This is a genomic window from Dactylosporangium sp. NPDC048998, assembly GCF_043197855.1.
Classification (GTDB): Bacteria; Actinomycetota; Actinomycetes; order Mycobacteriales; family Micromonosporaceae; genus Dactylosporangium.
This window is the reverse complement of sequence record NZ_JBICTV010000009.1, coordinates 57,129-282,189: the sequence shown is the minus strand read 5'-3', so window position 1 is coordinate 282,189 and position 225,061 is coordinate 57,129. Positions and strand designations below refer to the sequence as shown.

General features: G+C 71.6%; 205 protein-coding genes, 3 tRNA genes, 9 pseudogenes and 3 riboswitches (2 of these 220 only partly in view). Of the genes and pseudogenes, 88 read left to right on the top strand and 129 right to left on the bottom strand.

Features of this window, described 5'->3' with window-relative positions; translation table 11 throughout:
• Positions 1–585, top strand: the end of a protein-coding gene (locus ACGFI8_RS23080) for a cellulose binding domain-containing protein (protein ID WP_392807761.1). It extends 1,002 nt beyond the left edge of the window; only the last 585 of its 1,587 coding nucleotides appear in the window; its start codon lies beyond the left edge, outside the window; the stop codon is at positions 583–585.
• A gap of 157 nt (positions 586–742) precedes the next feature.
• Positions 743–2,530, top strand: coding sequence for a hypothetical protein (locus ACGFI8_RS23075; protein ID WP_392807759.1), 1,788 nt, complete (start codon positions 743–745; stop codon positions 2,528–2,530).
• A 13-nt stretch (positions 2,531–2,543) separates the two neighbouring features.
• On the opposite strand, the gene ACGFI8_RS23070 is transcribed toward ACGFI8_RS23075, so the two are convergent.
• Positions 2,544–2,972 carry a VOC family protein gene (locus tag ACGFI8_RS23070; RefSeq protein WP_392807758.1) on the bottom strand — a complete coding sequence of 143 codons (429 nt, stop codon included), beginning with the start codon at positions 2,970–2,972 and terminating at the stop codon, positions 2,544–2,546.
• Positions 2,973–3,036: 64 nt separating this feature from the next.
• Positions 3,037–3,546, bottom strand: coding sequence for a GNAT family N-acetyltransferase (locus ACGFI8_RS23065; RefSeq protein ID WP_392807756.1), 510 nt, complete (start codon positions 3,544–3,546; stop codon positions 3,037–3,039).
• 93 nt (positions 3,547–3,639) lie between these two features.
• Between ACGFI8_RS23065 and ACGFI8_RS23060 the strand changes: the two genes are divergently transcribed.
• On the top strand, positions 3,640–4,113 hold the full coding sequence (locus tag ACGFI8_RS23060) for a hypothetical protein (RefSeq protein ID WP_392807754.1): 474 nt from the start codon (positions 3,640–3,642) through the stop codon (positions 4,111–4,113).
• A gap of 7 nt (positions 4,114–4,120) precedes the next feature.
• Here ACGFI8_RS23060 and ACGFI8_RS23055 read toward each other — a convergent pair whose 3' ends face one another.
• The 3 genes from ACGFI8_RS23055 to ACGFI8_RS23045 are packed head-to-tail and all read right to left on the bottom strand — an operon-like array spanning position 4,121 to position 6,694.
• A complete protein-coding gene (locus ACGFI8_RS23055; protein WP_392807753.1) occupies positions 4,121–4,981 on the bottom strand; it encodes a hypothetical protein in 861 nt (286 codons plus the stop codon).
• Between the two features lie 53 nt (positions 4,982–5,034).
• The gene (locus ACGFI8_RS23050) at positions 5,035–6,336 is read right to left on the bottom strand and encodes a glutathionylspermidine synthase family protein (protein ID WP_392807752.1); all 1,302 of its coding nucleotides are present in this window, start codon (positions 6,334–6,336) and stop codon (positions 5,035–5,037) included.
• 1 nt (position 6,337) lies between these two features.
• Positions 6,338–6,694, bottom strand: a complete 357-nt coding sequence (locus tag ACGFI8_RS23045) for a hypothetical protein (RefSeq protein ID WP_392807749.1) — start codon at positions 6,692–6,694, stop codon at positions 6,338–6,340.
• A gap of 164 nt (positions 6,695–6,858) precedes the next feature.
• Between ACGFI8_RS23045 and ACGFI8_RS23040 the strand changes: the two genes are divergently transcribed.
• Entirely contained in the window at positions 6,859–7,428 is a 570-nt protein-coding gene (locus ACGFI8_RS23040; RefSeq protein ID WP_392807748.1) for a TetR/AcrR family transcriptional regulator, read from the top strand.
• 24 nt (positions 7,429–7,452) lie between these two features.
• Here the strand turns inward: ACGFI8_RS23040 and ACGFI8_RS23035 are convergent, their stop codons facing one another.
• From ACGFI8_RS23035 to ACGFI8_RS23025, 3 genes are all read right to left on the bottom strand, one after another.
• Positions 7,453–7,866 carry a hypothetical protein gene (locus ACGFI8_RS23035; RefSeq protein WP_392807747.1) on the bottom strand — a complete coding sequence of 138 codons (414 nt, stop codon included), beginning with the start codon at positions 7,864–7,866 and terminating at the stop codon, positions 7,453–7,455.
• Complete coding sequence (locus ACGFI8_RS23030; protein ID WP_392807745.1) at positions 7,859–8,317, bottom strand: MarR family winged helix-turn-helix transcriptional regulator; 459 nt, start codon at positions 8,315–8,317, stop codon at positions 7,859–7,861. The genes ACGFI8_RS23035 and ACGFI8_RS23030 overlap by 8 nt, the downstream gene beginning before the upstream one ends.
• Positions 8,318–8,499: 182 nt before the next feature.
• The gene (locus tag ACGFI8_RS23025) at positions 8,500–9,108 is read right to left on the bottom strand and encodes a TetR/AcrR family transcriptional regulator C-terminal domain-containing protein (RefSeq protein WP_392807743.1); all 609 of its coding nucleotides are present in this window, start codon (positions 9,106–9,108) and stop codon (positions 8,500–8,502) included.
• A 55-nt stretch (positions 9,109–9,163) separates the two neighbouring features.
• Between ACGFI8_RS23025 and ACGFI8_RS23020 the strand changes: the two genes are divergently transcribed.
• Positions 9,164–10,399, top strand: coding sequence for a beta-ketoacyl-[acyl-carrier-protein] synthase family protein (locus ACGFI8_RS23020; protein ID WP_392807742.1), 1,236 nt, complete (start codon positions 9,164–9,166; stop codon positions 10,397–10,399).
• 30 nt (positions 10,400–10,429) lie between these two features.
• Here ACGFI8_RS23020 and ACGFI8_RS23015 read toward each other — a convergent pair whose 3' ends face one another.
• Entirely contained in the window at positions 10,430–12,031 is a 1,602-nt protein-coding gene (locus ACGFI8_RS23015; RefSeq protein WP_392807740.1) for an ADP-ribosyltransferase domain-containing protein, read from the bottom strand.
• 93 nt (positions 12,032–12,124) lie between these two features.
• Here ACGFI8_RS23015 and ACGFI8_RS23010 point away from each other — a divergent pair, with 93 nt between their 5' ends.
• From ACGFI8_RS23010 to ACGFI8_RS23000, 3 genes are all read left to right on the top strand, one after another.
• Complete coding sequence (locus ACGFI8_RS23010) at positions 12,125–12,802, top strand: macro domain-containing protein (RefSeq protein WP_392807738.1); 678 nt, start codon at positions 12,125–12,127, stop codon at positions 12,800–12,802.
• 251 nt (positions 12,803–13,053) lie between these two features.
• Entirely contained in the window at positions 13,054–14,718 is a 1,665-nt protein-coding gene (locus tag ACGFI8_RS23005) for a cellulose binding domain-containing protein (RefSeq protein ID WP_392807736.1), read from the top strand.
• A gap of 227 nt (positions 14,719–14,945) precedes the next feature.
• The gene (locus ACGFI8_RS23000; RefSeq protein ID WP_392807735.1) at positions 14,946–15,578 is read left to right on the top strand and encodes a hypothetical protein; all 633 of its coding nucleotides are present in this window, start codon (positions 14,946–14,948) and stop codon (positions 15,576–15,578) included.
• Between the two features lie 105 nt (positions 15,579–15,683).
• Here the strand turns inward: ACGFI8_RS23000 and ACGFI8_RS22995 are convergent.
• The 6 genes and pseudogenes from ACGFI8_RS22995 to ACGFI8_RS22970 all read right to left on the bottom strand — a co-directional run.
• Positions 15,684–16,856: pseudogene (locus tag ACGFI8_RS22995) on the bottom strand (erythromycin esterase family protein).
• A gap of 213 nt (positions 16,857–17,069) precedes the next feature.
• On the bottom strand, positions 17,070–17,600 hold the full coding sequence (locus ACGFI8_RS22990) for a DUF6036 family nucleotidyltransferase (protein WP_392807734.1): 531 nt from the start codon (positions 17,598–17,600) through the stop codon (positions 17,070–17,072).
• Positions 17,597–17,989 carry a hypothetical protein gene (locus ACGFI8_RS22985; protein ID WP_392807732.1) on the bottom strand — a complete coding sequence of 131 codons (393 nt, stop codon included), beginning with the start codon at positions 17,987–17,989 and terminating at the stop codon, positions 17,597–17,599. The genes ACGFI8_RS22990 and ACGFI8_RS22985 overlap by 4 nt, the downstream gene beginning before the upstream one ends.
• A 64-nt stretch (positions 17,990–18,053) precedes the next feature.
• On the bottom strand, positions 18,054–18,578 hold the full coding sequence (gene pyrE / locus ACGFI8_RS22980) for an orotate phosphoribosyltransferase (protein ID WP_392807730.1): 525 nt from the start codon (positions 18,576–18,578) through the stop codon (positions 18,054–18,056).
• 1,110 nt (positions 18,579–19,688) lie between these two features.
• Positions 19,689–19,826 carry a sigma factor-like helix-turn-helix DNA-binding protein gene (locus tag ACGFI8_RS22975; RefSeq protein ID WP_392807830.1) on the bottom strand — a complete coding sequence of 46 codons (138 nt, stop codon included), beginning with the start codon at positions 19,824–19,826 and terminating at the stop codon, positions 19,689–19,691.
• 211 nt (positions 19,827–20,037) lie between these two features.
• A pseudogene (locus ACGFI8_RS22970) lies at positions 20,038–20,184 on the bottom strand (sigma factor); the annotation flags it as partial.
• Positions 20,185–20,407: 223 nt separating this feature from the next.
• Here ACGFI8_RS22970 and ACGFI8_RS22965 point away from each other — a divergent pair.
• On the top strand, positions 20,408–21,850 hold the full coding sequence (locus ACGFI8_RS22965; RefSeq protein ID WP_392807729.1) for a hypothetical protein: 1,443 nt from the start codon (positions 20,408–20,410) through the stop codon (positions 21,848–21,850).
• A 50-nt stretch (positions 21,851–21,900) separates the two neighbouring features.
• Here the strand turns inward: ACGFI8_RS22965 and ACGFI8_RS22960 are convergent, their stop codons facing one another.
• From ACGFI8_RS22960 to ACGFI8_RS22945, 4 genes are all read right to left on the bottom strand, one after another.
• Complete coding sequence (locus ACGFI8_RS22960; protein ID WP_392807727.1) at positions 21,901–22,200, bottom strand: hypothetical protein; 300 nt, start codon at positions 22,198–22,200, stop codon at positions 21,901–21,903.
• Positions 22,201–22,268: 68 nt separating this feature from the next.
• Positions 22,269–22,457, bottom strand: a complete 189-nt coding sequence (locus ACGFI8_RS22955) for a hypothetical protein (protein ID WP_392807725.1) — start codon at positions 22,455–22,457, stop codon at positions 22,269–22,271.
• Between the two features lie 443 nt (positions 22,458–22,900).
• Positions 22,901–22,974, bottom strand: a tRNA-Ile gene (locus tag ACGFI8_RS22950).
• A 90-nt stretch (positions 22,975–23,064) separates the two neighbouring features.
• Positions 23,065–23,137 (bottom strand) — tRNA-Asn (locus ACGFI8_RS22945).
• 162 nt (positions 23,138–23,299) lie between these two features.
• Here ACGFI8_RS22945 and ACGFI8_RS22940 point away from each other — a divergent pair.
• Positions 23,300–23,695: a hypothetical protein gene (locus ACGFI8_RS22940; protein WP_392807724.1), complete on the top strand. Its 396-nt coding sequence runs from the start codon at positions 23,300–23,302 to the stop codon at positions 23,693–23,695.
• A 185-nt stretch (positions 23,696–23,880) separates the two neighbouring features.
• Here ACGFI8_RS22940 and ACGFI8_RS22935 read toward each other — a convergent pair whose 3' ends face one another.
• The 11 genes from ACGFI8_RS22935 to ACGFI8_RS22885 all read right to left on the bottom strand — a co-directional run bounded on the left by ACGFI8_RS22935 (position 23,881) and on the right by ACGFI8_RS22885 (position 37,155).
• The gene (locus ACGFI8_RS22935) at positions 23,881–24,888 is read right to left on the bottom strand and encodes a sugar phosphate isomerase/epimerase family protein (RefSeq protein ID WP_392807722.1); all 1,008 of its coding nucleotides are present in this window, start codon (positions 24,886–24,888) and stop codon (positions 23,881–23,883) included.
• 328 nt (positions 24,889–25,216) lie between these two features.
• On the bottom strand, positions 25,217–26,755 hold the full coding sequence (locus ACGFI8_RS22930) for a ThuA domain-containing protein (protein WP_392807720.1): 1,539 nt from the start codon (positions 26,753–26,755) through the stop codon (positions 25,217–25,219).
• A 222-nt stretch (positions 26,756–26,977) separates the two neighbouring features.
• Positions 26,978–28,156 (bottom strand): xylose isomerase, encoded by a 1,179-nt coding sequence (xylA, locus tag ACGFI8_RS22925; RefSeq protein WP_392807718.1) that lies wholly within the window; start codon positions 28,154–28,156, stop codon positions 26,978–26,980.
• On the bottom strand, positions 28,153–29,289 hold the full coding sequence (locus tag ACGFI8_RS22920) for a Gfo/Idh/MocA family protein (RefSeq protein ID WP_392807828.1): 1,137 nt from the start codon (positions 29,287–29,289) through the stop codon (positions 28,153–28,155). Before ACGFI8_RS22920 ends, xylA begins: the two co-directional genes overlap by 4 nt.
• A gap of 86 nt (positions 29,290–29,375) precedes the next feature.
• Complete coding sequence (locus ACGFI8_RS22915) at positions 29,376–30,431, bottom strand: substrate-binding domain-containing protein (RefSeq protein WP_392807716.1); 1,056 nt, start codon at positions 30,429–30,431, stop codon at positions 29,376–29,378.
• A gap of 126 nt (positions 30,432–30,557) precedes the next feature.
• Positions 30,558–31,598 (bottom strand): ABC transporter permease, encoded by a 1,041-nt coding sequence (locus tag ACGFI8_RS22910; RefSeq protein WP_392807714.1) that lies wholly within the window; start codon positions 31,596–31,598, stop codon positions 30,558–30,560.
• Entirely contained in the window at positions 31,595–33,184 is a 1,590-nt protein-coding gene (locus ACGFI8_RS22905; RefSeq protein WP_392807712.1) for a sugar ABC transporter ATP-binding protein, read from the bottom strand. The genes ACGFI8_RS22910 and ACGFI8_RS22905 overlap by 4 nt, the downstream gene beginning before the upstream one ends.
• A complete protein-coding gene (locus ACGFI8_RS22900; RefSeq protein ID WP_392807710.1) occupies positions 33,181–34,371 on the bottom strand; it encodes an ROK family transcriptional regulator in 1,191 nt (396 codons plus the stop codon). Before ACGFI8_RS22900 ends, ACGFI8_RS22905 begins: the two co-directional genes overlap by 4 nt.
• Positions 34,372–34,652: 281 nt before the next feature.
• Complete coding sequence (locus tag ACGFI8_RS22895) at positions 34,653–35,459, bottom strand: ABC transporter permease (RefSeq protein WP_392807708.1); 807 nt, start codon at positions 35,457–35,459, stop codon at positions 34,653–34,655.
• Positions 35,459–36,223 carry an ABC transporter permease gene (locus ACGFI8_RS22890; protein ID WP_392807827.1) on the bottom strand — a complete coding sequence of 255 codons (765 nt, stop codon included), beginning with the start codon at positions 36,221–36,223 and terminating at the stop codon, positions 35,459–35,461. The genes ACGFI8_RS22895 and ACGFI8_RS22890 overlap by 1 nt, the downstream gene beginning before the upstream one ends.
• Positions 36,223–37,155 carry an ABC transporter ATP-binding protein gene (locus tag ACGFI8_RS22885; protein ID WP_392807707.1) on the bottom strand — a complete coding sequence of 311 codons (933 nt, stop codon included), beginning with the start codon at positions 37,153–37,155 and terminating at the stop codon, positions 36,223–36,225. The genes ACGFI8_RS22890 and ACGFI8_RS22885 overlap by 1 nt, the downstream gene beginning before the upstream one ends.
• 54 nt (positions 37,156–37,209) lie before the next feature.
• Between ACGFI8_RS22885 and mptB the strand changes: the two genes are divergently transcribed.
• Positions 37,210–38,574, top strand: coding sequence for a polyprenol phosphomannose-dependent alpha 1,6 mannosyltransferase MptB (gene mptB / locus ACGFI8_RS22880; protein WP_392807706.1), 1,365 nt, complete (start codon positions 37,210–37,212; stop codon positions 38,572–38,574).
• Here mptB and ACGFI8_RS22875 read toward each other — a convergent pair.
• Positions 38,571–39,095 carry a hypothetical protein gene (locus tag ACGFI8_RS22875; RefSeq protein ID WP_392807704.1) on the bottom strand — a complete coding sequence of 175 codons (525 nt, stop codon included), beginning with the start codon at positions 39,093–39,095 and terminating at the stop codon, positions 38,571–38,573. The two genes, mptB and ACGFI8_RS22875, sit on opposite strands and share 4 nt — an antisense overlap.
• A gap of 89 nt (positions 39,096–39,184) precedes the next feature.
• Positions 39,185–41,029, bottom strand: coding sequence for a DNA primase (gene dnaG / locus ACGFI8_RS22870; RefSeq protein WP_392807702.1), 1,845 nt, complete (start codon positions 41,027–41,029; stop codon positions 39,185–39,187).
• A 104-nt stretch (positions 41,030–41,133) separates the two neighbouring features.
• On the opposite strand from dnaG, the gene ACGFI8_RS22865 reads away from it, so the two are divergent.
• Positions 41,134–41,910: a vancomycin high temperature exclusion protein gene (locus tag ACGFI8_RS22865; RefSeq protein ID WP_392807701.1), complete on the top strand. Its 777-nt coding sequence runs from the start codon at positions 41,134–41,136 to the stop codon at positions 41,908–41,910.
• A 260-nt stretch (positions 41,911–42,170) separates the two neighbouring features.
• Positions 42,171–43,226, top strand: a complete 1,056-nt coding sequence (locus ACGFI8_RS22860; RefSeq protein ID WP_392807699.1) for a polyprenyl synthetase family protein — start codon at positions 42,171–42,173, stop codon at positions 43,224–43,226.
• A 37-nt stretch (positions 43,227–43,263) separates the two neighbouring features.
• Here the strand turns inward: ACGFI8_RS22860 and ACGFI8_RS22855 are convergent, their stop codons facing one another.
• From ACGFI8_RS22855 to ACGFI8_RS22845, 3 genes are all read right to left on the bottom strand, one after another.
• Entirely contained in the window at positions 43,264–44,046 is a 783-nt protein-coding gene (locus ACGFI8_RS22855) for a hypothetical protein (protein ID WP_392807698.1), read from the bottom strand.
• A 373-nt stretch (positions 44,047–44,419) separates the two neighbouring features.
• A riboswitch (cyclic di-AMP (ydaO/yuaA leader) is annotated at positions 44,420–44,572 on the bottom strand.
• 59 nt (positions 44,573–44,631) lie between these two features.
• Positions 44,632–46,194, bottom strand: coding sequence for a diguanylate cyclase domain-containing protein (locus ACGFI8_RS22850; protein ID WP_392807696.1), 1,563 nt, complete (start codon positions 46,192–46,194; stop codon positions 44,632–44,634).
• Positions 46,195–46,271: 77 nt separating this feature from the next.
• Complete coding sequence (locus tag ACGFI8_RS22845) at positions 46,272–47,447, bottom strand: FAD-dependent monooxygenase (RefSeq protein WP_392807693.1); 1,176 nt, start codon at positions 47,445–47,447, stop codon at positions 46,272–46,274.
• Between the two features lie 67 nt (positions 47,448–47,514).
• Between ACGFI8_RS22845 and ACGFI8_RS22840 the strand changes: the two genes are divergently transcribed.
• From ACGFI8_RS22840 to ACGFI8_RS22830, 3 genes and pseudogenes are all read left to right on the top strand, one after another.
• Positions 47,515–48,447, top strand: a complete 933-nt coding sequence (locus ACGFI8_RS22840) for a TetR/AcrR family transcriptional regulator C-terminal domain-containing protein (RefSeq protein ID WP_392807691.1) — start codon at positions 47,515–47,517, stop codon at positions 48,445–48,447.
• Positions 48,444–49,274 (top strand): aldo/keto reductase, encoded by an 831-nt coding sequence (locus tag ACGFI8_RS22835; RefSeq protein WP_392807690.1) that lies wholly within the window; start codon positions 48,444–48,446, stop codon positions 49,272–49,274. Before ACGFI8_RS22840 ends, ACGFI8_RS22835 begins: the two co-directional genes overlap by 4 nt.
• A gap of 130 nt (positions 49,275–49,404) precedes the next feature.
• A pseudogene (locus tag ACGFI8_RS22830) lies at positions 49,405–49,641 on the top strand (helix-turn-helix domain-containing protein); the annotation flags it as partial.
• A 32-nt stretch (positions 49,642–49,673) separates the two neighbouring features.
• Here the strand turns inward: ACGFI8_RS22830 and dusB are convergent.
• Positions 49,674–50,801: a tRNA dihydrouridine synthase DusB gene (gene dusB, locus ACGFI8_RS22825; protein ID WP_392807826.1), complete on the bottom strand. Its 1,128-nt coding sequence runs from the start codon at positions 50,799–50,801 to the stop codon at positions 49,674–49,676.
• A gap of 319 nt (positions 50,802–51,120) precedes the next feature.
• Here dusB and ppdK point away from each other — a divergent pair, with 319 nt between their 5' ends.
• The 4 genes from ppdK (at position 51,121) to ACGFI8_RS22805 (ending at position 57,326) form a co-directional block, all read left to right on the top strand.
• Positions 51,121–53,772, top strand: a complete 2,652-nt coding sequence (ppdK, locus tag ACGFI8_RS22820; RefSeq protein WP_392807689.1) for a pyruvate, phosphate dikinase — start codon at positions 51,121–51,123, stop codon at positions 53,770–53,772.
• Positions 53,773–54,378: 606 nt separating this feature from the next.
• The gene (locus tag ACGFI8_RS22815; protein WP_392807686.1) at positions 54,379–54,705 is read left to right on the top strand and encodes a VOC family protein; all 327 of its coding nucleotides are present in this window, start codon (positions 54,379–54,381) and stop codon (positions 54,703–54,705) included.
• A gap of 100 nt (positions 54,706–54,805) precedes the next feature.
• A complete protein-coding gene (locus tag ACGFI8_RS22810; RefSeq protein WP_392807684.1) occupies positions 54,806–56,029 on the top strand; it encodes a deoxyguanosinetriphosphate triphosphohydrolase in 1,224 nt (407 codons plus the stop codon).
• A 37-nt stretch (positions 56,030–56,066) separates the two neighbouring features.
• Positions 56,067–57,326, top strand: a complete 1,260-nt coding sequence (locus tag ACGFI8_RS22805; RefSeq protein ID WP_392807682.1) for an NAD(P)/FAD-dependent oxidoreductase — start codon at positions 56,067–56,069, stop codon at positions 57,324–57,326.
• Between the two features lie 203 nt (positions 57,327–57,529).
• On the opposite strand, the pseudogene ACGFI8_RS22800 reads toward ACGFI8_RS22805, so the two are convergent.
• From ACGFI8_RS22800 to ACGFI8_RS22750, 11 genes and pseudogenes are all read right to left on the bottom strand, one after another.
• Positions 57,530–58,975: pseudogene (locus ACGFI8_RS22800) on the bottom strand (Clp protease N-terminal domain-containing protein); the annotation flags it as partial.
• Positions 58,968–60,290 carry a tetratricopeptide repeat protein gene (locus ACGFI8_RS22795; protein WP_392807680.1) on the bottom strand — a complete coding sequence of 441 codons (1,323 nt, stop codon included), beginning with the start codon at positions 60,288–60,290 and terminating at the stop codon, positions 58,968–58,970. The gene ACGFI8_RS22795 and the pseudogene ACGFI8_RS22800, both read right to left, overlap by 8 nt.
• A 4-nt stretch (positions 60,291–60,294) precedes the next feature.
• On the bottom strand, positions 60,295–60,648 hold the full coding sequence (locus ACGFI8_RS22790; RefSeq protein WP_392807678.1) for a hypothetical protein: 354 nt from the start codon (positions 60,646–60,648) through the stop codon (positions 60,295–60,297).
• A 96-nt stretch (positions 60,649–60,744) separates the two neighbouring features.
• A complete protein-coding gene (locus tag ACGFI8_RS22785) occupies positions 60,745–61,455 on the bottom strand; it encodes a hypothetical protein (protein WP_392807677.1) in 711 nt (236 codons plus the stop codon).
• Positions 61,456–61,603: 148 nt separating this feature from the next.
• The gene (locus tag ACGFI8_RS22780; RefSeq protein WP_392807675.1) at positions 61,604–63,082 is read right to left on the bottom strand and encodes a catalase; all 1,479 of its coding nucleotides are present in this window, start codon (positions 63,080–63,082) and stop codon (positions 61,604–61,606) included.
• Positions 63,083–63,304: 222 nt separating this feature from the next.
• Entirely contained in the window at positions 63,305–64,129 is an 825-nt protein-coding gene (locus tag ACGFI8_RS22775) for a zf-HC2 domain-containing protein (protein WP_392807673.1), read from the bottom strand.
• Between the two features lie 158 nt (positions 64,130–64,287).
• Positions 64,288–65,043, bottom strand: a complete 756-nt coding sequence (gene cobF, locus ACGFI8_RS22770) for a precorrin-6A synthase (deacetylating) (protein ID WP_392807671.1) — start codon at positions 65,041–65,043, stop codon at positions 64,288–64,290.
• Positions 65,044–65,064: 21 nt separating this feature from the next.
• The gene (locus ACGFI8_RS22765; protein WP_392807669.1) at positions 65,065–65,541 is read right to left on the bottom strand and encodes a YcxB family protein; all 477 of its coding nucleotides are present in this window, start codon (positions 65,539–65,541) and stop codon (positions 65,065–65,067) included.
• A 155-nt stretch (positions 65,542–65,696) separates the two neighbouring features.
• The gene (locus ACGFI8_RS22760; protein WP_392807667.1) at positions 65,697–66,422 is read right to left on the bottom strand and encodes a histidine phosphatase family protein; all 726 of its coding nucleotides are present in this window, start codon (positions 66,420–66,422) and stop codon (positions 65,697–65,699) included.
• Entirely contained in the window at positions 66,423–67,163 is a 741-nt protein-coding gene (locus tag ACGFI8_RS22755; protein ID WP_392807666.1) for a TIGR03943 family putative permease subunit, read from the bottom strand.
• The gene (locus tag ACGFI8_RS22750) at positions 67,160–68,164 is read right to left on the bottom strand and encodes a permease (RefSeq protein ID WP_392807664.1); all 1,005 of its coding nucleotides are present in this window, start codon (positions 68,162–68,164) and stop codon (positions 67,160–67,162) included. The genes ACGFI8_RS22755 and ACGFI8_RS22750 overlap by 4 nt, the downstream gene beginning before the upstream one ends.
• A 70-nt stretch (positions 68,165–68,234) precedes the next feature.
• Between ACGFI8_RS22750 and ACGFI8_RS22745 the strand changes: the two genes are divergently transcribed.
• Together ACGFI8_RS22745 and ACGFI8_RS22740 are read left to right on the top strand one after the other, a co-directional pair.
• Positions 68,235–68,726, top strand: a complete 492-nt coding sequence (locus ACGFI8_RS22745) for an XdhC family protein (protein WP_392807662.1) — start codon at positions 68,235–68,237, stop codon at positions 68,724–68,726.
• A gap of 189 nt (positions 68,727–68,915) precedes the next feature.
• Positions 68,916–70,412 carry an RNA-guided endonuclease InsQ/TnpB family protein gene (locus tag ACGFI8_RS22740; RefSeq protein WP_392807661.1) on the top strand — a complete coding sequence of 499 codons (1,497 nt, stop codon included), beginning with the start codon at positions 68,916–68,918 and terminating at the stop codon, positions 70,410–70,412.
• Here the strand turns inward: ACGFI8_RS22740 and ACGFI8_RS22735 are convergent.
• The 3 genes from ACGFI8_RS22735 to ACGFI8_RS22725 form a co-directional block, all read right to left on the bottom strand.
• Positions 70,409–71,791, bottom strand: a complete 1,383-nt coding sequence (locus tag ACGFI8_RS22735; RefSeq protein WP_392807659.1) for a glycine--tRNA ligase — start codon at positions 71,789–71,791, stop codon at positions 70,409–70,411. The two genes, ACGFI8_RS22740 and ACGFI8_RS22735, sit on opposite strands and share 4 nt — an antisense overlap.
• A 211-nt stretch (positions 71,792–72,002) precedes the next feature.
• A complete protein-coding gene (locus ACGFI8_RS22730; protein ID WP_392807657.1) occupies positions 72,003–72,527 on the bottom strand; it encodes a hypothetical protein in 525 nt (174 codons plus the stop codon).
• 19 nt (positions 72,528–72,546) lie between these two features.
• Positions 72,547–72,867, bottom strand: coding sequence for an antibiotic biosynthesis monooxygenase family protein (locus ACGFI8_RS22725; RefSeq protein ID WP_392807655.1), 321 nt, complete (start codon positions 72,865–72,867; stop codon positions 72,547–72,549).
• Between the two features lie 49 nt (positions 72,868–72,916).
• On the opposite strand from ACGFI8_RS22725, the gene ACGFI8_RS22720 reads away from it, so the two are divergent.
• The 4 genes from ACGFI8_RS22720 to ACGFI8_RS22705 are packed head-to-tail and all read left to right on the top strand — an operon-like array spanning position 72,917 to position 75,105.
• Complete coding sequence (locus ACGFI8_RS22720) at positions 72,917–73,165, top strand: DUF6703 family protein (protein WP_392807653.1); 249 nt, start codon at positions 72,917–72,919, stop codon at positions 73,163–73,165.
• 32 nt (positions 73,166–73,197) lie between these two features.
• Complete coding sequence (locus ACGFI8_RS22715) at positions 73,198–73,908, top strand: metal ABC transporter ATP-binding protein (RefSeq protein ID WP_392807651.1); 711 nt, start codon at positions 73,198–73,200, stop codon at positions 73,906–73,908.
• A gap of 8 nt (positions 73,909–73,916) precedes the next feature.
• Positions 73,917–74,828, top strand: coding sequence for a metal ABC transporter permease (locus tag ACGFI8_RS22710; RefSeq protein WP_392807649.1), 912 nt, complete (start codon positions 73,917–73,919; stop codon positions 74,826–74,828).
• Positions 74,815–75,105 (top strand): ArsR/SmtB family transcription factor, encoded by a 291-nt coding sequence (locus ACGFI8_RS22705; protein ID WP_392807647.1) that lies wholly within the window; start codon positions 74,815–74,817, stop codon positions 75,103–75,105. The genes ACGFI8_RS22710 and ACGFI8_RS22705 overlap by 14 nt, the downstream gene beginning before the upstream one ends.
• Before the next feature lie 48 nt (positions 75,106–75,153).
• Here ACGFI8_RS22705 and ACGFI8_RS22700 read toward each other — a convergent pair whose 3' ends face one another.
• Positions 75,154–77,058, bottom strand: a complete 1,905-nt coding sequence (locus ACGFI8_RS22700) for an acyl-CoA dehydrogenase family protein (RefSeq protein WP_392807645.1) — start codon at positions 77,056–77,058, stop codon at positions 75,154–75,156.
• An 80-nt stretch (positions 77,059–77,138) separates the two neighbouring features.
• Positions 77,139–77,975 carry an alpha/beta fold hydrolase gene (locus tag ACGFI8_RS22695; RefSeq protein ID WP_392807643.1) on the bottom strand — a complete coding sequence of 279 codons (837 nt, stop codon included), beginning with the start codon at positions 77,973–77,975 and terminating at the stop codon, positions 77,139–77,141.
• Positions 77,976–78,027: 52 nt separating this feature from the next.
• Positions 78,028–78,139, top strand: a riboswitch (TPP riboswitch).
• Positions 78,140–78,221: 82 nt separating this feature from the next.
• On the opposite strand from ACGFI8_RS22695, the gene ACGFI8_RS22690 reads away from it, so the two are divergent.
• The 6 genes from ACGFI8_RS22690 (at position 78,222) to ACGFI8_RS22665 (ending at position 83,969) form a co-directional block, all read left to right on the top strand.
• A complete protein-coding gene (locus ACGFI8_RS22690) occupies positions 78,222–78,791 on the top strand; it encodes an ECF transporter S component (protein WP_392807642.1) in 570 nt (189 codons plus the stop codon).
• Positions 78,788–80,128 carry an ABC transporter ATP-binding protein gene (locus tag ACGFI8_RS22685; RefSeq protein WP_392807824.1) on the top strand — a complete coding sequence of 447 codons (1,341 nt, stop codon included), beginning with the start codon at positions 78,788–78,790 and terminating at the stop codon, positions 80,126–80,128. The genes ACGFI8_RS22690 and ACGFI8_RS22685 overlap by 4 nt, the downstream gene beginning before the upstream one ends.
• The gene (locus ACGFI8_RS22680; RefSeq protein ID WP_392807639.1) at positions 80,125–80,847 is read left to right on the top strand and encodes an energy-coupling factor transporter transmembrane component T family protein; all 723 of its coding nucleotides are present in this window, start codon (positions 80,125–80,127) and stop codon (positions 80,845–80,847) included. The genes ACGFI8_RS22685 and ACGFI8_RS22680 overlap by 4 nt, the downstream gene beginning before the upstream one ends.
• 75 nt (positions 80,848–80,922) lie before the next feature.
• On the top strand, positions 80,923–82,644 hold the full coding sequence (locus tag ACGFI8_RS22675) for a PHP domain-containing protein (RefSeq protein WP_392807637.1): 1,722 nt from the start codon (positions 80,923–80,925) through the stop codon (positions 82,642–82,644).
• Entirely contained in the window at positions 82,644–83,027 is a 384-nt protein-coding gene (locus tag ACGFI8_RS22670) for a hypothetical protein (protein WP_392807635.1), read from the top strand. The genes ACGFI8_RS22675 and ACGFI8_RS22670 overlap by 1 nt, the downstream gene beginning before the upstream one ends.
• A gap of 54 nt (positions 83,028–83,081) precedes the next feature.
• Positions 83,082–83,969, top strand: coding sequence for an aminotransferase class IV (locus tag ACGFI8_RS22665; RefSeq protein WP_392807633.1), 888 nt, complete (start codon positions 83,082–83,084; stop codon positions 83,967–83,969).
• A 124-nt stretch (positions 83,970–84,093) separates the two neighbouring features.
• Here ACGFI8_RS22665 and ACGFI8_RS22660 read toward each other — a convergent pair whose 3' ends face one another.
• The gene (locus ACGFI8_RS22660; RefSeq protein ID WP_392807631.1) at positions 84,094–84,798 is read right to left on the bottom strand and encodes an HAD family hydrolase; all 705 of its coding nucleotides are present in this window, start codon (positions 84,796–84,798) and stop codon (positions 84,094–84,096) included.
• A gap of 201 nt (positions 84,799–84,999) precedes the next feature.
• On the opposite strand from ACGFI8_RS22660, the gene ACGFI8_RS22655 reads away from it, so the two are divergent.
• From ACGFI8_RS22655 to ACGFI8_RS22640, 4 genes are read left to right on the top strand one after another with little or no spacing between them, the layout of a single operon-like run.
• Positions 85,000–88,296, top strand: coding sequence for an FtsK/SpoIIIE domain-containing protein (locus ACGFI8_RS22655; protein ID WP_392807629.1), 3,297 nt, complete (start codon positions 85,000–85,002; stop codon positions 88,294–88,296).
• A 15-nt stretch (positions 88,297–88,311) separates the two neighbouring features.
• Positions 88,312–89,202, top strand: coding sequence for a GTPase Era (gene era / locus ACGFI8_RS22650; RefSeq protein WP_392807627.1), 891 nt, complete (start codon positions 88,312–88,314; stop codon positions 89,200–89,202).
• On the top strand, positions 89,202–89,990 hold the full coding sequence (gene recO, locus ACGFI8_RS22645; RefSeq protein ID WP_392807625.1) for a DNA repair protein RecO: 789 nt from the start codon (positions 89,202–89,204) through the stop codon (positions 89,988–89,990). Before era ends, recO begins: the two co-directional genes overlap by 1 nt.
• The gene (locus ACGFI8_RS22640) at positions 89,987–90,790 is read left to right on the top strand and encodes an isoprenyl transferase (protein WP_392807623.1); all 804 of its coding nucleotides are present in this window, start codon (positions 89,987–89,989) and stop codon (positions 90,788–90,790) included. Before recO ends, ACGFI8_RS22640 begins: the two co-directional genes overlap by 4 nt.
• Before the next feature lie 108 nt (positions 90,791–90,898).
• Here ACGFI8_RS22640 and ACGFI8_RS22635 read toward each other — a convergent pair whose 3' ends face one another.
• Genes ACGFI8_RS22635 through ACGFI8_RS22620 form a run of 4 tightly spaced genes read right to left on the bottom strand, consistent with a single transcriptional unit; the run spans position 90,899 to position 94,101 of the window.
• The gene (locus ACGFI8_RS22635; protein ID WP_392807621.1) at positions 90,899–91,276 is read right to left on the bottom strand and encodes a cytidine deaminase; all 378 of its coding nucleotides are present in this window, start codon (positions 91,274–91,276) and stop codon (positions 90,899–90,901) included.
• Complete coding sequence (locus ACGFI8_RS22630; protein WP_392807619.1) at positions 91,230–92,552, bottom strand: hemolysin family protein; 1,323 nt, start codon at positions 92,550–92,552, stop codon at positions 91,230–91,232. The genes ACGFI8_RS22635 and ACGFI8_RS22630 overlap by 47 nt, the downstream gene beginning before the upstream one ends.
• A 4-nt stretch (positions 92,553–92,556) precedes the next feature.
• Positions 92,557–93,012 carry an rRNA maturation RNase YbeY gene (gene ybeY / locus ACGFI8_RS22625; protein WP_392807617.1) on the bottom strand — a complete coding sequence of 152 codons (456 nt, stop codon included), beginning with the start codon at positions 93,010–93,012 and terminating at the stop codon, positions 92,557–92,559.
• Between the two features lie 15 nt (positions 93,013–93,027).
• Entirely contained in the window at positions 93,028–94,101 is a 1,074-nt protein-coding gene (locus ACGFI8_RS22620) for a PhoH family protein (RefSeq protein ID WP_392807616.1), read from the bottom strand.
• 219 nt (positions 94,102–94,320) lie between these two features.
• Here ACGFI8_RS22620 and ACGFI8_RS22615 point away from each other — a divergent pair, with 219 nt between their 5' ends.
• Entirely contained in the window at positions 94,321–95,112 is a 792-nt protein-coding gene (locus tag ACGFI8_RS22615; RefSeq protein ID WP_392807615.1) for a VOC family protein, read from the top strand.
• 717 nt (positions 95,113–95,829) lie between these two features.
• Here the strand turns inward: ACGFI8_RS22615 and ACGFI8_RS22610 are convergent.
• Entirely contained in the window at positions 95,830–97,152 is a 1,323-nt protein-coding gene (locus tag ACGFI8_RS22610; RefSeq protein WP_392807614.1) for a serine hydrolase domain-containing protein, read from the bottom strand.
• Positions 97,153–97,175: 23 nt separating this feature from the next.
• On the bottom strand, positions 97,176–97,526 hold the full coding sequence (locus tag ACGFI8_RS22605; RefSeq protein ID WP_392807613.1) for a histidine triad nucleotide-binding protein: 351 nt from the start codon (positions 97,524–97,526) through the stop codon (positions 97,176–97,178).
• A 54-nt stretch (positions 97,527–97,580) separates the two neighbouring features.
• Here ACGFI8_RS22605 and ACGFI8_RS22600 point away from each other — a divergent pair, with 54 nt between their 5' ends.
• Positions 97,581–98,306 (top strand): SDR family NAD(P)-dependent oxidoreductase, encoded by a 726-nt coding sequence (locus ACGFI8_RS22600; protein WP_392807611.1) that lies wholly within the window; start codon positions 97,581–97,583, stop codon positions 98,304–98,306.
• A gap of 45 nt (positions 98,307–98,351) precedes the next feature.
• Here the strand turns inward: ACGFI8_RS22600 and ACGFI8_RS22595 are convergent, their stop codons facing one another.
• The 3 genes from ACGFI8_RS22595 to hrcA all read right to left on the bottom strand — a co-directional run bounded on the left by ACGFI8_RS22595 (position 98,352) and on the right by hrcA (position 101,351).
• A complete protein-coding gene (locus ACGFI8_RS22595) occupies positions 98,352–99,050 on the bottom strand; it encodes a 16S rRNA (uracil(1498)-N(3))-methyltransferase (protein ID WP_392807609.1) in 699 nt (232 codons plus the stop codon).
• A 123-nt stretch (positions 99,051–99,173) separates the two neighbouring features.
• Complete coding sequence (gene dnaJ / locus ACGFI8_RS22590) at positions 99,174–100,301, bottom strand: molecular chaperone DnaJ (RefSeq protein ID WP_392807607.1); 1,128 nt, start codon at positions 100,299–100,301, stop codon at positions 99,174–99,176.
• Between the two features lie 27 nt (positions 100,302–100,328).
• Positions 100,329–101,351, bottom strand: a complete 1,023-nt coding sequence (gene hrcA / locus ACGFI8_RS22585) for a heat-inducible transcriptional repressor HrcA (RefSeq protein ID WP_392807606.1) — start codon at positions 101,349–101,351, stop codon at positions 100,329–100,331.
• A 184-nt stretch (positions 101,352–101,535) separates the two neighbouring features.
• Between hrcA and ACGFI8_RS22580 the strand changes: the two genes are divergently transcribed.
• Complete coding sequence (locus tag ACGFI8_RS22580) at positions 101,536–102,150, top strand: DUF4870 domain-containing protein (RefSeq protein ID WP_392807605.1); 615 nt, start codon at positions 101,536–101,538, stop codon at positions 102,148–102,150.
• Between the two features lie 49 nt (positions 102,151–102,199).
• Here ACGFI8_RS22580 and hemW read toward each other — a convergent pair whose 3' ends face one another.
• The gene (gene hemW, locus ACGFI8_RS22575) at positions 102,200–103,396 is read right to left on the bottom strand and encodes a radical SAM family heme chaperone HemW (protein WP_392807604.1); all 1,197 of its coding nucleotides are present in this window, start codon (positions 103,394–103,396) and stop codon (positions 102,200–102,202) included.
• A gap of 98 nt (positions 103,397–103,494) precedes the next feature.
• Here hemW and ACGFI8_RS22570 point away from each other — a divergent pair, with 98 nt between their 5' ends.
• The 3 genes from ACGFI8_RS22570 to ACGFI8_RS22560 all read left to right on the top strand — a co-directional run bounded on the left by ACGFI8_RS22570 (position 103,495) and on the right by ACGFI8_RS22560 (position 106,282).
• Complete coding sequence (locus ACGFI8_RS22570; RefSeq protein WP_392807603.1) at positions 103,495–104,271, top strand: enoyl-CoA hydratase-related protein; 777 nt, start codon at positions 103,495–103,497, stop codon at positions 104,269–104,271.
• Positions 104,272–104,321: 50 nt separating this feature from the next.
• Entirely contained in the window at positions 104,322–105,227 is a 906-nt protein-coding gene (locus ACGFI8_RS22565) for a hypothetical protein (protein ID WP_392807601.1), read from the top strand.
• A 134-nt stretch (positions 105,228–105,361) separates the two neighbouring features.
• On the top strand, positions 105,362–106,282 hold the full coding sequence (locus ACGFI8_RS22560; protein ID WP_392807600.1) for a phytanoyl-CoA dioxygenase family protein: 921 nt from the start codon (positions 105,362–105,364) through the stop codon (positions 106,280–106,282).
• A gap of 60 nt (positions 106,283–106,342) precedes the next feature.
• On the opposite strand, the gene ACGFI8_RS22555 is transcribed toward ACGFI8_RS22560, so the two are convergent.
• The 8 genes from ACGFI8_RS22555 to ACGFI8_RS22520 all read right to left on the bottom strand — a co-directional run bounded on the left by ACGFI8_RS22555 (position 106,343) and on the right by ACGFI8_RS22520 (position 113,593).
• Positions 106,343–106,624: a GlsB/YeaQ/YmgE family stress response membrane protein gene (locus ACGFI8_RS22555; RefSeq protein ID WP_392807598.1), complete on the bottom strand. Its 282-nt coding sequence runs from the start codon at positions 106,622–106,624 to the stop codon at positions 106,343–106,345.
• Positions 106,625–106,679: 55 nt separating this feature from the next.
• Positions 106,680–107,195, bottom strand: coding sequence for an NUDIX domain-containing protein (locus ACGFI8_RS22550; RefSeq protein ID WP_392807595.1), 516 nt, complete (start codon positions 107,193–107,195; stop codon positions 106,680–106,682).
• Entirely contained in the window at positions 107,192–109,072 is a 1,881-nt protein-coding gene (gene lepA / locus ACGFI8_RS22545; RefSeq protein ID WP_392807594.1) for a translation elongation factor 4, read from the bottom strand. The genes ACGFI8_RS22550 and lepA overlap by 4 nt, the downstream gene beginning before the upstream one ends.
• Before the next feature lie 429 nt (positions 109,073–109,501).
• Positions 109,502–110,047 carry a YbjN domain-containing protein gene (locus ACGFI8_RS22540; RefSeq protein WP_392807592.1) on the bottom strand — a complete coding sequence of 182 codons (546 nt, stop codon included), beginning with the start codon at positions 110,045–110,047 and terminating at the stop codon, positions 109,502–109,504.
• Between the two features lie 169 nt (positions 110,048–110,216).
• Positions 110,217–110,840, bottom strand: a complete 624-nt coding sequence (locus tag ACGFI8_RS22535) for a hypothetical protein (protein ID WP_392807590.1) — start codon at positions 110,838–110,840, stop codon at positions 110,217–110,219.
• Positions 110,828–111,229: an acyl-CoA thioesterase gene (locus ACGFI8_RS22530; protein WP_392807589.1), complete on the bottom strand. Its 402-nt coding sequence runs from the start codon at positions 111,227–111,229 to the stop codon at positions 110,828–110,830. The genes ACGFI8_RS22535 and ACGFI8_RS22530 overlap by 13 nt, the downstream gene beginning before the upstream one ends.
• A gap of 18 nt (positions 111,230–111,247) precedes the next feature.
• Positions 111,248–112,927: an energy-dependent translational throttle protein EttA gene (gene ettA, locus ACGFI8_RS22525; RefSeq protein WP_392807587.1), complete on the bottom strand. Its 1,680-nt coding sequence runs from the start codon at positions 112,925–112,927 to the stop codon at positions 111,248–111,250.
• A 78-nt stretch (positions 112,928–113,005) separates the two neighbouring features.
• The gene (locus ACGFI8_RS22520) at positions 113,006–113,593 is read right to left on the bottom strand and encodes a hypothetical protein (protein WP_392807585.1); all 588 of its coding nucleotides are present in this window, start codon (positions 113,591–113,593) and stop codon (positions 113,006–113,008) included.
• Positions 113,594–113,703: 110 nt separating this feature from the next.
• Between ACGFI8_RS22520 and ACGFI8_RS22515 the strand changes: the two genes are divergently transcribed.
• Positions 113,704–115,104, top strand: a complete 1,401-nt coding sequence (locus tag ACGFI8_RS22515; RefSeq protein ID WP_392807583.1) for a trehalose-6-phosphate synthase — start codon at positions 113,704–113,706, stop codon at positions 115,102–115,104.
• Positions 115,105–115,203: 99 nt separating this feature from the next.
• Entirely contained in the window at positions 115,204–117,759 is a 2,556-nt protein-coding gene (otsB, locus tag ACGFI8_RS22510; protein ID WP_392807582.1) for a trehalose-phosphatase, read from the top strand.
• A 133-nt stretch (positions 117,760–117,892) separates the two neighbouring features.
• On the opposite strand, the gene cobA is transcribed toward otsB, so the two are convergent.
• Genes cobA through cobC form a run of 3 tightly spaced genes read right to left on the bottom strand, consistent with a single transcriptional unit; the run spans position 117,893 to position 121,154 of the window.
• On the bottom strand, positions 117,893–119,095 hold the full coding sequence (cobA, locus tag ACGFI8_RS22505; protein ID WP_392807580.1) for a uroporphyrinogen-III C-methyltransferase: 1,203 nt from the start codon (positions 119,093–119,095) through the stop codon (positions 117,893–117,895).
• The gene (gene cobT / locus ACGFI8_RS22500) at positions 119,092–120,135 is read right to left on the bottom strand and encodes a nicotinate-nucleotide--dimethylbenzimidazole phosphoribosyltransferase (protein ID WP_392807578.1); all 1,044 of its coding nucleotides are present in this window, start codon (positions 120,133–120,135) and stop codon (positions 119,092–119,094) included. The genes cobA and cobT overlap by 4 nt, the downstream gene beginning before the upstream one ends.
• Positions 120,129–121,154 (bottom strand): Rv2231c family pyridoxal phosphate-dependent protein CobC, encoded by a 1,026-nt coding sequence (cobC, locus tag ACGFI8_RS22495; RefSeq protein ID WP_392807577.1) that lies wholly within the window; start codon positions 121,152–121,154, stop codon positions 120,129–120,131. Before cobC ends, cobT begins: the two co-directional genes overlap by 7 nt.
• A 47-nt stretch (positions 121,155–121,201) precedes the next feature.
• Here cobC and ACGFI8_RS22490 point away from each other — a divergent pair, with 47 nt between their 5' ends.
• Positions 121,202–121,759 (top strand): transglycosylase domain-containing protein, encoded by a 558-nt coding sequence (locus ACGFI8_RS22490; protein WP_392807575.1) that lies wholly within the window; start codon positions 121,202–121,204, stop codon positions 121,757–121,759.
• Here the strand turns inward: ACGFI8_RS22490 and ACGFI8_RS22485 are convergent, their stop codons facing one another.
• Both ACGFI8_RS22485 and ACGFI8_RS22480 read right to left on the bottom strand, forming a co-directional pair.
• Positions 121,760–122,335 (bottom strand): GNAT family N-acetyltransferase, encoded by a 576-nt coding sequence (locus tag ACGFI8_RS22485; protein WP_392807573.1) that lies wholly within the window; start codon positions 122,333–122,335, stop codon positions 121,760–121,762. It lies immediately after the preceding gene.
• On the bottom strand, positions 122,335–125,883 hold the full coding sequence (locus ACGFI8_RS22480; protein ID WP_392807572.1) for a cobyrinate a,c-diamide synthase: 3,549 nt from the start codon (positions 125,881–125,883) through the stop codon (positions 122,335–122,337). The genes ACGFI8_RS22485 and ACGFI8_RS22480 overlap by 1 nt, the downstream gene beginning before the upstream one ends.
• Before the next feature lie 90 nt (positions 125,884–125,973).
• On the opposite strand from ACGFI8_RS22480, the gene ACGFI8_RS22475 reads away from it, so the two are divergent.
• A complete protein-coding gene (locus tag ACGFI8_RS22475; protein ID WP_392807570.1) occupies positions 125,974–126,789 on the top strand; it encodes an SURF1 family protein in 816 nt (271 codons plus the stop codon).
• Here ACGFI8_RS22475 and ACGFI8_RS22470 read toward each other — a convergent pair.
• Positions 126,771–128,327 (bottom strand): ATP-dependent DNA ligase, encoded by a 1,557-nt coding sequence (locus ACGFI8_RS22470; protein ID WP_392807569.1) that lies wholly within the window; start codon positions 128,325–128,327, stop codon positions 126,771–126,773. The two genes, ACGFI8_RS22475 and ACGFI8_RS22470, sit on opposite strands and share 19 nt — an antisense overlap.
• Before the next feature lie 328 nt (positions 128,328–128,655).
• Between ACGFI8_RS22470 and ACGFI8_RS22465 the strand changes: the two genes are divergently transcribed.
• The gene (locus ACGFI8_RS22465) at positions 128,656–128,886 is read left to right on the top strand and encodes a hypothetical protein (RefSeq protein ID WP_392807568.1); all 231 of its coding nucleotides are present in this window, start codon (positions 128,656–128,658) and stop codon (positions 128,884–128,886) included.
• Between the two features lie 281 nt (positions 128,887–129,167).
• Here the strand turns inward: ACGFI8_RS22465 and ACGFI8_RS22460 are convergent, their stop codons facing one another.
• Positions 129,168–129,386, bottom strand: a complete 219-nt coding sequence (locus tag ACGFI8_RS22460) for a hypothetical protein (RefSeq protein WP_392807567.1) — start codon at positions 129,384–129,386, stop codon at positions 129,168–129,170.
• 163 nt (positions 129,387–129,549) lie between these two features.
• Here ACGFI8_RS22460 and ACGFI8_RS22455 point away from each other — a divergent pair.
• The 6 genes and pseudogenes from ACGFI8_RS22455 to ACGFI8_RS22430 form a co-directional block, all read left to right on the top strand.
• A pseudogene (locus ACGFI8_RS22455) lies at positions 129,550–130,380 on the top strand (DNRLRE domain-containing protein); the annotation flags it as partial.
• Positions 130,381–130,667: 287 nt separating this feature from the next.
• Positions 130,668–130,718, top strand: a complete 51-nt coding sequence (locus tag ACGFI8_RS22450) for a hypothetical protein (RefSeq protein ID WP_392807823.1) — start codon at positions 130,668–130,670, stop codon at positions 130,716–130,718.
• A gap of 158 nt (positions 130,719–130,876) precedes the next feature.
• A complete protein-coding gene (locus ACGFI8_RS22445; RefSeq protein ID WP_392807566.1) occupies positions 130,877–131,605 on the top strand; it encodes an SRPBCC family protein in 729 nt (242 codons plus the stop codon).
• Positions 131,606–131,724: 119 nt separating this feature from the next.
• Positions 131,725–131,886 carry a hypothetical protein gene (locus tag ACGFI8_RS22440; RefSeq protein ID WP_392807564.1) on the top strand — a complete coding sequence of 54 codons (162 nt, stop codon included), beginning with the start codon at positions 131,725–131,727 and terminating at the stop codon, positions 131,884–131,886.
• 8 nt (positions 131,887–131,894) lie between these two features.
• Complete coding sequence (locus ACGFI8_RS22435; protein ID WP_392807562.1) at positions 131,895–132,104, top strand: response regulator; 210 nt, start codon at positions 131,895–131,897, stop codon at positions 132,102–132,104.
• On the top strand, positions 132,101–132,862 hold the full coding sequence (locus ACGFI8_RS22430) for a hypothetical protein (RefSeq protein WP_392807560.1): 762 nt from the start codon (positions 132,101–132,103) through the stop codon (positions 132,860–132,862). Before ACGFI8_RS22435 ends, ACGFI8_RS22430 begins: the two co-directional genes overlap by 4 nt.
• Before the next feature lie 111 nt (positions 132,863–132,973).
• Here ACGFI8_RS22430 and ACGFI8_RS22425 read toward each other — a convergent pair whose 3' ends face one another.
• A complete protein-coding gene (locus tag ACGFI8_RS22425) occupies positions 132,974–133,300 on the bottom strand; it encodes an MmcQ/YjbR family DNA-binding protein (RefSeq protein WP_392807557.1) in 327 nt (108 codons plus the stop codon).
• A gap of 170 nt (positions 133,301–133,470) precedes the next feature.
• On the opposite strand from ACGFI8_RS22425, the gene ACGFI8_RS22420 reads away from it, so the two are divergent.
• A complete protein-coding gene (locus tag ACGFI8_RS22420) occupies positions 133,471–134,106 on the top strand; it encodes a LuxR C-terminal-related transcriptional regulator (protein ID WP_392807556.1) in 636 nt (211 codons plus the stop codon).
• A 106-nt stretch (positions 134,107–134,212) separates the two neighbouring features.
• Here ACGFI8_RS22420 and ACGFI8_RS22415 read toward each other — a convergent pair whose 3' ends face one another.
• Positions 134,213–134,650, bottom strand: a complete 438-nt coding sequence (locus ACGFI8_RS22415; protein WP_392807554.1) for a pyridoxamine 5'-phosphate oxidase family protein — start codon at positions 134,648–134,650, stop codon at positions 134,213–134,215.
• A 945-nt stretch (positions 134,651–135,595) separates the two neighbouring features.
• Between ACGFI8_RS22415 and ACGFI8_RS22410 the strand changes: the two genes are divergently transcribed.
• The 3 genes from ACGFI8_RS22410 to ACGFI8_RS22400 all read left to right on the top strand — a co-directional run bounded on the left by ACGFI8_RS22410 (position 135,596) and on the right by ACGFI8_RS22400 (position 137,647).
• Entirely contained in the window at positions 135,596–135,991 is a 396-nt protein-coding gene (locus ACGFI8_RS22410) for a hypothetical protein (protein WP_392807553.1), read from the top strand.
• A 607-nt stretch (positions 135,992–136,598) separates the two neighbouring features.
• Complete coding sequence (locus ACGFI8_RS22405; RefSeq protein ID WP_392807552.1) at positions 136,599–137,138, top strand: hypothetical protein; 540 nt, start codon at positions 136,599–136,601, stop codon at positions 137,136–137,138.
• Positions 137,135–137,647 carry an RNA polymerase sigma factor gene (locus ACGFI8_RS22400; protein WP_392807550.1) on the top strand — a complete coding sequence of 171 codons (513 nt, stop codon included), beginning with the start codon at positions 137,135–137,137 and terminating at the stop codon, positions 137,645–137,647. Before ACGFI8_RS22405 ends, ACGFI8_RS22400 begins: the two co-directional genes overlap by 4 nt.
• Positions 137,648–137,667: 20 nt before the next feature.
• Here the strand turns inward: ACGFI8_RS22400 and ACGFI8_RS22395 are convergent, their stop codons facing one another.
• The 5 genes from ACGFI8_RS22395 to ACGFI8_RS22375 form a co-directional block, all read right to left on the bottom strand.
• The gene (locus tag ACGFI8_RS22395) at positions 137,668–138,528 is read right to left on the bottom strand and encodes a glucosaminidase domain-containing protein (RefSeq protein ID WP_392807549.1); all 861 of its coding nucleotides are present in this window, start codon (positions 138,526–138,528) and stop codon (positions 137,668–137,670) included.
• A gap of 98 nt (positions 138,529–138,626) precedes the next feature.
• Complete coding sequence (locus tag ACGFI8_RS22390; protein WP_392807548.1) at positions 138,627–139,418, bottom strand: hypothetical protein; 792 nt, start codon at positions 139,416–139,418, stop codon at positions 138,627–138,629.
• A 169-nt stretch (positions 139,419–139,587) separates the two neighbouring features.
• Entirely contained in the window at positions 139,588–139,824 is a 237-nt protein-coding gene (gene csrA / locus ACGFI8_RS22385; protein ID WP_344614898.1) for a carbon storage regulator CsrA, read from the bottom strand.
• Positions 139,825–139,906: 82 nt separating this feature from the next.
• The gene (fliW, locus tag ACGFI8_RS22380; protein WP_392807546.1) at positions 139,907–140,062 is read right to left on the bottom strand and encodes a flagellar assembly protein FliW; all 156 of its coding nucleotides are present in this window, start codon (positions 140,060–140,062) and stop codon (positions 139,907–139,909) included.
• Positions 140,063–140,603: 541 nt separating this feature from the next.
• Positions 140,604–142,805, bottom strand: coding sequence for an MMPL family transporter (locus tag ACGFI8_RS22375; RefSeq protein ID WP_392807544.1), 2,202 nt, complete (start codon positions 142,803–142,805; stop codon positions 140,604–140,606).
• A gap of 186 nt (positions 142,806–142,991) precedes the next feature.
• Between ACGFI8_RS22375 and ACGFI8_RS22370 the strand changes: the two are divergent.
• The 4 genes and pseudogenes from ACGFI8_RS22370 to ACGFI8_RS22355 all read left to right on the top strand — a co-directional run.
• Positions 142,992–143,162: pseudogene (locus ACGFI8_RS22370) on the top strand (hypothetical protein); the annotation flags it as partial.
• A 259-nt stretch (positions 143,163–143,421) separates the two neighbouring features.
• Positions 143,422–143,577, top strand: coding sequence for a hypothetical protein (locus ACGFI8_RS22365; RefSeq protein ID WP_392807840.1), 156 nt, complete (start codon positions 143,422–143,424; stop codon positions 143,575–143,577).
• Between the two features lie 254 nt (positions 143,578–143,831).
• Positions 143,832–144,965 carry a geranylgeranyl reductase family protein gene (locus ACGFI8_RS22360; RefSeq protein WP_392807542.1) on the top strand — a complete coding sequence of 378 codons (1,134 nt, stop codon included), beginning with the start codon at positions 143,832–143,834 and terminating at the stop codon, positions 144,963–144,965.
• Positions 144,966–145,203: 238 nt separating this feature from the next.
• On the top strand, positions 145,204–146,919 hold the full coding sequence (locus ACGFI8_RS22355; protein ID WP_392807540.1) for a putative bifunctional diguanylate cyclase/phosphodiesterase: 1,716 nt from the start codon (positions 145,204–145,206) through the stop codon (positions 146,917–146,919).
• A 153-nt stretch (positions 146,920–147,072) separates the two neighbouring features.
• Here the strand turns inward: ACGFI8_RS22355 and ACGFI8_RS22350 are convergent.
• Positions 147,073–147,224, bottom strand: a pseudogene (locus tag ACGFI8_RS22350) (alpha-amylase family glycosyl hydrolase); the annotation flags it as partial.
• Between ACGFI8_RS22350 and ACGFI8_RS22345 the strand changes: the two are divergent.
• The gene (locus ACGFI8_RS22345; RefSeq protein ID WP_392807538.1) at positions 147,204–148,337 is read left to right on the top strand and encodes a multiprotein-bridging factor 1 family protein; all 1,134 of its coding nucleotides are present in this window, start codon (positions 147,204–147,206) and stop codon (positions 148,335–148,337) included. The pseudogene ACGFI8_RS22350 and the gene ACGFI8_RS22345 sit on opposite strands and share 21 nt — an antisense overlap.
• A gap of 368 nt (positions 148,338–148,705) precedes the next feature.
• Here the strand turns inward: ACGFI8_RS22345 and ACGFI8_RS22340 are convergent, their stop codons facing one another.
• From ACGFI8_RS22340 to ACGFI8_RS22305, 8 genes are all read right to left on the bottom strand, one after another.
• Positions 148,706–150,298 carry a glycoside hydrolase family 13 protein gene (locus ACGFI8_RS22340; protein ID WP_392807536.1) on the bottom strand — a complete coding sequence of 531 codons (1,593 nt, stop codon included), beginning with the start codon at positions 150,296–150,298 and terminating at the stop codon, positions 148,706–148,708.
• 114 nt (positions 150,299–150,412) lie between these two features.
• On the bottom strand, positions 150,413–151,417 hold the full coding sequence (locus ACGFI8_RS22335) for a carbohydrate ABC transporter permease (RefSeq protein ID WP_392807534.1): 1,005 nt from the start codon (positions 151,415–151,417) through the stop codon (positions 150,413–150,415).
• Between the two features lie 35 nt (positions 151,418–151,452).
• A complete protein-coding gene (locus ACGFI8_RS22330) occupies positions 151,453–152,448 on the bottom strand; it encodes a carbohydrate ABC transporter permease (protein WP_392807532.1) in 996 nt (331 codons plus the stop codon).
• A 101-nt stretch (positions 152,449–152,549) separates the two neighbouring features.
• Positions 152,550–153,941: an ABC transporter substrate-binding protein gene (locus ACGFI8_RS22325; RefSeq protein ID WP_392807530.1), complete on the bottom strand. Its 1,392-nt coding sequence runs from the start codon at positions 153,939–153,941 to the stop codon at positions 152,550–152,552.
• 80 nt (positions 153,942–154,021) lie between these two features.
• The gene (locus tag ACGFI8_RS22320; protein WP_392807838.1) at positions 154,022–154,165 is read right to left on the bottom strand and encodes a hypothetical protein; all 144 of its coding nucleotides are present in this window, start codon (positions 154,163–154,165) and stop codon (positions 154,022–154,024) included.
• Positions 154,166–154,630: 465 nt separating this feature from the next.
• Positions 154,631–155,656: a LacI family DNA-binding transcriptional regulator gene (locus ACGFI8_RS22315; protein ID WP_392807529.1), complete on the bottom strand. Its 1,026-nt coding sequence runs from the start codon at positions 155,654–155,656 to the stop codon at positions 154,631–154,633.
• A gap of 119 nt (positions 155,657–155,775) precedes the next feature.
• Positions 155,776–156,210, bottom strand: a complete 435-nt coding sequence (locus tag ACGFI8_RS22310) for a hypothetical protein (RefSeq protein ID WP_392807836.1) — start codon at positions 156,208–156,210, stop codon at positions 155,776–155,778.
• A gap of 86 nt (positions 156,211–156,296) precedes the next feature.
• The gene (locus tag ACGFI8_RS22305) at positions 156,297–156,776 is read right to left on the bottom strand and encodes a hypothetical protein (RefSeq protein WP_392807527.1); all 480 of its coding nucleotides are present in this window, start codon (positions 156,774–156,776) and stop codon (positions 156,297–156,299) included.
• Between the two features lie 211 nt (positions 156,777–156,987).
• Here ACGFI8_RS22305 and ACGFI8_RS22300 point away from each other — a divergent pair, with 211 nt between their 5' ends.
• Positions 156,988–159,078 carry an RtcB family protein gene (locus tag ACGFI8_RS22300; RefSeq protein WP_392807525.1) on the top strand — a complete coding sequence of 697 codons (2,091 nt, stop codon included), beginning with the start codon at positions 156,988–156,990 and terminating at the stop codon, positions 159,076–159,078.
• Positions 159,079–159,098: 20 nt separating this feature from the next.
• On the opposite strand, the gene ACGFI8_RS22295 is transcribed toward ACGFI8_RS22300, so the two are convergent.
• The 10 genes from ACGFI8_RS22295 to ACGFI8_RS22250 all read right to left on the bottom strand — a co-directional run bounded on the left by ACGFI8_RS22295 (position 159,099) and on the right by ACGFI8_RS22250 (position 169,181).
• Positions 159,099–159,827 (bottom strand): GAF and ANTAR domain-containing protein, encoded by a 729-nt coding sequence (locus ACGFI8_RS22295; protein ID WP_392807524.1) that lies wholly within the window; start codon positions 159,825–159,827, stop codon positions 159,099–159,101.
• Positions 159,828–159,877: 50 nt separating this feature from the next.
• Positions 159,878–161,020, bottom strand: coding sequence for a SigB/SigF/SigG family RNA polymerase sigma factor (locus ACGFI8_RS22290; protein ID WP_392807523.1), 1,143 nt, complete (start codon positions 161,018–161,020; stop codon positions 159,878–159,880).
• A gap of 107 nt (positions 161,021–161,127) precedes the next feature.
• The gene (locus ACGFI8_RS22285) at positions 161,128–161,973 is read right to left on the bottom strand and encodes an STAS domain-containing protein (RefSeq protein ID WP_392807521.1); all 846 of its coding nucleotides are present in this window, start codon (positions 161,971–161,973) and stop codon (positions 161,128–161,130) included.
• Positions 161,974–162,089: 116 nt separating this feature from the next.
• The gene (locus ACGFI8_RS22280) at positions 162,090–162,812 is read right to left on the bottom strand and encodes a phosphoribosyltransferase (protein ID WP_392807520.1); all 723 of its coding nucleotides are present in this window, start codon (positions 162,810–162,812) and stop codon (positions 162,090–162,092) included.
• 772 nt (positions 162,813–163,584) lie between these two features.
• Complete coding sequence (locus ACGFI8_RS22275; RefSeq protein ID WP_392807518.1) at positions 163,585–163,947, bottom strand: PleD family two-component system response regulator; 363 nt, start codon at positions 163,945–163,947, stop codon at positions 163,585–163,587.
• Positions 163,948–164,008: 61 nt separating this feature from the next.
• Complete coding sequence (locus tag ACGFI8_RS22270) at positions 164,009–164,203, bottom strand: hypothetical protein (protein WP_392807516.1); 195 nt, start codon at positions 164,201–164,203, stop codon at positions 164,009–164,011.
• Between the two features lie 37 nt (positions 164,204–164,240).
• On the bottom strand, positions 164,241–165,857 hold the full coding sequence (locus tag ACGFI8_RS22265; RefSeq protein WP_392807514.1) for a glycoside hydrolase family 13 protein: 1,617 nt from the start codon (positions 165,855–165,857) through the stop codon (positions 164,241–164,243).
• Positions 165,854–166,780 carry a carbohydrate ABC transporter permease gene (locus tag ACGFI8_RS22260; RefSeq protein WP_392807513.1) on the bottom strand — a complete coding sequence of 309 codons (927 nt, stop codon included), beginning with the start codon at positions 166,778–166,780 and terminating at the stop codon, positions 165,854–165,856. The genes ACGFI8_RS22265 and ACGFI8_RS22260 overlap by 4 nt, the downstream gene beginning before the upstream one ends.
• Positions 166,777–167,763, bottom strand: a complete 987-nt coding sequence (locus ACGFI8_RS22255) for a carbohydrate ABC transporter permease (RefSeq protein WP_392807512.1) — start codon at positions 167,761–167,763, stop codon at positions 166,777–166,779. Before ACGFI8_RS22255 ends, ACGFI8_RS22260 begins: the two co-directional genes overlap by 4 nt.
• A 77-nt stretch (positions 167,764–167,840) precedes the next feature.
• Positions 167,841–169,181 carry an ABC transporter substrate-binding protein gene (locus ACGFI8_RS22250; RefSeq protein WP_392807511.1) on the bottom strand — a complete coding sequence of 447 codons (1,341 nt, stop codon included), beginning with the start codon at positions 169,179–169,181 and terminating at the stop codon, positions 167,841–167,843.
• A gap of 231 nt (positions 169,182–169,412) precedes the next feature.
• Here ACGFI8_RS22250 and ACGFI8_RS22245 point away from each other — a divergent pair, with 231 nt between their 5' ends.
• From ACGFI8_RS22245 to ACGFI8_RS22235, 3 genes are all read left to right on the top strand, one after another.
• Positions 169,413–170,414 carry a LacI family DNA-binding transcriptional regulator gene (locus ACGFI8_RS22245; protein WP_392807821.1) on the top strand — a complete coding sequence of 334 codons (1,002 nt, stop codon included), beginning with the start codon at positions 169,413–169,415 and terminating at the stop codon, positions 170,412–170,414.
• Positions 170,415–170,477: 63 nt separating this feature from the next.
• The gene (locus ACGFI8_RS22240) at positions 170,478–170,615 is read left to right on the top strand and encodes a hypothetical protein (RefSeq protein ID WP_350552869.1); all 138 of its coding nucleotides are present in this window, start codon (positions 170,478–170,480) and stop codon (positions 170,613–170,615) included.
• A gap of 80 nt (positions 170,616–170,695) precedes the next feature.
• A tRNA-Lys gene (locus tag ACGFI8_RS22235) sits at positions 170,696–170,768 on the top strand.
• 163 nt (positions 170,769–170,931) lie between these two features.
• Here the strand turns inward: ACGFI8_RS22235 and ACGFI8_RS22230 are convergent.
• Both ACGFI8_RS22230 and ACGFI8_RS22225 read right to left on the bottom strand, forming a co-directional pair.
• On the bottom strand, positions 170,932–171,222 hold the full coding sequence (locus tag ACGFI8_RS22230; RefSeq protein WP_392807510.1) for a DUF6933 domain-containing protein: 291 nt from the start codon (positions 171,220–171,222) through the stop codon (positions 170,932–170,934).
• Positions 171,117–171,485, bottom strand: a complete 369-nt coding sequence (locus tag ACGFI8_RS22225) for a DUF6933 domain-containing protein (protein ID WP_392807509.1) — start codon at positions 171,483–171,485, stop codon at positions 171,117–171,119. Before ACGFI8_RS22225 ends, ACGFI8_RS22230 begins: the two co-directional genes overlap by 106 nt.
• Before the next feature lie 127 nt (positions 171,486–171,612).
• On the opposite strand from ACGFI8_RS22225, the gene ACGFI8_RS22220 reads away from it, so the two are divergent.
• From ACGFI8_RS22220 to ACGFI8_RS22205, 4 genes are all read left to right on the top strand, one after another.
• A complete protein-coding gene (locus ACGFI8_RS22220; RefSeq protein WP_392807507.1) occupies positions 171,613–172,875 on the top strand; it encodes an ATP-binding protein in 1,263 nt (420 codons plus the stop codon).
• Between the two features lie 495 nt (positions 172,876–173,370).
• Complete coding sequence (locus ACGFI8_RS22215) at positions 173,371–173,736, top strand: hypothetical protein (protein ID WP_392807506.1); 366 nt, start codon at positions 173,371–173,373, stop codon at positions 173,734–173,736.
• A 174-nt stretch (positions 173,737–173,910) separates the two neighbouring features.
• The gene (locus ACGFI8_RS22210) at positions 173,911–174,486 is read left to right on the top strand and encodes a hypothetical protein (RefSeq protein ID WP_392807504.1); all 576 of its coding nucleotides are present in this window, start codon (positions 173,911–173,913) and stop codon (positions 174,484–174,486) included.
• Positions 174,487–174,488: 2 nt separating this feature from the next.
• Positions 174,489–175,133 (top strand): nucleotidyl transferase AbiEii/AbiGii toxin family protein, encoded by a 645-nt coding sequence (locus ACGFI8_RS22205; RefSeq protein WP_392807503.1) that lies wholly within the window; start codon positions 174,489–174,491, stop codon positions 175,131–175,133.
• On the opposite strand, the gene ACGFI8_RS22200 is transcribed toward ACGFI8_RS22205, so the two are convergent.
• Positions 175,134–175,433 (bottom strand): helix-turn-helix domain-containing protein, encoded by a 300-nt coding sequence (locus ACGFI8_RS22200; RefSeq protein WP_392807501.1) that lies wholly within the window; start codon positions 175,431–175,433, stop codon positions 175,134–175,136.
• A 1,057-nt stretch (positions 175,434–176,490) separates the two neighbouring features.
• Here ACGFI8_RS22200 and ACGFI8_RS22195 point away from each other — a divergent pair.
• Positions 176,491–177,378, top strand: coding sequence for a replication-relaxation family protein (locus ACGFI8_RS22195; RefSeq protein WP_392807500.1), 888 nt, complete (start codon positions 176,491–176,493; stop codon positions 177,376–177,378).
• A 330-nt stretch (positions 177,379–177,708) separates the two neighbouring features.
• Entirely contained in the window at positions 177,709–178,425 is a 717-nt protein-coding gene (locus ACGFI8_RS22190; RefSeq protein ID WP_392807498.1) for a DUF2637 domain-containing protein, read from the top strand.
• A gap of 47 nt (positions 178,426–178,472) precedes the next feature.
• Here ACGFI8_RS22190 and ACGFI8_RS22185 read toward each other — a convergent pair.
• Positions 178,473–179,384 (bottom strand): annotated as a pseudogene (locus tag ACGFI8_RS22185) (Ldh family oxidoreductase); the annotation flags it as partial.
• Between the two features lie 1,396 nt (positions 179,385–180,780).
• Here ACGFI8_RS22185 and ACGFI8_RS22180 point away from each other — a divergent pair.
• The gene (locus ACGFI8_RS22180) at positions 180,781–181,290 is read left to right on the top strand and encodes a SigE family RNA polymerase sigma factor (protein WP_392807497.1); all 510 of its coding nucleotides are present in this window, start codon (positions 180,781–180,783) and stop codon (positions 181,288–181,290) included.
• On the top strand, positions 181,287–182,357 hold the full coding sequence (locus ACGFI8_RS22175) for a hypothetical protein (protein WP_392807495.1): 1,071 nt from the start codon (positions 181,287–181,289) through the stop codon (positions 182,355–182,357). The genes ACGFI8_RS22180 and ACGFI8_RS22175 overlap by 4 nt, the downstream gene beginning before the upstream one ends.
• A 371-nt stretch (positions 182,358–182,728) precedes the next feature.
• On the opposite strand, the gene ACGFI8_RS22170 is transcribed toward ACGFI8_RS22175, so the two are convergent.
• The gene (locus ACGFI8_RS22170; protein WP_392807494.1) at positions 182,729–183,706 is read right to left on the bottom strand and encodes a hypothetical protein; all 978 of its coding nucleotides are present in this window, start codon (positions 183,704–183,706) and stop codon (positions 182,729–182,731) included.
• Between the two features lie 434 nt (positions 183,707–184,140).
• Here ACGFI8_RS22170 and ACGFI8_RS22165 point away from each other — a divergent pair, with 434 nt between their 5' ends.
• Positions 184,141–184,821 carry a hypothetical protein gene (locus ACGFI8_RS22165; RefSeq protein WP_392807492.1) on the top strand — a complete coding sequence of 227 codons (681 nt, stop codon included), beginning with the start codon at positions 184,141–184,143 and terminating at the stop codon, positions 184,819–184,821.
• Between the two features lie 404 nt (positions 184,822–185,225).
• Here the strand turns inward: ACGFI8_RS22165 and ACGFI8_RS22160 are convergent, their stop codons facing one another.
• Positions 185,226–185,867: an MBL fold metallo-hydrolase gene (locus ACGFI8_RS22160; RefSeq protein WP_392807491.1), complete on the bottom strand. Its 642-nt coding sequence runs from the start codon at positions 185,865–185,867 to the stop codon at positions 185,226–185,228.
• 77 nt (positions 185,868–185,944) lie between these two features.
• On the opposite strand from ACGFI8_RS22160, the gene ACGFI8_RS22155 reads away from it, so the two are divergent.
• On the top strand, positions 185,945–186,340 hold the full coding sequence (locus ACGFI8_RS22155) for a hypothetical protein (protein ID WP_392807490.1): 396 nt from the start codon (positions 185,945–185,947) through the stop codon (positions 186,338–186,340).
• A gap of 41 nt (positions 186,341–186,381) precedes the next feature.
• Here ACGFI8_RS22155 and ACGFI8_RS22150 read toward each other — a convergent pair whose 3' ends face one another.
• The 5 genes from ACGFI8_RS22150 to ACGFI8_RS22130 form a co-directional block, all read right to left on the bottom strand.
• Entirely contained in the window at positions 186,382–192,747 is a 6,366-nt protein-coding gene (locus tag ACGFI8_RS22150) for an RHS repeat-associated core domain-containing protein (protein WP_392807489.1), read from the bottom strand.
• Between the two features lie 163 nt (positions 192,748–192,910).
• The gene (locus ACGFI8_RS22145) at positions 192,911–194,104 is read right to left on the bottom strand and encodes a hypothetical protein (RefSeq protein WP_392807487.1); all 1,194 of its coding nucleotides are present in this window, start codon (positions 194,102–194,104) and stop codon (positions 192,911–192,913) included.
• A gap of 655 nt (positions 194,105–194,759) precedes the next feature.
• Positions 194,760–194,963 (bottom strand): cold-shock protein, encoded by a 204-nt coding sequence (locus ACGFI8_RS22140; RefSeq protein ID WP_360572441.1) that lies wholly within the window; start codon positions 194,961–194,963, stop codon positions 194,760–194,762.
• 504 nt (positions 194,964–195,467) lie between these two features.
• The gene (locus ACGFI8_RS22135; RefSeq protein ID WP_392807485.1) at positions 195,468–197,783 is read right to left on the bottom strand and encodes an NB-ARC domain-containing protein; all 2,316 of its coding nucleotides are present in this window, start codon (positions 197,781–197,783) and stop codon (positions 195,468–195,470) included.
• Positions 197,784–197,907: 124 nt separating this feature from the next.
• Positions 197,908–198,174 carry a PspC domain-containing protein gene (locus ACGFI8_RS22130; protein WP_392807483.1) on the bottom strand — a complete coding sequence of 89 codons (267 nt, stop codon included), beginning with the start codon at positions 198,172–198,174 and terminating at the stop codon, positions 197,908–197,910.
• A gap of 183 nt (positions 198,175–198,357) precedes the next feature.
• On the opposite strand from ACGFI8_RS22130, the gene ACGFI8_RS22125 reads away from it, so the two are divergent.
• From ACGFI8_RS22125 to ACGFI8_RS22115, 3 genes are all read left to right on the top strand, one after another.
• The gene (locus ACGFI8_RS22125) at positions 198,358–199,089 is read left to right on the top strand and encodes a DUF6086 family protein (RefSeq protein WP_392807482.1); all 732 of its coding nucleotides are present in this window, start codon (positions 198,358–198,360) and stop codon (positions 199,087–199,089) included.
• A gap of 25 nt (positions 199,090–199,114) precedes the next feature.
• Positions 199,115–199,241, bottom strand: a riboswitch (TPP riboswitch).
• A gap of 238 nt (positions 199,242–199,479) precedes the next feature.
• Entirely contained in the window at positions 199,480–199,728 is a 249-nt protein-coding gene (locus ACGFI8_RS22120) for a hypothetical protein (protein WP_392807480.1), read from the top strand.
• Between the two features lie 42 nt (positions 199,729–199,770).
• On the top strand, positions 199,771–200,214 hold the full coding sequence (locus ACGFI8_RS22115) for a DUF1622 domain-containing protein (RefSeq protein ID WP_392807478.1): 444 nt from the start codon (positions 199,771–199,773) through the stop codon (positions 200,212–200,214).
• On the opposite strand, the gene ACGFI8_RS22110 is transcribed toward ACGFI8_RS22115, so the two are convergent.
• The 3 genes and pseudogenes from ACGFI8_RS22110 to ACGFI8_RS22100 form a co-directional block, all read right to left on the bottom strand.
• On the bottom strand, positions 200,189–201,994 hold the full coding sequence (locus ACGFI8_RS22110) for a glycoside hydrolase family 15 protein (protein ID WP_392807477.1): 1,806 nt from the start codon (positions 201,992–201,994) through the stop codon (positions 200,189–200,191). The two genes, ACGFI8_RS22115 and ACGFI8_RS22110, sit on opposite strands and share 26 nt — an antisense overlap.
• A 30-nt stretch (positions 201,995–202,024) precedes the next feature.
• Positions 202,025–204,088, bottom strand: a complete 2,064-nt coding sequence (tkt, locus tag ACGFI8_RS22105) for a transketolase (RefSeq protein WP_392807475.1) — start codon at positions 204,086–204,088, stop codon at positions 202,025–202,027.
• Positions 204,089–204,217: 129 nt separating this feature from the next.
• A pseudogene (locus ACGFI8_RS22100) lies at positions 204,218–204,391 on the bottom strand (helix-turn-helix transcriptional regulator); the annotation flags it as partial.
• A 212-nt stretch (positions 204,392–204,603) separates the two neighbouring features.
• Here ACGFI8_RS22100 and ACGFI8_RS22095 point away from each other — a divergent pair.
• Positions 204,604–204,867: a hypothetical protein gene (locus ACGFI8_RS22095; protein ID WP_392807473.1), complete on the top strand. Its 264-nt coding sequence runs from the start codon at positions 204,604–204,606 to the stop codon at positions 204,865–204,867.
• 26 nt (positions 204,868–204,893) lie between these two features.
• Here ACGFI8_RS22095 and ACGFI8_RS22090 read toward each other — a convergent pair whose 3' ends face one another.
• Entirely contained in the window at positions 204,894–205,712 is an 819-nt protein-coding gene (locus tag ACGFI8_RS22090) for an Fpg/Nei family DNA glycosylase (protein ID WP_392807472.1), read from the bottom strand.
• Between the two features lie 34 nt (positions 205,713–205,746).
• On the opposite strand from ACGFI8_RS22090, the gene hrpB reads away from it, so the two are divergent.
• The 3 genes from hrpB to ACGFI8_RS22075 all read left to right on the top strand — a co-directional run bounded on the left by hrpB (position 205,747) and on the right by ACGFI8_RS22075 (position 210,759).
• The gene (gene hrpB / locus ACGFI8_RS22085) at positions 205,747–208,062 is read left to right on the top strand and encodes an ATP-dependent helicase HrpB (RefSeq protein WP_392807470.1); all 2,316 of its coding nucleotides are present in this window, start codon (positions 205,747–205,749) and stop codon (positions 208,060–208,062) included.
• A gap of 79 nt (positions 208,063–208,141) precedes the next feature.
• Positions 208,142–209,422 carry a DUF1254 domain-containing protein gene (locus ACGFI8_RS22080; RefSeq protein WP_392807469.1) on the top strand — a complete coding sequence of 427 codons (1,281 nt, stop codon included), beginning with the start codon at positions 208,142–208,144 and terminating at the stop codon, positions 209,420–209,422.
• Positions 209,423–209,487: 65 nt separating this feature from the next.
• The gene (locus ACGFI8_RS22075; protein ID WP_392807468.1) at positions 209,488–210,759 is read left to right on the top strand and encodes a glycosyltransferase; all 1,272 of its coding nucleotides are present in this window, start codon (positions 209,488–209,490) and stop codon (positions 210,757–210,759) included.
• Here ACGFI8_RS22075 and ACGFI8_RS22070 read toward each other — a convergent pair.
• The 4 genes from ACGFI8_RS22070 to ACGFI8_RS22055 form a co-directional block, all read right to left on the bottom strand.
• Positions 210,702–211,904, bottom strand: coding sequence for an ABC transporter permease (locus ACGFI8_RS22070; protein WP_392807467.1), 1,203 nt, complete (start codon positions 211,902–211,904; stop codon positions 210,702–210,704). The two genes, ACGFI8_RS22075 and ACGFI8_RS22070, sit on opposite strands and share 58 nt — an antisense overlap.
• Positions 211,864–212,565, bottom strand: coding sequence for an ABC transporter ATP-binding protein (locus ACGFI8_RS22065; RefSeq protein WP_392807465.1), 702 nt, complete (start codon positions 212,563–212,565; stop codon positions 211,864–211,866). The genes ACGFI8_RS22070 and ACGFI8_RS22065 overlap by 41 nt, the downstream gene beginning before the upstream one ends.
• Before the next feature lie 85 nt (positions 212,566–212,650).
• Complete coding sequence (locus tag ACGFI8_RS22060; protein WP_392807464.1) at positions 212,651–213,724, bottom strand: peptidoglycan-binding protein; 1,074 nt, start codon at positions 213,722–213,724, stop codon at positions 212,651–212,653.
• A complete protein-coding gene (locus ACGFI8_RS22055) occupies positions 213,721–214,323 on the bottom strand; it encodes a hypothetical protein (protein WP_392807462.1) in 603 nt (200 codons plus the stop codon). Before ACGFI8_RS22055 ends, ACGFI8_RS22060 begins: the two co-directional genes overlap by 4 nt.
• Positions 214,324–214,462: 139 nt before the next feature.
• Here ACGFI8_RS22055 and ACGFI8_RS22050 point away from each other — a divergent pair, with 139 nt between their 5' ends.
• The 4 genes from ACGFI8_RS22050 to ACGFI8_RS22035 are packed head-to-tail and all read left to right on the top strand — an operon-like array spanning position 214,463 to position 217,547.
• The gene (locus ACGFI8_RS22050) at positions 214,463–215,119 is read left to right on the top strand and encodes a response regulator transcription factor (protein ID WP_392807461.1); all 657 of its coding nucleotides are present in this window, start codon (positions 214,463–214,465) and stop codon (positions 215,117–215,119) included.
• On the top strand, positions 215,116–216,255 hold the full coding sequence (locus tag ACGFI8_RS22045) for a sensor histidine kinase (protein ID WP_392807460.1): 1,140 nt from the start codon (positions 215,116–215,118) through the stop codon (positions 216,253–216,255). Before ACGFI8_RS22050 ends, ACGFI8_RS22045 begins: the two co-directional genes overlap by 4 nt.
• A 30-nt stretch (positions 216,256–216,285) precedes the next feature.
• Positions 216,286–216,849 carry an NADAR family protein gene (locus ACGFI8_RS22040; RefSeq protein WP_392807458.1) on the top strand — a complete coding sequence of 188 codons (564 nt, stop codon included), beginning with the start codon at positions 216,286–216,288 and terminating at the stop codon, positions 216,847–216,849.
• Complete coding sequence (locus ACGFI8_RS22035; RefSeq protein WP_392807456.1) at positions 216,846–217,547, top strand: hypothetical protein; 702 nt, start codon at positions 216,846–216,848, stop codon at positions 217,545–217,547. Before ACGFI8_RS22040 ends, ACGFI8_RS22035 begins: the two co-directional genes overlap by 4 nt.
• A 3-nt stretch (positions 217,548–217,550) precedes the next feature.
• On the opposite strand, the gene ACGFI8_RS22030 is transcribed toward ACGFI8_RS22035, so the two are convergent.
• Complete coding sequence (locus ACGFI8_RS22030; RefSeq protein WP_392807455.1) at positions 217,551–219,680, bottom strand: MMPL family transporter; 2,130 nt, start codon at positions 219,678–219,680, stop codon at positions 217,551–217,553.
• 99 nt (positions 219,681–219,779) lie between these two features.
• Positions 219,780–221,264 carry an amino acid permease gene (locus ACGFI8_RS22025; protein ID WP_392807453.1) on the bottom strand — a complete coding sequence of 495 codons (1,485 nt, stop codon included), beginning with the start codon at positions 221,262–221,264 and terminating at the stop codon, positions 219,780–219,782.
• Between the two features lie 105 nt (positions 221,265–221,369).
• Between ACGFI8_RS22025 and ACGFI8_RS22020 the strand changes: the two genes are divergently transcribed.
• Positions 221,370–222,698 (top strand): FAD/NAD(P)-binding protein, encoded by a 1,329-nt coding sequence (locus tag ACGFI8_RS22020; protein WP_392807452.1) that lies wholly within the window; start codon positions 221,370–221,372, stop codon positions 222,696–222,698.
• Here ACGFI8_RS22020 and ACGFI8_RS22015 read toward each other — a convergent pair.
• The 4 genes in view from ACGFI8_RS22015 to ACGFI8_RS22000 are tightly spaced (each overlapping or abutting the next) and all read right to left on the bottom strand, a layout consistent with a single transcriptional unit that may run on beyond the window.
• Positions 222,657–223,235 (bottom strand): ATP/GTP-binding protein, encoded by a 579-nt coding sequence (locus tag ACGFI8_RS22015; protein ID WP_392807451.1) that lies wholly within the window; start codon positions 223,233–223,235, stop codon positions 222,657–222,659. The genes ACGFI8_RS22020 and ACGFI8_RS22015 overlap by 42 nt on opposite strands.
• Entirely contained in the window at positions 223,216–223,599 is a 384-nt protein-coding gene (locus tag ACGFI8_RS22010) for a DUF742 domain-containing protein (RefSeq protein ID WP_392807448.1), read from the bottom strand. Before ACGFI8_RS22010 ends, ACGFI8_RS22015 begins: the two co-directional genes overlap by 20 nt.
• The gene (locus ACGFI8_RS22005) at positions 223,586–224,008 is read right to left on the bottom strand and encodes a roadblock/LC7 domain-containing protein (RefSeq protein WP_392807446.1); all 423 of its coding nucleotides are present in this window, start codon (positions 224,006–224,008) and stop codon (positions 223,586–223,588) included. The genes ACGFI8_RS22010 and ACGFI8_RS22005 overlap by 14 nt, the downstream gene beginning before the upstream one ends.
• On the bottom strand, positions 224,009–225,061 hold the end of the coding sequence (locus tag ACGFI8_RS22000; RefSeq protein WP_392807445.1) for a nitrate- and nitrite sensing domain-containing protein. The gene runs 1,401 nt beyond the window's last position; 1,053 of the gene's 2,454 nt are visible here — the last part of the coding sequence; the start codon falls outside the window, past its right edge — the gene reads right to left on this strand; its stop codon occupies positions 224,009–224,011.

Here is a 225,061-nt window from a genome sequence, read left to right as displayed (position 1 = left end):
GTCGTCGACGCGTACAGCCTGAAGTACATCGACCTGGACATCGAGGGGGCCGCGGTCGCCGACCCGACCACGATCGCCCGCCGCTCGCAGGCCCTGGCCCTGCTGCAGTCCGCCCGCCCCAACGTGAAGATCTCGCTCACCCTGCCGGTCCTGCCCGAGGGCCTGACCAGCGACGGGCTCAACGTGGTCCGCTCGGCGCGCGACGCCGGGGTCAACCTCGACCTCGTCAACGTCATGGCGATGGACTACCAGCGCCCCAGCGGCGACTACGGCAACTTCGCGGTGCAGGCCGCCCAGTCGACGTTCACCCAGCTGAAGGGCCTGTACCCGGCCAAGACCGACGCCCAGGTCTGGCGGATGCTCGGCGTCACCCCGATGCTGGGCAAGAACGACGACGGCGGCACGTACACCCAGGCCCACGCCCGCCAGCTGGTCTCCTTCGCGCAGACCAACCACCTGGGCATGCTGTCCTTCTGGGAGGAGACCCGCGACCGCAACGCCTGCAACGGCGCGCTGTACATGTGCACCAACATCGCGCAGTCGCCGTACGAGTTCTCGAAGATCTTCGCCGCCTACACCGGCTGACCGGCAAACGCGAGGCGGCGCCCGGCCGTGGGCCGGGCGCCGCCTCCGTTGGGGCCGAAGTCGGGCCGGCCGCCCGGCTTCGACGGTGCGGCTCTCTGAACGGACCGGGACACCCCGCGGACACGGGCCCGGCCGGGCGTCGGGAGAATGGCCGCAAATGACCCCGTTGCTCACCGCCGACGTGTTCGGCTGGACCGTGCGCCACGAGCGCTGGCGCCGCGCCCGCGCGCTGCTCGTGGTGGTCGCCTCGATCGCGGTCCTGTCCCTGCACGTCGCGTTCGACCCGCCGATCGAGTGCAGCGACGCCGCCCCGTGCGGCCCGGACGCGCTCAACGCCGTGCTCCTCGGCCTCGTCGTGACCCTGCCCGCGGTCGCGTTCCTGTCGCTGCCGGTCACCGCGTGGCTGGCCGCCGGGTTCTTCGCCGCCGACGTGGTGTGGCAGTTCGCGCACCCGGCACTCGCCTCGCCGGCGTGGCTCACCGGCGTCGACGCGGGCCTCGCGGTGCTGGCGTTCGTGGCCGCCCGGCTCGCGCCGCCGGGGCTGGGCAGCGGCGCGGAGATGTGGGCGGCCACCACGTCGCACCGCACGCCGCCGGCGCCTCGGGTCCTGCCGCGCTACGGGCTGGGGTGGCGGCTGCTCACCGTACTGCTGCTGCTCGGGGCTCTTGCGGTGACCACCGCGGCGCTGGTGTCGCAGTCCCGCGCCGACGCCCGGCTGGACGGCGCGCGGCGGGTCACGGCGGAGGTCACCGGCCACCCGGACGACTCCTCCCTCGAGGTGCGGCTGCCCGACGCCGGGCCCGCGCGGATCACCGTGTCCGACGCGAACGAGCACCCGGTCGGCAGCCACGTCGCGGTGCTCGTCTCCGGGGACGGGCTCTACCAGCTGGTCAGCGAGCCCTACGACACCAGTGGCTGGCTGAGCCTCGCCGTGCTGCTGGCCGGGCTCGCCGCGGCCTGCCTGGCCCGGGCGCGGGAGCGCGGCGTGGCCGCGCGGGCGCTGTTCGCGGGCGAGCAGCCGGCGACCGAGGTGTACGTCTGGGCGCTCGGCGGCCGCGTCGCCGTCTACGCCACCGACGCCCGCCCGGGCGAGCCGGCGCTCGTGGAGTTCTTCGCGCTGACCCGCAACGGCTCGGAGGACATCCGCCCGGGCGTGCTCTTCGGCGTCCCCGCCCAGCGCCACTGGTGCGCGGTGGCGGTCGACGGCGAGCTCATGGTGCCGCGCGGCCCGGCGCGCAGCGGCCGGTTCGCCCCGATCTTCGGCGGCCCGGCCGGCGGCGACACCGACCTCGCCGCCGTGCCCGACGCGGCCCGGCTGCCGCTGCGGCCCGAGGAGATCATGGCGCTGCACCCCGAGGACGTCTCGGCCGACCCGGAGACGGTGCACACGCACCGGCACAACCGGTTCTCCGGCTACGCCGCGGTCGTCGCCTCCTCGTGGCCGTTCCTGCTCGTGCTGTCGCGGCTGCTGCCGGCCCTGCCGTACTGGGCCGCGGTCGCCATCACCGCCCCCGTCACCGCGATCGCCTGCGTGTCGGGCTGGCGGATGTTCCTGCGCCCGCGCGTGAGCTGGAACGGCGCCGGGCTCAGCATCGTCGGCGGCATCGGCGCGCGGCTGCTGGTCTGGTCGGAGGTGCACGCGGTCCGCGCGGACCGTCACGGCGGGGTCACCGTCGAGACCGACGGGGACGGCGCCGGCCTGGTCGTCACCGCGCGCAACGAGCATTCATGGCTGCCCCGCGCCCTCTCCGGCGACGAGCGCACGGGCGCGCAGCTGGCCGGGGCGCTGCGCCTGGCCGCGGAGCGGGCGGCCGCCCGGGCGCGGGACCGCGTCCGCGACGTGGTGTCCCTCCCGCCCGCGCCGGTGCCGCCGGTCGCACCTGCCGCGCTGTACGCGGCCTGGCTCGTCGAGACGCTCGTCTACGCCCTGGTGTTCCGGCTCTAGCCCCGGCGCGGGGTCAGGCGTCCATCGACCGGCCGCCCCACTGCTCGGGGGCCACGTCGGCCAGGGTCTCGGAGAACGTCCAGCGGTGGCCGGCGAGGTCCTCGGCGTGGTACTGCCGCTCGCCGTACTCGAAGTCGGTCGGCTCCATGAGGATGCGCGCGCCGTGCGCCCGGGCCCGCTCACAGTGCGCCCGCGCGTCGTCGACGCGCACCAGCACCGAGTGCGTGACGCCGCCACCGGCGGGCGCGGCACGCTCGCTGCCGGTGTCGGCGACGATCAGCGCGCCCTCGCCGAAGCGCAGCTGGGCGCGGTGGTCCTCGCCGATGCGCACGCGCTCGGCGAACCCGAACGCCGCCTCCAGCCACGCCACCGCCGCGCGCACGTCGGGGTATGTCAGGACCGGGACCACCTGGGCGGCGGGGATGCTGCGATTGGCCTTCACCAGGCCGATTCAACCACCTGTTCAACCACATGGCCCGCGAACCGGACCCCGAACTCGCGCCTCTTCACAGCGCGGCGGCGAAGACCAGGACCTCCAGCTCGCCGGTGCCGTAGCCGCGGGTGCGCTTCTCCAGCGTCAGGCCGGCCTTCTGCGCCACCCGCTGCGAGGCGACGTTGTCCGGGTGGATGATCGCGATGACGCGCCGCACGCCCAAGGCGTCGCGCGCGTGGTCGCGGCACGCCACGGCCGCCTCGGTGGCCAGCCCGGCGCGCTGGAGCCCGGGCGCGACGTGGTAGCCGAGCTCGACCTCGTCGACGCCGTCCACTCGCTGGATCGTCAGCCCGCAGTCGCCCGCGAACGCCCCGCCCTCGCGCAGGTGCATGATCCACAGCCCGAAGCCGTCGTCGCGGTACCGGCGGCGGTTGTGCCCGATCCACCCGAGCGCCTCCTCGCGGGTCTTCGGCCGCGGGTAGTACCGCATCACCCCAGGGTCGCCGAGCAGCGCCGCGAGGTCGTCCAGATCGTCGTCGCGCATCTCCCGCAGCACCAGCCGGGGCGTCGTCAGCACCGTCACCAGCCGAATGTAGCGGATAGCTCCATATTGACAACTATCAGTACTTCAGGTGTGCTGTGCGACGGTCCCGCATTCGCCACGCAGGAGGTCCCGTTGCGCAAGCTCGCCGTCGCCGCCCTCGCCGCGCTGTGCACCACCGGCGCCGCACTCGCCGTCACCACCCCCGCGCACGCCGCCGATCCGGCCTGCACCAGCACGATCCGGATCGCGTCGATGACCTGGTCGCCGCCCCAGGTCACGGCCGGGCAGGGCAGCACCCTGACGCTCGTCGCGCAGAACTGCACCAGCACATCGCAGCAGGTCTCGCTGTTCACCTACGGCCGGTTCCTCGGCGCCGGCCAAGGCATCCCGCCCGGGTGCCCCGTCATCGACCCGCTCCCGCCGCGCCAGATCACGATCGCGGCCGGTGCAACGTACAAGGCGACGTCCGGCTACGGCACGCTGGCCACCTGCACCGCCACCCGGCTCCAGGTCACCGCGCAGCTCAGCATCGGCGGCACGACGGTGGCCTCCGGCTCGGCCGATCTGGCCATCGTGCCGGTCTCGCCCCAGCCGGCTGCGCGGTGACGCGACGTCACTCGATGTAGAGGTTGACCACGGCGCTGATCGGCAGGGCCAGCATCACGAGGAGGAACGCGAGCAGCGCCGCGGCGCCCTTCTGCTGCTGGGCGTGGATCGTCTTGAGCGTGCAGTCGCCGGTGAGCACGAACCAGTCGATGACGTACCGTGCCGCGTACAGCCCGACGTAGGCGATGCCGAGGGCCGCGCCGAAGCCGCGCAGGCTGTCCGGCCAGGTGGTGAAGTCCCCGGCGATGGCGCCGTACAGGACGAGCCCGACGGCGGTGAGCACGCCGGCGGACTCCAGGCCCTCGGTCACGCCGCCGGCGGCGACCGCGCTGCGCAGGTTGCCGTAGGACACGAGGCTGTGCAGGTAGAACGCGATCACCAGGCCGGCAACGCCGGCGGCGGTGAAGGCGAGCGTGGACAGCAGCGCGGTGCGCAGGTTCGGGGCCTGCCCGATGAACGTGGCCCGCACGACCAGCGCCAGCCCGAGGTAGAAGCCGAGCCGGACCAGGCCGACCGAGAGCGGTTCGCCGTTGAGCTTGTCGAGGGGGGTGGGGCGGGTGCGCAGGATCATCGAGTCGGTGATCCAGAACCCGAGGATCGCCAGGAGCGTGGCCCACACGATGCCACCGCCGACCCAGGCAAGCGAGTTGTAGCTGGTCAGGTCGTGCCCGACCAGGCTGGACACGCCGATCACCTGCACGGCCACGAAGCCGAGCCGCTGGAGCAGGTATCCCCAGTTGGACCGCTGCCACAGCTCGTAGTGGTCGTCGAACGACGTGAGTGCGTTCAGCAGCCACCAGCCGCCGCCCACACTGACGACCACGATGAGCACCTGGAGCACCGCGATCAGGGCGGCGGTACCGTTCATGCCGTCACTCCGTTTTTCTCAGCCGTTGTGGCTTCTCAGGCGTTTGCGGCTTCTCAGCCGTTGTGGTCGATGGTGTGCGGGACGAAGTGGCTCAGGTTGTCGGTGATGAGCCCGGCGCTCTCGCGGATGCCGAGGCCGGCCGGCTCGCCGTCGATCATCCAGACCCCGAGCACCGGATGCCATTCGCCGCCCCGCTGGTCGGGGAAGGCGGGCAGCGGCGCGAACGCCTGGCACACGAACGGGCCGCCGTAGTCGCCGGGGGCGCTGGTCACGGTGACGCCGTCGACGACGATGGACACGTTGGCGCCCTCGCGGCCCAGCAGCGGCTTGCGCACGTAGGACGTCATCCACTCCGGGCGCTCGGACTCGAAGTACGCCGGCAGGAGCAGGTCGCGCTTCTCGGGGTCGTCGCCGTAGAGGTGCCACAGGACCGGCAGCAGGCCCTTGTTGCTCCAGAGCATCTTGTAGGGCGGCTCGATCCAGACGGTGGAGTCGCGGCGCGGGTCGCTCATGTCGCGGAAGCACTGCTTGCCGAACTGCTCCTGGACCATCCACTCCCAGGGGTACAGCTTGAAGATGACGTCGATGTGCTGCCCGTCGGGGTCGTAGAAGCGGTCGCCCGCCGCGACGTCGCCGGCCCCGATCTCGTCCATCCAGAGGAACTTGGTGCGGTACCCCAGGGGGCCCAGCGCCTGGCGGGCCGTCTCCATGAGGTACTCGGTGTTGAACAGGTCCTCGCCGCTGTCCTCTTCCCGGTCGCAGGCGAAGTGGATCGTCATCGGGTCGAGCAGGTGCGTGCGGGCCTGGCGCAGCCGCGTGATGTTGCGCCGCCACGCCTCGACCAGCATCTCGTGGATAGCGTTCCACTGGTCCTTGCCCTGGCCGGTCTGCTGGTGCCAGTACCACTGGGAAACCGCCGACTCGGGGAGCGCCGTTGGCGTGTCGGCGTTGAACTCCAGCAGCTGTGGCCGGCCCGCGTACTCGCCGGCGTAGCGCAGGTCGAAGCGGCCGTAGACGCTCGGCGAGAAGTCGCCCTTGGACCGCCCGCCGGGCTCGGTCTCGTCGTCCCACCAGGTGCGCTTGATCTGTTCCCAGGCGAGCTCGGGGATGCCGAGCAACTGGAACATGTTGTGGTCGACGACGAAGTCGCCGGCCGCGATGCACATCTCGAACAGGGTCGCGGCACCCGCGGCCAGCGAGTCGATCTCGGCCGACGTGAAGTCGTAGAACGGCCCCTCCCGCCAGTACGACATGGTGCCGCCGTCCGGGGTCGGGGTGTCGTTGTAGACGATCCCCTGCGTGGCGAGCTGCTCGCGCCAGTCGGGCCGGACGACGCCATCGGCGATCCGGCGCACGTCAGCCGCCCGAGCTTCCGTGGCTGCTGCTGCCGAAGCCGCCGGAGGTGACGTGCCCGTTGCTCACGTGCCCGGTCGCGGGCAGGCCCGCGTTCGACCGGCCGATCGAGTCGGTCGACGAGACCCGGCTGCCGCCGCTGAGCCGGTAGCCGGGCGAGCGCCCGCGGCCGTAGCTGCCGGTGTAGTAGTAGTAACCGGGCCTGCCCTCGTCGCAGCGGGCATCGGGCACGACCACGCCGTTCTGGTCCGCGCAGTAGGTCTGCTGCTGGCGGCCGCACGCGGCCAGGCCGCCGGTCGTGGCCAGCGCCGCCAGCGCGAGGTAGCTTCGGCCCAGCGGCACCGAAGTCGATCGCCTCATCGTCTGCTCCCTCAGGTGTGCCCATGCACAGTAATTGACCTTCGCAACCGAGGCGATCGGACGGGCAAGTCTGCGACACTGTCGGCTATCGCGCAAGACCCCCCGATACCACGCCCCGGGGCTCCCTCGGCCACCGCAGGTGGGCGCCCTCTTAGGCTGGGCGCATGGTTCGTGCCGGCCTCTCCCGCGCGCAGGTGTGCGCCGCCGCGCTGGAGCTCGCCGACGAGGTGGGCATCGCGCAGCTGACGATGACGGCGCTGGCGCGGCGGCTCGGCGTCGCGATCCCGAGCCTGTACGAGCACGTCCGCAACATGGCCGACCTCCTCGACGCGGCCGCCGGCCGGGCCACGAACGAGATCGCCGACCGCCTCGACGCCGCGCTGCGGGGCCGGACCCGCCACGCCGCCCTGGAGGCGTACGCCGGCACCCTGCGCGCCTGGGCCACCGCCCACCCCGGCCGGTACGCCGCCACGAAGCGCCCGCTGAGCGACCCCGAAGGCGCCGCGTCCCAGGCCCGCATCGTCGCCGGCTGCGCGACGCTGCTGCGCGGATACGCCCTGGAGGGCACCCTCGGCGTCGACGCCGTCCGGTTCGTGCACAGCGCGGTGCACGGCTTCATCGACATCGAGACCGACGGCGGCTTCCACGCCGCCCGAAACCTCGACGTCAGCTGGGCCGCGGCCCTGGCCGCCATCGACCGCGCGCTGACGACGTGGCCGAGGCCGGCCGAATGACCGCCCGCTACCGGGCCGCGGCGGTCACTTGACCGAACAGACCACCCGCACGTCCCGCTCCTCCCCCGCGGCGACGGTCACCGCCAGCGGCTCGCAGAGCGCATCGCCGCTGCGCGCCTCGAGCCGGTACGCCCCCGCCGCCAGCACGAACCGGAACCGCTCCCCGTCGCCCAACCGCTGCCGGGCCACCTCACCGCCGCCGCGCCGCACGACCACGGTCCCCGGCCGGCCGACCGGCTCGTCCGCCGCTCCGCTCGACCCCGCCATGGGTGGCGGCCCTCCGGAGTACACGATCATGCCCGTCACGACCCCGGTCGGACCGCCGCCGTCGCCCGGCCCGCGGCCGCACGCCCCCGCCCCGGCCAGCACCGGCAACGCCAGCGCCAGCGCCGCTCCCACAGCGAGGCGCCGCGCGCGCTGGGGCCCTTCGTCAGTCACGATTCCGGCCCCGCTCCCCGTGCGACTCGGCCAGGATTCGCGTCAGTGCACCCCGAATCGCCTCGACCGTCTCGGCGCCGATGGCACCCGCCCATTCCCGCTCGAGTTCGAGGTGGATCTCCTCCACCGCGACCAGCAGGTCGCGCCCCAGCGGCGTGAGCGTCACGGTCTTCACCCGCCCGTCCTCCGCCAGCGCACCGCGCTCGACGAACCCGCGCTGCTCCAACTGGTCGAGCGCCTTCGACGCCGCCTGCTTCGACACCCGCATGAGCTGTGCGAGCCGGCTACCGGTGGTCGGCCCGCCCCGCGCGGCCAGCAGCACGTATCCGGCGGACGGCGGAATGTCCCGCCATCCCCGGCGCGCCAGCCGCTCGTGCGACTGCTCGACAAGCAGACGGCCGGCCATGGCGACGAGCTGGGCGAGCGGCGCGGAATCGGCGACGGCAGACACGCACGGACCATACCGTCACGAGGCGGCCGAGGCATGACCCTCAGGCCTCAGGGAAGTCGACCCGCATCACCGCCCGTCGGGGCGTCGGCCGGCTCACCTCCGAAAACCCCGCTTCGGCGAAGATGCTGTGACTCCCCACGTACAGCTCGCCGACCCAGGCGAAGTCCTCCCCGGCGACGGTGTCAGCCGCCGGAACGGTCTCGGCGATCCTGACGCGTCCGCACGGTCAGCAGGCCCGCGAGGTCGACGTCGGTCGAGCGGCCGCCGTAGCCGGACTCGAAGATCAATCGGGCGCCGAGCACGGCGCTCCAGAAGGTCCGCACCTCGACCGACGCCGGGCGGTCGACGGCCCAGTCGCGCCGGTCGAGCAGGGTGACCAGGTAGTGCTCGGCCTGCCGGAACAGGACCGCGAGGTAGGTCTGCGCCACCGGCTGCAGCTCGGGCCGGACGCGCGCGATGGACATCGCCTGGATCGCGGCCGGCACCGCGGGCAGCGCCAGCGCGGTGCGCGCCAGTGCCGTCCGGAACGCGCCGGGGGTGCGCCGCCGAAGCCCGACCGACTCGAGCCGGCGCGCCTCGCGCAGCAGCGTCGAGAGGGCCGCGTGGACGAACAGGCCGTCCTTGGAGCCGAAGTAGTAGGTGATCTGGTGCGGATACGCCTGTGCCGCGCGCGCGATCGCGGCCACGCTCACCGCCGAGTGTCCCTGCGCGGCGAAGAGGTCGGCGGCGCACTCCAGGATGCGCGCCCGGGTGCGCCGGCCGCGGGCCCGGGCCGGTTCGCTGATGGACATTCGATATTTGTATGCGATACAAGTATCTGGAGGCAATCGACCGAGGAGGGACACGGTGAGCACTCCGGACGTGGTCGTCACAGGCATGGGCGCGCTGACCCCGATCGGCGGCGACGTGGACTCGCTGTGGGAGGGGATCCTGCAGGGCCGCTCGGGCGTGCGCCGCATCGACGACCTGCTGCCCGAGGGCAAGCACCTCGACGAGCTGGCGGTGCGGATCGGTGCCCCGATGGCGGTCTCGCCGGACACGCTGCTGACCCGCGTTCAGGCGCGCCGCATGGACAGGTGCCAGCAGGCGGCCCTCGTCGCCGCCCGGCAGGCGTGGCACGACGCCGGCGCTCCCGAGGTGGAGCCCGATCGGCTGGCGGTGGTGATCGGCACGGGCATCGGCGGCCTCGGCACGCTGCTGGCCCAGGACGACCTGCTGGAGGAGCGCGGGCCGGGGAAGGTGTCCCCGCTGACCGTGCCGATGCTGATGCCCAACGGGCCGGCCGCGTGGGTGAGCATCGAGTTCGGGGCCCGCGCGGGTGTCTACACGCCCGTCTCCGCCTGCGCTTCGGGGGCCGAGGCGCTGGCGCTCGCGGCCCGGCTGATCCGCCTGGGCGAGGCCGACGTCGTGATCGCCGGAGGGGCGGAGGCCGCGATCGCGCCGCTGACCCTGGCGGGGTTCGCGCAGGCGCGCACGCTGTCCAAGCGCAACGACGCGCCGGAGCGCGCGTCGCGCCCGTTCGACGCCGACCGCGACGGGTTCGTCCTCGGCGAGGGGGCGGGGGTGGTGATCCTCGAGCGGGCCGACCACGCGGCGGCCCGCGGTGCGCGGGCCATCGGCCGTCTCGCCGGGATCGGCATCACCGCGGACGCGCACCACATCACCGGCCCGGACCCGACCGGCGACGGCCAGGTCCGGGCGATCCGGCGGGCCGTGGCGGACGCCGGCCTGCAACCGGCCGACGTCGACCACGTCAACTGCCACGCCACCTCCACCGTGGTCGGCGACGTGGGTGAGGCTCAGGCCATTCAGCTCGCGCTGGGCGACCACCCGGTGCTCACCGCGCCGAAGTCGAGCCTCGGCCACCTCGTGGGCGCGGCCGGCGCGGTCGAGAGCATCCTGACCCTGCTGTCGCTGGCCGGCGGTGTCATCCCGGCGACCCTCAACCTCGAGACGAAGGCGCCGGAGGTCGCCCTGGACGTCGTCGCCGGCCGGCCCCGCAAGCTGGAGATGGCCGCGGCGATCTGCAACTCGTTCGGCTTCGGCGGGCTGAACGTGTCGCTGCTGTTCACCAGGGCGTGACCGGACGCGACCCGCGCCTCGCCGCGCTCGTCACGCCACCATCCGCTGCTCGGCCAGCTCGGCCAGCCGCACGGTGCACAGGCCGCCGCGCTCGGACGTCACGTCGGTCACCTTCAGCTGCGTGCCGGGGGCGAGGATGAACTCCTCCTCGCCGGTGAACGCGGAGAAGCTGCGGATCCCGACCGCCCGCACGGGCTGCACCTCGAAGAGCGTCCGCTTGCCCCGGCTGCCGAGGAACGCCTTGGCCACGCTGAGCTTCGACGTGCACGAGGAGACGCCCCACCACGTCACGGTCTGGCCGAGCGGATACTGCGCGCGCAGATCCAGCGACACCCCGCGCCACAGCGACTCGGTGCGGGCGGGCAGCCGCGACACGGCCGAGAACAGCAGCCTCAGGTAGGGCAGGTACGGAACGATCCGGCCGCGGTCCGGGCTGCGCAGGGTGGCGTTGATCTGGCGGTAGAACGCCGACTCACAGGTGTACAGATAAAGCGCCGCGACCTCGTCGGAGGTGAGGCCGCCGGACGAGCCGCCGTCCGCCTGGCGCCGGCCGAACTCGTTCGACGTCTCCACCTGCCAGTCGAGGCCCGACAGCAGCTTGGCCGCCGGGGCGATCGCCTCGCGGAAGTCCATGAGCGGGGTGTCGAAGACGCCGGTGATCGCCGGAAGGGCGAGGCCCTCGTCCTTGACGCTGGCGAGGCGCTCGAGGTAGAGCTTGTGCAGCTCCATCGTGGAGGCGATGAACGCCCCCATGCGCTCCGCACCGTCCCGCGCGCCGTGCTCGTTCCAGCCCCTGCTGGGCAGCCAGTCGATCTCGTCGGCCGCGAGGGTCCGCAGGGCCGCGTTCACGGTCGCGAAGTGGTCCCCGTCGCAGAAGATGTCGCCCTGCGCGGCCGGGTTCGGGTGGTCGATGTGGCGAACCTCGACCGCGGGATACTTCTTCTGCAGCCGCAGCACGACGTTCTTGAGGTTGCGGGCGTGCACGCCCCACCACGCGAACACGACGCCCCGGTCCTGCTCGTCGGCGTCCTGCTTGGCCTTCAGGATCTCCTCGACGAGCCGCTCCACCACCGGCCGCCAGAAGGCGGTGTGCTGATCGGTGGCCATGGCGCCGTCGCCGCTGGCCGTGAGCGAGGCGTTGAGCAGCAGTACACCCTGGGTCAGCATCGCCTGGAACCACTCCGGCGGCTGCACGGTGTCGTGCTGCTTGAGCAGGGCGCGGATGTCGGCGATCGGGGTCTTCTTCGCGATGCCGTACTTCCACATCGCCGCCGCCTTGATGATGCAGCGGATGCTGACGACCCTGCCGAACTGGCTGTCCGCCCAGTCGTGGAAGGTGTTGTCGAACATCGCGATGCCGGTCGCGCTCTCGGGCCGCGGATACGGGTTCTGCCCGAAGACGACGACCTTCCATTTGTGCGGCGGGTTGGGCTTGAGCGCCTGGAAGGTCAGCTCGCGGACGGGGACGACCTGCGGGCTGCGCCCTGGGCCGATGAACGTGGCCGCGGCCGGCTGCGCCTCGATGACCGGCTTGAGCAGCGGCAGCCACGGTTCGCCGCCGCCCTTGAACAGCTCGGCGAGGGCCAGCGGATCGTCCGGATCGAAGGCCGCCGTCGCTTCGTCGTCGCTCATCGTGTGCTCCCCGCTTTCCACTGTGGACATAGCCCGCACGAGGCTCGGCGCACGGTAACACCGACCCGACGCGCTCGGGTATCTTCGTGGCCCATGACCGTCAAGCAGGAACAGTCGCCGCTACGGGTCGTGCTGAGCGACGTCAACGCAAAGGTGGTACAGGCCTGGATGTCGGCGTTCGCCGACACCCCCGAGGTCGAGATCGTCAAGGGCTCGATCCTCAACCAGCACGTCGATGCCTGGGTCAGCCCCACCAACTCCCACGGGAGCATGGACGGCGGCGTCGACGCCGTCATCAAGCGCCACCTCGGCGCCGGCATCCAGCTGCGCGTGCAGCGCGCGATCCGCGACGAGTTCGGGGACTCCCTGCCGATCGGGAGCGCCGTGTGCGTACCGTCCGGGGCGGCCAACCCGAAGTTCCTGATCTCGACGCCGACGATGGAGCAGTCCGTACAGAACGTGCGCGAGACGCTGAACGTGGCCCTGGCCTGCGCGGCCGCGTTCCAGGCCATCCACATGCGCAACGACCGCGAGCCCGGCAGCATCGCGTCGGTGGCGCTGGTCGGCATGGGCGCAGCGACGGGCAAGGTCCCCCCGCAGGTGTGCGCCAACCTGATGTGGGCCGGCTACACCCTGTTCCACGACTGCACCTTCAGCGACTACGAGGAACTGCGCGCCACCGTCCGCGAGCAGCTCGACGACATCGAGACCCGCCCGGCGACCGAACGGGTCCGCATCGCGCCGCCGACGCAGCGCACCAGGCGCGGCTAGAGCCCCCGCGCCCCGGACGACGTTCCGGGCGATTTCCGGAACACCGGCCGACGCCGATGATCCCTTACATCTAGGTTCACCGGTCGCAGGGCGGCAACCTGCGAAAATTACCGGCGCCGCCGGGCGGCATTGACCCTGCCCGATTCTCTCCTGAAGGCTGGAACCCGACATTCGTGATCGCCGATCACGGATGTCGCTTCCGGCCCGCCCCAACCGGAACTTTCTGTCATCCTTCCGGAAGGAGAGCCCAGGTGACCATCAGCTCGGGCCGCTCAACGATCCGTTTGACGGTCGTCGCGCTAGCGGTCGCGGCGACGTTCGCGGGCGTTGGAGCGGTCACGGTACTGACGAGAAGCTCGACGGCGGAGGCCGCCGTCACCGCCGGCGTCGAGGACGAGGGTGCCGACTGCGCGGTGCCCGGCCTGCCCGACGCCGGCTCGTTGCCGGCCAACGCCAAGCTTCCCGATCCCTTCAAGAAGATCGACGGCACGCGCATCGCCGCCAAGTCCGACTGGCGCTGCCGGCGGGAAGAGGTCAAGAAGCAGGCGGAGAAGTACGTGTACGGCGAGAAGCCCGGAAAGCCGCAGAGCGTCACGGGCACGGTCTCGAGGACCGGCATCACGGTGAACGTGACGCACAACGGCAAGAGCTCGAGCTTCTCGGCGAGCGTCGACCTGCCGAGCGGCACCGGCCCCTTCCCGGCCGTCGTCGTCCTGGGCGGGTTCGGCGCGGACACGGCCACGATCAAGGCCGCGGGCGCCGCCGTCATCAACTACGACCCGTACGCGGTCGGCAAAGAGGGCACGCCACGCACCAACAAGCAGGGCGCGTTCTACAGCATCTACGGCTCGACGAGCAGCACAGGGCTGCTCATGGCCTGGGCCTGGGGCGTCAGCCGGATCATCGACGTCATCGAGCAGTCGGGCGGCAGCATTCTCAAGGCGGACGCGACCGGCGTCACGGGATGCTCCCGGTTCGGCAAGGGCGCCTTCGTGGTCGGCGCGTTCGACCAGCGCATCGCCCTGACCATGCCGATCGAGTCCGGCAGCGCCGGCGTTCCCATCTTCCGCGGGATTCCCGGGGAGGGCGCGCAGAGCCTGAGCAGCGCGTACACCGAACAGCCGTGGCTCGGCGACGCATTCGGCTCCTTCACGGGCAGCCCCACGAAACTGCCGGTGGACACGCACGAAACGGTGGCCATGGTCGCGCCGCGGGGCCTGTTCATCATGGACAACCCGCACATCGTCAACCTGGGCCCGAAGTCCGCGAGCGTGGCGGCCCTGGGCGGCGCCGAGGTCTACAAGGCGCTCGGCGCCGGGGACAACATCACCTACTGGTCCGACATCCAGGACGGCACCCATTGCGCCAACCGGCCCGAATGGCGCGACCCCCTGCAGAAGAACATCAAGAAGTTCCTGCTGAAGACCGGCAACGATCCCGGCACGATCCGGATCTCGAGCCGCGCGGCCGGCAACCTGGCCGACTGGCGGGACTGGCAGACCCCGACCCTGACCGACGGCCCGTCCACGCCGCCGAGCACCCCGCCGTCGACCCCGCCCAGCACCCCGCCGAGCACTCCGCCGTCGACCCCGCCGTCCACGCCGCCCAGCACTCCGCCGGCGGGTAACGGCTGCTCGGCGACGGTGTCCATCAACCAGTGGACGGGCGGCTTCGTCGCGACGATCCGGGTCACCGCCGGCTCGTCACCGATCAACGGCTGGACGGTCTCCACGACCCTGCAGCCGGACGCCACCATCACCAACGCGTGGAACGCCAACTCCACCGGCAGCTCCGGCGCGGTCCAGTTCACCAACGTCAGCTACAACGGCTCCGTGGCCGCCGGCCAGTGGACCGAGTTCGGCTTCCAGGCCACGGGAACGGGCACCGGAATGACGGCAGCCTGCTCTGCCAGGTAGCACCGTAGGGATCAGAGGGCCTGGTGCGCGCGTCCGCACCAGGCCCTCTGGCAGGTATGTGTGACGGTACGCGGTGGTCAAACGCTCCTTGTCTTCGTGAACCGACACAAACCTGGGGAGGACGGACGTTGAGTAATGTCACCAACACCCGGCCGGAACACAGTGCCCGGCCACACGCCGAAGGCGACCGGCCCGCGCCGGCGCCCGGAAATCGGTAGGTGCCCGGCATGCGGCACATTCGAACCCTGATCGCGGCGATCGTCGTCGCCCCGCTGGCCTGGGTCCTGCTGGCGCTCGGACAAGTCCGTTCCGCCGACGCGTTCCCCGACACCGCTTTACAGCCAAGCGATTTTGTACGGCCGGTGCTCCTGCTCGCCGCGGCCGGTCTGCTGCTGGGCGTCCTCGGTACGCTCCGCCTCTCCCCGCTGGGAGCGATGGTGATCGGCATCGGCTACACGCTGAGCTACGCGATGTTGCTGGTCGCCCCGTCGCGGACGATGAGCCTGTTCAGCGACGACCTTTGGGTGGCGGGCCGGCACCTCGACCTGGCCGCACCGATACGCACCGGCACCACGATGGTGCTGGGCGTGCTGCTGCTGGTCGGGGCCTTCAGCGTGCAGCGGTGGCGGCGCTGGCCGCGCCCCGCCGGCGCGGCGGCCGAGCCGACGGAGGCATCGGACCGCCCGCTGGGCACCGAGGGCCTCGGCCTGACCCTTCCGTACCGTGACGCCGAACCCGAAGAGCCCACCAAGTACGCCACGACCCCGGCGTCCCACGACGCCGACACATGGCCCGACCCGGCCAACGAGTTGCCCAAACGCATCAGCACCTCGGCAGGCAGGACCCCGTACGGCCGGTAACCCCCGCAAACGGCCGACGTGGCCGGCAACCGCTCTCCGCACGCCGAAGCAGCGGTTCCCGGCCACGTCGCCCTCGCGATCACGGCCGGCCGAGCGCTTCGATGATCACGCCACCGGCCACCACGCTTGCCTCGCGGGGGCGTCCTTGGCGAACACGATTCCGTCATTGCTCGCCAGGTGGGCCGGGTCCAGCGGGGCGTAGCCGAACCAGGGGGACACGCGGGGAGCGGTTGTCACGTCGCCGAGGATCGCGGCCAGTCGGCGGGCGTCGACGATGTAGCGGTCCTCCGGGAGCGCGTACAGGAGTCCTTCGATGGTGTCCGGGGGTGGGGTGTCCACGCCGCGGTGGCGGATCGTGCCGAGGGCCATGGCCAGGAAGGCGTAGCCCTCGCCCAACTGGGCGCTGACGATCGCCCCGGCGCTCCACCATCGCACCGGCAGGCCGCCCATCCGCATGCTGCTCTTGTCCCGCTGCAGATGCCCGTTGTGGGCGTACACCAGCGCCGGGCCGCGTTAGGCGATGGCGAGCAGGTTGGCGGCCATCATCGACGCCCGCTGGCCCAGCAGCCGCGCTATGCGCGCCGGCGACGGGTCGGCCATCCACCGGTGGTAGTGCAGCAGCCCGGTGGCGGTGCGCGCGTACAGGCGTGCCCGGTCCCAGTCGTCGGGCGAGGACGCCGCGATCAGGTGTGGCGTTTGCGTGTCAAGCAGGGCTACCAGGTCGTCGGCGAGCAGCCGCAGCTGTTCGGCCTCGGGCGTCTGCCCCACGGACTGGGACGGGTCCATCATGGCGGCGGGATTGGTCCACCGGTCGTCGGCGCCGAGCAGGCGGTCGAGCGTTTCCGCGGTGCAGGGAAGCAGGTCGCCGTCAACCCAGGCGGTGAGGTAGGCGTGGAGTGCGGTGAGCGCCTGTCGGGGGCTCGCGGCGCCGGTGATCTCTAGTGGGCCGTCGAAACCGGCGAAGCGGAGCCGCTCGGACCCGGGCCGGCCGTCGTTGTACGCGCGCATCCAGCGCACCAGCTCCCGGTTGGCCGCGGACGCGCCGAACCCGTGGCTGAAGCCGCGCTCCATGACCTCGTCGAGGGTGCCCGTGCCCGACGTGACGTAGTCGTCCACGACCAGGCCCATCAGGCAGTCGCTCTCGATCGTGATCGTCCGGTAGTGCTCCCGCTCGACGAGTTGCCGGAAGAGCTCGTTTCGCAGGTCGAGCAGAACGTCCTCGCCGTGGGTGGGCTCACCCAGGGCAAGCAGCCGCGGCCGGGCCGGGAGCAACCCCATGACGGTAGCGGCGTCGACGACATGGGCGGCGTCTTCGATAGCAGCAGGCATATCCTCAACGGTATCGTTGAACCAACGGTTGAAAGTTTTCCGCAATATTCGCGGCAGGTTGAGGCAAAACCTTCAAAACGGCGGACTGCTACGGCCGGTTGACCCGGCGCGCGGGCGCGGGTCTGTCCGGCGGACAGACCCAGAACGAAGACCGAGGCAGGTTTACTCGTTGTCGAAGACGTCCTCGAGGACGAGCCTCGCCCGGCCCGGCACCTCCTCGTCGGGGAAGATCTCCGCACAGAGGTCGAGAATCTGATCAGTGGTGGTCAGCCCAAGGTGCTTGACCAGGAAGCGGATGTCGTCGGCGTCCCGACGTCGCGCGGCCAGCACCTTCATCGCCAGGAGATGCTCCGGGGACGCAGCCGCCACACGGAGGCCAGGATGGTCGAAGACGCGAGGGGCTGCCGCATCGCCACCAGGAGCAACGTAGGCGCTCGCCTGCTCGTTGAGCCACCAGTGCGGCAGGCCCAGTTCGTCGGCGACCGCGCGCGCCTCGTCCAGTACGACGCCGTGCGGCTGGAACACCGCATCGATGTCCCGGGTCGCCCGGCGCGCATCGTACGCTAGAGCCATGGCCGCCCCGCCGAAGATGTAGAGGTCAGCGACGACGCCTCGGCGGTGTAACCGATCTCCGAGGCGGCGGAAGGCATCCTCGATCGCGGCGCGGTCCAGCAGTGGATCATCAGCGCTCATGCGACGTTCAGCTCCTGCGCTGACACGTACACGCCGCGCCGGCGGAAAGCCGCCGGGGCGTGCACCACCGCGTCGACCCGGGCCGCCCGGGTGTTGAACGGGAACCAGAACCGCCGCAGCGACCGTGTGTCGGCCCATGCCGGTGCACCGCGTCCGTCCTTGGTCGCAAGGTGCTCTGCCAACGCCGCCAGAAACACATCCCAGTGTGCGTCGCCGGTGGGGGTCGGCTCGTCGGTCAACAGCGTGGGGCGCTGCTCCGGAGGCTCCCAGCGGTACTCCTCAAGGAACTCTGCCACCAGCCGCCACCGACGGGTCTCGTCGACGCCGACGAGCAGGGCACCCAGCCGCGCCACCGTCAGCGGTTCGTACTTCGCACCATGACCCCGCATATCCCTAACGGTAGTACGTACAGGGCACGGTGACCGCGAGTACGGTTACGGGCACTCGTCGCCGTCAGGCTGACACAGATGCCTCCAGGTCGCGGCGAGTGAGCGCGGCGCGCAACCACAGCGCCTCGGCCGCCAGACTCTCCCGCCCGCCCTGCTCACGATCGATGGCGCAGACGACCGTATCGACCGAGGCGCCAGCGGCCCGCAGTTGCCGGCACGACGCCAGCAGTGCCCCGCCGGTCGTGACCACGTCCTCGATCACCACGACCCGCCGGCCATTCACCGGGCCGCCCTCAGCCGCCTTGCCCGTCCCGTACTCCTTGGCCTGTTTCCGGACGAAGACCGTCGGCAACCCGGTCAGCTGTGACATCACCGTCGCGATCGGAATCCCGCCCATCTCCATCCCCGCCAACACGTCACACTCCGGCAACAGCGCGACCATCGCCTCGGCCACCTCACGCAACAGGCCCGGCTGAGCCTCGAACAGATACTTGTCGAAGTACTCGGCACTCATCTGCCCGGAGCGCAGGCGAAACGACCCGGTCAGATGGCAGGCTTCATATACGCGACGGGCGAGCGAGGAAGTCACGCGACCAGCGTCGCATGCCGACCGGCACAACGAGCCGGCCTTCGCGCACGTACGCGCACCAGGTCGCCGCCCGGGCCGGGCTCGGCCTGGGCGACGACTGGCTGCGTGGCTACTGCGTGTCGCCGGGGCGATCGACGATGATCATCTTTGCGTAGATGACCTGGCGGTACACATCTCCCCGGTGGCTGACGGCGTCGGCGTCGTCGCCGTGGGTCACGTGGTCCTTGATCGCGACCAGGCGCTCGCCGATGAACTGGTAGGTCTGCTTGTCGAACAGCAGTTCCTGCGACAGGTAGCCCTCGATGATCCGGCCGAGACCGACCGCCGGGCGGCCGTCGATGTTCACCGCGTCGGGGTTGGTCGTCATCCCGGGCTCCTGCGCCAGGTGCCGGAAGATCGCCGCTTGCACGTTCGGCGGCACCACGTACTGGCCGATGAAGGCGTCCAGGTTGATGCCCATCGACCCGGGCCCGGGCACGCCGTCCGGCACCTTGTCCGGGCTGGTCATCGAGGTGATCGTCGACCAGGCGATCCGGTCCCAGAACTCGTTGCCGTCCCCGCGCTTCGTCACCACGAGCTTGCCGTTGCGGTAGCTCGCCCTGGCCTGCCCGTCGATGCTGTACCACTCCTGGATCTTGCGGGTCTCGCCCTGGCCGGGCTTGATCGGCTCGTTCGGGTGCTGGTTCTCGTAGGCCGGCTTGTTGCGCAGCTCGAGCCTCTCGATGTACATGAACTGGTCAGGCCGCGGGTCGGTCCACGGCCTGCGCTCGGCCGTCCAGGCGGCGTTCTCCAGGTACTCGGCGGCGCTGACCGGGCGGGCGAACGGTATGTCGTTCTTCGCCGGTGAACTCTGCGCCGGCGCGGCCTTCGGCGCCGGCGCGTGGTCGTCGCCTCCGGTCACCACGACCGCGGCGACGACCGCGGCGGCGGCCGCCACGGCGACCCCGGCCGTGATCGCGAAACGGGTTCGGTGGTGCCGGTCCTTGCTGGTCACTCGCTGCTCCTTCGACGACATCCGCTGGTGGAGGGCCGCGCGGGCCCGGTTCTCCGCTGCCTGGCCGGGGACCTCGTCGGCCCCGAACGCCTCACGCAACACGCCGATCACGTCCATCACTCGCTCACCTCGATCTCGGCGCCGAGCGCCTGCTGCATCTCCTGCCGCGCCCGGTGCAACCGGGACCTGGCCGTACCGGCGGGAATGTCGAGCGCCGCCGCGGCCTCCTGCTGGTTGAGCCCCGCCCACGCCACGAGCAGCAACACCGCTCGGACGGGGCTCGGGCAGCCGCCGTAACGCGTCGGCGAGCCGGCCGCGCACGGCCATCGCGTCGAGCCGCCCGGCGACGGCGTCGGCGTGGTCGCCGGCTTCTTGCGGGCCGACGGCCTTGGCCAGGGCCCTGTAACGGCGCGTCTCGGCCCGCGCGTGGCGGGCGATGAGATTGGACGCGATGCCGTACAGCCAGGGCCGCACGTCGGCGCGTGCGCTGTCGTAGCAGTGCCGACGGTCGAACGCGATCAGGAACGTCTCCGACGCGACGTCCTCGGCCAGGTCGGGGCCGAGGCGGCGGGCCGCGTACGCGTAGATCTGCCGGTAGTGCCGGTCGAACACGGCGGTGAACCGCTCGGGCGCCCGTTTCGCCTGCTCGATGAGGTCGGCGTCAGCGTCCGGCCCTTGCGCCGTGCCGGGCTGCGTCACCACGACCAAGTCCGCCTCCTCCAGTCGTCCACAGTTGCATCACACCCGTAGTTCGCCGAAGGCGGGAAAAGTGTTCGCTACGGACTCGAGCCGAGCCGACGGGCCCGGCGGACCGTCGGCTGGCAGACTGGCCGACGTGCCGAATGTGTACCCGACCGGTGTGGTCGTCCCGAGCGTCAACGGCAGGCCCAGCACCTCGGCGCTGGGGCGTGGGGTGGTGGCCGACGCGCTGCGCGGTGTCGATCCGGTCGGGGCCCGGGGTGCCGAGGCGTCGACCGACTGGCGCCATGACTACCTGGTGCACTTCCGGCGGCTTGTCGAGGCGGGGCTGCCGTCCCGCGACGCGGCGCTGAGGATCGCCCGCGACGGGCTCGCGTCGCTGCACGAGCGCATGCGGTACCGGGGAACATCGGACGGCGGCGAGGAACCCCTCGACGCCGCGTTCACTCCGGGTGGCCCGCCGCTGGCGACGGTGACCGTAACGGGGCGGGGGGAGCCGGAGCGTGAGCTGATCGTGCCGTACCGTGGCCGCCACCTCGCCGGCGAGGAACTCGACCGCCAGCTCGAGCACTGGGTCGCCGCCGGTGCGATCGAGCGCTCCTGCGCCGACACGGTCAGGACCGTCGCCGCGAACCCCGGCTGGCTGTCCCTGCCAGGGCGGCGCGTCGTCGTCCTCGGTGCCGGCGCGGAGATGGGCCCGCTGTGGGCGCTGCTGCGCTGGGGCGCCGACGTGGTCGCCGTCGACCTGCCCCGGCCGGCGATCTGGCAGCGGCTGACCGCACTGGCCGAGCGGCACGCGGGCCGCCTCCACCTGCCGGTGGCCGGCGAGGAACGGGGCGCCGACCTGCTGCACGATCTCGGCCGGGTCACCGAGTGGATCGAGGGCCTCGACGGTCGGCTCGTGCTCGGCAACTACGTCTACGCCGACGGGGCACTCAACGTCCGGGTCGCGATGGCCGTCGACGCGCTCACCGTCCGCCTGCGGGAGCGCCGGCCCGACCTCGGGCTCGCGTTCCTGGCTACCCCGACCGACGTGTTCGTCGTGCCCGACGACGCTGTCGACGAGGCGAACCGGCGCTACGCGGCGGCGACCGGCATCGGGCGGTTCCGGCGGCCGCTGCGGGTGCTCAGCGCCGGCCGGCTGCTCACCCGCAACTACCCGCCCGGCCTCTACCCGGGGATCAATGACAGTCTGGTACCGCAGCAGGGCCCGAATTACGCCCTCGCGAAACGGCTGCAGCGCTGGCGGGCGGCCGAGGCCCGGGCCGCGGGTATGCCGGTCTCATTCGCTGTCGCACCGGCCACCCGCACCCGCAGTGTGGTGAAGAACCGCCTCCTCGCCGCCGCGTTCGCCGGCGCCCACCGATTCGGCATCGAGATCTTCGAGCCGGCGACCAGCAACACGCTCATGGCCGCGCTGCTCGTCCACGATCTCAACGCCGGTCGTCCGGTGCACGAGCACCCATGGCAGGACGAGGCTTACGCGGCGGCCCACGGCGGGCTGTGGCGCCAGCCGTACTCCGCCCGCAGTGCCCTCGGCATCGCGGTCCTGATGGGTATCGGCGCCACCCGTAGCTGAAGCACCACCCGCGGCGCGTTCGCTCAGGCCGGGGGTTCAGCGACCTGTCACTATCGTGCCGCCGTAGCGTGCTGGGACGGCTCCCGGACAGGGATGTCTCCGGGCCGGGCCAGCGGGCCACGGCGCAGCAGCCCACCGCAGCTGACGGCGCCGGCCACGAAGATGCCGGCGCACCACCAGAACACCGTGGTGTAGCTGTGGATCGCCGAGAGCTGGGCCAGCTGCGGTGTCAGCCGTCCGTGCGGGTGGTCGGCCAGATAGCTGGTGGTGGCGCTGGCCGCTCCACGCCCGGACGCCGCCGAAGGGACCTCCGCGGAGGAAGGCCCCGAAGCAATGCCGCACGAAGCCACGGCACTGCTTCGGGGGCTCGCCAGCGCACGGTAGTCGAAGGCGCCCCGCGCGGCCGGCCCATGCTCTGTCAGTCGACGTCCGGGTCGTAGCGGGGGTTGATGCCACCGTGGTGGATTGCCGAGAGTGCCAGCGCAATCGACGCCAGGGCCTTGACCTCGGCCAGCTTCAACTGCTGGTCAATGGTCATCTCGTCGTACTGTTCATCGAGCTTGTCTATCGCGTCGAACGTGTCGATCGCGTCCGAGAACGAATTCACCAGTCCCTCTTCCACTCGTGAGGTGAACTGCTATCAGACCAGCCACGCCCGGGCCGCACCAGTGACCCCTTTGGGAAGCCCCACCGGCATCACGACCAGAGCAGCCACCGACGCAGCAGCGTGGATAGCAGGACAACGCGACCAAAGCAGACCGAAACAGGACGAGGCAGGCCGAAACAGCCAGGACCATGGCAACCACCGAATCGCTGCAGCCGCCGCGCTGGGCCGGCAAACCCCGACGAGCCTGCCGCGAATGGGACGGCCCAGGCTGTCGACAGGTTAGCGAGCGAAGCGAAGCGGTGCCGCACAAGCGAAGCGACGTGCGGCATTGGGGGGCGCGGGGTGGCGAAGCCCCCCGCCCGGAGCGAGCGAAGCGAGCGCGAGGAATCCACAGGCTCCCGGCAAGCACGCGCCAGCGTGCGAGCAGGGTGAGCCCAAGCCTGTGGGGCGGGCGGGACTCGAACCCGCGACCAAGGGATTATGAGTCCCCAGCTCTAACCTGCTGAGCTACCGCCCCGAGCGTCGCAAGCTTACCGAGCCGTGCAAGTCGAATGCCGCCCCGAAACGGGCTTGGGCGAGAAAAAAAGGCCCCTAAGGGCCGGTAAAGCTCCCGCGATAGGACTCGAACCTATAACCTGCCGGTTAACAGCCGGCTGCTCTGCCAATTGAGCTACGCGGGATCGCATCTCCCCCTGTTCGAGGGCGACCGGGAAAGAGTACAGCATGACTCGGGGGGTCTGCGCCAGCGGGTATCCCATCCGTGGGGCGCAGGCCGCGCCATCGGGTGCCAGATCCTGGCAAACCGGAGCAAGATCGATGTGTCGGGACGACGATGGACGGGTATGTCAACGCAGACGGCGCAACTGGCACCGCTGACCCGGCGCCGTCAGAAGGAGGTCGTCGCCATGCGCGGCAAGCTACTGTTCCTCGGCGGTCTGGCCGCGGGCTTTGTGCTCGGCGCCCGGGCCGGTCGGGAGAAGTATGAGGAGCTCAAGGCCACTGCTCTGAAGATCAAGGAGAGCCCGACGATGCAGGAGGCCGCCGGGGTCGTCCAGGAGCAGGCGACGCGGCTCTACAGCGAGGGCAAGACCAAGGTGACCGACAGGCTGGCGAACAGCCGCTTCGCCGAAACGGACCTCGGGCAGCGCCTGCTGCACACGTCGCAGCCGTCCGCGATCGAGCGGGATATGGCGACGAGCGGCGCGCCCACGACGCCGTCGACGGGCACCAGCTTCTAGGTTGCGACCGAACGTGCGCGAGGCCGACCCGGACGAACCGGGTTGGCCTTCGCGTTTAGTGGCATAACCGAAATGTCGGATATGTCGGGCGCGCCAGCGCCTGACATATCCGCACAAAAGACATATCCGCTCAAAAGGAGGCGCGGCCCTCGACAGAACCGAAGGCCGCGCCGACAAGAGGAGCGTCAGGACGAGGACGAGAAGGCCGCGTCGAAAGCGGCCGCCGGGGCGTCGAAGGCCAGCCTGCGCACGAACTGCAGCGCCTCCGGGGCGCCGACCAGGCGGTCCATGCCGGCGTCCTCCCACTCGATCGAGATCGGGCCGTTGTACCCGATCGCGTTGAGGGCCCGGAACGAGTCCTCCCACGGCACGTCGCCGTGGCCGGTGGAGACGAAGTCCCAGCCGCGGCGCATGTCGGCCCACGGCAGGTGCGACGCGAGCCGGCCGCGGCGGCCATCGCCGGTGCGGACCTTCGCGTCCTTGCAGTCCACGTGGTAGATGCGGTCGGCGAAGTCGAAGATGAAGTTCACCGGGTCGAGCTCCTGCCACACGAAGTGTGACGGGTCCCAGTTGAGGCCGAACGCCGGGCGGTTGCCGATCGCGTCCAGGGTGCGCCGCGTCGTCCAGTAGTCGTACGCGATCTCGCTCGGGTGCACCTCGTGTGCGAACTTGACGCCGACCTCGTCGAAGACGTCGAGGATCGGGTTCCACCGGTCGGCGAAGTCCTGGTAGCCGGCCTCGATCATTTCCGGCGGTACGGGCGGGAACATGGCCAGCGTGTGCCAGATCGACGACCCGGTGAAGCCCACGACCACGTCGACGCCGAGCTTGCGCGCGGCCCGCGCGGTGTCCTTGATCTCCTCGGCGGCGCGCTGCCGCACGCCCTCGGGCTCGCCGTCTCCCCAGATGCGGGCCGGCAGGATGCCCTGGTGCCGCTGGTCGATCGGGTGGTCGCAGACGGCCTGGCCGACCAGGTGGTTGGAGATGGTCCAGACCTTCAGGTTGTACTTCGCCAGCGTCTCCAGCTTGCGGTCGACGTAGGACTCGTCGGAGACGGCCTTGTCGACCTCGAAGTGGTCGCCCCAGCAGGCGATCTCGAGGCCGTCGTAGCCCCACTCGGACGCGAGGCGGCAGACCTCCTCGAAGGGGAGATCGGCCCACTGGCCGGTGAAGAGCGTGATTGGACGCGCCATGCTGCTGTCCTCCGATGAAGGGGGTTCCAGGCGCGAGGGAGACCTGTTGATTCACAACGGGTGGAACGGAAACGACGTGGGTTGCGCCCCCACGCTGGCAATCCTAAAAGACCTGCTAGCAAAGCAAAAGAGGTTCCCCGCCCGCTCAGACCGCGCCGGAGAAAGGAGTCCGGGCGGCGTCGGCGTCACCGACCCGGAATCCGCAACGGCGCGTCATGTGTCCGAGCGGGCGGGGCCCGAAGGAAGGGCCGGTCGGCGTCTCGGCCCCACCTCCGTCAATCCGGCCGGCACGAGGCCGACCGAGGGTCAATCCAGCCGACGCAAGGCGTCAGCCGTACAGCGTGAACTCGTCGATGTCGAACAGCGATCCGGAACCGCCGCGGAACACGAGGTACAAACTGGTGGAAGCATTCGTGGCGAGCGGAATTGAGGCCTCCCGGAACGTGTCCCAGCTGCCCGTGTTCGCCAACGCGAGCGTGCCGAGCAGCGTGCCGGTCGAAGAGCCGGCGCGAAACTCCACGGTGCCGCCGGGCCCCGCCGAGGACCACTTGACGCGCACCCCGGCGACCGTCGCGAGATTGACGCCGGTGTACCCAGCCCAGTCGTTGTTGTCGATGAAGCCGGCGGTCTGGCCGCCCGACGCGGTGCCGTGCGCGGCGACCTGCAGGCCGCTCATCGACGACCACGCCTCACCCTGCCGGATGGTGGCGTTGCGCACGAGGGTGAACTGGTCGACGTCGAACAGCGAGCCGCCGTTGCCGCGGAACACGAGGTACAGCGAGGTGGCGGCGTTGGAGGCGAGCGGCGTGAACACGTCGCGGAACGTCTCCCAGCCGCCGGTGTTGGGCACCGCGACCGAGCCGAGCAGCGCGCCCGTGGTCGAGCCGGCGCGGAACTCGATGGTGCCGCCGGCACCGGCCGAGGAGGCGCGCACGGTGACGCCCTTGACCGCGGACAGGTTGACGTTGTTGAACCCGATCCAGTCGTTGTTGTCAATGTATCCGGCGGTCTTGCCGCCGACGGCCGGGGCGTGGTCGGCGACCTGGACGCCGCCGGTCGAGGAGTACGCCTCGCCCTGGTAGACCGAGGCGCCGGACGGCGCGGGCGGCGAGCAGTCGGCGTCGACGCGCTTGGCGGTGTACCGGATCGCGCCGAGCAGCAGGCTGGTGAAGTTCGGGTCGGCGTAGCTCTCCTCGGTGTGGCCGAGGCCGGTGTAGAAGGAGCGCCCGCTGTCGATGGTCTTGCACCACGTGATCGGGTGGTCGCCGTTCATGGTGCCGCCGGAGTACGACGACTCGTTGAGCGACGTCAGCACGTGCGCGGTGCCGCGCGGGTTGGACTGGTAGTTGTACCACTCGTCGGTGCGCACCCAGGTGGCGCCGAGATGGGCCGTCGCCGGGTGGGTGCGGTCCTCGACGTTGACCGTGGCCTGCTGGATCGCCGGGTGCGAGGCGAACCAGGCGCCGACCAGCGTGCCGTAGAAAGGCCAGGCGTACTCGGTGTCGGCCGCGGCGTGCACGCCGACGTACCCGCCGCCGCCGCGGATGTACGCCTCGAACGCGGTCTGCTGCGCGTCGTTGAGCACGTCACCGGTCGTCGACAGGAACACCACGGTCTGGTACTGCGCAAGGTTGGCGGCCGTGAACGCGGCGGCGTCCTCGGTGGCGGTGACGGTGAAGTTGTTGGCGGTGGCGAGCGACTGGATGGCGGCGATGCCATTCGGGATGGAGGAGTGGCGGAAGCCGGCCGTCTTCGAGAAGACCAGCACCTTGTACGGCGCGTCGGCCGCGCTGGCGGGCGCGGCGCTCAGGGCACCGGCGGCTAGGAGGCCCACCGTAGCGGCGGCGAGCCACGAGCGGATGGTCATGACAGTTCCTTCACGATCGACTCGTCGGGTCTGCGCGCGCCGCCGCGCTGTCATGTCGGTACAGCTCTTCGGTTGTAGGTTGCCCGGGGCCACGGCCCGGCACCTGGCTGGCGCCGTGCCGAGGCTCCGGTTGTGCTCTCCCCCGGAACCGGTACCTCCACCCGCGGGGCGCAACCGCGGATGGTCCCTCGCTACCGGCGCCGGCGGAGAAGTCGGAGGGTTTCAGCCACGAATTCCCAACAGGTGCTCCATGGCCAGCTGGTCGAGCCGCTCGAACGCCATCCCCCGGGCGGCGACCGTCTCGACGTCGATCTCCTCGGCGCGCAGCGCCTCCAGGGACTCCCCCGGCAGCAGCGTCGGCACCGACAGCTCGTCGACCCGCGCGGTCGCCAGGGCGGCGGACACCTCGGGGTCGTCGCGGAACGTGTGGACCTTCTCCTTGAGGATCAGGTAGTTGCGCATGCAGGCCGCCGCGGTGACCCAGACGCCGTCGGCGTCCTCGGTGCGGGGCGGCTTGTAGTCGAAGTGGCGCGGCCCGGCGTACGCCGTCGGGTAGCCGGAGCTGTTCTCCAGCACGTCGACGGTCCAGAACGCGCCCCGCAGGTTGCCGGCGCCGAAGCGAAGGTCCTGGTCGAAGCGCGGCCCGTGCTGGCCGTTGAGGTCGATGTGGAACAGCTTGCCGTGCCACAGCGCCTGCGCGATGCCGTGCGCGAAGTTCAGCCCCGCCATCTCCTCGTGCCCGACCTCGGGGTTGAGCCCGACCCGGGACGGCTCGTCCAGGGTCGAGATCAGCGCGAGCGCGTGGCCGATCGTCGGCAGCAGGATGTCGCCGCGCGGCTCGTTCGGCTTGGGCTCGATCGCCAGGCGGATGTCGTAGCCGCGCTCCCGGATGTAGGCGCAGATCGCGTTGATCGCCTCGCGGTAGCGGTCCAGCGCCGCGCGCATCTGCTTGCCGGCGCCGGACTCCGCGCCCTCCCGGCCGCCCCACAGCACGTACGTGGGCGCGCCGAGCTCGGCCGCGAGGTCGATGTTGCGCAGCACCTTCTGCAGGGCGAACCGCCGTACGGCGCGGTCGTTGGCGGTGAACGCGCCGTCCTTGAAGATGGGGTGCCCGAACAGGTTCGTGGTGGCCATCGACACGACCAGGCCGGTGCCGTCCAGGGCCTCCTTGAAGCGGGTGACGACCTTGTCCCGCACGGTCTCGTCGCTGCCGAACGGGATCAGGTCGTCGTCGTGGAAGCTGACCCCGTACGCCCCCAGCTCGGCCAGCCGGTGCACGGTCTCGACCGGGTCGAGCGCCGGTCGCGACGCCGCCCCGAAGACGTCCTGAGCCTGCCAGCCCACCGTCCACAGGCCGAACGAGAACCGGTCAGCCGGTGTGGGGACGTACGGATCATTCATGCCGCCACGCTCACCCAGGAGGAGTCGGACTTCTGGACCGCGTCGAGCACGAGCTGCACCTGCAGGGCGTCCTCGAAGGACGGCGCCGGGTCGGCGCCGGTCGCCACCGCCTCGATGAAGTCGCGCATCTCGTGGGTGAAGGAGTGCTCGTACCCGATGATGTGCCCCGGCGGCCACCAGGCCCCGAAGTACGGGTGCTCGCCCTCGGTCACGAGGATGCGGCTCCAGCCCTGCTCGGCCGCGGGCAGCGTGGCGTCGTAGAACTCGAGCTCGTTGAGCCGCTCGAGGTCGAAGGCCAGCGACCCGTACTCACCGTTGATCTCGACCCGCAGCCCGTTCTTGCGGCCGGTCGCGAACCGGGTCGCCTCGTACGTGGCCACCGCGCCGCCGTCGAGCCGGGCGATGAACAGCGCCGCGTCGTCGACGGTGACCTCGCCGGTCGCGATGCCGGCGCTCGCCGACAGGCCGCTGGAGGCCTCCGGCAGCGGTCGCTCCTTGATGAACGTCTCGGTCAGCCCGGCGACGCCGGTGATGCGCTGGCCCGTGACGAACTGGGTCAGGTCGATGATGTGCGCGCCGATGTCGCCGAGCGCGCCCGAGCCGGCCCGCTCCTGCTGCAGCCGCCAGACCAGCGGGAAGTTCGGATCGACGATCCAGTCCTGCAGATAGGCGGCGCGGACGTGGCGGATCGCGCCGAGCCGGCCGGCGGCGATCATGTCGTGCATGAGGCTGACGGCCGGGACCCGGCGATAGTTGAACCCGCAGGCCGAGCGCACGCCCAGCGTCCGGGCCTTGACCGCGGCCGCGACCATGGCACGGGCCTCGTCGACCGTGTTGGCCAGCGGCTTCTCGCACAGGACGTGCTTGCCCGCCTCGAGCGCGGCGATGGCGATCTCGGCGTGGCTGTCGCCCGGGGTACACACGTCGATGACGTCGATGTCGTCCCGGGCGATCAGCTCGCGCCAGTCGGTCACCGCTTCGGCCCAGCCGAGCCGGCTCGCGGCTTCCGCCACCTTCGCCCCATCGCGACCGCAGACGGCGACCATGTTCGCCCGCGCCGGTAGGTCGAAGACCCGGTTCACGGTGCGCCACGCCTGGGAGTGCGCGGCGCCCATGAAGGCGTAGCCGACCATGCCGACTCGCAGCTCCCCGCTGCTGCCCTGACTGGACACTGGCGGTTCCTCTCTGATTCCGATGGTTCAGGCAGTTCCGGGATTGATCAGGACTTGAAGCCCAGCGGCAGGTACTTGTCGACGTTGTCCTTGGTGATCGTCTCGGACTGCAGCACGATCAGCTTCGGCACCTGCAGCTCGACCAGGTCGCCCATGCCCTTGCCCTGCGCCGCGAGGCGGGCCAGGATGATCGCCGACGAGGCCATCGACGGCGGGTAGGTGACCGTCGAGGTGAGCACGGTGTCGCCGGCCTTGATGTGGTCCATCGCGTCGCGCGAGCCGGCGCCGCCGACCATGAAGAACTCCCTGCGCCCGGCCTGCTGGATCGCGGCGAGCACGCCGACGCCCTGGTCGTCGTCGTGGTTCCAGACGGCGTCGAGCTTCGGCGCGGCCTGCAGCAGGTTGGCCGCGGCGGCCTGGCCGGTCTGGACGGTGAAGCCGGCGGCGACCCGGTGCTTGACGCTCAGCCCGTAGGTCTTCAGCGTGTCGGCGAAGCCCTTCGAGCGGTCCTTGGTCAGCTGCAGTTCGTCGATGCCCGGGATCTCGCCGATGACCGCGTCCGTCTTGCCCTTGAGCTTCTCGCCGACGTAGTGCCCGGCGGCGACGCCCATGCCGTAGTTGTCGCCCTTGATGAGGCAGAACGACGCGGCGGAGTCGGAGAACTCGCGGTCGAGGTTGATGACGATGATGCCGGCGTCCATCGCCTTCTTGCCGATCGCGGTGAGCTGTGCGCCGTCCTGCGGCAGCAGCACGATCGCGTCGGGCTTGCTGGCGATGAGGGTCTCCAGCGCCGCGATCTGGGCGGGCGCGTCCTTACCGGCATCGACCGCCTTGAGGGTCACGTCGGAGAACTTCGCCGCCTGCGCCTTGGCGTTGGCGGTGATGGCGCCGATCCAGCCGTGGTCGGCGGCCGGCGCGGAGAAGCCGATGGTGACCGGCTTGCCGGGGGCCTCGCTGGCGGCGTTGCCCTCCTTGACGTTCGCGGGCGGTGGGTTGTCCTTGGTCTCGTTCGACGTGCAGCCGGCCAGCAGGGCGCCGGCGCCGATCGCCGCTCCGCCGAGCAGGAGCCGGCGACGAGACATGTCGGGCGAGGTTGCGCTCATCACGACCTCCAGGTCGTCTGTGGGATTTTGGGTTTCGGGGTGTACCTCATGAGCTTTTGGGTGCACCGATCAGCGCTACCGTCCCGGCGTGGACGGCGGCGTCAGCGCAGATCGGAAGTTATCGAGCTATGAGGATGCGGGTTTGCGCCAGAACGACGTGACCCGGAACTGCTGGATGAGCACGGCGACGACGATGATGCCGCCGTTGATGATCCGCTGCAGGTCGAGCTGCAGGTTGTTGATGATGAACAGGTTGGTGATCTGGGTGAAGATCAGCACGCCGAGCAGCGAGCCGATGATGGTGCCGCGGCCGCCGGTGAGTGCGGTGCCGCCGATGATCGCCGCGGCGATTGCGTTGAGCTCGTAGAGGTCGCCGTGGGTGTTGCTGCCGGACTGGGCCTGCGAGACCACGATCAGCGCCGCGATGCCGCAGCACAGGCCGGACAGCGCGTAGAGGGCTACGGTCTGCAGCCGCACGTTGATGCCGGCCAGGCGGGCCGCCTCGGCGTTGCCGCCGATGGCGATCGTGCGCCGGCCGAACGTGGTGCGGTTGAGCAGCACCCAGCCGACCGCGACGACGGCCAGGAAGATGAGCACCACAATCGGGATGCCGGCCACCTTGTTGAGGGCGAAGCCGTTGATGAACGCATCGCGGTTGATCTGCGTGTGCGAGCCCGAGATGCTCTGCGCGAGGCCGCGGGCCGACAGCATCATCGCGAGCGTCGCGATGAACGGCACCAGCTTGCCGTAGGCGATCAGCGAGCCGTTGACCAGGCCGGCGACGGCGCCGACGACGAGCGCGGCGAAGATCATGGCGCCGGCGCCGTAGCTCTGGGTGGCGACCGTGGTGCACCAGACGCTCGCGAGGGCCAGCAGCGCGCCGACCGACAGGTCGATGCCGCCGCTGATCATCACGAAGGTCATGCCGACGGTCAGCACCCCGATGCTGGAGGCCTGGGTGAGCACCGTCAGCTCGTTGTTCCAGAGGTTCTTGCCGTCGAGGAAGATGTCTGGTGCGGTGACCATACCGATGATCAGCAGCACCGCGATCACGCCCATCAGGGCGAGGTTGCGCTTGGCGTTCTCCGCGCCGTCGCGCTGCCACCAGCTCTGGGCGGTGACGCGGGGCGGGTCGTGAACGTCCACCGGTTCGGTAGCGGTGCTCATGCTGCGGTCCCTTCAACGGCATCGCTCGAGAGGCCGGCCCCGTCGAGCAGCGAGCCGGCCATCACGAGGTCGAGCACGGTGTCTTCGTCAAGTTCTTCGGCGGGCGCCTCGCGCACGACCCGGCCCTCCCGCATGACGAGCACGCGGTCGGAGAGGCCGAGCACCTCGGGCACCTCGCTGGACACGAGCAGCACGCCGACGCCCTCGTCGGCGAGCCTGCGGATGACCTGATACAGCTCGGCGCGCGCGCCCACGTCGACGCCGCGGGTCGGCTCGTCGAGCAGCAGCAGCTTCGTGTCGCCCAGCAGCCAGCGCCCGACGACGACCTTCTGCTGGTTGCCGCCGGACAGCGTGCGCACCGGGCGGCGTACATCGGCGGGGCGCAGGTCCAGGCCTCGCGTGATCTCCTCGGCCGCCTCGCGCTCGCGCCCGGCGTCGGTGAAGCCGATACGGGCGTAGCGGGCGAAGCCGGCCAGGGTCACGTTGCGGTAAATCGGCTCGGCGAGCAGCAGCGCCTGGCTCTTGCGCTCCTCCGGCGCCATGCCGATGCCTGCCCGCACGGCGGCGTTGACGCTGCCGCGGCGCAGCCGCCGGCCGCCGAGCTCGACCGTGCCGGCACTCGGGCGGCGGGCGCCGTAGATGCTCTCGAGCACCTCGGAGCGGCCGGAGCCGACCAGGCCGGTGATGCCGACGATCTCGCCGCCGTGCACGTTGAGCGACACGTCCGCGAAGCGCCCCGGCAGCGTCAGCCCCTCGACCCGCAGCAGCGGCTCGCCCTCGAACGTGCGCGCGGCGGGCCGCTCGGGGAAGACGTACTCGATGGTGCGGCCGGTCATCCGGCTCACCAGCTCGCGGTTGGGGGTGGTCTTCGCGTCGAGGTTCGCGGCGGTGGTGCGGCCGTCCTTGAGCACCGTCACCCGGTCGCCGATCTCGCGGATCTCGTCGAGGCGGTGGGAGATGTAGATGACCGCGATGCCCTGCGCGGTAAGGCCGCGCACGACGCGGAACAGGTTCTGCACCTCGTCGTGGGCCAGCACGGCGCTCGGCTCGTCCATGATGAGCAGCCGCGCCTCGCGCGACAGCGCCCGGCCCATGCTGACGATCTGCTTCGCCGCCGCGGGCAGCTTGCCGACCTCGCGGCCGACCGGGATCTCGGGGTGGCCGAGGCGCAGCAGGATCGCGGCCGCGCCGCGGCGCATCGCCCGCCGGGCCACGAAGCCGCCGGTGTTGGGCTCGTGGCCGAGGTACATGTTCTCGGCCACGCTGAGCCCGTCGACCAGGTCGAGCTCCTGGTAGATGGTGGCGATGCCGGCCTTCATGGCCGCCTGCGGGCTGCCGAAGGCGGCCGGCTCGCCCTGCCACAGGATCTCCCCCGAGTCCGGGGTGTGCGCGCCGGAGAGGACCTTGATCAGCGTCGACTTGCCCGCGCCGTTCTGACCGAGCAGGCAGTGCACCTCGCCCGCGCGCACCTCGAGCTGGACGCCGTCGAGCGCGCGGACGCCGGGGAACGTCTTGACCACATCGGTGAGCCGGAGGACCACGTCCGCCGGGGAGTCTTCGGGGGTCTGTGCCGGTGGTTCTGTCATGATGGCCGTCCATATGCGAGTTCGCTGGCCAGCACCGCGGCGCCCACGACGCCGGCGCGAGGGCCGAGCTCGGACAGGACGACCGGCAGGTTGCCGGTCGCAAGGGGCAGCGAGCGCCGGTACACCACGCTGCGGATCTCGGCGAGCAGGATGTGCCCGAGGCCGGCCAGGCCGCCGCCGATCACGATCATCGACGGGTTGATGAAGCTGACCAGGCCGGCGAGCACCCCGCCGACGCGCCGCCCGCCGTCGCGGATGAGCCGGATGCAGGTGACGTCGCCCTCGGCCGCGCCGTCGGCGACGTCCTTCGCGGTCACCGTGCCGTTGGCGGCGAGGCGGTCCGCGAGCGCCGGGGATGCGCCGCTGCGGGCCGCGGCGGTCGCGTCGCGGGCGAGCGCGCCGCCGCCGAAGAGCGCCTCCAGGCAGCCGACGTTGCCGCACGAGCAGACCGGCCCGTGGCTGTCGACCTGGATGTGGCCGATGTCGCCGGCGCATCCGTCGGTGCCCCGGTAGACCTCGCCGTTGAGGTAGATGCCGCAGCCGATGCCCGTGCCGACCTTGAGGAAGAGCAGGTTGTCGACCGAGTGAGCAACGCCCCCGTAGCGCTCGCCGATGCTCATGATGTTGACGTCGTTGTCGACGACGACCGGGCAGTTGTGCTCGCGCCCGAGCGCCTCCCGCACCGGGAACCGGTCCCAGCCGGGCATGATCGGCGGCGAGACCGGCACCCCGTCGCGGAAGCTGACCGGGCCGGGCACGCCGATGCCGATGGCGTTGAGGCGCTCGTAGGCGCCCTCCGCCCTGAACTTGTGCAGGATCTCGTTGACCCGCTGCAGGATCACCTTCGGTCCCGAGCGGATGTCGGCCGGCTCCCCGTAGGCGGCGATCGGCTCCAGCCGGCCATCGGTGATCTCCACGTCGATCGAGCTGGCGCCCAGGTCGACCGCGGCGAAGCGCAGCCCCGGGTTGAGCTCGACCAGCGTCGAACGCCGCCCGCCGCGGCTCGCGGCCGGCCCCGCCTCGCGGATCAGCCCGGTCGCGACCAGCGCGTCCAGGTCCGCCAGCAGCCGGGGCCGCGGCACCTCGAGACGGTCGGCCAGCTCCGCACGCGACAACGCACCGGTGTCCCGCAACAGGCGGAGCAGGCGCGACTGAACCGGATTGTCGATGGCACTGACCGTGTTCATGGGAGCACCTCCTCGTCAGGTCGCAGGCAGGTGTCCGCGACATGCGGCTACACCACCACACCGGCACGCCGGCCCTAGTTGCCGGGCCGTGTGCCGTGCGTTACACCCGTGTTGCGTCGAGACTTTAGGCCGTCCCATCCCCCGCGTCTAGAGCTTCTGGCGTCCGTTACCAAACTTTTGCTGGTTCTGACGGAAGTTCGGACGCAATCGAAAATATGCACGTTCCGGCAGGTCAGATGGTCCGCGTGGAGATCATCCGACCTTTCCGAAACCGGGGCAAACTAGGTCAGCAGAAGTTTTCCCAGCCGGCGGCTCGCGAGCCACAGCCCGCCCGATGCGAGCGCTCCCAGATAGACCGCGTGCCAGAGCAGCCCCCACTGCGGCGAGCCGGTGCACAGCCCGCGCACGAGCGCGACGCCGTGGTACAGCGGGGTCGCCTCCACCAGCACCCGGGCCGCGAGCGGGTAGCCCGACGGCGGCGCGAACGTCCCGCTGAACAGAAACAGCCCGAACTGCGCCACGTTGACGTAGTCGAAGTCCTGCCACGAGCGCAGCAGCGTCGACAGCGCCATGCCCAGCCCGCCGAACGCCAACCCGACCAGCACCACCGCCGGGAACGCCGCCAGCGCCCACAGCGGGGTGGTCAGCCCGAGCGCCACCATGACCATCAGGAACGCCGCCGAGTAGAACCCGCCGCGGACCATCGCCCACAGCAGCTCGCCCCCGGACAGCTGCATCGGCGTGACCGGCGTGGCCAGGGTGGCGTCGTAGAGCTTCATGAACTTCAACTTCCCGTAGAAGTTCATGACGGTCTCGGCCAGCGCACCGTTCATGCCCGACGCGGCGAGCATCGCCGGCGCCACGAACTGCGCATACGACACCATCCGCCCATCGGCCAGCGGCACGTCGCCGACCAGCCGCCCCACCCCGACGCCGATCGAAAGCAGATACAGCAGCGGCTCGGCGAACCCGGACATCAGCACCCACCAGTACGCCGCGTGCCGGGCCGCCGCCAGGTTTCGCGCGGTGACCGACAGCGCGCCCCTGGCGTTGCGCTCGATCCGCCCGTAGACCATCGTCGTGACCATCAGTCCTCCAGCCGGCGGGTGAAGCGGCGCAGGGCCAGCGCATAGCCGGCCGCGATCCAGGCCAGCAGGACGGCCGTGTGCGCCCAGACGCCCCAGGCGGTCGGGGTGCCCAGCGTGGCCGCGCGGCACAGCTCGACGCCGTGCCACAGCGGCGAGGCGTAGGCCAGCGCGCGGGCCGGCGCGGGCAGGTCCCCCACCGGGAAGAACACCCCGGCGAACAGCGACATCGGGACCACGACCAGGCGGAACAGCACCGCGAAGTAGCCGTCGCTGTCCACCGCCGCGGCGAAGCCGAACGTCGGGGCCGCGAAGGCCAGCCCGACCAGCACCGCGGGCAGCGGCGCGGCGAGCGCCCACCACGAGTGCAGTGCTCCGAATGGCAGCAGCACCAGCAGGAACGCGACCGCGGCCAGCGCGGTCCGCAGCGCCAGGTACAGCAGGTGGCCCCGCATGATCGCCCCGGTCGTCAGCGGCGTGGCGCGCATCGCGTGGTAGCTGCGGATCCAGTTGAACGCCGAGAACACCGGCCAGGTCGACTCGCCGACGGCGACCTGCAGCGCGGTCGAGGCGAGCAGGCCGGGCCCGATGTAGTCCAGATACGGCACGCCGAGCGCGGCGCCCGAGCGCGCGTCGACGTAGCTGCCGACCGTCACGCCCATGGCGATCAGGAACATCGCCGGCAGCGCGAACGAGCTGAACACCGTCGAGCGCCACGTGCGCCGATAGGAGACGAGGTGGTATCCCAGGGCGGCGAGGGTGCCCATCACTCCACCAGCGTCCGGCCGGTGAGGTGCAGGAACACATCCTCCAGCGAGCCGCGCCGGACCAGCGTGCTCGACGGCACGAGGCCGCGCCCGGCGATCTCGGCCACCGCGGCGTCGCCGTCCGCCGTATACACCAGGACGCGGTCCGGCAGCACCTCGACGCGCTCCCCGATGCCGTCGAGCTTGTCGCCGGCCACGTCCGCCGGCTCGTCGCCGAAGCGCACCTCGACCACCTCGCGCGTCGAGTGCCGCTCGATCAGCTGCCGCGGCGAGCCCTCCGCGACGATCCGACCCCCGTCCATCACGACGAGCCGGTCGCACAGCTGCTCGGCCTCGTCCATGTAGTGCGTGGTGAGCACCAGCGTCACGCCGCGCTGCTTGAGCCGGAACAGCCGCTCCCAGACCAGGTGCCGGGCCTGCGGATCGAGCCCGGTGGTCGGCTCGTCGAGCAGCACGATGTCGGGCTCGTTGACCAGCGCCCGGGCGATCGTCAGCCGTCGCTTCATGCCGCCGGACAGCGGCTCCACCTTGTCGCCGGCCCGGTCGGCCAGCTGCACGAAGTCGAGCAGCTCCCTGGCGCGCTCCCGAGCGACCCGGCGCGGCACCCCGAAGTAGCGCGCGTAGACGACCAGGTTTTCCAGCACGGTCAGCTCCGGATCGAGCGTGTCCTGCTGCGGGCACACGCCCAGCCGCGCCCGGATCGCGGGGCCGTCCCGCGCCGCGTCGAGGCCGAGGATGCGCAGCGACCCGCTCGTCGGGCGCGACACGCACCCGATCATCCGCATCGTGGAGGACTTGCCCGCGCCGTTGGGGCCCAGGAACCCGAAGGCCTCCCCGGCCGCCACGCGCACGTCGATCCCATCGACAGCCGTAAACTCACCGAACTGCTTGACCAGTGCGGTTGCTGCGATCAATGCCCCGTTGTCCACCACGGCCCGACCATAGCCCGGGGGTACGACAATTTTGAACGCTATTACGATGCCCCCGTGCGCCTCAACCCGCGCTGGCTCGGGCTGGCCGCGACAACCCTGCTGGCCGCCAGCGGGTTCCTGGCCGGCAAGCCGCTGCCTCACGACGCCGCATGGGTGACCGGCGTCTGCGTCTGGTTCGTCGGCCTGGCCCTGCTGGCCCGCGCCTGGTGGTCGCTGCGCGATGCCTCCGGCGCCCGCGAGCTGCTCGTCACCGCGGCGATCTGGAGCGTTCCGCTGCTGGTCGCGCCGCCCATGGGCGCCCTGGACGTGTACGCGTACGCCTGCCAGGGCCAGCTCTTCGACGCCGGGATCAACCTGTACGAACACGGGCCGTCGGCGCTGCCGTGCACCTGGCTGTCCGACGTACCGCCGCTGTGGCGGGACACCCCGACCCCCTACGGCCCGCTGTGGTTCGCGATCTCCGGCGGCGCAGCCTGGCTCGCGCACGGCCACCTCGTCGTCGCCGTCGGCCTGTTCCGCCTGATCGCGGTGCTCGGGCTGGTGCTGTGCGTGGCGGCGGCGCACCGCCTCACGCCGAGTTCGCCCGCGCTGGCCGCCAGCCCGCTCGTGCTGATCCACGTCGTCTCCGGCGTGCACAACGACATCCTGCTCGCCGGCTTCGTGCTGGCCGGCTTCGCGTTCGCCACGCGCGGCCGGTCGGGGCTGTCCGGTGTCGCCTTCGGGCTCGCCGCGGCCGTGAAGGTCACCGCCGTGGTCGCCGCGCCGTTCGCGGTGCTGCTCGTGCTGTTCCGGGTCGGCGGGCCGTGCCGCCGCGCGCCGGCGAGCTTCACCGGGGTGATGCTGCTGACGTACACCGTGCTCGCCGCCGCCACCGGCCACGGCCTCGGCTTCGTCCGCGCGCTGGGCTCCACCGCCGAGCTCAAGCAGTGGCTGTCGATCCCGACCGGGGTGGGCATGGCCGCCGGCTACGTGCTGCGCGTCGCGGGCCGGCCGGCGGCGTTCGACACCGCGGTGGCCGTGGCCCGCGCGCTCGGGTTCGCCGCCCTCGCCGCGATCCTGGTGTACCTCTGGTGGCGGGCGCTGCGGACGGCGCGCCGCACGCCGGGCGAGGCCGCCGACCCGGTGCTCACCGCCGCCGGCCTGGCGCTGCTGGCCACGGCCGTGCTCGGGCCGGTGTTCTACGCCTGGTACGCGCTCGCCGGCATCGCGGTGCTCGCCGGCACGCACCTGACCGGCCGGCTGCGCACCGGCGTGCACGTCGCGGTCGTGGCACTACCGTTCCTGACCCTGCCGGACAGCCTGGGCCTGGCCACGAAGACCAAGCTGCCGGGCGCGTTCCTCGACGTCGCCCTGGTCGTCGCGGTGGTCGCGCGCCTGGTGCGATCCCGCCGCCGGGTGCCGGCGGCGAGTAAGCCCTAGAGCGCGGTACCGGCGCCGGACCGCGCCCAGGCGACCAGCTCGTGCGTCTGCTCGGCGACGCCCGGCGCCTCCGGGTCGATGCCCTCGTCGTAGCGGACCGTCCAGCGCAGCCCGTTGACGCCGGGGACCCGCCGCCCCACGACCCGCACGCCGCGGGTCTCGTCGAGCGGGTGGTGCGAGGTGTGCGCGATCGACTTGTTGACCCGCACCCGGACCTGCTCGGGCACCCGGTCGGGGTCGAGCAGGGTGAGGATCAGCGGCGGGAGGTCGGCCATCACGGCGTAGTCCTCGTCGCCGACCGGGAGCTCGCGCGCCGCGACCACGGCGAGCTGGCGACCCGACCAGGTGGCCTTGTGGATCTCGTGCCAGCCCAGGCGCTCCTCGACGCCGGGCAGCCACAGGCCGTGGTTCGTCGCCACCACGACGTTGTCGCCGGTGGCGTGCGCCCAGGCGACCACGCGCTCGTCGGGGCCGAGCTTGGGGCGCTTGTCGGCGGGCAGCCGCCGCCGCTTCAGAAACACGTTCTAACCCTCCCCCAAATATCGCGATATTGGCGAAATGTCCGGCTGCTTGCGGCCGGACATTTCGGGCTCAACGGCGAGTCGCGGCGTCACCAGCGGCTCGCGCCGCGATCCCGCAGCGCCCGGGCGTGCTGCTCCAGCGACACCAGCTCGCTGAACAGCCGCAAGTGCTCCTCGGCGTTGGTCACCGGGTTGATGCGCTGCAGCTTGGACTTGAGCTCGGCGATGGTCCGGTTGAGCGCCATCAGCTGGAGGCGGTTGATCGTCGCCTCGACGTAGCGCGGGTCGGGCTCGCCGTCCAGGCGCAGCGGCTCCACCGCCAGCTCCGCGACCAGCGCGCCGGCGGCCAGGTCGAGGCACGCCTCGCGGACCCGCTCGATCCACACCGCGCCGCCGCCGCCGCTGGAGGCGCCGCCCGCCTCGGCGACCGCGGCGCGCAGGACCGAATACATCGGATGGGTGTACATGTCGGCGCCGACCGCGTCGAACATCGGGCCGGCCAGCGCCGGCTGCTGCAGCGCCAGCTTGAGCGCCTCCCGCTCGACGAGCGCCTCGGCGCTGTCGGGGGCCAGGATGCGCCGCTGGGCGGGCACGGGGTCGGCGACGCCCTTGGCGGCCGCGTTGACCGCGCGCTGCACAGTCTCGAGCTCCATGCCGAGGTCGCCGGCGAGCTTGCGGGCGTATTCGGGCCGCAGCGTGCGGTCCTTGATCTTGGCGACCAGGGGCGCGGTCGCCCGCAGCGCGCCGACGCGGCCCTCGGCGGTGTCGAGGTCGAAGCGCTGGATCACCGAGCGCAGCGCGAAGTCGAGCAGCGGCTGGCGGTCGGCGACCAGGTCGCGCACGGCCGCATCGCCCTTGGCCAGCCGCAGGTCGCAGGGGTCCATGTTGTCGGGGCCGACCGCGATGAACGTCTGGGCGACGAAGCGCTGGTCGTCCTCGAACGCGCGCAGCGCCGCCTTCTGCCCGGCCGCGTCGCCGTCGAAGGTGAAGATGATCTCGCCGCCGTAGCCGTCGGCGTCCAGCAGCAGCCGGCGCAGCACCGAGATGTGGTCGGCGCCGAACGCGGTGCCGCAGGTCGCGACCGCCACCGACACCCCGGCGAGGTGACAGGCCATCACGTCGGTGTAGCCCTCGACGATGACGACCCGGCTCTGCTTGGCGATCTCCCGCTTGGCCTGGTCGATGCCGTAGAGCACGTGCGACTTCTTGTACAGCGGGGTCTCGGGCGTGTTGAGGTACTTCGGGCCGTCGTCGTCGTCGAACAGCCGCCGCGCGCCGAAGCCGATCACGTCGCCGGAAATGTCCTTGATCGGCCACAACAGCCGGCGGCGGAACCGGTCGATGAGCCCGCCGGAGCGCCCCTCGCGGGAGAGGCCGGCGCTGGTCAGCTCCTGCGCGGAGTACCCCTTCTGGCGCAGGTGCTTGCTCAGGTGGTCCCAGCCGTCGGGGGCGAACCCGCACCCGTAGCGCTCGGCGGCCTCCTTGCCGAACCCGCGCTGGGCCAGGAACTCGCGGGCCGGGCGGGCGCCGGGCGTGCCGAGCTGCTCGGCGTAGAACCGGGCGGCCTCGGCGTGCGCGGCGATCAGCCGCTGCTTCTGCCCTGCGGGGCGGATCGGGGCGCTGCCGGCCTCGACGTATCGCAGCTGCAGCCCGGCCCGCGCGGCGAGACGCTCGACCGACTCGACGAAGCTCAGGTGGTCGTGGTCCATCAGGAACTTGATGGCGTCGCCGCCGGCGCCGCAGCCGTGGCAGAAATACACGTTCCGGGTGGGCGAGACGTTGAACGAGGCGGTCTTCTCGTCGTGGAACGGACACAGGCCCTTGAGGTTGCCGCCACCCGCGGAGCGCAGCGTGACGTGCTCGGAGATCACGTCCTCGATCGACGTGCGTTCCCGGACCAGGGCGATGTCCTCGTCCTTGATCTTGCCGGCCAACCGCCACCTCCCACCCGTCCGACGCCTACATCCTGCCTCGCGGCACCGACAATTTACGACTCACGGGGCGGCGGCGGGTTGCCGGGCCGTGCCATGCTGCGCCCATGCCGACCGAGTCCGGGCCGCAACGGCCGCCTGTCACCCCGTGGTACCGCCGGCGTTGGGTGATGATCGCCACGCTCGGGCTCTCCGGGCGCCTGCCCGACGACCGGCGCCGCCGCCGGCGCGCCCTGCGCCGCCTGACGGTCGCCGCCGTCGTCGTGGCCGCCCTGGTGCTGGCGCCGACGGTCTGGATCCGCGCCGAGGCCTCCGGCCGGGTCGTCCCGGCGGACCGCGCCCCGGCGGCGGACGTGGCGATCGTGTTCGGCGCCCAGCTCGAGCACGGCGGCAAGGACCCGATGTCGTTCCTGCGCAACCGGCTCGACACGGCGGCCGCGCTGGTCTCCTCCGGCAAGGTGAAGGCGCTGCTGATCTCCGGCGACGCGCACGGCGGCTCGGGCAACGAGGTCAAGGTGATGAGCGACTACCTCGCGGCGCGGGGCGTGGACCCGCCCCGGCTGGTGCTCGACCCGTACGGCCTGGACACCTACGACACGTGCCGGCGCGCTCACGACGTGTACGGCGTCAACCGCGCGCTCCTGGTCAGTCAGGACACGCATCTGTACCGCGCGGTGGCCCTCTGCCGCGGGGTGGGCGTCGACGCGTGGGGCGTGCCGGCCGGCTGCCGGGGCTGCCGGCAGGTGACGATCTGGTACAACGACACCAGAGAGGTCGGGGCCGGCTGGAAGGCCGCCTGGGACGCATTGCGGCACCGACCGCCGGCCGTGCAGTCCCCGCCGGATCAGGCACTCCGGCAGGCGGTGGCCGCACACACTCCATAGTGGACGGAGCGCCCAGCGCGGGACGACACGCGGAACTTCGCGCGACACGCACCGGACGGGCGACAACCGTCCTCGCCACACCCGCCCGCCATCGCCGTTTTCGCCGTGCGCGGCCGGTCGCTTCGGCATACTTGACCAGGTCCCTGGCGCCGCATCGACGCGGCCAGATCTGTCAAGTGCGATGCGATGGGTGGTGCGAGTCCGGTGACGGCGAGCGTACGCATGGGGCGGCCTGTGAGACGGGTTGGACGGCGCGGCTCATGGTGATCGTGCTACGGACCACGGACGACGTCCTGCGCTGGTCCGGCGGCCTCGTCGGCCCGCCACTGCGCGCGGCGATCGGGCGGCTGCCCGAGCCGTCCCGCGAGGTCGCCGAGCTGCAGCTGGGCTGGCACACCGGCCGCGACGCGCCGGGCGCGTCGCTGCGCAGCGCGCTCACCCTGGTGTGCGCGGCCGCGGTCGGCGGCGACCCGCACGACGCGGTGCCCTCCGCCGTCGCCGTCGAGCTCATGCACCACTGGTCGGCGATCCGCCGCGACCTGGTCGACGGGCGCGCCGACGGGGCCGCGTGGAGCGTGGTCGGCACCCAGCCGGCGGCGCTGGGCGGCGAGGCGCTGCTCGCGCTCGCGTTCGACGTCGTGGCCACCGGCGACCCCACCCACATCGCGCCGGGCCGGCCCCGGCAGCGTTCCGGACAGCCCGGCCCGGACCGGGCCATGATGCGCATCCTGGGCGACACCGTGCAGGAGCTCCTGCACGGCCAGCACGCCTCGCTCGCGCTGCGCGAGACCCGCCCGGACGTCGCCGCGGAGGAGCGCACCGACCTGCTGCGCGATTGCCTCGCCATGGTGGAGCAGCGCACCGGCGCGCTGTTCGGCTGCGCCTGCGCGCTGGGCGCCGTGGCCGGCGGCGGTGGGGCGGCCCAGGTCGAGCGGCTGCGCCTGTTCGGCGTCCGGCTGGGCCTCGCCGTGCAGTTCGCCGAGGACCTGCTGGGCATCTGGGCCGACGACGGCCCGGGCCGGCCGGCGTACCCGGACCTGCGCCGCCGCCGCCGCTCGCTGCCCGTCGCCGCGGCGATCGCGGCCGGCGCCGACGAGCTGACCGGGCTGTTCGACGGCCGGGGCCGGCTCAGCGACGCCGACGCCGAGCGCGCGGCGAAGACGATCGAGCAGTCCGGCGCCCGCGACTGGTGCCGCCGCCAGGCCGAGGAGCTGCTCTCCCAGGCCCTGCTCGCCCTGGATCTGGCCTCCCCGTCACCCGCCTCGATCGCCGAGCTCGTGGCGCTGGCCCGCCGCGCGACCGCCGCGCCGCGCTGAGCGCCACGGCGGGGCGCGGGCCGGTCAGCGATGACGGTCAGGTGATGGCGGCCACGACCTTTGCGGCCCGGTCGGCGTGCTTCTGGTACGCCTCCGGGTACGCCGAGCGCTGCACCGCCTGCGCGGCAGCCGTCACGCTCATGTTCTGCCAGCCCTTGACGTGGGTCAGCGCGTTGTAGAACAGCATCGCCGAGTGGGACGGGTTCATGAGCTCGGCCACGGTGCCCCAGCCCTGGCTCGTGCGCTGCTGGAACAGCCCGACCGAGTCGTGGTCCTGGGAGACCCCTTCGTGCGGCAGCTTCAGCGAGGCCGGCACGGCGCGGCTGGCGACGTTGTAGAGGTCGCTCTCCTGCATCGCGGTGGCGACGGCGACGACGAGGGCCTTGCTGGGCAGGCCCTGGGCGCGCCCCTGCCGCACGATCGTCACGGCATTGTTCATCTGGGTCTGGTCGAGCCCGGCGACCGGGCGCGGCGGCTGTGGCGCGGCCGGCGCGACGGGCGTGGTCGGCGTTGTCGGCTTGGTCGGCATGATCGACTTGGTCGGCTTGGTCGGCTTGGTCGGCGTGGTTGTGGGCGCGGCGGGCGCCGCCTCGGCCGCCGAGACGGCGGCGGTGCCGCCGAGCAGCGGCGAGACGAACGCCGCAGCGTACGCGTAGGCGGGCGGGGCGGCCACGGCCGGCGGGTGCACGGCCGGCGGCCGGCCGGTGGAGCCCGCGGCGAACAGCGTCGCGGACAGCACGACGGCGGACGCGGCCCCGGTTCGCACGGACAGGCTGACCCGCCGGCGTCTGGACTGGAACTGGCGCGGTAATGACTTCACGTAAGCGATTCCTCATCGAAGACGGCGTGAGCTGGGCGCACGGCAGGGCGCCGCGGCGTCAGCGCACGGAACAGAACGGCGCGGGAACGGCTGCGCGAGAAATAGGCGCGAAAAAATGGGCGCGGAAAGAGCGCACGGAAATACGGCGCGAATCAGCGCACGGCGAAGCACACGCCGGAGCGGGCGTGCAAAGGACTCCGCACGGGAGAGGGCGCGCGGTATCGGCGCGGTCCCACGGCTCGGCCGGGGTCGCGCGGCGATTGGGCGTCGATCAGCGTTTGAGCGCGGCCAGGCGTTACGTCCTGGCGTTCACCCGGCCTTGAGGATGGCGGCGGGCGGCCGCTGTCGGAGCATCGAGATGCAGCACGAGCAGTTCTCCTTCCGGTGCCGCCTACCGGGTTAGCTGACGGGTTCGGACGGGAGGATTCGCCCTACCGTGACTCGGTCACGGATACACCCCAAGGGACTGCATGGGTCCCCGGCCCGCGATGCCGAAGTGCGCTGTGCGACTCGGCGGTGCAGCTCGACGGCGCCAGCCCGGCGGCACCGTGATCGGCGCACGTCGACCGAGCAGACCACCCGACCTTACTGGGCGGTTTCCGCCTCGGCCAACCGCAGCAACGGGATCCCACCCGATGCACCGGTACGCTCACCGAAGGCCGTCACCCGGCCGGTCATCTTGTCCGTCATCCGGTTATCGTGCCGATGGCCTTTCACCTGGTACATGGCCCGATCGGCGATGCGCAGGGCGGCGCCGGCGTCCGCGACCGTGTCGTCTATCACGGCGACGCCGACGCTGACGCGCACCCGCAGCACGTGACCGTCGTGCATGATCGGCGCGGACACGGCCCGTTCGACCCGCTCGGCCAGGGCGACGCGGGCCAGATCGCCGACGTTCTCGGTCAGCACCACGAACTCGTCGCCGCCGAGGCGCGCCACCGTGTCCCCCGGCCGGACGAGCCCGGCCAGCCGCTGGGCCACCGCGACGAGCACCGCGTCGCCGGCCTCGTGCCCGAGCGTGTCGTTGACCACCTTGAAATCGTCGAGGTCACAGAACAGCAGCGCGCTGCCGCCCTGCCCGGCGTGGGCGCGCCGGATCGCCGCGGCGAGCGGCGCCGCCAGGGCGTCGCGGTTGGCGAGCCCGGTCAGCGGGTCGCACAGCGCCCGGCGTACCAGATCGGCCTCGGTGGCCTTGCGGTCCGTGACGTCCTGGACCTGCAGGATCCCGAACGACGCCGGCCCGGCCACGATCGACATGGTCGCCGAGATCCAGATCATCTGCCCGTCGCCGCGCACGCAGCGCAGCTCGTAGTCGCGCACCGGCGCGCCCCTGCTCGTCAGCGCGGCGGCGAACGCGACGCGGGCGACCTCGACGTCGTCGGGGTGCAGCAGCTCGCCGAGGCGCACCGCGACCAGCTCGCGCTCGTCGCGCCCCAGCAGCTCGCACAGCGCGGGGTTGACCCGCGTCATCCGGCCGAGGTCGGCGGCTTCCAGCCCGATCATGCACATGCCGGTGCCGGCGCCGTCGAAGGCGAGCCGGAACGCCTCCTCACTGGCCGCGAGGTGCCGCCGCTCCCGCTGCAGCGCCTCGACGAGGTTGGCATTGTTGATCGCGATGCCGGCCTGTGCGGCGAGCATCTCCAGCAGTTCGCGCTGCAGCGGACCCGGCCGGCGCCCGTCCGCGGGCAGGTCGACGCCGAGGATGCCGACGAGCTCGCCGTCGGGCGCCCGCAGCGGCGCGAACAGCGCGTCGAGGGGGTGCCAGCGCTCGTCCTCGGGCACGCCGTCGTCGACGGGCACCTCGTCGGGTACCCACGACTGGATGTGGTCGCTGAACCTCGCGTGCGGCAGGAACCGCAGCTGCCCCCACCGCTCGGCGCGCTCGAGGTAGCCGTCGAGATCCTCCGCGGGGTACCGCACGCCGAGCAGCGTCTCGCGGGCCTCGTCGGAACCGGCCAGCGCCACCGCCTCGTACACGCCCTCGGGGTGCAGGTAGTTCACGACGGCGACACCGAACCCGACGCCGTCGACCACCGCGTCCACGATGAGCTGCAGCGTCTCGGCGAGGGTCACGCCGGTGTTGATCCGGCCGGTGATCCGGTACACGGAGCGGATCGCGGCCATCGCCGCGTCGCGATCAGGCTCCATGGCTCGCCCACCCAGTTCCGGCTGACCTTGCACCCCTACATCGACGCATCAAACCGGATCTGAAGTAAACCCTCGTGTCACGAAAATGCGGTGGGCGGCAGTGCGAGGGCGCCGGCCGCGCGCCGGGCCTCCCGGGTCACGGCCGCGATGAGCAGCCGGCGCCACGGCATGTACGGCAGCATCCGGATGCCGAGCGCCTGCAGCCGCACGGCACGCTCGGACTTCGGCGCGAACCCCTTCGCCGGGCCGAGCGCGGCGCGCTGGTTGCGGTCGACGAAGTCGCGCAGCTCGCGATCGTAGGCTGATAAGTCCGGACACTCCGTGATGTTTCGCGCCAGCAGGTACGCGCCGACCAGCGCCAGGCCCGTGCCCTGCCCCGTCAGCGCCGACGGGCAGTACCCGGCGTCGCCGACGAGCGCGATCCGCCCCGAGGTCCAGCGGTCCATGCGCACCTGCGCGTTGGGCGCGACGTACAGGTCCGGCGCCGCCCGCATGTGCTCGAGCAGCCGCGGCACCACCCAGCCGGCCCCGGCGAACGCCTCCTCGACGGACCGCAGCCGGGCGTCGTGGTCGCGCGGGGGCATCGGCCCGCCGTACAGCAGCGTCACCTTCACCTCGTGGGAGCCCCGGTCGGTCTTCACGCTCACCACCCGGCCGGGGGCGGAGTGGATCACCTGCCGGCGCTCGACACCCAACTCGTTCGGGGCCGTGAAGATCGCCGCGCTGCTGCCCAGGTGGTGGACGTACCGCTCGGGCGGCCCGAACGCGAGCGCCCGGATCCGCGAGGAGATCCCGTCCGCGCCCACCACGAAGTCGAACCGGCGCGCCCCGCCGCGCTCGAGCGTCACCTCCACGCCGCGCGCGTCCGCGCGCAGCGCCGCGACCGTGTCGCCGAAGATCCACTCCACCCCGTCCGGCACGGCCGCGTGCAGCATGCCGGTGAGGTCGCCCTTCATGATCTCGATGTCGGCGGGGTCGAGCACCCCGAAGCCGAGCGGCAGCGTGGCGATCCGCCGGCCGTCGCGGTCGACGAAGTCGGTGGCGAGGGTGTCGGTACCGCGCCGCCGTGCCTCGTCCGCGATGCCCATCCGCGCGGCCACCTCCAGCGCGACCCCGCGGATGTCGATCGCGTACCCGCCCTCGCGCAGGGCCGGCGCGCGCTCCACCACCGTCACCTCGCAGCCGGCGCGGCGCAGCCAGTACGCCAGGGCGTTGCCGGCGATGCTCGCACCGCAGATCAGAACCCGAGTCATGCGTACACCGTACGAACACTCGCGCGCGGCGCTCTACGGCGCGCGTGAACGGCTAGGGTGTGCACTAGTGCACGCCATCGAGCCTCCGTACCTGCGGATCGTCGCGCGGATCCGCGCCGGGATCGCCGCCGGCGAGCTGCGCCCGGGCGACCGCGTGCCGTCGACACGCGAGCTGATGCGCTCGTACGGCGTGGCGATGGCGACCGCCACGAAGGCGCTGACCGCCCTGCGCCGGGAGGGCCTGGTCGAGCCGCGGCCCGGCGTCGGAACCGTGGTGGCCCGCCGTCCGCGTGCCCGGCCCGCGGCGGCGCCCGGCGGCCCCGCGCCGCTGGACCGGATCGTCGCGGCCGCGATCCGGATGGCCGACGCCGACGGGCTCGCCGCGCTGTCGATGCGCCGCCTGGCCGCCGCGCTCGGCCTGCCGACGATGACGCTGTACCGGCACGTGACCAACAAGGAGGAGCTGCTGCTCCTGATGACCGACGCGGCCTTCGGCGAGGCGCCCCTGCCGCACCGCGACGGCGACGGGCCTGCCGGCGGTGACTGGCGCGCCCGGCTGGAGACGACCGCACGCCTGCAGTGGGGCGTGTACCGCCGCCACCCGTGGGCGGCCGAGGTCATGTCGTTCACCCGCCCGCCCCTGGCCGCGAACGCGATGGCGCACACCGAATGGTGCCTGACCGCGCTGGAGGCGGCCGGCATGCCGCTGCCGCGGGCCATGCACGCCGCGATGATGCTGGCCAACCACGTCCGCGGCTGCGCGGTGAACCTCGAGTGGGAGGCCAACGCCGAGCAGGACACCGGGCTGGACAACGTGCAGTGGTTCACCGAGCAGGAGGCGCGCTTCGCCCGGATCACCTCCAGCGGCCGCTTCCCGGCCGTCATGCGCCTCGCCGCGCTCGGCCCCGACGCCGTCGACTACGAGCTCGACACGCTGTTCGAGTTCGGCCTGGCCCGCCTGCTCGACGGACTGGCCGCCCTCCTTAGGGTTGGGGCATGAGCATCCCGTCGGTGAAGCTGAACTCGGGCCTCGACATGCCCGTCGTCGGCTACGGCACCTACCCGCTCAAGGGCCGCCGCGCCACCGACGCGATCCTCGCCGCGATCGGGTCCGGCTACCGCCTGATCGACACCGCCGCGTCGTACGGCAACGAGGACGCGGTCGGCGCCGCCGTGCGCGAGTCGGGCCTGCCCCGCGCCGAGCTCTTCGTCACGACCAAACTCCGCGGCAGCGACCAGGGCCGCGGCTCCACCCGGGCCGGCCTGGAGCGCTCACTGGAGCGCCTCGGCCTGGAGTACGTCGACCTCTACCTCATCCACTGGCCGCTGCCCGCGGTCGGTCGCTATGTGGAGTCGTACGCCGAGATGGCCGAGCTGCGGCGCGAGGGCCTGATCCGCTCGCTGGGCGTGTCAAACTTCCTGCCGGAGCACCTCGACGCCGTCGTGGCCGAGACCGGCATCCAACCGGCCGTCGACCAGCTGCAGGTCTCCCCCTCGCACTCGCGGGCGGAGCTCGTCGCCGCGGTACAGCGGACCGGCACCGTCGTCCAGGCGTGGAGCCCGCTGGAGCGCAACACCGGCGTCCTCGACCACCCGTCGGTCGCCGCGATCGCCGCCCGCCTCGGCATCACCGGCGCCCAGGTCGTGCTGCGCTGGCTGCTGCAACGCAACGTCACCGTGGTCCCGCACTCCGGCGACCCGGGCCGCCAGCACACCAACGCCGACCTGTTCGGCTTCGAACTGACCACCGACGACATGACCGCGATCAACGCCCTCGACACCGGCGTCCCGGTCAAGCAGGACCCCCGGACCTGGGAGGAGTTCTAGGCAGGAGGCGGTTGAGGCGCATGACGACCGCACGACGACGCCCCGGTTGCACGGCGTCGCGTGAGCAACCGATCGCGGAGTCGGCCTACGCCGACCACCTGCGGAGGATGCAAGAGAAGGACGGCGAGCAATGATGGACCACCTCAAGGACCCCCAGGCGATCTCCTGGGAAGACATGCAGGACGAACTCGGCCTCACCGAAGCCGAGCGGGCGTGTATCGACCCCGGTGCGCAGGAGCTGATCGCACAGGCCCGCGCCTATCGCCTTGCCGAGGTCCGCCGCCGCCAGCATGCGACCCAGACGGACATCGCGAAGGCAATGGGCGTCACACAGGCCCGCGTGTCCCGAATCGAGAAAGGGCGAACTGACCCGGAGCGAGGTCGCGGGCCGCGGAGCCGTCAGCCGCCGCTGTCGTCGAGTTCGGCGCCTTCGGGGACTTCGTCGGTGTCGCGGTCGTCCAGCCAGCCCTCGGGGAGCACCACCCTGCCCGGGGTGCCCGTGCGGCCCCTTGGCTGGCCCAGGATCTCTCTCGGGAACGGGGTGTCGTGGTCGAGTTGGGCGAGGAGGTCCGACAACTCGGTCAGGGACGATGACATGGCCAGCGAGCGGCGCAGTTCGCCGCCCGCGGGGAAGCCCTTCAAATACCATGCCACGTGCTTGCGGAAGTCGGTGACGCCGTCGCGTTCGGTGCCCAGCCATGCGGTCAGCAGCTCCGCGTGGCGATACATCAACGCCGTCACCTCGCCCAGCGACGGTAGCTTCCGCTCGGTGCGGCCCGCGAACGCGGCGGCCAGGTCGGCGAACAGCCACGGGCGGCCCAGGCAGCCGCGGCCGATGACCACGCCGTCGCAGCCCGTGGCGGTCATCATCCGGAGGGCGTCCGTCGCCTCCCAGATGTCGCCGTTGCCCAGGACCGGGATGTCCAGGGCCTGCTTGAGCGCGGCAATCGCGGACCAGTCGGCCTCGCCCGAGTAGCGCTGCGCGGCCGTTCGCGCGTGCAGCGCCACCCACGCCACGCCGGCATCCTGGGCGGTCAGGGCGGCGTCCAGGAAGGTGCGGTGGTCGTCGTCGATGCCGATGCGCATCTTCACCGTCACCGGCAGGCCCTGGGCCGCCTCGACCGCCGACGAGACGATCGAGGCGAACAGCCGGCGCTTCCACGGCAGGGCCGAGCCGCCGCCGCGGCGGGTGACCTTCGGGACACTGCAGCCGAAGTTCATGTCGATGTGGTCGGCCAGGTCCTCCTCGACGACCATCTCGACGGCCTTGCGGATCGTGGCCGGATCGACGCCGTACAGCTGCAGGCTGCGCGGGTGCTCGCCGTCGGCGAAGCGGATCATCGACATGGTCTTCGGGTTGCGCTCGACCAGGGCGCGGGTGGTGATCATCTCGCAGACGTACAGGCCGGCACCCTGCTCGCGGCACAGCTGACGGAACGCCACGTTGGTGATGCCGGCCATCGGGGCCAGCACCACGGGCGGGTCGACGACGTGGGGTCCAAGCTGCAGCGGCACGCCTCCGAGCATCGCACGAGGGCGGTCGGTACCCAAAAAACGCCGGACGCAAAAGCGATGATTGAACGTGCGCGAAATTCGGATATGCGATACAGCAATACGCATCCCGAAGTGTGGAAACGTGCCAACTTGGATTGGAGACGGAGAGCGCTCTCTTGCGCGTTTCTGCGCATGGAATCGCTCCCAGGTGCAGCGGAAATCGAAAGACGTACCAATCCTTGTGCCAATTGTCACCCGCCATGGCGACGGACCGGAAAGACGCCTTACGGTGTGCCGCACACGCCGGTCCTAACGAGGACTTAGGCCGTGCCGCTGTGGGTATGGAGGCGTTGTGCGGAAGTTCGTGTACGACTTCGAAGAGGGCAATCGCGACCTCAAGGACCTGCTCGGTGGCAAGGGCGCCAACCTGGCGGAGATGACCAACCTCGGGCTGCCGGTACCGCCCGGCTTCACCATCACCACGGACGCCTGCCGTGCGTACCTCGAAACGGGCGAGATCCCGTGCCGCGACGAGATCAGCGAGCACCTGGCCGCCCTCGAGGGGAAGATGGGGCGCCGGCTGGGTGACGCGGGCGACCCGCTGCTCGTCTCGGTGCGCTCCGGCGCCAAGTTCTCGATGCCCGGGATGATGGAGACCGTCCTCAACGTCGGGCTGACCGACGACAGCGTCGCCGGGCTGGCCGCGCAGGCCGGCGGCGACGAGCGCTTCGCGTGGGACTCCTACCGCCGGCTGATCCAGATGTTCGGCAAGACCGTCTGCGGCGTGCCGGGCGAGGAGTTCGAGCACGCGCTCGACGACGCCAAGGTCCGGGCCGGCACCCGCGAGGACGTGGGGCTGCGGGCCGAGCACCTCAAGGCGCTCGTCGGCGACTACAAGCGCATCTTCCGCGAGCACACCGGGCGCGACTTCCCGCAGGACCCGCGCGAGCAGCTCGACCTCGCCGTCGGCGCGGTGTTCGGCTCGTGGAACGCCGACCGGGCGGTGCTGTACCGCCGGCAGGAGCGCATCCCGGCCGACCTCGGCACCGCGGTGAACGTGGTCGCGATGGTCTTCGGCAACCTGGGCGCCGACTCCGGCACCGGGGTGGCGTTCACCCGCGACCCCGCGACGGGCGAGCGCGGCGTGTACGGCGACTACCTCGCCAACGCGCAGGGCGAGGACGTGGTCGCCGGCATCCGCAACACCATGCCGCTGCAGGACCTGGAGCAGCGCGACCGGTTGAGCTACGACGAGCTGATGACGATCATGGTCAAGCTCGAGGAGCACTACAAGGACCTGTGCGACATCGAGTTCACCATCGAGCGCGGCAAGCTGTGGATGCTGCAGACGCGGGTCGGCAAGCGCACCGCCGCGGCGGCGTTCGTCATCGCCACGCACCTCGTCGACGAGGGCATGATCGACCTCGACGAGGCGACGCAGCGGGTCACCGGCGCGCAGCTGGCGCAGCTGATGTTCCCGACGTTCGACCTGTCCGGCGAGCCGGAGCAGCTGACCCGCGGCGTCGGCGCGTCGCCGGGCGCGGCCGTGGGCAAGGCGGTCTTCGACGCCAAGCACGCGGTGGCCATGGCGAAGGAGGGCGAACAGGTCATCCTCGTGCGCCGCGAGACCAACCCGGACGACCTGCCCGGGATGATCGCCGCGCAGGGCATCCTGACCAGCCGGGGCGGCAAGACCTCGCACGCCGCGGTGGTCGCCCGGGGCATGGGCAAGACCTGCGTGTGCGGCGCCGACGAGCTGGACGTGAACCTCCACAAGGGCCAGTTCACGGTGGACGGTCACGTGGTGTCCGAGGGCGACGTGATCTCCGTCGACGGTACGACCGGGCGCGTCTACCTCGGCACGGTGCCGGTCCAGCCCTCGCCCGTGGTGCAGTACTTCGAAGGCACGCTCGACCCGCAGGCGGATCCGCTCCTCGCCGCGGTACACCGGATCCTGGCGCACGCCGACGAACGGCGGGCGCTGAAGGTCCGCACCAACGCCGACACCGGCGAGGACGCGGCCCGCGCGCGGCGCTTCGGCGCCCAGGGCATCGGCCTGTGCCGCACCGAGCACATGTTCCTCGGCGAGCGCCGCGCGCTGGTCGAGCGGCTGATCCTGGCCCGCACGGCCGAGCAGCGCGACGCCGCGCTGGCCGAGCTGCTGCCGCTGCAGCGCGCCGACTTCACCGACCTGTTCCGCGAGATGGCGGGGCTGCCGGTGACGGTGCGGCTCATCGACCCGCCGCTGCACGAGTTCCTGCCGCCCCTGGAGGACCTCGCGGTCAAGGTCGCGGTGGCCGAGGAGCGCGGCGAGGATCCGGGCCATGACAAGGATCTCCTGGATGCGGTACGTCGGATGCACGAGGAGAACCCGATGCTCGGCCTGCGCGGCGTGCGCCTCGGCCTGGTGATCCCGGGGCTGTTCGCCATGCAGGTGCGCGCGATCGTCGAGGCGGCCGCGGCCGTCGAGGGCGCGCGCCCGGAGATCATGGTGCCGCTCGTCGGCGCGGTGCAGGAGCTGGAGACGATCCGCGCGGAGGCCGAGAAGATCATCGGCGAGTTCGACGTCGACGTGAAGATCGGCACGATGATCGAGGTGCCGCGGGCGGCGCTGACCGCCGGCGACATCGCGCAGGCCGCCGACTTCTTCTCGTTCGGTACCAACGACCTGACCCAGATGGGCTGGGGGTTCTCCCGCGACGACGTCGAGGGGGCCTTCTTCTGGCGGTACCTCGAACTGGGCATCTTCGGCGTCTCGCCCTTCGAGTCGATCGACCGCGACGGGGTCGGCCGGCTGGTGCGCATCGCGGTCGACGAGGGCCGCGCCGCCCGGCCGGAACTGCACTTCGGCGTCTGCGGCGAGCACGGCGGCGACCCCGACTCCGTGCACTTCTTCCACGAGGTGGGCCTGGACTACGTGTCCTGCTCGCCGTTCCGGGTGCCGGTCGCGCGCCTGGAGGCCGGTCGTGCGGCCATCGAGTCCACCGGTTCCGACTCGCGGTGACGCGGCGGGACAGGGTGAAGGGTCACCGGGTTTCGAGTCCCCGGTGAGCACGAGAAAGGCCGGGGCAACGGCGCCCCGGCCTTTTTCACGATTGCTCGTCTCGGCCGGTCACATCTCCAGGTCGTCCTCGACGGGCCGAGGGCGGCGGCGGCCGAGTCGGCGTGGGGGGCGACGTCCCCCTGGCCGCCCTCCAGCCCAAGGGTCTGCCCGGTGGTGTAGTCGATGAGGCTGGCCCCGATCGCCCCCTGATGGTCATGGCACGGCGGAGACAGTCATCAATAGCAGGCACAGGCTCTCCCGTTGGGCGGTCCGGGGGACGCGCACGCGCCGAACCGGCCCGTAGGGCCGGCCCATGACGATGCGCTCTCGGCAAGTTACCCCGCGCTCATGGATCCGCCACTCCCCGTTTTCGTTCAGTAACGGTTGGCCGATCGTCCCTTGAACTTTGCGATATGCACGTTTCGCCCCCGCGACGCCCGGAAAGGGGCTAAAGTGCCCTCCCCTCACGGCGCAACATGCGGCTGCGACGGCCGTCGACCCGGCGTATGGTGGGTCCCCACGTCGACCGCGGAGGTGTGTATGGGGAGTCGGTGGTATGCCCTGATCGTGGATGCGGTCGATCCGGAGCGCCTGGCCCGGTGGTGGGCCGAGGTGCTGGACCACCGCGTGGAGAGCGTTTCCCCGCAGGAGGTCGTGATCGGCCCGGCCATCGACGGCCATCCACGCATCGTCTTCCACCGCCACGACCGCGAGCTCCAGACGAAGAACCGCCTGCACCTGGACCTGCGCCCCGACGACCTCGACGCCGAGCTGGAGCGGCTCGTGAACATGGGCGCCCGGCACGTGGACGTCGGTCAGCCCGACGATGCCGCATGGGTCGTCCTCGCCGACCCCGAGGGCAACGAGTTTTGCATCATCCGGCCAAAACGATGACCTTCGCAAAGCCTACCGGCTGGCGATCGCGGCCGGGCACAGCCGAGCCGCCGGTACCGATCCCGGCGCCGAGGGATGAAGACTCTTCTAAGCTCGACACGTGACCCTTTCGGACGAGGCCCGATTCGTACCTGAACCCGAGAAGGACTCGGTCACAACGTCCGCCGACAACGGGCGCACCCCGTTCCAGCGCGACCGCGCCCGGGTGCTGCACTCGGCCGGGTTCCGCCGGCTGGCCACCAAGACCCAGGTGCACACCGCCGGCACCGACGCGTTCCTGCGCACCCGGCTCACCCACTCGCTGGAGGTCGCGCAGATCGGCCGCGAGATGGGCGCCCGGCTGGGCTGCGACCCCGACGTCGTGGACACCGCCGGGCTCGCGCACGACCTCGGCCACCCGCCGTTCGGGCACAACGGCGAGGACGCGCTCGACGAGATCTCCGGCGCGTGCGGCGGCTTCGAGGGCAACGCGCAGACGCTACGGGTGCTCACCCGGCTGGAGGCCAAGGTCGGCGGTGCCGGGCTCAACCTGACCCGGGCCTCGCTGGACGCCGTGTCGAAGTACCCGTGGCCGCGCGAGCCGGGCCGGCGCAAGTTCGGGGTGTACCCCGACGACGCCGAGGTCTTCGCGTGGCTGCGGGTCGAGCCCGGCTCCCGGCGCTGCCTGGAGGCGCAGGTCATGGACTGGTCCGACGACGTGGCCTACTCCGTGCACGACCTCGAGGACGGCATCCACGGCGGATACGTCCACCTGGCCCCGCTGCGCACCGACGCCGCCGAGCGCGAGGCGCTGTGCGCCGACGTCGCCGCCGCGTATTCGCAGGAGTCCGCCGCCGACCTCGGCGCCATCCTGCTGGAGTTGCTCGCCGACCCGGTGTTCGAGCCGCTGGACCACTACGACGGCAGCCACGCCGCGCAGATCGCGCTCAAGCGGATGACGAGCGTGCTCACCGGCCGCTTCGCCGCGGCGGCGGTCACCGCGACCCGGGAGCGCTACGGCCCGCAGCCATTGCGCCGCTACGACGCCGGCCTCATCGTGCCGCCCCTGACCCGGGCGCACTGCGCGCTGCTGAAGGGCATCGCGCTGCGTTACGTCATGCGGCGGCCGGGGTCTTCGCAGCGGTACGCCGACGAGGCGCACATCCTGCAGTCGCTCGTCGCGGCCCTGCTGGAGCGCGCGCCCGACGGCCTCGACCCGGTCTTCGCCCCGATGTGGCGGGCCGCCCCCGACGACGCCGCGCGCCTGCGGGTGGTGATCGACCAGGTCGCGAGCCTGACCGATCCAGCCGCGGTGGCATGGCACTCGCGCCTCGTTGGATCCTGATCTCCCGAAGTGAAAGGCCGAGTGGAAGGCTGACGCCATGGCTGATGAGCGGACGTTTGTGATCGTCGGGGCCAGTCTCGCCGGCGCGAAGGCGGCGGAGACGCTGCGCGCCGAGGGCTTCGCCGGCAAGGTGATCCTGATCGGCGAGGAGACCGACCGCCCCTACGAGCGCCCCCCGTTGTCGAAGGGGCACCTGCTGGGCAAGGAGGGCGCGCGCGAGAAGGCGTTCGTGCATCCCCCGCAGTGGTATGCCGAGCACGACGTCGACCTGCGCCTGGCGACCCGCGTCACGCACCTCGACCCGGCCGCGCACACCGTCACCCTCGACGGCGTCGACGAGCTGCACTACGACAAGCTGCTGCTCACCACCGGCTCGCGGGTGCGCACGCTGGACATCCCGGGCGCGACCCTCACCGGCGTGCGCTACCTGCGCACGGTCGACGAGTCCGACGCCCTGCTCTCGCACCTGCGGGCCGCCTCGAACGTCGTCGTCATCGGCGCCGGCTGGATCGGCCTGGAGACCGCCGCCGCAGCCCGCCACCACGGTGCGAACGTCACCGTCGTCGAGGTCGCCGCCCTCCCCCTCCAGCGCGTCCTCGGCGACGAGGTCGCCGCCGTCTACGCCGACCTGCACCGCGCCCACGGCGTGGAGTTTCGCTTCGGCGCCTCGGCGGCCGAGTTCCGCGGCACCGACGGCCGCCTGACCTCCGTCGTGCTGGCGGACGGCACCGAACTGCCCGCCGACGTCGCCATCGTGGGCGTGGGCATCCGCCCCAACACGGAGCTGGCCGTGGACGGCGGCCTGGCCGTGGACGACGGCATTCTGGTCGACGCCGGCCTGCGCACGTCGGACCCGGACATCTACGCCGCCGGCGACGTCGTCAACCTCGACCACCCCGGCCTGGGCCACCGCATCCGGGTGGAGCACTGGGCCAACGCGCTGAACGGCGGCAAGTCCGCGGGGCGCGCCCTGCTGGGCGAGGAGGTCGTCTTCGACCGCGTCCCGTACTTCTACTCCGACCAGTACGACCTGGGCATGGAGTACTCCGGCTTCGCCGAGCCCGGCGGGTACGACCGGGTGGTCTTCCGCGGCGACCCCTCGGTGGCGGACGGTAAGGCCCCCGAGTTCATCGCGTTCTGGGTGAAGGACGGCCGCGTCCTGGCCGGCATGAACGCCAACGTCTGGGACGTCACCGACGACATCCAGAGCCTGGTCCGCGCCGGCTGGGCCGGCACCACGGTCGACCTGCAGCGCCTGGCCGACCCGGAGGTCCCGCTCGGCGAGCTGCTCACCTGACCCACCGACCCGCCGGGCAACCCCGGCTACGTCGCCGCCGGGAGCTGGCCGGCCTCGCCGGGCAGTTCCGCTGCCCAGGACATGAGCCACACGTCCCGGCCGGTGTCGTCGAACGGGTTGTTCCCGACCGGGGCGGGCGCCGCGTCGGGGATGGTGGCGATGGCCGACTCGGCGGTGACGCGGTGCTGCAGCATCCGCTCCGCGACCTGGCGGATGTCGTCCGCGTCGATCGTCACGACCACGTCGAGGTCGCGCTGGTGCTGCAGCTGCAGCCCGAGCAGCCGTTTCTCCTCGTCCCGCAGCTGTGCGGCGCGCTCGAAATCCTGCGCGTCGAGCGCCGACTCCTTGTCCCGGCGTGCCTGGGCGATGAGCCCCTCGAAGTCCGGGGCTTCGGCGCGGCGCCGCTGCGGGGCCGCGGAGGAGCCCGCCTCGTCGATGAGGTCGACCGCCGCCGCCGGCAGGCTGCGGTCGCCGAGCCGCCGGTCGGCGATGACGACCGCCTCGACCAGCGCCTCGTCGGTGATGGCGACCCCGTGGTGCGCCTCGTAGCGATCGCGGACCGCCCTGAGCATCTGAACCGCGACCTCGACTGAGGGCGGAGGAACGCTGACGGCCTGCAGCACGCCGCCGAGGCGCTCGTCGCGCTGGACGACCCGATGAAACATGGCGGCGGTGCAGGCCGCGACGAGCCGCACGCCGTGATGGACGAACGAGGACTTGAGCACGGCGGCGCGCGGCTCGAGCAGCAGCTCGAGGTCGTCGACGTAGACGATGACGTCATGACGCGCGTGCACCTCGCGAACGACCCGATCCAGCCGCCGCTGCTGGTCGCCACCGGCGTCGGCGGCGGCGAGCAGCGCGCCGAGGTCGAGCAGGAGCACCACCCGGTCCTTGAGGTCGTCCGGCACCTCGCCCTTGACGATCCGCTGCGCCAGGCCCTCGACCACGGCGGTCTTGCCGACGCCGGGCTCGCCGACGAGGACCGGGTTGTTCTTGGTACGGCGGGACAGCACCTGCATGACCCGCTCGATCTCGGCGTCGCGGCCGATGACCGGGTCGAGCTTGCCCTCGCGCGCGTCCTGCGTCAGCATCCGGCCGAACTGGTCAAGCAGCGGGACCGGCGGCGCGGCGACGACGGTGCCCTCGTTGACGGCGGCCTGCACCGCGGCCACGGACACCTGATCGGACGCCGGCGCCGGCGTCGGCGTGCCCTGGTAGCCGGAGAGCAGCTGGATAACCTGCTGGCGGACCCGGTTGAGGTCTGCGCCCAGCTTGACCAGCACCTGGGCGGCGACGCCCTCACCCTCCCGGATCAGGCCGAGCAGGATGTGTTCGGTGCCGATGTAGTTGTGCCCGAGCTGCAGCGCCTCCCGCAACGACAGCTCCAGCACCTTCTTGGCGCGTGGCGTGAACGGAATGTGCCCGCTCGGCGCCTGCTGGCCCTTGCCGATGATCTCCTCGACCTGCCGGCGGACGCCCTCCCGCGAGATCCCCATGGCCTCCAGGGCCTTGGCCGCCACGCCCTCACCCTCGTGGATGAGGCCGAGCAGGATGTGCTCGGTGCCGATGTAGTTGTGGTTGAGCAGCCGGGCTTCTTCCTGCGCCAGGACGACAACCCGTCGTGCTCGGTCGGTGAACCGCTCAAACATCGGCATCCTCCGACCCGGTGAGGGCGGTGAGGTCCCGGCGGGCCCAGGCCAGCACGGGCTCGTCGCGGTCGAGGTCCTGGCACAGGGCGACCAGCTCCCGCAGCAGCGCGACCGCCTCCGCGTGCGCGCCCAGCATGGCCACGTTGCGGGCCAGCATGTGCTGGGTGCGCAGGGTATCCGGGTGGGCCGGTCCCAGCACCCGGCGCCGGTCCGGCAGCAGGATGCGCAGCAGCGACGCCGCCTCGCCGCGCGAGCGCGACTCGCCCAGGTTCACCGCGAGGAACTGCCTGGTGAGCATCGTGTCGGCGTGGTCGGCGCCGTACTTGCGAACCTGGACCTCCAGCAGCTCGCGCAGGAGGTACGACGCCTCGCGCGGGTCGCCCGTGGCGCCGATGGCGTGCGCCACGAGCTGCCGGGTCCGCAGCGTCTCCTCGTGCTCCTGGCCGAGCACGCGGAGCTGCTCGGCCAGGATGTCGCGCAGCTCGTCGAGGGCCTGCGACCACCGGCCCGCGGTGGCACGGGCGACGGCCTCCGCACGCCGCAGGCGCGTCAGCTCGACGGCCGCCGTCCGGTGCGCGCGGTTGCGGTGCAGCACAAGGTCGCGCACCGTCCGGGAGCCGCGGCTCAGCGGTATCGGCAGGCTCTGCCGCTGCAGGCTGTCGCGCAGCCGGTGGTACAGCTGGTCGAAGGTGATGAACTCGGAGTCGTTCGGGATGCCCTCGCCGAGCAGCGACAGCAGGCGGCCGGTGAAGGCGGTGTGCCGCTCCCCAGGCAGCACCAGCGCCACGTTGTCGGCCTGCGCGGACGTGAGCAAGCAGCAGCCTTCGATCTCGAGCTGCCCGAGCAGCGACTCGGTGGCGCCCGCGAGCTCGTTGCCCAGCGCGCGCCCGGAGAAGCAGCAGTCCAGGATGATCACCTTGGACTTGGCGCCGCTGTCGAGCACCAGCTTGCGCAGCGTCTCGTACTTCAGCGCGCCGAAGTCGGGCTCCTGCGGGTCGGTGTCGTACATGGCGAGGTACAGCTCGTGCCGGGGGCCGGCCTTGAGCCCGTGCCCGGCGTAGTAGATGAGCAGCAGGTCGCTGGCCTGCTCGATCACGGCCCGCAGCCGCCGCCCGAGCCGCGGCAGGTTCGTCTCGTCGAGGATCGTCGTGCAGTGCTCCGGCGGCACGATCCCGTATTGCGGATCGGTCAGCGTCGCGGCGATGTCGGCGACGTTCCGCAGGATCTCGGGAATCTCCGGCAGCGCCTCGGCGTCGGCGTACTTGGACGCCCCGAGCAGCACCACCCGCGACCGTTCGCCATCCGGCACGCCCATGGCACTACGCTTCGTCGCGGAGGGCGCGCAGCATCCGCTCGATGTCGGCGGCGCTGGTGTTCTCGGCGTCGAGCTCGATCGACCGCAACCGCCCGCGGCGTAGCTCGATCTTGATCCGCGCCCGCCGGTTGCGCTCCTGCGCCAGCCACGCCCCGAGCGCGCCGGCGAGCACGGTCAGCGCCCCACCCGACCCGACCGCGACGGTCAGCGCCCCGACGACGCCACCGAGCTCTCCCTGACGTGGCGGAAGCGTCTCCCGCTTGACCAGCGGCCGCAGGTCGGGCTCGCCCGCGAGCCAGTCCTGCAGGTCCTCATACCGCGCTGAGCTGGGCGCGTCCAGGGCCAGCACGAAATCCACGAACGTGATGCTAGCGCCGCCGGACCCAATTACGGCCGCCGCTGCGTGCAGTGCACCGGACCAGGCAGGCACCACCCGACGTAGGTTGATTCCGGCTCATCCGTTCGTCGCCGCCTTCCGCGTACGAACGCGCCTTCCGCGCACCCGGCGCGCCACCGCGACGGCGGCGGCCGCGGCGACCAGGACGCCGCCGAGCACGGCGGCGATCTGGATCACCGCGCTGCGGCCCGGGCCGGTGCCGTCCGCCGCGGGCTCGCCGGACAGGGTCCAGTCGTGGGAGTCCTTGCCCGTTTCGTACACCGCGCGCTGGCCGCCGGGGCCGGTGGCGAGGGTTCGGTACGCGGGGTTGAGGTCGGTGAGCATCCGCACCCCGACGGTGACCGTGCCGACCGGTCCCGGGCAGGTGTAGTCGACGGTCGCGCCCTTCAGGTCCAGGGCCATCGGCGGCTCGACCGCGCCGGCGCAGGGCCGTCCGCCGGCGCTGACCGTGATCTGCCTGAGGAGGTACGCCGTGAACCGCTCGGACGACGCGATCGTGGCCGGGTCGGTGTACCGGGAGTCCACCGCGCCGTCGAGCATGATGCGGTCCTGCGGCAGCACTCCGAGCGACACGCCGAGCAGGGTGAGGTCGTCCGGGCCGCCGACCCGCCAGCGCACGTGCACGACCTCGGGCCGCTGCTCGTCGAGCGTGATGGCCACGGTCTGCGGATCGCCGAACGGGTGGGCCGCCGCCGGAGCCGGCATGCTCGCGACCGAGGCGGCCGCGAGCCCGATGGCGGCGAGTGCCGCCAGTGGGCGGGCGGCCACCGTCCCGCGCCGCCGCCGATGCCCGTACAAGACCAAGGACCACGCTCCCGGCGGTACCGATGCTGCGAACGGCCCAGTCTGCCGAGCGTTGCGGAAATGCGCGGGCGATGACCGGTGATCGGCGGGGAACGCCAGCGTGAAAACTGCGCTATGCCTTCGCGACCTTCTCGCGGCGCTTGGCGCGCACGCCGTGCTCGATGTGGTCGCCGAGCTCCTTGTCGACGTTGTGCCAGTACTCGAAGGCGCGCACCAGGACCGGCTCGCTCACGCCGTCGAGGAGGTGGCCGACGATGTTGTTCACCAGGCGCTCGCGGGCCGCGTCGTCGAGGACTTCGCGCACCATCGTGCCGGCCTGGCCCCAGTCGTCGTCCTCGGCGTGCAGCGTGTACGCGGCGCGCACCATGTCGCCGTCGGCGTAGAACTTGCCGCCGTCGTCGGTCAGGTCCGGCCGGGCCACCGGGCCGCCGTAGGAGTTGGGCGCGTAGACCGGGTCGCTGACGTTCTTCACCCGCATCCCGCCGTCCTTGGAGTAGCTGTGCACCTCCACCCGCGGCGAGTTCACCGGGATCTGCTTGTAGTTGACGCCGAGCCGCGCGCGGTGCGCGTCGGAGTAGCTGAACCCCCGGGCCAGCAGCATCTTGTCCGGCGACAGGCCCGTGCCGGCCACAAGGTTGTTGGGCTCGAACGCGAGCTGCTCCATCTCGGTGTGGTAGTCGCTGACGTTGCGGTTGAGCGTCATCCGGCCGACCTCGCGCAGCGGGTAGTCGTGGTGCGGCCACACCTTCGTGAGGTCGAACGGGTTGAACCGGTAGGTCTTGGCGTCCTCGAACGGCATGATCTGCACCTTGAGCGTCCAGCTGGGGAACTCCCCGGCCGCGATGTGCTCGTACAGGTCGCGCTGGTGGCAGTCGGCGTCGACCGAGGCCATCCGGTCGCCCTCTTCCTGGGTCAGGAACTCGATGCCCTGGTCGGTCTTGAAGTGGTACTTCACCCAGCACCGCTCACCCTGGGCGTTGATCCACATGTAGGCGTGGCTGCCGTAGCCGTTCATGTTCCGCCACGTGCGCGGGATGCCCCGGTCCCCCATCAGCCAGGTCACCATGTGCGCCGACTCGGGCGAGAGGGTCCAGAAGTCCCACTGCATGTCGTGGTCGCGCAGGTTGTTGTTCGCGCGCCGCTTCTGCGACCGGATGAAGTGCTGGAACTTCAGCGGGTCCCGGATGAAGAAGATCGGCGTGTTGTTGCCGACGATGTCGAGGTTGCCCTCGGTCGTGTAGAACTTCACGGCGAACCCGCGCGGGTCGCGCCAGGTGTCGGGGCTGCCCCGCTCCCCCGCGACGGTGGAGAACCGGACGATCACGTCGGTCTCGGCGCCGGGCTGGAACACCGCTGCCCGGGTGAAGGCGCTGACGTCCTGGGTCGTCTTGAAGATCCCGAACGCGCCGCCACCCTTGGCGTGCGGCTGACGCTCCGGGATCCGCTCCCGGTTGAAGGCCGCCATCTGCTCGATCAGGTAATGGTCCTGCAGCAGCAGCGGGCCGTCGGGGCCGACCGACAGCGAATGCTCGTCGCTGGCGACGGGAATCCCGGCGTCGGTCGTGGTCGGTGGGCGTTCTTGTGTCGTCACGCGGAACTCCTTGCCTCGGAGCGGAAACCGGCTTCCTCCGGCAACTGACGTTTCCTGCTGCGGCCCGCGCGCGCTGGCCAAACCGGAATTTTCACCGCACAACCGGGCCGTCTACTCCAACCTGACACCGTTTCTGGAAGGAGTCAACTTTCGCGACCGCAGAAGGCCGTACCTCCGCTCGGCGTGAGTGGAGGCACGGCCTGTTTCGATGCGGCGCGCGGCTCAGGCGGCCTTGCGCAGTGCGTTGCCGGCGTGGGCCTGGCCCTGCACGAGGCGCAGGCGCGCGGGGGCCGGGGCCGGCGGCTCCTCGTCCAGCGCGGCCGGGCGGCGCCATTGCCACGGCGGGCCCTGGCGGCCGGCGGGCGGGCGGCCCGGGTCGAGCGCCGGGCGGGAGAGCGCGACGACGATCGCGTATCCGGCCAGCACGAAGGCGTGGCTGACCAGCCGGGTCGTCTCCACCGTGCCGGCCATCAGGTCGCTGGCGCTCAGCAGGGCCAGCAGCGCGACGAACGCGGTGAGCATCGGCAGTGCGCCGGCCGGGGTGGCGCGGCGGGTGGCGATCCAGGCGAAGCCGGCGCCGATCGCCACGTTCCAGGCGGCGGACTCGTGGAAGACGTGGCCGGAGCCGTGCAGGTGGTTGGCGGTCGCGGCGGTGGCGGCCTGGGTGATGCCGAGCACGAACTGGGCCGCGCCGAACGCGCCGAGCAGCACCCGCAGGACGAGGACCAGACGGCGTCTCGGCAGCGCCCGCGCCGCTCCCGCGGCGGTCGTCCCCGCCACGCGTTCCGCCTTTCCCGCCGGCCTGTCCGCCGGCTGGGGGCCGTCGGCTTGCGCCGATCGGAAGCCGGCGAGCAGGCTCTCCACGGACGGCGGGGCGGCCGGCATCGGCTGCAGGCGCACGAGCCGGGTCACGGCCACGGCCTGGCGCTCCCACTCCCGGCACGCCGCGCACCCCGCCAGGTGGGCGTCGACGAGCGCCGGCTCGATCGGTTCGTCCTCGCCGTCGAGCCGGGCCGACAGCGCCTCTCGGTACCGCTCACACTCCACGGTTGGATTGTCGCCGCGTGCGCCGCGGAAGTTCCACCCGGACCGAAGAAGCCGGTCAGCCGGGGAACGGCGCCACCTGCGCGGACGGCCAGGTGGCGCACGGCGGCGGCCTTGATCAGTTCGCGGCGTCAACGGCCACGACCCCGGCGGTGTGCCGGCTACGAGCCTGTGCGGCGCAGCAGGTACGTATCCATGATCCAGCCCTTGCGGGCGCGGGCCTCGGTGCGCACCGCCTCGATCTCGTCGATGACGTCGTCCAGGCGCCCGGCCACCAGCAGCTCGTCCGGGGTGCCCAGGTAGGCGCCCCAGTAGATGTCGATCGGCTCGTCGCGGTACACGCGGCAGGCCAGGCCGGCGTCGAGCATGACGACCACGTCGTCGCAGCCCTCGGGCCAGGCCGCGGCGAGGCGGCGCCCGGTGGTGATGTGCACCGGCCCGGCGACCTGGTTGAGCGTCACCCGGTGGCGCGCGGCGAGGATCTGCACGCTGCTGATGCCCGGGATCACCTCGTACTCGACCTCGTGCCCCGCCTCGCGGATCGTCTCCAGGACGCGGATCGTCCCGTCGTACAGCGCCGGGTCGCCCCATGCCAGGATCCCGCCGACGCCGTCCTCGCCCAGCTCACGCTCGATCGCCTCGGCGAGCAGCCGGGCCCGTTCGTCCCGCCAGTCCCGGACCGCACCCGCGTAGTCGGCGGCGGCGCGATCGCGCGGCGGGTCCGGGATGACGATCGTGCGGTAGTCGCCGGTCACGTACCGCGCGCACAGCGCCATGCGGGCCTCGGTCAGGTCGGCGGCGGCCTCGCCCTTGTCCAGGACGAAGAACACGTCCACGGCGTTCATCGCATTGATCGCCTGGATGGTGACATGATCCGGATCCCCGGCGCCGACCCCGATGATCAACACTTTGCGCATGTCGCCATCGTATGTGCGGCCTCAGACGGCGACCATCAGGCCCAGGTCGGTCAGGAAGTCGCGGGCCTTCCGCGCCTCACCCTTCGGCAGCAGCGTCCACGGCAGCACCAGGACGCCCGCGCCGCCGATCACCACCACCCAGAACTCGCCGGTGTCCTCGACGCGCTGGACCGTCGTCCACTCGTAGCCGGCCCGCAGGCTCTGCGTCTGCACGCGGACCGCCTCGTCGGTCAGCTCGTACGTCGCCGTCTCCACGAACACGCCCGTGCGCGCCTTCGCCGCCGCCAGGGTGAGCAGCCACGGGCCCACGAGGAGGACCACGCCGGGGGTCATCAGGATGCCGGCGCCGACGGGGATGTCGAGGAGGAGCGCACCGAGGCCGGCCACCGAGAGCCCGCCGCCCACGAGATTCCACGAACGCAGCCGGCCGCGCATCCGCGCCCGCACCGACCTGCGGGTCCGGCCGCGGTCCGGCTGGACCGTCAGCGTGATGTGCATCGTTCCCCGTTCATCGACTGCTGCCGCGACAGTACGCCACCTCGATCGCTGCCCGCGCGGGCACCCGGGGGCATGCCGTCCGCATGGACATCGGCGGCGATCAGCGCTCCCGGCGGCCGGGAGTGGCGCACCGCGGGGCCGATGCCGCGCCCGGCTCAGATGCCGTCGGTGGAGGAGCCGACCGTCCAATAGACCCGGTTGTAGTCCTCGAGCACGAGCCCGTCACCGGCGTCGCGGTAGGTCGTGACGCCGCAGTTCTCCGGCGCCCCGCCCTCGGGCCGGCGCTGCACCTGCGAGTAGCTCCAGCCCTCCAGCAGGAAGCGGAAGCAGCGCAGCGTGCCGCCGTGCGTGACGACCATGATCTTCTGGCCGGCGTGGTCGCGGAAGAGCTCGTTCAGGAACGTGTGCACCCGCCCGGTGACGTCGGCGAGGCTCTCCCCGCCGGGCGGGCGGGCCATGAAGCCGCCGAAGGTCTGCCAGTACTCGTTGAGCCACGGGAACGCCGCCTCGGCCTCGGCCGTGGTCATGTCGTAGGCGAAGCCCGGGTCGCGCTCGCGGATGAACAGCTCGGACTTGACCCGCATCCGGTCCCGCTCGGCGGCCGGGTAGGCCTCGAGGATCCCCTGCGCGGTCTGCTCGGTGCGCGCGTAGCCGCTGGTGAACACGTGGTCGAAGACGCCGAAGCGGTCACGGATGCCCTGGCCGGTCTGCACGGCCTGCTTGTGCCCGTCCGGGGTCAGCTCGACGAGGTGGTCGGGCACGCCCCGCAGGACCTGGCGGGCCGCGTCGTCGGCGAAGTAGACGCTGCCCTTCTTGGCGATGTTGCGGGCGGACTCGGCGTGCCGGACGAGGACGAGCAGGGCTGGATGCGCGTGGGTCACCTACGACTCGTACTGCTCCTGCGGCACCGGTATCAAGGTGACCTCGGACACCTCGATGAACGGGATCGCCTCGCCGTTGACCTGGTCCTGCAGCTCGCGGCCGCTGTACTTGCCGGTGATCCGCAGCCACTGCTGGTCGGCCAGGCCCTCGGGCAGCTCGCCGCCGAGCGCGACCTTCACCGGCCGGGCGTCGGCGGCGCAGCAGCTGACCATCATCCGGGCCAGCAGCCACGAGTCCTCCGGGCCGCGCATCGCGAAGCCCGTGAGCTCGACGCGCCGCTCGCCGAGCGAGGCGCCCCGGTCGAAGATCGCCCGGGAGGCGTAGTCGAGCATCGTCAGCCGCACCGGGTCGCCGGCCGGCAGCGGGGCGTACTCGGAGCGCGCCGTGACCGCCGACCCGCTGCGCCCGGCCGCGTAGGAGCCCAGCGCCGGCGGAGCGAACAGCAGCAGCCCGAGCACCGGCGCCAGCAGCAGCCAGGCCACCTTCGGGCCGCCGTGCGCGTGCCCGTGCCCGTCGTCCTCCTGTGACTGGTCGTGTGCCTGGTCGTGCTCGTGACGCTGTCCGGGCCGCAGCTCGTACCACAGCGTGAAGACCCCGGCGAGCAGGAGGAGGACGCCGGCGGCCACGAGGTAGGGCTGCAGCCCCGGCTTGACGTAGTTGAGGTACTGCCCGGTCAGGCTGGCGCGCAGCACCGCGCCCCCGATCAGCAGCAGGATGACGGCCTGGGCCTGCTTGTTCACAACAGCACCGGTCCCAACACGGCGGCGACGAGGAGCGCCACGACGAACGTGGCGGGGGCGAAGCGCAGCGCGAACCGGCGGCCGAAGATGCCGGCCTGCATCGCGAACAGCTTCAGGTCGATCATCGGCCCGACGACGAGGAACGCCAGGCGCGCGGTCAGCGAGAACTGGGTGAGCGACGCGGCCACGAACGCGTCGGCCTCCGAGCAGATCGACAGCACCACGGCGAGCAGGCCGAGGGCCAGGATCGCCACCACCGGGTTGGCGGCCAGGTGCGCGAGCCAGGAGCTGGGCACCACGACCGCGATGATCGCCGCCGAGGCCGCCCCGATGACCAGGAACCCGCCGGCGTGCAGGACGTCGTGACGTACCGAAGCCCAGAACGCCGGCCACTTGGCCATGCCGTCCAGGTGGGCCCGCGACGGCATGCGCAGCCAGCTACCCTTGCCGAACGCCTGCCACAACCAGCCCATCAGGCAGGCGACCACGAGGCTGGCCACGGCCCGGGCGATCACTATCTTCGGCTGGCCGGGGAACGCGACCGCGGTCGAGATCAGCACGATCGGGTTGACGGCCGGCGAGGCGAGCAGGAACGCGAACGCGGCGGCCGGCGTGACCCCGCGGTGCACCAGCGCCCCGGCCACCGGCACCGAGGCGCACTCGCAGCCGGGCAGCACCACGCCGGCGACGCTCGCCGTTGGTACCGCGAGCGCCGGATGCGACGGCAGCGCCCGGGCGAAGAACGAGGGCGGCACGAACACGGCGATGATCGCGGACAGCACCACGCCGAAGACCAGGAACGGCATCGCCTGGGTCAGCACGGACACGAACACGGTCAGCCAGGTCTGCAGCGCCGGCGTGGCGAGCGAACGCGTGATCGGGCCGCGCAGCAGCACCACGAGCACGAGCACGGCGGCCAGCACCTCGACCGAGCCAACCCGCCACCGTCGCCGCGTGGGCGTCGGCTCGGGCGGCGCGGGCGTCTCCTGGGTCAGCGTCACGGGAGGAGGCTACCCCCTCGATTGGTACCGTCGGCATGAAGCGCCGACGAACACTTCGGAGTGTGAACTCATGGTGGCTGGCTTCGATTCCCAGGCCTGCGCGCTGGCCCACGGCGCCATCGAGCCGGCGCCGGACGGCCGCGCGGTGGTCGCGGTGTTCGACTCGCCCGTCGCCACTCACCTGCTGCACCTCGCGGCTACGCTGGGCTACCGGGTCGCGCTCGCCGAGCCACGGCGGGAGCGTGCGGGCCTGGCGGACGTGACCATCGACGCCAACACCGACGTGGTGGTGACCGACCACGACCGTCCCGAGCTGGGCACGGCGCTGCGCGACGCGCTGGCCTCGCCGGCCCGCTGGGTCGGGGTGATGGGCAGCCCACGCCACCCCGCGCCGCACGTCGAGGCCCTGCGGGCGCTCGGCGTCACCGAGGAGGACATCGCTCGCGTGCACCGGCCGATCGGCCTGAACATCGGCTCGCGGACCCCCGCCGAGATCGCCCTGGCAACCCTGGCCGGGCTGGTCGCCGACAGAAACGCCCGCCCCGGCGGCTTCGCCTTCTAACAGCTCACCACCAGCTCCGCCCGAACACCATTCGCGAAGCACCACAAAACGCCCACACAAAACCGCAACCACTGCGCGCAAGCGCCCACACCCCCACCGAAGCGAGAGCCAGGCTAGTGCGGTGGCCATGAACGTTGGCAGGGTGACGGCGGGGCGGATTCTGTCGTACGTGTGTGCTAGAACCTGTGGATGCCTCGTCGTCGGGATCCGGATGCGCCACGGGTGGTGTACCGCACCGCCCGGGTCGGCCTGCGCCTGACCCGGGCGCAGCAACAGCGCTGTTTCGGGCTGCTGCGCTCGGCCGGCGACGCCTGGGCGTGCGTGCTGGAACTCAACGTGTGGCGGCGACAGCGCCGCGACCCGCCGCTGGTGTCGTACCAGGCGTTATGCCGGGAGTTGGCGGCGGCGGGTGCGGGCACGTTCAGCGAATTGGACAGTGTGGGTGCCCGGTCGGTGCTGCGCCGCTACTCGGACGCCTGGTTCGCCGCGGCGAAACGCCGCCGGGGCGGCGATCCGGCAGCGCGGTTTCCGCGGCGGCGGCGTGGCCTGGTGCCGGTGCGCTGGTATCACGGCACGTTCACCCTCGACGGGCAGCGGCTGCGACTGCCCACCGCCGCCGGGTGTGCGCCGTTGCGGGTGCGGCTGGACCGGACCGTGCCATACCCCGCCGGGCAGATCCGCTCCGTGACCCTGCTGACCGAGGGTGGCCGGTTGTGGGTGGAACTCACCGCCGAAGTCCCCATCGCCGCATATCCGCCGGATGCCGGCCCGGACCCGGGCCGGGTCGCCGGGGTCGATCTGGGGGTCATCCACCCGTATGCGATGGCCGGACCCGACGGGCAGGGACTGTTGGTGTCGGGGCGGGCGATCCGCGCCGAGCACCGCATGCACCTGGCCGACACCAAAGCCCGCAACCGCGCGGTCGCCGGCCGGGCGCCGACGCCCGGGCAACGGGGCTCCCGGCGCTGGCGGCAGTACCGGCGCCGAGCCCGGCAGGTGGAGGGCCGGCACCGGCGGCGGGTCCGGCAGGCCCAGCACGAGGCCGCCAAGACCGTCATCGCCTGGGCCGTCGAACACCGCATCGGCACCCTGACCGTCGGCGACCCGCGGGGTGTCCTCGCCCTGGACGCTGGGCGGCGGCACAACCTGCGGCTACGCCAGTGGCAGATCGGCCGGGCCATCGCCGTGCTGCGGGACAAGGCCGAACTGGCCGGCATCACCGTCCAGCTGGTCGATGAGCGAGGTACTTCCTCGACCTGCCCCGCCTGCCGGCAGCGCATCCGCAAACCGGCCGGGCGGACCATGACCTGCACCACCTGCCACACTTCGGGGCACCGTGACCTGTTCGCGGCCGCCACCATCGCCACCCGCACCCCCGCCAGCACACAGCCGGGCGCATCGGGTGGCGGCAACAGCAGCACGGCGGCGGTCCTGCCGCACGTGATCACGCACCGTCGAGCCGGACGGCACCTCCCCGGTGCCGGACCGTCCCGGCGTGACCCCCGCCGACCACACCGACCACCACCCGCACCAGCGGTGGCGGCCGGCGCGGCGGTCATGGGGTCGGTCGGCCGGCTGAGGCCCGCCCCACCGCACACAGCGGTGGGGAGTCGCTCGACCGCACCCCGCGGCGAGGAACCACAAACCCCAACCCAACCCGGTAAACGTTTGTGGTCACAGCACTAGCAGCCCGGCAGGCGCTCGATCAGGTAGCGCTCGACCTGGTCCAGCGACACGCGCTCCTGGGCCATCGAGTCGCGGTCACGGATGGTCACCGCCTCGTCGTTGAGCGTCTCGAAGTCGACCGTCAGGCAGAACGGGGTGCCGATCTCGTCCTGGCGGCGGTACCGCCGGCCGATGCCCTGCGCGTCGTCGAAGTCGACCGTCCAGCGCTTGCGCAGCTGGGCGGCGAGGTCGCGGGCCTTCGGCGACAGGTCGGCGTTGCGCGACAGGGGCAGGACGGCCGCCTTGACCGGGGCGAGCCGCTTGTCGAACCGCATGACCGTGCGCTTGTCGACGCTGCCGCTGGTGTTCGGCGCCTCGTCCTCGTCATACGCCTCGAGCAGGAACGCGAGCACCGCGCGGGTCAGGCCGGCGGCCGGCTCGATGACGTAGGGCACCCAGCGTTCCTTCTTCTCCTGGTCGAAGTACGACAGGTCGACGCCGGAGTGCTTGGAGTGGGTGGTGAGGTCGAAGTCGGTCCGGTTGGCGATGCCCTCGAGCTCGGAGAACTCCTGGCCGCCGAAGCGGAAGCGGTACTCGATGTCGACCGTGCGCTTCGAGTAGTGGGAGAGCTTCTCCTTCGGGTGCTCGTAGTAGCGCAGGTTGTCCACGGAGAGGCCGAGGTCGATGTACCAGTTCCACCGCTCCTGCAGCCAGTACTCGTGCCACTGCTCGTCGCTGCCGGGCTCGACGAAGAACTCCATCTCCATCTGCTCGAACTCGCGGGTGCGGAAGATGAAGTTGCCCGGGGTGATCTCGTTGCGGAAGCTCTTGCCGACCTGCGCGATGCCGAACGGCGGCTTCTTGCGGGCGGCGCCGGCGACGTTGTTGAAGTTGACGAAGATGCCCTGCGCGGTCTCCGGCCGCAGGTAGTGCAGGCCCTCGTCGTTCTCGACCGCGCCCAGGTAGGTCTTCATCAGGCCGTTGAACATGCGCGGCTCGCTGAAGGTGCCCTTGTTGCCGCAGTTCGGGCAGTTGATCTCGCCGAGCACGAAGGGCTTGGCCGTGCCGTTCTTCTCGACCCACGCCTCCTCGAGGTGGTCGGCACGGAACCGCTTGTGACACGAGGCACACTCGGTCAGCGGGTCGACGAACGCGTCCACGTGGCCGGAGGCGACCCAGACGTCGCGGGCCAGGATGACGGCGGAGTCGAGGCCGACGATGTCGTCGCGCTGCTGGACCATGGCCCGCCACCACTGGCGGCGGACGTTGTCCTTGAGCTCGACGCCCAGCGGGCCGTAGTCCCAGGCCGAGCGCGTGCCTCCGTAGATCTCGCTCGACGGGAAGACAAAGCCGCGGCGCTTCGCGAGGCTGACGACGGAATCGATGCGGTCTGCGGCCATGGTTCCTCCTCGGCCTCACGGCGACTGGCTGTCGGCAAGGCTGGTTGTCGTATATAGAGACGTCATATGTAGCGAGCACCGGTGGATCGGTCGGCGCCAACCCGGGCAAACCGTCAACGTCACCATCGACGGTACGGTTACGCCGGTGCGAGCCGCACCAGATTAACCGGCGCACCGCGGTGCCCGAGCCTCCGGGCGGGGCTCGCCGGCGCTAGTCCAGCCCGCCGCAGATCAGGTACCTGGTGCCAGCCTGCTCCATGATGTACTGCTCCTGCACCCAATTGCCGTTCTGCCGCACCCGGGCCGGGACGGTGATCACGTTCGCGATCGTGACGTCGTCGGCGCTGACCGTGAAGTCGGTGACCGGCGCCTGGCCGTAGCGGTCCTCGAACCAGCCGAGGGAGTGGGTCCTGAGCTCGCTGTCGCACAGCTGCCGCCGGGCGCCGGCGAAGTCCTCGTCGCGCACGGCCGTCAGGTAGTTCTCCACGACCGAGGCGACCTGGGACTTGCCGAGCGAGTCGGCGTAGGGCAGCAGGAAGCCGATGCCGACGATGCCGGCGATGCAGCACAGCACCAGGACGACGCCGCCGACGCCCAGGCCGATCCACAGTCCCCGCAGGTCGCGGTCGCGCGGGGGCGCCGCGAAGGGGGCGAGCACGCCCGGCCCGCGCGGCGGCGGTGGTACCTCGTCGGGCACGTTCCACTCGGGGTGGGGGCCGACCTGAGGCGGCATCATGCGCTCAGCCTATCCAACCTCAGGCACGGTCACTGGTGGTGACCTTGAGCTCCCCGCCGGGCCCGCTATCGGCCAGTACCTCGAACGCCGAGGGCTCGTCGAGCGCCTGGGCCAGCAGCGGGGTGGCGTGTACCTTCACGTCGAAGTTGGACAGCGCCCGCCGGTACGAGCCGACGGACTCCCACTCCGTGACGATGCTCCAGTGCGCCGGGTCGTCGTACGCGCGTCCGAGGCGGCCGCGAAGGTACCCTGGGCAGGCTGCGAGGGCGGCGAGCGCGGCGTGCGCACGCCCGGCGAAGTCCTCGTCGTCCTCGACGACAAACCTGGTCATCACGATCATGCCGCCGAGCATACGGAACCGCGAGCACATGGAGAGGATGCGCTGAAGCATGAGCGAGCGGGTGCTGACCCGGCTGGCCCGGCTCAACCGGACCCTGGTGTTCCTGGTGGCTGCCGCGGTGATGTTCGCCGGGCTGCTGTTGCCCGGCATCGTCGGCGCGGCGGTGCTGCTGGTCCTGGCCGCCGGCCTGATCTGGGTGCTGAGCAAGACCTGGGCGGTGACGACGCCGCCGATGCGCGTCACCCGAGTGCTCATCCTCACGCTGGTGATGGTCGTGGCGGCATACAAGGCCAGTTGACAACGATTCCCATTATCGGGCACGCTCGGAGGGTGGTTCTCCAGGTCGAACGGGCGGTCGTCGCCTACGATGGCCGGCCAGTGCTCGACGGGGTGTCGCTCTCGGTGCGCGCCGGCGAGGTGGTCGCCATCCTCGGCGCCAACGGCTCGGGCAAGTCCACGCTCGTGAAGGCCTTGATGGGGCTGGTCCCGCTCGCCGAGGGCGAGGTGCGGCTCTTCGGCACCCCGCTGCGGCGCTTCCGCGGCTGGCACCGCATCGGCTACGTGCCGCAGCGCGTCGGCGCCGGCAGCGGCGTGCCCGCCACCGTCGCCGAGGTCGTCGCCGAGGGCCGGCTGGCCCGGCGCGGCTTCCTGCGCCCCGCCTCCGCCGCCGACCGGCGGGCCGTCGACGAGGCGCTGACCGCGGTCGGCCTCGCCGACCGCTCCCGCGAGCCGGTCTCCGTGCTCTCCGGCGGCCAGCAGCAGCGCGTGCTCATCGCCCGCGCCCTGGCCGGCGGGCCCGAGCTGCTGGTGCTCGACGAGCCCACCGCCGGGGTCGATGCGGTCAGCCAGGAGCTGTTCGCCGCGTGCCTGCGGCACTTCGTCGGCCAGGGCGGCACGGTGGTGTTCGTCGCGCACGAGCTGGGCCCGCTGCGGCCGCTGATCACCCGCGCGGTCGTGGTGAACCGCGGCGAGATCGTGCACGACGGGGCGCCGCCGGAGACCGACAACGACCACGTGCACCCGCACGCCGCCGCGGCCTGAGCGGGCACATGAACATCTTCACGTACGACTTCATGATCCGCGCCCTGCTGGGGGCGCTCATCACCGGCGCCTCGGCCCCGGCCATCGGCGTCTACCTGGTGCAGCGGCGGCTGTCGCTGATCGGCGACGGCCTCGGCCACGTGGCGCTCACCGGCGTCGGGCTGGGGCTGCTGCTGCACAGCTCCCCCGTGCTGATGGCGGTGCTCGCCGCGGCCGCCGGCGCCGTCGTCATCGAGCTGGTCCGCGAGCGCGGCCGGACCTCCGGCGACATCGCCCTGTCGATGCTGTTCTACGGCGGCATCTCGGGCGGCGTGGTGCTGGTCAACCTCTCCGACGAGCAGAGCAGCCGGAGCCTGGTGACGTACCTGTTCGGCTCACCGCTGACGACCAGCCGGCAGGACCTGACCGTGATGCTGATCCTCGGCGCCGCGGTGCTGGCCGTGGCGGTCCTGCTGCGCCCGTGGCTGTTCGCCGTGTGCCACGACGAGGAGTACGCGCGCGTGTCCGGCCTGCCCGTGCGCACGCTCAACCTGATCCTCGCCGTCACCACGGCCGTCACCGTCACCGTCGCCATGCGGGCCGTCGGGCTGCTGCTGGTCAGCGCACTCATGGTGGTCCCGGTGGCGACCGCGCAGCAGATCACCCGCGGGTTCCGGGCCACGATGCTGACCGCCGTCGGGCTCGGGCTGGTCGTCTCCGGCTTCGGCGTGTGGCTGTCGACCGCGATCGACACCGGGCCCGGCGCCACCGTCGTGCTGCTGGCGATCGCCGGCTTCTTCGTCGTCACCGTCGGCGCCGGGGCCGTGCGCGCGGCGCGCGGCGCCCGCCACCGCCCCGGCACGCCCCCGGCCGATCCGCCGGCCGCTCCGGGCGCGTCCGGCCCCCTCGACCTCGCCGGCGACGCGCATGCCGGGGCCTGACGGCTACGAGGCGGCCGGCGAGCTGCTGCGGGCGCTGTCGGCACCGCTGCGGATCCGGATCGTCACCGAGCTCGCCGCAGGGCCCCGCTGCGTGCACGAGCTGGTCGAGACGCTCGGCGCGCCCCAGCCCCTCGTCTCGCAGCACCTGCGCGTCCTGCGCGGCGCCGGCGTGGTGCGCGGGGCACGCCGGGGCCGAGAGATCGCATACTCCCTGATCGATGAACACGTCGCGCACATCGTCGCGGACGCGGTGAGCCACGTCAGCGAGGACCGCTGAGGCGTCGAGCACCGCGGCCTAGGGACGCCGGGCCTGCGCCAGCCACCGTTAGAAGCGGCGGCGGACGTCCTGCGCCGTCGACGGGCCCGGGGCCCAGTCGGCGGTCCAGGCGCCGCCAAGAGGCGACCCCACGATGCCGTCCTCGAGCGAGCGGTACCGCCCCTGCAGGACGCGCTTGGCCGCGGACGCCTCGACGGCGTCGGCGTTGTCCCACAGGTCGCGGAAGAGCGCCTCGGCCCGCAGCGTCGCCTGCCGGCAGAACAGGTCGGCCAGCTCCACGCCCTCCGGGCGCTCGGCGCGCTCGGTGCGGGCCTTCACGCACGCCGCCGACATCGCGAACAGCTCCGCCCCGATGTCCACGACCCGGCCGAGGAAGCCCTGCTTGTGCTCGAGCTTGCCCTGCCAGCGGGCCATCGCGTAGAAGGTCTCGCGGGCGAGCCGGCGCGAGGCGCGCTCGACGTAGCGCAGGTGCCCGGCGAGCGGCCCGAACTCCGCGTAGCCGCCCGGCAGCTGCCCCTTGCCGGCCACGAGGGTCGGCAGCCACTTCGCGTAGAAGCCGCCGGCCCGACCGGCCGCCTTCGCCTTGCTCCCGAAGCTCGCCTCGGGGTCGATGATGTCCCCGGCGACGGACAGGTGCGCATCGACGGCCTCGCGGGCGATGGCCAGGTGCATGATCTCGGTCGAGCCCTCGAAGATGCGGTTGATCCGCAGGTCGCGCAGCATCTGCTCGGCCGGGATCGCCCGCTCGCCGCGGGCGGCGAGCGAGTCGGCGGTCTCGTAGCCGCGCCCGCCCCGGATCTGCACCAGGTCGTCGGCGATCTTCCAGGCCAGCTCTGTGGCGTAGAGCTTGACCAGCGCCGCCTCGATGCGGATGTCGTTGCGGTTGTCGTCGGCCAGGCGGCAGGAGACCTCGAGCATCGCCTCCATGCCGTACGTCGACCCGGCCATGAACGCGATCTTCTTCGCGATCGCCTCGTAGGCGCCGATCGGCCGGCCCATCTGCACCCGCTCGGCGGCCCACTCGCGCGCCACGCCGAGGCACCACTTGCCGGCCCCGACGCACATCGCGGGCAGCGACAGCCGCCCGGTGTTGAGCGTGCTGAGCGCGACGCGCAGGCCGTGGCCCTCGCCGCCGATGACGTTCGCGGCCGGCACCCGCACGTCGTGGAAGCGGGTGACGGAGTTCTCCAGGCCACGCAGCCCCATGAACGCGTTGCGTCGCTCGATCGTCACGCCGGGCGCGTCGCCCTCGACCACGAACGCGGTGATGCCGCCGCGGTGCCCCTCGCTCTTGGGCACCAGCGCCATGACCACGAACAGCGTGGCCAGGGTGCCGTTGGTCGCCCACAGCTTGACGCCGTTGAGCAGGTAGTCGCCCTCCGGCGTCGGTACCGCCGAGGTGCGCAGATTTGCCGGGTAGGAGCCCACCTCGGGCTCGGTGAGCAGGAACGCCGACACCTCGCCGCCGGCCAGCCGGGGCAGGAAGCGCTGTTTCTGCTCGTCGGTGCCGACCAGCTTGAGCGGCTGCGGCACGCCGATGGACTGGTGCGCCGACAGCAGCGCGCCGACGGCCGGGTTGACCGAGCCGGTGAGCATCAGCGCGCGGCAGTAGTCGAGATTGGTCAGGCCGAGCCCGCCGTACTTCTCGTCGATCTTCATCCCGTAGGCGCCCAGCTCGCCGAGCGAGCGCAGGACCTCGTCCGGGATGCGCGCGTCGCGTTCGATCTGCTGGCCGTCGACCTCGGCGGACAGGTATGCGGCCAGCTTCGCGCGGAACTCGGCGCCGCGCGCTTCGGCGGCCGGATCGAGCTCCGGCAGCGGGTCGATGAGATCGAGGCGGAACCGGCCGAGGAAGAGCTCCTTGCCGAAGCTGGGCTTCTTCCATTCGGTTTCGCGGGTCTCCTCGATGACCTTGCGCGCTTCCCGCTCCGCGCGCACCGACGTGGAAACCATGGCCACCCCCAGGTAGACGGGTCCTAGGTGGAGAGGAACCTATCGCCAGGTTATTACCCACGGGTAGGGTTCGCCATGCCTCAGCCGAGGCAGCGGGCGAGGATCGCCGCGGCGACCTCAGATGGCGCCTGATCGGGGATCCAGTGACTGATCCCCGCAAGCGGGACGAACCGGTAGTCCGCGTCCACGTGCTCGGCGCAGGTGCGGGCGGCCGTAGCGCCGATGGCCAGGTCGCCGTCGCTCCACACGTACGTCGTGGGCACCCGCGCCGGGCCCAGCCCGACGAGGTCGAGCGGGCTCATCGCGCGGTACCAGTTCAGCGCCCCGGTCAGCGCGCCGGGCTCCAGCAGGGGCCGCACGTAGGCGTCGACGCCGGCCGCGTCTAGCCCGGACCCGTCGAAGATCCGCCGCAGCCGCCGCGCGTCGTCCTCCAGCAGCAGCTCCTCGGCCCGGCCCACCTCGCGAAACACCTTGATGTAGGCGGAGCGCTCGCGCTGGTCGGGGTCGGTGGCGTAGGCGTGGGCCATGGCGTGCGGGTGCGGCACCGAGATCGCGGTGAGCGTGCGGACCCGCTCCGCATGGCGGATCGCCACCTGCCAGGCGCAGATCGCGCCCCAGTCGTGGCCGACCAGGTGTACCGAGGCAGGTTTATCGAGCCCCAGCTCGTCGAGCACGGCCACGGCGTCCAGGGCGCACTCGGTGATCCGGTAGGCCTCGGCCCCCTCGGGGCGGGCGCCCGGCGAGACGCCCCGCTGGTCGAGGGCGTAGGTGCGCAGGCCGGCGGCGTGCAGCGCTGGGGTGACGGCCGCCCACTCGCCGCTGTGCTGGGGGAAGCCGTGCAGCAGCAGCACCGGGTCCCCGTCCGCCGGCCCACCGGCCACCACGTCGAACCTCAGCGAGCGCGCCGTGATTTTCATGACCAGAGACTAGGGGTCAACAAGGTTCACTGTTACCTTCGGGAAACAACTTCACATCCGACAGGGGAGCGCACAGCGCTGAGAGTGCGGCCGCCACGCGGCGCCGCAGACCCTCGAACCTGATCTGGGTAATGCCAGCGCAGGGAGCTCGGTCACCTCACGCCAGCCGCCATGTCCGTCCGTTCGTCCGGCGGCCGTGGCGTCGCGTCTCCTTCTGGTTCACCCCCGAACTAGGAGGTACTGCCAATGCAGACCCGTTGGCGCACCGTCGACATCGTCGTCGCGTCGATCATCGCCGTGGCCTTCGCCGCGGTCTTCGCCGCCTGGAACCAGCTCTGGAGCGCCCTGGACAGCTTCGCGCTGCCCTGGCGGGCCGTCATCTACGGCGTGTGGCTGGTTCCGGCGGTGCTCGGCCAGCTCATCATCCGCAAGCCCGGCGCCGGCCTCTTCACCGAGCTCGTCGCCGCCGTCATCTCGACCCTGTTCGGCTCCCCCTGGGGGCTCACCGTCGTGGTGTCGGGCCTGCTGCAGGGCGCCGGCGGCGAGTTCGGCTTCGCGGCGACCGGCTACCGCTCGTACAAGCTCGGCAACGCCCTCGTCGCGGGCGCCCTGGCCGGCGTGGGCGCGACCCTGTTCGACCTGACCAACTTCTACTCCGGCGTGTTCACGACCGGGCAGCAGTGGACCTACGCCGCGCTCGTCGCGGCCAGCGGCGCGGTGATCGCCGGCGCCGGGAGCTGGGCCCTGCAGCGCGCCCTGTCGAGGACCGGCGTGCTGGACCGCTTCCCCTCCGGCCGGGAGCGGGTCGCGGTCTGAGCACCGTCGAGTTTCGCGGGTTCGGGTGGCGGCACGCCGGCCGCAAGGCCTGGGCGGTCCGCCACCTCGACCTGCGCATCGAGCACGGCGAGCGGGTGCTGCTGCAGGGCGCCTCGGGCGCGGGCAAGTCCACCGTGCTCGCCGCGATGGCCGGCCTGCTCGCCGAGGACTCCGGCGAGCAGGAGGGCGAGGTCCTCGTCGACGGCCGCCCGGCCCTGCAGCTGCGCGGCGAGACCGGCATCGTGTTCCAGGACCCGCAGACCCAGCTGGTCATGAGCCGGGCCGGCGACGACGTCGCGTTCGGCCTGGAGAACCGGGGCGTGCCCCGTGCGGAGATCTGGCCCCGGGTCGACGCGGCCCTGGCGGCGGTGGGCTTCCCGTATGGCCGGGACCGCGGCACCGCGGCGCTGTCCGGCGGCGAGCAGCAGCGGCTGGCTATCGCCGGGGTCATCGCGCTGCGCCCCGGGCTGTTGCTGCTCGACGAGCCGACCGCCAACCTCGACCCGGAGGGCGCGCAGTTGGTCCGCACCGCCATCGCCAAGGCGCTGCGGGACCTCGACGCGACGATGGTGCTCGTCGAGCACCGGGTCGACGAGGCGCTGCCGCTGGTCGACCGCACGATCGTCATCGGCGAGGACCCGGACGCGGTGTGGACGCCGAGCGCGCCCGGGTCGCCGCCGATGCCGGCCCGCAAGGCCCCCGGGCCGCCCGGCGAGGCGCTGCTCACCGCCGAGGGGCTCGGGCTGCGGCACACGGACAGGACGATCGACGAGGTCGTACTGCGGGGGCAGGCCCTCGCCGTCGAGGGCCCCAACGGCGCCGGCAAGACCACCCTGGCGCTGCTGCTCGGCGGGCTGACCCGGCCCAGCCGCGGCCGGGTCGTGGCCGCGCCGGCGCTCGCCGGCCGGGACGCCGCCCGCCCGCCGCACCGCTGGCGGGCGGGCCGGCTGGCCGGGCGGATCGGCTCGGTGTTCCAGAACCCCGAGCACCAGTTCGTGACCGACACCGTGCGCGCCGAACTCGCGCTGGGCGGCGCGTCCCCGTCTACCGTCGACGAGCTGCTGTCCCGCCTCTACCTCGACCGGCTGGCGCTGGCCAACCCGTTCACCCTCTCCGGCGGCGAGCAGCGGCGGCTCAGCGTGGCGACCGCGCTGGCGGCGGCACCGCGGGTGCTGGTGCTCGACGAGCCGACGTTCGGCCAGGACCTGCGCACCTGGCGCGAGCTGGTCACGCTGCTGGCCGACCTGCGCGACGAGGGGCGGGCGCTGGTGCTGGTCACCCACGACCCGCAGCTCGTCGCCGCGATCGGCGACCGGCGGCTGGAGCTGACCCGGTGAGCACCTGGCTGGGCCGGCGCGACGCCACCGCGAAGCTGCTCGCCGCGCTGCTGGTCACCGGGGCCGTGGTGACCACCCTCGACCCCGTCGCGTCGCTGACCGTGATCGGCGCGCTGCTGGCGGCGCTGCCGCTGACCGGTGTCTCCCCCGCCGCCCTGTGGCGGCGCGGCTGGCCGATCGTCGCCTCCGCGACCGGCATCTTCCTCTTCACCGTGCTCCTCGGCGCGCGTGACTCGCCGGTCCTCGCCCACCTCAGCCTGGGCGATGCGGGCCTCGACGTGCGCGCGAACGCCGTCGGATACGCGCTGCGCCTGCTCGCCGTCGGGCTGCCCGGGTTCGTGGTGTTCGCCACGATCGACCCGACCGACCTGGCCGACTCGCTCGTGGCGCACCTGCGGGTCTCGCCGCGCTTCGCGATCGGCGCGCTGGCCGCGCTGCGGCTGGCGCCGCTGCTGGCCGACGAGTACCGGCTGATCCGGCTGGCGCGACGGGCCCGCGGTACCAGGGCAGGGCTCTTCTCCACGCTCTTCGGGCTCCTGGTGGCCGCCATCCGGCGGGGCATCCGGCTGGCGACGGCGATGGAGGCGCGCGGGTTCGACCGGGGCGGTGCGCGCACCACGGCCCGGGAAACGCATTTCGGCTGGTCGGATGCATCGGTGGTGGTCGCTGGCCTGGCGCTCGCGGCCGCCGTGATCGTGCTGAAGTTCGTACGAACATAGGCACATCGCTACCTGTTGTTCGAAATCAGCGTCGAGATTCGCCCGTGAGGACCATCAACCCGAAACGGAGTCTTCATGGGTCACGGCCACCACCATCACCACGAGGACATGCCGCAGGCCGCCGGCGACGTCCCCGCGGTGCTCGACGCGTCGATCCCGGACAGCGAACTCTCCCCCGCCGACGTCTCCCGGCGCGGCTTCCTGCGCCGCGCCGGCCTGCTGGGCGCGGCCGCCGCCGCGGGCGGCGCGCTGGCCAACGCCGGCGTCGCCCACGCGCACAACGACGACAACCAGCACGACTTCGACGGCTGGGACCGCCACGGGCACAGCCGCCCGACGTCCAACAACTACAAGTGGCTCGCCGGCGACCACCACATCCACACCCAGTTCAGCAGCGACGCCATGTACCGCACGGACGACCACGTCAAGCACGCCTCGGCGTACGGCCTGGACTGGATGGTCATCACCGACCACGGCAGCGTCAACCACGCCAAGATCGGCGTGGAGAAGGTCAACCCGCAGATCCGCGCGGCCCGCGAGGACTACAAGGACATGCTCGTCTTCCAGGGCCTGGAGTGGAACATCCCGGCCGCGGAGCACGGCACCGTCTTCGTGCACCCGGGCGCCAACGAGGTCGCGGTGCTCAAGGAGTTCGAGAACACCTTCGACGGCAGCGTCGTCGGCGCGGTGAACCCGAGCCTGGTCACCGAGGCCCTGGCCGTGGCCGGCGTCAAGTTCCTCGCCGACCAGGTCGCCAAGCGGAAGGTCCAGGACGCGCTGTTCCTGGCCAACCACCCGGCCCGCAACGGCATCGACTCGCCGCACGAGATCCGCGGCTGGCGCGACGCCGACCCGCGCATCGCGATCGGCTTCGAGGGCGCCCCGGGCCACCAGGCCGCCGGCATCCCCAAGCCCAGCGGCCAGGGCGACGCCCGCGGCTACTACGGCAACTCCCCGAACGCGAACTCGTACCCCGGCTACCCGCTGGAGAGCTACCGCACCTGGGGCGGCTTCGACTGGATGACCGCGACCGTCGGCGGGCTCTGGGACAGCCTCCTGGCCGAGGGCAAGGCCTGGTGGATCACCGCCAACTCGGACTCGCACGTCGTGTACGAGGAGACGGCCAAGCGCCCGGACAGCACCGACTTCAACACCAACGGGTTCCACTCCGACCCGGTGTACGGCCAGCCGACCAACCTCACCGCCGGCGACTTCTGGCCGGGCTTCTACAGCCGCACCCACGTCGGCGCGCGCAGCTTCAGCTACGCCGCGGTCATGGACGCCCTGCGGGCCGGCCGCGTCTGGGTCGACCACGGCGGCCTGATCAGCGGCCTCGACGTGCAGGTGCGCGTCAAGGGCACCGCGTCCGGCGTCACCCTCGGCGACTCGCTGATGCCGCGCCGCGGCCAGAACGCCGAGCTGGTCATCAAGATCAATCTGGCCAACAAGGCGAACTGGGCGAACTTCGTGCCGACCCTGGCCCGCGTCGACGTCATCCGGGGCGAGGTCACCGGCCCGGTCGCGGACCAGGACTCCTTCAAGGCCCCGAACACCAAGGTCGTGAAGAGCTTCGAGGTCAACAAGTCGACCGGCACCGTGTCGTTCACCTACGACCTCGGCCCGGCCGACAAGCCGTTCTACGTCCGCCTGCGCGGCACCGACGGCAACCGCACCGCCCCCGGCTACCTCGGCGCGGCGATCGACCCGGCCGGCCCGGCGCTCGACGTGCTCGGCGACGCCGACCCGTGGAAGGACCTCTGGTTCTACGCGAACCCGATCTGGGTCTTCCCGCGGTAATGCGGTTCCCCGACGTCCAGGCGGCCGACCACCACATCCTGGCGGACGGCCGCCCCGCGTTCACGTACTTCGACGGCGGCCAGGTCGCCGTCGGCACTGAGGCGGACACGCCCCCGGAGGGGGCCCGCCAGGTGCTGTACGAGGGCGCGGAGCAGCTCAAGGGCACGATCGCGGTCTCGGCCATCGTCGCCGGGTCGGCGATCGAGAAGGTCGTGATCCTGGGTGGCATGACGGCGGTACCGGAGATGCTCGTCGACACGCGGAACTTCGTCCGGCCGATCTGGCGCGACGGCGTGCTCACGCTGGTCTGCCAGTTCGCCCGCAACGGGGTGCTTGTGCCGTTCGAGCCGCCGAACAACCGGCCCTGCTGCGCCGATCACTGACTCCCGCACGCGGGGCCCGCCGAGATTTCGGCGGGCCCCTACTAATCTCGTGACATGCTGCAGCGCTACGACGAACGCAACGCCGACCTGCGGTACTGGGTGAACGGCACGCTGCGCCACCGCGATGAGCCCGGCATCTCGCCCTTCGACTCGGTGGTGCAGGGCGGCGACGCGGTCTGGGAGGGGCTGCGCCTCTACGACGGCGGCGTCTACGGCCTGCACGAGCACCTGGCCCGGCTGCGCCGCTCGGCGACGGCGCTGGGCTTCGCCGGCGTCCCCGGCGACAATGAGATCATCGCCGCGCTGCGCGAGACGCTGGCCGCCAACGACATGCGCGACGGCGTGCACGTCCGGCTCACGCTGACGCGCGGCGTGAAGATCACCAGCGGCATGGACCCGCGCCTCAACCGGCAGGGCTGCACGCTGATCGTGCTGGCCGAGTTCAAGGCGCCGGTCTACGACACCGAGGGCCTGACGCTGGTCACCAGCAGCGTGCGCCGCCCCGGCCCGGACGTGCTCGACCCGCGCATCCACCACAACAACCTGCTCAACTCGATCCTGGCCAAGATGGAGGCCAACGTCGCCGGCGCCGACGACGCGATGATGCTCGACGCCCGCGGCTTCGTGGCCGAGACCAACGCCACCCACCTGTTCGCGGTCGCCGGCGGCTCGCTGCTCACGCCGCGGGCGGTGGCGTGCCCGGAGGGCATCACCCGCGACACGGTGCTGCGGATCGCGCCGCTGCCGGCCGAGGTGCGCGACCTGGCGCAGGTCGAGATGTACACGGCCGACGAGGTGTTCTGCACCGGCACGATGGGCGAGATCGCGGGCGTGGTGGCGATCGACGGCCGCCCGATCGGCGACGGGAAGGTGGGGCCGGTGACGCGGCGGATCGCCGAGCTCTACCGCGAGCACGCCCGCGCCAATGCCGTCCCCGTCTGAACGCGCCCGGCGGCTCTTGGCACCGCGGACCCGGCAGGGCCGGGGCCGCCCTTCAGGCAGGCCCCGGCCCGGTGTCTGGCGGGAGCGACGGTCGTAACTTGTACGGACCCGAGCCATGAAAAAGTCAGGGGCGCAGCCGGTGGGCGGCGAGCTCCGCGTAGAGCGGGGCGGCCCGCTCGACCAGCGGCGCGAGGTGCGGCGGGACGTCCGGCGGGGCCGGGTCGTAGGCGGCGAAGCCGGTCGAGCGCTCGACCGCGGCGTACCAGTGCGGCGCCCACACCCCGTCGGTCTCCCGCCGCCCGGCCGGCCACGACAGCATCCCCGGGTCCCACGGGACGCCCAGCGCGGCGCACAGCGCGGCCAGCGTGCCCGCCGGGTCGCGCAGGACGTCGGCGGCGTCGACGACCGGGCCGCCGCAGGCGCGGAAGATCTCGACCTGCTGCGGGTAGCCGAGGTCCTCCAGCGTCGGCGCGCCGCGCACCTTCGCGTAGGAGGCGACCACGTACCCCGGATCGCGAATCAGGTAGGCGTTGCGGACCTCGCCGAGCCACTCCCGCCCGATCATGGGCAGCAGGTGGTGGGTCATGTGCTTCTGGTAGTGCACGGCGGCTCCCACCGGCGCGAGCAGCCCGGCGATCGCGTCCTGCCACCGCCGCGGCTGCGCGGCCAGGATCTCCTCCCGGCCCGGATGCTCGAGGCCGGTCTCGGCGAGGTAGTGCGCGTAGAGCGGCTCGTCGACCACGACCGTGTCCGGCCGCGCGCCGAAGCTGCGCATCATGGCCGTGGAGATGTTGCGGGGGCCCGACCACATGGCGACACGCACCGTCATGGTCCAGGAGGGTAACCGACGCCCCGTTCCGCCCTTTTTAATCGCGTATAGCGTGAAATCCTGGCGCGCGTCGATGCGATCCACTCGGCGTGGCGGCGCTTACTGTCGAGGGCGGAGCCCTGCAGCGCGTCCGCCCCGCCACCAGGCTTTCTGGAAACCGACGACGGATCGATGCTGTTCGGGGAAGAAGGGGGCCGGTCGATGGACCTGCTGATCGACGTGCGTGTGGCGAGGCGAGATTCGACTGCGACGCTGGATCGCACGGTACGGCTGCGGGCCGACCCGGGCAACGGGGTCGCCGACCTGATCGCCGAACTGCTGGAGCTCCTCGATCCGGCCGAACGTCCGCAGCAGACCACCTGGGCCTGGCTGTTGCGCACCGGCCGCCGGCTCGACCCGAGCCGCTCGCTCGGCGACCAGGGCCTGCGCTGCGGCGACGCGATCCTGCTCGCCCCGCCGGAAATGCGCCCGGAGCGCCCGCCGCGACCCGAGGGGCACCGCTTCGAGCTGCTCGTCGTGGCCGGGCCGGATGCCGGGATCTGGCTCCCGCTGCCGCCCGGCGAGTTCGTCATCGGCACCGACCCCGCGAGCGACCTGGTCCTCACCGACACCACGGCCGGGCGGCGCCACCTGCACCTGGGCATCGGCAGCCACGAGGTGGCCGCGACCGACCTGCGCTCGCCCGGCGGCACCCGGCTGGACGGCGAGCCGCTGACGGGCACCGCGACGCTGACCCGCGGCCAGCTGCTGCGCCTCGGGGCCACGCTGGTCACGGTCGAGGAGGTACCGGCGGACCCGCCGGCGCCGAAGGGGCCTCCGCCGGCGGTGTGGCTTCCCGTGGTACCGCAGCCGCCCAGACGCCGCCGCCTGACACTGCGCCGCCGTGGGGCCGACCCGGCCGCGGAGTTCACGGCGGCCATGGACCGCGCCGAGGCCGACGCGGCGATCAAGCACCGGGCGGTGGTCCACGCGCGGCGGGCCGAGGCGCCCAGCGTCGCCCACCTGGCGCGGGCCGCCGACCGGCAGGAGAAGCCGGCCCGCCGCCCCGACGACCGGGACTTCCTCACGCTGCGCGTCGCCACCGCCGACCAGCCCAGCCGGCTGCGCTTCGAGCAGGCGGCGACGACCGGCGACTTCGACCCCGCGCACACCGGGCGGATCGGCGCGCTGCGGCGGCGGTACGCGATCGACCCCGACGTCCCCGTCGAGGCGGACCTGCGCTCGCTGGGCGCGCTCGGGGCGACCGGCCCGGCCGAGGAGCGCCGCGCGGTGCTGCGCTCGTGGGTCGTACAGCTGGCGACCCTCGCCGGCCCGAACGACCTGGCGCTCGTGGTGCTCACCACGCCGGACGAGGCCGAGCACTGGACGTGGACGGGCTGGCTGCCGCACACCCGCACGCTGACCGCCGCATTCGCGCCGGGCGCCCGCACGGTCGCCGCGCAGGAGGACGACCGGCGCCGGGTGCTCGCGCTGGTCGAGGCGCTGCTGCGGCAGCGGCGGCTGGGCCGGCACGCGATCGCCGAGCAGTTCACGCCGCACGTGGTGGTGGTGCTTCCGGACCCCGATTCGGTACCGTGGGCCGCGCTGGCCCGCCTGGTCGAGGACGGGCCGAGGGGCGGGATCAGCCTGCTGACCTGCGCCGGATCCGCGCAGGCGCTGCCGGCCGGGGTGGTGGCCCTGGACGGCGAGGGCATCGGCGCGGCGATCGCCGACCGGGTCGCGCACGCCCTGGCCGCCACCCGCGACGCGGCCGGCGGGGCGGCCCCGCGGATCGCGCCGCTGGGCGAGGTGCTCAATCTCGGCGGGGAGCCGGCGCCGAGCGCGATCGTGAAGCGCTGGGTCCCGTCGACCCGCGACCGGGGCCTGGCCGCGCCGATCGGGCTGGGCGGCACCGGCCCGGTCGTGGTCGACCTGCGCCGCGACGGCCCGAACGGCATCATCGCCGGCGCCGCCGGCTCCGGCCGCTCCTGGCTGCTGCGCTCCTACCTGACCGCGCTGGCGGCGACGTACCCGGCGAACCGCCTCACGTTCGTCCTCGTCGACACCGGCGGCGCCACGTTCGCCGAGTGCGCCGACCTGCCGCACACGGTCGGGGTGTTCACCGGCGACGACGCGTACCAGGCCCGCCGGGTGCTGATCTCCCTCGGCGCCGAGGTGCGCCGCCGGGAGGCGGTCCTGCGCCGGCACGGGGTCAAGGACATCGCCGAGATGGAGCGGCGGCACGCCGCGGCGGCCCCGGCCAACCTGCTCATCGTCGTCGCGGAGCTCACCGCGACGCCGGCCGACTTCGTGACCGGCCTGCGCGACCTGGCCCGGCGCGGGCGCCCGGCCGGGGTACACCTGCTGCTGTCCACGGCGCACCCGGACGGCGCCCTCGACGACGACCTGCGCGCGGAGGCGCCGCTGCGCATCGCGCTGCGCGTCGAGGAGGAGCAGGACAGCCTCGAGGTCCTCGAGCGCCCGGACGCCGCCCATCTCTCGCCGCTGCTGCCGGGCCGGGCGTTCGTCCGGGTCGGCGCCGCCGACCCGGAGGCGGTCCAGATCGCCTACGGTGGGGCCAGCTCCCCCACGGACCGCTCCGCCGGCCCGACGATCGTGACGGAGTGGCGCTTCGAGTCCGGCCTGCACACCCCGGCTTCGCCCACCGTCTCCGCCCTTGTCGCAACGACCGACGCCACACCGGACGCCGCGGAGCCGGGCGGCGCCGCGCTCGCCAGGCGCGACGACGGCGAGGCCACCGACCTGCGGCGGCTCGTCGCGGCGATCACCGCGGCGCACCGTGAGGCCCGCGTGCCGGACCAGCCGCGAGCCTGGCAGCCACCGCTGCGCGTCACGTACGACATTTCCGATATCGCCGACTTCGCCGGATCGCCGGCGCACTCCGGGCGGGACGCCGACCCCGGCGCGCGGGCGCTCGGGGCCCGGGCGGCGTTCGCGGCGCCGATCGGGATGGTCGACCTGCCCAGCTCGCAGGCGGTGCACGTGTGGCCCCTCGACCTCGACGAGCTCGGGCACCTGCTGGTGTACGGCCCGACCGGCGCCGGCAAGTCGACGCTACTGGACACGATCGCAGCGTCGTTCGGGCGGCTCTTCGACGGGGCGGCGCTGCGGGTGTACCGGGTCGACGCCACCGACGTGCCGGCCGCCTCGGCGCTGCTGGGCACGATCGGGGAGCTGGTCGCCGAGCGGGCCGCGCTGGACGAAGACCACGGCGCCCGAGTGCTGGTCCTCGTCGACGGCCACGACCCCCTGCTCAACGACGCGCTGACCGCGGTGGCGGCGGGCGGCAAGGCCGTCGGCGTGCACCTGGTGCTGGCCACCGAGCAGCGCAGCGCCGTGCCGACGTCGCTGTCGCGGCTGATGCCGGGCCGGATCGTGCTGCGCTCGGCCGGCCGCGGGCTGGTCGAAGGTACGGTTGAGCTCCAGGTCGCCACCGCGACCGCCGTGAAGGTCACAGCTCCTTCACAGCGCCCCCGCCAGTTGCGACTGGAAGTCTGAGTACCCTGAAACATCGTGCAGACCTCTGGTGACTATCACGCGGGCTTCGCCTGCTTCGTCGGCCGACCGAACGCCGGCAAGTCGACGCTGACCAACGCGATCGTCGGTCAGAAGATCGCCATCACCTCGCCGAAGCCGCAGACCACCCGGCACACGGTGCGCGGGGTCGTGCACCGGCCGGACGCGCAGCTGGTGCTGGTCGACACGCCTGGCCTGCACCGGCCGCGCACGCTGCTCGGCGAGCGCCTCAACGACCTGGTCCGCTCGACCTGGAGCGAGGTCGACGTGATCGGCCTGTGCCTGCCGGCGGACGAGGAGATCGGCCGCGGCGACCGGTTCATCAGCGGCGAGATCGCCGAGCTCAAGGCGACCCTGGTCGCGGTGGTGACGAAGACCGACCTGGTCGACAAGGGCACCCTGGCCAGGCGCCTGCTGGCCGTGCAGGAGCTGGGCGAGTTCGCCGACATCGTGCCGGTCAGCGCCGTGGCGGGCGAGCAGCTGCACACGCTCGTCGACGTCATGATCGGGCACCTGCCACGCTCGCCGCAGCTCTACCCGGACGGCATGCTCACCGACGAGCCCGAGCAGGTGCTGATGGCCGAGCTCATCCGCGAGGCCGCCCTGGACGGGGTGCGCGACGAGCTGCCGCACTCGATCGCCGTGCTGGTCGAGGAGGTACTGCCCGAGGACGGCCTGACCCGCGTCTACGCCGACATCTACGTGGAGCGCCCGAGCCAGAAGGCGATCGTGATCGGCCACCAGGCGAGCCGGCTCAAGGAGGTCGGCACCCGGGCGCGCCGCGAGATCGAGGACCTGCTCGGCGGCCGCGTGTACCTCGACCTGCACGTGCGGGTGGCCAAGGACTGGCAGCGCGACCCGAAGCAGCTGCGCCGCCTGGGATTCTGATGTCCGGGTCCGGCTTCCGTGGGAAGCTCTACCGGGACGACGCCGTGGTGCTGCGGGTGCAGAAACTCGGCGAGTCGGACCGGATCATCACGCTCTTCACCCGCCACCACGGCCGCATCCGCGCGGTCGCGAAGGGGGTGCGCCGCACCACGTCGAAGTTCGGAGGGCGGCTGGAGCCGTTCGGCCACGTCGACGTGCAGCTGCTGGAAGGGCGGACCCTCGATGTGATCAGCCAGGTGGAGGGCGTCGACCTGTTCGGGCGGCGGTTCCTGGAGGACTACTCGCGGTACACCCTGGCCAGCGCCATCGCCGAGACTGCGGAGCGGCTCACGCCGGTCGAGCAGGAGCCGGCGCTGCGGCTGTTCCAGCTGACGCTGGGCGCCCTGCGCGCGCTGGCCGTCGCCGAGCACGCCGGCAGCCTGGTGCTGGACGCCTACCTGCTGCGCGCGATGAGCGTGGCGGGCTGGGCGCCGGCGCTGCGGGAGTGCGCGGTGTGCGGCACCCCGGGCCCGCACCGGGGCTTCTCCGTGCCGGCCGGCGGCGCGGTCTGCCCCGACTGCCGCCCGCCCGGGGCCGCGCACCCGGCGCCGGCGACGATCGAGCTGATGTCGGCGCTCGCCGAGGGTGACTGGACGGTCGCCGACGCCGCCCCGACGGTGCACCAGCGCGAGGCGAGCGGCCTGGTCGCCGCGCATCTGCAGTGGCACCTGGAGCGCGCACTACGCTCGCTTCCGCTGGTCGACCGCGACGACCGCCCCCTTCGACCCCTTCGAAAGGAAAGCTCGTGAGCAGGGACAGGGACTTCCGTCCGCCGTCGCCGCACCCCACCGGTGCCCGCCCGCCGGCGCTGCCGAAGGAGACGGTACCGCAGCACGTGGCGATCATCATGGACGGCAACGGCCGCTGGGCGAAGCAGCGTGGCCTGCCGCGCACCGCCGGGCACACCGCGGGCGAGGCGGCCCTGTTCGACGTGATCGAGGGCGCGCTCGAGCTCGGCGTGAAGTACGTCAGCGCCTACGCCTTCTCCACCGAGAACTGGAAGCGCTCCCCGGACGAGGTCCGCTTCCTCATGAACTTCAACCGCGACACGATCCACCGCCGGCGCGACGAGTTCCACGAGATGGGCATCCGGGTCCGCTGGGCGGGCCGCCGCCCCCGGCTGTGGCGCTCGGTCATCAACGAGCTCGAGTACGCCGAGCAGCTCACCCGGCACAACGACAAGCTGACGTTCACGATGTGCGTCAACTACGGCGGCCGCGCGGAGGTCGCCGACGCGGCGGCGCGTATCGCCGCGGACGTGGCCGCCGGCCGCCTGAAGGCGGACCGCGTCTCGGAGAAGACCTTCGCCCGGTACCTCGACGAGCCCGACCTGCCGGACGTGGACCTGATGATCCGCAGCTCCGGCGAGATGCGCACGTCGAACTTCATGATCTGGCAGGCCGCGTACGCGGAGTTCGTCTCGATCGACACGCTGTGGCCCGACTTCGACCGCCGCCACCTGTGGTACGCGTGCGAGGTCTACGCCAAGCGCGACCGCCGCTTCGGCGGCGCGATCCCGAACCCGGTCGTCCCGACGCTGACCACCTGATCGCTTCCTCGATTGAGTCGGAAACGTCCGGCGCCTGGCGACGCCGGACATTTCCGACTTATCAGCATTGAGAGCGACCGTCACGCGCCTGCCGGATCGGCCTCCTGGCTAGTCGTCCACGGTGGCGAACACGGTGGCGTCGGGGCTGGCCAGGTGGATCGGCGCGGACGGTGACACGTCGCGGACCGCGGCGTGGCCGAGACCGTCGAGCGTCGAGGCCTCGGTGACCACCGCGGCGGCCTCGAGCTTGGTCGCGCCCGACGAGACCGCCGCCGCGACCGCCAGCTGCAGCGCGGTGACCGACAGCGACGGCAGCGCGACCGATGCGGCGTTGTACGTGCGGCCGTCGCCGTCGCGGACCGCCGCGCCCTCGACGGCGCCGATGCGGGCGCGGGCGGCGCGGGCCAGGGTCACCAGTTTGGCGTCCTCGGCGGACAGTTCAGGCATCGGCGTGCTGCCTCTCGGTCTCGTGGCTGGCCTGGTCATCGTCCTCGGGCTCGACGCGCCGGACGAGCAGGGTCTCGATGCGGTTGCGCCGGCCCGTGGCGCCCTCGGCGACGAGCACGAGGCCGCCGACGACCGCGGTCGCGCCGGGGATCGGGACCCGGCCGAGGGCCTGGGCGAGCAGGCCGGCCACGGTCTCGACCTCGTCGGCGGGCAGTTCCACGCCGAACAGCTCCCCGAGGTCCTCGATCGGCAGCCGGCTGGTGACCCGCACGGCGCCGTCAGGCAGCTCCTCGATCGGCGGGCGCTCGGCGACGTCGTACTCGTCGGTGATCTCGCCGACGATCTCCTCGAGGATGTCCTCGATGGTGACGAGGCCCGCGGTGCCGCCGTACTCGTCGATGATCACGGCCATGTGGGTGCGCGCCGCCTGCATCTCGCGGAGCAGGTCGTCGACCGGCTTGGACTCGGGCACGAACGTGGCGTCGCGCATGACCTGGGCGACCGGCATCTCCGCGGCGCTCACGTCGTCGCCGGCGGTGCGGCGCACGAGGTCCTTGAGGTAGACGATGCCGAGCACGTCGTCGACGTTCTCACCGACGACGGGAATGCGGGAGAAGCCGCCGCGCATGGCGAGCATGAGGGCCTGGCGGACGGTCTTGTGCGCCTCGATCCAGACCATCTCGGTGCGGGGCACCATCACCTCGCGGGCGATCGTGGTGCCGAGCGCGAAAACGGAGTGGATCATGTCGCGCTCGCCGTGCTCGACGACGCCGCGCTGCTCGGCGAGGTCGACGAGCTCGCGCAGCTCGATCGTGGTGGCGAACGGGCCCTCGCGGTACCCCTTGCCGGGGGTGACCGCGTTACCGATGAGGATCAGCAGCCGGGCCAGCGGGCCGAGGGCGGTGCCGAGCCAGCGCACCAGCGGCGCGGCGAACCGGGCCACGTGGTACGCGTGCTGGCGCCCCATGGTGCGCGGCGCCACGCCCACCACGACGAAGCTGACGACGGTCATCACGCCGGCGGTGATCAGCGCGGCGAGCCAGTCCCGGTCGCCGCCGACCCACGCGGCGGTCTCCAGCGCCACCAGGGTGGTCGCGGTCAGCTCGCACAGCAGGCGCAGCAGCAGGAGCAGGTTGATGTACCGGGCCGGGTCGGCGGCGATGACCTCCAGCGCGGTCGCGCCGGGCCGGCCCTCGCGGGCGATCTCGTGCGCCCGGGCCGGGGAGACCACGTTGAGAGCGGCGTCGGTCATGGCGAACAGGCCTGCCAGCACGACCAGCCCGGCGGCCGTGGTCAGCAGCGTGACGTCACTCACGAGTTCACGACTTTCGCCAGCTCTCCAGGAGCCGTGCCTGGAGGCCGAACATCTCGGCCTCTTCCTCCGGCTCGGCGTGGTCATACCCGAGCAGGTGCAGGATGCCGTGGACGGTGAGCAGCGCCAGCTCGTCGATCGTGGCGTGCCCGGCGGTGGCGGCCTGCTTCGCGGCCACCTCCGGGCAGAGCACGATGTCGCCGAGCAGGGCCGGCTCGCCGGCCCCCTCGCCCGGGCCGTGGTCGACGCTGCCCTCGTCCATCGGGAAGGCCAGCACGTCCGTCGGACCTTCGCCGTCCATCCAGCGGTGGTTGAGCTCGGTCATGTACTCCACGTCGACGAGCAGGATCGACAGCTCGGCGAGAGGGTTGACGCCCATCTCGTCGAGGGCGTGCCGCGCCACCGCGAGAATGGTGTCGGAGTTGACGTCGACGCCGGACTCATTGGCGATCTCGATGGACAACAGCGCTCCCGTGACTTATCTGCGTCGCCCGGGCCGGCCACCCTGTGCGGCGCGGTCCGGGACGGCGCGCACCGGCTGCTGAGCCTCCTGCGCTTCGTCCCAGCGGGCGTAGGCGTCGACGATGTCGCTGACCAGCCGGTGGCGCACGACATCGGCGCTGCCGAGCAGGGCGAAGTGAACGTCCTCGACGCCGTCGAGGATCTCACGGACGACTCTGAGGCCGCTGCGGGTCCCCCCAGGGAGGTCGACCTGCGTGACGTCGCCGGTGACGACGATCTTCGAACCGAAGCCCAGCCGCGTCAGGAACATCTTCATCTGCTCGGGCGTGGTGTTCTGGGCCTCGTCCAGGATGATGAAGGCGTCGTTGAGGGTGCGGCCGCGCATGTAGGCCAGCGGCGCGACCTCGATCGTCCCGGCGGCCATCAGCTTGGGGATGGACTCGGGGTCGATCATGTCGTGCAGCGCGTCGTACAGCGGGCGCAGGTACGGATCGATCTTGTCATACAGCGTGCCGGGCAGAAAGCCCAGTCGCTCGCCGGCCTCGACCGCGGGGCGGGTCAGGATGATCCGGTTGACCTGCTTGGCCTGCAGCGTCTGGACGGCCTTGGCCATGGCGAGGTAGGTCTTGCCGGTGCCCGCCGGCCCGATGCCGAACACGATGGTGTGCTGATCGATCGAGTCGACGTAGCGCTTCTGGCCCAGGGTCTTGGGCCGGATGGTGCGGCCCCGCCGCGACAGGATGTTGAGCGTCAGCACCTCGGCCGGGCGCTCGGCGGTGTTCTGCTGCAGCATGCCGACCGTGCGCCGGACGTTGTCCGGGGTCAGGATCTCACCCTTGCGCACCAGCTCGATCAGCTCGCTGAAGATTCGCTCGGCCATCGCGTTGTCGGCGGCCGCGCCGGTGATGGTGATCTCGTTGCCCCGCACGTGCACATCGCTCTGCACCGACCGCTCGACGAGCTTGAGGATCTCGTCGCCGGCCCCGAGCAGCCTGACCATAACGTGCGGGTCGGGAACAGTGATCTTGCTGATGGCCCGCACGGGCTGTTCCGACGATGCTGCCGGCACGGGGTTTGGGGTCTCGGTCATACCTTGGCCGCGTTGGGCCTCAAGCACCTGCTTCCGGGCTCGCTCCAGCCTGGGCTCATGTCCAGGCTCTTCATGGTATCGGCTGACCGCCCGCGCGACCGTTCCCATTTTCGCCACGAACCGGTTCGGCCGATCATGCCGTCTGCCGCCATTCGCCCGCGGGGGCGGTCCTGTCCTGGTAGGGAGGCAGATGACCGATTCAATTGGAGGCCCCCAGCCATGGCCGAGCGCACCGGATACATCGACGGCGAGCCCTGCTGGGCGGACGTCGTGGCGGCCGACGTACCGGCCGCGCAGCACTTCTACGAGGCCGTGTTCGGCTGGACGTACGCGGACACCGGGGCCGATTTCGGCCATTATGTGATGTGCATGAAGAATGACCGGGTCGTCGCCGGGATGAGCCCGCCGATGCCCGGGTCCGAGCAGCTTCCGGCAGCCTGGAGCCTGTACCTCATGTCGCACGACCTGGCGGGCACCGCGCACCGCATCGAGGAGCACGGCGGCAAGCTGCTCGTGCCGCCGATGGAGATCACCGACAACGGCCGCATGCTGTTCGCCACGGACCCGTCGGGCGCGGCGTTCGGCGCCTGGGAGCCGGGCCGGCACACCGGCTCGCAACTGTTCGACGAGAACGGCGCCCTATGCTGGGCCGAGGTGACAACGCGAGAACCGACCGTGATCGACTTCTTCTACCGCGGCGTCTTCGGTTACCGCCAAACCAGGATCCCCACCGTTGCCGGCTCCGGGGACGAACCCTTCGACTACTCAGCGTGGAGCCTCGGTGACGCCGACCCGGTCGCGGGCCGCCTGACGATGACCGCGGAGTGGGACGGCGTGCCGGCCCACTGGACGGTCTACTTCGCCACCGACGACACGGACGCCGCCGCGGAGCGGGTGCTGGCCGCGGGCGGCCGGGTGCAGCACGGCCCGTTCGACTCCCCGCACGGCCGCCTGGCCGTGATCGAGGACCCGAACGGCGCGGTTTTCACGATCATTTCTCGCTGTTACTAGCCTGGCTCTCGCTTCGCTCGAGCATCGGTGGGGGGGTTCCCACCCCACACCCCCCATGCCCGCTCCGCGGGCACCTCCTGCCGGCGCTGCGCGCCCCTGCGTCGCCGTTGCGGCCTCCTGCGGGCGCTTCGCGCGGCACTCGCCGCTTCCTGTGGGCGCCTTCGGCGCGGGGCACGCCAGGTCCGAAACCTAGCCTGGCGCGCGCCTCCGGCGCGGGCGCGCGTGGGGGGTTCCCACCCCACACCCCCCATGCCCGCTCCGCGGGCACCTCCTGCGGGCGCTGCGCGCCCCTGCGTCGCCGTTGCGGCTTCCTGCGGGCGCTTCGCGCGGCACTCGCCGCTTCCTGTAGGCGCCTGCGGCGCGGGGCACGCCACGTCCGAAACCTAGCCTGGCGCGCGCCTCCGGCGCGGGCGCGCGTGGGGGGTTCCCACCCCACACCCCCCACGCCCGCTCCGCGGGCACCTCCTGCCGGCGCTGCGCGCCCCTGCGTCGCCGTTGCGGCCTCCTGCGGGCGCTTCGCGCGGCACTCGCCGCTTCCTGTGGGCGCCTTCGGCGCGGGGCACGCCACGTCCGAAACCTAGCCTGGCGCGCGCCTCCGGCGCGGGCGCGCGTGGGGGGTTCCCACCCCACACCCCCCATGCCCGCTCCGCGGGCACCTCCTGCCGGCGCTGCGCGCCCCTGCGTCGCCGTTGCGGTTTCCTGCGGGCGCTCCGCGGGTCAGAAGCGGTGGCCGTCGAAGGCCTCCTGGCCTCGGGTGAAGCGGTACGTTGCCCAGTGCATTCGCACGACCGTGCCGTGCTCGTCGCGGGTCAGGCGGAGCAGTTCGCCGGTCTCGCGGCCGGAGACCGTGCGGAACAGGTCGGGCTGGCCGTCGACCGGGGCGAACACGGCCGGCGGGCGCTTGGCGGGCGCGTCGACGGCGCGGGCGTACAGGGTGCCGTCGCGCCAGCTGAACGCGTATTCGAAGCCCTCGCCCCACCACCGGCCCAGCACGGAGCGGTACTGCGCCGGGGCCTGCGGGCCGGGCACCCACGGCGCGATGTCGGCCGGGTCGTGCTCCGCCACGGCGGCGAGCAGCTCGTGCGGCAGCTCGAGGATCTCTCCCGCCGTACCGGATGAACCGAGAGATGCCACGCCGAGGGCCTTGGGCGTGCCGGAGCCGCCGATCCGGCCGTACGCGGCGGCGAGGAACCCGGGCATCGCGCCGTCGTGGCCGACGTGCACGACCCGCTCGCCGCCGGGCTGCGGGTGCAGGATGAGGCCGAGGCCGAAGGCGCGCGCCCAGAGGACGTCCTCGGTGATGGCCTGCGGTACCCGCATCTCCTCGACGGTTGCGGCGGCCAGCACGGTGCCGTTGGGGTCCATCCCGCGCGGGTCGGCCAGGAACGCGGCCCAGCGGGCCAGGTCGGCGGCGGTGCTCCAGAGCTGGGCGGCGGGGCCGACGGCGCCGAAGTCGTCGGGCGGCTCGGGGTGGGCGTAGTCGGACCAGGCGTCGACCTGGTACCCGACGACGGGTCGCTGCGGCGTGACCGCGACGTCGTGCAGGCCGAGCGGCTCGAGGATGCGCTCCCGCAGGGCCTCCTCCCAGGTGCCGCCGCGCAGCCGGCCGACGAGGTGGCCGAGCAGGGCGATCGCCAGGTTGGAGTAGTGGAAGCGCTGGCCGGGGCGCAGCACCTGCTCGGCGCGGTCGAGCTGGCCGAGCAGGCCCTCGACGTCGGGCGCCTGCATGGTGTCCCACACGTCGCCGAACGGCTCGCGCTGCAGGCCGGACAGGTGCGAGAGCATGCGGCCGATGGTCAGCTCGCCGTGGGCCTTGACGGGCAGGTGCCGGGCGATCTGGTCGTCGAGGTCGAGCAGTCCGTCGTCGCGGCACTGCATGACGAGCACGGCGGTGAACGTCTTGGTGATCGACCCCATCCGCAGCTGGCTGGAGGCGTCGACCCCCTCGCCCACCTGGAAGGTCCACAGTGGACGGTCGGCCCGGTGGACGGCCACGCTGAGCGCCGGGACCCGGGCCTCCGCCTGGACCCTTCGGGCCATCCTTTCGTACCGCTGAGCCGGCTTCATGCCGCGACCATGGGCCCGAGCGGCCCGCCGCCGAGCACGTGCGCGTGCACGTGGAAGACCTCCTGGCCGGCGTTGCGGCCGACGTTGAAGATGACGCGGAACCCGCCCTCGGGCAGCCCCTCGGCCTCGGCCACGGCGGCGCAGGCGGCGAGCACCTGACCGGCCAGCGCGGGGTCGGCCTTGGCGATCTCGACGACGTCGGTGTGGTGCGCCTTGGGGATCACCAGCACGTGGACCGGCGCCTTGGGTGCGATGTCGCGGAACGCCAGCGTCGTGTCGGTCTCGTGCACGACGGTCGCCGGGATCTCGCCGGCGACGATGCGGCAGAACAGGCAGTCACTCGTCACGAAACGCATCTTAGGGGGTCGCAGCGGGTCGATCTTGACGGTTAGGGTACCCGCATGGCTGCACGAAGGGTCTTGGTCACCGGCGCCTCGCGCGGGATCGGCGCGGCGATCGCTCGGGCGTTCGCCGAGCGCGGCGACCGGGTGGCGGTCCACCGCCGCACACCGGGCGAGCCCGACCTGCCGGGCGACGGCCACGCGGTCGTCGGCGGCGACCTGGCCGACCCGGAGGCGACCCGCGCGATGGTCGACGCCGCCGCCGAGGCCCTGGGCGGCCTCGACGTGGTCGTCAACAACGCGGCCGTGTACGTCGAGCACAAGATCCTCGACACCGGGTACGACCGCTGGCAGGCCGCCTGGCGCGACACCCTAGCGGTCGACCTGCTCGCCCCGGCCAACGTGTGCTGGTGCGCGGCCCGCTACCTGGGCCCGGGCGGCCGGATCGTCAACGTGAGCTCGCGCGGCGCCTACCGCGGCGAGCCGGACCATCCGGCGTACGGCGCGGCGAAGGCCGGCCTCAACTCCCTCACCCAGAGCCTGGCGAAGGCGCTGGCGCCGCGGGGGATCGCGGTGACGGCGGTCGCCCCGGGCTTCGTGGCCACGGACCTGGTGGACTCGCTGCTGGCGTCGCAGGAGGGCGCGGCGATCCGGGCGCAGAGCCCCTTCGACCGAGTGGCGCAGCCGGAGGAGGTCGCCGCGGCGGTGCTGTTCCTGGCCTCCCCGGAGGCGGAGTGGTCCTCGGGCGCCGTGCTGGATCTGAACGGGGCGAGCTACTTCCGCTGACGAGCCGTCAACAGCGCCCGTGGGCGGTGGCTCGGCGGTGCCGGGTCACCAGCGGCCGAGGCGCACCGACAGGGCCGAGACCGCGGCGGCGCCGGCCGTCGACGTGCGGAGTACCTCGCGGCCGAGGCGCACCGGGGTGCCGCCGATCGACGCCAGCTCCTCCGGGGCCACGCCGCCCTCCGGGCCGACGACCAGGGTGATCTCCCCGGTGGCGGGCAGCGCCACGGCGGACAGCGGCTCGCTCGCCTCCTCGTGCAGGACGAGCACCGTGCCGGTCAGGGCGAGCTGCCGCGTCGAGCGGGCCTCGGTCACCTCCGGCAGCCAGGGGCGGCGCGACTGCTTGGTCGCCTCGCGTGCGGTCGAACACCAGCGCTCCAGCGGCTTCGCGTCCCGCCACCGGGCCACGCTGCGGGCCGCCTGCCAGGGCACGATCCGGTCCGCGCCGACCTCCGTCAGCAGTTGTACGGCCAGTTCGCCCCGCTCCCCCTTCGCGATCCCCTGCACGACGGTGATCGACGGGTCGGCGGGCGGCACGTGCTCGGCGGGGTCGAGGGCGAGGTCCAGGGTGCCCTTGTGCGCGGCGAGCACGACGCCGCGGGCCAGGCCGCCCCGGCCGTCGCAGAGCAGCAGCGCCTCCCCGGCGGTGATGCGCTGCACGTTGGCGGCGTGATGGCCCTCGGCACCGGCCAGCGTGAAGCGGTCACCGGAGGGCAGCTCGTCGACGAGGAAGAGCGGCGGGCTCATGCCGTCGCCTCCGCCCAGTCTGGCTCGATGAGGCCGGTGATCGACCCAGACCAGGCGCCGCTCCGCTCCGGACCGCTCATGCGGGACCCTCGACGCCCCGGCCGCGGCGAGCGGCAGGCCCGATCACGCGTGGCCGTTGAAGGCGTCGCGCATCCGGGAGAAGAAGCCGCCCTGCTTCGACAGCTCGGCGACCTCCTCGCCGCGGCTGCGGGCAAACTCGCGCAGCAGCCGCTCCTGCTCGGGCTCGAGCCGGGTCGGGGTGCGCACGTCGAGGTGGACGTAGAGGTCGCCGCGGCCGGTGCCGCGCAGGTGGGGCACGCCCTTGCCGCGGATGCGCAGCGTGGAGGTCGGCTGGGTGCCGGCCTTCACGTCGACCGTCTCCTCGCCGTCGAGGGTCTTGATGGTCAGCCGCGTGCCGAGGGCCGCGGCGGTCATCGGGACGGTGACGCGGCAGTGCAGGTCGTCGTCCTTGCGGGAGTACACGTCGTGCGGGCGCTCGTGGATCTCGACGTAGAGGTCGCCAGGCGGGCCGCCGCCGGGGCCGACCTCGCCCTGCTGGGCGAGGCGGATGCGCATGCCGTCCTCGACGCCGGAGGGGATCTTCACGGTCAGCGAGCGGCGGGTGCGGACCCGGCCGTCGCCGCCGCAGGTCGCGCACGGGTGCGGGATGATCGTGCCGAAGCCCTGGCACGCCGAGCACGGGCGGGCCGAGACGACCTGGCCGAGGAAGGTGCGCTGGACCGACTGGACCTCGCCGCGGCCCTGGCAGATCTCACAGGTCTGCGGGTGGGTGCCGGGCGCGGTGCCGGCGCCCTGGCAGGTGGTGCAGACGACGGCGGTGTCGACCTGGATCGGCGCCTCGACGCCGAACGCGGTCTCGTGCAGGTCGAGGTCGAGGCGCAGGATCGCGTCGGCGCCGGGCCGCACGCGCGGGCGCGGCCCGCGGGCGGACTGGGTGCCGAAGAAGGCGTCCATGATGTCCTGGAAGCCCACGAACGCGCCGCCGGCCGGGCCGCCGGCGCCGCCGCCGTTGGGGGCGAGCGGGTCGCCGCCCAGGTCGACCATCTCACGCTTGCGCGGGTCGGAGAGGACCTCGTACGCGGCGTTGATCTCCTTGAACTTCTCCTGCGCCGCCGGATCGGGATTGACGTCCGGGTGAAATTCGCGGGCCAACCGACGGTAGGCCCGCTTGATCTCATCGGCCGTGGAGTCCCGCTTGACGCCGAGAATCCCGTAATAGTCCTTCGCCACGTGAGTCCTATGCCCCTGAGATAGATGTCAACTCTGTGCCAGCAGGTCGCCGACGTAGCGTGCCACGGCGCGCACGGTCGCGATGTTTGCGGGATAGTCCATGCGGGTCGGGCCGAGCACGCCCATCCCGCCGACCACCATCGAGCCGGGTCCGTATCCGGTGGCCACGATGGATGCGGTGCGCAGGTCCTCGATCTCGTTCTCGTCGCCGATGCGCACCCGCGTGATGCTGGGCTCGACCTCGCCGAAGAGCTTGAGCAGGATGACCTCCTCCTCGAGCGCCTCGAGGATCGGCCGCAGCGAGCCCTGGAAGTCCAGCAGGCCGCCGCGGGCCAGGTTGGCGGTGCCGGCGAGCGCGATGCGCTCCTCGGCCCGCTCGACCAGCGTCTCCAGCAGGACCGCCGACAGGACCGTCATGGGCGGCCGCAGGCCGGGCGCCGCCTCCTCGACGAGCGCCTGCACCAGCGGCGGGGTCTCGGCCAGCCGCTGGCCGACCAGCTTCTCGTTGATCATCCGGCGCAGCTCGGTCACGTCGTCGGCGAGGATCGGGCCGGGCAGGTCGACCAGGCGCTGTTCCACCCGGCCGGTCTCGGCGATCATCACGACCATGATCCGCGTGGTGGAGATCGGCACCAGCTCGAAATGTCGCACGCTCGCGCGCGACAGGCTCGGATACTGCACCACGGCGACCTGCCGGGTGAGCTGGGCGAGCAGCCGGACGGTGCGATGGACCACGTCATCGAGATCGACCGCGCCGATGAGGAACCGCTCGATCGCCCGGCGCTCGGCCTGGCTGAGCGGCTTGACCCGGGAGAGCTTGTCGACGAACAGCCGGTAGCCGGCGTCGGTGGGCACCCGGCCCGCACTGGTGTGCGGCTGCCTGATATACCCCTCCTCCTCCAGCACCGCCATGTCGTTACGGACCGTTGCCGGGGAGACCCGCAGGTTGTGCCGCTCGACGAGGGCCTTGCTGCCTACCGGTTCCTGAGTGGCGACGTAGTCCTCGACGATGGCGCGCAGCACTTCAAGCTTCCGCTCGTCAAGGGCCATGGCACCTCCTCAAGGACTGGCACTCCCAACTAGTGAGTGCCAGTCTACGTCAGTCGCGCGGGGGCACGCGATGATCGTTTGGCGCACGATAGACGGCACGGGCGCTGGACTGGGCAAAAGTTGTCCAAAAGAAGTCATGTCGTGTCGCTGGCGCCACTTGATCGATGCACCTACCGTGGCCCACATGAGTGAACCACCTCGCCCCCCGGGGGAATACGGCTCGCCGTCGGACCCCAACGCCGGGTACCCGCCCCAGCCGCCCGTGTCGGGCGGCGGTTACGCTCCGCCCCCGTCCAGCGGCGGCGGCGCCTACGCCCCGCCGCCCACGTCCGGCGGCGGGTACCAGCAGCCGGGGTACCAGCAGCCCGGGTACCAGCAGCCCGGATATCAGCAGCCTGGATATCAGCAGCCCGGGTACCAGCAGCCGGGGTATCAGCAGCCCGGCGCGTACGGCCCGCCCGGCGGCGCCCCGGTCGGCTACGCCAACAGCGACGAGAAGACGTGGGCGCTCATCGCCCACTTCGGCGGGATCGTGGTCGGGTTCATCGCGCCGCTCGTGGCGCTGCTGGCCAAGGGCAACGAGTCGCCGACGGTCAAGGCGCACGCGACAGAGGCCCTGAACTTCCAGATCACGTGGGGCATCATCCTGTTCGTGGGTGCCCTCCTCTCGGTCTGCACGTTCGGCCTCACGCTGATCGCGCCGTGGGTCGTGGTCATCGTCTTCGCGATCCTCGGCGGCATGAAGGCCAACAACGGCGAGCTCTACCGCTACCCGATGACCTTCCGCTTCATCAAGTAAGGCTCACAGTCCGATCGAGGGCGGCCCCCGCAACGGGGAGCCGCCCTCATCACGTCAGGGCGCGGGCGACGCCGTCGGCGAGCAGCCGCCCGCGCAGGGTGAGCACCGCCCGGCCGGCGTCGAACGCGGCCGGCTCCAGCTGCCCGTCGGCGAGGCAGTCCCGGGCGCCGGACAGCCCGGCCGCGTCGAGCGCGGATAGCGGCAGGCCGTCGGCGAGGCGGATGCGCAGCAGGACGTCCTCCATGTGGCGTTCATCCGGCGTCAGTACCTCACGGGCCTGCCCCGGCGACGCGGAGTCCGCCAGCCGCGCCGCGTACGCGTGCGGGTGCTTGACGTTCCACCAGCGCACGCCGCCGACGTGGCTGTGCGCGCCCGGGCCGAGCCCCCACCAGTCGCCGCCCCGCCAGTAGAGCTCGTTGTGCCGGCACGGCGAGTCCTTCGACCAGTTCGAGACCTCGTACCAGGCGAAGCCGGCCGCGGCGAGTGCCTCGTCGGCGGCGAGGTACCGGTCGGCGGCGACGTCGTCGTCGGGGAAGGGCAGCTCGCCCCGGCGCATCCGGGCGGCCATGCGGGTGCCGTCCTCCACGATGAGCGCGTAGGCGCTGACGTGGTCGACCCCGGCGTCGACCACGGTGCGCAGCGAGGCGGCGAAGTCCTCCGGGCGCTCCCCCGGCGTACCGTAAATCAGATCCAGGTTGACCCGGTCGAACCCGGCGGTCCGGGCCTCGGCGGCGACCCGCGGCGGGCGTCCCGGGGTGTGCCGGCGGTCCAGCACGGCCAGCACGTGCGGCGCGGCCGACTGCATGCCGAGCGACAGGCGGTTGAAGCCGGCGGCCCGCAGCTCGCGCAGCGCGGCGAGGTCGACGGACTCGGGGTTGGCCTCGGTGGTGACCTCGGCGCCGGCGGCCATGCCCCAGGTGCGGTCGATGCCCTCCAGGATGCGCCCCAGCTCGGCCGGGGGCAGCAGGGTCGGCGTGCCCCCGCCGAAGAACACGGTGTCGACGCGCGGCGGGCGGACCACCTTCGCGGCCAGGGCCAGCTCGTCGAGCACCTGCTCGGCGTAGCCGGCGCTGAGCACGCCCTCGCTCGCCGTGTAGGTGTTGAAGTCGCAGTACCCGCAGCGGCTGGCGCAGAAGGGCACGTGCACGTAGACGCCGAAGCCGGACCGCCCGGCGCCGTCGGCGATCCCGTCGGGCAGCGCGCCGTCGCGCGGCATCGGCTCGCCGTCTGGCAGTGTTCCGGGCATTGCCCCAGTGTCCGCGAGCCGGGAGCTCGCGGCAAAGCGGGGGAACCGCGCGGGTCGAACCGCTGCGATTTTCCGGCGAGGGGCACTAATGTGCCCGCATGTCTCTCGTGCGGTCACAAACCGAGCGGGGCGTGGCGACGCTCACCCTCGACAGCCCGGCCAACCGTAACGCGCTGTCCACGGCCCTGATCGAGGAGCTACTGGCGGCGCTGGCGGCGGCCGACACCGACGACGCGGTCCGCGCGGTCGTGCTCACCCACACCGGCCCGGTCTTCTGCTCCGGCGCCGACCTCAAGGAGACCGCGGCCGCGTTCGGCTCGGGCCGGCCGCCGGTGAGCCGGCTCGGCGAGGTTCTCGCGGCAGTCTGGGAGAGCCGCAAGCCGGTCGTCGCCCGGGTGGCGGGGCCGGCCCGGGCGGGCGGGCTGGGGCTGATCGCGGCCGCCGACATCGCCGTGTGCAGCACCGCCGCGACGTTCGCGTTCTCGGAGGTGCGCATCGGGGTTGTCCCGGCGGTGATCTCCGCCACAGTACTGCCGCGGCTGTCCCCGCGGGCCGCCGCCGAGCTCTACCTGACCGGGGCGACGTTCGACGGGGCGCGGGCCGAGCGGGTCGGGCTGGTGACCGCCGCGGTGGACCCGGCCGAGCTCGACGCCGCGGTCGAGGGCTACCTGCGCGACCTGGTCCGCGGCGCGCCGGGCGCGCTGGCCGGCACCAAGGAGCTGCTGCGAGGGCGCAAGTCCGGCACATTCCGTGATGAGATCGCGGCCATGACCGAGCTGTCCGTCGGATACTTCGGATCCGCCGAGGGCATGGAGGGCATCATGGCGTTCCGGGAGAAACGGGATCCGAATTGGGTCCCGGACGGCGTTTTCTGACGCCGCCGGGTGGCGCCGGACACGTACGCTGTTCGACCTGAGCGACGGAGGTGACGATGCGTGGTCGAAGACTGGTGACGGTGGCGGTCCTGGCCGGCGTCGCCGTCGCGCTGTGCGCCTACGTCGTGATCCACCAGGTGGGCGACAACATCCCGCTGCGCATCCCCACCCTAGGCAAGGCGTGCGTGGTCAACGCCGGCAACGCCTCGGTCAACGCCACCGGAGACGGTTCCGGCGAGGTCGTGCTCGACCCGGAGCAGCTGGCCAACGCCGCGACGATTACCGCGGTCGGGCTCACCCGCAAAATCTCGCACCGCGGGCTGGTCGTCGCGCTGGCCACCGCGTGGCAGGAGTCGAAGCTGGAGAACCTCGCCGGCGGCGACCGCGACTCGATCGGGCTGTTCCAGCAGCGGCCGAGCCAGGGCTGGGGCCGGCCGGAGCAGATCGCCGACCCGCGCTATGCGGCCAACGCGTTCTTCACCTCCCTGCTCAAGGTCAAGGGCTGGGAGAACATGCGGGTCACCGACGCCGCCCAAGCGGTGCAGCGCAGCGCGCACCCGGAGGCCTACGAGAAGTGGGTCGACGAGTCCGAGATCATGGTCCGCGCGCTCAGCGGCGACGCGACCGGCGCGGTCGCCTGCAGCGTCAGCGAGGCGGCCAGCCGCGGCCCGGAGGCGGCTCGCGCCCTGGGCGCGAGCCTGAAGCTCGACTGGGGCAGCATCAGCACCGCCGACGTGGCCGACCTGGTCGGGGTGGCGCTGAAGGTCCGCGAGCCGAAGTCCGGCTGGCAATACGCGCACTGGCTGGTCGCCCACGCCCAGGACCACGGCGTGAAGCGGGTCGTCTTCGCCGACATGCAGTGGACGGCGTCGAGCGGAGCGTGGGCGCACGTGACGGAGCGTGGCGGCATCAACGCCGGACCGGCCGGCGAACGGGTCGTCGCCGAGGTCTACTGAGGACCCTGACGTTCCGCGCGACCAGCGGGTTGTCGCACTTTCGGACATTGTCCGGTGGACAACTCCCGAGTCGGACGCTCGTGCACCTCGCGTTACCATCGGGCGTTCGGTTCGACAAAAGTTAAGGGGAGGACATGACGTCCGCTGCACCCGACTACGGCGGTCTCACCGGCTACGAGCCGATCAGCGAGGCCGACCGCAAGGAGTTCCTGGACAACGGTTTCCTGCTCGTCCGCAACGTCCTCAAGGAGGACCACCGGGCCCAGCTCGAGGCCGCCATGGACCGGGTCTGGGCCGAGGAGAAGGCGGCCGGCTCTTCGTTCGTGAAGAAGGACGGCACGCTGCACCTGCTGGGCTTCCTGACGCGGGACGACCTGTTCGGGCACCTGCTGACCCAGCCGACCCTCTTCCCCTACATGTGGGGCCTGGCGGGTTGGAACATCTACACGCACCACAACCACCTGGACGTCACGCCGCCCACCTCCGAGGAGGAACCCCCCTCCTGGGGCTGGCACCAGGACGGGTACCGCCAGAACTCCGACCCGGAGACCATGGACCCGAACCTCCCGCGGCCGATGTTCTCGCTGAAGATCGCCTACGTCATCTCCGACCTGTCGGAGAAGGGCCGCGGCGCCACCAAGGTCATCCCGGGCAGCCACCTCTGGAACTCGCTGCCCCGCCCGGCCGACACGACGGTGCACAACCCCGACCCCGAGGGCACCGTCGAGATCACCGCGAACCCCGGTGACTGCTTCATCTTCGACCGCCGCCTCTGGCACTCCCGGTCGCCGAACTACTCGAACATCACCCGCAAGATGCTGTTCATCGGCTACACGTACCGCTGGATCCGCCAGCTCGACGACATGCCGATCGACTACGACGGCGAGTGGTGGGCCAACCGCACCCCCGTGCAGCGCCAGCTGTGCGGCGAGGCGACGCACACGGCCAACTACTGGGGCATCAACTGGAACGGCTACATCGACGAGGAGATTCCGCTCCGCAAGGAGCTGAAGACCCGCGGCCTGCTCGACCGTTCGATTCCCTGGTTGCGTTAAGTGCACAGCGCAAGGCCCCCGGCCTTCAGCCGGGGGCCTACGCTTTCCAGACGATGCTCGTTACGGCAGGGTGCGGCGACCACGACCGGCGAAACCGGCGACCAGGGCCACGCCGACGGCCGCGAGCAAGACCTGGATCAGCAGCTCACCCCAGTCGATGCCCGGGGTGTTCGTGGAGATGCCGATCGCGTTGGCGACGACCGTACCCAGCAGCGCCGCGACGACGCCGATGACTATCGTCAGCCAGATCGAAATGCTCTGGCGGCCGGGGACGACCAGACGCCCGAGCGCACCAACGATCAGACCGACGATCAGCGCGGTGATGATACCGGTGACAGTCACTGGTCTCCTCCTTTACTAGCTCAACCAGGGGGTTGAGCTTGTATTGCCCGCGGGCTCAGGGGACCAAACGCGCCGAAGATTGTCGAACGAGCGGATTGCGCAGGACCGCGTCCATGGTCTGAAATGCCATTTCTGGCGGATCGTCAAGCGCCAGCCAGGCGTGTTCGCTGGCCTCGGCCGGGTCGAGGGCGATCTCCCCGGCCGTGATCGTGGCCAGCCAGAAGCAGTCCAGGACGGACAGCTGCTCGCCCTGGAACTCGTACGTGCCGATGTGCATGCCCGCGAACGCGCCCAGCTCGATCTCCACGCCCAGCTCCTCCCGCGCCTCGCGCACGGCCGCGTCGGCCGGGTGCTCGAAGCCGTCGCAGAAGCCGCCGGGCAGGTCCCACCACCCCTCGCGGGGCGGCCGGGCCCGCCGGATGGCCAGGAAGCGGCCGTCGCGCACGATGATCGCGGTGCCGGTGGGGCGCGGGTTGGCGAACGCGGCGTAGCCGCAGGCGCCGCAGACCGCGGGCGGCCGGCTCGTCCGCGCTCCGCAGCGGGGGCAGTGCCTGACGTCCTGGGCGTTCACTTCTTCGGCTTGTTGTCGCTGCCGGGGGTATCCGAGGTCGACAGCGCGGCGATGAAGGCCTCCTGCGGCACCTCGACGCGGCCCACCATCTTCATGCGCCGCTTGCCTTCCTTCTGCTTCTCCAGCAGCTTGCGCTTCCGGCTGATGTCACCGCCGTAGCACTTGGCCAGCACGTCCTTGCGGATCGCACGGATGGTCTCCCGGGCGATGATCCGGCTGCCGATGGCCGCCTGGATCGGCACCTCGAACTGCTGGCGCGGGATCAGCTTCTGCAGCTTGCCGGCGATCGTGACGCCGTAGTTGTACGCCTTGTCCTTGTGCACGATGGCGCTGAAGGCGTCCACCGGCTCGCCGTGCAGCAGGATGTCGACCTTCACCAGGTCGGCCTGCTGTTCGCCGGAGGGCTCGTAATCGAGGCTCGCGTAGCCCTTGGTGCGGCTCTTGAGCTGATCGAAGAAGTCGAAGATGATCTCGCCGAGCGGCAGCGTGTATCGCAGCTCCACGCGGTCGGCGGACAGGTAGTCCATGCCCAGCAGCGAGCCGCGCCGCCCCTGGCAGAGCTCCATGACCGCGCCGACGTAGTCGTTGGGGGTCAGCACCGTGGCGCGGACCGTCGGCTCGAAGATCTGGCCGGTCTTGCCGTCGGGGAACTCGCTGGGGTTGGTGACCATGTGCTCGGTGCCGTCGTCCATGATCACGCGGTAGACCACGTTGGGCGCCGTGGAGATCAGGTCGAGGTTGAACTCGCGCTCCAGCCGCTCCTGGATGATCTCCAGGTGCAGCAGGCCGAGGAAGCCGCAGCGGAAGCCGAAGCCCAGCGCCGCGCTCGTCTCCGGCTCGTACACCAGGGCGGCGTCGTTGAGCTTGAGCTTGTCCAGCGCGTCGCGCAGCAGCGGGTAGTCCGAGCCGTCGATCGGGTAGAGGCCGGAGTACACCATCGGCTTGGGGTCCTTGTAGCCGCCCAGCGGCTCTCTCGCCGGCCGTGCGTTGATCGTGACCGTGTCACCGACCCGCGACTGGCGCACGTCCTTCACGCCGGTGATGAGGTATCCCACCTCGCCGGCCCCCAGCCCTGTGCTCTTGATCGGCTCGGGCGAGATGACGCCGATCTCGAGCAGCTCGTGCACGGCGCCGGTGGACATCATCCGGATCCGGTCGCGCGCCTCGATCCGCCCGTCGACCACCCGCACGTAGGTGACCACGCCCCGGTACACGTCGTACACGGAGTCGAAGATCATCGCCCGCGCGGCGCCGTCGGACTCGCCGGTCGGCGCCGGCAGCTGGCGCACGATCTCGTCCAGCAGGTGCGACACCCCGACGCCGGTCTTGCCGGAGACCCGCAGGCAGTCGTCCGGCTCGCACCCGATGAGGTGCGCGAGTTCCTCGGCGTACTTCTCCGGCTGCGCGGCCGGCAGGTCGATCTTGTTGAGCACCGGGATGATCTGCATGTCGTTCTCGAGCGCCAGGTAGAGGTTGGCCAGCGTCTGCGCCTCGATGCCCTGGGCCGCGTCGACCAGCAGGACCGCGCCCTCACACGCGGCCAGGCTGCGCGAGACCTCGTAGGTGAAGTCGACGTGCCCGGGCGTGTCGATCATGTTGAGCACGAACGCTTCGCCGGCCAGGCCGCCCTCGCGGACCGTCCACGGCATGCGCACGGCCTGGCTCTTGATCGTGATGCCGCGCTCGCGCTCGATGTCCATGCGGTCGAGATACTGCGCCCGCATCTGCCGGGCCTCGACCACCTCGGTGAGCTGCAGCATGCGGTCGGCCAGCGTCGACTTGCCATGGTCGATGTGGGCGATGATGCAGAAGTTGCGGATCCGGTCCGGCACGGTGGCGCCGGGGCGGTTCGCGCCGGGGTCGATCGTCGGTGGCACAGGCGTCCGTTCTCCATCGGGCTGGGGATCTCATACATCGTCCCACGCCCGCCGCGATCCCGGCTCACGGCCGTGCCGCACCGCCGCCTGTCCAGGCGCTTGACCCCGGTCCTGGGCCGGCACAGACGGCACTTACCGTGGATTTGTCGTATAAGTCGGGTATCGGCCGGCACTCGCGGCAACATCGCATACGATCAATAGGGCGTCGAGAGTCGATCGAGAGGGCATCGAGAGCCCTGCATCGGACACTGGGCCACGATGCCGCAGGCGTGGGTCTCCGGGGTCGACGTGCCACCGAGGCACCGGCGCACGTGTCGATCCTGGAGACCCGTCCCGATCGGCGATGCTGCCTCACCGGCCGGCGCCGGCCGCGCGACAGCCACAGCGTCCGGAACGTGAAGAGCGCCCGCCCGCCGGGCCCGCGTCAGGTCAGAGGAGCCCGCCCTCGTCGTGCAGCCAGTCCACGAAGCCCAGCGCCACCACCGCCGCGCAGTCGACGAGCTCGGCGATGAGCGCGTCGTGTACGCCCGAGAGCAGGGGCACCTGCATCTCGGCGTAGATGGGCAGCTGGCCGCGGTCCGTGGGGTCGCCGACATACGCCTTGTAGAAGCGGCGCGTGTGGTTCCACTCGTTGACCACCCGGTAGGAGCGCTCGGCCCAGTCCGGCGGGACCGTGGCGTGCGGCCGTGCCCGGATGACCAGGATCTCGTCCGCTGGGCCCTCCAGCGCGAACAGCACCGCGTGGCGCTCCCACAGCGCGAGCAGGCTGCCGTCTCCGTCGGTCAGGTATCGGATCTCGAGCTTCTCGAGGGCCTCGGCCACCCGTAGCAGCGTCAACGGCGCGATCCCGACGCCGCCCTCCTGCTCGCGCGCTCCGTCGATCGTCGGGGTTGCGTCTTCCCGCGGCAGCTGAGCGACGTTCGAGTCGGTCTTCGACCCGCTCGACTGCTCGGCACGCCATGGCCACCTTGGCATCGTCCGGACTCCCTGCTCCCCCGTGCGCCTCCACCCGCATGTGCGGTCCGTCGCCGATCGAATTCGCTCGGCGGTGGACCCGAAAGAGGACGGTACCCGTTCGGTCGAGATTCAGCAGCCCCCAATTTCACCCTCGCACCACCCGTTCGGGTGAGGGTCTTATAGCCGTCTATCCGATCGAGGGTGAACCTCCGGCACGATGCCAGGCAGAGCCATATGCGCAGGCCAGGGCCGTCCACGGACCCGAAATCCGGACATCGACGAAGTCTCCGGCCGCCCCGGAGGTGAAGCCCATCCGGATGACCGCCTGGACGAGGCGCTGGGAGACCGGTATACGGTCGCCGGCCTCGGTGGTGACCGTGATCGGCACGTGGTCGAGGAGCGCGTCGCGCAGCATCCGCGAGCCGACCGGCCGGCCGCCGACCCCCTCCGCGGCGGCGGTGCGCACGGTCCGGGCCGCAGCCTCACCGACCCGGACGACGTCGTCGCCGGGAATCCGCTCGACGACGGTCCCCGGGACACGGGGCAGCGACCAGTGCCAATCGGTGTCCCGCGATGCGGGAAGCTCGCCATCGATCGACTCGATCAGCTCGCGGGCCGACACGGTCCGGTCGAGCGCCAGTCGCGCGGGAATCCCGCGACACACGAGTACACCCCAGGGCAGGCGGGACCACAGCGTGACCGCGCCCTCCCCCGCGGGCCGCAACCGCACGACCGCGCCGGGGTCCAGGCGCACGACCCGCGCCACGAACGCGGCGGCGTCGGAACGGCCGGAATCGGCTAGCCAAGCCATGGCGAGAGGAACTCGCGCTCGATGTCGCGGACCCGGCGGGGCCGACCGGCCTCGAGGTCGTAGGGGACGCAGACGGTCCGCGCCCGCGACGCGAGCGCCTCGCCGTCGAAGAGCTCGTAGGCCACGACCAATCGAGATGCCTTGATCTCTTCGATCCACAGCTCGATGCGCACCGGGTCGCCGTAGTCGATCGGGCGCAGGTAGTCGATCTCATGACGTGAGATCACGATCCCGTTCTCGAACGACTCGAGGCCGGCCGCCCGGGCGGCGGTGAACATCAGCGCAACGCGCGCCTCCTCGTAGAGCGTGAGGAAGCGCGCGTTGTTGACGTGCCCGTACGCGTCCAGGTCGGACCAGCGCAGGCCGCAGTGGTAGATGAACCGCGCCACAGAATCAGCCAACTACGGTCAGTCGCGGGTCAGCTTGCGGTAGGTGACGCTGTGCGGCCGCGCCGCCTCCGGGCCCAGCCGGTCGACCTTGTTCTTCTCGTACGACTCGAAGTTGCCCTCGAACCAGAACCACTTGGCCGGGTTCTCGTCGTCGCCCTCCCACGCCAGGATGTGCGTGGCCACGCGGTCGAGGAACATCCGGTCGTGGGAGATGACCACGGCGCAGCCGGGGAACTCCAGCAGCGCGTTCTCCAGCGAGGACAGCGTCTCGACGTCGAGGTCGTTGGTCGGCTCGTCGAGCAGGATCACGTTGCCGCCGATCTTCAGCGTCAGCGCCAGGTTGAGCCGGTTGCGCTCGCCACCGGAGAGCACCTTGGTGGGCTTCTGCTGGTCGGGGCCCTTGAAGCCGAACGCGGCGACATAGGCCCGCGACGGCATCTCGACCTTGCCGACCATCAGGTGGTCGAGGCCGTCGGAGACGACCTCCCAGACCGTCTTGTCGCCGTCGAGGCCCGAGCGGTTCTGGTCGACGTAGGAGAGCTGAACCGTCTCACCCACGCGCACGGCGCCGGCGTCCGGCTGCTCCAGCCCGACGATGGTCTTGAACAGCGTGGTCTTGCCGACGCCGTTGGGGCCGATGATGCCGACGATGCCGTTGCGGGGCAGCGTGAAGGACAGGTCGTCGATCAACAGGCCGCGCTCGTCGAAGCCCTTGCGCAGGTCGCTGGCCTCGATGACCACGTTGCCCAGGCGCGGGCCCGGCGGGATCTGGATCTCCTCGAAGTCGAGCTTGCGCGTCTTCTCGGCCTCGTTGGCCATCTCCTCGTAGCGGCCGAGGCGGGCCTTGGACTTGGTCTGGCGGGCCTTGGCGTTGGAGCGCACCCACTCGAGCTCCTCGCTGAGGCGCCGCTGCAGCTTGGCGTCCTTGCGCCCCTGCACCGCCAGGCGCTGGGCCTTCTTCTCCAGGTAGGTGGAGTAGTTGCCCTGGTAGCCGTGGACCTGGCCGCGGTCGACCTCGGCGATCCACTCGGCGACGTGGTCGAGGAAGTAGCGGTCGTGGGTGACGGCGAGCACGGCGCCGGCGTACTTCTGCAGGTGCTGCTCCAGCCACTGCACGCTCTCGGCGTCGAGGTGGTTGGTGGGCTCGTCGAGCAGCAGCAGGTCGGGCGCCTCGAGCAGCAGCTTGCACAGCGCGACCCGGCGGCGCTCACCACCCGAGAGCTGGGAGACCTCGGCGTCCGGCGGCGGGCAGCGCAGCGCGTCCATGGCCAGCGCGAGCTTGGAGTCGATGTCCCACGCGTCGGCGTGGTCGAGCTCCTCCTGCAGCCGGCCCATCTCCTCCATGAGCGCGTCGGTGTAGTCGGTCGCCATCAGCTCGGCGACCTCGTTGAACCGGGCCAGCTTCGTCTTGGTCTCGGCGACGGCCTCCTCGATGTTGCCCAGGACCGTCTTGCTCTCGTTGAGCGGCGGCTCCTGCTGCAGCATGCCGACGGTGTAGCCGGGCATGAGACGGGCCTCGCCGTTGCTCGGGCGGTCGAGGCCTGCCATGATCTTGAGCAGGCTCGACTTGCCGGCGCCGTTGGGGCCGACGACGCCGATCTTCGCGCCGGGCAGGAACGACAGCGTGACGTTGTCGAGCACGACCTTGTCGCCGTGCGCCTTGCGCGCCTTCTCGAGCACGTAGATGTACTGCGCCACGGTGCGGCCCTACCTCCGGTCAACATGTGTGCTGTCGGACCAATCTTTCCAGGCGAGTACCGCGCCCCCAAATCGGGCCTACTCGGCGGGCGGATTGGCCTGAATGGCGGTGTCGCTGTAGTTCTGCCCGCCGGTGACCTTCAGGCCGGCCGGGGTGACCGTGTAGGTCGTGCCGTCGTTGGTGACGCTCCACGTCCGGTTGCCCTTGGCGACCACGCCGGGGCGCAGCAGGCCGTTCTCCCCCTCCTTCGGGATCTCCCCGCCGTCGAACCACGCCTCCTTCTTGTCGTGGCCCTGGTACCACAGCCCCGATCCGCCGGCCTCCTGGCAGATCCACACCTCGTGGTTCTTGGCCGTGCGGATGTACTGCACCAGCATCAGGGGTGTCGCCACCTTCGGGTCCTGCGTCTTCGCCGCCTGGCCGATGAAGCCCGGGCACTGGGTCTGCGGGGTGGTCGGCGGCCGGCGCGAGGAGGCGGCGGAAGTCACCCCAGCAGGAGGTGCCGACGGACCGTCACCGGATGCTGACTTATTCTCATCGATGTCGCGCAGGCCGAGCACGTATCCGAAGAGCGCACCGATGACCGTGAGGATGAGCAACGAGAGCAGGACGACGGTGAAAGTCCGGCTCGATTCCTGCGCGGGCCCGGCCTCGTAGCGCGACATGGAAAGCAGGATCGCACCTGTGAGCCAGCACTCCGCATGCTGCCGGGTTGCAACGGGGATCAGTAGGCTGAAAGTACGAGGGTGGATCACCCAAGGGGAGGACACGACACGTGGCTGGAAACAGTGCATTCGTGGTGGTCGCCAACCGGCTGCCTGTCGACAAGGTGGTCGGCCCGGACGGAGAGGCAACCTTCCGCAGGAGCCCGGGTGGGCTGGTGACCGCGCTCGAGCCGGTGCTCCTGCAGCGCGACGGGACCTGGGTCGGATGGACGGGCGGCGCCGGGGACTCGGACATGCCGGAGGAGACGTTCGAGGCGGGCGGGGTGCAGCTGCACGCCGTGTCGCTCAGCGCGGGCGAGATCGAGCGGTATTACGAGGGCTTCTCCAACTCGAGCCTTTGGCCGCTCTACCATGACGCCGTCGAGACGCCCATCTTCAAGCGTCGATGGTGGGAGTCGTACCGCCTGGTCAACGAGCGGTTCGCCAAGGCGGTCGCGGACGATGCGGCGCCGGGCGCCACGGTGTGGGTCCAGGACTACCAGCTCCAGCTCGTGCCGGCCCTGCTGCGCGAGACCCGGCCCGATCTCAAGATCGGATTTTTTCTGCACATCCCCTTTCCACCCGTCGAGCTGTTCATGCAGCTACCTCGCCGGGCCGACATTCTCAAGGGTCTGCTCGGTGCCGATCTGGTCGGTTTCCAGCGCCCACTCGGCGCGCAGAACTTCGTCCAACTGGCCCGACATCTGCTGGGCACCCGCGTGCGGCGCGGAATCGTCGAGTGGGAGGGGCGCACCGTGCGCGCCGAGGCCTTCCCGATCTCGATCGACGTCGAGGAGATGCGCCGCCTCGCCGCGTCACCGGAGGTGCAGGCCAGGGCGACGGCGATCCGCACCGAGCTCGGCAATCCGCGCACCATCATCCTCGGCGTCGACCGGCTCGACTACACCAAGGGGATCGAACGAAGGCTGAAGGCATTCCGGGAATTGCTGTCGGAAGGACGACTCACAGCGCCCGAGACGGTGATGGTACAAGTGGCTACGCCGAGCCGGGAGCGGGTGGAGCACTACCAGACACTGCGGGTGAACGTCGAACGTGAGGTCGGGCGGATCAATGGAGAGTACGGACGAGTTGGCCAACCGGCCGTGCACTACCTCCATCAGTCGTACAGTCGGGCTGAGCTGGCCGCGTTGTACGTCGCGGCCGACGTCATGATGGTTACTCCGCTGAGGGATGGGATGAACCTGGTGGCCAAGGAGTACGTCGGCGCGCGCGCCGACGGCGGTGGCGCCATCGTGCTGTCGGAGTTCGCCGGCGCAGCGGCCGAGCTGCGCCAGGCGTTCCTGTGCAACCCGCACGATCTCGACGGGGTGAAGGACGCACTCATGCGTGCGATCCACGTCGACCCGGTCGAGGGGCGCAAACGGATGCATGCTATGCATTCCCACCTGCGCGCGCACGATGTCCGCACCTGGGCGGACGCGTTCCTCGACGCACTCGGCGCCGCATCATGACCCGTCCGCCGGCCCGGCGCCGGCTCGACCGCCAGAGACACCCGACCCGACATCCGGAATGCACAAACGACCTCCATCGCTCCCACGAACAGGCCGGACATGAACCAGACCTCGGCGACAGGCAACGTCCTCTCGCTCGACCCGGACCTCCGCGCGGCGGTGCTTCGCGTCGCCCGCGTGCCCAACCTCTTGGTGGCATGTGACTACGACGGCACCCTCGCGCCGATCGTCGCGGACCCCACCAAGGCGACCCCGACCGCCGAGTCCGTAGCCGCTGTACGCGCGCTGTCGTCGCTGCCGCAGACGACGGTCGGCGTGATCAGCGGACGGGCCCTGCGCGACCTCGCCGCCCTGTCCCGCCTCCCCGCCGAGGTGCGCCTCGTCGGCAGCCACGGCTCCGAGTTCGACGTCGGCTTCGTCGACGAGCTTCCGCCCGAGCGCCAGCAGCGCCGCGCCGAGCTGCAGGCCGCGCTCAACGCCATCTGCAACAACCAGCCGGGCGTACGCCTGGAGGGCAAGCCGGCCAGCATCGCCGTGCACACCCGGGCCGCGCCGCGCGACGTGGCCCAGCGGGTGTTCGACGCGGTCCGCAGCGGCGCCGCGCTGTGGCCGGACATCGAGGTGACCACCGGCAAGGAGGTCATCGAGCTGTCGGTGGTGCCGACCGACAAGGGCCTCGCCGTCGACGCGCTGCGCATGCAGGCTTCCGCGAGCGCGGTCGTCTACCTGGGCGACGACGCCACCGACGAGAAGGCCTTCGCCCACCTGCACGGCCCCGACCTGGGCATCAAGGTCGGCGCCGGCGACGACACGCAGGCGCGGTTCAGCATCGACGGGGCGCAGGAGGCCGTCGCGGTGCTGGAGCTGCTGCTGTACACCCGGCGCCGCTGGCTCTTCGGCGAGCAGGCGGTGCCGATCGAGCGGCACTCGATGCTGTCCAACACGCACACGGTCGCGCTGCTCACCCCGGCCGCCCGGGTCACCTGGCTGTGCCACCCCAAGCCGGACTCGGGCGCGGTCTTCGCCGACCTGCTCGGCGACACCGCGGCCGGGCACTTCACGGTGCAGCCGGAGAAGGGCGGGATCCCGCTCGGGCAGCGGTACCGCCCCGGGACCATGACCGTCGAGACCCGCTGGTCGGGGCTCACCGTCACGGACTGGCTCGACCACCACCGCACCGGCAACTCGCTGATCCGCGTGCTGTCCGGAAGCTCGCGGGCGCGCATCGACTTCGTGCCGCGGCCGGACTTCGGCCAGGTGCACATCCGCTTACAGCCGCTCGGCGACGACGGCCTGCTCGTGCTCGGCTCCAACGAGCCCATCGTGCTGTACTCCCCCGGCATCGAATGGGACATCAGCTCCGACGGCCACAGCGACCTGGCCCGCGCCACGGTCGACCTGGGCGCCATGGGCGGCAGCGCGATGCTCGAGCTGCGGCTGGGCACCGACTCGATCGAGGCCCCGCGGGTGCCCCTCGCGGAGCGGCAGATCGCCGCCGAGCAGGCCTGGCGTGACTGGTCGGACTCGCTGAAGCTGCCCTCGGTCGCCAAGGACCTGGTCCGGCGCAGCGCGCTCACGCTGCGCGGGCTGTGGCACAAGCCGACCGGCGCGATCCTGGCCGCGGCGACCTCGTCGCTGCCGGAGGAGATCGGCGGCTCCCGCAACTGGGACTACCGCTACTGCTGGCTGCGCGATGCCTCGCTGACCGCCAAGGCCCTCGTCGACCTCGGCTCGACCGAGGAGGCGGAGTCGCTGGTGCGCTGGACGCTGCGCGTCGCCGACAACACCGACGGGCACCCGGAGCGGCTGCACCCGCTGTACACGCTCGACGGCACCGAGCTCGGCCCGGAGGCCGTGATCGAGGCGCTGCCCGGCTACGCGGGCTCCCGCCCGGTGCGCGTCGGCAATGCCGCCAACGGCCAGGTGCAGCTCGACGTGTTCGGCCCGGTCGCCGACCTGATCTGCGCCCTGGCCGACGTGCGCCCGCCCGAGGAGGGCGACTTCGCGCTCATGGACGCGATGGTCGAGGCGGTCGAGCGGCGCTGGCACGAGCCGGACCACGGCATCTGGGAGGCCCGCCGCCGGCCCCGGCACTACGTGTACTCGAAGGTCATGTGCTGGACGACCGTGGACCGCGGCATCCAGCTCTTCGAGCGGCAGGGCCGGCCGGTGCCCGACGGCTGGCACACGCTGCGCAAGACCATCGCCGACAACGTGCTCGACAAGGGCTGGAACGAGAAGATCGGCGCGTACACGGTCGCCTACGGCTACGAGGAGATGGACGCCTCGGTGCTGTGGATCGGCCTGTCCGGCCTGCTGCAGGACGACGACCCGCGGTTCCTGGCCACGGTGCTCGCCGTCGAGGCCGAGCTGCGCGAGGGCCCGACCGTCTACCGGTACCGCTGGGACGACGGCCTGCCGGGCGTCGAGGGCGGCTTCCACCTGTGCACCACGTGGATGATCGAGGCGTATCTGCGCACGGGCCGCCGGGCCGACGCGGAGGAGCTGTTCGCGCAGTTCATCGAGTGCGCGGGCCCGACGGGGCTGATCCCGGAGGAGTACGACCCGATGACCGAGCGGGCGCTGGGCAACCACCCGCAGGCGTACTCGCACCTGGGCCTGATCCGCTGCGCCCTGGAGCTCGACCGCTCGTAGCGCTTTCAGCGCTTTCGTAGTTGGGGCGCCGTCTCCGGACGGCGCCCTTTTCTACCTTCGGCGCGGATATGTCCGAACACTTCGTATCCGGACATATCCGATTTTTCGCCTGACGGCCCCTAAATCCTGATGCTCAGCTCGCGAGCGCGTCCACGACCGGGCCGATCACGATCACGGCCGGCGGGCGCATCGCCGCCTCCTTGGCCGCGTCGGCGACCGTCGACAGCGTCGCCCGTACCGTGCGCTGATCCCGGGTCGTCCCCTCCTGGATCACCGCGACCGGCGTGTCCGGCGCCCGCCCGTGCTCCTGCAGCACCGCGGCGATCGCCGGCAGGTTCTTCAGCCCCATCAGCACGCACACGGTGCCCCGCAGCCGGGCCAGCGCCGCCCAGTCGACCAGCGACTCGGGGTGGTGCGGCGCCAGGTGGCCGGAGACCACCGTGAACTCGTGCGCGACCCCGCGGTGCGTCACCGGGATGCCGGCCGCGGACGGCACCGCGATCGCGCTGGTCACCCCCGGTACCACGGTCACCGGCACGCCCGCCTCGGCGCAGGCCAGCAGCTCCTCGCCGCCGCGGCCGAAGACGTACGGGTCGCCACCCTTGAGCCGCACGACGAACTTCCCGGCCCGGGCCCGGTCGACGAGCACCCGGTTGATCTCCTCCTGCGCCGCCGAGGGCCCGTACGGGATCTTCGACGCGTCGACCAGCTCCACCTCGGGCCGCAGCTCGTCCAGCAGCAGGCCAGCGGCGAGCCGGTCGACCACGACCACGTCGGCGGCGGCGAGCAGCCGGCGGCCGCGCACCGTCAGCAGCTCGGGATCGCCCGGACCGGAGCCGACGAGCGCGACCGTGCCCCGCCGGACCTCGGCGTGGGCCGCGTCGAGGCCACCGGTGGCCAACTGCTCGCCGATCGCGTCGCGGACCGCGACCGCGCGGACCGGGTCGCCGCCAGCGAGTACCGCGACGGTGACCGGGCCGTGCCGGGTAACCGCCGGCGTCCAGGCGGTCGCAGCGTGGCGGTCGTCGGCGCGGACGGTGAAGATCCGCTTGGCCGCCGTCACCTCGCTGATCGCCCGGCCGGCCTCGGGGTCGTCCACGGCCACGTGGACCAGCCAGGCGTCGTCGGCGTCGGCCGGCTCGAACCGGCGAGCCCGCCAGGTGAGCCGGCCAGCGTCGACGTGGGCCCGCAGCGCGGGGGTGATGTGCGGGGAGACGAGCACGACGTCCGCGCCCGCGTCGAGCAGAGCAGGCACCCGCCTGGTGGCGACGGCGCCGCCGCCGACCACCAGGACGCGTAGCCCGTCGAGCTGTAGGCCGAGGGGGTAGGGGTTCACTTGTGGGCTACTCCAGCAGAGTCGAAAGTGGCCACTTCGTGCAACACGCGGACAGCACTGGCCACGATCGGCAGCGCCAGGACGGCGCCGGTGCCCTCGCCAAGGCGCAGGCCGAGGTCGACGAGCGGTTCGAGCTCAAGATAGCCCAGCGCGGCGGTGGCGCCCGGCTCGGCCGACCGGTGCCCGGCCACCATGGCCCCCACCGAGGCCGGTGCGAGGGCGTGCGCGGCGAGCGCGGCCGACGCGGCGATGACGCCGTCGAGGACCACCGGCACGCGCAGCGCGGCGGCCCGCAGGATGTACCCGGCCAGCGCCGCGTGCTCCAGCCCGCCGACCGCGGCCAGGATGTCGATCGGATCCTCGGCGTTCAGCCCGACGACGGCGGACGTGACGACCGCGACCTTCCGGGCGTGCGTCTCGCTGTCGATGCCGGTGCCGAGTCCGGTCACGGTGGCCGGGTCGGCGTGCGTGAACGCCGCGATCAGCGCCGCCGACGGCGTGGTGTTGGCGATGCCCATGTCGCCGGTGAGCAGCGCCCGGGCGCCGCCGGCGACGAGGTCCTCGGCGACCCGCATGCCGGCCTCGATCGCGCGGACGGCCTCCTCGCGCGTCATCGCCGGCTCGACGCTCAGGTCCCGGGTGCCGGCCCGCACCTTGCGGTCCAGCAGCGCCCCGGCGGGCTCCAGCGTGGCCTTCACGCCCACGTCCACGACGGTGACGGACACGCCGGCCTGGCGCGCGAAGGCGTTGACGACCGCCCCGCCGGCCACGAAGTTGGCCACCATCTGCGCGGTGACCTCCTGTGGCCAGGGCGTGACGCCCTGCGCGTGCACGCCGTGATCGCCGGCGAAGATGGCGAGCGCGGCCGGCTGCGGAATCGGCGGCGGGCACGCGCCGGCGAGCCCGGCCAGGCGTACCGACAGGGTCTCCAGCGCGCCGAGGGAGCCCATGGGCTTCGTCAGGCGGGCCTGCAGAGCCCGGGCGGCCGTGATGGCCTCGTCGTCGAGCGGCCGGATCGCGGTGATCGTCTCGTTCAGCATGTTGGCCCTCCCAGTAGGTTCGACAACACCGCGACGAAGGCGTCACTCGTGGCAGTGTCCCGCACGGCAATACGTAACCAGTCGGGGCCCAATCCCGGGAAGGTTTCGCCACGTCGCACCGCGAACCCGCGCTCGCGCAGCGCGGCGCGCACCCGCTCGCCGCCCGCCACCTTGATCAGCACGAACGAGCTCGACGGCCGCCCGGCGACCCGGACCCCGGCCCGCTCGAGCGCCCCGACGAGGTGCGCGCGGTCCGCGACGAGCCGCGTGGCGATCTCACGCTCCGTGTCGACCGCCCGGGCCGAGGCGCAGGCGATGGCGGCGGCGAGGGCCGGGGTGGAGACGCTCCACAGTGGAGCATGCTCGCGCAGCCGGTCGAGCAACCCGGCCGGCCCCAGCACATACCCGATCCGCAGCCCGGCCAGCCCCCACGTCTTGGTCAGGCTGCGGATGACGAGCAGCCCCGGCAGCTCGCGGTCGCCCGACAGCGACTCCGGCTCGCCGGGCACCGTGTCGGCGAACGCCTCGTCGACGACGGTGATCCGGCCGTCCCGGGCGATCGCGGCGATGTCCGCGGCCGGGTGCAGGACCGATGTCGGGTTTGTCGGATTGCCCACGATCACCAGGTCGGCGTCGTCGGGGATGGCCGGATCGACGAGTCGAAAGCCGTCCCGCTCCCGCAGCAGCACCCGCTCCACCGCGTGCCCCGCGGTCAGCAGCGCCGACTCCGGCTCGGTGAACTGCGGGTGCACGACCACCGCCCGCCGCGGCCGCAACGCCTGGGCCAGCAGCGTGAACGCCTGCGCCGCCCCGGCGGTCAGCAGCACCTCCTCCGGGGGCCGCCCGTGCCGCCGCGCGATGGCGGCCGTGGCCTCGGCCGGATCCGGGTATCGCGCCAGGTGCGCCAGCGACGCCGCGATCGGCCCGGTCAGCCAGGACGGCGGCGTCTCCTGCCGGACGTTGACCGCGAGGTCGACGAGGCCCGGCGCGACCTCCGCATCGCCGTGAAACCGCAGCATCAGGCGATCGTCGCGTATGACGGGTCGAATTGTCCTAGCTTAAGAATGTGATCGCGCGCACGATGCGGGTGGCCGGTGGCTTCCTCAAGCTCCTGCGGACCGGGCTCGTCGTCGGCCTCGCCGTCGCCGCGCTGGTCTACCCGCTGGCCGCCGTCACCGGCATCGGCGCGAGGCAGGGCGCCGACGCCCTGGTCATGCCGCCGGACGCGCTGCGCCAGTCCTCCGACCGATATCTGCCCGCGCAGACCACGCGCGTGTACGCCGCGGACGGCACCACGCTGCTCGCGCAGTTCTACGAGTACCGCACATACACCACCCTCGCGACGATGTCGGTCAACGTCCAGCAGGCGATCGTCGCCGCCGAGGACGCGCGGTTCTGGGAGCACCACGGGGTCGACTTCAAGGGCGTCGCGCGCGCGTTCGTGGCCAACCAGCAGGCCGGCGTGGTGTCGCAGGGTGCCTCGACAATCACCATGCAGTACGTCCGCAACGTGCTGCGCGACTCCGCCCGCACGCCGGCCGAGGTCAACGAGGCGACGGAGCAGACCGGGACGCGCAAGCTGCGGGAGATGAAGCTCGCGATCGAGCTCGACGGCCCGGTGTAGTCAGCGGATGTCGGACGGGAGCAGCGACCAGCTCTCCAGGTCGACGCGCCCGCTGGCGAGCGAGCCCGCGTTGCGCAGGAGGCCCTCGTACGTGAACCCGGCCTTCTCCGCCACCCGCCGCGACGCCACGTTGCCGGGGGCCACGCGCAGCTCGATGCGCTGAAACCGGTGCTCCAGCAGCAGCGACAGCGCCAGCACGTCGACCGCCTCGGGGGCCACGCCGTATCCGCGGGCATCGGCCGCCACCGCGCACGCGATCTCGGTCGACCGCGTCAGCCAGTCGGTGTTCTTCGTCCACAGGCACCCGACGAGCCGCTCGTCCTCGCGCCGCACGATCCCGTAGTGATCACCGGCCCCGCTGTCACGCCGCTCGACGGCGAGCTCGGTGCACCACGCGTATCCGTCGAACTCGTCCAGCTCGTCCTGCGCCACCGGCAGCCAGCGCCGCACGAGCCGATCGGCGAAGATCTCGGCGACCCGCTTGTCGTCGTCGGCACACAGCGGCCGCACGGTCAGCCGCGGCGTCTCGACCACCAGCGAGGGAAATCGTCGCAGCGCCACCGACCACGTCGACACTACGCAGCCTCGCTCGAACCACCGGCCGGCGGCTTCCCGCCACCGCTCCCCGCACCACCCGCGTCGCCGTCGGCCCCGAGCTCGCCCTCGGCGGACAGCGAGCCGGACAGACCCTCGGCGCCGGGGGCGCTGGGAGCGCCATCGGCGGAGCGGGAGCCGAAGGCGGGGCCGGCGGGCGAGGAGCCGGGTGGCGCGGACACGGGGCCCGGCCCGGACGGATCGGACGGCGATCCCGAAACAGGCGAAGAAGGCACGGAACCGGACACTACCGAACCGGTCGGCCCTGAGACCGGCACCGACACGGGCGCGGCCGGAATCGGCACGGTTCCGACGGAAGCCCCGGACGACGGCGGCGCCGAAACCGGCGGCGCGGAGACCGGCGCCTGCTCCGCGAGGCCGGCGCCCGGGAGCGACGGCGAGGAGTAGGTCCCGGACGCGTCATCGGGCGAGGGCACGAACTCGGACTCCGCGGCGGGCATGGCGGTGACACCGACCGGCGCCGCGGACACCGGAGCGGTCGCCCGCGGCATGGGCGCCGACGAAACCGGCATCGCCGCCGAGGTGGCCGGGTTGAGCACCCCGGTAGCCCGCTCGTCGCCGGCCGGCGGCGTCGACACCGGCTGAGCCGCGGACACCGGCGCGGAAACCAGCTGAACGGCGGAGCCGCCAGGCGCGGAGGAAACCGGCTGAACCGCGGAACCCCCCGGCGCGGAAACCGGCTCAGCGGCGAAACCGCCGGGCGCGGACGAGACCGGCTGGGCGGCGAACGAGGGCTCGGCGGCGAACGGGGGCTGCGCGGTGGAGGTGAGCTGGAACGGCGCGGTCGGCGGCGAGATGGGTACGGTCGTCGGCACAACACCAGACGATGGCAGGCCCGCGGCCGTCACGGGGCCGTTCGAGCCGGAAGGCACCCCAACGCTCGCCTCATCCGTCGCGGTGGGCGGCGTGTCACCGGGCGCACCGCTGGTGGCGGCGGAAAGGACCGTCGTCGCCTCCTCGTCGTCGCCACCCCCCGCCGGGGCCGGGGCGGCCGACCACGGCCCGGACGTCATCAGGCCCGCGGCGGGCAGCCCGGCCCCAGACCGTGCACCACCGGCCGCGGAGCCGTCCGGCACGCCCGAGCCATCGGACGAATCGGGGCCGCGCAACCAGTCCACTTCATCCGATTCATCCGATTCATCCGACACAACGGAAATGTCCGACATGCCCGCGTCAGCCGGGGAGCCTTGCGCGGCGGCCTGACCAGCGGAGTCAGCCCCCTCCGAGACCGACCCGGCCGATCCGGGAACGACAAACCCCAGACCCGCCGACGCCGGGGCAGCGGACGACGAACCCACCAACGACAGAGCCCCAGACGAGGGAACCGCCGACAACGGGACCGACGACGGGGCGCCAGACGACGGATTCACAGACGGCACCGCCGAGGACGGCGGCGGGGACGACAAGGACGGCAAGGACGACAGAGCGGCCGAGGACGGGGCGGATGACACGGGGGCGGACGATGCCGGGACCGAGGAAGCCGGGGACGAGGCCAGGGCGACCGAGTCGGGAACGGACGGTGACGTCCACGGCGTTGGCATCACCGGGCCGAGCCCCGGGCCGAACGGGGAAGACGCGCCCGGCGAGGTCGGTGCGTTGGCCGGCACCCCGGAACCGGCCGCGGAGCCCGGCAGCGGGCCGGGCACGGCGGACGTCGCGGACACCGGGGACGAGACGGGCCCCGCGGACAGTGCGGACCCCGCCGCCGAGCCGGAGACCGCGGCCGAGCCGGAGACCGCGGCCGAGCCGGAGGCCGGCGAGGAGACCGGCACCGGCGAGAAGACGGGCACCGGGGACGAGCCGAATGCGGTGGACGCGGTGAGCGGCGGCGACGGGACGGCGGGCGCGACAGCGGCCGGGTCGGAGGCGATCGCGGCGGCCGCGGCGATCGAGCCGGGACCGCCCGGGCTGGACAGGATCGAGCCGGGGATGGCCGTGGCGGGCATGCGCGGCGGCGCGGCGGGCTCGGGCGTGGTGTAGTCGGCCGCGTAGCTCGGGGTGCCCGCGGCGGCCAGGACGCCGGTCACCGGGGCCGTGGGGAAGGTCATCTGCGGGACGGCCGGCCGCCCGTAGGGGCTGGTCGACGGCGTGCTCCACTGGCCCGGCCCGGGCGGGGCGGTCGCGCCGGCCGCGGCCACGAAGCGGGACGCGATCGACGGCATGCCGGCCCAGTGCAGGCCCAGGTAGGAGGCGTGCACGCCGCGCTGCACGAAGCCCTCGGCGGGGCCGCCGGCCCACGTCCAGGCGGCCTGCAGGCCCGCGCGCGGCGTGATGCTCGTGCGGTGCATCTTGTGGCCGATGACCTGCGCGCCGACCGGCAGCAGGACCGACGAGGAGCGGGCGGTGGCCTCGCGGTAGCCCAGGACGACCAGGTCGGTCTCGCGGGCCGAGGCGTCGACGACGCCGCACATCGGGCGCCCGTTGTAGTCGCGGCACAGCCAGACCAGGCCGGCGCCCTCGGCCGCGATCGGCTTGCCGGCCGCGGCGTGTGCGGCGACGGCGGAGCGGAGGCGGCCGTTGAAGGTGAGCTCCTCCGCGTAGGACTCGGGCAGCGCGGCGCCGATGACCAGGCCGTCGACGCTGGCCGGCAGCGCCTCGTCGCGCAGCGGATCGAACGGCACGACCTCGGCGCCCGCGGCGGCGAGCAGCTCCGCGGTCTCCGGATAGGCGAAGGCGACGCCCACGATCGGGCGGCGGCCGATGCGCGTGGCGGCGAGCGAGGACAGGGCGGAGTCGCTGGCGCCGGCCGCGGCCACCTCGGCCTCGGCGTTCCACGGGTCGGAGGTCAGCCGGGGCGCGGAGCGGGCCAGCGCCATGGTGCGGTCGATGTCGACGGCACCGGCGATGACCTCGCCGAGGCGGCGCACGGCGCGCACGGCGTCGATGTTGTGGTGCACGACCGGGGCGACCCCGTGGTGGCGGGACGGCAGCGGGGCCCCGGCGTCGCCGGCGTCGCTGAGGGCGTGCCGGCGCAGGGCGCCCAGGACCGGCACCCCGATGTCGTCGAGCGCCTCGCGCAGCAGCTGCTCGTGGCGGCTGGAGGCGACCCGGTTGAGGATCACGCCGCCGAGCCAGAGCAGCTCGTCGTAGGCGCGGAAGCCGTGCACGAGGGCGGCGACCGACTGGCCCATCGCGCCGACGTCGACGACCAGGATGACCGGGGCGCGCAGCAGGCCGGAGATCTGCGCGGTGGACTCGCTGTCGGTGCGCCCGGCGAGGCCGTCGAACAGCCCCATCGTGCCCTCGACCACGGCGATGTCCAGCGACGCGGCGCCGTGGGCGAACAGCGGCCCCATCCGCTTGGCCCCGACCAGGCGCGGGTCGAGGTTGCGGCCCGGGCGGCCGGCGGCCAGGCCCAGGTAGGCGGCGTCGACGTGGTCCGGCCCGATCTTGAACCCGGCGGCCCGATAGCCGCGCGCCGACAGCGCCGCGAGCAGGCCGACCGACACGGCCGTCTTGCCGTGACCGGACGACGGCGCGCTGATCACCAGCCGCGGGATCGTGCTCATGGGCTCCTCCGGCGCTGAGGCGTAGGTGTGTCCCGGACGATACCGAACGGGCGCCACCCCAGCGGTCCGGAAGAGGACGGGATACCGTGCATGGTTGTGTACCGGTTTCTCGCGTCGCCCCGCTGGCTCGGCTATGCCGCGCTGACGGTGGCCGCGGCGACCGTCATGGTGCTGCTCGGCCTCTGGCAGCTCGACCGCTATCACCAGCGGGCCGAGATCAACGCCCGGATCGACGCGGGCGCCTCGGCGACGCCCGTGCCGCTGACCGGCGTGGTCGGCGCGCCGCCCAGGGCGGCGGGGACGGTCGGGCCGGCACCGGCGGAGCACACCGAGTGGACGCGGGTGACGGTGACGGGCCGCTACGACCCGGCCCACGAGATCCTCGTGCGCGGCCGCACCGTCGAGGGCGCGGTCGGCTTCGAGGTGCTCACCCCCCTGGTGCTGAGCGACGGCACGGCGGTGCTGGTCGACCGGGGCTGGGTGCGCCCGGCCGCGGCCGGAGCGCTCACGGCGCCCGAGGTGCCCGCGGCGCCGGGCGGCAGCGTCACCGTCGCCGGGCGGCTGCGCCCGCCGGAGAGCCGCGGCGGCCGGCCGCAGGAGGTCAACGGCCACGCGGAGATCCGCCGGATCACGCCCTCGGCGATCGCCCCCGCGCTGCCCTACGCGCTCTTCGACGCCTACGTGAGCTCCGACGAGCCGGCGCCGGGCTTCACGATGGTGCCGGCGGAGAAGCAGAACGCGTTGCAGAACGCCGGCTACGTGCTGCAGTGGTGGCTCTTCGCCGCGATGACGGTCTACGGCTTCGGCTACCTCGCCCGCCGGGAGGCCCGCGGCCCACGCCCGGCGAACCTGCTCGACGACGAGGCCGATGAGGAGGAAGAGGCCGCTCACGGCGCCTCCCGTTGAGCGGCGATGCCCCGGTGGATCGCGCGCACCGCGTCGATCGTGTCCGCCTCCTCGGGGCGCTTGTCCTCCCGATACCGCAACACGCGCGCGAACCGCAGCGCCACCCCGCCCGGATAGCGCGGTGACGTCTGCACCCCGTCGAAAGCCACCTCGACCACCAGCTCGGGCCGCACCCGCACGACCCACTCGGACTCGTCGGCAGCCTCCTCGACGGCCAGGGCGCGCAGTCGCTCGGTCTGCCACCGCAGCATCTCGTCGGTCATGCCCTTGAAGGTCTTGCCCAGCATGACGAACCCGCCGCGCGGATCGCGGGCGCCCAGGTGGAGGTTGGACAGCAAGCCTCGGCGCCGCCCGTGGCCCCACTCGACGGCGAGGACCACCAGGTCGAGCGTGTGCCGGGGCTTGACCTTGACCCAGGCGGCGCCGCGGCGGCCCACGTCGTAGGGCGCGGCGGCCGACTTGATCACCAGGCCCTCGTGCCCGTCGGCGACCGCGAGCGCGAACGCCTCTTCCGCCTCCTCGGCCGTGGCGAGCATGGTGCGCCCGACCCGCATCCGCTCGGGGACCACGCGATCCAGCGCCGCCCAGCGCGTCGAGGCCGGCTCGTCGAGCAGGTCCACGCCGTCCAGGTGCAGGATGTCGAAGAAATACGGCTGCAGGACCGACACCCCGCCGCGGCGCGCGGCCCGGCTCGAGGTCTCCTGGAACGGGATGGCCCGGCCGCTGTCCGGGTCGACGCCGACGGCCTCGCCGTCGAGCACGATCGAGGACACGTCCAGCGCGGCGACGGCGGCGACCACGCCCGGCATGCGCGCGGTGAGGTCGTCGAGGCTGCGGCTGTACACCGAGATCGCCGTCCCGTCGCGATGCACCTGGATGCGCACCCCGTCGATCTTGTCGTCGGCGGCGGCCGGGACACCCGTGGCCGCGAGGGCCTCGGTGGCGCTGGGGGCGCTGGAGGCGAGCATCGGCGAGAGCGGCCGGCCGACGGTGAGCCGGTAGGCGTCCAGCGCGTGGGCCCCGCCGAGCAGCGCGGAGACCGCGACGGTCTTGAGATCGCCGGCCAGCAGCAGGGCCCGGCGCACCGTGGCGGAGGGGATCCCGGCCGCCCGGGCCAGCGCGTCGGCCAGCAGCCCGGCCTGCGCGCCCTGGCGCAGCTCGCCGCTGAGCAGCCCGACAAGGAGGCGCCGCTCCGCGTCGGTCGCCGCGCCGAAGAGAGCCGCGACCTCCGCGCGGCGGGCGGCCTGGGAGCCCTTGCCGGACAGCTGCGACATCCGCTCGAACGCGATATCGACGTCGGCGACGCTCAGCGAGGCCTCGGCGGCGGGCGGGGGCAGGTCGCGGAGGCTCGCGTAGCCGACCCCGGTCTGGCGCTGGCGCAGCTCGCCGGAGAGGTAGCCGGCGCCGGCGGAGACGGTGCGCTCGTCGCCGGACCCGGCCAGGCCTCGCAGGGCCGCCGCGAGCAGCTCGATCTTGGCGTTGCGGGCGGGCGTCGCCGCCACCGCCCTCGAAACCGCGGCCAGCTCCTCGAATCGCATACCCCGGATTCTGCCCCCGGGGTACGACAAAAATGACGATCGCCGGTACCGCGGCCAGGAACGCCGCCCCGGACACCGATACGGCGACGAGCAGCGTCCCCTCGCGGCCCGCCAGCCCGGGCCGCCGCGGACGAGGGCTCGGCTTGCCACGCACACGAAGATGCCATGCCCCCGATATCCGATTTTTACGACTTACCGGACAACACGCTGTTTGTCGACTCAACGCGGGCCGAAACGCGGCATTGACGCGACGTACGGTGTACGCCTAACGTCGATGACGTACACCATACGTTTTGTCGTACGACGTACGTTCGGAGGTGTTTCCGAGATGACCGAAGTCCGTCCCCCGGGCGGCCCGCTGCATCGGCTGACGCACCGGGTGCCCGGCGTTCCAGAGCACGCCGACCGGCCGCGCGGCCACCAGGGCCGCTCACCGCGCCTGCACGGCCGCTCGCCGTCGCTCAACCAGGCGCTCAACCACGCCGACGGCCGCCGCCCGCGGGTCCTGGTCGCCTGGCAGCGCCGGATCGCGGCGCTGTTCGGCCGGCCCCTGCCATGACCACCACTGCCATGACGACTGCCATGACGGCGCCGGCGCCGCGCCCGGCCCTGGCGATCGATCCGCCACCAGGCGACGAACGGCGACCGGCCGCACACAATCCGGCGCTCTGCGCCGGTACGGCGGTGCATCGACGCGGCCGCCTCGTGGAGCTCATCCTGCCGGCGCTTTTGCCCCGGCGGACCACCGACCGGCACTGACCGCCGGAAACACAGCGTGGCGCCGCGGCCAACGCCGCGACGCCACGCTCCCCCCGCCCAGCAGGGGTTGTCCTGAAGTCCTCAGCCGCGCCACTCGAAGCCGGACTCGACGACGACCTTGTCCGCCGTCGCGGCGATCCGGTCCGCGAAACGGTTCGCGTGGTGCCCGCAGAAGGCCAGTTCGCCGGCGGTACCGAAGGTCACCGTGAGCTTCGCCGCCGCGCCGCAGCTGTCGCAGCGCTCGTCGGACAGCTCGGGGACGACGTGAACGGCCGGGCGCGAAATCAGCATCGGGGTCATCTCAGTCTCCTCGAGTCGTGACGGATGGTGGCGATCCGATATGTGGCTTTTTCCGGTGTTACGGCTTACCGGACCAACACTACGTTCGCCTGAATTACGCGCCTAGTTCGTAAGCGTTGGCATTTGGTCACGACCCGGTTGCCATAACCAACCCGTTCGTCTGATGCATCACGGGCGCATTTCACATAGCCGCCCGGCAACGTTCCGACACCGGGCGACCTGCCTGAACGCGGTTCGCCGGGCCGAGCGCGGGCCACGCGGGATCGAGTCCACAGTGGACGGACAGGCCCCGGCGGGCGGACACCCGAACGGCAACTTGCGACGAACCGGCGGTGTACCCCGGGCTGCCGAATCTTGTGGAGGTCCGGATGACAACGCCGGGCGCAGCACCTCTCCACGAGGACTCCGCCAGCCACGGAAGGGTTTTGCAGAGATGATTCGCCGCCACGCCCGCACATTGACGCCGATCGCCGCGCTCGCCATCGGTGCCGGATTCGGCACCGCCGTCCACAGCGGTACCGCCGCCGCGGAGACGACCGACGTCGTGCGCTCGGGCGCCACGGACGACACCTACAGCTCCAGCAGCCGCCCGTCGTACAACTTCGGCTCCTCCGACACCCTCGTCGCGGGCCGCAACGGCGGCGACACGATGGTGACGTTCCTGAAGTTCACCGTCGCCGCCCCCGGCGCCGGCGCGACCGTCAAGGGCGCCAAGGTGACGCTGACCACTGCGTCGCGCACGCTGCCCGGCTCGATCTCGCTGAGCCGCGTCGCCAGCACGACGTGGACCGAGAAGACCCTGTCGGCCAGGAACAATCCCGCGGTCGGCGCGGTCGTGAGCACCGTCCGGCCGGCCTCCGGCGCGGCGACGGTGACCTTCGACGTGAGCTCCGTGGTCAAGGGCGCCGGGACGTACGCCTTCGCGGTCTCCTCGACCGTCCCGAACAGCCCGGCGCGGTTCCGCTCCGCCGAGGCGTCCGACGGCCGGCCGGCGCTGAACGTCACCGTGAGCCGCGCCACCAACCCGCCGCCGGTAGAGAGCTCCGCGTCGACCAACCCACCGAGCAGCCCGCCGGCGACGAGCCCCGCGCCGACCGCGCCCGGCGCCTGCGCGGTCGACGCCAAGCTGGTCCCGAGCTGCGGCGTGCTCTGGGGCGCGGCGGCCGGCGGCTACAAGCTCAAGAGCTCGACCTCCAATGACGGCAAGCCCTTCGTGACGACCACCTACACCGTCGACCTGTCCGGCAAGGCAACGGCACCTGGACCCTGCAGGTCAAGGACGTGTTCGCGGGTGACACCGGCCGGCCGACCGGCTGGACCCTCACCGTCTGACCCACCCGACCCGCCGCGAACACGCACCACGCAGGCCCTCGCCGGACCCCGGCGGGGGCCTGCGGACGTTGCCGCTAATCCTGCGAATCACCCACAATAGGGGCGAATCGGCCGTACGGTGTGGACAACCATCAGCGCCGACGGCAAGGGGGACCACCATGAGCACCGCCAGAGAGTCGATCGAGGTGGCCGTACCGGTGGCGATCGCCTACGAGAAGCTCGCGCACCTCGAGAACTATCCGCAGTTCATGTCGGGTGTCATGAGCATGGCGCCGATCGACGCCTCGACCGCGCACATGGTGCTCGACCTCGGCGGCAACCGGGCCGAGTTCGACGCCCGCATCACCGAGGCGCGGCCCGGCGAGTTCCTCGCCTGGGAGGCGACGAACGGCCCGCAGGTCTGCGAGGCGCTGCGGCTCGAGCCGATGGCGGACGACATGACCCGGGTCATCGCCGAGCTGCAGATCGACGCCCGCGAGCTGATGCCCGGCGAGCAGCACGCCGTCGAGGTGCTCAACCGCCGGCTGAAGGCCGACCTCAAGGGCTTCAAGCGGTTTTGTGAGGAGTACGCCGCACGCGCCGCAGCGGAGGCCGAGGAGCGCGGGGCCGCACCGACCGCCGCCGCGGCGCAGGAGAGCGGGGCGGCACCGACCGCCGCGGCGACCCGGGAGGGCACGGCCGCCCGGGAGAACGGGCCCACGGCGTCGGCCCGGCCCAGCCCGGCCACCATCGCGCGCGGCATCGCGTCGGCCTCCAAGCTCACCCACGCCACCAACGAACGGCCGGGCCAGCCGATGCCGCCCGCCGGCAACCTGGGCCCGATGCGGCGCGCGGCGGAGCCCGGCGCCCGCGCCGGGCAGGCGCCGCGGCGCCGGCACGACCTGTGACCACGACCCGCGAGGGGGCGCCGGCCGACGGCCGGCGCCCCTTTTGCCATCCGGCGAAAATCACCATCAAATCGCGCATATCCTGAAAATCGCCACCGTCGAGAGGAGCGAGCGGACCGATGACCGCGATCCTGGTCGCCGACGACGACATGGACATCAGGGACCTCGTCGCCCTCAAGCTGGAGCAGGCCGGCTACGACGTGGTGGCCGTCGACAACGGCCTCGCCGCGCTCACCGCGGCCACCGAGAACCCCCGGACCTGGTGGTCCTCGACGTCATGATGCCCGGGATGTCCGGCATCGACGTGTGCCGCCAGCTGCGCCAGGAGCAGGGCACCAAGGCCCTGCCGATCATCCTGCACACCGCGCGCGCCCAGGAGGGCGACGTCGAGGTCGGCTTCGGCGCCGGCGCCGGCGCCGGCGACTACATCGTCAAGCCGTTCAGCCCGCGGGAGTTGGTGAGCCGGGTCGAGGCGGTCCTGGCCCGTATGCGCACGTGACGCTCGCCGGCGCCGCCCTGGTGGCGCTGTTCGTCGTGCTGTTCGCCGCGCTCGTCCTCAGCGGCCTCATCGTCGGCGGGCGCACCGTGCGCCGGGCCCGTGAGGCCAGGCGTGCCCGGCTGGCCGGGCCGGCGCGGCAGCTGCTCCCGATCGCGGCCGGGACGACGACCCGCGGCAGATCGAGGAACTGGTGCGCCTGCCCGACGAGGTGTGGCTCGCGGTCGAGCCCAGCGCCGTCGCCCTGCTGGGCAAGGTCCGCGGCGAGGCGCGACGCCGAGCTGCCGCCGGGCGTCGAGCTCGACGTGCCGGTGCTGCACGCCGACGGCCGCGAGCTGCGGGCCGCGCTGCGCGCGCGCCCGGCCGAGCACGGCCACTCCGTCGGGTTCCGCCCGCTGAGCTCCCGCACGCCCCCGGACGCCGAGCTCTACCTGCGCGCTGCCCGGCACCGGGCCGGTGCTGTCCCGCTGCGCGCCGGGCCGGGCCCCGACCTGATGGGCGACCGCGCCCTGCTGCGCGAGCTGTTCCACACCGCGGTGGAGATCGCGGCGATCGCCGGGCCGGCCGAGGTCGACGCCGCGTTCGCGGGCGGTCCGGTGGACCCCAAGGTGCGGCGGCCGGCCGACACCCGCCAGGCGGCCGCTGGAGCGTGGTGGTGTCGGTCGAGAACGGGTCCGGGCTCACCGCGGAGCGGCTGCTGTCCATGCGGATTCCGCATCCGGAGCAGCCGGAGGAGTACCGCACCGGGGCCCTGGCCCTGATGCTGGGCCGCGAGATCGCCGCGCGGCACGGCGGCGCGATGGTCACGTCCGTCGACCGGCCGGGGGTGACCGTGCGCGTCACGCTCCCGGTCGCGTGACGCGCACGCCTGGCTACCCGGTCGCGCCGTAGGCCGCGTCGATGCGCTCCTCCACGTCCTCCCAGTCGGGGTCGGTGAGGTCCATGCCGACCCAGCCGCGGTGGCCGACGTAGGGCGGCCTGAAGTACACCCGCGGATCCTCGGCGATCAGGAGCTCCTGGACGCCCTCGGGCGCCGCGCACCACAGGTGCGGAAACCGGTTCTGATGGTGGCCGTCCGGCCAGACCTGCACGAACGCCTTCCGGGCGCGCTTGAACAGCGGCGTGCCGTGGCTGACGTGCTCGGTGACGCCCGGCAGCGCCAGGCACATCGCGCGGACCCGGGTCACCACTTCGGTCATGGAATCCACCCTAAACGGGGACGGTGTCGGCCGGCGTCCGATTGTCCTGCGGTGCAGCACGGGTGCGGACGAGCGCAGGTCCATTGCAGCGTCTGGCCGCCGCCGGCGGCTCGCTGCGACGCTGGTCAGGCACCGAAGTCGCCCGGCAACACCCCGGAGGGAGCCCATTGATGACGATCCGTCTGGTCGCCGTCGACGAACACGTCCTCCTCCGCCTCGGACTCAACCGGGTCGTGGCCACGGTTCCCGACATCACCCTCGTCGGCGAGGCGGGCAGCGCCGCCGACGCCGAGCGCGTCGTGGCCGAGACGCGCGCGAACGTCGTCACGATCGACGCCTCCCTGGCCGACACCGACGGCATCACGCTCGCCCGCCGGCTGCGCGCCGCCAGCCCCGACCTCGGGGTGGTGCTGCTCAGCGCGGTGAGCGACGACAACCTGCTGTATCGCGCGCTGGACGCGGGGCTCTCGGCGTACGTCACCAAGGCCGCCCCGATCTCGTCCGTGCTCGCCGCGATCCGGCACGCCGCCGTCGCCCCGCACTCGTTCACCGCGCCCGGGCTGTCCTCCGCCCTGTCCCGCCGCCGCGGCCAGACCGGCCTGCTCAGCCAGCGCGAACAGGAGGTGCTGTCCCTGATGCGCGACGGGCTGAGCCTGCCGGCGATCGCCCAGCGCCTCGCCGTGTCCGAGGCGACGGTCAAGACCTATGTATCCCGGCTGTACAGCAAGCTCCGGGTGAACAACCGCTCGCAGGCGCTCATGGCGGCCGTCAACCAGGGCCTGCTGGACTCGGTCGACGCCGCCTGAGCCCCCGTCAGGCGGGCACGGTCACGCGCTGCGCATTGGTGGCATTGCAGTCCCACAGCTGCAATTGTTGAACTTTATTCACTATTCGCTGCCCGGCGCGCTTTCGCTACTCGTGCAGGCCGTATGTGGCGGACCACGCCCGCTTCAGGTCACCTTCGCTCCAGTGCCCGAACGTGTATGCGGGCGAGTCCACCGGCAGTGCCCGTTCCACCTGGATCAGCACCGCCTCGTGGCACGGATAGTCGGGGCCGTGGGTGTCCAGCACCCACTGGCGGGACCATGCGTACACGGGGTCGCCGTCGCCGCGCAGCTCGGCGGTCCCCTTGAAGCGGTAGCCACGCCTGAGGAGAAAATCGATGACGTTCACCTCGAGCCGGGGGTCGCGCCGGAGGTTCGCCACCGTCGTGGGTGAGGCCATGTTCATGAACACCAGGTGATCGTCGTCGTAGACGAGCAGGGAACCTTTCGGGGAGAGGTTCGGCGAGCCGTCCGCACAGACCGTCGCCACGAACGCGAGCCTGGCACTGCCAACGATCTTCCGCATGTCCTGCGTAATGATTCCCACCACTTCCAGCCTTCCGCTCAAGCCGCCGCCGTCGTGCTATGGACGCGTCGGCGTTACCCAGTCGGCCGGCCGGGTCTCGAGCAGGTCGGTCTTCTTCATGATTTCGCCCCCTCTCACCCAGCAGCCGGCGGCGAGCTAGCGTTGGCTGAAAACACCACGCCTGACACCCAAGGCGATACGGAGCAGCCCGCGATGGCGAAATCAGGGGTCTCCTGGAAGAGACCTGCACTTCTGGGGATCCTGGTCGCTTTCACGGCCATCCGAGTGCCGGACGTACTGACGGAGGGCACTTGGCGATCCTGGGCGGTCGTCCCCGTTTTCGGCGTAACGGTGTGGCTCTTCGGTAGGAGCGTGTTGGGTGCGGTCCGCCGCAGACGCCACACACCGGCCCGTTCGCTCGCAGATCGGGCGCTTGGACAAACAGCCGGCAGCGGCCAGGTCCGGGGTGAGCCGGAGCATGACCGCCGCGCTGGTTGAGCCGACTCAGACCTGCAGGTCGTACTGGTACGGGTTGTACTTCCCGCGCCGACCCGGCCACCTCGGGCTATGGCCTCTTCCCACCGCCTGAGCTGCCGGCTTGGCCTACATCGTTTCTCATCACTTCGCAGCGCTGCGGCCCGTCTTCTGTACCGGCGCTGCACCAATTGCTCCCAACAAGGTGTCTGGGGCGGCTTGGCTGCTCGGTTGGTCGAGCCGGAGATGAAGAGGCACCATCACGGCAGCGGTCGATCGGTCGTCGCGCTGGCTCGTGCATCTGGCGGCCGTCGAGATCGGCGGTCCCTGTGTGGGGCGGTTGCTGTACGTCGCTGCTGTAGGTGTGCGCCGGCCAGGCGTACGACTTTTGTCGAACTGAGTACGTCGACCTACCCGCGATGAGTATGTGAGCGGGATGGGGCCGGCCGCGTCGGCCCTAGGATCACGTTCATGCGTCAGCCCCTGCAACCAGGCCGCCGCCTCATCGTCGTCGCCCTAACCCTCGTGGCCGACATCGTTCTCGCAGTCCTGCTGTTCCTGGGCATCGCAGTCGACCGGATCGGCCGGGAGGGCTTCCGGTCGGCCTCGGTCAGCCCGGCGGAGTTCCGCGACTGGTTGATCATCTTGGCGTGCTGGGGCGTGGTGATGGTGACGATCGCCGTTGCCGGGCTGCTCCGCGGCCGGCCCGGGATTGCGTTGCTCCAGGCACTCGTGATGCCGATCGTCCTGGTTTGCTGGGCGCCCACGTTCGAGCGGGGCTGGCACGAGTCGCACCGGGTTCGACCGCAGCCGGCGCCCTCCACACCGGTCAACCCTTGCGTTCACGGGAACTGCCCTGGTGGCTGAGTACAGCTCCGGTCAACACCTGCCACACACGGTTTGGGAACGGACGAACGGCCGTAGGGCGATTCGCCGTTGAGCTTTGCCGTCGGGTCGCCGCATTGGGGTCGGCCCCAAGGTCATGACACGCATTCGCCGGACGCCGCTCAATTTCGTCAACCGGCGGTGCCCCTGATCGGGGTATCCGCTTTTCGGCGGATCCGCGCGCCGAGCGGTTGCTGGGTCATCACGCTGCGTAGAGCGCTGATCGCGGCGGACCCGGCAAAGCCTCAACGCTGGTAGCTCTACCTGATCGCACATGCTTGCGTTGACATGCGCGCACCAGGACTACGCCGGGGCGAGCGTCCAAGACAGAAATTCGGTCTGTCACACCGAGGGCCCGACCGGACATTCCGATAGCGATGGCCAAAGCGAGCGAAGGAGCGATGGCATGGTCGAGCCAAATGAGGCAGACGCGGAACTGGACCGGCTGCTGCGGATCGCGGACCCCGGACCGGGGCCGGATATCCATGCGTTGGTCGGCGAGCTTGGGCAGGCGGTGACGGCGGCCAACCCCGTCCGGTCCACGGCCCGTCGCGGTGTCGGTCGGAGACGCCGATGGAGTGTTGCCACCGTGGTAGGTGTGGTCGCGGCCCTGCTGACCGCCACGACGGCTGTCGCCTACAACTCCGTGGTGAGCACGCATACCCGCGAGTACGGCCCCGGCAACACTGAGAACGACAAGAGTGAGTGGCTGCGTTCCAACGGAGACGACTACCGGGAGGTGGTGGAAGAGCTACGTCCGACCGAGGTGCCGGTGCCCCCAGGCTTCTCCTACACCGCGGACGTGGACGCGTTCATCAAGTGGACGACCAAGGAGCCAGCGCTTATCCAGGTCACAAGCGTGCGGAGTTCCTACGCGTACTGGGCGAAGTGCGCGTGGGAACGCGAGTGGCTCGCCGCGCACGCCGCCGGTGACGGACCTCGCCGTGCGGAGGCCACCGCGATCCTGCGGGATGTGCCGTCGTGGCCGCTGATCGTGGCAACCGCCAGCGGCTCGACGGTCGACCACCTGCGCACCGTGGCCCAAGCGGCCGATCGGGGAGATGGGGATCCCGTCCGCCGCGACGTGGAGAACAACTGCCGGCCGCTCCCGGCGGAGGGCTCTCGGTGAGCTCGGAACGACGGTTCACACTCCTCGTCGAGTCGGCGGGCGGTCGGATCCTGTCGTACCTGACCCGACGCGTGGATCCGCCCTGCGACGCAGCGGACCTGCTCGCGGACACGTTGACCGTCGCGTGGCGGCGGATCGCGGACCTCCCCGCCGACGACGATCAGGCCACGGCGTGGCTCATCGGTATCGCCCGGGGCGTGCTGGCCAACCACCGCCGCGGCCGGACCCGACGCGCGGCCCTCGCCGACCGCCTCCGTGCGCGTCTCGCCGACCAGCCGACACGTCCCGATCCGTCAGGCGAGGCCGTCGCGATCCGCGACGCGCTGGGCCGGCTGCCCGAGCCCGATCGGGAGCTGCTCACCCTCACCGCGTGGGACGGGCTCAGCACCAACGAGGTCGCCGCCGTACTCAAGATCACGCCTGCGGCGGTCCGGCAGCGACTGCTGCGAGCACGCGGCCGACTCCGCGCCGCGCTCCTCGATCATCAGACGACCGTGTCTCGCGCATGACAAACCGCGGTTACGCGGGGTCACGGTGATGCTGTTGGTCCGATGGTGCGGTGTCGTCTCAAATATGGCACCGCACCATTCGGTCGCATTGGCAGCCGCCCTTGTGGATCTCGGCGATGAACTGGTTCGGGTTGTCCGTGTAGTTGAAGGCGGCGGCGTAACGGGGCAGCGACCTCAGGCTCGCGCCGTGGTCGCGGAACGAATCGACCGACGCGTTGTAGGTGCGAAACGTCGCAACCGTCGTCGAGCAGGCAGCCCGAAGCGTACGGGCCCGGCACGTTGTTGAAGCATTTCATGCCGAAGAAGTTCCGGTCGTTCGCCGACAGCGAGCTGCGGCCCCAGCCGGACTCCAGGATCGCCTGGGCGAGCGTGACCGACGTCGGGACCCTGGTGTCGCGCTGGCTCTGCTGCGCGGCCGGGATCGAGGCGGCCAGGAACTGCTCGTTGGTCATCGTGCCGGTCGGGCCCGCCGGCACGGCCGCGACGGGAGCGGCGGCGGGGCGCGGCGCGGCGGGTGCGGTGGGGGCGGCCGGCGGCGCGCAGACGGGCAGTTTCGGGTTGCCGGAGACGTAGGCGTGGGAGATGTAGTCCCCGAGCGCGGTGCGATCCCACTGGGCGGTGCGGCGCACGTTGCCGCACAGGTACTGTCCGCTCACCCGGCAGGTGACGGTGACCTTCTGCTTGTCCTTGACGGACCGGGTCTGGCCGAACCAGTTCGCGGCGCCGGTACGAGCGGCGAGCGAGCCCTTGACGCGGACGCTGACGACGGCGGCGTCGGCCGGGGCGGCGGCCACGACGAGTGTCGTGGCGGTCGCGGCAAGGGCGAGCGCCGGAAGGAAGACGTACTTCTTGAGGGTGCGCAGCATGAACGGATCTCCCATGAGGGGTGGGTGGTCCCCTCAAAGGTCGTCATCAGCGGTTGCGCGCCCTGTTCCCCGCCGGGTGCCAGGCCGTTGCCGCGCTCAACGAGGCGCGTGGCTCAATTGGTGCCGTACTGCTGCTTGAGCGTCAGGTAGTCGCCGAGGCCGAGGCCGCGGTAGGCGGTCGAGCAGTCCGGGAGCCCGTCGGTCATGGTCAGCGCCGAGTGCTGCGCGTAGGCCACGTGGCCGAGGCCGAACGCGTGCCCGAACTCGTGGGTCACCGTGCCCTCAAGGTCCCAGCGGTTGCTGCAGGACGGGGGCGTGGTGAGGAAGAACAGGCCCTCGGTGTTGTCGATCAGGATGTCGGTCTCGACGCTGCGGCCGTTCTCCTTGGGGCCGTACCACCAGATGCACGTTACCGCGAGCAGCCCGTGTTTGAGCGGCCCGAACGACACGGTGTTGTGCCCGTCGCGCTCGCCGCACCCGCCGGACGGCGTGACGCCCGCGATGTGGTCGGTCTTCCCGTCGTACGACTCCTGGATGCCCAGGTTCTCCGGCAGGCCGCAGTCGTTGCGCCCGATGTCCACGGTCGTGGCCGCGCTGCGCAGCGCGTTCACGACGGCCGTTCGGTCGCCGAGGTACGCCGGGATCGTCCGCTCGTTCACCCGCCACTTGAGCTCGCTGCGCCACCGCATGCCCAGCCACGTGCCGGCCGGGTCCGCGCACCGGCCCCCGTCCATCGCCGCCTCGGCCGGCTGCCCGGTCGGCGGCCCCGGGATCACGATCGCGAAGCGGGCGGTCTGCATCGTCATGGGCGGCTCGCCCACCAGCCAGGCCGCGCAGAGAAGGCAGAGGACCAGCGGAAGCAGCGTCCGCGGGATTGCCGCCAGACCATTGTCGATCTTTGGCACAGACCCATTCTGATCCGCGGTACCCACCGTAGGGGTGACTTTCGGCAAATGCGCCTGGGACGCCATGGCCGGCTGGATTCCCTTTGGCGCCGGATCGACACCCACCCGGCACCCCGGCCGCCGGGTGATCGTCGGGTCAACTACCCCGCGGCGCCGCGGGCAGAACGGCCTACTTGCTCTCGGTGCGCAGCATGCGGCTCAGCGCCCGCACGGCGACGTCGCTGGGCGAGGCGGCCTCGCGGTTGGCCTTCTGCAGCTCGCGGTACACCTCTTCGCGGTGGACCTGGATGCTGCGAGGTGCCTTGATGCCCAGCCGTACCACGTCGCCGCGCACGTCGAGCACGGTGACGACGACGTCGTCACCGACCATCACGCTTTCACCGGGACGTCGGGTCAGGACGAGCACAAGCCGCTCCTTCGCTGGGCGATAGGCGAACAGTACCCGAATTGTCGGCCGCACCGGGCGGGAAAGCCGGGCCCCGCCCCGTTCAGGCGACCAGGAGCTTCTGGCGTACCGGGAGGCCGCCGTGGCTGAGGATGAGCTGCACCGCCCGGCGGCTGCGCTGATCGAGCACGATCGGGGCCATGAGGTTGGCCGTGGCGTCCTCCGCCCCCGACTCGCCGGCGGTGACGACCAGCAGCACCAGCAGGTCGTCCTGGTCCCGCGGTGGTCGGCGACGCAGACCAGGTCGGCGCGGGTGAACTGGTCGGCGAGGAAGACCCGGGCGGGCTCGCCCGGCGGAGGCTGCCAGCCGGCGTGGACGCTCACCACGAGCGGCAGGCCCAGCAGCCACGAGCGCTCCAGCAGCGCGGCGTTGGCGAGGTCGCCGGCGAGGTGGACGTGCACGACGTCGACGGGCCAGCCGGCCAGCAGCTCGGCGAGCACCCGCTCCGAGGGCGTGTCGCCGAGAAACGGCGCTGGGTTGGCCACGTCGAGCACGAACTGCCGCACGCCCCGCTCCAGCCCCGTCTCCCGCAGCGCGGTGGCCTCGGCAGTGCCCTCCACGAAGGCCGGCTCGATCGCCAGCACCTCCCAGCCGCGGGAGGCCACCTGCCGGGCCAGGTCGGCGCAGCGGCGGTACGCGACGGCGTCGCGCGACGGGAGGATGACGGCCGCACAGGGCCGGCGTGTGTTGTTCCGCACGCCGGCCCCATCGGCACCCTTACGGCACCCCTGAGGAAACCTCAGCGGGTGGCGACCAGCTCGCCCTTGACCTCGCGGGCCCGGTGCGCCGGCACGTGGCGGGGGCGCATGAAGCGCGGCGCCCACCAGTTGGCGTTGCCCAGCAGGGTCATCAGCGAGGGCAGCACAACCGCCCGGATGATCGTCGCGTCGAGCAGGATCGCCGCGGCCAGGCCGACGCCGAGCTGCTTCATGTCGATCGTGCTCAGCGTGGCGAAGATGGAGAACACCGCCACCATCACCACGGCCGCGCTGGTCACCACGCCGGCCGAGCCGGAGATGCCCTGCGCCACGGCCTCGCGGGTGCTCAGGCCCCGGCGGACCGCCTCGCGGATCCGGCTGACCACGAAGACGTGGTAGTCCATCGACAGGCCGAACAGGACGACGAAGAGGAACAGCGGCAGCCAGGACACCACCGCGTCCATGGACTTGAAGCCCAGGATGCCCTCGGCCCAGGTGCCCTGGAAGATGAGGACCACCAGGCCGTAGGAGGCGGCGGCGGAGAGCATGTTCAGCGCGATGGAGGTCAGCGCGACGACCACCGAGCGGAACGTGAAGGCCATGACCAGGAACGTCAGCACCAGCACGAAGCCCATGACCAGCGGCAGCTTGTGCTGGACGTGGTCGGCGTAGTCGACGTCGGCCGCGACGAACCCGCCGACGGCGGTCTCCGCGCCCGGCACCGCGCCGAGCGTCTGCGGCACCAGCTGGGTGCGCAGCCGGGTCAGCGACTCCTTGGCCTGCTCGGAGCGGCCCTCGAACGGCGTGGCGACGTTGAGCACGGCGACCCGGCCGTCCTTGGAGACCTGGACGTCCGGCTCCTGGTCCAGGGGCGCGAACAGCGGGTCGGCGGCGGCCTTCTGGGCCAGCTGGGTGAGCGCGGCCTTCGTCGCGTCGAGGTGCCCGGCCGGCACGCGAACGGCGACCGTGTGCACCGTGCCGTTGCTCGGGAAGGCCTTCACCAGCCGGTCGTACGCCTGCATCGCCGGCGTGCCGCGCGGCAGGTCCTCCATGCCGGGGAACGTGAGCCGCATGCTCAGCGCGGGCGCGGCGAGCGCCAGCAGGGCCAGCACCGAGACCGCCAGGGTCGCGGCGGGCCGGCGCAGCGCGGGGCGCAGCAGGACCGACCAGACCTTGGAACCCTGCTCGTCGGTGCGCGGGCGGGTGAGGCGCCACAGCAGCGGCACGCGCGGCCGGTCGATCCAGCGGCCGAGCTTGGACAGCAGCGCCGGCAGCACGGTCAGCGAGCCGAGCACGGCGACCAGCACGACCAGGATCGAGCCCAGCGCCAGGGACGAGAAGACCACGTCGCCGGCGAGGAACAGCCCGGCCATCGCGATCGTCACGGCGATGCCGGAGACGACGACGGCGTGCCCGGAGGTCTCGGCGGCGATCTCGACAGCGTCGAGATGGGCCCGGCCCTTCGCCCGCTCCTCGCGCTCGCGGCGCAGGTAGAACAGCGAGTAGTCGACGCCGACGGCCATGCCGATCAGCAGGATGACGCTGGAGGTGGTGTCGGTCGACGGGACCAGGTGCGAGGCCAGGGTGGACAGGCCGAGCGCGGCGGCGACCGAGGACAGGGCCAGCAGCACCGGCACGCCGGCGGCAATGAGCGCGCCGAAGGCCACGATGAGGATCGCGAAGGTGACCGGCAGGCTGAGGTACTCGGCCCGCTTGAAGTCCTTGCCCAGCGTGTCGTCCATCGCCTTGGAGATCGACGGCCCGCCGGTCTCCTCCACCCGCAGGTCCGGGTGGCGGCTCTGCACGTCGGCGGTGGCCTTCGTCAGCGGCGCGAGGCGGTCCTGCGCGGTGTCCGGGTCGCCCTTCAAGGTGACCCGCACCAGCAGGGCGGTCTTGTCGTGCGACGGCAGCGGGTCGCTGACCGCCTCGACCTCCGGCAGCGCCTTCATCGCGGCGGTGACGTCGGTGGCCGCGCGCATCGCGGCGTCGGTGTCCAGGGCGCCGGAGCGGGCGGTGATGAGCACGCTCTCGGTCGCCGGGTTGTCGAAGTGCCCGTCGTCGACGATGACGCCGGACCGGCCGGACTCCCCGATGGCCTGGTCGCGATTGGTGGCTTCGACGGTCCCCGCCATGCTCCCGCCGACGAAACAGAAGGCGACGAACACGACCCACAATGCAATGGCGCGCCACGGATGCTCGGCACTCCAGCGCGCGACCCGAACGGTGATCGGTCTCTTCTCCACGCCGAAAACGCTATGGATCGGCGGCCTCGCGGACATCCGGGCTGCACCCCGCCCGCACCCGGATCCACGAACCCGGGATATCCCTGAGTATTTGGGCCACCCGTCATCACCCGAAGCCACCGGCCTGCAACCCAGCGGCAACCGAAGAAACCACCGAACTGCCTCAACAACGCCGCGACCGGGCCGATGCCCCAAATGAGCAAGGATCGCTCATCGCGCACGCCATGGACCGGCGGCACACGGACGGGAGTTCGGTTCGTGCTCGAGGACATCACGTCGGTCACCCTGCACGGCGCCCTGGACGGGCTGGCCAAGCGGCAACGGGTGATCGCCGACAACATCGCCAACATCCAGACGCCCGGCTTCCTCGCCGGCTGCGGCCGCCGCGGGCATCGAGGGCAAGCGGCGCATCACCGGCCCGCACGACGCCCGCCTGTGGGCCAAGAAGCTGCGCAAGTCCGACGCGCCGAGCGTGGTCGCGGTCGAGGCGGCGCTGGACGAGTCGAACTGGGCGGCGGCCATCGTCGAGGCGGTACGCCCGGTCGCGGTCTGAGTCGTCGTCGACGCCAGCCGCAAGGCGCCGGACGTCGCGCACCACCTGCAGGGCCTGCGCCGCGTGGACGCGATCTGCCTGCGCGGCACCGGCTCCAGCGGCGACCCGGCCAGCCCGCTGTCGCTGCGCTTGCCGGTGGCGCTGCTGGACGGGCGGCCGTCGACGCCGTACCAGTGGGCCGCGATGCTCTGCGAGCGGCTGAGCCTGGTGGGCGGCTGACGTGCTGGGCGTGGCGCGGTTCTCGACGCTGTTCGTGGCGTTGGTGATCGCGTCGCCGGCGCTCTACGCCGGCTTCGAGCGCCCACTCCCCCTGGAACCACCGTGCGTTCCCCGTCGTCCGCTAACGGATGGTCCTGTCACCCGTCTGTGCGGCCCCCGATCGGACGGACGGCCGGGCGTTTCCGCCAACGGCCCGGGCGCGGGCATCGGGCGGTGGGGTGCGGGGGCGCGGCGCGGGTGGCAGGCTCGTGGGCATGGATGCCGACGGCGACCGGTTCGACGTCGTGGTGGTCGGGGCCGGCCCGGCCGGGGCCGCCGCGGCGCTCGCCGCGCGGCGGGCCGGGGCCGGCGTGCTGCTGCTTGACCGGGCCGCGTTCCCGCGCGACAAGCCGTGCGGGGACGGGATCGCGCCGCACGCGCTCGACGTGGCGGCGGAGCTCGGCGTCACCGGGCTCGCCGACGGGTACGCCCCGGTGCCCGCCCTGCGGCTCGTCGGGCCCGGCGGGGGCGCGGTCGCGCGGCGGCATGCGCGTGCGGCGTACACCATCCCCCGGACGGTCTTCGACCGGCGGCTCGTGGACGCGGCGGTGCGCGCGGGCGCGGTGCTGCGGCGGCACACCGTGCGCCGGGTCGAGGACCGGGGCGACCACGCGGTGCTGGACGGCGAGATCCGCGCGGGGGCGGTCGTCGGGGCGGACGGCGCGTACTCGCTGGTCCGCAAGGCCCTCGGGCACGCCCCGAACGGGCCCGGGCACCTGGCGCTCGCGATCCGCGGATACGCGCCCGCGCCCGGCCTCCCGCCCGAGCAGCGGATCGTGACCACGGCGGCGGGCTGGCCCGCCTACGCGTGGGCGTTCCCGATCGGCGACGGGCGGGCGAACGTCGGCTACGGCGAGGTGCTCCGCGGCCGCGCGCTCACCCGGGCCCACCTGCTGGACCGGCTGGCGGCCCTCCTGCCCGACGTGAACACCGCCGCCGCCACCGAGCTGCGCGCCCACCACCTGCCGCTGTCGACCCACCGGCCACCGCCCGCGCAGGGGCGCCTGCTGCTGGCCGGCGACGCGCTGTCGCTGATCAACCCGTTCACCGGCGAGGGCATCTTCTACGCGGTGCTATCGGGCGCGCTGGCCGGCGCGGCCGCCGCGCACGGGCACTCCCCCGCCGGCCGCTACCGCGCGGCGCTGCGCGACCGGCTGGGGCGGCACCTGCGCCATTCCCGCGTGGCTGCGGCGCTGAGCTCGCGACGCTGGATCGTGGACGCGGCCGTACACGCCGCCGACCGCGACCAGCGCGTCTTCGACGACCTCATCGAGCTCGGCCTGGGCGACGGCCTTCTGACCGCCCGCACGCTGGGCTCGATCTCGCGCGCCGCCGTGAGCACCAGCTGACGGCGGCGCGGGCTGCCGGTACGCACCGTGGCCGGCCGGAAACTCTACGAGCGCGTCCACCGCTCCCGCCGGGGCGGTTCGCGCGGCCACCGAGCACTCGACGGCGGCCGAGCGGGCCACGTTCGCGCAGCTCCTGACCAGGTTTCGTCGACGGGCTCACGGAACCGGCACCAGACCGGCACTGAGCGTCGATTCTTCCGGAGCCCGCGGTGCAGTAATCTGCGCCGGGGGTGATTCGGTGGCGGGCGCCGACGGCCGGGACGATGCCGTCATCGATCCTGCGCTGTCGCACCTCGCCCGCCAGTGGGTCTCCGCCGTGCGGCAGACCAACTTCCTCGACCTGAGCGCCGAGGCCCTGCAGCGCTTCTTCGAGCAGCAGACCGCCGCGCTGCGCACGGGAGACCCGCGGGCCGGCGACGCCGCCGGTGCCGCCCTGGTCGCCGTCGGGATCAACAGCCCCGAGGCGCTGCGGCGCTCGATCGGCGTGCTGTTCCAGCTGCCGTCCGCCGACGGCGAGCTGATCGGCGCGTTCGCGGCCGGGTTCGCCCGGGCGAGCCGGCAGAAGGTCCTCGACGACCAGGAGCGCATCCGCCGCGCCTGGTCGCGGGCGCTCAGCGACGCCGAGGACAGCCTCCAGCGCGAGCTGCACCACCAGGCGCACCACGACCCGCTCACCGGCCTGCCCAATCGTGTGCTGCTCTACGGCCACCTCGCCGAGGCGCTGCGCGAGGCCGAGGACGGCGCCCGCGTCGGGGTGTGCTTCGTCGACCTCGACGAGTTCAAGACCATCAACGACACGCTCGGGCACGGGTTCGGCGACCAGCTGCTCGTCGCCCTGGCCGACCGGCTGCGGTCGTGCGTGATCGACGCCGGGCACTTCGTGGCGCGGGTCGGCGGCGACGAGTTCGTGGTCGTCGTGCGCGACACCAAGGGCCCCGACGAGCTGACCGAGCTGGCCGAGGCGATGCTCGCCGAGCTCAACAAGCCGGTCCGCCTCGACGGGCACGAGCTCGCGGTGTCGGCCAGCATCGGCATCGTCGAGCAGGCGGCCCGCGGCGCCGAGCCGGAGGAGCTGCTGCGCGCCGCCGACGCCACGCTCTACCTCGCCAAGGCCGACGGGCGGGCCCGCTACGCGGTCTTCGACGAGCAGCGCAACGCCCAGCAGCTGCTGCAGTACGGCCTCACGGGAAGGCTCTTGGGCGCCCTGGACCGCGGCGAGTTCGAGCTGGTGTACCAGCCGCTCGTGGCCCTGCAGGACAACCGCCTGCGCGGCGCGGAGGCGCTGCTGCGCTGGCGGCACCCGGATCTCGGCACGGTGTCGCCCAACACGTTCATCCCGGTCGCCGAGCAGTCCGGCATGATCCTGCCGCTGGGCCGGTGGGTGCTGCGCGAGTCGTGCATGGCGGCCGCCGCGTGGCAGCGCAGTCACCCCGGCACCCCGCTGCTGGTCAGCGTGAACGTCTCGCCCCGCCAGTGCACCGACCCGCGGCTGCTCGACGACGTGCGGCACGCGCTGGCCGACTCCGGGCTGGAGCCGGCCAACCTGCAGCTGGAGCTGACCGAGACGGTGCTCATGCAGTCGACCGGGCGGCCGGTGCAGACCCTGCGCACCATCGCCGACCTCGGCGTGCGCATCGTCATCGACGACTTCGGCATCGGCTACTCCAACCTGGCCTACCTGCGCCACCTGCCGGTGCACGGGCTGAAGCTCGCGGGCGCGTTCATGGCCGGCATCCGCAAGCTGGAGAGCGACCACGTCGACGAGCAGATCGTCGAGACCGTCATCCGGCTGGCGCACACACTGCAGATGACGGTCACCGCCGAGGGGATCGAGACCGCCGACCAGGCCGCCCGGCTCGCCGCCCTGGGCTGCGACCTGGGCCAGGGCTGGCACTTCGGGCGGCCGGTGGCGCCGGCACGGATCCCCGCTGTGCGTGCTCCCGCCGAAGCCTGATCCAGCTGGTACCCGTAGGCCCAGCGAACACCATGCCCTGATGGCGGTCGGCCGGCTCGCGGTCCGACCAGAAGCACCAGGCGCGATAGGGCGGCGCGACGCCACCGCCGACTGGAACCACGGATGCTGGCCGGAGGTGTGGTTCACCACAAGATCGATGATGACCTCGATGCCGCGGTTGGCCGCCTGGTGGGAGCGGTTCCGCGAAGTCCCCCAGCGAGCCCAGCGGGGATCGACGTCGTAGAAGTCGGTGGCGTCATATCCGTCGTCCCGCCTGGGGTCGGGTGGATCGGATTCAGCCACAGGCAGTTGACTGCGAGCCTGGTCAGGTAGTCGAGGCGGCCGATGAGACCTTGAAAGTCGCCGATGCCATCGCCGTCGGAGTCCTGGAACGTCTCGACGTCCAGGCAATAGATGACACTCTCGGTGTACCGTCGCTCGCCCATGCGGTCGGGATAACCGAATCGGACTCCGCGCAAACGTGCGCTTGCGTGCGCGCCGCCCGGACCGCGAGGATGGCTCCCGGGGGGCTGATGGTCGACTTCGCTGGCGCGCTACGGGACGCAATCCAGGCACGTGGTCTGGGGTTGGAACGCATCCAGGAGCGGTTGCGCGCCGAGGGCTATTCGGTGAGCCTCGCCACGCTGAGTTATTGGCAGACGGGGCGCAGCCGGCCGGAGCGGCGCGAGTCGCTGGCGGCCCTGGCGGAGCTCGAGAAGATCCTCGAGGTCGAGCCCGGCTCGCTCGCGGCGCTGGTCGGGCCGCCGCGGCCGCGGGGCCGGCACCTGCACAAGAGTGCGGACAACCCTGAGCTGGGCGCTTTCTGGTCGGAGCGCGCCCTCATCGTCGACCTGGCGCAGGGCATCGACACCCGCTGGGACGCGCGGCTGACCCGTCTGAGCCAGCACGACCGCGTCAACGTCGGCCCCGACCGGGGCGAGGTGTCGTTCCTCGTGCGCCAGGTGCTGCGGGCGGAGGCCGACGGGCCGGACCGCTATGTGGCGATCATCCGCCTGGACGTGCCGGGCAACCCGCTCCCGCTCCTCACGCCGGTGCGCAACTGCCGCCTGGGCCGGATCGTGGAGCACCCGGAGAGCGGCCTGTTGCTGGCCGAGTTGCTGTTCGACCGGCCGCTCGCCAAGGGTGAGACGGTGATCACCGAACACGCGCTGGACAATTATCCGCCATTTCCACTGGCGACGCAGTACGAGCGCAAGTTCCGGCTTCCGGTCCGCGAATACGTCGTCGAGGTCTGTTTCGACCCCGCCGCCTTACCGCGGGCCGTCTATCAGTATCAGCAGATGGACGGCCAAGACGAACAGGTCACGTCAATGGAGGTCGACGTGGGCCACTCGGTCCACGCGATCGCCCTTGACTATGGCCCCGGCCGCTATGGACTTCGGTGGGACTGGGAGTAGTTTGCGCTGCTCACAGCACCTTGGACAGGGTCGATCGCAACACCTTGGACGGTAGGGAAGAACAACGGGGCGCCGGTGTGGCCAGCGCCCCGCCTCTGTTCCCGGAAAAACCCGGCGTCACCATCGGAACGGCTGGGATGTCGCCGCGACGGTCAGGGTGGAACGCATGTGCCGCCTCCACAAGGAAGTCATTCTCCTTGGGGAGAAACTTATTGGCCGACGCGCGCCGCCTCAAGATTGTGGATCGCCTTAACAGTTAACGCTCGCGGGCCCGCCCGCTCTTAACAGTTAAGAGTAGAAAAGGCCGGACGGCCGCACCCGCCAACTTGTGCGACCGCCCGGCGTCTCGGAACCCCGTGAAGTGGCGCCTACGCCAGCCGGATCCAGGCGGATGCGTCCTGCGGGAGCGTGCCGTCCTCGTTGAGCGGGACGCTGCTCAGCAGCACCTCGCGGTGCGGCGGCAGGATGGCCGGCTCGGTGCCCAGGTTGGTCACGTTGGCGAACGAGTCGTCGCGGGCGAACGCGAGCACCTGCGGGTCGGAGTCGAGCCAGCGCATCGGCCCGTCGCCCAGCGCCGGCTCGGCCCGCCGGATGCGCAGCGCGTCGCAGTACAGCTCCAGGAACGAGCCCGGCACGCCCTGCTGGGCGGCGACGGACAGCCCGGCCCAGTGCGCCGGCTGCGGCAGCCACGGCGCGCCCGAGGCGTCGGGCGGGCTGAAGCCGAACGGCGCCTGCGACCCCGACCAGGGCACCGGCACGCGGCAGCCGTCCCGGCCGGGGTCGACACCCCCGGAGCGGTGGAACATGGGGTCCTCGCGCAGCGCGTCGTCGAGGTCCTCGACCTCCTCCAGGCCGAGTTCCTCGCCCTGGTACAGGTAGTAGGCGCCGGGCAGCGACATGGTCAGTAGCGCGGCGGCCCGCGCCCGGCGGGTGCCGAGCTCGAAGTCCGACGGCACGTTGCGGCGCTTGTCGGCGAAGGCGAAGTTCGTCACCTCGCGGCCGAAGCGGGTCACCTCGCGGGTCACGTCGTGGTTGCTGAGCACCCAGGTGGCCGGCGCGGCGACCGGCGCGTGCACCTCGAGCGTCATGTCGATCTCGTACCGCAGCCGCTCGGCCTCCCACGGCGCGCCCAGGAAGGCGAAGTTGAACGCCGTGTGCAGCTCGTCGGGGCGCAGGTAGCGCGCGAACGCCTCGTGGTCGGGCAGCCACACCTCGCCGATCAGCGCGCGCGGCGGGCTGTACGTGTCCGCGATGCGCCGCCACGACTGGTACACCTCGTGGATACCGTCGTTGTCCTCGTAGTTGTCGCTGACGAGCGGGTCCTTGATGAGCACGGCGGCGGAGTCGATCCGGATGCCGTCGATGCCCCGGTCCAGCCAGAACCGCAGGATGTCCTCGAACTCCTCGCGGACGGCCGGGTGGTCCCAGTTGAAGTCCGGCTGCTCCGGCGCGAACAGGTGCAGGTACCACTCGCCGTCGGCAACCCGGCTCCAGGCCGGCCCGCCGAAGATGGACTGCAGGTCGGTCGGCGGCAGCTCGCCGTGCTCGCCGCGGCCCTTGCGGAACCAGAACAGGTCCCGCTCCGGCGAGCCGGGCGGCGCCGCGAGCGCCCGCTGAAACCAGGCGTGCTGGTCGGAGCAGTGGTTCGGCACGATGTCGCAGATCACCCGGATGCCCGCGGCGTGGGCCTCCTCGATGAGCTTCTCGGCCTCGGCGAGGGTGCCGAAGATCGGGTCGATGGCCCGGAAGTCGGCGACGTCGTAGCCGCCGTCGGCGAGCGGCGACGGGTACCACGGCACGATCCAGATCGCGTCGATCCCGAGGCCGGCCAGGTACGGCAGGCGAGAACGCAGGCCCGCCAGGTCGCCGACGCCGTCGCCGTTGCCGTCGGCGAAGCTGCGCAAGTAGATCTGGTAGATAGCGGCGCTGCGCCACCATGCTTGGTGGTTCTGGTCGGCCACGTGGAACCTGCTTTCTCGCACTGTGAATGCCTACACACGACAGGTGGATTCAGGGGGTGACGCCCGGGCCCGGTGGACCCGTCGTCCCCGGGCATCTGACAAAGGGTCGTGAGGTCAGCCCTTGACAGCCCCTCCCAATCCGGCGCCCGAAAGGAACAGGCGCTGGAAGGCGAGGAAGAACACGACCGGGATGAGCGTCGAGATCGCAAGGGACGCGAGGAACACGCCCAGATCGGTTTGCGACGCGATCGCAGGCAGGCGCACCGACAGCGGCTGCTTGGCCGGGTCCTTGAGCACGAGCATCGGCCACAGGAAGTCCTTCCAACTCGCGATGGTCGCGAACACCGACACGACGCCGAGGATGGGCTTGGACATCGGCAGGACGACCGACCAGAACAGCCGGAATGAGCTGGCGCCGTCGACCTTGGCCGCCTCGAACACCTCACGTGGGAGGCTGTCGAAGAACCGCGTCACGAGCACGACGTTGAAAGCGCTTGCGCCCGACGGCAGCCAAACGGCGAAGAAACTGTTGATGAGCGACGTACCGACAACCGGCGGGTTGAGGATCGTGAGGTACAGCGGCACGAGGAGCACGACCGTCGGCACGAACAAGGTCGCGATCACCAGACCGTTGACAATCTTGCCCCAGGCGGGCCGGAGGACGGACAACACGTAGCCGCCCGTGGTCGCGACGAGCAGCTGCACGAACCACGAGCCGGCCGCGAGCCAGATCGTGTTGAGGAAGTACCTGCTGATCTGGACGTCGTTCCACGCCTCGGTGATGTTCTGCCAGCGCACACCGTGCGGGAAGACCGCCAGTGGCGTACGGATGATGTCCTGCGTGGGAGTGATCGCGTACTTCGCGAGGAGCAGAATCGGCCCGACGCCGACCACGAGGAGCAACACCAGCAGAATCGTATGCAGGGTCTTGATGGTCGCGCTGACCCGGGGAATGCGCCAGTCCTGGCTGGAAACGTAGCCGCGGCCGCCTTCGAACTGGGATGCCCTGCGCTTGCGGCCCGGCCGCGCAACCCTGGCCGCACCGACCGGAGTCGCGACGTCGGGCGCCTGCCCCCGCGCACCCGCGGCGGATACGTCGGAGGTCGACGGCAAGGTCATGGTGCTCCTCTTCCCCTCGGGGACGTGTTGGCCGGTCACGACTTGCTCCAGCCGGACGTGAGCTTGAAGTACACCAGTGACAGGATCGCGAGGAACGCGGCGAGCATGACGGACAGGGCCGTCGCCGCACCGTAGTTTCCGCCCAGGGATCTGCCGAACGCGTAGTCGTAGATCATGAGAAGGATCGTCAGCGTGGCGTTCGCCGGGCCGCCATCGGTGAACAGGTAGGGCTCCAGGAACACCTGGACGGTACCGATGATCTGCAGGATGAAGGTGATGAGCAGGACGCCGCGCAGCTGGGGCATGGTCACGTGCCACACCTTCCGCCAGATGCCGGCGCCGTCGACCTCGGCGGCGTCGTACAGCTCGTCCGGAACGCCGATGAGCGCGGCGAGGTAGATGATCACGGTCCCGCCGGCCGCGGCCCACGTCGCCTCGATGACGAGGGACGGCATGGCCAGCGACGGACTCGACAGCCAGGTGTACGGGCCGAGCCCGACCCAGCGCAGGATCGTGTTGAACACACCGTCCGCGGAGCCGTCGTAGAAGAACTTCCACAGCAGGACGGCGACGACGGGCGGCACCACCACCGGGAGGTAGGCGAGCACGGAGTACAGGCCCTTGCGCCGCCTGACCGAGCTGATGAGCACCGCCGTGACGAGCGGGATCGGGAAGCCGATCACGAGGGCGAGCAGCGCGAAGTAGAGGGTGTTGCGGATCGCCGTGGGCAGGTCGGGATCGGTGAGCACGTACTGGAAGTTGTGCCAGCCGACCCACCTCGGGTCCCCGACGAGGTTGGTCTTCTGAAAGCTCATGACGACCGATCGCACGATCGGCCACCACGAGAAGACTCCGAAGACGACCAGGAGCGGGAGCGCGAACACGACCGAGCTCAGCCCACCGCGCTGGACCCAGGTCGCCGGGTTGCGCCGGCGGACCCGCCCGCCCTGGGGCCTGCCCGTCCCCGGGTTGTGGTTGCCCCCGGCGACGGCGGCGTCGCCGGTCTGCCGCAGGGCGCCCGAAGCACTCACGGCACATCACTCCTCGTCCTGGTTTCGGGGCAGAGGCCCCCGGTGTGGGCCGCCGGTCTACCGGCGGCCCACACCTTGCGGGTTTGTTGATGCGGTGAGCGTCAGCCGGCCGCGTCGATGGCGCGCTGCGCCTTCGTGTTGGCCTCGGTGAGCAGCTGGTCGATGTTGGCGTCCTTGTTCGTCAGGACGGCCTGCACCACCGTATCGAGCGACTTGTAGACGTCCTGGGTGGCGACGGCCGGCTCGTTGACGAGCTTGGCGTCGAAGACCTTGGTGGTGAACGTGGTCATCTGGTCCAGCGGCACGTTGACGTAGGACTTGATCCAGTCCTGGTACTGCTGGTACTGCGACTGGGAGAAGATCGGCAGCTCGGGGGTACCGACGGGCTGCTTGCTCGCGATCTGAATCTGCGCGGCCTTCGCGGCGGCGTCCTGCTTGGTGTACTTGCGCAGGTAGTGGTAGTCAATCCACTTGATCGCCGCGGCCTTGTCGTTGTTGGTGGCCTTGCTGGACACGGCCGCCATGGTGCCACCGCCGAGCACACCGGAGTCACTGCCCGAGAGCGGGATCATCGTCAGGCCGTACGTCTTCGGGTCGATGTTGTTCGTCTGCACCAGGCTCGTGTAGACGTCCTGGCCCGAGGTGTACATGCCGATCTTGCCAGCGGCGAACGCCTGGTTGATGCCCGACCAGTCGTAGTTGAAGTTCGCGCCCATGGAGTTGTCGGTCCAGCGCAGGTCCTTCAGGAACTGCAGCGCGGCCTTGGTCCCGTCGTTCGTGAGCGTGGCCTTCTTGCCGTCCTCCACCCGGCCGCCGCGGGCGTAGGTGTCGACCGTCAGCTGCCAGCCGCCGGTCGCGTCCTTGGACATCTGGGCGAAGCCGGCCTGACCGGTCTTGTCCGCGATGGCCTTGGCGGCCGTGCGGACCTCGTCCCAGGTGGTCGGCGGCTTGTTCGGGTCGAGGCCGGCCTGGGTGAACAGGTCGCGGTTGTAGTGCAGGCCGACCGCGTAGATGCTCTTCGCGGGGATGGCGTAGACGTGACCGTCCGAGCCCTGGCCGTACTGCAGCAGGTTCTTGTTGAAGTTCGACGCGTACGAGAGCTGGCCGAGGTAGGTCTGCATGTCAGAGACCTGCTGGTTCGCGATCAGCGTCTTCGCGTCGGTGAAGGGGATCTCGAACACCGTCGGCAGCGTGCCACCGGCGAGGTCGGCCGCGAACGTGGTGGCCTTCCACTCGTAGTCGTGCGTCTTGACCGTGATGTTCGGGTTTTCCTTCTGGAAGTCCGTCACCTCGTCCGCGAGCGCCTGCTGCGCCTCGGGCTTGGCGCCGGGAAGCAGACCCACGACGTTGAGCGTGACCTTGGTGTTCGGGTCGAGCGTCGTCGAACTCGAGTCGGCGCTGCTGTTGTCGCTCGAGGAGCACGCGACGAGCGTGCCGCCGAGCGCGAGCGCACCCACGAAGGCTAATGCCCGCGTGGTACGTGAGTACTTCATCGTCGCTCCTTGTTGGGGTGTGTAGACATCCGGACCTGATGGATCGAATGGAGGGAACCGTCGGGGCGAGGGACCAGCCGTCAGAGCCGGAGCCAGACGGCGGCGGTGTCCTCGCGTCCATAGCGAGTGACCGGTCGTGTGACGTCGTGGTTGGACAGGACCCACGTGGCGGGCGCGCCGACGAGGACGCGCGGCTCCTCGTACGAGTCGGCGATCGCTCGCAATGGATTCCTTCCGTTGTAGGAGCCGTGCGAGGCCGGTCTGGGGCGTCCAAACCTGGACCGCTCCGCACGGGTGGCGCAGCCTGGCCTCGGCTGCCGGGTTGCTTCAGGCGCGTTACTGATCGGTTTCCGTGGCATCGCGTCAGGGTTTCGGCCTGGCGTAGGCAAGAGATTAGGCTCACGCTGCACAAGAAGTCCATGGCTCGTTGCAAAATTTTAATGATCTTCTGGCACCCGTTTGCACGGGCGCGCTCCCACGGACCCGCAACTTGCATGGAATCGGCCGATAACACGCAGCGTCCGGGCCCCTGCGGCCGAGGTCGGCGCCGGAAAGCGAGCGCACGGCTACCGACGGGTGTGGTCTCCGTCGCCGACGGGCGACGGCAAGCGGATTGCGCAAGAGTTGCAAAGAGCGCCACGACTTCGCGCAGAAGTCGTGGCGCTCTCGGGTCTTGCGTGGTTTCGGGGTTACGCGGCGGTGGTCGCCCGGGCCTCCTGCAGCGCGCCGGTGGAGCCGCGCACGACCAGCTCGGGCTCGAAGAGCATCTCCTCGGTCGGCACCAGCGTGCCGGCCACCTGGCTGACCAGCAGCGTCACCGCCGCCTGGCCCATCGCCTGGATGGGCTGGCGGACCGTGGTCAGCGGCGGGTCGGTGCAGTTCATGAACAGCGAGTCGTCGAAGCCGACCACGGACACGTCGTCGGGGACCTCGCGGCCGAGCCGGCGGGCCGCCCGGATCGCGCCGAGGGCCTGGACGTCGGAGGCGCAGATGATGCCGGTGACGCCGTGCTTGATCAGCCGCGTGGCGCCCGCGCGCCCGCCCTCCATCGAGAAGATGACCCGCTCGACGTCGTCCACGTTGACCGTGCCCGACAGCGCGGCGGCGGCCTGGAACGCGGCCAGCTTGCGGTTGGATGGCGCGTGGTCGGCGGGGCCGAGGATCAGCCCGATCCGCTTGTGCCCCAGCGAGCTGAGATGGTTGAACGCCTGGTCCACGGCGTGCCCGTCGTCGACCGACACGCGGGGGAAGCCGAGGTCGTCGATGGCGGCATTGACCAGCACCGCGGGCAGCCCGCGGTCGTGCAGCCGGTGGTAGTGCTCGTGCTCCGCAGCCGCCTGGTGATACAGGCCGCCGCAGAAGATGATGCCGGAGACGTGCTGGTCCAGCAGCATCTCGACGTAGTCGGCCTCGGAGACGCCGTCCGCGGTCCGGGTGCACAGCACCGGGGTGAAGCCGCGCTTGGACAGCGCCCCGGCGACCACTTCGGCGAAGGCCGGGAAGATCGGGTTTTGCAGTTCCGGCAGCACGAGGCCGACGAGGCGGGCCCGCTCGCCGCGAAGCTTGGTTGGCCGCTCGTAGCCCAGCACGTCGAGCGCGGTGAGCACCGCGGTGCGGGTAGCGTCGGAGATGCCCGGCTTGCCGTTGAGCACCCGACTCACGGTCGCCTCGCTCACGCCGGCGTACTTCGCCACCTCAGCGAGTCGTCGAGTCATGCCCGCAAGCGTAGTGCATGACTACGCAATTTTTTGCACGATGTCGCCCACACAACCATGCGGACCTGGATCTTGCCGGTGTGGCGCCCGAAAAATACGACATTTTCCGGGCACCAACGTCAACCGGCCAGCGCGAGCGAGACCTTGCCGCCGCCGTACCCGGAAACGTCCACCTTGAGATCGAGCCGCCGCCCCAGGGCGAGCAGGTGGTTCACCGCGTCGGCCGGCGGTCCGCCGCCGGGCAGGAAGGTCTGGTGCAGCTTGACCCGCGGCGCGCCCTCCCTGTTGATCAGCCCGGCGAGGATGTTGCACACCTCGATGGCGTTTTCGCCGATCATTTTCGAGATCTCGTTGTCCTCGATGCACGCCTCCGCGCCGCCCGGCGGGATCAACCCGATCGCCGCGCCGGCATAGGCGGTGAGTTCGAAGTCCATCCCGATCACGGCCATGAGCTGGAGCCGTTCGTCGGTGTAGAGGGCGACCAGGGTGCGTGGGACGTCGGCGGCTTTGAGTAGGTCGGCCGGCGACGCCTCCGGTGAGGTCGGGCTGCTCATCGTCGACCTCGACGGGTTCAAGGACGTCAACGACACTCTCGGCCCTCCGGCCGGCGACGAGCTGCTGCTGACCGCCACCGCGCTGGTTAGGTCCGGCCCTCGCGCTCCTGGGCGGTGCGCAGCGTCGAGGAGCGCGGCACCCAGTCGGCGAGGCGCACCGCGTATCCGAGCACGCGCAGCCGCTCCACCACCTCGGGGTCGTCGTCCACGACCAGCTCGATCGGCGACTCCCGGGCGAGCCGCGCGAGCTGGCGGGGCTTGAAGTCGCGGGCGGGCCGGCGGTCGTTGGCGGGCCGCATGAAGAGCAGCTCGGCGGGCAGGCCGGCGGCGCCCAGCCACGCGGCGGTGAGGTCGCGCAGGTGCTCCGGCCGCCCGGTGAGCCAGACCAGCACGTGGTGCCGCGCGTACTCCCGGGCCAGCTCGACGCCCTCGGCCAGCACGGGGTCGCGGTCGGCGGCGGCGAAGAACCGGTTCCAGTCCTTGGGCCGGCGGTCCAGGTACTTCAGCCGGTGCCGCACGTCGGCGACCACCCCGTCGATGTCGAACACGGCCAGCGAGGACTCCATGCGCCCAGTCTCGCAGGCCCGCCGCATTGCCCCCGACCAATACTCCGCACATAACCGAAATGTCGGATTTATCCGTCACGAAGTGGCGGATAAATCCGACGAAAGGCTCCACCGCAACCCCTCGGCAACGGGTGGCGAACCGCGAGCGCACCGCATTGTCCCGAGCCTGGAGTGGCCCGGTTCTCCGCCCGACCCTGAGGAGTCCTCGCCGATGCGCGTTTCCCTCCGTGCCACCCTGATCGCGGTCGCGGCGGCCGGTGGGCTCGCCGGCTTCGGCACGCCCGCCCTCGCCGCGCCCGAGGGGACGATCCTGGGCGCGAACGAGGCCGGCACGATCCGGGACCGCTACATCGTGGTGTTCAAGGACTCCGTGCCGGCGAGCTCGACCGCGGCGGACGCGAGCCGGCTGGCGCGGCGGTCCGGCGGGCAGGTGCGGCGCTCGTTCAGCAAGACGCTCAAGGGCTTCTCGGCCCAGCTCACCGAGCGGGGCGCGAAGCGGCTCGCGGCAAGCCCGCTGGTGGACTACGTGCAGCAGGACCGTACGGTGCGGCTGGCGGACACCGAGGCGAACGCGCCGTGGGGGCTGGACCGCATCGACCAGCAGTACCGGCCGCTGGACGGCACCTACACGTACGCCACGACGGCCCCCGAACGTCACCGCGTACGTGCTCGACACCGGCATCCGGACGACACACGCGGAGTTCGGCGGGCGGGCCAGCTCGGGGTACGACAGGCGGCGCCGGCTACCTGGACGCCTGGACCCTCACGCTCGAAATCGATCGCCGCCCACCACCCCCGCGCCTACCCTCGGTGGACGATGACCAAGCGGACCGACCCCCGCCTCGTCCGGCTCGACGAGTCCTGGACCACGCTGCCCAACCCCTACGACGTACCGGTCGAGATCTGCGCCGGGCCCGACGTGCCCATCGAGCCGGCCGCGATCGACGAGCTGCTGACCGTGCTCGACACCGCGCGGACCCTGCGCACGCTGGCCGGCGCCACCCCCGGCCTCGCGTGGGAGCCGCGCATCGAGCGGGTGGTGTGCACCCCGGACTTCCACAAGGGCGCCGGCATCCCGATCGGCACCGTCCTGCAGACCTCCGGCGCGCTGATCCCGCAGGCGGTCGGCAACGACATCAACTGCGGCATGCGGGTCGAGGTCACCTCGCTCACGGTCGACCGGGTGCGGCCCCGCCTCGACGAGCTCGAGCGGCGGCTGCGCCACCTGTTCTTCGAGGGCGGGCGGCACATCGGCCTCACCCCGGCCCAGCGCGAGGGCCTGCTGCGCGCGGGCCTGCCGGGCCTGCTCGCCGAGGGGCCGCTCGGCCCGCACGTGCGCGACGCCGACCGGCTGCACGCGAGCGGGTTCGCCGCGGACTCCGCCGAGGAGTTCCGGGACTGGGTCGACAGCGGCGGCGGGGTGAGCTACGACAGCATCATCGGCGGGGTCGGCGGGGGCAACCACTTCGCGGAGCTGCAGTACGTCTCGGCGGTGCACGACGGCCCGGCCGCCTACGCGTGGGGCCTCGCGCCCGGGCGCGTGGTGACGATGGTGCACAGCGGCTCGCTGTCGCTGGGCCACCAGGCCGGCGCGACCGGGCGGGACCTGGCGAAGCAGGCGTGGCCGGCCGGCGTGCCGATGCCGGAGAACCGGATCCTGCCCATGCTGCTGGACGAGCGCACGGAGAAGAGCCGGCGGCGGTACCTCACGGCCTTCGCCAACGCCGCCAACTTCGCGATCGGCAACCGGTACTTCCTCGCGCTCATGCTGCGGGCGGGCCTGAGCGCGGCGGTCGGCGAGCTGGACGCTCGGCTGGTGTACGACGCGCCGCACAATCTGCTCTGGCCCGGCGACGACTCGGGCGACCACCCGGACGGGGTGGTCCTGCACCGCAAGGGCGCCACGCCGGCCGGGACGAGCGCCGACGGGTGGGGCGAGCCGGTCATCGTGCCCGGCTCGATGGGCGCGCCCAGCTACCTGCTGCGCGGCCTGGGCAACGAGCGGGCGCTGGGCAGCGCCTGCCACGGCGCCGGGCGCAGCGTGCCGCGCGGCGCGGCGGCCCGCGGCAGCGACGCCGAGCTCGACGAGTTCCTGCGCGAGTTCCGGGTGGTCACTCCGCTCAACCATCGCGATCCCGCGGTGGCAGCCCGCCGCGACATCATCGCCGCATGGCGGCGCGACCTCAAGCAGGAGGCGCCGTGGGCGTACAAGGAGGTGCGCCCGGTCGTGGAGAGCCTGCGCACCGCGGGCGTCGCCGAGCCGGTGGTCGAGCTGCGCCCCATCCTGACCGTCAAGGGCTGACCCCCGATCAGGGCTGACGGTCAGGGCTGACGATCGTGGCTGACCCGGCGCTCGACCGTCTGCACCAGGCGGCCGGCGACCGTGGTCAGCGGCAGGTCGAGCCGGCGGGCGGTGCTGCGCAGCACGTCCAGCGCGGCCTCGGCGGAGCAGGCGCGCTGGACCATCATGATGCCGACGGCGCGGTTGACCGTCTCGCCGTCGGCGAGCGCCTCGGTCAGCTCGGCGTGCACGTCCGCGCGGCGGCCGCGGTCGAGCACGGCGGACAGCAGCAGCCCGGCGTGCTCGGCGACGAGCATCGCGGTCAGCCCGACGTCGCTGGTGAAGCTCCCGGGCTCGGCGGTGTAGACGGTGAGCGCGCCGATCACGTGCTCGTCGATGTCGACGGGCACGGCCAGCACCGCCTTCACCCCCGCCGCCAGCGCGTGGGACCGCCACTGCGGCCAGCGGGAGTCGGCCGCCAGGTCGTCGCTGAGGACGAGGTCCCGGGCGCGGATCGCCTCCATGGACGGGCCGGCGCCGCTGCCGTACTGGCTGTCGAGCAGCGACTCCGGCAGCCCGGACGATGCCGCCGCCGTGGACGGCCCGCCCGAGCGGACCAGTGTGACCGCGCACCAGGACGCGCCCTCCACGAGATCGGCGGCGGTCTCGACGAGGTCCTCCAGTGCCTCGTCGAGGTCGTCGCTCGCGATCAGTCTCGCGGTCAGCTGGCGCAGCACTGCGGCGATCTCCACGGTGTGGAGCTCTGTCACGGCTCCCCTTTCGTCGAACCGGGGGGCCTACTACCCGTCGCGCGGTGATCTCAACCGTCGAGCAGCGCCCTGCGCAGCCCGTCGAGGGTCCGGCTGAGCAGCCGCGACACGTGCATCTGGGAGATACCCAGGTCGGCCGCGATCTGCGCCTGGGTGCGGTTGCCGTAGAAGCGTAGGGACAGGATCCGCCGCTCGCGCTCGGGCAGGCGGGCGATCAGCGGCTTGATCGCCTGCCGGAACTCGACGCCGTCGATGTCGCGGTCGTCGTCGCCGAGCACGTCGGCCAGGGTGCCGGCGTCGTCGTCGCCGCCGAGCGGGGCGAAGAGCGACACCGGGCGGTACGCCGAGGAGGCCACCAGCGCCTCGAGCACCTGCTCCTCGTCGATGCCGAGGTGATCCGCCACATCCTTCGGGGTGGGTGACCGGCCCAGCCGCTGGCCCAGCGAGTCGCGCACGCGGTTGATCTCGATGCGCAGCTCCTGCAGCCGGCGCGGGACGTGCACGCCCCAGCCCTTGTCGCGGAAGTACCGCTTCAGCTCTCCCACGATCGTCGGGGTGGCGTAGCCGCCGAAGTCGGTGCCGTAGTCCGGGTCGAAGCCCTCGATTGCCTTCATCAGCCCGAGCGCGGCGACCTGGCTCAGGTCCGCGGGTGACTCCCCCATGCCGTGGAAACGGCGGGCCAGCCGGTCGGCCAGCGGCAGACTGTGCGCGACGGCGCGATCGCGCAGCGCCCCCCGCCTGGGGTCGCCGCGGTCCATCGCCGCGGCCTGGCGCAGCAGCTCGTTGACCGTGGTCCATTGGCTGGGCGGCTCGACGTCCTCCGCCTCGTCCTCCTGCACCGGGGGCGCGCCCGGCGGCGGGTCGTCGTACGCACGGAGCTGCTTCGCCGCGCCGATGATCTCCAGCACGTCCAGGACGAGGTCGCTCGCGCCGGGCGCGCGCAGGGCGCCGCCGCGCTCCTGGGCCTCGGACTGGGCGTGCAGCAGCGTGTCCGCCGCGGCGCAGTCCAGCAGGCGCAGCCGGGACAGGTCGACGGTCAGGTTCAGCTGGCCGGCGTCGAGCCGTCGTGAAAGCGCGACCCTCAGGCCGACGCTCGCCGCATAGTCGAGGATTCCGGAGGGACGCAGGACCTCGTCGTCCCCATTCCGCCAGATGTCCAGTGCAGGTACCGAATCCGTAGGCATTGTCTCCATGGCGGAGACTCCCCCTAATCAGTCAGGCGGATTTGCTTTCCGGATCACTGTACGCACCAATTCGCGCCCATTTTCAAAGCGGAAGGATGAGTTCGTGGGTGAGCTTTTTAAATGCGCAATGTCGCCCAGACCACCTTTCCGTCGGGCACCGGGATGCATCCCCACGCGTGCGACAGTGCGCTCACCACCAGCAGCCCACGCCCATCCTCGCGCAGCATGCCGCCGTCCTGCCACTCGTCCTTATCCTCGTCTTTTTCCCGCCCCTCGTCCTTTTCCTGCTCCTCATCCCAGGCCCGCTTCTCTTCGCGGGCCCGTTCTTCCTCGCGGGCTTCTTCGTGCGCGCGGCCGCCGAGGCGGGGCAGGCCGGAGCCGTGGTCGCGCACGGACACGTGCAGCAGGCGCCGATCGCGGGCGACGCCGACCTCCATCTCGGTGCCGGCGTGCCGCAGTACGTTGCTCACCAGCTCGGTCACGACCAGCTCGGCGACGTCACGGACGCGCTCGACGCCCCACCGCATGCAGGCGCGGCCGACCAGGTGCCGGGCCGCCGCGGTCGCGTCCAGCATCGGCTGCAGCCGAACGCGCATCCGCTCGCCCGCGCCGGACGCGTTGGCCAGGGCGGCGTCGGTCGTCGGAAACACCGGTACCAGCCGGGCGACCGCCATCCGGTCCAGCGCCGAGGCCAGCGGTGGAGGCGCGGCCGCCAGCGTCATCGCGCTGCCCGGCCAGGCGGCGGCGTGCTGGGCGAGCGCCGGCAGGACGGTCAGCGCCACGTCGTCGTTGTGGCGCAGGTCGGCGACGTCGAGCACGATCACGGAGGGTTCCGCGGCCAGGCAGGCGAGGACCGCCGAGCGCAGCGACGGCGAGCTGTCCACGTCCAGCACCCCGTCGAGGCGCACGACCGTCGCATCCCCCCGCCGCTCGACGCGGGCCCGCAGATCTTCCGCCCTCATAGGGTGATGCTCTACCCACCCCCTGCGTTATAAACACCGCGATCCCGGCACCTTCTCGATGCCGGGATCGCGACGGGTGCGAAAACTCGTGGTTCGCACCGTGGTCTATACGTGGTTCACACCGGGGCCGGCACCTTGGTCGCCTCCCACATCCGCGTGCACATCTGCAGGACGTGAGCGTCGGTGAGCGGGGTGAAGTCGCTGTAGTACAGCCCCAGCGCGTGGAACTCGCGCGGGCTGTGAATGTCCAGAACCGCGTCCACGTCAGTGGCGAGCAGGTCGACCGACTCCGCCGCGCACACGGGAGCGGCGAAGACCAGGTGCGCCGGCTTGCCGGCCCGCAGCGCGCGGACCGCGGCCCGGGCGGTCACCCCGGTCGCGAGCCCGTCGTCCACGACCACGACCACTCGCCCGTCCACGTCCGGGTTGGGCCGGGCGCCGCGGTAGCGCTCCTGGCGCCGGCGCAGCTCGACCCGCTCGCGCTGTACCGCCGGGGAGAGGTCGCTGACGCTGAGCCCGACGGCGGCGACCGCGCTCAGATCGAACACGGCGGGCCCGTTCTCGGCGATGGCGCCGACCCCGTGGTCCGCCTGCCAGGGCAGACCGATCTTGCGCGAGATGACCAGGTCGAAGTCCGCCCCGATGGCCTCGGCCACCGCAACGCCGACCGGCACCCCACCCCTCGGCAGCGCCAGCACCAGCGGAGCGCGCGTCTGCGCCGCGTCCATGCTTGTTGCGGCGCGGGTTCCGATCTGCCGCAAGTGTTCCGCGACGGCGGTGCCGAGCATGCGTCCTGCGGCCGAACGGTCCGCGAAGCGCTCGTGTTCAGGCGGCCACATGGCCGTAGCCTTCCACTGGGACGGCGATGCGCCCGGCGTTGCACCCGATCCGCAAATCGATCCGCATCAAGCGGACACCCCCTTCGGTCGGCGCGGTGTTCCGGTGCGCCCAAACGCCCCATCCCTGTCGCCACTCTGCCGCGGCGCCGCGCCCGGTGCGAAGCCTACCCATCCCTGACCTGCGAAAACTCGAGATTCGCTCCTCATGTCCGGGTGATCCACCGAGTTGCCCCCACCACCGTGAACCCTGCGCCGCGTGCGGCGACTGTTACTCACAGCCATGGAACCCACGCCGTCGCAGGCGGGACACGACCGACCAGACACCTCCGCACCCCTCGCCAACTCCGGGCGCGCCGCCGGCCGACCGCCGACCAGCCGGACACCCCTCGCCAACTCCAGGAGCGCCGCCGACCGGCCGGCCAGCCGACGGCCGCCACCGGAGCGCCGAGGTTCGCGGCTCGGACATAACCGAAAAGTCGGATTTATCCGTCACGGAGTGGCGGATAAATCCGCCGCCAATTGAGCCGTTGGCATCTCGAGGAGCCGAGTCCGAGCCGACGCTGGCCGGGCGTGCGCGGTTCGCCGTGATCACGGAGTCAACATGTACAAGGAGCAGCACGTTCACTCCGTGATGATGGAAACCCCGCGCACCCGCGACCGCCGAGCGCATGATCGTGTTCTTGCCCCGCGGACCTCGCAGGGAGACGCGTCAGCGTCGACCGGTATCTCGCGGGAGGAACGGTCCGCAGGTGATACGGACCCGAGCAAAGTTCTAGTTTGAAAGGCAATTGATGGTGGCGAGCAGGCTGTTCAGCGGGCGGCCCTTCGTCAGCCGGGAATCGGCCAGCGACAGCCCGTGCACCGACGTCGCGTGCGGCGTGTTCGAGCTGTAGAAGACCACCGGCAGATCCGCCGTGGCGCTGTTGTGGCGCAGCAGGTCCAGCAGTTCGTCGCCGTCCGCGCGGGGCAGGTGCACGTCCAGCACGGCCACGTCGAAGCGGGGGTGGTCCGCCGCCACGTTCAGGGCCTCCTGCGGGCTGGCGGCGGAGATCACGTGATGGCCGCCGATCTGCAGGCGAATGGCGGTCGTTTCACGGATCTCCGCGTCGTCGTCGATGAGCAGGACTCGCGCCATGGCCGCATGATGCCCTTCCGGAGGGGTCGCAATCCCCCCATCGGCGGGGCGGCGGCGAAAATCAAGCCCGCGGGCGGCGCCGGCGCATGACGATCACGAAGACCACGATCGCGATGACCACGACCACGGCGCAGCAGCAGCCGATCAGGCTGCCGCCGTAGCTGCGGCGACGCCGGTCGAGCTCCAGCCCGGCGTCCAGGGCGTCCAGGGTCGCCGGGCTGAGGTAGCTGTAGACCAGGGCGATGAGTGCGCTCATGGTTCGACGGTAGCCGGGGCTGTCACGCCCCGGGCCGTCATGCGCGCAGCCAGGCGGTGGTGTCCGGGGGGAGAGTGCCGTCCGCGGCCAGGTCGCCGCTGGCCAGCAGGACCTCGCCCGGCGGCAGCGGGGCTGGGACCTTGCCGAAGTTGGTGATCACCCGGACCGGGCCGTTGCGGAAGTCGATCGCGTCGGCCGCCTCGTGCCATTCGACGGTACCTTGACCCAGCCCGTGCTTCCGGCGCAGGCGCAGGGCCTCGGTGTACATCGACAGCGTCGAGCCCGGCACCTCCCGCTCCCGGTCGGCGGCGAAGCGGGCCCAGTCCGACGGCTGCGGCAGCCAGGTCTTCCCGCTCGGGCCGAAGCCGTACGCCGGGGCGTCCGCCTCCCACGGGATCGGCACGCGGCAGCCGTCGCGGCCGCGGACCTCGTGCTCGGAGCGGAACCAGGTCGGGTCCTGGCGCACGTCGTCGGGCAGCGTGGTGTGCTCGGGCAGGCCGAGCTCCTCGCCCTGGTACAGGTACGCCGAGCCGGGCAGCGACAGCATCAGCATCGTGGCCGCCCGGGCGCGGCGCAGGCCGAGGGCCTCGTCCGGCTGCGGGTCGTCATCGCCGATGCCGCCCTGCGTGGAGTAGCCGGGCGCGAAGCCCAGCCGGCTGGCGTGGCGGACCACGTCGTGGTTGGACAGCACCCAGGTGCAGCTGGCGCCGACCGGCTCCACGCCGGCCAGGCTGGACTCGATCGCCTCGCGCTGGTCGGCGGCGGTCCACGGGGCCATCAGATAGTTGAAGTTGAACGCCTGGTTCATCTCGTCCTGGCGCACGTACCGGGCGAGCCGCTCGGCCGGGGCGACCCACGCCTCGCCGACCATCATCCGGTCGCCGGGGTAGCCGTCGAGGATGCGCCGCCACGAGCGGTACACCTCGTGCACGCCGTCCTGGTCCCACATCGGCGGGGTGCGATGCTCGGCGCCGGGGCTGGTGATCGGCACCTGCGCCGCGGTCCACTCGGGCAGACCGCTCTCCTTGATCAGGCCGTGCGCGACGTCGACGCGGAAGCCGTCGACGCCGCGGTCCAGCCAGAAGCGCAGCACGTCCTCGAACATGGCCCGCACCTCGGGGAGATCCCAGTTGAGGTCCGGCTGGCTGGTGTCGAACAGGTGCAGGTACCACTCGCCGTCGGCGACGCGCGTCCAGGCCGGGCCGCCGAAGACGCTCTGCCAGCCGTTGGGCGGCAGCTCGCCGTCGACGCCGAGGCCCTTGCGAAAGTGGTACCGGTCGCGGGCCGCGCTGCCGGGGCCGGCGGCCAGGGCCTCCTGGAACCACGCGTGGTCGCTCGAGGTGTGGTTGGGCACCAGGTCGACGATCACCCGCAGGCCGCGCTCCTTGGCCGCGGTCACGAGGGCGTCGAAGTCGGCGAGGGTGCCGAAGCGCGGGTCGACGTCGCGGTAGTCCGCGACGTCGTACCCCGCGTCGTGCTGTGGAGACGGGTAGAACGGCGACATCCACAGGGCGTCGACGCCCAGCTCGACCAGGTGGTCGAGGCGCGACGTGATGCCGCGCAGGTCCCCCATCCCGTCGCCGTCCGCGTCGGCGAACGAGCGCGGGTAGACCTGATAGATCACGGCATCGCGCCACCAGAGCAGCGGACTCACCCCTTGACTCCACCGGCCAGCAGGCCGCGTACGAAATAGCGTTGCAGGGAAAGGAACACGGCCAGCGGGATGATCATCGACACGAACGCGCCGGAGGTCAGCCGCTGCCAGTCGTTGCCCCGGGTGCCGGCGAGCTCAGCGAGCCGCACGGTCAGCGGGCGGGTGCCCGGCCCCGAGGTGAAGACCAGGGCCACGATCAGGTCGTTCCAGATCCAGAGGAACTGGAAGATGGTCAGCGAGGCGAGCGCCGGCGTGATGAGCGGCAGCACGATGCGCCGGAACGTCATCGCCGGACGTGCGCCGTCCACCCGGGCCGCCTCGAAGATGTCCTTCGGCAGCTCGGCCATGAAGTTGTGCAGCAGGAACACGCCCAGGGGGAGACCGAAGCAGGTGTGCGCGAACCACACGGCGAAGAAGCCGCCACCCCACTCGGTGTAGTTGTGCAGCAGCTTCAGCAGCGGGATGAGCGCCATCTGCAGCGGCACGATCTGCAGGGCGAACACGCCGATGAAGATCCAATCGCGGCCGCGGAAGTTCAGCCAGGACAGCGCGTACGCCGCCATCGCCGCCAGGATGACCGAGAACAGCACCGCCGGCACCGTGATGACCAGGGAGTTGACGAAGTAGCTGGCGAGCCGGCCGGAGGTGCCCGAGGTACCGAAGACGACCTCGTTGTAGTTCTCCAGGGTCAGCGTGGGGTGCTTGAAGAACGTCCACCAGCCGGTGGTCTTGATGTCGTTCTCCGGACGCAGCGACGACACGAACAGGCCGAACGTCGGGATCGTCCACACCAGCGCGATGATGATCGACACGATGCTGGCGGCCCGGGAGGTGAGCTTCCGGCGGACCCGGCTCGCCCTGCTCTCCGTCTCGGGCACGTGCGCGGTGCCGGCCTCGGGAGCTTTGGTGCTGACGGTGCTCATCGAACCTCCGTTCGGTGCCGCAGTTGCCGGACCTGGTAGATGACGATCGGCACGACCAGGACGAACAGCAGGACCGCGAGCGCGGAGCCCTTGCCGCTGTCGTAGGAGCGGAACGCCTGGTTGTACATCTCCAGGGCGAGCACGCTGCTCTTGAACTGACCGCCGGTGGAGGTCCGGACGATGTCGAAGACCTTCAGCGTGGCGATGGTGATGGTGACGACCACGACCACGACGGCGGGGCGGATGCTCGGCATCGTCACGCGCCAGAACATCTGCCACGGGTTGGCGCCGTCGAGCCGGGCCGCCTCGACGATCTCGGCGGGGATCGACTTGATGGCGGCGGACAGGATGACCATCGAGAAGCCGGCCTGGATCCAGATCAGCATGATGATCATGAAGAACGTGTTGCCCGGCGAGTTGCTCAGGAACTGCTGCGGCTCGAAGCCGAGCCAGACCAGGACCTGGTTGAGCAGGCCGATCTGCTCGACGCCCGGGTCGCGATAGGCGTAGATGAACTTCCAGATGATCGACGCGCCGACGAGCGAGATCGCCATCGGCATGAAGATCAGGGACTTGGCGATGCCCTCGCCGCGGGCCTTGTCCACCAGCACCGCATAGGTAAGGCCGAACGCGGTCGACAACAGCGGCACGCAGACGACCCACAGCAGCGTGTTCCGCAGCATCAGCAGGGTGTCGTCGTTGGTGAAGATCCAGCTGTAGTTGTCGACGCCGATGAAGGTGTCGCCCTCGGCGTTGAAGAACGACAGGTAGACCGTGCGGATCAGCGGGTACACCAGGCCCAGACAGACCAGGACCAGCGCCGGCCCGAGGAAGCCCATCGCCTGGAGCCGCTCCTTGCCCCTCCCCCACCGGGGCAGAACGTCGAGCACGAGCAGCAGCGCGCCGACGACCACAACGAAGCCGGCCATGAACAGGAGCGTCGGCCAGATCTTGGCGACGTCTTCGGAGAAGTCGTATTCCATGGGGTGTCCTCCGACCAGCCGGGTCCGGCGCTGTGGTGCCGACATGCACCACAGCGCCGGACCCGGACCTCAGTTCGCTACTTGGGCCAGGTGCTTTCGATGTAGTCCAGCGTCGCCTTCGTGTCCTTGGTGCCGTTGATCCAGTCGGTCATGCCGGTCCAGAAGGACTTGGCGCCGACCTGGGCGGGCATCAGGTCCGAGGCGTCGAACCGGACCACGGTGGCCGGGTCCTGCAGGATCTGCACCGACACCTTGTCGATGGCGCCGCTCACCAAGTTGACGTCCAGGCTCTTGTTGGCCGAGATCCAGTCGCCGAGCTTGGCCTTGCTGTTGGCCCACTCACCGGAGGCGAGGTAGGTCTGCACCTTGACGACCTCGTCGCGGTCGGAGAACGCCGAGACGAACTCGCCGCCCACCTCAGCGGGCTTGCCCTTGGCCGGGTCCAGCGACGGGAAGTAGAACGCGTAGACGTCGCCGTCCGGGCCGATGTTCGTGCCCTTCGGCCACTGGTTGGAGTAGAAGTTGGCCTGCTTGTGCAGACCGCACTTCTTGTCCTTGACCGGCAGACCGGCCTCCTGGAAGGAGGTGGTCACGATGGTCTTGGGGTTGCCGACGTACTTCGGGTTCTTGAGGATCGACGCGGTGCGCTCGGCCGCCGAGAGGATCTTCGGGTCGTTGAACGGGATGGTGTGGTCGACCCACTGGTCGTAGACCTCCGGGCCCTGCTCGAGCAGGACGATCTGCTCGATCCAGTCGGTGGCCGGCCAGCCGGTCGCGTCACCGGACTCGATGCCCGCGCACCACGCCTGGATGCCGCTCGCGGCGATCTTGTCGGAGAGGGCGATCATCTCGTCCCAGGTGGTCGGGACCGACCAGCCCTTCTCCTTGAACAGCTGCGGCGAGTACCACACCAGCGACTTGACGTTGGCGCCCATCGGGACGCCGTAGACCTTGCCGTCGACCGTGGCGTACTTCGCCCAGTCCTTGGACCAGTTCTTGTCGAGGTTGGCCTTGACCGGCGCCGGCAGCTCCTTGAGCTGCTTGCTCTTGACGAACGAGGCGAGCAGGCCCGGCTGCGGGAAGACCGCGATGTCCGGCGGCTGGCCACCGTCGGCGCGGACCTTGATCTGGGTCTCGAACTCGCCGGAACCCTCGTAGTCGATCTTGATATTGGTGCAGTCCGAGAACTGCTTCCACGACTGCTCGAGCTTGTCGGCCTCGGTGTCGCGGATCGTGGCGTAGATCGAAACGTGCTTGGTCTTGTCGACCTTGTACTGCGCGTAGGGCGCGCACTCGGGCTTGTCGGCGTTGTTGGAGCCGGTGCTGCTGTCGCCACCGCCGCAGGCGGATGCGGCGAGGGCCAGCGTGGCCACACCGGCGAGCGTGAACGCCCGACGCCGCCTCGAGAGGACGGCCATGGTTAGCCTCCTTTTGGCTATACCCGGTCCGGGGCGAACAGCCTTCGCCCGCGTGGCCGGTGTGCTGGGGTGTGCCTTGTGTTCCTCGGATGTAAGCGTTTGCAAGGTCGGTTTGTCGAGCCCTTCAGGCGCATTCATCGATAACGAGTTAGCAACACGGTGGACATATTGCCGTTGGTGCCCGCGTTGCCTAGCCTTCCGCGTGTGGCTGACGTTCCACCGCCCGTCAGCATGGAGGATGTTGCTCGGCTTGCGGGAGTCTCGACCGCAACCGTGTCGCGCACCCTCCGCGGGCTGCCCAACGTCTCCGACGAGACGCGCGACCGTGTGCTGCGGGCCGCGGCGTCGCTTTCGTATGTCGTCTCGCCGATCGCGTCACGCCTGGCCAGCGGGCGCACGTACACGGTGGGCGTCATCGTCCCGTACGCATCCCGCTGGTTCTTCGGCCAGATCGTGGCCGGCGCCGAGTCGGTGCTGCGGGAGCACTCCCTCGACCTGCTGCTGTACAACATCGGCGACATCCCGGCCCGGCAGCGATTCTTCGGCGCCCTCCCCCTGCGCCGCCGCGTCGACGCCGTGCTCACCGTGGCCATGCAGTTCACCGACGGCGAGATCGCCGACCTGCTGTCGCTCGGCGTCCCGATCGTCGCCGTGGGCCACAACGTCCCCGGCGCCGGGTGCGTCCGGATCGACGACCTGGCCGCCGCGTCCACGGCGGTGCAGCACCTGCTGGCGCTGGGCCACCGGCGCATCGGGATGATCTCGACGTACAACGACCAGAGCATGTTCCTGCCGGTCGCGCACGCACGGCGGCGCGCGTACGTCGAAACGCTCGCCGGCGCCGGAATCCCCATCGCCGCGGAGCTCGTCATGTCGGTACCGCACGGCATGGACGGCGGCGAGCAGGCCATGCGTCGCCTGCTCACCCTCGCCGACCCGCCGACCGCCGTGTTCGCCGAATCGGACGAACTCGCCTTCGGAGCCCTCAGCGCCCTGCGCCGTACCGGACGTCACGTATCGGTCATCGGCTTCGACGACCACGAACTGAGCGCACTGCTCGACCTGACGACGGTCCGCCAGCGGGTCTTCGAGCAGGGCGTGCTCGCCGCGGGCATGCTGCGCCGCGCGATGACCGCCGGCGACTGGACCCCCGAGGAACTGCTCATGCCCACCACCCTGGTGCTGCGCGCCTCCACCTGGCCGGTCGCGGTTAGGACCGCCGACGCCGGGTAGGACGCGCCTCGCCAGTTTGGAATCACGATCCGGTACCCACGGGGGTGTGCCATGACAGCCGAGATGCCGAATTCGCCCGTGACCTGGGACCAGGCCGACGAGGAGATGGACGAGCTCGCCGGCCCGGACTCCGACCTGCTCGAGGAGGACCCGGACCAGGCGTCCCAGACTGACTTCTTCTGGGAGGACGACGAAGAGTAACGCGGGCCACGTTCTGGACGGGGGTATCTCGTTTGGTGAGGTCCCAGGGGGCCGTGCTAGGGTTACCTCCGTTCAGCCGGGCGCCGCTAGCTCAACTGGCAGAGCAGCAGACTCTTAATCTGCGGGTTGTAGGTTCAAGTCCTACGCGGCGTACTCCACTTCAAGGCCCCTAGCCTGGGATTTCACCCCGGGTAGGGGCTTTTTCGTGCCGACGGTCATCCGGGCGGGTGGTCGGTGGGTGCTCGTCCGGGATCCCCCACCCCGGTCCGCGGGCTGCCGGAACGGTCCGCCAGTGTCCGGGTATGGGTGATGTTGATCATGCCGTCGGGGCGTCGCCTCGGCGCGGGGTCGCGTGCACGAGAGCGGTGAACGCGCGGTCGGGACTGATGTGGGTGCGGTACAGCGGGCTGCAGGGTGTGCTCGCGAGCCGTGCCGCCAGGCCGTCGAGGTTCGGTTGCATGCCCCGGTCGCGGTAGGCGTCGGCGAGGTTGCTGAACTCGTTCATGGTCCCGACGACACTGCGGTTGGCGGTAGGGCCGATCCGGCGCGTTCGCATCTGTTCGAGCTCGGCAGCGATGATCGCGTCCGAGGCGCCATGGGTGGCCATTGCCGCGGCGATATACGGTCGGCAGCCCGGGACAGTGCGGTGGCGGCCGGGGCGAGCGGGAGCAGCACCGGTAGCAGCGTCGACTCATTGACCAGGAGCAGGACGTCCGGCCGCCAGCCGAACCTGGTCGCGTACCACTCGCCGAGCACCGTCGTGGACTGCTCGTCGCCGCGCAGGTCCGGCGGACCGATCCGGTCACGAAGCTTCTTCGTCGCACGCACGATCAACACCACGCCATCATCCCGGATGAGACGCAGCCTCATGAGCGCGACAGACCGAAGCATCGGCGCCGGCCACCGACTATCTGCCCGGAGGAGAAGCGTCCAGACGCCCACGAATATGGCGACCAAATGTCCACGGATCGTGCGACCGATCGTCCATAATGCTGGCATGGCGCACGACCGCGAACTACTCCCCCGGCACGTCGAACCCCTGGTCGCCGAAGCACTGACCGACACCCGCGTGGTAGCCGTCAACGGCGCCCGACAGGTAGGCAAGAGCACGCTCGCCACGGCACTGACGTCAAGGGCGCGCAACCCCGTCATCCGGCTGCTGGACGACCCCGCGATCCTGCGCGCCGCCCACGAGGCACCGACCGACTTCGTCGAACATGACGGCCTCATGGTCATCGACGAGGTCCAGCTTGCCCCAGAACTGTTCCGAGCCATCAAGCTCGTCGTCGACGCCGACCCGACGCCCGGACAGTTCCTCCTGACCGGATCCGCCCGCATCCTCGCCCTGCGCGACCTGCCCGACGCCCTGCCCGGGCGCATGGAAACCGTCGAACTCTGGCCGTTCTCCCAAGGAGAAATCGACGGTACGCCCGACCGGTTCGTCGACGCCGCTTTCGCGCACGGCCCCGATTTGTCCCACACCTCGACGCTGCGCCGCCGCGACTACCTGGACCGGGTCGTGCGCGGCGGCTACCCGGAGGCGGTACGCCGTACGCCACGCCGGCGGGCGGCGTTCTTCGAGTCGTACCTGACGACGCTGATCGAGCGGGACGTAACCGAACTGGCCGCCATCGAACGCCGTGGTGAGCTGCGCCGCCTGCTGGCCCTGCTCGCCGGTCGCTCCGGCGGTCTGCTGGTGGCCGCGTCACTCGCCACCCAGTCCGGCATCCCCCGCACCACACTCAACCGGTACCTCGAACTGCTCGCCGCGGTCTTCCTCATCAAGCAGATCCCCGCCTGGTCCGGCAACCACACCCACCGCGCCATAGGCACACCCAAACTGGCGTACATCGACAGCGGCCTTGCCAGCCACCTGCTCGGCCAGGACGCCGGACGACTCGCCGAACCCGACGGCGCGGCCGGTCAGCTGATGGAGAACTTCGTCCTCATGGAACTGGCCCGCCAACTCACCTGGAACGACGAGCGAGTACGCCTGTACCACTACCGCACCAAGGACGGTGTGGAGGTCGACGCCGTTCTCGAAGCCGCCGACGGCCGGATCGTCGGTATCGAGGTCAAGGCCGCATCCAATGTGCGCGGCGGGGACCTGGCCGGGCTGCGACACCTCGCGGAGCGGGTCGGTGACCGCTTCGTCGCCGGCTACATCCTCTACACCGGCCAGCAGACACTCCCCTACGGCGAGAAGATTCGCGCCCTTCCCATCGAGGCACTGTGGTCGACGACCACCAATCGAGACTGACACCCCTCGGTACGACCGTGGCGCATCAGCGCCGGCCCCCCTCGGCGCTGGTTCGCTGCAGCTCCTGCAGCGCGCTACTCAAGCAACTCGCCCCGAGACCATCCTGATGGGCACGGGTCGACCGCACGCCGCCGCCGGGTGTCACCCCACTGAGTGACCGCCAGAGTGCGTTCCTGGGGCCCCTGACCCAACCGCACTCGACCGATCCCGGCCCGTCCACTGCGGCTCGGCCCCGCACGATGCCCGTCCTGAAGCGAGCGGAGGGGTACCCGGCTGCGGGTGCGAGTGCGGGCAGGTCACAGGGCCAGATCTCCAGACATTGAGCTGGCCGTGCCAACCCGAATCGGCCACAGCTGACACCGGCCGGCACGGGTGGGTCGCGGGCACCGTGTCCTGCGACCCTATGCCAGCTGCAATACGATGCCCCTAAAGGAAGTGCAGGGGTCCCGGCTGTCAGCTCGGGAGGCACGTCGACTGCTCGGAAAGGTCGGACTGATGAGCCTGACGGGCCAATGGCGGATTGTGGCGATGGAGCTGTGGGACATCGATGCAATCGACCTGGTGGCCCCCGGGTTCATCGAGTTCGGCAGCGACCGCACCGGGCGGTTCGGGTTCATCGCCGTAGAGGGGTGGATGGACTGCCGTGAGGTGATCCGCGACGGACGGGCCTGTGTCGAGTTCACCTGGGAGGGCAGCGACGAGGGCGATCCGGTCAGCGGCCGTGGCTGGGCCGTGCTGGCCGATGACGGCACCCTCGACGGGCGCATCTTCTTCCACCTCGGCGACGACTCGGGCTTCCAGGCGGTTCGAGCCGAGACCTCGCCGCCCGTCACCAAGCGCGCCTCGCGGCGGCGCCCGTGAGCGACACAGGCCAGGAGACCGACCGGCTGGAGCGTGAGATCGAGGCCGGAGCCTCTCGACGGCACACGATCATGTACCGACGTCTGAACTCCACAAACCGTGTACTGACTCCAACCGAGCTGTGTGAGCGCTGCGACGCCAAGCTTGCTTGGCCTAGCACGGTAGGATAGATGCATGAACGGCCACACCGATGACGAGTTGCGTGGCGTCGTTGCCGAATATGAAGCGACCAAGAACGCCGCCATCGCAAAGCGGGACGCTGCCCTGCGCGCCTTCCACACTGCTGGCTGGCGAGCCGTTGACCTGCAACGCGTGACCGGGTACAGCCGGGAGACCATCCGCCAGGCACTCCATCCGGAGACCCGTCTCGCAGCCAACAGCAGCCGGCGTAAGACTGCTGGCGCCTCGAACAGACCGCCGGCCGACTATGTCCCGTTCGGCGACCGGAAGCGGTATGTCGTCGCGGACCACCTTGCCGAACTCCACGGCCCCACGACGGGCATTGTGTCGCTTCCGCACCATCTCGACTGGTCCGGGAGTGCCGAATACGTCCTGGATCGGCCGGCGCGGCTCGCCTCCATGTACCGGACCGTCCTCACCGAGGCGGTCACGAGCGACGACCTTCGCAACTGGCTCGACAAAGCACTGCTCATCCAGCTGTGGCCAAGTCTTTGGCTGCCGCCGCAACTGCGCCGTTCATGGGAGGGCCGCTTCCCCGAGCTCGCCGACGCCCGCGCGGCGGCAGCCTGACCATGGACGCATTCCACGAGCGGCTCGCCAAGACAGGGCTCGCGGCCTCGGACCGGTACGGTTTCGCGCTCGCTGGCGGCTACGCGGTCCAGGCAGCCGGCTTCCTCGAACGGCCGAGCGAGGACGTCGACCTCTTCACTGCATGGGACAGGCGGAGCGAGTTCAGCGCCGCCGTGTCGGCAGTCTTGGACGCCTACCGTGCCGATGGCCTCGATGCGCGGGTCGAGCTGCAATACGACACGTTCGCGCGGTTCACCGTGACCGACGGGCAGCGCAGGTCGAAGGTTGAGCTCGGCGTCGACTGGCGGGCCAACGAACCCATCCTGATGGCCATCGGACCGGTGCTGCACCCGGATGACGCGGTAGCGAACAAGATGGCCGCCCTCTACGGCCGTGCGTTCGCCCGCGACTTCATCGACATCGAGGCCGCGCTCCGATCCGGCCGTTACAGCCGGGAAGCGCTGCTGCAGCTGGCGGAGCGGGCCGACAGCGGCTTCGACCGGCGTATCTTCGCCGACGCCATCAACCAGGTGCAAGTGCTCGACGCTGATGACTTCAGCGAGTACGGCACAAGCGGCCAACAGTTGGACGAGCTGCGCGGCCGGTTCACCGAGTGGCGTGCCGAGCTCCTCGATAGCGAAACCTGATCACGAGGTCTGTTGTCGTGCCCAGCTGCGCTGCTTCGCGACCTCGTTCTCCAGCACGGCCAGCGGTACATCGAGGCAGTTCGCCATGGCGGCGAGGACCCATCCGCTCGGCAGCCGGACGCCACGCTCGTACCGGGACAGTTCATGACGGGTGAATGTGGCGCGGCCCGATGCCGCGCACAGGCGGTCGGCGAGGACACGCTGGCTCAGCTTGAGCTCCCGCCTGCGCTGGGCGATCAACTGCCCGAACCGCACGCCGTCCGAGTAATGCAGTGGCGCTTGACGGACTGGTGCGGCCATCGGACCAGGCTCCTCGCGGGCGGCGAACTGGGACGTGGACGTCGATCCACGCTCCACTTCGCCAAGGAGTCAAGTCATCAACGTCGATGGCCAGGCGGCCCACTGCGGGAACGGCGCGCTTGACTGCGTCGCAACACAAACGATCATCGAGCGGCCGACCGAAGTCTTCCGAAGTCGCTGACGGCGAGTGACGGGCGAAAGTTGGCACACTCTACCGGCGTGGACGTTCGGCACCGTTGACGGACGCCCATGGACGCTCCGGCACGGATCGACCTCGTTCCGGACGGTCCACTGAGGACGGTCCGGTGTCTCCGTCGAAATGGTCCAGCAGAAGCACTTGACTCGCCGGTTCGGGCGCGGCGTACTGGAAATACGTTCCCCGTGCGGCGTCGCGCGCCGGGCCATATAGGTCGATGGGTGAGCGCTCCCGTTGGGGGCGCTCGTTGTCGTTGTGGGCCGGTGTTCAACCGACCCTGCCGACCGGGCGCCGGTACGACTGACAGGAGGACCGCCATGAAGGATCTTCTCCCGGCGGGCTGAGCCAGCGCCCGTCCCGTCACCCGCATCGACGAGGACCGGCAGGATGCTCTGTCCAGGGCCGTCGGTTCGCGCCGCTGCTTTGTTGTCCCCCTCTGCTCACGGCCGCGCCTGCCACGGTCGTGACGATGACTGCTGCCCTGATCCGCCCTACGCCAGACGGCACGTTCGTTGAAAACTCCACAGTGGATGTACCACCTTGGCCACCCTCGCGCGGCCCGCCCGGCCGGGCGTGACCCGGCAGGGTTCCCCCTGCCCACTTTCGAAAGGGAGTTCCGTTGTCGTTCCACCACTCGCCATCGCCGTCGCGGTCGCCAGCTGACCGCGGTGAAAGAATCCGGCTTGACCCCTGTTCGGGCGTCCGCCTTGGCGTCCGCGTTGGGGTCGCTCTTCAGCCGGACCCCCGAACTGACCCCCGGGCTCCGCTCACACCGCAGGTAGCGGCGGCTGTCAGGACCTGCCGGTTGTCCTCCGAGAGACCCTGCGTGGTCTCGGGTCTCCCCTGGGGAGGCCACATCTGATGGATGACCCTGTCCTTCGCGTGCAGTCCCAGCTCACCGACCGGGACCGGGTGCTGCTGGGCTGGCTGTACGACCACGGCGTGCTGACCTCGTTCCAGATCGCCCACGCCCAGTTCAGCTCGCTGGACTTCTGCCAGCGCCGCCTGCGTACCCTGCACCGGCTGCGGCTGGTGGCCCGGTTCCGGCCGCAGCGCGCCGAGGGCGGCTCGTACCCGTACCACTACGTCATCGATCAGCTCGGCGCCGAGGTCGTCGCCGCCGGCCGCGACGAGCGGCCGCCGCGGCGCGACCACGCCCGCACCGAGCGGCGGCGGTGGACCTCCAGCCGTACCCTGGCCCACCGACTCGGCGTGAACCAGTTCTTCACCGACCTGGCCGGCTACGCCCGCACCCACGCCGGAGCGGAACTGCGGCAGTGGCTGCCAGAGGCGGCCTGTGCCCGCTCCGGGGCGTTCACGACGGCCGCCGATCCGGCGCTGGTGCGCGCGTACCAGCCACGCGTCCGGCCGGACGGCTACGGCGTATGGGCCGAGCACGGCGTGACGGTGCCCGTGTTCGTGGAGTACGACGCGGGCGGCGAGCAGTTGTCGGTTCTGGTCGACAAGCTGGCCGGATACCGCGAACTGTACGCCACCGTCGGATGGGTATGGCCGGTGCTGTTCTGGCTGCACTCCGCTGCCCGGGAACGCAACCTGCGGCGTCTGCTCGTCGAAGCACCGCCGCCGGTACCGGTCGCCACCAGCGCTCGTGATTGGGCCGCAGCGGCCGGTCTGTGCCCCGCCGAGGCGGTGTGGGCAACCGCGCACGGCGACGGCCGACGCCACCGGCTCGCCGACCTCGTCGCCTCCGTCGCCGACCTGCGACATCCGCGCGGAGCGGCGGCGTGAAGGCCGGACGATACCTCGCCGACCGCCCTGACAGCACCATCGCCCAACTGTCACGCGACTGTCAGCGCCGCACCTGTCCCGGCGACAGCGCGGCGACAGTCCCAATCCCTTCCGGCAAGCCACATCCAGAGGTACCGTCCCGCACTCCCCCGACCTTCATAGAGAGGCTCGACGACATGACCTCCGTATACCCACAAACCAACTCGCCAACGGGCGGTACCACCGTCCCGGTCCGCTCCGAGGAGGTGCCCCACGACTGCCACACCGCCGTCCGATCCGGACGGTCCGGAGCGGACCGGCCGGGCTGAGAGCGCCGTCCAGATCCTCATCATGCTCGCCATCGGCGGCGCGGCCGGCGCGGCGAGCTTCACCCACGTCCACAACGTCGCCGCCGCCCACGGCCAGCCCGGCTGGCTCGCCTGGGCCGACGCGATCGTCCTCGAACTCATGTCCATCGCGTCCGGCCTCGAACTGCGTCGCCGCAAACGCGCCCACGCCTCGACCACATTCCCGGCAGCCGTCCTCGTCTGCGCGGTCACACTGTCGCTGGCCGCGCAGGTCGTCGAGGCCGAACCGTCCCCGATCGGCTGGACCGCGGCGGCCGTACCGGCGCTGGGCTTCCTCGTCATGGTCAAGGTCGCCCTCGGCTACACCGGACCGGCGAACCGGACCGTAATCGTCCGGTCCATAGCGCCGTCCACGACCACGCGGCGGACGACCTCGGCGGCTGTCACGGACCGCTCCCCCGCCGTCCGGACCGTCCGCCCGGCAGCAGCGGACCGCCGTCCAGGCGAGCGGTCCACCAAAGTTGCAAGGCTGCTCCCGCCGGCACGGCATGCCCGCGACCAGCTCGCCGCCGAAGGGCGGCCGCTCACCAACGGTGACAGCAGCACCCTCAGTCAGTTAACGGCCGGCGCGGCCGGTCATGAGCGCGGCCGGGTCGACTGCCGGGCCGGCTTGGCCTGGCGCGGCGGCCGCCACCAGGCGGGAAGGGCCGTGGTGGAGTGGGCCAGTGGGCTGTCCGCGGCTTGGCGAAGTGTGGTATAGACCACGTTGGGGACCTCGATCCGGTTCTCCCGCCGCCGCGCGGCCCTGGTTGCGGTTTCCCGGTCGAAGGGGACGCGCACCGGCTTGGCCGGGTCCACCGGGCGGGAGGTCCGGATGGACTCGGCGTAGGCGTCGACCCGGCGGCGGAAGTCGTCGACAGGCGTGAAGATCTCGGGGTCGATCGCGGCGATGAAGAAGCCGCAGCCGGACATGCCGACGGGGTCGGCGTCCGCGCCGGCCATCATGCCCAGCAGCTGGATCACGATCGCCAGTCCCGAGCCCTTGTGCCCGCCCCACACCGTGTACGCGCCCGACAGCGCCGCAGCGGGGTCGGTGGTCGGCTGGCCGTGCTCGTCGAAAGCCAGGCCCTCGCCCAGCGGCTGGCCGAGCCGCTTGCGCAGCGCCACCTGGCCGTGGCTGACGTTGGAGGTGGCGGTGTCCCAGATGACCGGCCCGTCGGCTGAGGGGAAGCCGAACGCGATCGGGTTGGTGCCAAAGCGCGGCTCGGTGCCGCCGAATGGGGCGACGGCCTGGACGCTGCTGCCCGCGGCCATTGCGGCCAGGCCCTCGCGGGTGGCCATCTCCATGTAGTAGCAGAACATGCCGGTCATCCAGGTGTTGCAGGCTCCGACGGCCCCGACGCCTGCCTCCTTGGCCTTCGCGATAGCGGTTGTGGCCGCCTTGTGGGCCACCAGGTAGCCGACTTGGTCCCCGCCGTCAAACGATGCCGACACGGCGTTCTCGCGCAGCAGCGTGATCTCGCCTGCTGGCTGCGGGGTGTCGCGCAGGCGCTCCAGGATCGACAGCAGGCGCGGCAGGCCTCCCCAGCTCACGCCGCGCAGTTCGCAGTCGATCAGGTGGTCGGTGATGATGGCAGAATCCGCGGCCGAGTATCCGGCGGTCTGCAAGCACCGCTGGGCCAGGGAACGCGCCTCGTCAACTGACAGCGTGACGGCCATGGGGCTACTCCTATCCAGCTAGCTGGCGCCCGTGGCCGCCCGCGACCGGGAGCTGCCGGCAGGCCAGGCCCGCTGTCGTGCCGGGCAGGCGGGGCCTGGCGGGAATGTGTGAGCTGCCCCGCGTTTTCCGACAGCCGCCTGAACAGCTGGCGGCGGGAAACGGTCCCTCCCCGCACAGCAGGAGCGGGAACCTCGGCAGTCCCGAATCGGGCGGTACGTTCCACGGCGCCTTGGGGCCACGTCGACGTACTCACCACGTATATCGCCACGGATCATCTGCGTAAACGTTCGCGTCCCGAGTTGGGCCACGTTTTGGCTCTGAGCGCTTCCGCGGGCCGCTGACCTGGATTTTCGTCGTTCGTGAAGGCTGAAGTTGTGCACTAATCCGGGCCGTAGGCTGGCGCGGCGCCGTATGTGCGGACAGTCAGGACGGCGTCGGGTGCCACGGCAGTGCAGATCGTCTACTCCTCTCATCGCGGGTCGCGGGATATCGAGCACATCGGGTCGGCTCACGATGACGTGGAGCTGGAGCTGCTGAAGACGGTCGCGCGGCAGCGGCTGGCGGCCCGGGCAAGGCGAGCTTGACCTGGGCCTGGAGCCGGCCGGGAAGGAGGCTGGCGGCGGGCCGCTACCGATCACCGCGTCGCGGGTGGACTGCCTGCTCGATGCCCTGTCGCATTCGTTCGGCGTGCTGGGCTTTGACCGGGCCAGCGGTGGCGGTACGCAGACACACACACGCCCAGGACGACAGCAACGGCGACAGCAACCGCACCGAACGAGGCCGTTCCGACGCAGCACCATGCAGGCAGCGGAGCAGACATCCCGGCCCGCCGACCGGGAACACGATCGCGTCTCTTAATCTGCGACGCGGCGTACTTCTCCTCAAAGCCCCTGACCAGGGATTCCTCCCTGGTCAGGGGCTTGTTTGCGATCTTCACATGCCCAGCGCCGGTCACGGTCGATGCAGCGGCCAGCCGGGTGTCGTTCGCGCCGTTTCGAGACCTCGTCCGCCAACACGGCCAGCGGTAGGTCGAGGCAGACCGCCATCGCCGCCAGGACGGCCGGATGCCGTGCTCGTAACGGGACACCTCATGACGCGTCAGCGTTGGGCGGGCCGGAGACGGCACAGAGCCGGTCTGCGAGATCACGCTCTCCATCGACTACGCCGGCGACGAGGTCGCCCTCGGCGCCCCCGGCGAAGACCTCATCGGCCGTATCCCGGGCAGCCGTACCCGGGATCAGGACAGCCCGGCTACCCGCCTGCACCGCCCAACCAGCAACAGAGATGGCCCTCTTGACCAACTCCATCACAGGCCGGCCGGAACCACTCAAGCCGGGCGAAGAAAGTTTCGATGCCTGACAACCGGCCAGGCCGTTGAGGTGTCCTAGGTTCGTGATGAGATGGGCCGCGCCGGACCAATTCGCCGAATTCGTGCGCGGGAGACATGCCGCTCTGCTGCGTTACGCGTACCTGCTGTCCGGGGATCCACACCTCGCACAAGACCTGGTGCAGGATGCACTAGAACGCGCCGGCATCGCTTGGCGGCGGATCGAGCGGCAGGGCGACCCCGAGGGCTACATACGCCGGATCATCACCAACCGCTACCTGAACCGGGTCCGCTCTCTGCGCCGGGAACACCTGGTCGGTGACGCACCCGAAACCAGCGGCGTCGTCGTCGAGCCGTCCGACGGCTCCCTGCTCCGGCTGCTTGATTGCCTGCCACGCCAGCAACGCGCGGTCATGGTGCTGCGCTACTACCTGGACCAGTCCGAAGCGCAGATCGCCGAGGTCCTCGGCTGCTCAGCCGGAACGGTCAAGAGCACCGCGTCGCGGGCGCTCAACCGGCTGCGCCGTGAGCTCGCCTCCGAAACTCACCCGCGACCGGCGGAAGAAGGTATCCGATGAGCTTCGACCCGCAGACCATCGAAGCGGACCTGCGCGCCGCGATGCGCACCGGCCCGTCACAGGTCGCCGCCCGGCCCGACCCGGTCGCCAGAGTGGAATCCGGCGTCACCCGGCGCCGGCGCCGAAGGCTGCTGGTCACCACCGCTGCGGCAGCACTGGCGGTCGGCACGGTCGTCGCAGGGACCGGCCTCATCATTGATCGCCCGTTCCGCTCCACCGCGGACACGTCCACGGCCGTCGGCGCCGAGCCCGTCGCCGCCGCGCCGCAGATCCTCCGTCGCTCCCCGCGACCCGATCGGCAGCCGTGCAGGATCGACAACGTCGACTCAATGGACTGGATCGTGCAGTCGGCACCGTGGGGCCTGTCCACAGGACTCGCGCTGCGCCCGAACAACAGCGATCGCTGCACCCTTTCCGGCAGGCCACAGCTGTCGGGCATCAACACCGCCACCGGCGCGTCCGAACCGATCGCCGCCGTCGACGCCGGCCAACTCGACACCAGCGTCACCCGGCAATTCCCGGCCACCATCGATCCGGGAGAGCCCGCGCGCATCGAGATCCGCGGCGGCAAATGCCCCGCCGGCCAGGAACCCCGCTCCTACCGGAGCCTGGTCGTCACGGTTGGTACCCAGAAAATCCCTCTTCCCAGCTCCCGCAGCCTGACCGGGATCTGCGGCGCGGACGTCAGTCAGTGGTTCGTCGAGCCACCCATGCTGTACGCCGCCCTGAACGCCAAGCTTGAGGCACCAAGAGTTCTGGGCCGCGGACAGGATTTCACCTACACCGTCCAGATCGACAACGTGTACGCACGCAACTATCCGCTGTCGTCGTGCCCGATCTTTCGCCTCGGGATCGCTGCCACGGACATCGGGCCGTGGCAGCGCATCAACTGCACTCAGGCCGCCATCCACGGCCACGACAGCATCAGATTCACGCTGCACGGCCAGATCCCGCCGGACACCGAGCCGGGCCAGCACAAGCTCACTTGGATGGCCGCGATGAGCACCGGCGAAGCCACCATTGCCGACATGGGAACCGGCGGCACAACCGTCACCATCACCCGTTGACCGAGAACCTCACGACGCGGACGTTGACCGCAGTGCTCGCCTTCCAGCAGCCGGTTGACGCGCGAAAGTGACGACGGTCACACTACATACGCAGGGTGATCGATGGAACACTCGGCAACCCGGGCTCGCCTGAAAGATGCAACTTCACTTCAGGAGCCATAGACGGCGTTCAGTTCACGTAGCGTCATTTCCGTTCAGGCCGCTGTCCGACGGCTGGTTTGAGGGGTCGCGTACCACTCGCCGAGCACCGTCGTGGACTGCTCGTCGCCGCCCAGGTCCGCACCGATCGCGCTGCCCGCAATCGACGCGGCACCACGGCTGCCGGTCGTCGGGCAGCCGAGACAACGAGATAGCCGCGCCGGGAACGCACCCTACGCGGGCTTCGTGGTGCGCCGTCCCTCTTCCCTCCACCATGCCGCGTACGTGCCGTCCCATGGGAGAGGGTCCCTTCGCGGACCGTCGGAGCGGTACGTGCGCCGGGTGGGGAAGACCGTGACTCCCATTTCCGCCTCGGACTCCCGCGAAGCGAGCCTCACTTCGTCGAAAGAGTCGTCCACCGAGACGATCGGCCGGCCGCTCATGACGACGTGAATGTGGTCGAAGATGCCGTGTTCGAACGAGTCGAATACGGTGATCGTCAAGAAGCAGGCGCCAAGCGGGTTGGGCGGGTCGGGTTTCTCGCGGGCGTCCGCCCACTCCGCAATCGTGTGACCCGCTCCCCATTCGAACAGGGCTACCTCTCCCGGTCGCAAGAGGCGCTCTCTCCTCGCGTTGGTCGCCTCCACGAACTGGGCCTCGTCATCGAGTCGCACCCGTGCGGTGGTCGCGCCTTCGTTGATCAGTACACCCCGGGTCTGAAACCACATGAGCCCGTTACGCTCTCCATTTCGCGCGAAGAGCCGCGCTGGCGAGGCCGCTTCGGCCTGCGCCACAGAACGATGGTCAAGTAGTCGCAATTCGTTCCCATAGGGCATCCGATCACGCGACGCGTCGATCAGTGGGGGCCATTTCGGCGCCTCAAGCAGCGCGACGACGAGGGGGGCCCGCTCGTCCGTCCTGGCGCGTGCCGCTTCCCGGACCACCGCCGTGGCGGCTTTCAGCATTTCTTGAGCGAGGACGACCTGCTCGTCGGCGGCTTTCGCCTGAGCCGCGTTGATCTCGACCTGTTTCTGCAACTCGGGCAACTGCTTGGCAGCGGTTCGGGCCGCACCGCGCCCCGAGCGAGCGGCCGAGGCGCCGGCAATCGCCGCGGCGACCGCACCTATGGCTGAGATGATCTGAATCCACCCGGCCAACGTCAAACGGTCAATGTTGGCTGTCAGCGCATCCCAAAAACCCCGCACGGCCAAGGCCTACCTTCAAGAGAGACTCACTCTTGTGGCCGGGTCCGTGCTGGGCTCGGCCGCTCACCAGTTGATGTGCGACCTGCCCCGCTCGGGAAGGTATAAGCGCTTGATGCCGAGGTGACGGCCGCGGCTGCGGCCCGCCGCGCCGGCGCACCCTCGACGGCGGGCAAACCGGCGACAAACTCTTGGAAGCTTCGCGATCCACCTGGCAGAAGGGTTTATATCGATCAGCTTGGCCGACGAGCGACGCCACGCGGTGAGCGACTGCACCCGGTTACCTCTGGAGGGGGCAGGCGGACCAAGCCGCTTACGCCGGGCGACTGCGGAGCATGACGGCGCGTTGACGCCTTCTGGACAGCAGCGCGCAGACAACCGGCGCTCGGGGGTGCGCGTCAATACGGCGCCAAATTCCCATCACGAACCCGGAGGTCCGTGCCGTGAACCGTTTCGTCCCCACTGTCCGAATCGCCATCCTGGTCGGCGCGATCGCGGCACTGCTGCTAGCCGGCTGTTCGCCCGAGTTGGCCGGCGCGCCGTCGACTGCCGCCCCCAGCACCACTCCGCCCGCGGCATCCCCGCCGGGCGCCACGTCTGCCACGCCTCCACCGGGCACGCAGACCCCGCCGCCCCGGGACGAGGGCGACTTCACCGTCCGCTATGGCTGGGCCGTCCCCTCGCAGCAAGTGACCGTCAAGCACGACGTGGCCGTTCCGCCGGTGCCGACGCTCGTCGAGGTGCGGGCCGGCGACCACACCGCCGACGGGTTCGAGCGCGTGACGTTCGCCTTCAGAGAAGCTTTCTCGGGGTACCACTTCCAGCTCGTCCGGCAGGTGACGCAGGACGGCAGCGGGGACCCGGTCCGCCTGCCCGGCAACAGCTTCGTGCAGATCGTGTTCAACCCGGCGTACGCACACGACGACGCCGGGCACGCGACCGTGCCGATGGGTTTGCAGCGTCCGGGATTCCGGCAGCTCAACGGCTACCAACTCACGGGCGACTACGAGGCATATGTCACGTACGGGTTCGGGTTCAGCAGCCGGCCGCAGATCAGGGTCGGGGAGCGTACCCGCCCGGACGGGACGTTCGTCGTGGCGTTCGACGTGCGGTCGGCCCGATGAGAAGACTCAGCGGCGGCCCGACGACTCGTTCCAGCGAAGCGAAGCCGCAGGTCAGCCCCAGTGCGGCGAGTTCTGGCGCGGCACAGGGTCTACCGGCCGCCGACTGCTCGCCAGATTCCAATTCGAGCCCCTGACCTGGGGCTCCACCCTGGGTGGGGGCTTTCCCGTCCACACGGACAACGTGCCGGGGTGTCCGCCGCCGTGGGCCGCACTGCACGCTTGACTGCGTTAGCACGGGCGCAGGTGTGCCGGAGGTCAGGCGATGCCCTGGCCCCGGACCCGCTGTAGGGTCTTGCGTGACAGCTCCGGCTGGACGATCGCCATATTGGTCCGATCTGACATCGACCTGATAGTCGCCATGGGACAGGCCGACCAAGGCAGGGTGACAGGCATCTGGCGGCGGGTCAGGCGCTCGCGACGGGGTCGAGCCGGGCGTAGTCGCTGCCCGACAGCAGCGACATGAATTGGGTGACCAGTTGGTTCCCGATGTCGTTGAGCATGCCGTCGTGCAGCGCGAAGGCCCGGCGCGGCTTGATCGCCCGGACGAACTCGACCGCCTCGGTCAACTTCAGCCAGGGTGCCGCCACCGGCACGAACAGCGTGTCGACATCGGCGTCGGCGGGCACGTCGAACGAGTCACCCGGGTGGTAGACGCCGCCGGCGGCGCCCTCGCCCTCGACGAAGAAGCCGACGTTGGCCACGCGCGGCAGCTCCGGGTGAATGATCGCGTGCAGGCCGCCGTAGGCGCGGACCTTGAAGCCCGCGGCGGTGAACTCGTCGCCCGGCACGACCTCGGTGACCGCGCCGCCGAACTCGCCGAGCTTCGGGGTGACCTCCGGGTGGGTGAAGACGGTGACCGCGGGCCGCTTCGCCACCGCGTCGACGAGCTTCTGCACGTCGAGGTGGTCGAAGTGCTCGTGCGTCAGCAGGATCGCGTCGACCCCGTCGACCGACTCCAGCTCCGTGAACGCGCCCGGGTCGATCACGATCACCGCCCCGTCACGCTCCACGCGCACGCAGGAGTGTGTGTATTTGACGATCTTCATCCGTGTGACCTCCTCGACGCCGAAACGAGACGTAACGCGAGGAAACAGGGGCCGGGTCGCCGCGTCGGACCGGGCGCATGACCCCCACGAACGTGACCCTACCCGGGAGGCAGCATGTCAACACGGCAGTCGCGATGGCGGCTCACGCTCGCGATGTCGGCGGCAAAGTCACCATCGGCCTCCCCTCAGGCCGGTCGACGAAGGGCACGATCACGGCGGTCGGCGTGCCGACGGAGAAAGAAGGCAGCAACGGCAAGACCGTGGTGATCCCCGTCGTCGTCGCTCTGGCCGATCCGGCGGCGGCTGGCCCGCTTCAGCAGGCGACGGTGACCGTGAACGTCCCATCGGCGGTGCGCGAGAACCTGCTCTCGAGGTCGCGCTGCTGGAACTGCCTGACAACGTGGCGAAGCTGGTCATCGAATGGGTCCGCGAATCTGGATAGCGTCCCGAGACAACAGCGTGACAGCCGCTGACCAAGGGCAGGGCCCTGGTCAGCGGCTGTTGCATCGTCTGCCTACGTCGGGCACTTGATGGGTGGCGGGCCGTAGGTGAAGTTGACGATCGGGGTGCCGATCCAGCTGCTGCCGATGGTCACGACGGCTTGGCGTTTATCGTTGGCGGCTGTCTGCAGCCAGCTCTGCAGCTCGAACTGACCGAAGACGAACCCCACGCCGCAGGTGAGGCCGAGGAGGAAGCCCACCACGGCAGTACCGATCATGCCGATGGCGCCGCAGATGAGGCCGCTGACCACTGCGGCCCCGAGGACGCCGCCCAGCGAGGCGAGGACGTTGACGAGGTGGCCGGCTTCGGTCGGGGAGATCGCCACCGTGCACGTGACGCCCACGAATCCGGCTCCGCAGCCGGCCTTGTAGTCCGGGACGGAGCTGCTGCCACAGGCCTGCTGGCCGTTGAGATCGGTGGTGTTGAGCGGGTCGCCGAAGGAGTACGTGTAGAGGTTGGCGCAGCCACCGTCCACCGGGTCGGGGCTGAGGAACCGGCCCTCGGCCGCCTGGAACGCGCGGGCACCGAGGATCGTGATGTTGGTGACGGTGTCGGTGAGCTTGCCGCTGGTGCCGAACGGGCCCATCGTGTTGCCGCCGCCGACGTTGTTCGGCGGCTGGCTGCCGGAGGCGGTCTGGCCCCAGGGGTTGTAGCTGGTGGGGGTGTTGATCCGGGTGCCGGAGTTGTCGGTCAGAACCGTGTAGTTGCCGCGCAGGTCGGGGTACGACCACAGGTTTCCGCCGCCCTGGACGGTGAGCAGCACGCCGCCCGGCAGGGTGACCAGGCGCTGCTGGAGGTTGTTGCTGGCGTCGAGGGTGGCCACCGGGGCGTCGCTGTAGCCGCTGTAGGCGTAGCGGGTGGTGCCGCTGCTGCTCACGTGGCTGATGACCCGGTCGAGCGGGTCGTAGCCGTAGCTTGTCGTGGCGCCGGAGGCGGTCGTCGAGGTCATGCGGTCGGCGGCGTCCCAGCCGATGGTGGTGCCGTGGTCGTTGGTCTGGTTGCCGTGACCGTCGTAGCCGTACTGGGTGTTCGTAACGCCGTTGGCGATCGACGAGACCAGCTGGTCCGCGTTGTTGTAGCAGTAGTGGGTGCTGGCCGCGGTGCCGTTGGTCGGGGTGACGGTGACGTTGGTGCGGTTGGTGTTCGCCCCCTGGCCGAGCGCGGCGCAGTTGTCGCCGGCGACGTTGTTGGCGTAGCTGTACGTCGCCTGGGCGCCGGGCAGGTAGGCGGTGACCAGGCGACCGGCGCCGTCGTAGGTGTAGTCGGTGGCGGTAGGCCCGGCCGGGTTGGGGTTGGTGAGGCTGGTGCCGTTGATGTCCTGGAGCTCGCTGGTGATCCGTTGCGCGGCCGAGCGGGTCGCCTGGCTGCCGCCGACGAGGGCCCCCGAGCTGGTGTTGGTGAAGACCAGGCTGTTCTGTGCGCCAAGGCCGTCGTACCCGACGGTCGCCGTCGTGCCGTTGGCGTAGGTGACGCTGGTCAGCCGCCCCGTAGCGAGGTCGTAGTGGTTCGTCGCCATGAGGGTGCCGTTGACGGTGACGGTGTTGACGGCACCGCTGTTGGGGTCGTATGCGGTGCTGATCGAGCCGCCCGGCCCGGTGGTCGCGGTGGTCTGCCCCGACTGGTTGTAGGTGACCGTGCTGGTCTGCCCGTAGGAGTCCGTGTAGCTGACCATCCGGCCGATCAGGTCGCTCGTCGACGTGACGGTCCTGGTGCCGTCGGAGACGTTGGCCACCAACGGGTTGCCGCCGACGGAGTACCCGTAGGTGACGGTGCGCGCGGGCGCGCCGTTGAACGCGGGCCAGCTCTGGCTGGCCAGCCGGCCTCGGGTGTCGTAGCTGGTGCATTCCCAGGGCACGCTGCTGATGCTCGTCGACGGACCGACCCGCCGACCCACCGGCCGACCGGTGGCGTCATACACGAACTGCTGTTGCCGCGCGGCGGCGCCGGCCGTCGGGGCGGGGTCGATCTGGCTCTGCAACTGCCCGCCCTGCGGCGTGTTGGCGGCGACCCCGCAGACCGCGGCGAGCGGGCCGCCGGTGCCGCTGTAGTAGCTGTAGGTGGTGGAGTTGCCGGCCGGCAGCGTGCGGGACGTCTTGCGCAGGAACGTCGTCGTGCTCGGCGTCTCGTAGGCGGTCACGGTGGTGAGGGCGTCACCGGTTCCGGCGCCGACGGTGGTCGACGTCGGCAGGCCGTACTCCGGGCCTAGGTTCGTGGCCGAGTAGCTGGTGGCCGTCGTGTGCCCGTCGGGATCGGTGACACTGGTCTGCAGGCCGTAGCTGGGCGAGAACATCGACGACGGCATCTCGGCCGCGGTCGCGTAGTCCGAACTGGTCGACCAGCGCAGCTCGTACTCGTTGAGCTGGGTCGCCGACCCGGTGAAGTCCAGCCGGAAGCGGTGCACGCCGGCGCTGAAGCTCTGCCCGCCGTTGCTGGCCGCGTTCGGCTGGCCGGGCAGCCACAGCCCGCCCTCCGGGGTGTCGTTCATGACCTGGAGGTCGTCGATGTAGGCGCGCGCCGGTTGGGTGGACCACATCCACAGATACACCATGCCGGAGGTGGGGAAGTTGATCGTCCCGGTCATGCGCAGGCTGAAGGTGCCCGAGGCGTCCGAGCCGACCGGCGGGGAACCGGCGGGCCAGACGCCGCACATGCCGTTCACCGTGGTGCAGAACGGCGTCACCCGGGTGCCGCCCGAGCCGGTGCCGTGCGACGCGGCCGGCCCGGCGAACTCCCCGTTGGACCAGAAGGTCTGCGCGAGGCCGCTGATGTTCTCGTCGTACCCGCGATGGGTGTGCGGGATCACGGGCACCTGGCAGTTGAGCGTGCTCTGCGGGTTGGCGACGGGAAGGTACCCCGTGATCGGGCTGTTGGGTGTGACACCGCTCGGCCAGCCGCCGCTGAAACATGCCAGCGGCGCCGGCCCGTACGTGTCGGTCAGGTTGCCCCCGGCGTCGTAGACGCTGCTGGTCTGCTCGCCGGCCACGTCCACCGTGGCGATCGGCCGGTCGAGGTTGTCCCACACTGCGCTCGACGGGCGGCCCATGGAGTCGACCTTCTTGGTGACGCGGCCCTTGTCGTCGTGGACCAGCTGGCTGGCGTACCCGCTGCCCGGGCCGAACCCAGCGATCGACACGTTGGTCGTCGTGGCCTGGTAGCTGTAGATGCGCGTCGGCCGCGGCGCACCGACGGTCGGCGCCGGCTGGATGATCCGGGCCACCTTCGATCCGCTGTAACAGATCTGCGTGTCCACGGGAGGCACGTTGATGCCGGTCGTGCCCGACGGGCAGGCGACCGGGGTACCGGCCGGGTTGCCGCTGGTGACGTAGTCGGTGGCGAGCGCGTCGCGGATGTCGGCCAGCCGGTTGTCGCTGTCGTAGCCGAACAGCATGACGTTGTTGCCGGGGTTGGTCACGGACGCGATCTGCCCGTTGGTGTTGTAGCCGAACGCGGTGGAGGTGGCGTCCCAGTAGGCGATCGTGCAGAGGTATCCGGTCGGCGCATGGTTGGCGGCGGGGCAGTTGCTGTCGCCGCCGTAGTACAGGTTGATGGCCCGGCCGGACACCGGGTCGGTGATCGTGCGCAGCACGACCGGGCTGCCGCGGTAGCTGTACTGCAACGCGGCCGGGTGCCGGTCGTCCCTGATCGTGGTCAGTGTGGCGAGGCTGCCGTCCGCGTTGAACGTGTAGAGGTAGTTGTCCGATGTGGACAGTTGCAGGCGGCCGGCGCCGTTGACGCTCAGGTAGTCCTGATCGCCGGGCGGTGCGACGTAGTAGCCCTGCGGGTTGAGCGTGAACGTGGCGGTGTCACCGGTCGCGCTCTGCAGCACCACCTGGTTGCCCTGGTCGTCGGCGCGGGTCCAGCCCACGCTCATCGGGCTGGCGGACAGCGACCAGCCCGGCGGCAGCCCGGCGGGCTGCGGCGTGAACCAGCTCGACGACGGCAGGACGGCCTGCTTGCCGGGGTCGCTCTCCGCGGTGTTCTTCGCCCACAGCTGGATCGTGTTTGTGAAGTACGCGTCCTCGTCCCACGCGTCGACCCGGATGCTGTGCTGGGTTCCGCCCGCCACCGTGGCGGTGCCGAACGAGGCCTTGTTGGTCGGGGCGTTACCCGACCAGTTGTCGTATATGGGGGTACTGGAACCGTCGAGGTAGACGCGCAGCCCGCCGGTGCCGAGACCGCCGAGTTGCCAGGTACCGGGCGGCAGTGATACCTGGCCGGTCCAGCGCGCCAGGAACGAGTCGTAGGGCCCGATGCCGCCCACCGGCCGCTGCCCACCGCTCCACGTCTGGTTGACGCCGGGTTCGACGCGCTGACCGACGGGGGTGGTCGGGAACGTGTGACTGCCATCGGCGTCGATGAAGTACTGGGTCAGCAGGCCGTAGTTGGAGCCGGTCGAGACCGACGACTCCGCGGAGTTGTACGCCAGGCTGATCCCCGCCGGTCCGGACAGTGTCTGCAGGGAGTGGGTGGTCACGGACACCGCGAGGTTGCCGGTGACCATGTCCACGGTCTCGCTGGCCGGCGGCATGCCCGGCGACGGCGAACCCTGGCTCGGCGTGCTGGTGGAACCGGGCGCGGCTCCCACGGTGTCGGTCGGCGACGGTCCGCCGCCGCCGAGCCGCTTCTTCACCTGGAACTTGACCGCGGGCAGTGGAGCCGCGGGCGGCACATACGACGGCTGCGTCTTGTCGAACTGCTGGGAGATCGCGACCCGGACCGTCGCGTAGTAGGTCACGCCGTCGTGCAGGGTGCCCGGCGGTACCGTCCACGAGGTCTGGTCCCACGTCAGCCAGCCGGAGTCGGCGACGACGCCGGTGCCGTTCTGGATCGGCGTCGTGGCGATGGTGAAGTTGTATGCCGCGCCGCCGGTCTCGCCGGTGACGGGCGCCGCGACCAGCGTGGGCGTGGCGGTCGCGATGGTGCTGCCGCTGGTCGGCGAGGTGATGCTGGTTGGCGGCGGCTCCGCGAGGTACATGAAGTTGCAGTAGACCTCGCTCGGGTTGAAGTTGACCATGGTACCCCGGCCGATGCCCGCCTCGTTGGTGACCACACCGAACCAGCCGTAGTTCCGGTTGGCCATGTACGACGTGACGTCGGTGTAGATGAACGACCAACCGCCGGCCGGCGGGTTGACCACGAGCGGCTGGCCGGTCGGGATCGCCGCGAACGACGGTACGTCGTTCGCGGCGTTCGACTCGCCGTAGACCGCCATGGCGGTGAGGTTGCAGAAACCGATGCAGTCGGCGTTGAAGGACGCGTCGACGAGCTGCCATGGCGGCGCGCCGGGCGCCAGCGCCGGCTTCGTGGGGGCGGCCACGTACGCCGCGCTGCGCCACACGGTCCCGGTGGAGTCCACGCCGTTCTTCATCACACCCTGCTGGGTGATGCCGGTGTTGCTGACGCTCGCGATCACACTGGCGGTCTTGTGCGAGACGCGGAAGGTCGGGTCCACGACGACCGGGAACGCCGACGCCGGCAGGGAGGCCAGCCACTGCGGCGACACCGACAGCCGCACCACGTTGCCGCTCGCAGTCATCCGGACCTTCGACGCCGCCGTCTGGTCCGGCGACACGGCGTCCGGGTGGTTGGGGTTGTGCGACTTGGCCAGCGTGCTCGAGGCGGTGACGATCGGCGCCGGCAGGTTGCCGACCTGGTCGCCGCCGGACATCAGGTTCAGCCCGCCCTTGCCGTCCGGCGCCGCGGTTGCCCCGGAGAGCACGAACGAGAAGCTGGCGGGCGCGTTCGGGCCGCTGAGCACCAGATCCTCTTCCACGCCCGTCGAGGAGACGTGTTCGGTGAGGTCGGTCTGCGGCCAGATGCCGTGGTACGTGGCGGTGTCGCGGACAACCGACGGTACCTGGCCGGGATCCTTGACCTGCTGCGGCGTGACGGCGAACTCGTGGGTACCGATGGTGAAGCGCTCTGCCCCGGCCGGCGATCCGGCCGGACCGAACACGACCCGCCAGTCGTTCGCACCCGACTGCCACGAGCCGGGCTCGCCGGGCACCGGTGACAGACTGGAGTCGATGGGCTCCCACCCGCCCGATGAGGTCTGGTAGTACTTCGGCGCCAGGTACTGGTGCACCGAGCGCGAGCCATCCGAGTTGCGCCAGGTGGAGGTCGACGCCGTCCGCTCGCTGACGATCTCCTGGACCGGCTTCGGCCGCTCGCGCGACCCGGCCGGCGAGAAGCTGCCCTGCGGCGACTGGGTCGCCGGACGGGCGAGCGTGTCGGACGACAGCAACGTCACGGGCGTCCGGCGCGGCAACCCGGCGGGGGTGTCCCCGGCGTAGGCCAGCGGAGCCAGCAGCAGTATCACGCCCGCGACGGCCAGCCGCCGCAGCACGTTCGGACGCAGGATGCGACGCGAAGCGCGCACGATGTCCTCCCCCGGTGATCCATCGATAGATCCCGAAGCCTGCCACGGATCGTGTCGCCCCGATGACCAATCCGAGAAACGTGCATCGATGTTGGTCTCGCGTTCACGTTCATCGGTGTTCTCGGCGGGTCCCCGGCGCCGGGCCGGGGACCCGCCGGATCCGTTACACGGGGTTGAAGGACGGGTCGAGCGCCCGCAGGTCGCTCGCGATCTGGCCGCAGGTGTGCCCCAGGGGTGCGCTGGCGAGCAGGCCGAAGCCGTAGCTGAGGATCTGCGCGGAGTTGCTGCAGACCCCCGACGAGGCACCGAACACCGAGGCTACGAGCGCGTTCTTGTCGGGGCCGGCGAGCTGGTTGTACGACACGACGTTGTAGACCTCGTGCCGCACCGGGAACTGGGCGTTCAGCACACCGCTGCCCAGCCGCGCCGGCTGGCTGACGCCGTTGCTGTCCACCATCGCGCGCAGCACCGCGTTGTGCCGCTTGTCGTGGTGCCCCCTGTTCTGCGAGATCCACTCCGCGATCGGGAACGGGCACAGCGCGGTGGGGTCGGCCGCGAGCACGGCGCCGTCGCCCTCGTCGACATTCGTCGAGGTGCCGACGATCTGCCGGTGGATGCAGGAGGGCGGCGAACTGGCGTTGAACGCGAAGGTCTGGGCCCAGAACAGGGCCGTGTCGGTGCCCGCGCCGGGCAGGTACAGGTGCACGGGCTGGTGCGTCGCATCGGTCACGGTGCCGTCGGGCGTGTAGGTCACTCCGCCGACCGTGACCGAGCCGCACGTGCGGTACAGCGTCCGCAGGTTCGCGACGGTGAACTGGTCGGCGTTGACGATGGCCGTGGCGACAGCCGGGTCGGTCCCGGTGACGGCGGTGCTCGGACCGGTCGCCACCGCGATGCCGTCCAGCCCGAACGGCATGTAGATCAGCCCCCCGTTCGCCGAAACGTCCGCTGCGGACGGTGGCAGCCCGCTGCGGGCGAAGTCCACGCACCCGGCCTCGGGCGGGTCCGAGAGCTGCGGCGCGGTGGTGTTGGGGTTGATGGACTTGCGTAGTGCGGCGATGCCAGTGGCGGAGCTGTTCGGCCGGGTCATCGTGCACCCGGGCTTCGGCTGGATCACACCCAGCACGGCACCGGTCGCCGGGTCCACCGCGTCCCAGGAGCCGACGTAGCCGAGGCCGATGCTGGTGGCGATCGCGTCCATCACGTACTGCGTGGTGGCCGATCCTACGCCGGCGAGCCCCGTGCTCGGATCGGCAGCGGCCGGCCCGGTCACGCCGGCGACGAGCCCGGCCGCGGCGGTGAACGCCGCGAGGCTCCCCGCCAGGAGCGTTCGCCCACGCATGGGTCTTGCGGTCATGAAGGGTCCCTTCCCCCGAAAGACGCCCCGCCGGTACCTGTCCCGACACCGGCCGAGCAAGGTTGGACCTGCATGATCGCGCGCGCCACGGTGGCGTGTCCGCCGCGAAAGGTGAAGGTGCGATGAATATCCGTCGATGCGTTCTCAGTCGATGAGGGTGCGGAGCTGTTCCTGCCAGGCATCGGTGTGGATGGCGCGGCCGGTGAAGCGTTCGCGCGATGCGGACGGCCGGCAGCCGCTGGGCGGCCTTGCGGTAATCGGACCCGGCCGAGCTCGCGTCGGCGGAGATCCCGGCGACGTGGAAGTTGAGCAGATCGAGGGCCCGGTTGAGCTGCGCGGCCTGGTCGGCGTCGCGGCGCTTGGATTGATCGCGCGGATCAGTTCATCGCGATGGCCGCGGCGATCGGGCCTACGACGTCGATCGATGACACGCCGTCCCGTGCGAAGTGTTGTCAGCCGCGACGAATCCCGCTGACAGACAGGGGGACGCGGCCGGACACCTCGCAGAGCGAGTGAATGGCCGACCGGTCGGGGACACGGTCGATGGCATCATCGATGCGCACTGGTCTGTTGGTCACGACGGAGACGGACTGAGCGCCCGCACAGAGACTGTGCGGGCGCTCAATCTTCGCTGTGGGTTCCTGCCGGGGGCCGGTCAGACGCCGCGGACGTTCTCCGCCTGCGGACCCTTCTGCCCCTGGGTCACCTCGTATTCAACCTTCTGGCCTTCCGCGAGCTCACGGTATCCACCGCTGGCGATGGCCGAGTAGTGGACGAAGACGTCCGCTCCTCCGTCATCCTGCTGGATGAAGCCGAAGCCCTTTTCGGAATTGAACCACTTGACGGTACCGCGGGCCACACGTTCCTCCTGATGGTGGTGGGAACCCGTCCGTCGCCAATCGCCGGCGACAAACTCCCACCCGGACCGACCATACCCCCTCCGTCAGACCCGCCCATCATGGCGTGCACCGCCCAGGGAGGATAAGGAGTCGCCGGCTCCCACCCGGACAGCTGCGGACGGCGCCGTACGCCGAAGGGCACCCATGTAACGGGTGTTGAACAGGTTCGCACTGCCCGGTTGCGGACTTCGCCATGGGCGGGGCACCGGGACGTCACGGTGGCAGCGTGAGGCCGGACTGGACCGCTCCGTCGTCGGAGCGACCGATTACCACCCGCAACGGTCTTCCGTCGATGGCTGATGCCCTACCTGGTCGTGTCGCCCTCTCCCGTGAGCTTCCTGGCCTCCTGTGCACCCTCGGTTGCGGCCACAATGCCTGGCCCGCGCGCGGCGATAGCAGCCTGGATGCGCTGCTACGGCGCAGTTTCCGACATCGGACTCCGGCGGGCCGACGCGCAGCAGCGACTATGCGGATCTCCGGTCACCGCGGTGGACGCCGGCGACCCCTGTCCTCTGGTATCCGAGTGTGTCTGCCTGCGCGCGGTCTTCGACCGCTTCGACGCGCCGCCCCAGACGGTCCAGGATCCGGGCGCGCTGGACGCGGGCCTCACCCTCACGGTAGGCATCGCCGAGGCGGCGGTACGCCGAGATGCCCTCCCCGAGCCGGTCGAGCGCCCGCTCGTGTGCGCCCAGCCGGCCACCGACAACGCCGAGTGCGACCAGGGCTGATGCGGCGCCGGAACCGATCCGGAGACCGCGGAAGATTCGCAGCATCTCGTCGAACTCATGCTCGGCGTCATCGAAGCGACCGTCGTCGTCGGCGAGCCAACCGCGCTCCTGATAGCAGTAGCCCAACAGATAATCGTCGCCGATCCTGGTGGCGAGCCCGAATGCCTCCTCGATGAATACTTCCGCGTCCGCCCGGTGTCCGGCGAACTTGTGTCCCAGTCCCAGACCCAGCAGGACCCAGCCACGCTCCCCACTGTCGCCGTTCCTGCCGCTCTCTCGAATCAGCTCGTGCGCCCGTTCGAGCATCGGGAGACTGAGCTCGGGCTCGCGCAGGACGTTGTACAGGGTGCCGAGCGCCGTGCGGACCTCCACCTCCTCGTCGACCTCGCCCAGGGTGACGAACAGGTCGAGGACGCGCAGCAGGGCGGTCTCCGACTCGGCAAAGCGATGCAGGTCCCGCAGCGCCTCCCCGTACCGTCGCCCGGTCTGTGCGATCTCCCACGTGTCGCCCGCCGCCTCGGCGAGAGCGAGCCCCTCCTCCGCCGCCGGCAGAGCCCGCTGGACCTCACCGACGAACGTCCACGAGTGCGACACCCAGCGCAGCGCACGCGCCCGCCGCATGTCCTCGCCGGTCGTCCGGGCCGCCTCGGCCGCCGCCTGCCAGGCCGCGAGCCGGTCGAACGGGTCCGCGAGCCGGCCCGCCTTCGCGTCGACCAACGCCAGCACTTCTCGCGGACACTGCGCACCCTCATGCAGTACCGCAGGGATGTCTTCGAGCTCGCCTGCCTCTGTCAGCCACAGCAGCAGCCGCCGTAACGTTTCCCGGGTCTCGGCTGGATCGAGGTTCTCTTCCGCGAACAACCGCAGGAGATCGTGGAGGTGGTACCGCTCCGGACTGGGCGACTCCACAAGGAATGCGTCGACGAGCCGCTCCAATGACTCCGCCACCACGCCTCGGTCCAGCCCTGCCCGCGCGGACGCCGCGCCGAGCCCGAACACCTGACCCGGATGCGATCCGGCCCGGCGGAACACCATCCTGTCCACTTCGGACAGCTCGGCGTACGCTGCCTGAAACGTGACTCGTACCGCGAGATCCCCCTGCCGCAGCTCGTCGAGCCTGCGCCGATCGTCTTTGAGACGTTCCGCGAGCGCCGACGGCGTCCACTGAGCGCGAGCCCGCAGCCGCCCGCCGATGATCCGCACGGCGAGGGGCAGCCCTCCGCCGACGGCGACGAGCGCCTTGGCCCCTTCTGGGTCGCTGTCGATGCGCTCATCCCCCGCGGTCTCGGCCAGCAGCGCCAGCGCCGCGTCGTCATCGAGCGCACCGATGGCGACGGGCCGCCCGCCGGGCACCGACGCGAGCTGCCGCCGGCTGGTGACAATGGTGGCGCAACGCGTTCCGCCTGGCAGCAGCGGCATGACCTGAGCTGCGTCACGGGCATCGTCCAGAACGACGAGCACGGCCCGGTCGGCAACGGCGGAACGGAATCGGGCCGCGAGCGCGGCCGTGCCACCGCGGCGCTCGTCCTCGGGCACCCCCAACGCCCCGAGGAACCGGGCGAGAACCGCCTCGGCCGCCACCGGTTCCGCGGACGCCCCGAGCAGGGCGGCGAACAGTTGCCCACCGGGAAACCGGCTCCGCACGTCCTGTGCCACCCGCAACGCGAGCGAGGTTTTGCCACTACCGGGCGCGGCCGCCAGGAGAATGACGGGAGCCTCCTGCTGAAGGAGCCGCCCGATCTCGGCCACCTCACGCTCCCTTCCGAACAGCGGCCGCGCGGCGGGCAGTTCGGCCGGCGCCGCAAGCCCGGCCGCCGCTGGGTGCGGCTCTGGCGCCGTTCCCGTCAGCTGCGCCACCTCGGGCGCCGTACCCTGGGGTGGTACAGCCGTCAGGCGCTGCTGCCACACTGCGAGGGCCACCCCGACAACACCGAGCAGGCCGACCGTTGGCCACGCGAGCCACGACACCCCCGCGAATGGATCGGGCAGAGTGCCGCCGGTGGCCACGTTCACAGCCACCGCGAGCAGGACCGAGAACAGCGCGGACGTCACAGCGAGCAGTGCCCCGACCTGACTGCGCCGCACCGCGCCCTCCCGTCGTCACACCCTTCAATCTCGGGACAGCGTATCGATGGATTCGCTACGGGTGCACGCCCCCGATTTCCGTGGCATCCGGCTACACGGCGTTGGTGTGGGTAGTGGTCGGCGTCAGCGGCGCGACCGGCGCTGCCGACGTCTCGGCCGGCATGAGGATCCACAGGATCGGGTAGATCAGGATTTGGCTGCCCGGGATGGCCAACAGGATCAACACGAACAGCAGCCGCGCCGGCCACGGGTCGATGCCGAACCGCTGCCCCAGCCCGGCGACCACGCCGCCGAAGACCCGGCCCTGCGTCGGGCGGACCAAGCCGTGCTGGCGCATCGAGCCGTAGACGGTCTCCATTTTGGAACTCCTTTTCGAGGTACCACATCTGATTGATGCATTCAGCATCGCCGCCGGAACGGTCTCAGGGCATCAGGGACCGACCCCGGGCCGCCCCTGGCTGCTGGACCCCGAGCCGTATCCGGGAGTCAAGGCTCGCTGGGTCGTGCGAGCGGCCGACCGGGATCTGGCATCGTTTCGCGCATGGGCATGATCGGGTACGTCGACAGGGTCTCGTTCTGGGAGCCCGGCATGAGCACCGCGCAGGTGTTCTGCACGCAGGTGCGGGCGCTGGAGCAGTGGATTCAGCGTTCCAGTGGCGTGGTGGGCCCCGAGTCCGATGAGCTGTTCTTCGACCCGTTGAAGCTGCGGGAATTCCTGATCTTCCAGCTCAATGCCTGGAACCGTCAGGGTTCGCAGACGACGAAGGCGATGATGCTGGGCATCATGCAGGTGCTCGCCGCGCTGGACAACCACCTCAACGGGCCGCTGCGCGAGCTCAGCGGCAACCCCGAGATCCACGACGGCATGCATGATGCGCTGCCGCCGAATGCGTTGCGCCCCATCCCGTGGGGCCCGCCAGCCGCGGCCGACCTGCCGCAGTCGGTTCGCTTCGAACTCGCGGCAATCGTCCAAGACCTTGTCCGCGGCTGGTACCGGACGCTCGAAGAACGCACCAGCGGTGGGGGCTGGCCCTCCGATCGGCTCCGTGCCGTCGTCGACGCGTATCCGGTGCCGTTGCTCATGCCGCCGCAGCGCATTCCGCCCGACCTGATCAGTGTGGTCGAGGTCGAGGACGACGGACCGCGCCGAGTCAGCGTGATGTCGCTGTGGGACACCGTGTACGGCGTATCTCGCCTGCGCCTGCAAGTCCTCCACGACACCGCCGGCCACCGGATCACCTGGCTCGGCTTCGGCGATCCGCCCTCCGCATGAGGACACAGCATTAGGGCACAACAAAAGACCTACGAGGCGGTTTCCCTTCGCCGGCATTGCCCGGATCAGGTAGTGGGGATCGCCGTTCAGCCTCTCGGTCGTTCAGCCTCTCAGCTCAACTGTCATCCAGTTGGGCTCTCCCGCACGTCTCGTAGGCCCACATCCGAAGTTACTCCTGCGGCCAGGCGACGCGGGGTGAGACGCCGGGTGATCGCGGGCCGCGACGCGCCGGGTGACGCGTGTTGAGGTGGGCATCACGGCCAGCAGGTATCCCGTGGTGCGGAAACCCGCAGCCGGAGAATCCCGCTGGCGCCGAGGTGGTCGCGCACCGGTACGAGCGAACGTGGACTCAACGCCCACGCCCCCCGTTGGAACAGGCAGGTGATCCACATGACGACCCGCACCGTTGACCCGGTCCAGTGCATGGCACTGTTCGTCTCCGACGCCTCCACGGCCCGCGACCTCGACAACGCCGCGATCCGCGAGACCGTCGACCGCACGCTCGAACTGCTCGGGCCGGACGAGTGCTACGCCCGCGCCGCGGAAGTGTTCGGCGACCGTCCCGAGACGGCGCTCGACCGGATCCAGTGGGCGCGCGAGCTGTGCACCCGCGCGATGGCGGTCCCGGCAGCCGTGTAAGCCGCCGCAACGCGGCTTCCCGGTACTAGTCTGGTTGCCGCAATGGCTTTCACGGACGTGATGGAACACGCGGCTCAGGGCTTCGAGGCGTTCGGCGTCTTTGTCCTGTTGTTCGGCCTGGTGTGGTCGGTCGTCCTCGCTGCCCGGATCTGGCGCGCCGCGGGCGGCCGCCGTGGGTATCTGGCACTGCGCGAGACGTTCGGCGGCGTGCTGTTGCTGGGCCTGGAGATCCTGGTCGCGGCCGACCTGATCCGCACCGTGGCGATCTCGCCGACGCTGCAGAGCGTGTCCGTTCTCGGGCTGATCGTCCTGATCAGGACGTTCCTGAGCTTCTCGCTGCAGATCGAGATCGATGGGGTACCGCCATGGCGGCGCGCCCTGACCACCGGCGTCGAGGCGGTGGCCCAAGCGGCCCGGGCACACGGGACGGGCCGATCCGAAAGCCCGGGCGTCGAGCAGGTCAACCGAGAGCCCGGTCAAGATTGAACGCGGCGCTGATCAGCGCGAAGTGCGTGAAGGCCTGCGGGAAGTTGCCCTGTTGCTCACCGGTGCGGCCGATCTGCTCGGCGTACAGGCCGAGGTGGTTGGCGTAGGTCAGCATCTTCTCGAAGGCCAGCCGCGCCTCGTCGAGCCGCCCGGCCCGGGTGAGAGCCTCGACATACCAGAACGAGCAGATCGAGAAGGTGCCCTCCTCCCCGCGGAGACCGTCCGGGCTGGCGGTGGGGTCGTAGCGGTACACCAGCGAGTCGGACACCAGCTCGGCGGCGAGCGCGTCGAGGGTGGCGAGCCATTTCGGGTCGGTGGGCGCGATGAACTTGCTCAGGGGCATCATCAGGACGGCGGCGTCGAGGACGTCGTTGTCCTCCTGCTGGACGAACGCCTGCCGGGTGATGGACCAGCCGCGTCGCATGATGTGCCGATAGATCGCGTCTCGGGCCCGCGCCCAGTGCGGGATGTTCGCGGGCAGGCCGCGGTGGTTGGCCATCCGCATGGCGCGTTCGATCGCCACCCAGCACATCAGCCTCGAGTACAGGAAGTTCCTGCGCCCGCCGCGGGTCTCCCAGATGCCCTCGTCCGGCTGGTCCCAGTGGTCGCAGACCCAGTCCACCACGGCGGAGACCGCATCCCAGAGGTCGCTGGAGATGGGCTGTCCCCACTTGTCGTAGAGGTAGACCGAGTCGATGAGCGCACCGTAGATGTCGAGCTGGAGCTGGTCGGCGGCGGCGTTGCCGATGCGCACCGGGGCCGAGCCCTGGTATCCGGCCAGGTGGTCCAGTTCGAGTTCGGGCAGGTCGGTGCGGCCGTCGATGCCGTACATGATCTGCAGCGGCCCGGACGGACTGTCGCCCTGCCGGGTGATGCGATCGGCCAGGAACGTCATGAAGGCCTCGGCCTCGCCGGTGAAGCCCAGTCGCAGCAGCGCGTAGGCGCAGAAGGCGGCATCGCGGATCCACACGTACCGGTAGTCCCAGTTGCGCTCGCCGCCGATCCGCTCGGGCAGGCTGGTCGTCGGCGCGGCCACGATCGCGCCGGTCGGTGCGTACGTGAGCAGCTTGAGGGTCAGTGCGGAGCGGTGCACGGTCTCGCGCCACCGGCCGCGGTAGCGGGAGGCGGACAGCCACCGCCGCCAGAACGCCACCGTGGCGGTGAACTCCTGCTCGGCCTCGGCGTGCGGGCACCCGCGGGGCTCGACGTCGTCGCCGACCCGGTCGAGCGCGAACACCGCGGACTCGCCCTCCAGGAGCTTGAACGTCGCCGTCGCGTCCAGTGCGTCGTGTTCGACCGGCACCGTGGCGGTCAGCGCGAGCGCCAGGTCGGCGGACTCGAAGCGAATCTGCCCGGCGTGCCACCGGACGGTGTGCGGCTGCCTGGCGTAGTCGAACCGGGGTGCCACCCGTGCCCGGAACGGGATCGCGCCGCGCACGCACAGGACGCGCCGGATCAGCCGGTGGCGGCCCTCCTCGCCGGAACCACCGGTGATCGGCATGAAGTCCTGGACCTCGCCCACGCCGTCCTCGGTGAAGAACCGGGTGATCAGCACGTTGGTGTCGGGGAAGTAGAACTGCTTGGTCCGCGCCGGCGCGTCGGCGGCCAGCTCGAACGACCCGCCCCGGTCGGCGTCGAGGATCGAGGCGAACACGCTCGGGGCGTCGAAGCAAGGACAGCAGTACCAGTCAATGGTGCCGTCGGTGCCCACCAGGGCCACGGTGCGCAGGTCGCCAATCAGTCCATGCTCGGCGATCGGCAGGTAGCCGGCGCCGTCCATAACTTACTGCTTACCCGTTTCGAGGCCCGCCTAACGAGCGGCCACCTGTTCCCGGGCCGCCTGCGACACCCGTTCGGGCGTGAAGCCGAACTTCGTCAGCAGCTGCTTGAGGGGCGCGGAGGCGCCGAACGTGTGCATGCCGATGATCGCGCCGGAGTCCCCCACGTACCGTTCCCAGCCGAGCGTGGATGCCTGCTCGATCGCGACCCGGGCCCGCACGGACGGGGGCAGCACCTGATCGCGGTACCGGCGTGGTTGCCGGTCGAACAGCTCCCAGCACGGCATGCTCACCACGCGGGCCGCGATGCCGTCGCCGGCGAGGTCCTCCCGCGCCGAGAGCGCGAGTGCCACCTCCGAGCCGGTGGCCAGCAGGATCACGTCCGGCTCGCCGGACGGCGGGTCGGCCAGCACGTACCCGCCCATCGCGACCCCGGCCGCGGCGGCCAGCCGGCTGCGGTCCAGGGTGGGCAGCGGCTGCCGGGACAGGACGAGCGCCGCGGGCTCGCGCCGCAGCCCGGCGACGACCCGCCACGTCTCGACCACTTCGTTCGCGTCGGCCGGCCGGAACACCAGCAGCCCCGGCATGGCCCGCAGCGACGCGAGCTGCTCGACGGGCTGATGGGTCGGTCCGTCCTCGCCGACCCCGATCGAGTCGTGGCTGAAGATGTGCAGCGTCGGGATCTCCATCAAGGCCGACAGCCGGATCGCCGGACGGGCGTAGTCGGAGAAGATCAGGAAGCCCGACCAGTACGGCCGGAGCTTGGTCAGCGCCATCCCGTTGGCGATCGCCGCCGCCGCGTGCTCGCGAACGCCGAGGTGGAAGTTGCGTCCGAGCCGGTCGTCGGCCTGGAAGTCGCCGGCGCCGGGGAACACGAGGCGCGTCTTGGTGGACGGGGCGAGGTCGGCCGATCCGCCCAGCAGCCACGGCACCGCCTGCGCGAGCTCGTTGAGCACCTGACCGGAGGAGTCGCGGGTGGCAAGGCCCTTCGCATCGGCCGGGAAGGTGGGCAGCGCATCCTGCCATCCGTCCGGAAGTTCCCGTCGCTGCATCCGCTCGATCTCGTCGGCCAGCTCCGGATACCGCGCCCGGTACGTCTCGAAGCTCGACCGCCAGGCCGTGCGGGCCGCGCCGCCCCGGGCACCGATGCCCTGGGCGAAGCAGTCGCGGACCTCGTCCGGGATGTAGAAGTCGACGTCCTGGGGCATGCCGAGGAATCGTTTCGTCGTCCGTACGGCCTCCGGGCCGAGCGGCTCGCCGTGTGCCTGCGCGGTGTCCTCCACCGGGGAGCCGTACCCGATGTGGCTGTGCACGACGACCAGCGTGGGCCGCTCCTGCTCGGCTCGGAAGGTGTGCAGTGCCCGCTCCACGGCGTTGAGGTCGTTGGCGTCCGCGACGGTCGTCACGTTCCAGCCGTACGCCAGGAAGCGCTCGGCCAGGTCCTCGGTGAACGTGATGTCGGTGTGACCCTCGATGGTGGTGCGGTTCGAGTCGTAGATCCAGCACAGGTTGGACAATCGCTGGTGACCGGCGAGCGAGGCGGCCTCCGCGGAGACGCCCTCCATCATGTCGCCGTCCCCGGCGATCGCGTACACGTCGAAGTCGAACAGGGCAAAGCCGGCCCGGTTGTACCGGGCCGCGAGCCATTGGCCGGCGATGGCCATCCCCACCGAGGTCGCGACGCCCTGGCCGAGCGGCCCGGTGGTGGTCTCGACCCCGCTGGTCCAGCGGTACTCGGGGTGGCCGGGACAGCGCGAGTCGAGCTGGCGGAACGTCTTCAGGTCTTCGAGGGTGACCGAGGGGCGGCCGAGAATCTCGTAGTCCGGGTCGACCGCGCGGACCCCGCTCAGGTGCAGCAGCGACCACAGCAGCGCCGAGGCGTGGCCCTCGGACAGCACGAACCGGTCCCGGTTGGGCCAGATCGGATCGGCCGGGTCGAACCGCAGGAACCGCTGCCACAGGGTGTACGCGACCGGCGCGATCCCCATCGGGGTGCCCGGATGGCCGGACTGGGCCCGCTGGACCGCATCCATGCACAGGCCACGGATCGTGTTGATGGACAACGTGTCCAGGTCGGTTGTCGCGGTCGTCAACATCGGGGCCGACCTCCCAGGATCATGCGCGATGGTCGTCACGCCGGCGTCCTCTGCCGTTCCGTACCAACCAATATCCGCAGGGTCCCGGCAGACTCACCCGGCCGGAGCGATTGTCGGCGCTACGTTGCTGGGCGACTCGCCGTAGGCGGCACGGAACTCCCGGCTCAGGTGTCCGGCCGAGAGGTGGACGCCGCGCGCCAGCGCCTCGACGTCCAGGGGCTGCGCGTAGTCACGGTCGATCCGGTCGCGGACGCGGCGCAGCAGGGCGAGGTCGCGCAGGCGCGGGTCGGGTCTGCTGGTCACAGATGACAGCCTGCCATGGTGCCGCCGGTCGACGCCGTCGCGCGCGCTCCCGCCCGGAGGGTGAGGCGGGTAGAGGCGGGCATGCAGGCCAGCAGGTATACGGGGGTGCGGAAACCCGCAGCCGGAGAATCCTGCTGGCGCCGAGGTCGTCGCGCAACGGTACGAGGGACGGTGGACTCAGCACACACACACCCGTTGAAGAGGTGATCACGATGACGACCACGACTTGCCCGGTTGACCCGGTCCAGTGCATGGCACTGTTCGTCTCCGACGCCTCCAAGTCGCGCGACCTGGACGACGCCACCATCCGCGAGACCGTCGGCCGCACCCTCGAGCAGCTCGGGGCCGACGAGTGCTACGCCCGCGCCGCCGAGGTGTTCGGCGACCGCCCCGAAATCGCCCTCGACCGCATCCAGTGGGCGCGCGAGCTGTGCACCCGCGCCATGGCGCCCGCGCTCGCCGGCGCCGCCGCCTGACGGCCGGGCGCCATGTCGCCGGATGCCTAGGGCTGCTCGCGCGAACACCACCAGGTCGTCCGGCCGCCGACCGTGCCGCGCCGCATCGGCGCCCCGCACCTGGGGCAGACGGCGTCGGCCCGCCGGGCCGGGACGACCGACAGCGCGTGGACGCCGCCACCGTCGAGAGCCGCCGCCACGGCGGCCCGCAGCCCGCGGTGCAGCCGGTCGACCTCCGCTCGTGACAGGTCGTCGACCGTACGGGCCGGATTGAGCTTGGCCAGCCAGAGCGCCTGATCGGCGAGCAGGTTGCCCATCCCCGCGACCGCCTCCTGGTCGAGCAGGCGGGCCTTCACCGGCGCCGTGCCCCGCGCCATCACCGCCCGGAACTGGGCCGGGGTGATCTCCCTGGCATCCGGCCCCAGCCGTTCGACCGGCGGGTCGAGGCGCACCCGGCCCAGCCGCCGGGGATCCACGAGCAGCAGGCGCGTCCCGTCTCCGAAACCGAGCGAGAACCGGGTGAACCGGTGGTCTCCCTGCGCCCGCCCGCGCCGCCAGTAGTCGCCGCCGTCGACCTCCCGCCCGTCCTCGCCGGCGAACACGACCTTGCCCGACATCCCGAGGTGGATGCCGAGGGTCGGGCCGGCCACCCCGGAGCCGCGCAGGCCCGAGGTCTCGCACCACATGCTCTTGCCGCGCCGGTTGGCCTCGGTCAGCCGCCGCCCCAGCAGCGCCGCACGAATCTCGCCGGGCAGGTGGGGCCGGCACACGTAGGTGTCGGCATCGTCGACGTCGACGATCGGGCGCCCGAGCGCGTACCGCTCAAGGACGGCGCGGGCGGACTCGACCTCGGGAAGCTCCGGCACCCTGGCGAGGTTAGCGCCCTGGGAGGATGTCCGCGTGGGAGAACCGGAGCTGCCCGTCGCCGCGGTGCTCGACCGGGTCGTCGGGGCCGTGGAGGCGGGCGCGGCGGTGCTCGTCGCGCCGCCCGGGACCGGGAAGACCACGCTGGTGCCGCTCGCGCTCGCCGGTGGCCTCGGCGGGCGGATCGTCGTGGCGGAGCCGCGGCGGATCGCGGCCCGGGCCGCGGCGCGGCGCATGGCCGAGCTGCGCGGCGAGCGGGTGGGCCAGACCGTCGGGTACTCCGTGCGCGGCGATCGCCGGGTCGGCCGCGACACCCGGGTCGAGGTGGTCACGACCGGGCTGCTCGTGCAGCGGCTGCTCGCGGACCCCGAGCTGCCCGGCGTCGGCGCGGTGATGATCGACGAGTGCCACGAGCGGCACCTGGACACCGACCTCGCGACCGCGTTCCTCGTCGAGGCGCGGCAGACGATCCGGCCCGATCTCGGGCTGCTGGCCGCCTCGGCGACCGTCGACGTGCGGCGGTTCCGGGAGATCCTCGACGCCGCGGTGGTCGAGGCCGACAGCCCGCTGTTCCCGCTCGAGGTGCGCTGGGCGCCGCCGCGCCGGCCGCACGTCGGGGCCGAGCCCGCGTTCCTCGACCATGTCGCGCAGACGATCAGGGCGGCCTGGCGTGAGACGGAGCACGACATCCTGGCGTTCCTGCCCGGCGTCGCGGAGATCGAGGGTGTACGCCGCCGAATCCCCGAGATCCCGACCGTCCCCCTGCACGGGCGGCTCCCGGCGGCGGCACAGGACGAGGCGCTCAGCCCGCGGGGCGCGCGCCGGGTGATCGTGGCGACCGCGGTGGCCGAAAGCAGCCTGACCGTCCCGGGCGTGCGGGTCGTGGTCGACGCGGGGCTCGCCCGGGTGCCGCGCACCGACCTCGCCCGCGGGCTCGGATCGCTGGCGACCGTCCGGGTGTCCCGGGCCGGCGCCGCGCAGCGGGCCGGGCGCGCCGCGCGGGAGGGGGCCGGGGTCGTGTACAAGTGCTGGTCTCCGGCGGACGACGAGCGCCTCCCGGCGCGGCCGGAGCCCGAGGTGCGCACCGCCGAGCTGACCGGGTTCGCTCTGGCGCTGGCGTGCTGGGGGCGCCCCGACGGCACTGGGCTCGCGCTGCCGGACGCGCCGCCGGAGGCCGCGCTGCGGGTGGCCCGGGAGACGCTGCGGGCGCTCGGCGCGGTGGACGAGCGGCTCGAGGTCACCGAGCGCGGGCGGCGCATCGCCCGGGTCGGGGCGCATCCGCGGCTCGCCCGGGCGCTGCTGGACGGGGCGCCGATCGTCGGGGCGCGCAACGCCGCCGAGGTCGTGGCGGTGCTGGCCGAAGACGCCCTGCCGACCGACGACCTGGCCGCGGCGCGGCGGACCACGGACCGGTGGCGGGCGGAGGCCGGCCTGCTGTACCGCATGATCGAGAACCCGGTCGAGCGCGACACGAGCGCGGACCGGGCGGCGGGCATCATCGCCGGCCTGGCCTACCCGGAGCGCATCGCCCGGCGCCGCCGCAACGGCTACCTGATGGCCGGCGGCACCGAGGCCGAGCTCGCCGACGGCTCGTCGCTGCAGGGCCACCCGTGGCTGGCGATCGCGGCCGCGGACCGGCCGGCGGGGCGCGTCAACGCGCGGATCCGGCTCGCCGCCGCGATCGACGAGGACATCGCCCGCGAGGCCGGCGCGGCGCTGCTGTCCACCGCGGACGAGGCGAGCGCCACCGGGGTGCGGCGGGTCGAGCGGCTCGGCGCGATCGTGCTGTCGGAGCGGCAGATCGGCGCGGCGCCCGCGGAGCTGGCCGCGGCGGCCCGGCGCGAGCGGCTGCGGCGCGAGGGCGTGCCGTGGACCCCGCTGCGCCGCCGCCTGGACTTCCTGCACCGCGCGGTCGGCGAGCCATGGCCCGACGTGAGCGACGAGGCCCTCATCGAGTCGATGGTGGACGGCACCGACCTGCACACCGTGCTGCAGGCGCGGCTGCCGTGGCCGCAGGCGAAGGACCTGGACCGGCTGGCGCCGGAGCGGCTCACGGTGCCGAGCGGGTCAGCGGTCCGGCTGGACTACGCCGACCCGGAAGGTCCGGTGCTCGCGGTCAAGGTGCAGGAGATGTTCGGGCTGGCGCGGACGCCGGAGGTCGGCGGCCGGCCGGTACTGCTGCACCTGCTCTCCCCCGCCGGGCGCCCGGTCGCCGTCACCCGTGACCTGGCCTCGTTCTGGCGCACCGGCTATCCGCAGGTGCGCGCGGAGCTACGCGGCCGCTATCCGCGCCACCCGTGGCCCGAAGACCCGGACCAGGCGCCAACCCGCCGGGCCAACCCGCGTCGCTGAGCCGACGCCCACCCCCGGCCTCACCCGGCTGGCACCGGCCCGCACTGGACGCTGGAAGGCAGGACGAGGGAGGCTGCCTATGAGAGACGACCTGCCCACGCTGGCCGCCGAGGCGTACGGCTATGGCTATCCCCTGCTGCAGGACCTGCACGCCGTCGGCACCGCACCCGTCTTCAACACGTTCACACACCAGCGGAGCATTCCCGACGGGCCCAACGCCAATCCCGACCTGCTGTACTCCACCGCCCAGCTCGACCTGTCCGGCGGCCCGCTGTGGCTGCGCGTGCCCGACACCGGCGGCCGCTACCACGTGGTCCAGTTCGTCGACGCGTGGACGGACAACTACGCGTACGTCGGCAGCCGTACCACCCCCGACGAGGAGCGCGAGTTCCTGCTCGTGCCGCCCGGCTGGGCCGGCCGGGAGGCGCCCGCCGCCGAGGTCATCCGGGTGCCGACGATGATCACCACGCTGATCGCCCGCTTCGGCACCGGGCCCGGCGTGCACGCCCTGCAGGACGCCCTCGCCATCGAACGGATGTACCCCCACGTGTCCCTGGACGGCCTGCCGCACCCACAGGCCGGCGTGCCGGACGAACTGCTCTTCCTCGAGACGCTGCGGCGCAGCCTCGCCGCGTTTCCGCCCTCCCCGGCCGAGCGGCGCTTCCAGCGCCGGTTCGCGCCGCTGGGGCTGTTCGACGGCGGGAACTCGCCGTGCCCGACCATGCCGCGCGAGCAGCGCGCGGCGATACGCGAGGGCCTCGAGCGCGGCCGCGAGGCGCTCGAGGAGGCGGCGACGACCGATCACGCCGCGCTGGTCAACGGCTGGACGAACGACCTGCACTCGTTCGACTACAACCTCGACTACTTCGAGGTCGGCACCGTCGACGCCCCGCAGTGGACGCTGCCGGACCGGGACACGGCGCACCACGTGCGCGCGGTCGCGGCCCGCACCCGCCTGTGGGGCCACCACGCCTACGAGGCCGTGTACCCCACCGTCCACAAGGACCGCGACGGCGTCCGGCTGACCGGCGCCCGCGCCTACACGCTGCGCCTGGACCCGCCGCCTCCGTCGGCGGCGGGCTGGTCGCTGACGATGTACGACGGGCCGGGCTCCCGCCTGGTCCCCAACGAGCTGGACAAGCACTCGGTCGGCGCCGGCACGCCCGGCCTGCGCACCGGCCCCGGCGGCTCGGTCACGATCCTGGTCCAGCACGACCGCCCGGACGACCCGGCGTCCGTGCCCAACTGGCTGCCCGCGCCGCGCGGCGAGTTCCACCCGGTACTGCGCGTCTACGCGCCCGCGGACGCGATGCTGCACGGCGAGTACCGGCTCCCCCCGCTCGTGGAAACAGCTCAATGAACAGCTGACGTACAACGGATGCTGATCCTCGTGCCGGCGAGCGGCCGTATCGCACCATGTGCGGCGTGAGAATCGCGCACTTCTGCGACAGCCATCCGGGGCGCTCCGACGGCGTCGCGACCTCGGTGGCCGCCACGGTGTCCCTGCTGCGCGCCGCCGGGCACGACGTTCAGCTGTATCAGCCCGCGCCGCTGCTGCGCGGCCGCGGCGAGCCGTGCGGGGTGCGCTCGGTGCCGGTGCCGCTGCGCAACATCCGTGTCGGTGTGCCGCGCTTCTCCGGCATGCGGCCGGTCCCGCACGTAGTGCACGTGCACACGCCCGGGCCCGTCGGCATCGGCGGCCTGCGCTACGCGCGGGCGCACGAGATCCCGGTCGTCATGACGTGGCACACCGACCTGCTGGCGTACTCGGCGCACTTCGTGGAGATCCAGCTCGGCGCGGCGCACGCCGCGCAGCGCCTCGACCTCGGCTGGACCACGCGCGACTACCTGCGGCTGGCCCGGGCCGGCACCGAGCGCCGCGCGCAGCTGCTGCGGCTGGCCCAGGAGTTCATGGACCGCACCGCGCTGGTCATCGCGCCCTCGGCGAAGACCGCGGCCGGCCTCGCCGAGTTCGAGCGGCTCCCACCGGTGTGGATGGTGCCGACCTCGGTGCAGCTCGCCGACTGCCCGCTGGGCCGGGCGGAGCTGCGGCGCTCGCTGCGCATTCCGGAGAGCGCGCCGGTGGTACTCGCGGTGGGCCGGGCCACCAAGGAGAAGGACCCGGCCCTGCTGCTGGCCGCGTTCGCCCGGCTGCTGCGCCAGGTCCCCGCCGCGCGGCTGGTGATGGTCGGCGTGAAGCAGAACCGGCTGAACGTGATCCGGCTGGCCCGCCAGGTCGGCGTCGCGCACGCGCTGCGGGTGATCCGGCCGGTGCCGCACAGCCGGATGGCGGCGTACTACCGGATGGCCGACGTCCTCGCGTTCGCCTCCACCACCGACACGCAGGGCCTGGTGATGATCGAGGCGGAGGCGGCCGGACTGCCGGTCGTGCTCGCCGACGCGGCGCTGGCCGAGCGGCCGGGCGGGGCCACGGGCCGGCTGAGCGCCGCGCCGGACGCCGACTCCTTCGCCGCCGCCCTGGCCCGGGTGCTCACCGACCCGCAGCTGCACCGCGAGGTGGCCGAGGCGGGCCGCGCCGCCGCGGACGCGTACTCCGCGGAGCACTACCTCGGCCGCCTGCTCGCCGCGTACGACTTCGCCCGGGCGCAGGCGACCGGCGCTCAGAGCCCTCAGGACCCTCAGGGCGCTGCCAGCGCCTCCGTCGGGGCGAGCCGCGCGGCCCGCACCGCCGGATAGAGGCCGGCGATCGCGCCGATGACCAGCGTGGCGGCGACCCCGCCGGCCGTCGCCCACGCCGGCACGATCGCGGGCCACTCCCGCGTGGCGGCGTAGAACGCGGTCACCCCGATGCCCATCGTCACTCCGCCGACCCCGCCGAGCGCCGAGAGCAGCAGCGACTCGGAGAGGAACTGCAGCAGGATCTGCCCGCGGGTGGCGCCGAGGGCGCGGCGCAGCCCGATCTCGGCACGGCGCTCCAGCACCGAGATGACCATCGTGTTGGCCACGCCGACGCCGCCGACGAGCAGCGCGACCGCGCCGAGGCCGAGCAGCAGCCCGGTGAATGTCTTGTCGGTCGCCTGCCGCGCGGCGAGCGCGTCGGACGGCCGCGACACCTTCACCTCGTTCGGCGCCTGCGGGTTGGCCGTCGCGGCGAGCACCCCGCGGACCGCCTCGACCGCCGAGTCCTTCGACCGCGTGTAGACGGTCGTCGGGTGCCCGTCGAAGCCGGCGTAGCTCTTCGCCGCGTCCCAGCCGATCAGCACCGAGGAGTCCAGCTCGGGGGCGAGCGGCACCTCGGCGAGGATCCCGATGACGGTGAACCAGCGCTGGTGGATGTACACCTGCACCCCGTCGTTGACGCTCTCGATGCCGAGGCGCCGGGCGGCGGCCGCGCCGAGGACGACGGCCGGATACTGCCCGGTCGCCGCGTTGAGCCACACCCCGTCGGCCAGCGTCGCGCCGACCGTGCCGGGCAGGCCCAGCTGGGCGGCGCGCAGCGTGATCGCGTTGGTCTGCCCCGCCGGGATCCTGTCGGAGCGGTACACGTGCACGTTCGCGACCTTCCCGACCGCGGCGACCCGGGTGACCGGCCCGATCCGGCTGATCATCTCCACCGACTCGTCCGGCAGCGTGGCGTTGCCGCCGAAGATGTCGTTGCCGGGCGCGACGGTCAGCATGTTGGTGCCGAGCGCGGCGAGCTGCCGGTCGAGCTCGGCCCGGCTGGAGGAGGAGATCCCGACGACGGCGGTCATCGCGGCGATGCCGATCGCGATGCCCAGCGCCGACAGGAACGCCCGCATCGGCCGGGTGCGCAGGCCGGCGCCGCCAACTCGCACCACGTCAGCGGGGAACAGCCGCGCGGGCTGCAACGGCGCCGTCATCCGAGACCACCTCCCCGTCGCGCATGCTCACCTGGCGCGGCAGGCTCGCCGCGATCTGCGTGTCGTGGGTGATGACGAGGATCGTCGTGCCGGCGTGGTGCAGCTCGCCGAGCAGCTGCATCACGCCGGCCCCGGACGCCGAGTCCAGGTTGCCGGTCGGCTCGTCGGCGAGGAGGATCGCCGGCTCGCCGACGACCGCCCGGGCGATCGCCACCCGCTGCTTCTCGCCGCCGGAGAGCTCGTGCGGCAGGTGGTCGAGCCGGTCGCCCAGCCCGACCCGGACGAGCGCCTCCTCGGCGCGGCGGCGCCGCTCCGCGCGGGACCGGCCCGCGTACAGCAGCCCGTCGGCGACATTGTCCAGCGCTGGCTGGCCGCCGGCCAGGTGGAACTGCTGGAAGACGAAGCCGATGCGCCGCGCCCGCAGGGCGGACAGCTGCCGGTCGCGGAGCCCGGCGACCTCGTGCCCGTCGATGCGCACCGCGCCCGCCGAAGGGCGGTCGAGGGTGCCGATGAGGTGCAGCATCGTGCTCTTGCCGGAGCCCGAGGGCCCGAGGATCGCGACGAACTCCCCCGCCGTCACGGTGAGGCTGACGTCCCGGACCGCCACGACGCCGCCCGGGTACACCTTCCGCACCGACTCCAACTCCACGACAGCACTCATGCCGAGACCTCCGCTTCGCTCCGAAAGCGGCATGAGCTGCACCTGCGCCTCTGATGAGCGGCCACTCCGCTTCGCTCCGTACCGCTCATGCTGGCATCCCCACGACCGTGCCCTCGGTGATGCCGTCGCCGGAGACCTCGACCTTGCCGGCGGCGAACAGGCCGAGCTGCACGGCGACGATCCGCGTCGCGTTGTTCTCGACGACCTGGACCCCGTAGCCGCCCTCGGCGAGGGCCAGCAGGGCCTGCACCGGCACCGCGAGGACGTTCTCCTTCTTGCCGGCGGTGAACCCGACGGTCACGGTCATCTGGTCGAGCCCGTCGAACGCCTTCGGGTCGTCCGGGGAGATGGTCGCGCGGTACTTCGTCTCCTCCGGGCTGTTGTTCTGCGCCGGCTGGATGATCGTCTGCACCAGCGTGATCTTGCCGGTCACGCTGCGGCCGTCGGGCAGCTTGACCGTGACCGCGGCGCCGGCGCGCGCCAGCCGCTGGTCGGACACGTCGAGGTCGACGGTGACCACCGGAGCGGTTCCGGTGTAGGTCAGGATCGCGCCCCCGGCCGCGTCGCCGACGTCGGCCTTGCGCTCCCTGACGCGCACCGCGCCGGTCGCGTAGGCGACCCGGCCCGACTCCACCGTCCCGGTCTTGGTCAGGCCGAGGTCGCCCTGCCACTTGCGGACCGCGGTCGCCGTCGCCGCGGTGTACTGGTCGTCGACGGTGAAGCCGGTGTACCCGAGCGCGGCGAGGTTTTCCTCCAACTGCCTGACGTCGGGGCCCTCGTCGCCGACGCCGAGGTTGCGGTACGACGGCAGGGCGCCGTAGAGCAGTACCACCGGCGTGTTGTCGACCCGGTAGAGCGCCTGTCCACGTTGGACGGTCGCCCCGACGGCCGGCACCTCGGTGAGGGTGCCGGCGCCGAGGCGCCCGCCGGACACCGTCCGGGTGTCGCCGTGGCCGAGCGTGCCGGCCTCGTTCTGGGTGTCCACCAGCGTCTGCTTGGTCACCTCGGCCGTCCTCGGCGGCAGCGTCGAGTGGGTCCCGGCGTCGCTGCCGCGGTCCGGCAGCCCGAACCCGGCCGCCGCGGCCGCGCCGACCGCCGCCACCGCCGCGACGCCGAACACTACGCGCCCGGCCCGCCCCCGCCTTCTCCTGTTGCTCATGCCGCCGGGCCGCCGTTCTCGACGTGCTGCGTCTTGCCGCCCTCGCCGCCCGCGCCGCCCGGGGGCTTGGGCTGGTACTGCTCGCAGCCCTTCTGCGCGTCCTTGAACTGCTGGCTCTGCGGGTCGATGCCAAGCTTGTCGCCGTCGATCATCAGCCCGCCCTCTTCGCTCGGGTCGGGGAAGTTGGTGATCCCGTGCTCCCGCATGCACTCGGAGAACTGGCGCATCTTCTCCTGGTCCTCGGCGCTGACCCGCTGCGGCTGGCCGCCGTTGGGCATGTACTGCTTGCACTGCTCCTGCGCCGCTTCGACCTTCGACCTGTCCGTGCCGTCGGGGATCGCGATGCGGACGCCCCCGCCCTCGAAGTCCGGGTCGTCCATGGGGATGCCGTGGTCGCGCATGCACTGGGCGAACCGCAGGAACTGCTCCTGGTCGTCCTTCGGGTCGCGCGGCGCGTTGCCGCCGCTCGCGCTCGCGTCGGGCTTGGCGCCGCCCGCGGTCGCCACCCCGTCGTCCGCGCCGGCGTTGCGCGCGCAGCCGGCCGCGGGTAGCGCGAGCAGCAGGGCGAGCACGAGCCCGAGCCCTGTCCTGGTGCGCATGGTCTGCCTCCGTCCGAGTCTGGCCGCGGTCCGGGCGTTCGCCGGCCGCTCACCGGCAGTCAAGCCGGGGGCGCGTCATCGGGCCGTAACCGCGAATGTTGACGGCGAAGTGACACGAGGGCGCGGGACGATGGGAGACATGCGGATTCTGGTGGTCGAGGACGAGCAACTGCTGGCCGAGACCGTCGCGCACGGCCTGCGGCGCGACGCGCACGCCGTCGACGTGGTCCACGACGGGGCCGCGGCGCTGGAGCGGCTCGACGTCAACGACTACGACGTGGTGGTGCTCGACCGGGACCTGCCGGTCGTGCACGGCGACGACGTCTGCCGCGAGCTCACCCGGCGCGAGACGGCGGCGCGGGTGCTCATGCTGACCGCGGCTGCCGACGTCGACGACCGGGTCGCCGGCCTGGCCCTGGGGGCCGACGACTACCTGCCGAAGCCGTTCGCGTTCCGCGAGCTGGCCGCCCGCGTGGCGGCGCTGGGCCGCCGGGCCCGCCCGGCCGCGCCGCCGGTGCTGGAGCGGGCCGGGATCCGCCTCGACCCGCACCGCCGGGAGGTGTACCGCGACGGGCGCTACGTCCCGCTGTCGCGCAAGGAGTTCGCCGTCCTCGCCGAACTGCTGCGCGCCGAGGGCGCCGCGGTCTCCGCCGAGCAGCTGCTGGAGAAGGCGTGGGACGAGCACGCCGACCCGTTCACGCACACCGTGCGCATGACGATCCTGAAGCTGCGCCGCAAGCTCGGCGACCCGGCGGTAGTGCTGACGGAACCGGGAGTGGGGTACCGCATCGCATGATGAAGATGACCATCCGGACCCGGCTGACCCTGGTCTACGGCGGGCTGCTGCTGACCGGCGGCTTGCTGCTGCTCGGCATCACCTACCTGCTGGTCTACCAGCGCCTGGGCGGCCAGAGCTTCGTAGGGCAGCGGGAGCTCGCCGGGGCGCTCCCGGTCGCGCCCGGGGACCAGGTCTTCACCAGGATCCAGGTCGAGGTCAAGGACAACGCGCTGCAGACGGTGCTCACGCAGGGCGGGATCGCCCTCGCGGTGGTGGTCGTCGCCGGGCTCGCGTTCAGCTGGCTGATCGCCGGGCGGCTGCTGCAGCCGCTGCATCGGGTCACCGAGACCGCCCGGCGCATCGCCGGCGCCCCCGACCGCGGCCTGCACGAGCGCATCGCGCTGGACGGCCCGTACGACGAGGTGAAGGAGCTGGCGGACACCTTCGACCTGATGATCGCCCGGCTGGACAAGTCGTTCGACCTCCAGCGCCGCTTCATCGCCAACGCCTCGCACGAGCTGCGCACCCCGCTGACGCTCAACCGCACGCTGCTGGAGGTCTCCACGGACGCCGCCGACGCCTCGCCGGAGCTGCGCCAGCTCGGCCAGACGCTGCTGGCGGTCAACGCCCGGCACGAGCGGCTCATCGACGGGCTGCTGCTGCTCGCCCGCTCGGAGCGCGCGGTCGCCGAACGGTCCTATGTGGACCTTGCCGACGTGGTCGTGCACGTCGCCTCGCAGGTGCCGGCGGAGACGGTGAAGGTGACGGCGGCCGCGGGCGAGGCGCCGACGACGGGCAACGCCGTGCTGCTCGAGCGGCTCGTGCACAACCTGGTGGAGAACGGGGTGCGGTACAACCTGCCGGCCGGGGGCTGGGTGCGCGTGGAGAGCGGGACGCGGCCCGACGGGGTCTTCGTCACCGTCAGCAACACGGGGCCGGCCGTCCCGCGGTACGAGATCCCGAATCTCTTCGAGCCCTTCCGTCGGCTCGGCCCGGAGCGGGCGGCCTCGCCCGGCGCCGGCCTCGGGCTCTCGATCGTGCGGGCGGTCGCGTCCGCGCACGGTGGCGCGGTGTTCGCCGACCCCCGCGACGGGGGCGGACTGACCGTGACCGTGATCCTGCCCACCGCCGCGGGCAGCGATTTCCCGACATAACCGGTGGCGAAGATCGGGCAGACTCGCTGCATGTCCGCGCCACCGTCCTGCACCGCCGAACTGCTCCGGCTCATCGAATCCGGGGTCCGCGTCAAGTACCTGCACTTCTGGGGCCATCACCCACGGCCCGACGGAACGATCGGGGCGAGTTGCCTGAGCCAGTGGTGGCCGGCCGCGTTCGAGGCGGACGGTGTCGGGTTCCCGTCCGCCGAGCACTACATGATGTGGCGCAAGGCCAAGCTCTTCGGCGACGACGCCATCGCCGCGCGGTTGCTGGACGTTTCGCATCCGAACGAGGCGAAGACCCTCGGCCGGCGGATCGCCGGGTTTGACGAGGAGACCTGGGCGCGGGAGCGGTTCGGCATCGTGGTCGCCGGCAGCATCGCGAAGTTCGCCGCCCACGACGACCTGCGCGCCTTCCTGCTCGGCACCGGCGACCGGGTGCTCGTCGAGGCCAGCCCGCTGGACCGGGTCTGGGGCATCGGCCTGGCCGCCGGCGACGCGTCCGCGGACGAGCCCGCCCGCTGGCGCGGCCTCAACCTGCTCGGCTTCGCCCTCATGCGCGCCCGCTTCGAGCTGGCCGAGCAGTTATGACCAGGGACGAGATTGAGCCGCTGCCGGCGTGGCTGGCCTGGCCGGTCCGGGTGCTGGCGGTCATCTTCGTGGTGCCGTTCAAGCTGGCCTGGGACCTGTTCGCGGTCGTCATGCGCTGCATCGGACGGTACGTCCTGGCGCCGGTCTGGCGGTACGTGCTGTACCCGGTCCTGTACTACGGGCTGTGGGTGCCGATCCGCTGGATCACCGTCAACATCCTGTGGCGGCCGCTGGTCTGGGTGGCCGAGCACATCCTGGCCCCGCTGTTCACGGCGCTGTGGAACGGGCTGGTGTGGTTCGTGCGCGCGCTCGGCCCGTTCTGGCGCCTGCTCGGCCGCGTGCTGCTGGAGATGGCGAAGGCGGTCGGCTGGGCGCTGGACCTGGTGTACCGCTACCTCCTGCGCCCCCTCGGCCTCGCCCTGAAGTGGGCGACGATCGCCTGCTACCGCTATCTGATGCGCCCGATCGGGTACGTCCTCGCCTTCATCGGGATCTACGTCGTGGTCCCGGTGGCCAAGGCGGTCGCCTGGGCCTGGAACCACTCCGTGGTGCTGCTGTGGCGCTATCTCGTCGTCATCCCGGTGTCCTGGGCCTGGCGGACGCTGGTGGTCCCGCCGGCCAGGTGGGTCCGCTCCGCGGTGCTCCACCCGATCGCCGAGACCACCCGCCGCGTCCTCGCGACCCTGGGCCTGCGCTAGCCGTTACCGGCCAGCCGGCTCCAGCTCGGGCTCGGGCGCGTGGCGCTCGACCTCCACGCGCGGCAGGAGCCGGTCCAGCCAGCGCGGCAGCCACCAGTTCGCGCGGCCCAGCAGGGCCATCGTGGCCGGGACGAGCACCAGGCGGACGACCGTCGCGTCGACGAGGACAGCCGCGGCCATGCCCACGCCGGTCATCTTCACCGTGACGTCCGGATCGAGGGCGAAGCCCACGAACACCGCGACCATGATGGCCGCCGCGCTGCTGATGACCCGCCCGGTCGCGGACAGCCCGCGCACCACGCTGCCCTGCGCGTCGCCGGTGGCGAGCCAGTCCTCGCGGACCCGCGAGAGCAGGAACACCTCGTAGTCCATCGACAGTCCGAAGAGGACGGTGAAGAGCAGGATCGGCACCCAGCTGGAGACCGGCACCTCGTGCGGCAGCCCGACCGCGCGGGCGCCCGCGTCGGTCTGGAAGACCGCGGTCATCACGCCGTACGCCGCCGCGACCGACAGCAGGTTCATCACCGCGGCCTTCACCGCCACCACCGGGGCCCGGAAGAGCACGGTCAGCAGCAGCAGCGACAGCGCCACCACGAACGCCACGACGATCCACAGCCGCTCGGCGAGCCGGTCGGAGATGTCGGCGAACACGGCGACCAGGCCGGTGACGAGCACCCCGTCGGGCAGCACGTCGGCGCGCAGGTGGTCCAGCAGCCGCGTCGTCGCCTCGTCCTGCGGCCCGGTCTTCGGCTCCACCGCGATGACGGCGGCGGTGCCGTTGACCTCCGGCGGGGCGACCGCGGCGACGCCGGGCTCGGCGCGCAGCCGCGCCGCCAGACCGTCCACATCGGACACCTTCGTGGTGTCGACGGCGAGCAGCAGCGGGCCGTTCGCGCCCGGGCCGAACTCGGCCGAGACGAGGTCGTACGCCTTGCGCGTGGTGTTGGACGTCGGCTGGCTGCCGGCGTCCTGCGGCCAGGTCCGCATGCCCAGCGTCGGCGCGGCCAGCGCGGCGAGCACGACCAGCGACGCGAGCGCCGCGAGGATCGGGCGGCGCCCGACGCCGGCGGCCCACCGCGCGGTCAGGCCCGGGCGCGCGGCGGCGTCATGAGCCGCACCGCCGGCGGTCGCCTCCGCGGTGCCGCGGCGGACCGCGCGCGGGAGCACGCGGCGCCCGGCGAGGCCGCACAGCGCCGGCACGAGGGTGAGCGCGGCGGCCATGACCGCGGCCACGGCGGCGAAGGTGGCGTAGCCGAACGAGGAGTACACCGGCAGCGTCGACAGCTTCAGGCCGAACAGCGATACGAGGACGGTCAGGCCGGCGACGACGACCGAGGCGCCGGCGGTGGCGCCGGCCCGGGCCGCCGCCTCGCGCGGGGACAGGCCGGCGCGCAGGCCCTCGACGTGCCGGGCGACGAGCAGCAGGGCGTAGTCGATGCCGACGCCGAGCCCGACCATGGTGGCGATGGTGGGCGCGGTACCGCTGATGTCGGTGACCTTCTCCAGCAGCGCGACGATCGCGGTCGCCACGCCGAGGCCGGCGATCGCGACGACGAGCGGCAGGCCGGCCGCGACGACCGAGCCCAGCGCGAACACCAGGATCAGCAGCGCGGCGACGATGCCGACCCCCTCGGCGGTGCCGCTCGGCGCGGAGATGTTCTCGGCGACCTGCCCGCCGAACTCGACCTGGACGCCCTCGCGGGTCAGCGGCGCGGCCGCGGCGCGCAGCGCGTCCATGCCCGCGGTGCCGCGGAAGTCGGTGACCGGGATGTCGTACCGCACGCCGATGAGCGCGGTATCCCCGTCGGCCGACAGGCGCGGCGGCGCGACGACGCCCGCGCCCGGCATCTCGGCGAGGCGCCCCCGCAGCGCCTCCAGCGCGGCCGGGTCGAGCGCGCGGTCGGCGTGCACTACGACCCGCGCGTCCGCGCCGGACATCTGCGGGAAGTGCGCGCGCAGGAACTCGGTGCCGGCCTGCGACTGCGTGCCCGGGACGTTGTAGTCGTCGTGCGGCGTGCCGCCGAGTCCGAGCGACAGCGCGGTGAACGCCACGAGCGCGATCAGCCACGCGCCGATCGTGCGCCACGGGTGTGCGGCGGCCGCTCCGCTGAGCCGGCCGAGGAACTTGGACATGACAGCCTCCTGATAATCGCTGCTGCCAGGCTCCTCCGTGCCACTTTCAGACGACTTGGAGTCCACTAGCGGCGTCAGACGGCCGTGCGGGTTCGAGGGTTACGACGACGACGGCGTCGCCGGGGCCGACCGGTCGTCCGGCCGCTCGGCAGCCAGGTTGGCCCGGCGCATGCCGTAGGCGAAGTACAGCACCAGCCCGGCCACCATCCAGACGAGGAACCGCGCCCAGGTGATCACGGGCAGGTTGAGCATCAGCCAGACGCTCGCCAGCACGCTCACGACGGGCAGCCACGGCACCAGCGGGGCGCGGAAGGCGCGGGGCAGGTCGGGGTGGGTGCGGCGCAGCACCGCCACGCCGATCGAGACGACCACGAACGCGAACAGCGTGCCGATGCTGGTCAGCTCGGACAGTTCGGACAGCGGCACGAACGCGGCGAGCACCATCACGACCGCGCCGGTGATCGCGGACATCACCCACGGGGTGCCGTAGCGGGGGTGGACCCTCGCGAGCACCGGCGGGAGCAGCCCGTCGCGGGCCATCGCGAAGGAGACCCGGGCCTGGCCCAGCAGCAGCACCAGGATGACCGAGGTGATGCCGCAGACCGCGCCGAGGGAGATGAGGCTGGCCGCCCAGCCCTGCCCGGCCAGGTCGAAGGCCTTGGCCAGCGGCGCGGCGGTGTCCAGGTCGCCGTAGGGGACCATGCCGGTGACCACGAACGACACGGCCATGTACAGCACTCCGCAGATCACCAGCGAGCCGATGATGCCCCAGGGCACGTCGCGCTGCGGGCGGCGGGTCTCCTCGGCGGTGGTCGCCACGACGTCGAAGCCGATGTACGCGAAGAAGACAATCGACGCCGCCGCGACGACGCCGAACCAGCCGAAGTGCTGCGGCGTGATGCCGGCGAGCACCTGCAGCAGCGGCGCGTCGCCGCCGGACTCCTTCGTCGCGGGCCGTGCCGGCGGGATGAACGGGGTGTAGTTCGCCGCCTTGACGAAGAACAGGCCCAGGCCGATGACGAAGAGGACGACCGCCACCTTGATGAGCACCAGCGCGCCGGTCACCCGGCCGGAGAGTTTGGCGCCGAGGATGACCACGACGGTGAGCGCCGCGACGATGAACGCGGCGCCGAGGTCGGGCCGGGCCAGGTCGCCGGCCAGCCAGGTCGGCAGGTGGAAGAGCGCCTGCAGGTACGCCGACCAGCCCCGCGACACCACGGCCGCGCCGAGCGCCAGCTCCAGGCAGAGGTCCCAGCCGATGATCCATGCGATGAACTGGCCGAGGGTGGCATAGGAGAAGGTGTACGCCGACCCCGCGACCGGCACCGTCGAGGCGAACTCCGCGTAGCACAGCGCCGCGAGCGCGCACACGACGCCGGCGAGCGCGAACGACAGCACGATCGCGGGCCCCGCGTTGCGGGCCGCCTGCTGCCCGGTGAGCACGAAGATGCCGGTACCGATGATCACCCCGACGCCGAAGACGGTCAGGTCGAAGGCGGAGAGGTTCTTGCGGAGCCTGTGGCCGGGCGCGTCGGTGTCCCGCATCGACTGCTCGATCGGCTTGGTGCGAAAGAGGGACGACATGCCCTCGACATGCCCGGAGGACCACCTTGCTACACGTCGGCGCGCTGCACGCAGTACCATTAAACCTATCTCTTAAATAGGATTTTCACGGAAGGGCGGTGGACGATGGGGCGAACGGGCACCACCGTCGTGGTGGGCGGCGGCTGTAGCGGGGCGCTGACGGCGATCCACCTGCGCGACGGCCGCGACGACTCGGAGCGGGCCGCGGCGCGGGACGTGGTGATCGTCGATCCGGCGCCGCCGCACGGGCTCGGCCGCGGCGCGGCGTACCGCACCACGGACCCCGCCCACCTGCTCAACTCGCGCGCGGCGGCGATGAGCGCGTTCGCCGACGCTCCCGACGACTTCGTCGAGTGGTGCCGCGAGCAGGGGCTTTCCGTCGGCCCGGCGGACTTCGCGCCACGCTGCGTCTACGGCGACTACCTGCACGACCGGCTGCGCCGGGTGCCGTTCGTCCACGTGCGCGCGGTCGCGACCCGGGTGCGGCCGGACGGCACGGTCCTGCTGCGCGGCGGCGGCGAGATCCCCGCCGACCGGGTCGTGCTGGCGCTCGGGCACGGCGCGCCGGCCGGCCCGCTGGCGATCACCTCGGCGGTGCGGACCCACCCCTACTATGTGGGAAACCCCTGGACCCCGGGCGCGCTGGACCGGGTGCCGGGCGATCTTCCGGTCTTGCTGATCGGCACCGGCCTGACTGCGCTCGACGTCGCCCTCACCCTGCACGGGCGGGGCCGGCCGGCGCCGGTGCTCGCCGTCTCACGCCGCGGGCTGCTACCCCAGCCGCACCTGGAGCGCCAGCCGGCCGGTGACGACGGGTTCTCCTACCACGGCACCGGCACGGCCGGGCTGCTGCGCGCGGTGCGGGAGTACGCCGCGGCCCAGCCGGACTGGCGCTCGGCCGTGGACGCGATCCGGCCGCAGATCGACCGCCTGTGGTGGCAGCTGTCGGTCGACGCCCGGCGACGCTTGCTGCGCCACGTGGCCGCGTACTGGGAGGTCCACCGCCACCGCATGGCGCCGCCGGTCGCGGAGAAGATCCGGGGCCTGCTCGACAGCGGCGCCCTGACGGTCCGATCGGGGAAGATCCGCGCGATCCGCCGTGGCGAGCGCGGCTTCGTGGTAACCGTCGGCGACGCGGCGGTCCCGGTCGGCGCGATCGTGAACTGCACGGGCCCGGGCGGCGCGGCGACCACCACGCTCGGGCGGGCGCTGCTCGACGACGGCCTGGCCCGGCGCGACGCCACCGGCATCGGCCTGGACGTGGACGGGCGGGGGCGGCTCATCGACCGTGCCGGCGAGCCGGTCGAGCACCTCTTCGCGGTCGGCCCGACCCGCCGCGGGGCCTGGTGGGAGACGACCGCGGTCCCGGAGATCCGCGCCCAGGCGAGGGACCTAGGCCGCCACCTGTTTGAGCGTCATCACGTGCTCCACTAACGTGATCAGCACGTCCTTGACCGAGCGGCGGTCGCGGGCGTCGCAGAGCACGATCGGCACCTCCGGGTTGAGGTCCAGCGCCTTGGCGACCTGATCGATGCTGTGCTTCTGCACGCCGTCGAAGCAGTTCACGGCGACCAGGAACGGGGTGTTGCGCCGCTCGAAGTAGTCCACCGACGGGAAGCAGTCGTCCAGCCGCCGGGTGTCGGCCAGCACCACGGCGCCGAGCGCGCCCAGGGCCAGCTCGTCCCATAGGAACCAGAAGCGGTCCTGGCCCGGGGTACCGAAGAGGTAGAGGACGATGTCCTGGTTGATGCTGATCCGGCCGAAGTCCATCGCGACCGTGGTGGTTTGCTTGGCCTCGACGCCGTGCACGTCGTCGATGCCGACGCCGGCGTTGGTGAGCACCTCCTCCGTCTGCAGGGGACGGATCTCGCTCACCACGCTGACGAGCGTGGTCTTGCCGACGCCGAACCCGCCCGCGATGAGGATCTTCACCGCGAGGGGGACGTGACCGTCAGAGCGCTCGGAGGCCATTGACAACCGCCTTGAGGATGCGATCGTCGGGCCGCTGCGGCCCGACGGACTGTTGGTACTCCGGTTCGTGCATCTCGATGAGCCCCTGCTGGAGCAGATCGCCCAGCAGCACGCGCACAACGCCGAGCGCGAGATCGAGGTGAGAGGCGAGCTCGGCGACGGACACCGGCTCGCTGGTGCGCGCCAGGATCGCGCGCTGCTCGGGCAGCAGGTGCAGTTCGCCCGAGCCGTCGACCCTGCTCACCACGAACGCGACCAGGTCGAAGGCGCCGACGGCGGGCCTGGCCCGGCCGCCCGTCACGGCGTAGGGGCGCACCACCGGGCCGGCGTCGGAGTCCAGCCAGTCGTGTTCACCCTGTGGCATCGAGGGAAAGGCCCGGTCGTGACGGCGCGGTGAGGTACTGCCCGACCCTGGTCACCAGCATCGCCATCTCGTAGGCGATCACGCCGATGTCGGAGTCGGCGGCGCTGAGTACCGCTAAGCACGCACCCTGTCCGGCGGCGGTGACGAACAGGAACGCGTTGTCCATCTCCACGATGGTCTGGCGGACGGCGCCGCCGTTGAACTGCCGCCCGGCGCTGCGCGCCAGGCTCTGAAACCCGGAGGCCACGGCCGAGAGGTGCTCGGCGTCGTCGCGCCCGAGCCCGCTGGACGCGCCCATGAGCAGCCCATCGGCGGAGAGCACCACGGCGTGCTCCGCCGACTCGACCCGCTCGACGAGGTCGTCGAGAAGCCAGTCGAGGTTGCCGGTCCTGCTCGTCGAGTGCGTCACCTATGCGTCCCTTTCCGGTGTGTTCGTGGCCGTTTCGTCGCCGAGCGGGATCTGCCCGGCGTCGCGCCGGCCGCGGGTGAACCCGGCCTGCAGCGACGACATCATGGCGCGGGCCTGCTCGGGCGAGCGCCCGCCGACCGCGGTGGTTGCGAACTGCGCCGCCGGGATGCCGTCCACGGTCAGCTCGTCCTCGGCCCGCTCGCGCAGCTGCGGTGCGAGGCTCGCCTGGCGGCGGCGGCGCGGCAGCCCGTCGTCGGTGAACGTGGGCTCCTCGGTCCGCGCGTCGTGCGGTTGCCGCTGCGCCGGTATCGCGGGCGGCGCAGCGGCCGCCTCCGGCACGGCGACCGGCTCGGCCGCTGGCGGCTCGGGGACCACGACCGCATCGGAAACCACGATCGCATCGGGGACCAACGACAGGTGTGGCGACGATCCGACGTCGGCGAGCGTCGGGCGTACCACGTCCGCGGGCTCCAGCTCGAGAATCGCCTCGGCGGCCGCCTGGTGCTCCTCCGCGGGCGTCGACGCGGTGAGCTCGTGCGTCGCGCCGCTGATCAGGTGCGGCGGGACGAGCACGACCGCGGTGATGCCGCCGTACGGCGAGGCGCGCAGCGTGACCCGCACACCGTGCCGCGCGGCGAGCAGCGCCACGACGAACAGGCCCAGCCGGGCGCTGTTGGCCGGGTCGAACTCCGGCGGCTTCAGCAGCCGCTGGTTGGCCTCCTCGATCGCCTCGGACGCCATGCCCAGGCCGCGGTCCTCGATCTCGATCGCGTATCCGTTCGGGACCAGCTGCCCGCTGATCTGCACCCGGGTGTGCGGCGGCGAGTAGGCGGTGGCGTTCTCGATAACCTCGGCGAGCAGGTGGATGACGTCGGCGACGGCCCGGCCGACCAGCGACGCCTCCGGCAGGGCGAGGAACCCGACCCGCGCGTAGTCCTCCACCTCGGAGACCGCGCCCCGGATCACGTCGACCATCGGCACCGGGTTGCGCCAGCCCCGCCCGGGCGCGGCGCCGGCCAGGATGACCAGGTCCTCGGCGTGGCGGCGCATGCG

Bases quoted from the DNA above. Each gene is read 5' to 3' on its own strand.
- ACGFI8_RS22115 (WP_392807478.1), top strand. From the start codon at position 199,771: ATGGCTTTCACGGACGTGATGGAACACGCGGCTCAGGGCTTCGAGGCG.
- ACGFI8_RS22325 (WP_392807530.1), bottom strand. From the start codon at position 153,941: ATGAAGTACTCACGTACCACGCGGGCATTAGCCTTCGTGGGTGCGCTC.
- ACGFI8_RS22145 (WP_392807487.1), bottom strand. From the start codon at position 194,104: ATGACCGCAAGACCCATGCGTGGGCGAACGCTCCTGGCGGGGAGCCTC.
- ACGFI8_RS22015 (WP_392807451.1), bottom strand. From the start codon at position 223,235: ATGGCCTCCGAGCGCTCTGACGGTCACGTCCCCCTCGCGGTGAAGATC.
- hemW (WP_392807604.1), bottom strand. From the start codon at position 103,396: ATGCCCGGAACACTGCCAGACGGCGAGCCGATGCCGCGCGACGGCGCG.
- ACGFI8_RS22275 (WP_392807518.1), bottom strand. From the start codon at position 163,947: ATGGCGCGAGTCCTGCTCATCGACGACGACGCGGAGATCCGTGAAACG.
- tkt (WP_392807475.1), bottom strand. From the start codon at position 204,088: ATGTTGACGACCGCGACAACCGACCTGGACACGTTGTCCATCAACACG.
- ACGFI8_RS22845 (WP_392807693.1), bottom strand. From the start codon at position 47,447: ATGACTCGGGTTCTGATCTGCGGTGCGAGCATCGCCGGCAACGCCCTG.
- ACGFI8_RS22270 (WP_392807516.1), bottom strand. From the start codon at position 164,203: ATGAGCGCACTCATCGCCCTGGTCTACAGCTACCTCAGCCCGGCGACC.
- ACGFI8_RS22600 (WP_392807611.1), top strand. From the start codon at position 97,581: ATGGCTGCACGAAGGGTCTTGGTCACCGGCGCCTCGCGCGGGATCGGC.
- ACGFI8_RS22795 (WP_392807680.1), bottom strand. From the start codon at position 60,290: ATGGGCGTGCCGGATGGCGAACGGTCGCGGGTGGTGCTGCTCGGGGCG.
- ACGFI8_RS22735 (WP_392807659.1), bottom strand. From the start codon at position 71,791: ATGGCCGCAGACCGCATCGATTCCGTCGTCAGCCTCGCGAAGCGCCGC.
- hrcA (WP_392807606.1), bottom strand. From the start codon at position 101,351: ATGGCCCTTGACGAGCGGAAGCTTGAAGTGCTGCGCGCCATCGTCGAG.
- ACGFI8_RS22465 (WP_392807568.1), top strand. From the start codon at position 128,656: ATGACCGAAGTCCGTCCCCCGGGCGGCCCGCTGCATCGGCTGACGCAC.
- ACGFI8_RS23025 (WP_392807743.1), bottom strand. From the start codon at position 9,108: ATGTCCATCAGCGAACCGGCCCGGGCCCGCGGCCGGCGCACCCGGGCG.
- ACGFI8_RS22420 (WP_392807556.1), top strand. From the start codon at position 133,471: ATGACGATCCGTCTGGTCGCCGTCGACGAACACGTCCTCCTCCGCCTC.
- ACGFI8_RS22315 (WP_392807529.1), bottom strand. From the start codon at position 155,656: ATGACTCGACGACTCGCTGAGGTGGCGAAGTACGCCGGCGTGAGCGAG.
- ACGFI8_RS22890 (WP_392807827.1), bottom strand. From the start codon at position 36,223: ATGGGCACCCTCGCCGCCCTGGGATACCACCTCGTCTCCTATCGGCGC.
- ACGFI8_RS22570 (WP_392807603.1), top strand. From the start codon at position 103,495: ATGTCTCTCGTGCGGTCACAAACCGAGCGGGGCGTGGCGACGCTCACC.
- ACGFI8_RS23055 (WP_392807753.1), bottom strand. From the start codon at position 4,981: ATGAACGGTACCGCCGCCCTGATCGCGGTGCTCCAGGTGCTCATCGTG.
- ACGFI8_RS22205 (WP_392807503.1), top strand. From the start codon at position 174,489: ATGGACGCATTCCACGAGCGGCTCGCCAAGACAGGGCTCGCGGCCTCG.
- ACGFI8_RS23045 (WP_392807749.1), bottom strand. From the start codon at position 6,694: ATGAGGCGATCGACTTCGGTGCCGCTGGGCCGAAGCTACCTCGCGCTG.
- ACGFI8_RS22615 (WP_392807615.1), top strand. From the start codon at position 94,321: ATGGCCGAGCGCACCGGATACATCGACGGCGAGCCCTGCTGGGCGGAC.
- ACGFI8_RS22725 (WP_392807655.1), bottom strand. From the start codon at position 72,867: ATGATCGTGATGACCAGGTTTGTCGTCGAGGACGACGAGGACTTCGCC.
- ACGFI8_RS22360 (WP_392807542.1), top strand. From the start codon at position 143,832: ATGGATGCCGACGGCGACCGGTTCGACGTCGTGGTGGTCGGGGCCGGC.
- ACGFI8_RS22255 (WP_392807512.1), bottom strand. From the start codon at position 167,763: ATGGAATACGACTTCTCCGAAGACGTCGCCAAGATCTGGCCGACGCTC.
- ACGFI8_RS22985 (WP_392807732.1), bottom strand. From the start codon at position 17,989: ATGCGGGGTCATGGTGCGAAGTACGAACCGCTGACGGTGGCGCGGCTG.
- ACGFI8_RS22280 (WP_392807520.1), bottom strand. From the start codon at position 162,812: ATGTGGCCGCCTGAACACGAGCGCTTCGCGGACCGTTCGGCCGCAGGA.
- ACGFI8_RS22730 (WP_392807657.1), bottom strand. From the start codon at position 72,527: ATGATGCCGCCTCAGGTCGGCCCCCACCCCGAGTGGAACGTGCCCGAC.
- ACGFI8_RS22610 (WP_392807614.1), bottom strand. From the start codon at position 97,152: ATGGCCCGAAGGGTCCAGGCGGAGGCCCGGGTCCCGGCGCTCAGCGTG.
- ACGFI8_RS22670 (WP_392807635.1), top strand. From the start codon at position 82,644: ATGCGGTTCCCCGACGTCCAGGCGGCCGACCACCACATCCTGGCGGAC.
- ACGFI8_RS22690 (WP_392807642.1), top strand. From the start codon at position 78,222: ATGCAGACCCGTTGGCGCACCGTCGACATCGTCGTCGCGTCGATCATC.
- ACGFI8_RS22435 (WP_392807562.1), top strand. From the start codon at position 131,895: ATGTCCGGCATCGACGTGTGCCGCCAGCTGCGCCAGGAGCAGGGCACC.
- ACGFI8_RS22125 (WP_392807482.1), top strand. From the start codon at position 198,358: ATGGGCATGATCGGGTACGTCGACAGGGTCTCGTTCTGGGAGCCCGGC.
- ACGFI8_RS22850 (WP_392807696.1), bottom strand. From the start codon at position 46,194: ATGGAGCCTGATCGCGACGCGGCGATGGCCGCGATCCGCTCCGTGTAC.
- ACGFI8_RS22745 (WP_392807662.1), top strand. From the start codon at position 68,235: ATGGTGGCTGGCTTCGATTCCCAGGCCTGCGCGCTGGCCCACGGCGCC.
- ACGFI8_RS22480 (WP_392807572.1), bottom strand. From the start codon at position 125,883: ATGAGCACGATCCCGCGGCTGGTGATCAGCGCGCCGTCGTCCGGTCAC.
- ACGFI8_RS22335 (WP_392807534.1), bottom strand. From the start codon at position 151,417: ATGACCTTGCCGTCGACCTCCGACGTATCCGCCGCGGGTGCGCGGGGG.
- ACGFI8_RS22395 (WP_392807549.1), bottom strand. From the start codon at position 138,528: ATGGGAGATCCGTTCATGCTGCGCACCCTCAAGAAGTACGTCTTCCTT.
- ACGFI8_RS22095 (WP_392807473.1), top strand. From the start codon at position 204,604: ATGACGACCACGACTTGCCCGGTTGACCCGGTCCAGTGCATGGCACTG.
- xylA (WP_392807718.1), bottom strand. From the start codon at position 28,156: ATGAATGATCCGTACGTCCCCACACCGGCTGACCGGTTCTCGTTCGGC.
- ACGFI8_RS22540 (WP_392807592.1), bottom strand. From the start codon at position 110,047: ATGCCAAGGTGGCCATGGCGTGCCGAGCAGTCGAGCGGGTCGAAGACC.
- ACGFI8_RS22470 (WP_392807569.1), bottom strand. From the start codon at position 128,327: ATGCGATTCGAGGAGCTGGCCGCGGTTTCGAGGGCGGTGGCGGCGACG.
- ACGFI8_RS22915 (WP_392807716.1), bottom strand. From the start codon at position 30,431: ATGAGCGCAACCTCGCCCGACATGTCTCGTCGCCGGCTCCTGCTCGGC.
- ACGFI8_RS22535 (WP_392807590.1), bottom strand. From the start codon at position 110,840: ATGGCTTGGCTAGCCGATTCCGGCCGTTCCGACGCCGCCGCGTTCGTG.
- ACGFI8_RS22700 (WP_392807645.1), bottom strand. From the start codon at position 77,058: ATGGTTTCCACGTCGGTGCGCGCGGAGCGGGAAGCGCGCAAGGTCATC.
- ACGFI8_RS22180 (WP_392807497.1), top strand. From the start codon at position 180,781: ATGAGATGGGCCGCGCCGGACCAATTCGCCGAATTCGTGCGCGGGAGA.
- ACGFI8_RS22835 (WP_392807690.1), top strand. From the start codon at position 48,444: ATGAGCATCCCGTCGGTGAAGCTGAACTCGGGCCTCGACATGCCCGTC.
- ACGFI8_RS22415 (WP_392807554.1), bottom strand. From the start codon at position 134,650: ATGCGGAAGATCGTTGGCAGTGCCAGGCTCGCGTTCGTGGCGACGGTC.
- ACGFI8_RS22230 (WP_392807510.1), bottom strand. From the start codon at position 171,222: ATGGCCACCCATGGCGCCTCGGACGCGATCATCGCTGCCGAGCTCGAA.
- ACGFI8_RS23010 (WP_392807738.1), top strand. From the start codon at position 12,125: ATGACCGTCAAGCAGGAACAGTCGCCGCTACGGGTCGTGCTGAGCGAC.
- ACGFI8_RS22130 (WP_392807483.1), bottom strand. From the start codon at position 198,174: ATGGAGACCGTCTACGGCTCGATGCGCCAGCACGGCTTGGTCCGCCCG.
- cobT (WP_392807578.1), bottom strand. From the start codon at position 120,135: ATGCTGAACGAGACGATCACCGCGATCCGGCCGCTCGACGACGAGGCC.
- ACGFI8_RS22655 (WP_392807629.1), top strand. From the start codon at position 85,000: ATGGACCTGCTGATCGACGTGCGTGTGGCGAGGCGAGATTCGACTGCG.
- ACGFI8_RS22030 (WP_392807455.1), bottom strand. From the start codon at position 219,680: ATGTCCAAGTTCCTCGGCCGGCTCAGCGGAGCGGCCGCCGCACACCCG.
- otsB (WP_392807582.1), top strand. From the start codon at position 115,204: ATGAACCAGACCTCGGCGACAGGCAACGTCCTCTCGCTCGACCCGGAC.
- ACGFI8_RS22445 (WP_392807566.1), top strand. From the start codon at position 130,877: ATGAGCACCGCCAGAGAGTCGATCGAGGTGGCCGTACCGGTGGCGATC.
- ACGFI8_RS22905 (WP_392807712.1), bottom strand. From the start codon at position 33,184: ATGACAGAACCACCGGCACAGACCCCCGAAGACTCCCCGGCGGACGTG.
- ACGFI8_RS22520 (WP_392807585.1), bottom strand. From the start codon at position 113,593: ATGTCGCGCTACGAGGCCGGGCCCGCGCAGGAATCGAGCCGGACTTTC.
- ACGFI8_RS23000 (WP_392807735.1), top strand. From the start codon at position 14,946: ATGCGGCACATTCGAACCCTGATCGCGGCGATCGTCGTCGCCCCGCTG.
- ACGFI8_RS22865 (WP_392807701.1), top strand. From the start codon at position 41,134: ATGCCGACCGAGTCCGGGCCGCAACGGCCGCCTGTCACCCCGTGGTAC.
- ACGFI8_RS22595 (WP_392807609.1), bottom strand. From the start codon at position 99,050: ATGAGCCCGCCGCTCTTCCTCGTCGACGAGCTGCCCTCCGGTGACCGC.
- dusB (WP_392807826.1), bottom strand. From the start codon at position 50,801: ATGCTCGGAGGCGTGCCGCTGCAGCTTGGACCCCACGTCGTCGACCCG.
- ACGFI8_RS23075 (WP_392807759.1), top strand. From the start codon at position 743: ATGACCCCGTTGCTCACCGCCGACGTGTTCGGCTGGACCGTGCGCCAC.
- ACGFI8_RS22260 (WP_392807513.1), bottom strand. From the start codon at position 166,780: ATGAGCACCGTCAGCACCAAAGCTCCCGAGGCCGGCACCGCGCACGTG.
- ACGFI8_RS22710 (WP_392807649.1), top strand. From the start codon at position 73,917: ATGAACATCTTCACGTACGACTTCATGATCCGCGCCCTGCTGGGGGCG.
- ACGFI8_RS22210 (WP_392807504.1), top strand. From the start codon at position 173,911: ATGAACGGCCACACCGATGACGAGTTGCGTGGCGTCGTTGCCGAATAT.
- ACGFI8_RS22060 (WP_392807464.1), bottom strand. From the start codon at position 213,724: ATGAGCAACAGGAGAAGGCGGGGGCGGGCCGGGCGCGTAGTGTTCGGC.
- ACGFI8_RS22425 (WP_392807557.1), bottom strand. From the start codon at position 133,300: ATGACCGAAGTGGTGACCCGGGTCCGCGCGATGTGCCTGGCGCTGCCG.
- ACGFI8_RS22215 (WP_392807506.1), top strand. From the start codon at position 173,371: ATGAGCCTGACGGGCCAATGGCGGATTGTGGCGATGGAGCTGTGGGAC.
- ACGFI8_RS22720 (WP_392807653.1), top strand. From the start codon at position 72,917: ATGAGCGAGCGGGTGCTGACCCGGCTGGCCCGGCTCAACCGGACCCTG.
- ACGFI8_RS23040 (WP_392807748.1), top strand. From the start codon at position 6,859: ATGGTTCGTGCCGGCCTCTCCCGCGCGCAGGTGTGCGCCGCCGCGCTG.
- cobF (WP_392807671.1), bottom strand. From the start codon at position 65,043: ATGCGCAAAGTGTTGATCATCGGGGTCGGCGCCGGGGATCCGGATCAT.
- ACGFI8_RS22020 (WP_392807452.1), top strand. From the start codon at position 221,370: ATGGGGCGAACGGGCACCACCGTCGTGGTGGGCGGCGGCTGTAGCGGG.
- ACGFI8_RS23015 (WP_392807740.1), bottom strand. From the start codon at position 12,031: ATGAGCGACGACGAAGCGACGGCGGCCTTCGATCCGGACGATCCGCTG.
- ACGFI8_RS22110 (WP_392807477.1), bottom strand. From the start codon at position 201,994: ATGGACGGCGCCGGCTACCTGCCGATCGCCGAGCATGGACTGATTGGC.
- ACGFI8_RS22900 (WP_392807710.1), bottom strand. From the start codon at position 34,371: ATGAACACGGTCAGTGCCATCGACAATCCGGTTCAGTCGCGCCTGCTC.
- ACGFI8_RS22290 (WP_392807523.1), bottom strand. From the start codon at position 161,020: ATGGAGACAATGCCTACGGATTCGGTACCTGCACTGGACATCTGGCGG.
- ACGFI8_RS22055 (WP_392807462.1), bottom strand. From the start codon at position 214,323: ATGCGCACCAGGACAGGGCTCGGGCTCGTGCTCGCCCTGCTGCTCGCG.
- ACGFI8_RS22805 (WP_392807682.1), top strand. From the start codon at position 56,067: ATGGCTGATGAGCGGACGTTTGTGATCGTCGGGGCCAGTCTCGCCGGC.
- ACGFI8_RS22225 (WP_392807509.1), bottom strand. From the start codon at position 171,485: ATGAGGCTGCGTCTCATCCGGGATGATGGCGTGGTGTTGATCGTGCGT.
- ACGFI8_RS22695 (WP_392807643.1), bottom strand. From the start codon at position 77,975: ATGAAAATCACGGCGCGCTCGCTGAGGTTCGACGTGGTGGCCGGTGGG.
- ACGFI8_RS22025 (WP_392807453.1), bottom strand. From the start codon at position 221,264: ATGTCGTCCCTCTTTCGCACCAAGCCGATCGAGCAGTCGATGCGGGAC.
- ACGFI8_RS22930 (WP_392807720.1), bottom strand. From the start codon at position 26,755: ATGACCATCCGCTCGTGGCTCGCCGCCGCTACGGTGGGCCTCCTAGCC.
- ACGFI8_RS22195 (WP_392807500.1), top strand. From the start codon at position 176,491: ATGGATGACCCTGTCCTTCGCGTGCAGTCCCAGCTCACCGACCGGGAC.
- ACGFI8_RS22935 (WP_392807722.1), bottom strand. From the start codon at position 24,888: ATGGCGCGTCCAATCACGCTCTTCACCGGCCAGTGGGCCGATCTCCCC.
- ACGFI8_RS22560 (WP_392807600.1), top strand. From the start codon at position 105,362: ATGACGTCCGCTGCACCCGACTACGGCGGTCTCACCGGCTACGAGCCG.
- ACGFI8_RS22155 (WP_392807490.1), top strand. From the start codon at position 185,945: ATGACCCCCACGAACGTGACCCTACCCGGGAGGCAGCATGTCAACACG.
- ACGFI8_RS22940 (WP_392807724.1), top strand. From the start codon at position 23,300: ATGTCAACGCAGACGGCGCAACTGGCACCGCTGACCCGGCGCCGTCAG.
- ACGFI8_RS22740 (WP_392807661.1), top strand. From the start codon at position 68,916: ATGCCTCGTCGTCGGGATCCGGATGCGCCACGGGTGGTGTACCGCACC.
- ACGFI8_RS22080 (WP_392807469.1), top strand. From the start codon at position 208,142: ATGAGAGACGACCTGCCCACGCTGGCCGCCGAGGCGTACGGCTATGGC.
- ACGFI8_RS22580 (WP_392807605.1), top strand. From the start codon at position 101,536: ATGAGTGAACCACCTCGCCCCCCGGGGGAATACGGCTCGCCGTCGGAC.
- ACGFI8_RS22010 (WP_392807448.1), bottom strand. From the start codon at position 223,599: ATGCCACAGGGTGAACACGACTGGCTGGACTCCGACGCCGGCCCGGTG.
- ACGFI8_RS22665 (WP_392807633.1), top strand. From the start codon at position 83,082: ATGCTGCAGCGCTACGACGAACGCAACGCCGACCTGCGGTACTGGGTG.
- ACGFI8_RS22070 (WP_392807467.1), bottom strand. From the start codon at position 211,904: ATGACGGCGCCGTTGCAGCCCGCGCGGCTGTTCCCCGCTGACGTGGTG.
- ACGFI8_RS22245 (WP_392807821.1), top strand. From the start codon at position 169,413: ATGGAGGATGTTGCTCGGCTTGCGGGAGTCTCGACCGCAACCGTGTCG.
- ACGFI8_RS22160 (WP_392807491.1), bottom strand. From the start codon at position 185,867: ATGAAGATCGTCAAATACACACACTCCTGCGTGCGCGTGGAGCGTGAC.
- ACGFI8_RS22035 (WP_392807456.1), top strand. From the start codon at position 216,846: ATGACCAGGGACGAGATTGAGCCGCTGCCGGCGTGGCTGGCCTGGCCG.
- ACGFI8_RS22440 (WP_392807564.1), top strand. From the start codon at position 131,725: ATGACCGCGATCCTGGTCGCCGACGACGACATGGACATCAGGGACCTC.
- ACGFI8_RS22240 (WP_350552869.1), top strand. From the start codon at position 170,478: ATGCCGAATTCGCCCGTGACCTGGGACCAGGCCGACGAGGAGATGGAC.
- ACGFI8_RS22040 (WP_392807458.1), top strand. From the start codon at position 216,286: ATGTCCGCGCCACCGTCCTGCACCGCCGAACTGCTCCGGCTCATCGAA.
- ACGFI8_RS22460 (WP_392807567.1), bottom strand. From the start codon at position 129,386: ATGACCCCGATGCTGATTTCGCGCCCGGCCGTTCACGTCGTCCCCGAG.
- ACGFI8_RS22860 (WP_392807699.1), top strand. From the start codon at position 42,171: ATGGTGATCGTGCTACGGACCACGGACGACGTCCTGCGCTGGTCCGGC.
- ACGFI8_RS22660 (WP_392807631.1), bottom strand. From the start codon at position 84,798: ATGACGGTGCGTGTCGCCATGTGGTCGGGCCCCCGCAACATCTCCACG.
- ACGFI8_RS22765 (WP_392807669.1), bottom strand. From the start codon at position 65,541: ATGCACATCACGCTGACGGTCCAGCCGGACCGCGGCCGGACCCGCAGG.
- recO (WP_392807625.1), top strand. From the start codon at position 89,202: ATGTCCGGGTCCGGCTTCCGTGGGAAGCTCTACCGGGACGACGCCGTG.
- ACGFI8_RS22250 (WP_392807511.1), bottom strand. From the start codon at position 169,181: ATGGCCGTCCTCTCGAGGCGGCGTCGGGCGTTCACGCTCGCCGGTGTG.
- ACGFI8_RS22285 (WP_392807521.1), bottom strand. From the start codon at position 161,973: ATGAGGGCGGAAGATCTGCGGGCCCGCGTCGAGCGGCGGGGGGATGCG.
- ACGFI8_RS22300 (WP_392807525.1), top strand. From the start codon at position 156,988: ATGCGCGTTTCCCTCCGTGCCACCCTGATCGCGGTCGCGGCGGCCGGT.
- ACGFI8_RS22310 (WP_392807836.1), bottom strand. From the start codon at position 156,210: ATGAGCAGCCCGACCTCACCGGAGGCGTCGCCGGCCGACCTACTCAAA.
- ACGFI8_RS22990 (WP_392807734.1), bottom strand. From the start codon at position 17,600: ATGAGCGCTGATGATCCACTGCTGGACCGCGCCGCGATCGAGGATGCC.
- ACGFI8_RS22910 (WP_392807714.1), bottom strand. From the start codon at position 31,598: ATGAGCACCGCTACCGAACCGGTGGACGTTCACGACCCGCCCCGCGTC.
- ACGFI8_RS22045 (WP_392807460.1), top strand. From the start codon at position 215,116: ATGATGAAGATGACCATCCGGACCCGGCTGACCCTGGTCTACGGCGGG.
- ACGFI8_RS22895 (WP_392807708.1), bottom strand. From the start codon at position 35,459: ATGGTCACGACGATGGTCTACGGGCGGATCGAGCGCAACGCCAGGGGC.
- ACGFI8_RS22675 (WP_392807637.1), top strand. From the start codon at position 80,923: ATGGGTCACGGCCACCACCATCACCACGAGGACATGCCGCAGGCCGCC.
- ACGFI8_RS22705 (WP_392807647.1), top strand. From the start codon at position 74,815: ATGCCGGGGCCTGACGGCTACGAGGCGGCCGGCGAGCTGCTGCGGGCG.
- ACGFI8_RS22920 (WP_392807828.1), bottom strand. From the start codon at position 29,289: ATGGTCGGCTACGCCTTCATGGGCGCCGCGCACTCCCAGGCGTGGCGC.
- ACGFI8_RS22410 (WP_392807553.1), top strand. From the start codon at position 135,596: ATGCGTCAGCCCCTGCAACCAGGCCGCCGCCTCATCGTCGTCGCCCTA.
- ACGFI8_RS22305 (WP_392807527.1), bottom strand. From the start codon at position 156,776: ATGGAGTCCTCGCTGGCCGTGTTCGACATCGACGGGGTGGTCGCCGAC.
- ACGFI8_RS22635 (WP_392807621.1), bottom strand. From the start codon at position 91,276: ATGACCAGGCCAGCCACGAGACCGAGAGGCAGCACGCCGATGCCTGAA.
- ACGFI8_RS22620 (WP_392807616.1), bottom strand. From the start codon at position 94,101: ATGACCGAGACCCCAAACCCCGTGCCGGCAGCATCGTCGGAACAGCCC.
- ACGFI8_RS22200 (WP_392807501.1), bottom strand. From the start codon at position 175,433: ATGGCCGCACCAGTCCGTCAAGCGCCACTGCATTACTCGGACGGCGTG.
- ACGFI8_RS22050 (WP_392807461.1), top strand. From the start codon at position 214,463: ATGCGGATTCTGGTGGTCGAGGACGAGCAACTGCTGGCCGAGACCGTC.
- ACGFI8_RS22475 (WP_392807570.1), top strand. From the start codon at position 125,974: ATGGTTGTGTACCGGTTTCTCGCGTCGCCCCGCTGGCTCGGCTATGCC.
- ACGFI8_RS22065 (WP_392807465.1), bottom strand. From the start codon at position 212,565: ATGAGTGCTGTCGTGGAGTTGGAGTCGGTGCGGAAGGTGTACCCGGGC.
- ACGFI8_RS22175 (WP_392807495.1), top strand. From the start codon at position 181,287: ATGAGCTTCGACCCGCAGACCATCGAAGCGGACCTGCGCGCCGCGATG.
- cobC (WP_392807577.1), bottom strand. From the start codon at position 121,154: ATGCTGCGGTTTCACGGCGATGCGGAGGTCGCGCCGGGCCTCGTCGAC.
- ACGFI8_RS22190 (WP_392807498.1), top strand. From the start codon at position 177,709: ATGCTCGCCATCGGCGGCGCGGCCGGCGCGGCGAGCTTCACCCACGTC.
- ACGFI8_RS22220 (WP_392807507.1), top strand. From the start codon at position 171,613: ATGGCGCACGACCGCGAACTACTCCCCCGGCACGTCGAACCCCTGGTC.
- ACGFI8_RS22120 (WP_392807480.1), top strand. From the start codon at position 199,480: ATGACGACCCGCACCGTTGACCCGGTCCAGTGCATGGCACTGTTCGTC.